Below are 224,992 nucleotides of genomic sequence, written 5' to 3'. Positions count from 1 at the left end.
CCTCGACGACGCTCAGGTCCGCACCGCGGTCGACTACGCCGTCGCGGCACTCGAGGTGTGCGGCAGCCGCATCGCTGGCTGGGACATCTCCTTCGGCGACACCGTTGCCGACAACGCCTCCGCCGGCGCGTACGTCCTCGGCACCGAAAAGAAGACCCTCGACGAGTTCGTCCCGCGTGACGTCGAGATGAGCATGACCGTCGACGGCGAGGAGGTCTCCACCGGCAAAGGCGCCGCCTGTCTGGGCGACCCCCTCAATGCGCTGGCGTGGCTCGCCCGCCAGGCCCGTGACCTCGGCGAGCCGCTCCGCGCCGGCCAGGTCATCCTCTCGGGCGCCCTCGGCCCCATGAAGCCCATCGAGCCCGGCGCTCAGGTCCAAGCGCACATCACCGGCCTCGGATCGGTATCCATGTCCCTCGCCAGCAAGGAGCAGTGAAACCTCATGACCAAGACGAAGGTCGCCATCATCGGCTCCGGCAACATCGGCACTGACCTGATGATCAAGGTCCTGCGCGGTGCCCAGCACCTCGAGATGGGCGCCATGGTCGGCATCGACCCCGACTCCGACGGACTCGCCCGCGCCAAGCGGATGGGCGTGCAGACGACCCATGAGGGGGTCGACGGCCTCATGGCCCTGCCGGACTTCGACGACATCGACATCATCTTCGATGCCACCTCCGCCAAGGCCCACGAGGCGAACGCCGCCAAGCTCGCACCGCTGGGGAAGCGGCTCATCGACCTCACCCCGGCCGCCATCGGGCCCTACGTCATCCCGGCCGTGAACCTCGAGGACCACCTCGACGCTCCGAACGTCAACATGGTCACCTGCGGCGGCCAGGCCACCATCCCGGTGGTCGCTGCCGTGGCGCGGGTCGTGCCCGTCGCCTACGCAGAGATCGTGGCCTCCATCGCCTCCAAGTCCGCCGGGCCGGGCACGCGCGCCAACATCGACGAGTTCACCGAGACCACCTCAGCGGCCATCACGAAGGTCGGTCGCGCTCAGCGCGGCAAGGCCATCATCATCCTCAACCCGGCCGAGCCACCGCTGCTGATGCGCGACACCGTGTTCGCGCTCGTGAACGCCCCCGACGCCGACACCCACGAGCAGATCGTCTCCTCGGTGGAGAAGATGGTCGCCGACGTCGCCGCCTACGTGCCGGGCTACCGCCTGAAGCAGAAGGTGCAGATCTCGCCCATCCCGGACGACCAACCCGTCCACACGCTGCTCGAACCCGGCACCGAGCGTCCCACGCATCAGGTGTCGGTGTTCCTCGAGGTCGAGGGCGCCGCCCACTACCTGCCCGCGTACGCCGGGAACCTCGACATCATGACCTCGGCTGCTGTCCAGATGGCCGAGCGCATAGCCGCCAACACCGCGGCCTCGACGGCTCAGGAGGCACTCGCATGAGCACCCCTATCTACGTCCAGGACGTCACCCTGCGTGACGGCATGCACGCCGTCCGGCACCGCATCACCCCCGAGGACGTCAAGCGCATCGTCATCGCCCTCGACGAGGCCGGCGTCGACGCCATCGAGGTCGCCCACGGCGACGGCCTCGCCGGCTCGTCGGTCAACTACGGACCCGGCAGCAACACCGACTGGGAGTGGATCGAGGCCGCCGCCTCAGTGCTCAAGAAGGCCCGCTTGACCACGCTCCTGCTACCCGGAGTCGGGACCATCCACGAGCTCAAGCAGGCCTACGACCTCGGCGTCCGCTCCGTCCGCGTCGCCACCCACTGCACCGAGGCCGACGTTTCCGCGCAGCACATCGCAGCCGCCCGAGAGCTCGAGATGGACGTCTCAGGGTTCCTGATGCTGTCGCACATGGCCTCGCCCGAACAGCTGGCGAAGCAGGCCAAGCAGATGGAGTCCTACGGCGCCCACGCCGTATACGTGACCGACTCCGGTGGGCGGCTGACGATGAACGACGTCGTCGCTCGCGTGAAGGCGTACCGCGACACCCTCGACCCCGAGACCGAGATCGGCATCCACGCCCACGAGAACCTGTCCCTCTCCGTCGCGAACTCGGTGGTGGCTGTCGAGAACGGCGTCTACCGCGTCGACGCCTCCCTGGCCGGGCACGGCGCCGGCGCCGGGAACTGCCCCATCGAGCCCTTCATCGCGGTCGCCGACCTCATGGACTTCAAGCACGGCTGCGATCTGTTCAAGCTCCAGGACGCCGCCGACGACATCGTCCGCCCGCTCCAGGACCGACCGGTTCGCGTAGACCGGGAGACCCTGACGCTGGGCTACGCCGGCGTCTACTCGTCGTTCCTGCGGCACGCAGAGGTCGCCTCGCAGCGCTACGACGTCGACGTGCGTGACCTGCTGCTCGAGTGCGGAAAGCGGAGTCTGGTCGGCGGTCAGGAGGACATGATCTACGACATCGCTCTCACGCTTGCTGGGAACAACTGACACTCGAGCCGCGCGAGTCGAGCACGACAAACCAGTGCCACCGCCTTGGCGGCGCTGATCCGTCCGGAGCTGCCGCTGCACGCGCGGTGGGTGGAAGCCCATGGGCCGGGCGCGCCGACCTGGCCGGTGAACTTGCAGGGCATTCTGCGCAGACGCGGGAGGTTCTGACATGGCACGTCTGTTTGTCTTGAACGCTCGAACGCGTCAGTGCGTCCCTAGCCCCTCCTGCGAACCCCGCCAGGAGAACGGCCCCTCTTTGCCCGTGACCCGCATGGGCGGGGCTTCCGCGTCCGCACGCTGGGTCTCATCTGCGATCGCGACGCGATCCCTGAGCCGACACACCTCATGCACTGTCGGTCTGGGTATCCGTCCGTACACAAAGCCCGAGACCGTCGTGGCACGTCAGTCAGCGCCAGAACCGCGACTGCGAACGCTCCGGATGCAAGATTGCATCGGCCAGACTGAACAGCGCCGTGATCGCGCCCTCCCACTTCGGATCCCCGCGTAGATCAGAGGCTCGGGCCTGCCGAGCCATCGCCTGAAGTACGCGTTTGCACGCTGTCGGAGATGCAGCAACACGGGCCACACACTCCCCCAGGTCATGCTCCTTCACCACTGGAGCTGCCCGCACCAACTCGATCGCCACCACCCCGCTGGCGGCTGCACGTCGCTCCTCGTATGCGGCGCGCCGGCACCGTTGCGAGCACCACTTCGGAGGCCTCCCCCGCCGCTTCCGCGCGATCGGCCCCCCACACCGAGGACAAACACCCGGAGGCAGCTGCCTATCGTCAGTACGAAACTCAGTCATGGACCCGAGAGGCGCATGTCGCGCCGACGGATCGGCAGTCCACGGGCTAATCGCATCGCGGCGGAACGTCGCACGTTCGGCCGCGTGGCTTTCACGGATGTTCGCTGGTCGGTGGTTCGTCGACGGGACGTCTTGCGCGTCTCGGTGTTCCGCGTTCCCACCAGTCGATCGGCGGAGCTCCGTGCAACTGGCCCTCGGTCACCTGGACGTTGCCGATGTTGCAGAACTTCCAGAGTTCTTTCGCGGCGCGTGAGTACTGGAACAACACCTCGTCGACGTCGAAGGCCTTGAGTTCGCCGCTGCGGAACCGGTCAATCGCCTCGGCTACGTGCGCGACGAGTCCGGCGAGCTCCGCTTCGTGGTATGTCGCCACCGTCTCGCGAGCTTGCTGACGATCTGACTTCTGAGACACGAATTGAGGCTAGTGCTGATCGCCGAACTAGCGAATGCGTGCACTCATCGCGGCATGTGCGGTCGTCCCATCCTTACCTTGAGCGGGCGGCATCCGCCAAGTGCGCAATCGACGCAACCACATCGTCCACGAACGCCTGACGTTGCGCCGGAGCGATGCGGTCGAGTGAGAGGAAGGGGTTCAGGTCTTCCAGTTCGACGAGCAGTAGGTCGCCGTCGACAGTCCGACAGGCATCGACCCGTTGGATGCCGTAGTCAATGGTGTTCCAGTCGACGAACATCTGGGCAAACCGCAAGTCGGCATCGGTGGGTGGGTACGGTTCGAGGCCCCAGCGGCTCTCTTGGTCGGGAGCGTAGAGGGCGTAGTGGAAGGTGCGCCCCACGAAGTAGAACGACACCTCGTAAGTGATGTCGATTCTTGGCTGGACGAGTGTGCCGTCGAGTTCCATGCTGTTCAGGTCCTCGGGACCTACGAACCGAAGCCCCACCGAGTCCGCGCCCATCTTGGGTTTCAGCACATACTCCTGAACCGAAGGCAGTCGCTTGATTTCATCCGGTCGTTCGATGGTGGGGATGACAGGGAGACCTGCCGCGAAGAGGTCAAGCAGGTACTGCTTCCCGCGCTGGTCTGCCTTCCCCGTCAGTTCGGTGAAGACCTTCGCTCCCGCGTCCCGCGCGCGACGTGTGAACGCGTCATAGGCCTGCTGGTAGTGGATTACGGGACCAGTGTTCCGAACGACCACCACATCGAAGTCGTCCATCAAATCGAGCGCATCAAGTGGGTGGCACAAGGCGAGGACGAAATGTTGTCGCAGGTCAGCAGACAGTTGAATGTCCTCGTCGCAGTACCGGCGACCGCGCGCCTGATAGGTCAGGTCAGTGAGGTAGAGAACCCGGGTACGCACGTCGGACACGATTCCACATCCCCGAGCAGCGCCACTGCTGGCTGGCTTCCTGTTCGACGTCCGCTCATCGATAGTTCCGCGCACCATCAGCGGCAGATGCGGACGTTTGCTGCTGACGCCCGTGAGGGTTTCAGCGAGCCGGTCGGGCGTGCATGCTGCTCTCATTCGGCTCGCTGTGGAACAAGTCTTCCACCGTGAAGGCTCGACCAGGTTGCATTACCGCTGACACGAACTCGTCCGGTTGCAACGGCGCGACCTCATCCTGTAGCCGCTCGGCCACGTCGTGGGGGGCAACGGCAAAGACGGTGTAGGTCGATGGCCTGACGCGGTCCCGGATCTTGTTCATGAACTCTCCGGAAATGCCGACGGCGGCAAATTCATTGATCGTCGTTCTGGCCGGAGGAGAGAATGTCGCGGCGCTCAGCAGGGGCACGTAGAAACTGAGCCCGAAGAGCAGCCCCCAGAAAGCGTCGACCTGTCCATCGGGCGCTATCGGATGGGTCAGTGACGGCGCGCTTCCGTGGGCTTCCCACCTCACGGTCGCGGCGCTGGACACCCCCGACTCACTGCCGGTCACCAGGCGGCTCGCCTCCGTAGCGGTTTCCGTTCCGAAGGCTGTGTAAAAGGTCCAGGCGGCGAGAATGGTTTGAGGCACGTGCGACCCCCCTTCGGGGAGTTGGGCGCGTTACGCCACTCCCATTGTCGCTGCGGAGCATTGACGATCACTATCGCGTGCCCTAGCACCGCACGTCTAGCCGTCGTTTGGCTAACGGCGGGTTACGAAAGGACTGCCCCGTAAGGTCCACAATTCGATGTCGTCATGACCGACCGCGCGGCATGCGGCATGAGCGGGCGCTTCGCAGCCGACGGTCGAACCCCGCCGTTGGCGGGGCGAGACTCGCACCAAGGGTTGCCAGCACGTACGCTTCTCGCCAAATCCGTGATCAGAACCCCATGACCGAGAGCCATCGATGGACGAGCCCACCCCGCAGGAGCGGCACCTCCTTGAAGCATTGGTAGAAGGGCGCCGATACTTCGGTGACGTGAGCGAACGGCACCGCGCTGCAGCAGAAAGTGCCTTCACTTGGCGCACGGTTGACGACGAGTTGCGCGAACTCCGCTGAAACTGGACGCTCGCTCATCGGCATGAGCGCGCGCACTCGTCACGGCAGATGAGACGTTCAACAGTTGACGTCGAGCACAGTGTTGGGCTGGTTGCAGTTGGCAAAACTCCACTTCTGGTCGCTGAAAGCATCCTGAGTGGAGTCGGTGTACACCTCCGTCGAGCCGTCCGGTGTCACCCGGTAGTAGTCCGTAACAGGGTCACCTTCGGTGGTGGGGTACGTGACGGTTAGTTCTGCGCCCCGACCGGAATCCATAGCTCGTTCCATGCATGCGAGTTCCGTCTCGCCGTCGACCTTCAGTTCCTCGCCCTGCTGAAGTTGCAGGGAGCCACAACTCGGCAAAGATTCGCGCGACTCCCATTGCGCTTCCACCGGGTCGGACCCCATGCCGGGCGCCATGCAGCCAGCAAGCAGGGCGCACGCGACAGGCCCGAGCAGAAAGCTGCTGCCGGATAGTCTCCCGAGGTAAGACACCATGGTCATGAGACGCATTCTGACCCTCGGTGGCCCCGTACACCTGCGGAGCGCGCACATCGGCATGTGCGGATGCGATAATCGCAGCAGATGCGGCCATGGGCGCGAGGTCCCGGCCCGCCGAACCGGATGCACGCGTTGTGTTCCGAAACGGGTAGAGCGTGAACACTCCATGATGACGACGGGCCAGAGACTTTGCCCAAATCGTTCAAGACGTGAACGAGCCCGTGAAAGGGTCCGGTCATGATCGACCTCACCCGCGTCCGTACCATCATGGCCGAGGCCGCGTCGCTCGTTGAAGGGCTCGATGGCCAGGACCTCGACGAGTCCGACGCCGTCACAAGCCAGTCCAAGTCCCGAACTCGGCAGGAGCGGGCGCAGACATCACAAGATCTCCAACTTCTGGCTACACGCTTCGAACTAGCAGCCGCCCTCGTGCGCGTCGAGTACTGGAGCGCCCGTGGGAAGCAGGACCCGCTGGGACGAGACTGACGGCGAGCGGTAACGCCCACTCGTCGGCATGTGCGCGCACTCGTCGCGGCAGTTCCGGACGTTTCACCACAACTAACGCACCGTCTAACGTCGGTTGGGGCCGGGGTTCGCTCCTGGCCGGGGAGGCCCCAGCGGTGGCGGGCCCGGTTGACGAGTTCGTTGCCGTCGATGCGTTCCTCGATGTAGTCCTTGGCGTCGGCGAGGAACTCGGGGGCGGGTTGTTGGCCTTCGAGTCGGCCGGAAGCGATGGGGTCGGCGATGCGTCGGCTGCGCTCTCGGCGCTCGTCCGGGGTGTGGCCGTCCATGGCGCGAGTGCTTACTCGTCGCGGTGTTCGTCGGCGTCGCGAGCGGTGACGCCCTTGAGTCCTCCAACGGCAGCGAACGCGGTACGCAGGCGCACCTGGTTCTCGATGAGCCATTCGGTCATGGCAGGCCACTGGCTGCGGTCGGCGAGGTCGGTGAACCCGGAAAGCAGGTACACACGGGAGGCCTTGCGGCCCTCCATAGGATCCCAGATCGGTGTCGCCCCAAGGGCAGCCTCGAACTCCTCACGCAGGGCGGACAGGGCGTTGAACCGTGCGGTCGCCAGGGCGGGGTCAGCGGCCTGGAAGTAGATCTGGGCGGTGAGGCCCTCCCTGCTCCACCCCATCGACCCGGTGACACCGGGCAGGCCGAAGGTGGTGTCGCAGTAGGAGGCGCTGGTGGTCTTCCCCCGCGTCCAGTGCGGGTGCTCGGCACGAACCCGGGTGAGGACCTGGTCCCAGAAATCGAAGTAGAGGGCGGCCTTCGCGTTGGCGTTCGCACTCGGGGCGGAGTTGGCCTTCTTGACCTGCTTCTCCCAGTCGTTGGGTTGGGCGACGAGTTCGAAGTTGGGGGCAGGTTCGGAGGTACCGATCCGTACGACGTGGATGACGACCCCGAAGACGCGGGTGTTCTCGTCGGTGCGCTGGTTGAGCCAGTCGATCGCTGCCCGGTGCTCGGGGCGGAACCCGGTGGTGACCCACACGATGGTCGTCGGATCGGTCCCGGCGGCATAGGTGATGATCTGGCCGAGGTGGGTGTGGTCGGAGACTTCGAGTTGGTTCTCCACGATCACGGTTTCGCCGGTGGCTTCGTCGTAGCCCTTGAGGTCGAGGCTGAACCCACCGACGGGATGCTCGGCCACTTCCAGCACCAGGTCCATGCCGAGGAGGTCGCTGAGGACGTCGACGTTGTCGAGGAGCCATGGGGTGAAGTCGAGCGCCTCGTGCGGCCAGACGTCACGGGCGGGGACCACGGCGAGGCGCCCGAGGGACGGGGTTTGGATCAGGTCACTCACTCGACACTCCAACTCGCGGACGCATGGACGATGCCCTGATGGTCGCAGGTGGACCCGACACGTGAGGGCCGCACATCGGAATGAGCGCGCGGATCGCGGCAGCTCCGGTCCTGCCTATCTACCCGAGTTCGATCCGCATCTTGATGTTGTCGGGCAAGCTCCTGAAGATGGCTAGGTCGGAGGTGACCTCGCCCATCTTCGTGAGGGTGGGGACGGAGGTCGTCTCCTCGTAAATGATGGTGATGCTGTCCATCGGGTTGTAGTAGACGAGGTCGCCGGGCTGAACGTCGGTGTAGAACGGTCCGGTCTCGGTCATGGGTGCTGCCAGTTCGGTGATGAACTCGATGTCGTAATTGCGGTACCAAGGCAGGGTGACGGGCAGCGACTCGATGAAGTCCTGGGAGACGTCGCTGTGGTTGAGAGTCGCCGTGATGGTGCGACCGCCTGCGGTGATGGTGATGGGAGTACCGGAGGTCGTCGTCGCAGGCGCGGAAGGCTCCGGGCTCGCCGATGACGTGGCGTCGGCTCCTGCGCTGCTTGCGGCGGGGCTAGAGGTTGGGCTGTCTGCGCTGGTGGGGTCGCCGTCGGTGGCGGACGAGCATGCCGAGAGGGTCAACGCGGCCGTGGCGATCGCCAGGATGCCGAGGCGTTTGATGGGGTTGGCGTGCTTCATGAGCATGTCTCCGAGTGGTGGCAGGTGGGAGTGGGAAGGGGGTGTCGGCCCGGTAGCTCGGTGGTGACCTAGCGGGCTGACGGCCTCGTCGTCACGGACGTCCGGTGCAGCTGCGTCGGGCGCGCGAGTGCGTTGGTCAGGCGTCGTCGTGGCCGAGACTGCTGGACAGCTCTCGGTGGGCGTTGGCCTGATTGAGGAGGGTCTGGGCCTTGTTCTCGAAGGTCTCGACGGCGTCGGCGCCTGCGGCGAACCGCAGCGGAGGCTCGTCGAGGGCGACGAGCCGAACCAGGGCGTCGGCGAGCTTGGCGGGGTCGCCGCCCTGCTTGCCGTTCATGCTCTGCCAGCCCGCGACCGTGGCGCGGGTGCGCTCGGCGTAGTCGTCGATGGACGGCTCGGCGTATTGCGTTGACTGGGCGGTGAGCAGTTCGGTGCGGAAGAACCCGGGCTCGACCAGCATGGTCTTGATGCCGAACGGGGCGACCTCGCTGGCGAGGCCCTCCATGAAGCCTTCGACGCCGAACTTCGAGGCGGCGTACGCGGTGAGGAAGTCAGCCTCCGAGGCAATGCCCGCCGTTGAGGAGATGGTGACGACTAGTCCCGCGCGCTGGGCGCGCATCTGGGGCAGCGCGGCGCGGGTGAGGTTGACCGGGCCGAAGAGGGTCGTTTCGATCTGGGCGCGGAAGTCCTCGGGAGCCATCTCCTCGAAGAACCCGGCGTAGAAGCTTCCGGCGTTGTTGACGAGCACGTCGAGGTGGCCGAACTGCTCGACCGCGGCCGCGACGGCGGCCTCAGCGGCGACGGGGTCGGTGACGTCGAGCGCGACGGCGAGGAGGTTGTCGTGCTCACCGAGGGCGATGGTGACGCTGGCGGCGTTGCGGGCGGTGCCGACGACCGCGTGGCCGGCGGCCAGTGCCGCTCGGGCGATGTCGATGCCCATGCCGCGTCCTGCGCCGGTGATGAGCCAGGTCTGCTTGTCAGTCATGTGGGGTGTCCTTCATATCGTGTGTTTCTTGCTGGTGACACCTACGGAACCACCGGGCATGGGCGGGTGGGAGTCCCGCTCGAAGGGTGCACCCGCAGGGCACCCCACGCGCCCAGAACCGCACGTAGCGTGGGTGGTGTGGACAACCGAGCCGAGATCCGCGAGTTCCTGATGTCGCGGCGCGCCAAGATCACCCCAGCCCAGGCCGGCCTGCCGCCCGCCGGACGGCGGCGCGTGCCCGGGCTACGCCGCATCGAGGTCGCGATGCTCGCCGGGGTGAGCGTGGAGTACTACTCCCGACTCGAGCGCGGCGACGCAGCCGGAGTCTCCGAGAGCATCCTCGACGCCATCGCCGGAGCCCTGCAGCTCGACGACGCCGAACGCAGCCACTTGCTCGACCTGGTCCGCACCTCCGGAGCCACCCGCGCTCCCCGACGCCGCCCCCCGGTCCCACGCATCCGCCCGACCGTCCAGTACGTCCTCGACGCCATCACCGCCGCTCCCGCCATCGTCCACGACGGCCGCCTCAACCATCTGGGCGGCAACGCCCTCGGCAAGGCCCTCTTCTCGCCGTTCTTCGCCACCGGCGACGAGCACCCCAACAGCGCCAGGTACACCTTCCTCGACCCCCGCGCGCCCGAGTTCCTCCGCGACTGGGACAAGGCAGCCGACGACACCGTCGCCATCCTCCGCGCCGAAGCCGGCCGCGACCCCTACGACCGCAACCTGTCCGACCTCATCGGCGAGCTCTCCACCCGCAGCGAAGAGTTCCGCACCCGCTGGGCCTCACACGACGTCCGCATCCACGCCACCGGAACCAAACGACTCCACCACCCCGTCGTCGGAGACCTCGACCTCTCCTACGAGTCGTTCCCCGCCCCCGACCAGGGTCAGAACCTGCTCATCTACGTCGCCGAACCGCACAGCCCCTCCCACGACGCACTCAACCTTCTCGCCAGCTACGCCGCCACTCACCACGACGGCGACACCGCGGGTGCACCCAGCGCCACCCGACAACACTTCAGCGACCGCGCCGACTGACACTCGGACTGAGGTCAAAGCAGAACGGTCTTCGTCCCAGGGAAGCATCCGGATCTCGGCATGTGCGGATGTCTGAGCTGCGCCGATAGGCGGCGGAAGGACGCACTCGCGCGTGCCGGAGCGGCTGCTCGCCCGACGCACCCAGCTAACCCGCTGACCGGGTGGTCGTTCGATGGGCCTTGCGGGTCATCAGGGTGCCTACATAGGGCATCTTCGACGGGCTGAGGTTCAGCCCGTCGATTGCTTAATCACGCTAGGGCGAATCGATCCAGCGCATTCCGCCACATACGGGCGATGACGCGGTTCATCGTGTGGTGCAGCAGGAATATGGCCAGCTTGTCCCGTATGCGAACTGGATGGGTGCTCCACTCGACGTGAAGGTGACTGCCTTCCGCTCCGCTCGGTTCGATCCGCATGAATCCATCGCCAGGATCTCCGTGATTCGTCTCCAACTCCGTCCACCGGACCACACCGAGGTCGGACCAGTCGTATCGGGCGATGACCCAGTACGGCGAGCGCGGTGATCCTTCCCGGGCTACCGCCCAGGTGTCACCTAGCTCGATGACCTTGTAAATCTTCGGGTCGAGCGTCGTGTTCCAGATCTCGAGCCTGCGATCGGTGAAGTCCGTCATTGCCTCAAGCACCTGCGCTGGCGAGGCTCGCGTGATCAGGTCGAACTTCATCTCACCCGCGCCTCGCGAGGGTTACACCATGCTGCTGCGGCAGTGGAGGAATCGTCTCGGTCATCGGGTCCTCTGGCGAGGCCAGCCTCCGGCGGGCAACTGGCGAAGCTCTGCGGGAACGCGTGCGCTCCATGTCGGCAGGCTAGGCATTCGGTAACCCCCGTGACCGAGTTCGGCGGGTGCGAAGTTCGACACCTCTTGTCGAGGCGGAAGGTCTTCGGACCATGACCCGCGTCCAACGAGCTCCCCCGGGTGACGGGCAGGAGGCCCGCCAACGGAGTAGGTGTGCCTCGCGCGGGGCCAAGACGTCCAGCGAATCGGGTCCATGGTCAAGCGAGACCTCCCGCGTCCCGAGGGAAACGGCGCTACTTGTCGTACGGAGTAAAGAGTCCGCTTGCCACGCCGTCGGGGCTGAAGTCGATCAGTTTCGTCCTCTGGCAGCGCTTACATACGACGTAGGGTTTCACGCCTGGATCTCGGCGCACCACCCACTTATGAGAGACCAGCATGCAGGCCAGTTTGTGCATCGTGAGGACCCCGTTTCAGCCTCTCAGTTTACAAACGGCTGCCTTGATGTGTCGAGGTCAGTACTTAGGGACATCCCGCCGCACGGTGCCTTGCCGCGATGCGACCTATCGGGTCGAGGCTGGGGGGCGCCCGGCGGCGCGCAACAATCCACGCGCCCGACCGGCGCCGTCCCAGGTGCTGTTGAGCTCGATCACCGCCAGCGCCGAGGTCGGCATGGGCACTCGGACGGCGGTGAGAGCTTCGGCGAGGTCCTCAATGCCAGGGTTGTGTCCGACGAGCATGACCGTGTTCAGTGCCTCGTCGAGACTGCGGACCATATCCAGGAGCTCGTCGACGGAGGCAGCGTAAGCGTCGTTGTCGTGCCGAGTCCTGGGCGGCTCGCCGAGTTCGTCCGAAGCCAGATCCCACGTGCTCCGAGCCCGCCTGGCGGTGGAGACGACCGCCAGGTCGATCGAGTCGACGTTGGCAGCCAGCCACCGGCCGGCTTCGGGCGCCTGGCGCCGGCCACGCTTCGCGAGCGGGCGATCGTGGTCATCCTCGTGGCCCGACCAGTCCGACTTGGCGTGCCTCAGGAGGATCAGCGTGTGCTCGGCCACCTACCTAGTGTGCTCCCACGCGACGGCGCCTGGGGGACGCGACCCGACATGCGGTAACCAAGCTCCTGTCCGACGAGACAATGCAGCCGATAGACGCACCCCCGACTCGCGGCGGTATGACGCGGGTTTGCGAGGTCGAGGGTGGGTGGTCCGTCAGTCCGTGCCGGACACGGTTCCGCACGCGCGGTCAGCCGAAGGCAGGGGCGATGAGGGAGTTGAGTGCGTCGTTGACCGCAGTGTCGCCGGGCGCGAAATCGGAGGTTGTGGAGGTGGAGGTAAAGTCCGCCTGGGTCACGACGACGAGATCGCGGTCGGGGACCACGAAGATCCTCTGCCCGAAGCTCCCGTTGGCCGAATAGGCGGCGTCGCCGTCGACGCGGGAGGTCCACCACAAGTAGCCGTAGCCGACCTCACCGGCTGGAGCGAAGCCTTCCACGCCGACCTCGAGAGGCACGTGCTCGGTCGTTGCCCTGGTCACCCACTCGGCGGGAACGACCTGTTCGCCCTGCCAGACTCCGTGGTCGAGGTAGACCAGGCCGATCTTGGCCATGTCTTGGGCGCGTAGCGAGATGCCCAGGGCCCCGAGATTGATGCCCTGTGCGTCGACGTACCACCCGAAGCCCGAGAGGTCGGTCAGGTCGCTCCAGTCGGTGAATGTCGGCTGGTCGGCTGGCCGGGTCGGGATGCCCAGTGGGTCGAACAACACGTCACGGGCGTACGCCAGCAGTGGCATGCGTGTGGCTTTGACGAGGATCGCAGCCACGAGGTGGACGCTGTTGTTGGCGTATGAGAATTCGCTGCCAGTGTCGAAGGGCCGCTGCTCGAGGATGGACGCTACGGCGTCGTCTGATCCCGGGAGGTCGTCCGGGAGGCCGGCTGTCATGGTCAGTAGCTGTTCCAGGGTGATCCCGGCCACGACGGGCCTCATGTCCTCGGCGTGGTCGGGCAGCAGTTGGGCCAGGGTCGCGTCGACCCCGGGGATCTTTCCCTCGCCGATTGCGATGCCGACCAGCGTACTGACGATGCTCTTGGTGACCGACCAGACGTGATGGTGGTCGGTCGCCATCGAGTCGAAGTACCGCTCGTACGCGGTCCGTCCATCAGCCAACACGATCACGGAAACGAGGCCGGCGTAGTCCTCCGAGGTGAACTCCCGATCCAACGCCGCGGCCAGCTCCTGGTCCACGGCGAGGTCAGCTTCTGATGTAGGGAACGGCAGGAGCGGGGCCAGCGCGGTCGGTGAGGCCGACGACACAGCACCGTCGCGTCGCGTCGTCGTCGCGGTGCAGCTCGCGGTCAACAGGGCGGCCAGCAGCATGACCAGCACCGCGCCGACCCACCTGGCCCGAACCCGGAGTTCTGACATCACAGACGCCTCAGCTGACGCTTCGGACGATTTCGAGTAGTTCGTCTTGCCGGTATCCGTGTTCGCGGGCCAAGCGGGCGAGCTCGGTCGCCTTCGCGATGACGGCCCCCCGATGTGGCGTCCCGGTGACGGTGATGCCGCGACCGCGGCGGAACTCCAGCAGGCCCTCATCTCGAAGAGCGCGGAGCGCGCGCAGGACGGTGTTGGTGTTGACGCCGAGCTCGGCCGCGAGGTCGCGCGCGGGCGGGAGCCGCTCCCCGGCCGTGGCCTCCCCGTCGGCGATGGCACGTCGGATCTCCGCGGCGACCTGTGTGTGCAGATCGGTCGGTTCGAAAGGATCCACCTTGACATTCAACATGATACTAGTGACACTAGCATCATAACTCTGAGGGACCAAGAGGCAGCCGTGGTAGTCGACACTCGCCTCCCCGCCCACCCCGCTCCGGGAGAGGTTGAGGCGTCGGAGGCCTTGATCCGTGAAGCCCGCCAGCGGGCCAGGCGTCGCCACCTTCGCTACGCCATCACGGCAGTCGTGTTTCTCGTTGCCGCGACGGGCGGGGGCCTGGCTCTGCGCGATGGCGGCGGCAGCCCGCCGGTGGGCGCGTCGCGGGCACAGGATCCTGCGCCGGGCGCCATCCCCCCGCCGCGCGCCATCCCCCCGACACGCGCCGCGAGTTGGCCGGGTGCGCAGGTCGGCGGGGACGGCTTCGGCATCATTGTGGCCGACCCGCGACGCCCACGGACGATGTACGCGGCCTCGCTCGGTGCCGGGCTTTTCAAGAGCGCGGACGCCGGACGAACGTGGCGGATGCTTCCGTTCCCTCGTGGTGGCCAGGGGAATCGTGTGGACGCCCTGGCGATCACCCCCAGCGGGCCGCGCGTGCTCTACGCAGGCGGCAGTGCCGGGGTGTTCACGAGCGCCGATGGCGGCAAGACCTGGCACGCCGCCAACAACGGCCTGGTCCCGGACCCGTTCGAGAGGAAGATCCGGAGATACGAGGGATGGATTTTTTCGCTCACGGTCCATCCCCTCGACCCCGATCTGATGTACGCGGGCGGTGTCACCTCCAGCTGGCGGAGCACCGACGGCGGGGACCACTGGACCCGCTTCCAGTCGGGGCGGCTCGACATCGCTGTCGACCCGCAGGACCCACGGGCGCTCTATGCGCCGAACCAGCAATGGCGGTATCGCGATCAACAACTCGTAGCGACACCAGTGGTCCCGACCGAGGACAGCGTCGTCAAGAGCACCGACGGCGGCCTCAGTTGGAGTCCCTCGGGTCTCCAGCTGCCAGGCGGGCTGCACGTCGACAGGATCGTGGTCAACTCCGGTGACCCACGCGTCCTGTTCGCGACGACGTCAAGGGATTGGGTCTTTGAGGCGATGTACCGCAGTACGGACGGCGGCGCGACCTGGCGGACGACAGGCCTGAAGAGCACCTGGGTCAGCACCGTCTCACCTGACCCGAGGGACCCCGACACCGTCTACGTCGAGACCTGGGCGAAGAACGACGACTCGCAGATCCTCAAGAGCACCGACGGCGGCGACACGTGGTGGCCGCTGTTCCGGCAGGCCGACATGCGGGCCCACGAACCCGGGCTTCTCCCACTTGATCCCGCTCAACCCTCGACCCTGTACGTGGGCTCGGATGCCGGCCTCTTGAAGAGCACCGACGCCGGAGCGACCTGGCACCGCTTGGGTTCGGGTGTGGCCAGCCCGGTCAACTCGATCGCCGTCGATCCGAGGCACCCCGGAATCGCCTATGCGGGACTCAACCAGGGAGGGGTCGTCAAGAAGGTACGCGGCCGCTGGCATCCCATCAACCACGGGCTGGGCGAGACCGGTGTCGAGGACGTCGCCGTGGATCCGTACCGCTCGGGTGTGGTTTATGCAGCCGCTCACACCGGCCTCTTCAAGACCACAGACGGCGGTCAGAACTGGCGACGTGTGCTCGACCCAAGGAGGCATTGGGACCCGGCCTCCCGTCGATTTGGGGCGGATGCCGTCACCGTCGCGGGACCGACGACCGTGTACGCAACCATCAGCAGAGGGGGCCGCTGGTTCCTGTGGAAGAGCGTCGACCGCGGCGCCAGCTGGCGACGGCTCGCACGGCACACCCTCAGCACGGGCGAGGGCCTCTGGAAGAACGTCGACCGCGGCGCCAGTTCGCGACGGCTCGGACGGAACACCCTCCTCACGGGCGATGGCCATCCTCTGGCGGCCGGAGCGGCGGACCCCGAGACCGTCTATGTCGCGGGGCGGTCCGGACTCGCCATGAGTACCGACGGCGGTGCAACCTGGCACGACGCAGGCCTCGCGGGGTCCCGGATCACCGCCATCGCGGTCCACCCGCAGCTGGCAGACACCGTCTATGCAGGCACCGCAGCCGGGCTGTTCACAAGCACGAACGCCGGCCAGACCTGGCAGCGGGCGGGCGACGGCCTCGCACAGGCCCACGTGACCGCCGTGGCTACCGATCCCGAACAAGGGGGCCGGGTCTACGCGGCGACCATGAACCAGGTCCTCTGGAGCGACGACAGCGGAGAGACCTGGAACCGGTTCGACACCCGGCTCCCCCCACGAACCTTCAACGCCCTGGCGGCCACACGCACAGGCATGATCTACGTCGGCTCATTCAACGGCGGCGGCATCGTCCAGCTACGGACATCAGCGCGGACCCCACGGCCATGAACATGGACTTCGACGCAGTGCGCTCCCGCGCCCACATGTCGCGACGGAGGGTGGTTGCATTGGCGGTCACGGCCGTGGTGGTGGCCATCATCGTGGCGGGTACCGCCCTCGCGGGTGGGCGTGACGTGAAAGCGCCGGAGCCGGTGGGCGCGGTGAGGCCGCAAGGTCTCGCCGGCGTCGGGGCGGTCTGGTACGACGCCGAGGGCATGCACCACGGTGGAGGCGTGGAGCGAACCCCGGTCGAGCTGGTCGCGGACGATGTCGAGGGCGTTGGCAGCGTGTTCGCATTGGTGCGTCACGGCGCGGTGTACCGAGACCCCGCAACCGACGATGTGTGGTTCCACCCGTGGGGCGGTCGGCCCCGCGTGGTGGGCCGTGGCTCGGAGACCGGGCCGGGAGGTGATCCGGAGAGTGACGTCGCCGCGTGGTTCGAAGGCAACGAGCTCGTCGTCTTCGACACCGCTCGCGGCGAGGAGATCTCACGGACCACCGAGGAGGCGTGGGCACTCGAGCCCGGATTCTTGTCCGAGCACGTGAGGGACAGCAACGGGTTCGTGCACGTCTCGCCCGCAGAGGTCGTGTGGCGCTCCGAAAACGACTCCGGGTTGCAGGGCATGTCTCGCTTGGACGTGGAAACCGGAACGTCCTCGGTCGTGTGGGACATCTATGACCCGAACGAGCCTCCGATGCCCATCGACGTCCACGACACCACCCGGCTCACCGGGCTGTACGGAGACAACCAGGGCGGCCCTGTCTCGCTGCTCATCGACGCCGCGGGCCTAGACCAACAGCGACTCGACAATGACAACTATGGGGTGGAGCCGGCGGGGAGGCTCAGCCCCGACGGCACATTCGTGCTGGCACCGATGAGCTCGCAGGACTCCAGCGACTCTCACAGCGCGGCCATCGTGGGCGTGCGCAACCGCATCATCTGGAAGCTGCCACTGACCAAGTCCTACGTCTGGATCGCTTGGTCGTACGACAACCTTGCGGTCGTCAAGGTCGACCGAGAGGGCAAGACGAGATCGACCCTGCTCGCCTGCGACGCGGCCACCCTGGAGGTCACTCTGGAATGCGACCGGTTGCCGCATCAAGGCAGGGTCCTGCTGCCGGCGTCGTGAATGATCGAGTAGTCGATGGGGCACCCCGGCCAACGTCCGAGATCACGAGCCATCGGGGGCCTGACTGCTTGTTCGCCAGGGGGACGACGGGTGACGTTTCGAGGCCGCGATATGTCGCCAAGTTCAGAACGAGGCATTGCCCCATTCTGGGCGGATCGACGCTGAGCTGAGTGCGCAGCACAAGTGGGCAGGCCGGGTGACAGAACGTTCACCTCACAGGCACATCACCATCAGCGGCGCTACGTACGCCGGACACACACGCCGCGCGGCACGCGAACACCGTGCCCCTATCGGACCAGACTGGTGAGACCGATGGTGAGCGCCGTGGTGAGGGGCTGATGCCTGTCGACGCCCGTCGTCCTCTGGCCACCGGTGTTCCTTCAAGCGGCCTCGCCGTTCCTGCTCAGCGCCCACGAACCAGGCCGTCGACGCTCTGCCAGCCATCACGCTTGTGGCACGTAGATGGCACGGCCGAGAAATCGAAACAGCCCCTGACCTGCATCTCTGCAGGTCAGGGGCTGAATCGGATTTGTAGCGGGGGCAGGATTTGAACCTGCGACCTCTGGGTTATGAGCCCAGCGAGCTACCGAGCTGCTCCACCCCGCGTCGGTGAACAGAACCTTACGCGATGAGTGGGACCAACCCAAATTCGGGTCAGCTGTCCCTCGCATCCGCCAGCGCGAAGGCCTCGGTGATGAGGTCACGACCCTGCTCCATGAGCCGCGCCCAGCCCACCGAGTTGCCGTTGGCCTGGGCCCGGTCGGCGGCGGCGAACTTGGCCTCCGCCTCGGCGAGCAGCGCACGGATCTGGTCGTTGACCGAGCCGGACGGCTCCGGCTCCGTCGGTGTCTCGCCGCCACCGCCGTCGGGATTCTCGGTGACGGGCGGGGTCCCGGTCGTCGTGTCGGACGCCGAGACGCCCAGGACGTCCGCGATGGCCTCGCGCAGCGTCGTACCGATGCCGATCTCGTCGCCGTAGGACACCGTCACGAACCGCAGGATGGGGAACGAGGACTCGGTGTCCGAGCGCTTCGCGTAGAGGGGCTGGACGTACATCAGCCCGTCGCCGACCGGCAGCGTGAGCAGGTTGCCCGGCACCGGGTCGACGCCGCCCTGGGTGAAGCTGAGCAGCTCCTCGCGCACGTCCTCGTCCGAGCTGAGCTCGTTGGCCACCTGGCCGGGGCCGTCGGTGCGCTCGTTCTGCAGCTCGAGCACCGAGATCTTGCCGTAGTTCTCGGTGTCGGTCGCGTCGCTGTTGACCGACACGTAGGACACCAGGTTGGCCCGCCCGCGCGGCACGTAGACGCTGGTCAACGCCCAGGTGTCGTCGAGGAAGAGCCGGTACGGCGGCTGGAGGAAGGCCTCCGCCTCGGGGTCCGTCGGGACCTCCCACCGGGTCGAGGCGTCGTACCACTCCTTGGCGTCGGTCTCGTGGTACTTGGCGAACTGGTAGCGCTGCACCTTGAACAGGTCATCGGGGTAGCGCAGGTGCTCGAGGAGCTCGTCGGGGATCTCGTCGCGCGGCTGGAGGATGTCGGGGAAGACCTCGCCCCACGCATCGGAGATCGGGTCGGTCTCCCACTCGTAGAGCGTCACCTCGCCGTCGTAGGCGTCGACGGTCGCCTTGACGGAGTTGCGCATGTAGTTGATCTCGTCGGTCGGCAGCGTCTGGAACCCGAGGTCGTCGGCCAGCGAGTCGTCCGTCATGGTCTCCAGCGACTCGCGCTGCGAGAGCGGGAACTTGTCGGTGACCGTGTAGCCGTCGAGCACCCACTTGATGCGGCCGTCCACGACCACCGGGTAGGGGTCGGAGTCGACGGTCAGCCACGGGGCGACCTTCTCCACCATGGTGCGCGGGTGACGGTCGTAGAGGATCTTGCTGTTCTCGTGGACGCTGCCGGACAGCACCAGGTTGGGCTCCCCGAACTTCACGGCGTAGAGCACCTTCTCGAAGATGTTGCCGATCGGCACTCCCCCGTCGCCGTCGTACGTCGTGGTCTGGTTCTCGTCGCCACGCTCACCCTTGGGCAGGTCGAGCTCGACGTCCGTGCCGTCGGTGCTCTCCTTGCCCACGATGGAGTACGTCGGGGACTTCTCGCCGTAGTAGACCCGCGACTCGTAGCCGTCCGGGGTCAGCTCGGTCAGGGAGCTCTCGTCGGTCTCCTGGCCCTCGGCCCACTGGACGTTGCTGGACTGGCGCTCGTCGTCCTCGGGACGCTGGTTGCCGAAGGCGGCGATGACGCCGTTGCCGTGGGTGTAGACACGGTGCAGGTTGGACCAGGTCCGGTCGCCCTCGGCGAGTCCGGACTGGTCGAGCTCGCGGACACCGACCACGACGGCCCGGTCCTTGCCGTCGATCTCGTAGCGGTCCACGTCGAGCACGTCGGGGACCGAGTAGTAGGCGCGGACCTGCTGCTGCTGCTCGAAGGTCTGGCTGACCACCTTGGGGTCGACCAGCGGCACCGACGAGGTGGCCGCGTCGAGCGTCTCGAGCTCACCGTCGGTGTTGGGCTCGCTCGAGTAGGACTCGATCTCGATGTCGTCGAGGTCGTACGCCGCCCGCGTCGCCTCGATGTTCGCGGCGATGTACGGCCCCTCCTTGTCGGGGACGTTCGGGCTGACCTGGAACTGCTGGACCACGCCGGGGACGATGAGGCCGAGCAGGATCGCCGAGAGCGCGAAGAGCGCGATCCCCAGCGAGGGCAGCATCCAGGTGCGGCGCCAGATGTTGAGGAAGAACAGCACGGCGCAGATCAGGGCGATGCCGGTGAGGATCTCCTTGGCCGGCAGCACGGCGTTGTCGTCGGTGTAGCCCATGCCGGTGAACAACGACCCGGTGCCGGTCACGAGGTCGAAGCGGTCGAGCCAGTAGTCGGCGGCCTTGGCGAGCACGAAGACACCGAGCAGCACCGAGATGTGGACCTGGGCCGCCCCCGAGACCCGGTCGCTGCTCGCGGACAGCCGGATGCCGCCGTAGAGGTAGTGCGTGACCGCCGCGGCCATCAGCCCGATGATCGCCAGCGCCATCACGAAGTCGGTGACGTAGTGCCACCAGGGCAGGTCGAAGACGTAGAAGCCGGCGTCGCGACCGAAGTAGGGGTCCTCGGTCCCGAACGGCTGCGAGTGCCGCCACAGCGAGTAGGCCCGCCACTGGCCCGACGCCGAGGCGCCCGCGAAGGCGCCCATCAGCAGCGAGATGCCGGCGAGCAGCCACCCCATGATCGGGGTGATCGCGTCGCGGTAGCGCTCGAGGTTGAGGTCTGCCGCGGCGGCGTTGAGGAAGAACGGCCGGAAGCGGTAGGCCAGCGCGATGTTGAGCGCCACGACCGCGGCCATCAGCCCGCCGAAGACCAGGAAGAGGCCGACCCGGGTCCACAGCAGGGTGCTGAACACCTCGGAGTAGCCGACCGAGCTGAACCACAGCCGCTCGGTCCAGAACGTCGAGAAGCCGGTGAGGGCGATGAAGAGCGCGACGATCACGCCGGCGGTGATGATCAGGGCCCGCGAGCGACCGCTGCGCTGCGGCGGCTCCTGCTGCTTCGCGGGCTGGTCCGGCTGGTCGAACATGCCACTCACTGGGTGTCTCCCTCGAGGGTGCTGCGGAGGAGGTCGAGGAGGCCCGGGACGAGCTCGGTCCCGTCGACCACCGACTGGTCGTCGTCGTGGGCGCGCAGGCGCAGTGCGCAGTAGGTGGCGCCGGCGCGGGTGGCGCCGGCCACGATCCGCACCTCCTGGCGCAGGGGGTGCTCGCGGGCGAACCGCTCGGCGTCGGCGGGGTCCTCGGGGATCTCCGGGTCGACCTCGGGCGGGAGGACGAGCCGCTCGACCACGGCGGCGCAGCCGGCGACGTCGTCGGGCCACACGATCGACTGGAGGGTGACCTCGAGCGACTGCTCGGGCGGCAGGGCGTCCTGCTCCACCGGGGTGAACGAGCCGTCCTCCGAGGCGGAGTCCAGCCCCATCTGCGCGGCCAGGTCGGGCTCCTGCGCGACGATGCGCGCGGTGTCGACCAGCGCGTAGAGACGGGCCGGCTGGTCCCAGCCGGCCTCGGCGATGTGGTTCTCGATCTCGAGCACGGCGGCGGCCAGTGCAGGATCCTGCGGGATCGTGATCTCGGTCATGACTGCTCCTCGCAGGTCGGGAGTGGGGCGTCGGGGTCGTCGACCCAGGTCTGGATCGCCTCCACCGCGTCGTGCATCGTGTCGGCCCGCACCAGGCGCATGTCGCCGGTGTCGAGCCCCGTCGTGTCGGGGCAGTTGTCGGGGGCCACCATGAAGAGGCGGGCCCCGGACTCCTCCGCCCCGGCGATCTTCTGCTGGATGCCCCCGATGGGTCCGGTGCGACCGTCGGCGTCGATGGTGCCGCTGCCGGCGACCACCTCACCCCCGGTGAGCGACCCCGGGGTGAGGGTGTCGTAGATGGCCAGCGAGAACATCAGGCCGGCGCTGGGTCCGCCGATGCCGTCGCCGATGTCGACGCTGACCTCGAAGGGGAACGTGAAGCCCGGACCGGGGGTGATGCCGATCCGCTTGTCGCCGTCGAACTCCTCCGGGGTCACCTGGAGGTCAACCTGCTTGCCCTCGCGGAGCACGGTGAAGTCGAGCGGCTCGCCGAGCGGGGCGGCGTCGACGGCGTCGACGACGTCCTGGGGGGTCTCGATCCCGGTGCCGCCGATGCGCTGGAGGACGTCGCGCACCCGGAGCTTCCCGGCGGCCGGGTAGTCGTCCTGGACGTTGAGGACCTCGACGACCGGCTGCACGTCGTACCCGAGCTCGGTCAGGGCGGTCGCCACGGCGGCGTCCTGCGACGACACCATCTGCACGGCCGACTCGGTGTCGTTGGTCTCGTCGGTCTCGTCGGGGGCGTAGACGGCCGAGCGCGGGTAGACCGCCTCGGTGGGGTCGAGCCAGGCGGCGACGAGGCGGTCGAGGGTCACCCGCTCCTGCGGCTGGTCGACGTAGATCGTGGTCAGGCGGAGCTCCCCGTCGTCGTAGTAGGCCTCGTGCCCGGAGACCTGCACCGTCTCCTCGCCGTCGCGCGTGGAGAGGATGTCGACGGTCGGCCCGGGGCTGTAGGTGACGTAGGGAAGCGGCTGGATCGCGACCATCACCAGGAGGACGAGGAGCAACGGCAGGGCGAGAAATGCCGCCGTCCTCCGCTGACTCATGGCGTCAGCCTCTCAAACGATGACAAGCCGACTCATGGGGAGTCCGCGGGGAGTGCGCGTCACGAGGCCCGGCGACGGTCCGGGGCGGCGTCCCCGGCCCTGGTCGGGCGTACGGCGATGCCGGTGCTGCGGTCGTGGGTGCGGACGGGACGGGGCTGGCGCGAGGTCGGCATCTCCTTGGCCATGGCCCGGGTCAGGCGCTCGATCTGCTGGTCGCGGTCGACCTCGCCGCGGCCCTCGCGGCCCAGCCAGGCCACCCAGACCATCGCGCCGGCCGTCACCACGACCGGGGGTACGAGCCACCAGAGGATCTCCACCTGCTCAGGGTAGGCCGACCCACTCCTCGTCACCGTCCGCGAAACGCTGGTGCTTCCAGATAGGTACCTCGGCCTTGAGCGTGTCGATGAGGGCCTTCGACGCGGTGAAGGCCTCGCCGCGGTGGCTGGCGGTGGTCGCGACCACGACGGCGACGTCCCCGAGCTCGAGGTGGCCGACGCGGTGGACGGCCGCGACACCGTGGACGTCGTGCTCCTCCGCGATCCGCTCGCACACCTCGCGCAGGCGGGCCAGGGCCGTCGGGTGGGCGCTGTAGTCGAGGCTGGTGACCGGCTTGTCGGGAGCCGGCCCCTCCCCCGCCGCCGTCGCCGGGCCGTCGTGGTCGCGCACCATCCCGACGAACAGCGTCAGCCCCCCGGCGGCGAGGTCGTCGAGCGCGGCCACCACCTCGGCGACGTCGAGGGGCACCTCCCGGATGTCGACGAGGCGGACGACGTTGCTGGCGCTCATGCCCGGAGTCTAGGGACGCCCGCCGGGATCTGGCGTCGGTGAGTACCGTGGAGGGCATGAGCAGCAACCCCGGCGACGGACCCGACGAGCAGAACCCGTTCAAGGGCACCCCCTTCGAGGCTCTCTTCGGGGGCCTGCAGGGAGGCGCGGGGATGGGCGGCATGCCCGACCTCTCCGCGCTGATGGCCCAGATGCAGTCCCTGATGCAGCCCCACGACGGCCCGATCAACTGGGCCGTGGTCTCCGACATCGCACGCAAGGTCGCCGCCCAGCAGCCCGACCCGACGCCCAGCCAGGCCCAGAAGGACGCGATCGCCGACGCCGTGCGCCTCGCCGACCACTGGCTCGACGAGACCACCGACTTCTCCTCCGGCGTCACCTCGACGGCCGCCTGGAGCCGGGCCGAGTGGATCGTGGAGACCCTCGACGTCTGGAAGCGCCTCGTCGAGCCGGTCGCCGGTTCGACGGTCAACGCCCTCGGCGACGCCCTCCCCGAGGAGGCCCGCGCCATGGCCGGCCCCCTGCTCGGCATGCTCGGCAAGGCGACCGGTGCCATGGTCGCCAGCCAGGTCGGCCAGGGCATCGGCGGCCTCGCCGGCGACGTCCTCGGCGCCTCCGACATCGGTCTGCCCCTCGGACCGGCCGGCAAGGCGGCCCTGCTGCCGCTCAACGTCGCCGCCTTCGCCGAGGAGCTCGACGTCAGCGCCGACGACGTGCTGCTCTACCTCGCCCTGCGCGAGGCCGCCCACCAGCGGCTCTTCGCCCACGTGCCGTGGCTGCGCGAGCACCTCATCGGCGCCGTCGCGGCGTACGGCAGCGGCATCGAGATCAACACGGCCGGCATGGAGGAGAAGCTCCGCGGCATCGACCCGATGAACCCCGCCTCCATGCAGGAGGCGATGGACGGCGGGCTCTTCGACCTGTCCAAGTCGCCCGCCCAGCAGGCGGCCCTGGAGCGCCTCGAGGTCACCCTCGCGCTCGTCGAGGGCTGGGTCGACGAGGTCGTCGGCCAGGCCACGGAGGAGCGGATGCCGTCCGCGGCCAAGATGCAGGAGGCCGTACGCCGCCGTCGCGCCGCGGGCGGTCCGGCCGAGCAGACCTTTGCCACCCTCGTCGGCCTCGAGCTGCGCCCGCGCCGGCTCCGCGACGCCTCCGTCCTGTGGGGCTCGCTGCGCGCCCGGCAGGGCACCGAGGGCCGCGACGGCGTGTGGATGCACCCCGACCTGCTGCCCACGGGCGCGGACCTCGACGACCCGCTCGGCTTCCGCGAGACCGCGGTGGCACCCGAGTCGCTGTCCGACGAGGACTTCGAGGCCGGGCTGCGCGACCTGCTCGACGGCCCGTCCGCCGACGGGGACGCCGGTCCCGACCGCCCGACCGAGTGACCCTCCACTCCGACGCCCGGGCCGTGCTGGCCGGGTGGACTCCCCCGAGCCCGCGTGACGCCGAGCTGCGGGACCGCTTCGTCGCGCACCTCGACGCCCAGCCGGCGGGCATGACCCGCGAGTGCCTGCCCGACCACCTCACCGCCGGCACCATCGTGCTGACCCCCGAGGCCGACGCGGTGCTCCTCAACCACCACCGCAAGGCCGGGGGCTGGTTCGCCTTCGGCGGTCACTGCGAGCCCAGCGACACCACCCTGGCCGGGGTCGCGCTCCGCGAGGCCCACGAGGAGTCCGGGCTCACCGACCTCGACTTCGACCCCGAGCCGCTCGACCTCGACGAGCACGCCGTGGAGTTCTGCGCGCCCGGCACGACCGTGCACCACCTCGACGTGCGCTTCCTGGCCACGGCGCCCCGCGACGGGGAGCACCGGGTGAGCGAGGAGTCGCTCGACGTCCGCTGGTGGCCGGTCGACGGCCTGCCCGACGTGTACGACGACATGCGCCGCCTCATCGCGGACGCGGTGGCCCGCCTCACCCGCTGACGCGCGTCAGTCGACGTCGTCGTCCTCGACGTCCTCGGTCTCGCTCGACGGCGGGTCCACCTTGGCCGCGGCCGACCAGCCCAGCAGGTAGCCCCGCGCCCGCTCCGAGCGCGGGTAGCGGTCCACCCAGGCCCAGAACTTCTCGTCGTGGCCGTGCTCGAGCAGGTGGGCGAGCTCGTGCACCAGCACGTAGTCGACTACCCACGACGGCATCCCCTGGAGCCGCTCCGACAACCGGATCGACCGGTCCCCGGGACTGCAGGACCCCCACCGCTGCTGCTGGTTGGTCACCCAGCGGACGCTCGACGGCGTCGCCAGCCCGCCGAAGTAGGTGTCGTTGAGGGTCACGGCCCGCGCCAGCAGCTGGTCGTCGGAGGGCCGGGTGCGCCGCTCCTTGCGCTCGAGGCGGGCGACCATGTCGGCCACCCACTGCTTCTCGTCACGCTTGCTCATCGCCGCCGGGATGAGCACGACGATGCGGTCGCCCTCGCGGTACGCCGACACCGTACGACGGCGCCGGGCGGACCGGCGTACCTCGATCTCGGGCGTGCTCACGCGCTCCACGCTAGCGTCCGGAGGGGTCTGCCCAGGCCAGGAGCCGGTCGCGTCCCCAGGTGTTGACGATCCGGTCGGGGTCGATCCCGGCCTCCTGCGCGCGCTCGCAGCCGTAGTCGAGCATGTCGAGCTGGCCGGGGGCGTGGGCGTCGGAGTCGATGGAGAACAGGCAGCCGGTGTCGCGGGCGAGCTCGAGGAGCCGGGTGGGCGGGTCGCGCCGCTCCGGGCGACTGTTGATCTCCACGGCCACGTCGTGCTCGACGCACGCCTCGAAGACCGCGCGGGCGTCGAACTCGCTCTGCGGGCGGGTCCCCCGGTTGCCCTCGACCCGGCGGCCGGTGCAGTGCCCCAGCACGTTGGTGAACGGGTTGGCGACGGCGGCGAGCATCCGCCGGGTCATGGGTGCGGCGTCCATCCGCAGCTTGGAGTGCACGCTGGCGACCCGCACGTCCAGGCGCGCGAGCATCTCGTCGGTCTGGTCGAGGGCGCCGTCGTCGAGGATGTCGACCTCGATGCCCTTGAGCAGGGTGAAGGCACCGCCGAGGTGGTCGTTGACCGCCTCCACCACGCCCAGCTGGCGCTCCAGGCGCTCGACACTGAGCCCGTTGGCCACCCGCAGCCGGGGCGAGTGGTCGGTGAGCACGAGGTAGTCGTGCCCCAACTCCATGGCGGTCATCGCCATCTCCTCGATCGGCGAGCCGCCGTCGGACCAGTCGGAGTGGGAGTGGCAGTCCCCGCGCAGCGCGGCGCGGACCTCACGACCGCCGGGGGCGAGCGGGCCGGCGTACTGCTTCTCGAGACGGGCCAGGCGCTCGGGCTCCTCGCCGCGCACGGCCTCGGTGATGACCGTGCCGGTGCTGGGCCCGATGCCGGCCAGGTCGGTGAGCGTGCCTGCCGCGGCCCGGGCAGCGACGTCGTCGGGGTCGAGGGGCAGGATCACCGCGGCCGCCTTGCGGAACGCCTCCACCCGCCGGGTCTCCTCGCGGCCCCGCTCCATGAGGAAGGCGATCCGGCGCAGCGCGGCGACCGGTCCTGCCGTGTAGTCCTGCGCCACGCGCCCACCTTTCTTCCGTCCACAGCCGCTGGTCCCCCATTGTGGCTGGTCAGCCGCCCGGCTCGCGCCCCGCCCGGGCGTGTCCCGCACAGGCTCGTCCCGAGGCGCGCGGGGCTCGTCCCCAGCCCGGTGGCGTGTCGTGCACACCTTGTCCACAGCTTTGTCCACAGGGGTGGACAGCACGGCGTTGACCGCATGGTCCCGACCTCCTAGCGTGACGCCCAGACGAGGTCGCACAGCCGGCCCGCGAGACGTCCGCTGGGGAAGGCAGGCGTGGAGCGGACGGCCGTGCGGCCTCTTCTTCGTCCCGTACGACGCCCGGTCACGCGCAGCCGTCCCTTGGTCGTGGTTCAGCGCCCCTCGAACACCGGCGGCCGCTTCTCGCGGCTGGCGCGGATGCCCTCCTGGAGGTCCTCGGTCGCCAGCGTCACCGGCTGGGCCAGCGCCTCCCACTGCAGGGCGCTCTCGAAGTCGGCGTGCCCACCGTCGGTCAGCGCGATCTTGGTGAGGCGGGTGGCGATCGGCGCCGTCGCGGCGATCCCCTCGGCGGTCCGGAGCACCTCGGCGTCGAAGGACTCCGCATCGATCACGCGCGACACCAGGCCGATGCGCAGCGCCTCGTCGGCCTCGACCACGCGGCCGGTGAGGAGGAGGTCCCGGGCATGGGCCGCGCCCACCACCTCGGGCAGCAGGTAGGTCCCGGCCATGCCGGCGTGCATCCCGAGCTTGACGAAGGGGACGCCGAGCTTGGCGCCCGGGGCGGCGTACCGGATGTCGCAGGCGAGGGCGAGACAGAGGCCGGCGCCGATCGCGTGGCCGTTGACCGCGGCGATCGTCGGCACCTCGAGGCGCCGGATGGAGAGCCAGGCGCGGTAGAACGGCAGCATCCTCCGGCGCAGGTGGTCGACGCTGGCGTCGGGCTCGCTGGAGATCCACGACGTGTTGCCGCCGGAGCAGAAGGCCGACCCCTCCCCGGTCACCACGACCACCCGCAGCGAGCGGTCCGCGGCCAGCTCGTCGATGGCGCGGACCCACGACGACGTCATCTCGTCGCTCATCGCGTTGCGCATGTCGGGGTTGTCGAGGGTCAGCACGGCGACGCCCTCGGAGGGGCGGTCGAGGCGCAGGTGCGTGTAGTCGGCCATGGGCGGAAGGGTACTGACCGCCGAGCGTCGCGCTCCCCCGGTCACCGGCCGCAGGTGTGTCGCGGGCCGCCGGGGCGCGGTTTGGGTAGTGTCACAGGCGGACCGGGTGTCCCCACGCTCCCGGACCCGCACGGGCTTCCCCACCCGACCCGCGCGACAACAGCGTGATCAACAGTCAAGGAGGCCGTCATGGCAGAGACCTGGAGCGGCGAGTTCTACTGCGTGAAGTGCAAGGAGAAGCGCGAGGCGGAGGGCGAGGTCAAGGTCAACGACAAGGGCACCCGGATGGCCAAGGCCGTCTGCCCGGTCTGCAGCACCAACCTCAACCGCATCCTCGGCAAGGCGTGACCCGGACCGGTCACTGACCCCACCAGCAGCTGTACGACGGCGTCGCCCTGCGGGGCGGCGCCGTCGTCGTCTCCGGTGCTCTTGGGTCCTCCCCGGCGCCCGCGGCGGCCCTGTGGAGGAGCGGGTGCGCGCACGGCCGGGTCGGTGCAGGGTGGTCGGCATGCGCCTGTCGTCCCCGCTGCCCGTGCGGCTCGAGACCATCGACCCGTGGCACGCGTACGTCGCCCCGCTCGCCGCCGCCGCCGGCCTGCGGCACGACCCCCGTGCCGAGGTCGTCCTGCACGTCACCGACCTGCCCGACGACTGCTGCCGCGCGGATCCGTGGGTCGTGGACTCCCGGCCGCACCTGACGGTGGCGGCGGTGCCCGACGCCGTCCGGGTCGGACCGTTCGTCGTCCCCGGGCTGACCGCCTGCCTGCGCTGCGTGCGCGCCTGGCGCGACGGACCCACTCCGTCCGACCGACCGGTCGCGACACCCCTCGCCGCCGGGCCGGGCGTGGACGCGGGGCTGCTGGCGCTGGCGCTGGGCTGGGCGGCCCGCGATGTCGCCACGTGGGTCGGTGGCGGCACCCCGTCGACGTGGTCGTCCACCGTCACCGTGGGGACCGACCTCCGTCCCGACGCCCGGTCGTGGCAGCGTCACCCGCACTGCGGGTGCTCGTGGGGCGAGGCCGTCTGACCTACCACCACTCGCTGTCGAGCTTGCCCTCGATCGCTCGCAGGTGGGTGCGGGAGCACTCCTCGCAGTAGGTGCGCTGCCGACCGTTCTCCACCGACGTCGTCCAGGTGAGGGTCTCGGCCCCGGTCCCCTGCCGGCCGCAGAAGTCGCACGTCGTCGGCTGCTCGCTCACGCCCTCGAGGTTACTGGAGAAGAAATGCCGACAGCCGGCACGATCCCCGGAGGGTTCGTGCCGGCTGTCGCTCTGCATCACCCGCGATCAGGGCGAGGCTGGTCCTAGATCGCACGGGCGAGGGCGAGACGCGCCTGCTGTGCAGCCTGCTCGGCCTTGCGGCTCATCCGGCGGGCCAGGGCCAGCTGGTGGCCACGCCGGTTCTGCTGCGCCTCTCCCAGGCGCGCGGTCATCTGTGCGCGCGCCAGGTCTTCCTGCATGGTGTTCATGTCGTATCCGTCTCTGTGGAGAAGTGTCATGTGAATGTCCGAAGGTCCTGCCTGAGAAGTGGTGAGGACCGCCGTCAGGCGGCGACCTCGTCCTGGTTCTTGCGGGGTCGGCCGCGGGGGCGCTTGCGCGGGATCACCACGCCTTGGAGGAAGAGCTCGCCGCCCCAGACGCCCCACGGCTCGCGCCGTTCGAGAGCGCCGTCGAGGCACATCGCCTGGACAGGGCATCCCTGGCACAGGCTCTTGGCGTGCTCGACATCCGTGGGGGACTCGGCGAACCACAGCTCTGCGTTGTTGGTGCGGCAGGGCAGCAGCTCGTCGTCCACCTGCGCAGCTGCGTCGTGCAGGTCACCCAGGTCGTGGGCGGCGTCGGCAGCTCGGTTGCGGTCGAGAACACTGATGGTCATGTGTGTCACCTCCTTCTCGTGGACCTGATCGCTGGTGCAGAAGAAACTCATGTCTCTGCGGGATCCGGCCCAGCTGTCCCCCATTGATGCGAGAAACAGAAAGGCCGCGGATCCCGGTGTGGGTTCCGCGGCCTGGAGGCTGCCGATGTGCGTCTGGTGTCAGACGATCGGTGGTCTCCAGGCGGTCGGACCCGGGAATGCTCCCTTGACGCGGATGGCGTCGAGCTCGATGCCGCGAACGGCGTCGACGGCGTCCATGACGGCGATGCCGGCCACGTGGGCCCACGGCGTCGCGACGGACTTCACCTGCTGAAGGCAGGGAGCGGCCGAGCGCGGGGACGTGGCAACAGCGACGGGCATGCCGAAGGACGGCGTCGAGGCCGTCATGGTGTTGGTGTAGATCTCCATCTGGTGCCACCTCCTTCGGGGCGTCGGGCGCTGACCATTGCCAGTGGTCGCAAGCGCGTGGGCTGTTGGAGAAGAAACTAACGCCTGCCCCGTGTAATGGGCAAACGATTTAATGGGTATTTCTTCAGATTTCCTTCGAGACGAGCGCGAGGACGTCGTCGCCGTACTTGCTGAGCTTGGACGGACCCACCCCGCTGATGCGCCGCAACGCCCCCTCGTCGGTGGGCCGGTGCTCGGCGATCAGCTGGAGGGTGGCGTCGGTGAACACGACGAACGCCGGCACCTTGTCGTCCGCGGCCCGCTCGAGGCGCCACTCGCGCAGTCGCTCGAAGAGGGCCTCGTCGTACGACGCGGGGCAGTCCGCGCAGCGGCCGAGCTTCTTCTCCGCGGGGGTGCTGAGGGCGGTGCCGCACTCGCGGCAGTGCATGGCCTTGCGGTTGCGCCGGCTGGGCGCCTTGGACGCGGCCGCCCGCTCGACCTCGGCCACCTCGTCGAGGAAGCGGGACGGCTTGCGGGTGGCGCGGCCCCCGGGGTTGCGCGCGAGCGCCCAGGAGATCGACAGCTCGCGACGGGCCCGGGTCATCCCGACGTAGAGCAACCGCCGCTCCTCCTCCACGGCGGCCGGGGTGTCGGCGTAGGTGATCGGCAGGGTGCCGTCCTGGAGGCCGCACAGGAAGACGGCGTCCCACTCCAGGCCCTTCGCCGCGTGCAGCGTGGCCAGGGTGACTCCGTCGGCGAGCGGCGCGTGCTGCTCGGCGGCCCGACGGTCGAGGTCGTCGACGAAGTCGCCGAGGGTGGCCTCCGGTTGCTCGACCACGAACTCGGTCGACTGGTCGACCAACGCCTGCAGCGACTCCCACCGGTTGCGGGTCTCACCGCGGGTGCCGGGGGCCTCGGCCGACCAGCCCATCCCCGACAGGGTGGCGCGCACCAGGTCGGGGACGGTGCCGTCCTCCTGGCCACCGCGGGCGGTGCCGCGCAGGAGGGTCACGGCCTGGCGCACCTCGCCCCGGTCGAAGAAGCGGGCGGCACCGCGGACGACGTAGGGGACGCCCCGTGAGGTGAGCGCGTCCTCGAACGTCTCGGACTGGGCGTTGATCCGGAACAGGACGGCCATCTCGCCGGCCGGGGTGCCGGCGGCGCGCAGCGCGGCGATCCGGTCGGCGGCCGCCGCGGCCTCCGCGACCTCGTCGGCGTGGGCCGTGTAGCGCACCGGGCTGCCGGACGGCCGCTGCGCGACCAGGTCGACGCCCTTGCTCGGCGTGCCGGCGAGCAGGTGGTTGGCGGCGGTGACGACCTCGGGGGTGGAGCGGTAGTTGCGGACCAGCTCGATCGAGGTGGCGTCGGGGAACTTGGTGGTGAACTCACGCAGGTAGGCGGCGTTGGCCCCGGCGAAGGAGTAGATGGTCTGCGCGGGGTCGCCGACGACGCACAGCTCGTCGCGCCCGCCCAGCCAGAGGTCAAGCAGGGCCGACTGGAGCGGGGACACGTCCTGGAACTCGTCGACGACGAGCCACTTGTACTGCCGGCGCACCTGCGCGGCGACCGCCTCCTCCTCGGCGAGCAGCCCGGCCGCGAAGAGCAGGACGTCCTCCATGTCCATCCGGCCCTGGCCGCGCTTGACCTCCTCGTAGCCCTCGAAGATCCGCCCCACGGTGTCGGGGTCGAGGGTGGAGACGGAGCGGTTGCGGGCGGGGGCGACCCGGGCGTAGTCGTCGGGCCCGACGTTGCTGACCTTGGCCCACTCGATCTCGCTGGCCAGGTCCCGCAGCAGCGCCTGGTCGGCGTTGATCCGCTGGCGACGCGCGGCCTGCGCGAGCAGGCCGATCTTGGACTCGATGAGGTTGGGCAGGTCGTGCCCGTGGACGCGCGGCCAGAAGTAGCGCAGCTGGCGCAGGGCGGCGGAGTGGAAGGTGCGGGCCTGGACTCCCCCGGCGCCGAGCCCGCGCAGCCGACCGCGCATCTCGCCCGCCGCACGCGTCGTGAAGGTGACCGCGAGGACCTCGGTCGGCACGTAGAGCCCGGTGGCGACGCCGTAGGCGATGCGGTGGGTGATGGCCCGGGTCTTGCCCGTGCCCGCGCCGGCCAGCACCCGCACGGGGCCACGCAGCGCCTCGGCGACCCGGCGCTGCTCGGGGTCGAGCGCGTCGAGCAGGTCGGTGGGGGCGGGCATGGGCGTGGAACAACTCCTGCGCGTGGTTGGTTGGACTCTGGCGGACACGAGAAACCCTAGACGTCAGGACCGACACCCATGACCTTCACGATGTACAGCACCCCCTGGTGCGGCTACTGCCACCGGCTCCGCGGCCAGCTCGACCGGGAGGGCATCGCCTACGAGGTGGTCGACATCGAGCAGCAGCCCGACGCGGCGCTGATCGTCGAGCAGGCCAACAACGGCAACCAGACGGTCCCGACCCTGGTCTTCGCCGACGGCTCCGCGCAGACCAACCCGAGCCTGGCCCAGGTCAAGGAGAAGCTCGCCGCGCTGGCCTGACGCACGACGGTCCGGGCGTCACCAGCCGCCCGGCAGCGGGGCGCCGTACCAGTCCTCGATGAGCGAGGACGAGATCGAGATGCCGGCCGGGATGAGGACCTCCCCGGACTCGCAGCCCGCCCGGAGCTCGTCGCGGGTGAACCAGCGGGCGTCGGCGATCTCGGCCCCGTCGACGTCGATGTCGGTGGTGACCGCGACCCCGCGGAAGCCGATCATCAGGCTGGCCGGCAGCGGCCACGGCTGGTTGCCGAAGTAGGTCACGTCGCCCACGGTGACGCCGACCTCCTCCAGCACCTCGCGGCGTACGGCGTCCTCGAAGGTCTCCCCCGGCTCGACGAAACCGGCCAGCGTCGAGTAGCGCCCCTGCGGCCACACGGCCTGGTGGCCGAGCAGCAGCCGCTCGTCGGCGGACCCGGGCTCGCCGTGGGTGATCGCCATGATGACCGCCGGGTCGGTGCGCGGGAACTGCTGGCGGCCGCACCCGGTGCAGCCGAGCTCGTGGCCGGCGTGCCGGGACTCCAGCGCCGAGCCGCAGCGGGGGCAGTGCCGGGTCACCCAGTGCCACTCCGCGAGGCCGACCGCGTGGAACAGCCACGGAGCCGCGCCGGGGTCGGCGACCAGCGCGGGGAGCAGCCCCCGCAGCGGCACCCACTCCTCCCGCTCGCCGGGCACGTCGTCGGGGTCGGCGAGCACCGCGAACCGGGTCACCCCGTCGCGCTCGCCGAGCAGCACCCGGGTGCCCGCCGGCGCGTGTGCCGGAGCCACCCAGCCGAGGTCTCCGTCGACCGGGCGCAGCCGGTTGCCGGCGATGACCAGCACCTTCGTGCCCGGGTCGGCCCAGCGCTCGTCGAGCCACGCCTCGTCGGTGCGACGTTCCCCCACCCGGTTGTGCGCGTGGGCGGAGAGGGCCAGGTGCGGGAGGCTGCGCTGGGGGCTGCTGTCGTTCACGCCCGCCACGCTACTGGCCCGTGGGTCGTGCCTGTGGTCCTGCCATATCGTCGGCCCATGAGCACCCACATCGGCGCCAGTGCCGGCGAGATCGCCCCCGTCGTCCTCATGCCCGGGGACCCCCTCCGAGCGAGGTGGATCGCGGAGAACTTCCTCGACGACGCGCAGTGCTACACCGAGGTCCGCGGCATGTACGGCTACACCGGCACGTGGCGCGGCCACCGGGTCTCCGTCCAGGGCTCGGGCATGGGGCAGCCCTCGCTGGCGATCTACGCCACCGAGCTCTTCCGTGAGTACGACGTGCAGTCGATCGTCCGCGTCGGCTCCTGCGGTGCGCTCACCGAGGCGGTGGCCGTGCGCGACGTGATCATCGCCAGCGGCGCGTGCACCGACTCCTCGATGAACACGCACCGCTTCCACGGCTACGACTACGCCCCCGTCGCCGACTTCCACCTGCTCCGTCGGGCGTACGACGCCGCAGCGGCGCTGCCGGACACCACGACGCACGTGGGGCTCATCTTCTCCAGCGACTCGTTCTACTCGCCGCGCGTCGAGCTGATGGCGCCGATGGTCGACCACGGGGTCCTGGCCGTCGAGATGGAGGCCAGCGCGCTCTACACGCTCGCCGCCGCCCACGGGCGCGCCGCGCTGGCGATCTGCACCGTCTCCGACCACATCGTCACCGGTGAGGAGACCACCTCGCAGGAGCGCGAGCAGACCTTCGGCGCGATGATCGAGATAGCGCTCACCGCCGCCCTGCCCGACTGACCGCCCGACGACGCACGCTGACTGGCGGCGGCCGACAGGGGGATCGCCGTACCGACTGTCACGGGCCGCCAGTCAGCGTGGGCGCCGGATGCGGGCCGGCGACCTCGATGCGTCAGAGCAGCTCGACCTCGAGACCGGCGAGCGTGGCGGGGTCGCCCAGCATCTCGACCCGGGTGATGACCCCGTCGGCGATGGTGAGCACCCACGCCGACCTCGTCGTCCCTCCCGGCGCCCAGACGGCGGCGGGCAGGCCGTCGACGTACGCCGCCTGGGCGGCGGCCGCCCGGCCGCTGAACACCTCGGCGACCGCCTCGCGGCCGTGCATGACGGGGTCGAGCACGGGCGCCCCGAGGTGACGTCGGGTCGCGGCGGCGCTGACCGAGAACGCGTCCGCGCGCAGCTCGATGTCGGGGTCGAGCATCGTGAGCAGGCGCTCGAAGCGGCCCTCCCGGGCAGCCTCCAGGAAGGCGTCGACGACCTCCCGCTGGCGCCGACGGTCCGGCTCCGACTCGCCGCCGCGGACCTTGCGCCGGGCACGGGAGGCGAGCTGGCGCGCGTTGCCCGGGCTGGTGTCGACGATCGGCGCCACCTGGTCGAAGGGCACCCCGAAGAGGTCGTGCAGCACGAAGGCCAGCCGTTCGTTCGGACCGAGCTGGTCGAGCACCACCAGCAGGGCGGCGCCCACCGCGTCGGCCGTGACCGCCTGGTCGGCGGGGTCCGGCTCGTGCGCGTCGACGACCTCCGGCACCTCGCCCACGGGGTGCTCCCGTCGGGTCGAGCCGGACTTGAGGGTGTCGAGGCAGATCCGCGACACCACCGTGGTCAGCCAGCCGTCGAGGTTGTCGATGCCGTCGGGCTCGCTGCGGTGCAGGCGCAGCCACGCCTCCTGCACCGCGTCGTCGGCGGCGGCGTGGGTGCCGAGCATCCGCACCGCCACCGCGTGCAGCCGCGGGCGCACGCGCTCGAACCGGCCGGCCAGCGCCTCGTCGTCGGTCATGTCCTCATCCTCCCGCGTCCGGCCGGACCCACCCGGCTCCGTCGACGACATGACGAGCGGCGGGCGACGGGTGTGACACCGGCGCTCAGCCGCTGACGATGCGCTCCAGCCCGTCGCGGCCGGGGAGGTCGTCGGGCTCCACCGTCTGTCCCGAGCGGACGTAGTGGAACACCGCGCGCACCCGCTCGAGCGGGGTGCCGGTCAGCTCGGCCCACGCGAGCCGGTAGATCGCGAGCTGGAGCGGGTCGGCCGTCGCCGTCCTGTTGGTCTTCCAGTCGACGACGACGAAGCCGCGCTCGCCGTCGACGTCCTCGGCGTAGACCGCGTCGATCCGGCCGCGGACCACCTGACCGGCCAGCACCAGCGCGAACGGCGCCTCGACGGCGTGCGGCACGCGCTCGGCGTACGGGCCGGACTCGAAGCGGGCGACCAGCTCGGCCAGCTCGGACTCGTCGTCGATGCCCGCGTCGGCGCGCCCCTCCAGCTCGTCGTAGGGGATGAGCTCGGGCTGGCCGAAGCGGGACTCGACCCACGCGTGGAAGCGGGTGCCGAAACGCGCCGCCGACGACGGCTTGCGCGGCATCGGACGGGCCAGGTCGCGGGCGAACAGCTGGGGGTCGTCGCGCAGCCGGCTCATCGCGGTCGCGGACAGGCTGGAGGGCAGCTCGACGCGGATCTGGCCGCCGCGGTCGGCCCTGGCCTCGGCCAGCAGCCGCTCGATGGCGGCGTCCCAGTCGGCGACCTGGCCGGCCGTCACGACGTCGAGCCCCTCGTCGGGCGCGTCGAGCTCGACGGAGCGGACGGCCTCGGCCGCGGCGAGGCGCAGCCGGGCCTCCCGGCCGATACCGGTCAGCGGCCACGGTCGCGACGGGTCGTCGCCGGCGTAGGGGTGGACGGCGTCCCTCGCCGGCTTGTCGAGCCAGCCGGCGACCTCCTCGCCCCACCCCTCGATGACGTCACGCATCGTCTCCTGGAAGGGCGAGGGCCCGAACGGGGTCTTGCGGGCGTTCCAGAGGAACGAGGTCACCCACATCTCGTGCTCGGCCCGGGTGAAGGCGACGTAGCCCAGCCGGAGCTCCTCGGTGGCCTCGTGCTGCTTGGAGGCCGCGCGGTAGGCGTCGAGGGCGGCCTTGTCGTAGCCCTGGAGCTGCGGCAGGTCGCGGGCGTCACCGCGCAGCGGCGCCGGCATCACCGACGGGGAGGAGGTCCACAGGGTGCGGCCCCGGTTGGACGGGAACCGGGTCTCCCCCACCCCGACGAGGAACACCGAGTGCCACTCGAGGCCCTTGGACCGGTGCACCGTGAGCAGCTTGACCGAGTCGGCCTCGGTCGGCGTCGCGGCGTCGAGGCCGTTGCCCTGGTCGTCCTCGGCGGTGAGGTAGGCCAGCAGCGCGGGAAGGCTGACGTCGCCGTCGACCGCCTGGAACTCGGCGACCGCCTTGACGAACAGGTCGAGGTTGTCGCGCCGGGCCAGGGCCGCCGGCCCGACCGCGGAGGAGAGCTCGATGTCGACGCCGGAGGTGTCGATGACACGGCGGACGACGTCGAGCAGCGGCTCGGAGACGTGCGCGCGCAGCATCCGCAGCTCACCGGCCAGCAGGGCGAACCGCTCGCGGGCCTCGGTCGAGTAGGGCAGGTCCGCGCCGGGGTCCTCCAGGGCGTCACCGAGCGCCGGCACCTCGGCCGGGTCGACGCCGTCGGCGATCTCGAGGAGCTGGTCGCCGATGTCGGCGGCCTCGGGGGCGCGACCGCGACCGCCCGACAGGTCACCGGCGCGCTGGGCGAGCAGGTGCAGGTCGCGCGGTCCCACCGCCCATCGCGGTCCGGTGAGGAGGGTCAGCAGCGAGGCGTTGGCCGTGACGTCGTGCATCAGGTGCAGGGTCGCCACGATCTCGGCCACCTCGGGCAGCCGCAGCAGCCCGGAGAGCCCGACGATCTCGACCGGGACATCGGCACCGGTGAGGGCGTCGAAGACCTCCTCGGCGTGGGCGTTGTCGCGGGTGAGCACCCCTAGCCGCGACCAGTCGCCGGTGCGACCGTGTGCCCCACGGACCCGCTCGACCAGGGCGGCGAGCTCCTCGCGGTGGGTCTCGTAGACCTGGGTCTGCACGACGCCGGACGCCGCGCCCTCCTTGGCGACCAGCGGGGAGACCTGCGGGAAGGCGTCGTAGAGCGGCCGGGCCAGGACGTTGGCGAGGTCGAGGATGCGGGCGTCGGAGCGTCGGTTGACGGTGAGCGGGAGGACCGGCACCTCGCCGCGGGCAGCCGGGAACGTCTCGGCGAAGTTGAGGATGTTGGACACCGAGGCCCCCCGCCAGCCGTAGATCGCCTGGTTGGGGTCCCCCACCGCGGTGACGGCGTGGCCGAGCCCGGACGCCTCGTCGGGCCCGGAGAACAGCCGGGAGAGCATGAGGGCCTGGGCGACGGACGTGTCCTGGTATTCGTCCAGCAGGACCACACGGAACTTGTCGCGCTCGGCGGCGCCGACGTCGGGTTGCTCGTCGGCGAGCCGGGCGCCGAGGGCGATCTGGTCGGAGAAGTCCATGAGCCCGAGGTCGGCCTTGAGCCGGCGGTAGCTCTCGACCAGCCCGAGCAGCTCGGCCCGACGGTCGATGGCGGAGACGGCCCTGTCGATCTGCTCGAGGTAGGTCGCGCGGTGCTTGCCCTGTGCCTCCTCCAGGCGAGCGGCCAGGAAACCCGGCCGCTCCGCGGCGTCGAAGGCGCGCACCTCCGCGGGCGAGCGCAGGTGCTCGCTCATCGTCGAGTCGAGGGCGAGGAGGTTCTGGATGGCGGTCTCGGCGTGGTCGGTGAGGTGCTCGACGACACCGGTGTAGCGGTCCACCACCCGGGCGCCGAGCTGGTAGCGCGCGGCGTCGGTGACCACCCGGGTGTCGGGCTCGTGGCCGATGCGCAGGCCGTGCTCGGTGAGCAGGTTGGCGGCATAGGCGTTGTAGGTCGCCACCGTCGGCTCGAGGACGTCCTCCTCGTCGTCACGGGGCGCGGCGTCCAGGACCCCGGCCGTGACGAGGGCGGCACGGATGCGGGTGCGCAGCTCGCCGGCGGCCTTGGTGGTGAAGGTGAGGCCGAGGATCTGGTCCGGACGCACCTGCCCGGTGACCACGAGGTAGACCACGCGGGCGGCCATCAGGGTGGTCTTGCCCGAGCCCGCACCGGCGATGACGACCGCGGGAGAGAGCGGTGCGGTGATGGCGGCCCACTGCTGGGGGCTCGGCGCGAAGGATGCCTGCATCACCGCCTGGAGCTGCTCCGGGGTGTCGATGCGCAGCGCGGGACGGGCGCCCGCGACGGTCGTGGCGGTCACTGGGTCACCACCGATCCGGCGCCCTTGGCGGGGCACAACGAGACGTAGGGGCAGTCCTTGCAGTGGTCTCCGGGGATGGCGGGGAACTCCTCACGGCGCAGGTAGCCGGCGGCGACCGACAGCGCGGCGTGCAGCTCGTCGCGCTCGGGCGAGTCGTCGGGCTGCGGGTCCTGGCGCTGCTCGACGGCCGACGGGTTGTCGTCGAGGGATCCCAGCTGCACGAGGAACGCGCCTCCCGACGCCGCGCCGGGCACGACCTCGTCGACGGCGCCGCGATCGACCGCGAGCTGGTAGAGGGCGAGCTGGGAGTCGCGCTGGACGGCCTTGCCGGACGGCTTGGTGCGACCGGTCTTGAGGTCCACGACGACCACGCGGCCGTCGTGGTCGACCTCGAGGCGGTCGACGTAGCCACCGAGCCGGACCTGCTCGCCGTCGGCGAGCTCGACGACGGTGGTGAACCTCGCCTCCGTGCCCACGAGGGTGCGGGGGTTGGAGTGGTGCCAGGCGAGGAACCGGGCCAGGGCCGACCGCACCCGGGCGTGCTCGCGGGCGGCGGCCCACGGCGTGCGGAACTCCAGGCGCTGCCACACGGCGTCGACGTGCTCCATGAGCAGGTCGGCGTCGTCGGGGCCGGCCACCAGGTCGCCGGTGCCGACCCGCTCGGCGAGGGCGTGCACGATCTGGCCCAGGTTGGCCGACTGGTGGGAGCGCGACACCCCGCCGGCCTCGCGGGAGAGGAAGTGCTGGGTGGGGCAGGTCATCAGCCCCGACAGCGTGCTGGCCGAGAGCGGCACCGGCTGGTCGGCCGGGCGCACGGGGTGGGCGGAGAGGCTGGCGGCCCGGGTGCCCCACCACGTGGCGGGATCAGCCTGCGGCACCAAGGACCGTCCGCCGACCGACTCCCGCGCCAGGGCCTTGAGGCGGCGCGCGGCGGCCTCGGCCAGCGCGGGCGGGGTGTCGGGGTCGGCGAGGTGCTGGCGCAGGTCGCTGACCAGGCCCGCCATCGAGAGCGGACGTCGGGGGCGGCCGCTGTGGTGGACGGCCGGGATCTGCAGCTCGCCCAGGAACCTGGACGGCTGCTCGCCCTCGTCGTCGGCCGAGGCAACCGCGGTGACCACCAGCCGCTGGCGGGCGCGGGTGCAGGCGACGTAGAAGAGGCGACGCTCCTCGGTGAGGAGCTCGCGCGTGCTGACCGGAGGCACCAGGCCGTCGGCGCGGATCCGGTCGGCCTGGAGCAGGGTGCTGCGCCGGCGGAGGTCGGGCCAGACGTCCTGCTGGACGTGGGCGACCACCACCAGGCGCCACTCCAGGCCCTTGGCCCGGTGGGCGGTGAGCAGCCGCACCGACGCACCGCGGACCCCGCGCTCGGCCAGGGTGTCTCCCGGGATCTGCTGGGCGACCAGGGTCGCGAGGAAGTTGGCGATGCCGAGGTGGTCCTTGCGCTCCTCGGCCCGCGCCGCGGCCTCGAAGAGGGCCACCACGGCGTCGAGGTCGCGGTGGGCGCGCCGGGCGGCCGCGCCGCCCAGCTCGACGCCGCGCCGCAGGCGCTCGGGCCACGAGGTGCCCGACCACAGCAGCCACAGCACCTCCTCGGCGGTGTCACCGTCGGACTGGGCGGCCCGCGCACTCCAGAGCAGGGTCACGAACGCACGGGCCCGGTCGACCTCGGGGCCCTCCAGCCCGGTGAGGAAGCCGGGGTCGACGAGCACCTGGCGGACCAGCTCGCGGGAGCGGCGCGGAGCCCGCTCCTCGGTCTTGGCCGCGACCTTCTCCCGGGCCCTCAGCAGCCGGCCGAGCCGGCGCAGCTGACCGGCGTCGAGGCCGGCGAGCGGACCGAGCAGCATCGCCTCCGCCCGGGAGGGGTCGATGAAGTCGACGTGGTCGCCGTCCTCGTTGTCGAGGTTGAGGATGGCTCGCAGTGCGTCGAGCAGCGGCAGGGCGGCCGGGTCACGCACGAGCGGGACGTCGTCGCCCGCCACCTCGACGGGCACCCCGGCACCGCCGAGCGAGCGACGCAGCCCGGGGATCGACGTGCGGCCCGAGCGGACCAGGACCGCCATGTCGTCCCACGCGATGCCGTCCTCGAGGTGGGCGCGACGCAGCAGGTCGGCCAGGTGCTCGGCCTCGGCACGCTCGGTGTCGAAGGTGAGCACCTCGACCCGGCCGTCGCCGTGCGCACCGGACTCGGCCACCGGGGCGGCGAAGTCGGCGCGCGCCGCCTCCGGGATGGTGCCGGGCAGGGCGATGCCGCCGGCGATGCGCTGGGCGGCCAGCAGAAGCCTCGGCCCGAACCGGCGGGTCGTGCGCAGCGCCACCACCTGGGCGGGCGACCCGTCGGCGGCGGGGAACGTCGTGGGGAACTCGAGGATGCCGCGCACCTCCGCCCCCCGGAAGCCGTAGATCGACTGGTGGGGGTCGCCGACGACGGTGAGGTTGCGCCCATCGCCCGCCAGCTCCCGGAGCAGGGCGACCTGCCCGGGGTCGGTGTCCTGGTACTCGTCGACGAAGACGTGGGTGAAGCGGGCGCGGAGCTCGGCGCGGTGCTCACCGGCCAGGGCGGTCGCGCGCCGGATGAGGTCGGAGTAGTCGATCGCGCTCTGGGCGTCGAGGTTGTCGAGGTATTGCTGCATGAACAGACCGGCCGCGACCAGCTCGGGTGCGCCCTCGTCGCGCCCCATCGCCACCAGCCCGCGGTCGTCGAGGCCGTTGTCACGGGCCCGCCCGAGCACCGCCTGCACCTCGCGGGCGAATCCCCGCGTGCCGACCGCGCGCGCCAGGGACTCCGGCCAGGCGACCGACTCGGGGTGGTCCGTGAGGAGCTCGCGCATGACCACGTCGGCCTCGGGCGCGGACAGCAGCCGCAGCGGGCCGTCGTAGACGCCGGCAGGCGTGTAGGTCCGCACCAGGCCGTAGGCGAAGGAGTGGAACGTCGAGCTCAGCGTGGTCGTGCTGGTGCGCCCGAGGCGGGCGGTGACCCGGTCGCGCAGCTGCTCGGCCGCCTTGCGGGAGAAGGTCAGGGCCAGCACCTCGTCCGGGCCGGCGCCGCGCTGCTCGATGCGGTCGACGATGGCCTCGACCAGGGTGGTGGTCTTGCCGGTGCCTGGCCCGGCCAGCACCAGCATCGGGCCACCGGGGTGGTCGACCACGCGCTGCTGGTGGGCGTCGAGGACCGGTCCGGCCACCTGTCCGGGCTGGCTGCGCTCGAGCCGGTAGGTCGGCCTCGCGAGGTGCTGCCCGGGGTGCTGGATGGTCACGGGACGACCCAACCAGACGACACCGACAACAGGGCGCGGGCGGGGGTCACACGTCCGTGGGGCGCTCGTTGTAGACCCCGGCCTCCTCCTGGCCGGACAGTCCCCCGATCGCGGCCATGACCCGGTCGGTGAGGTCGCGTCGCGCGCGACCGGAGGGCACGCCGTCGTACTCCCCCGCGACGTCGATCGGAGGGCCGAAGTGCACGGTGACCGACGCCAGCCGCGGCAGGGTCGAGCCCACCGGCTGGATGTCCTGGGTGCCGGTCAGGCCGACGGGCACGACCGGGCAGCCCGCGGTGAGGGCGAGGTGGGCGACGCCGGTCCGGCCGCGGTAGAGCCGGCCGTCGCGCGAGCGGGTGCCCTCGGGGTAGATCCCGAACGCCTCCCCGCGGCCGAGCACCTCCAGCGCCGTGTCGAGGCTGGCGATCGCGGCCTTGGTGTCGTCGCGGTCGACCGGCAGCATGCCGAGCCCCTCGAACCACGCCCGCTGCATCGCGCCCCGGACGCCGGTGCCGGTGAAGTAGTCCGACTTGGCGAGGAACACCACCTTGCGCGGGGCGACGACCGGGATCACCACGCTGTCCACGAAGGAGAGGTGGTTGCTGGCCAGGATCACCGCCCCGCTGCGGGGCACGTGCTCGAGACCGGTGACGGTCGGTCGCCAGACGGCCTTGGCCACCGGCGGCACGACCGTGTGCAGCACGCGATACATCATGGCGCCCATTGTGGCCCCGACCCGGCCCAGGGCCGTGCGGGGCTCCGCGCCCCGGACGGACCGGGCGCCGGCGACCCAGTCGTGCTGCGACCTCAGACCTCGTCCGACGACGCCTCACGCAGGGCGAGCCCCGCGGTCACGAGGACGCCGGCGACCGTCACCAGCGCGACGGTCCACAGCGCGGGCTGCTCCGGGGCGGAGCCCAGCCCGCGTGCCGCGACCCACGCGACCGGGAGGACGAGCAGCGCCAGCAGCGCGCGGCGTACCCAGAGCAGCGCGACCCGCCGGTCGACGGCGAGCCGCGCCGGACCGTACGACGCCAACAGTGCGGCCACGTGGGCCCCCAGCAGGGCCGCGCCGGCGAGCAGCACGGTCGGTTGCAGCGGGTCGGCGACACGCACGCCCCACCAGCCGACGACCAGGACGAGCACGACCTGACCGACCGCCGACTCCGGGGCGACGCCCCACCCCAGCGCCAGCACGGCGAGCACCAGCAGGAATGGCGTGGCCGGACGCTGACCCGCGGCGGCGACCGCGAGGAGCGGCAGCAGCACCACCAGGACCCTCGCGGCGACCGCCGACGGCTGCCACTGCCGGACCCGGTTCACCGGGCACGCACCCGGGGTTGCTGGGCCCGCCGGGCCAGGCGGTGCAGGACGTCGTCGACGGTGCCGGGACCACGCCACGGCACGACCGGGCAGCCGAGGCCCGCCAGCCGATCGAGGAGGTTGTCCCGCTCGACCCGCCGCATCCGCCACGCGAGCCCCGCCCGCGACCGGGGGCCGCCGAGCTCGTCGAGGTCGCGCTCCCCGAGCGTGTCGATGACGAGCACCGGCACGCCCCGACGGACCAGCATCGCCGTCGCGGTGACGACGGGCGCGTCCAGCATCGGCGAGAGGACGTAGACGACGCAGTCGCCCTGGACCCCGAGCTCGAGGGCTGCGTCCTCGTCCACCTGACGGTTCGCCGGGACGACCCGGGCGAGGGTGCCGGCCAGGCGGTGGAGGTGCCGGGTGCCGGTGCCGAGCGGGACCCGGGCGTCGCCCGGTCCGAGGACCCGCAGCCCCACTCGGTCGCCGACCCGGACGTGGTGCTCGGCGAGCGCCGACGCGGCCCGCACCGTGAGGTCCAGGCTGCTGGCGGGCCCGTCGACGCCCCCGCTGTGCCCGAGCTCGCGGAAGGCGTCCACGACGACGAGGACCCCCGAGTCCTGCTCGGCCCGGGTGGTCACGACCTGCAGCGAGCCGGTGCGCAGCGAGACCGGCCAGTGGATCCGGCGCAGCCGGTCTCCGGCCGCGAAGCCCCGGATCCCGCTGAACTCGGTCCCGCTGCCCACGCGGCGCGAGCGGTGCGCGCCGACCAGGCCGTCCGGCTGCGGCGCCTCGGCCCGGGAGTCGAAAGCGGCCGGCTGGGGCAGCACCGGGACGGTGACCGCCGGGACCGCCCGCGGCCCCCAGCGGAACCCGGCCCAGGCACCGGTGAGCGCGACCTGCTCGGCGCCGACGGGTCGGCGCCCCCAGCGGGTGACGCCGATGCCCGCCTCGGGCATGCCGTCGCGGAGGAGGCCGCCGACGACCCCCGACTGCGGGGAGAGGTCGACGTACGGCGGACGCTCCAGCACGCGGGTCACGTGCTCGACCCCGTCGGCAGGCTCCACCACCAGGCCACTGGCCAGGCCCTGTCCCTCGTGCAGCCGCTGCACCCCGAGGTCGGGGACCAGGCGGGGCGTCGTGCGTGGCCGGTGCACCAGGCCGAGCACCGCCGGCACGAGGAAGGGCGCGGTCAGGACCACCAGCACCGGCGACCCGAGCGCGACCGCCCCGACCAGGCCCGCCGCCGCGACGGCGCAGGCCCGGGCCAGCGCGGGCGTGGCGACCCAGCGGGTCACCGTCGCCCCGCGGCCTGCTCCAGGGTGTGCGGGGTGGGGACGCTGGCGAGGACGGAGTCGACGATCCGAGGCCCCGACGCGGCGCTCATCCACAGCTCGGGGCGCACCGTGACGCGGTGGCCGAGCACGGCCCGGGCCACCGCCTTGACGTCCTCGGGCACGACGTAGTCGCGACCCCGGATGACCGCCCACCCGCGGGCCGCGAGCACCAGTCCCAGGCTCCCGCGGGGGGACGCCCCGGTGAGGGCCTCGGCGTGGCCGCGGGTGGCGGCGGCCAGGGCGACGCAGTAGCGGCCGACCGACTCGTCGACCTGCACCCGCTCGACCGCGGCCTGCAGGGCGGCCAGCCCCCGGGCGTCCGTCACCGGCTCGACCACGACCTCCTCGCGCTGGCGGGCCACCCGGCGCGCGACGACGTCGTACTCCTCGTCGGCGGTCGGGTAGCCGAAGTCGACGCGCATCAGGAAGCGGTCCAGCTGCGCCTCGGGCAGCGGGTAGGTGCCCTCGTACTCCACCGGGTTGGCGGTGGCGAGCACGTGGAAGGGCCGCGGCAGCAGGTGCGTCTCCCCCTCCACGGTGACCTGCCCCTCCTGCATGGCCTCGAGCAGCGCGGCCTGCGTCTTGGGCGGGGTCCGGTTGATCTCGTCGGCCAGCAGCAAACCGGTGAACAGCGGTCCCGCGCGGAAGGAGAAGTCGCCGCTGCGCTGGTCGTAGACGTAGGACCCGGTGAGGTCGGCCGGCAGCAGGTCGGGCGTGAACTGGGCCCGGGCGAAGTCCAGGCCGAGGGCCTGGGCGAAGGAGCGCGCGGCCAGGGTCTTGCCGAGCCCCGGGAAGTCCTCGATGAGGACGTGGCCCTTGGCCAGGACCGCGGCCAGCACCAGGCTGAGTGCCTGCCGCTTGCCCACGACGGCCTGACCCACCCGGTCCAGCACGTCGGCCGCGACGCGGGTCGCCTCCTGGGTGGTCAGCGGGACGGCGTCATCTGTCACGGAGTGCCTCGATCCTGGTCAGGTAGCGGTCGATGTCGTCGGGGGTGAGCCGGCGCGCGGGCTGCTGGGCGAGGTCGCGCAGCACCGGGTCGGCGAGGTCGGGGTCGCGGGAGCGGGCCAGCGCCACCAGGCGGTCGCGCAGTGCCGGTCCGGGGTCGCGGGAGTCGAGGTGGCTGTCGAGGACCCGGCTGTACGTCGTGGCCTCCCCGGGGTCCGCCCGCACGAACGGCGGCAGGCCGGAGTCCCAGCCCGCGGCCTGGGTGCCGGCCGCGTCGAGGAGCAACCACAGCAGGGCCGCCACCGCGGTCGCGAGCAGGGCCCAGCCCAGCAGGCGGGGCCCGAAGTCCAGGAGGGTGAGCACGACCTGGCCGACGACGACCACCAGGGCGAGGAGTACGGCGCGGGCCCACCAGGCCCGCAGGAGCGGGCTGCTCACCGGACCGCCCCGACGCTCGCGCGGATCCGGGCCAGCGCGTCGACGGCCGCCCGGCGCTCCACCTCGCCCACCTCGTGGCCGCTGAAGCGGGCCTCGCGGTAGAGCTCCAGCAGCCGGGTCACCGCCTCCCGGTCGACGTCGGCGGCGTCCAGCATCCGCAACGCCAGCTCCGAGGAGGTCTCCCACTCCCGGCGGGCCATCCCCGCGCGCGCGGCCTGCAGCTCGAAGCGGTGCCAGCACTCCACGATCGCGTTGCGCGGCTCACCTCCCTCGAGCACCCGCGCCTGCTCGTCGGCGTCCAGTGCCATGGCGGCGGCGATCCGCTGCCGGTCGTCGAGCGCCTCGAACTCGCCGGTGGCCGCCTCCTCGCGGGTCCCGCGCCGGGCGAAGGCCGTGTGCAGGCGGCGTACGACGAGGACGGCGACCAGCACCATCCCGGCGAGGGCGGCGAGCTGCACGGCGCCGCCGACCACGTTGAGGAGCACCCGCACCCAGGTCGGCGGGTCGGCCTGCTCGACGTCGTCGCGGGTCGTGCCCGCGGTGTCGATGGGCGCGTCCTCCGTCGCGGTGGTCGTCGTCTCCTGGCTGATCTGCGGGCCGTCACCGGTGAAGACGTCCTGGGGTCCCACGAGGGCGGCCCACGCGACCAGGACCACGAGCACACAGGCACCGGCCACGGCCAGGGCAGCGACGACGGCGGGCCTCCTCATGGCGGCGACCCTAGCCCGCGACCGTGCCGCGAGGGGTGAGGCATGACCGGCAGCTCCGCCCCCCACGAGACGGAGCCGCCGGCGACTGTCGCGAGCGGGTCAGCGGGTCAGAGGACCGGGCTGAACGGCTCGGTGCCGGGCACGAGCCGCAGGCCCGCGAGAGGGCCGTGCTGCTGTGCGTAGGACAGCTCGTGCGACAGGTCACCCACCCCGTTGGACCCGGCGAGCGGGGCCAGGGCGAGGGTGGAGAGGGTGCCCAGGGCGTTGCCCTCGGCGTCCAGGAAGGCGCTACCGGAGTCCCCCGGGACGCCCGGCGTCACGGTGTAGACCGGGTGCGACCAGCCCTCGCCCTCGACCCCCAGGCTGGTGCCCACCTTGGGCGAGAGCGCCTCGACGCCGGCCCGCAGGCTCGAGCTGCCGTACGAGTACACCGTGTCACCGGCAGCGGTGCCCGTCGTGTTGACGGCCACCGGCCCACCCCAGAACGGGACCGACGGGTTGACCTTGGCGACGTCGCCCGCGTCGACCTCCACCAGCGCCAGGTCGTTGTAGGCGCAGGCGTTCTCGTCGGTCTCACCGCGCTGCTGCATGGTGAGCCAGGACGAGTAGGCCAGCGTGCCCTGGCCCACGGTCGTCCCCTCGGTGGCCAGCGAGCCGCCCTCGACGAAGCTCACCCGGGTGCCGAGCGGCAGGGACGCGGCGTCGCAGCCGTTGGTGTCGGTGGCCTCACCCGTGCCCGCGCAGTGCGCCGCGTAGCCGACGTACGTCGCGCCGGAGCCGTCGGTGTAGACGAAGTTGGCGGTGCACTGGGCGCCCTCGGTGTACATCTGGACGCCCGGGTGGATCTGCGCGGTGTCCGCCGGGGCGTACGCCGGGACGTCGGCGGGTGCGGCCGTCGCCGGGCCGGCCAGGGCCGCAGTGGCGGCCAGCGCGGCCGCCGTGGACAAGGTCAGGAACGATCGGTTCAGGTCCATGGAGACGCCAACGAGGCGCAACCCGGAGGGGTTACGCCTCGTGTGGTGATCTCGCCGATCGGTCCTGCGTCAGTACGCCGGCTGGCTGGGGTCGATCTGCGACACCCACGCCACCACGCCGCCACCGACGTGCACGGCGTCGGCGTAGCCCGCGCCCTTGACGATGGCGAGGGTCTCCGCCGAGCGGACGCCCGACTTGCAGTGCATGACGACCTGCTTGTCCGACGGGAGCTGGCCGAGGGCGTTGCCGTTGAGGAACTCGCCCTTGGGGATCAGCACCGAGCCGGGGATCTTGTTGATCTCGTACTCGTTGGGCTCGCGCACGTCGACCAGCACGAAGTCGCGCTCACCGGCCTCGCGCTCCTTGAGCATCTGCTCCAGCGTGGAGACCGAGATGGTCGAGCCGGCCGCGGCCTCGGCCGCCTCGTCGGAGACGGCGCCACAGAACGCGTCGTAGTCGATGAGGTCGGTGACGGTCGGGTTCTCCCCGCAGAGCGCGCAGCTGGGGTCCTTGCGGACCTTGAGCTTGCGGTACTCCATCTCCAGCGCGTCGTAGATCATCAGCTTGCCCGCGATCGGGTCCCCGATGCCGGTGAGCAGCTTGATGGCCTCGTTGACCTGGATCGCGCCGATGCTGGCGCACAGCACGCCGAGCACGCCGCCCTCGGCGCAGCTGGGGACCATGCCCGGCGGCGGGGGCTCGGGGTAGAGGCAGCGGTAGCAGGGCAGGTCCTCGCCGAGCATCGGCGCGAAGACCGACGCCTGGCCGTCGAAGCGGTAGATCGAGCCCCACACGTAGGGGATCCCGAGGAAGTACGCCGCGTCGTTGACCATGTAGCGGGTCGCGAAGTTGTCGGTGCCGTCGACGATGAGGTCGTAGCCCTCGAAGACACGCTTGACGTTGTCGTTGTCGAGGCGCTCGTTGTGCACGACGACGTTGACGAGCGGGTTGGTCTCCTGGATCGAGTCGCGGGCCGACTCGGCCTTGGGCCGGCCGACGTCGGACTGGCCGTGGATGATCTGGCGCTGCAGGTTGGACTCGTCGACCTCGTCGAACTCGGCGATGCCGAGGGTGCCGACGCCGGCCGCGGCGAGGTAGAGCAGGGCGGGCGAGCCGAGCCCGCCGGCGCCGATCACGAGGACCTTGGCGTTCTTGAGGCGCTTCTGGCCGCTCATGCCCACGTCCGGGATGATCAGGTGCCGGCTGTAGCGGCGCACCTCGTCGGTGGTGAGCTCGGCGGCAGGCTCGACGAGCGGGGCGAACGACACGGGGCACTCCTAGGCTTCTCGGCACTGTTCTCGGTGACGTGGGGGCAACGCCGCCGACGCCGTCCATGTTCCCCGCGCCCCGGTCGCGGACCGCACACGTCCCGGCATCCGGACGTGTGGTGCGAGCGAGCTAGGTCTCTACCTGCGAGTAGGCTGCGGGCTCATCGATCGTGCGGGAGGAAACACACGTGAGCGTTGATCGCTTCGACTCGGGCGAGCCCCGGCCGCGGGGCGGCCGGATGCCGCGACGCGAGCGCCGCGCCCAGCTGCTCGAGTCGGCCCTCGAGGTCTTCGTGGCGCAGGGCTACCACGCGGCCGCGATGGACGACATCGCCGACCGCGCGGGGGTGTCCAAGCCGGTGCTCTACCAGCACTTCCCCGGCAAGCTCGAGCTCTACCTCGCGCTGCTCGACACCTCGTGCGACACGATCATCGACAACTGCCGCCAGGCGCTCGCCGCCACCCAGGACAACAAGCTCCGCGTCGAGGCGACGATGGACGTGTTCTTCACCTACGTCGCCGCCGACACCGGCGCCTTCCGCCTGGTCTTCGAGTCCGACCTCACCAGCGAGCCGGCCGTGCGCGAGCACGTCGACCGGGTCACCACCGAGTGCGCCTCGATGATCGCCGAGGTCATCCACGAGGACACCGGCCTGCCCGACGACGCCTCGCGCCTGCTCGCCGTCTCCCTGGTGGGAATGGCCCAGGTGAGCGCACGGTTCTGGCTGTCGGAGACGGCCGGCATCAGCCAGGCCGACGCGGCGGCCCTCGTCGCCGGGCTGGCCTGGCGCGGGATCCGCGGCTACCCCCTGGAGCACTGACCGGGACCAGCCGGCGTCGCTCAGGCCCTGCTGGATACCGTCACCACACACCCCCGTCGTACATCTGAAGGAGTCACCCCGTGGAGGTCAAGATCGGCGTCCAGCACGCCCCCCGTGAGCTGGTCGTGGAGACCGACGCCAGCCCCGAGGACATCGAGGCTCAGCTCGCCGAGGCGGTCTCGTCCTCGAGCCTGTTCCGCTTCACCGACACCCGGGGCCGCACCATCGCGGTCCCCGGAGACAAGATCGCGTACGTCGAGATCGGCGGCGGCGTCGCCGGCACCGTCGGCTTCCGCTGAGCACCTGATCCACCGGCTCCCCCGAGCTGCTCCGGAGGTCCCGCGACTCGCGGCCACCCTTCGGGGGGTCGGTAATTGATCGCGACCCCCGTGGGGACGATGATGCTGGTGTGTCGACCTCCGGGTCGGCAGCGACCGCACCATCAGGGTGCGGCATCCGAAAGGCAGAACTCGTGGACATCCTGTGGCTCATCATCGGAGGCGTCGTGATCGGCCTCCTCGGCAAGCTCGTCGCCCCCGGCGACAAGGACAACATCCCGCTGTGGCTCACCGTCCTGTGCGGCATCGGCGGCATCATCCTCGGCTACTACATCTACGCGGCCTTCGGCGGCGACGGCTCGGGCGGTGTCGACTGGGTCCGCTGGATCGTCGCCATCATCACCTCGGCCGTGCTCGTCGTGATCGCCTCGACCGTCACCGGTCGCAACCACGGCTCGCGCACGCACGTCTGACGCTCACCGCGTCTCGCGCAGCACGATCGAAGGGCCCCGCACCGACCGGTGCGGGGCCCTTCGTCACGTGTCAGGGATCAGGCGTCGAGGCGTCGAGGCGTCAGGAGTCGAGCCCGAGGTCGGCCATCCGCTGCGCGTGCCGCTCGGTGAGCCGGGCGAACATCCGGCCCAGTGCCGCGAGGTCGAGCCCGGGCCGGTCCACCCCACCCGCCAGCAGGGCGGTCAGCGCGTCCCGCTCGGCGGCCACCCGCTGGGCCTGGGTGAGCGCCTCGCCCATCAGCCGACGGCCCCACAGGGCCAGCCGACCACCCAGGCGGGGGTCCTGCTCGATGCCACGTCGGACCCGCTCGACGACGAACGCCGAGTGGCCGGAGTCGTCGAGCGCGCTGATGATGAGGTCGCGGGTGTCCTCGTCGAGGTACGCCGCGATCTCGCGGTAGAAGTCGGCGGCCAGGCCGTCCCCGACGTAGGCCTTGATGAGCCCCTCGTACCAGTCGGCGGGTGCGGTGTGCCGGTGGAAGGAGTCGAAGCCCGGCTGGAAGGTCTCCATCGCCGCGAACGGGTCGGCGCCCAGGGCCTCGAGCCGCTCCCGGAGCCGGGTCAGGTGGCCGAACTCCGCCGCCGCCATCTGCCCGATCGCGACCTTGTCGGCCAGCGTCGGGGCCAGCTTGGCGTCCTCGGCGAGCCGCTCGAAGGCCGACAGCTCGCCGTACGCGATCGCGCCGAGGAGCTCGATGACCGCCTGGTGGTAGGCCGGGTCATGGACTGCTTCGACGGGAGGCCCACCGGCACCCGGGCCGGCTGCCGCGGCGGAGGATTCAGTCATGTCCGCACCCTAGGGGATACAGTGGCCGCATCGAGCGCCACGCCGGAGCCCGAGCGCAGCAGCCACGCGCCACGCCGAGTTGCCGCCTCACGCCTCCCGGTGGACCTCTCCGGTCAGACCCGGCGCCGACGCATGTGCGCGGCAGGCTTGCCTCTTCGGTCCGCCGCTCCCACGGACTCGAATCGACGAAAGCGAACCCGCATGACGACGACCTTCCGCGACCTCGGGGTGCTCCCCGGGATCTGTGACGCGCTCGAGCGCGCCGGCATCACCACCCCCTTCGCCATCCAGGAGATGACCCTCTCGGTCGCCCTGATGGGCACCGACCTCATCGGCCAGGCCCGCACGGGCACCGGCAAGACCCTGGCCTTCGGCATCCCCGTGATGCAGCGCAGCATCACGATGAGCGACCCGGCGTACGCCGACCTGCCGCAGGGCAAGCCGCAGGCCCTGATCGTGGCCCCGACCCGCGAGCTCGCGCTCCAGGTCTCCAACGACCTCCACCTGGCCAGCGCCGACCTCGGCCTGCGCGTGCTCACCGTCTACGGCGGCGTCGGCTACGACACCCAGCTCGACACGCTCGCCTCCGGCGTCGACATCGTGGTCGGCACCCCGGGCCGGCTCATCGACCTGGCCAACCGCCGCGCCCTCGACCTGTCCCACGTGCACGCGCTGGTGCTCGACGAGGCCGACGAGATGCTCGACCTCGGCTTCCTCCCCGACGTGGAGCGCCTGCTGAGCATGACGCCGGAGACCCGGCAGACGATGCTCTTCTCGGCCACCATGCCCGCCGCGATCGTGGCGCTGGCCCGCCGGCACATGCGGCACCCGATGAACATCCGCGCCGAGTCGTCGTACGAGAACGCGACCGTGCCGGCCACCGCGCAGTTCATCTACCTGGCGCACGACCTCGACAAGCCGGAGATCATCGGTCGCGTCCTGCAGGCCGACGACGCCGAGAAGATGATCGTCTTCACCCGCACCAAGCGCCAGGCGCAGCGGATCGCCGACGACCTGGCCGAGCGCGGCTTCGCGGCCGCCCCGCTGCACGGCGACATGGCGCAGATCGCCCGCGAGAAGGCCCTGGCCAAGTTCCGCGAGGACAAGCTCAAGGTGCTGGTGTGCACCGACGTCGCCGCCCGCGGCATCGACGTCCGCGGCGTCTCGCACGTCGTCAACTACACCTGCCCCGAGGACGACAAGACCTACATCCACCGCATCGGCCGCACCGGTCGGGCCGGGGCCACCGGCACCGCGATCACGCTGGTGGACTGGCCGGACATCGCCCGCTGGAAGATGATCAACAAGGTCCTCGACCTGCCGTTCCCGGAGCCGACCGAGACCTACTCGACCTCCGAGCACCTCTTCCACGACCAGGGCATCCCGGCCGGCACCAAGGGCCGCATCGTCGACGCGGCCCCGGTCGAGCGCAAGCCGCGCGAGGACCGCGCCCCGTCGGGCGACCGCGCCCCGCGCGACCGCAACCGCAACCGGAGCCGCAGCCGCACCCGCAACGGCGCCCCCGTCGAGGGTGGCTCCCCCGCCGCCTCCACGACGGCCACGTCCACCGAGGCTGCGGACAAGCCCGCCGGTGAGGGGCGCAACCGCAACCGCCGTCGTCGTACCCGCTCGGGCGGCTCGGCCAACTCCGCGGCGGCCCCCGCCTCCGAGTGACCCGCACCTGATCCACACGCACGAAGACCCGGCGCCGATGGCGCCGGGTCTTCTGCGTGTCTGCTGGCTGTGTGCTGAGGGCGTCAGTTCTTGGAGGGCACCCACGCCTTGGCGGTCAGCGCCGGGTGGTCGCTGATGCCGTTGTAGACCTTGGCGAAGCCGGAGAACTCCGCACCCGAGCCGAGCATCCAGTCGGGGCCGCCGAAGCGGGGCACGGGGCAGGGCTTCTTCTTCGTGCCGCCGTTCATCGAGACGAGCGGGGTGGCACGGGCGACGTGGGAGCAGAACTCCGAGCGCTCGTTGACGTCGCCGATCACGAAGACGGGGCGGTCCTTGCCCAGCATCTGCTTGATCTTCGCGACCTCCTTGCGGGTGGAGATGTCGCGCTCGGCCTCGTGGCCGCCGGGGGCGTTGTGGATCGCCATCACCCAGAAGCCGCGGCCGGTCTCGCGGTCGCGGAAGCGCATGTAGGGGATCGGGCGCTGCCAGCCGAGGAACGGCCGCATGACGTGCCCGGTCTCCATGACCTTGACCTCGGAGGTCTTGAAGGCGATCTGGATCGCCGAGCCCCGGGTGCCGAGCGTGCGGCGCGGGAAGAAGTTGTAGCCGGGCATGGACTTCTGCATCTGCCGCAGCTGGTCCTTGGCGACCTCCTGGAAGGCGGCGACCGTCGCGCCCTCCCCCTGCACCCAGCGTGCCGCGCGGGTGGCGCGGTCGATGCCACCACGGGCCATCGCGGAGCTGAGGATGTTGAACGTCGTCAGGCGGACGCCGTACCCGTTGCGGGGGCGGCTCTCGGTCGTGGTCGACGTGCTGGAGGTGCTGGTCGTCGAGGTCGTCGTCGGGGTGTCGGCGTGGGCCGGGCCGGTCGCGACGGCCGGGGTGGTGCTGAGGCCGAGGGCCAGGACGCCGGCAGCAACGAGGGACTTGGTCGTCGGAGGCATCCGGGCACCCTAGGCAATGCCCTCGGCGTGGCGCCAAATCGGCGCCGAGGCCCGAGACCGGGTCAGACGACGACCACGGTGGTGCCGGCGGACGCGAAGCGCCACATCGCCACGGCGTCCGGCATGGCCTGCCGGATGCATCCGTGGGACTGGGGGGTCCCGAGCTGCGCACGGGTCTGGAGGGGCTGGTCGTCCTTGGTGGGGATGGAGTGGAAGCCGATGGCGGCCCGCTGCCCGTGGGCGAAGCGGACGAAGTACTCCATGACTCCGGAGTCGTCGATGCCGACGGCCCACCGGGAGCGCGACCAGACCTCGTAGCTGCCGGGGTGGAGGTTGTCGGTGAGGCTGCCGCTCACGAGATACGTACGCCGCACGCCCTCGTCGGCGCCGACCAGCCAGACGCGCTGGGCGCCCTCGCTGAAGACGACGCGGCGACCGGTGCCGGAGTCGGCCGGCACCACGGACGGGTCGACGGCGGGTGCCACCACGGTCGGTGTCGGCGCCGTCGTGGTCGGTGTCGGGGTGGGCGCGGTGGGTGTCGTCGTGGACCCGCTCAGCACGGCGGTCTCGTCAGCCGGTGCCGGGGCACCAGCCGATGCTCCGGCGGCGCGATCGGCGGCCGCGGCCTGCTCCTGCTCGACCGGCAGCAGGCCCACTCCCCCGAGCACCGAGACCGCGGTGACGACACAGGAGGCCAGGGCCAGCACGATCCGGCCGTAGCGCGGGTGTGCGGACCGGTGGCGGGTCACCGGCTCAGGCCTTGGCCCGGGCGGTGCTCGTGGGGGCGGCCTTGCGGGCGACCTTCTTCCCCTTCTTGGCCTTGGGCCGCTGGGAGCGGGTGACCAGGTTGGCGGCCACCTCGCGGTAGGCCTGCGCGCCCTTGTTGCTGCGGCTGGTGGCGAGGATCGAGCGGCCCGCGGCGGGCGCCTCGGCGAACTTGATCGTCTTGGGGATCGGCGGCTCGACGACCTCGAGGTCGTAGGTCTCGCTGATCGTCTCCAGGACGGTGCGCGCGTGGTTGGTGCGTCCGTCGTACAACGTCGGCAGGACGCCCCACACCTCGAGCCCGCGGTTGGTGAAGCGGCGGACGTCGTGGACGGTGTCGAGCAGCTGGCCGACGCCGCGGTGGGACAGCGTCTCGCACTGCAACGGGATGAGCACGCCGTCCGCGGCGGTCAGGGCGGCCACGGTCAGCACGCCCAGCGAGGGCGGGCAGTCGAGCAGGATCCAGTCGTAGCCCGCCTCGTCCTCGGCCAGCTGCTCGACGACGCCCTTGATGACGTGCTCGCGACCGGTGCGGGTGAGGAGGTCGGCCTCGGCGCGGGCCAGCTCGATGGTGGCCGGGAGGAGGTCGACGCCGTCCTCGGTCTCGAGGATGACCTCCGAGGGGTCGACCCCCTTGGTCAGGACGTGGTGGACCGAGATCTCGAGGTCCTCGGGGTCGATGCCCAGCGAGAACGTCAGGCACGCCTGCGGGTCGAGGTCGACGAGGAGCACCGAGTGGCCCAGCTCGGCGAGCGCCGCGCCGATGGAGGCGACGGAGGTGGTCTTGGCGACGCCGCCCTTCTGGTTGGCGATCGCGAGTGTGGTGGTCATCGCTGCACATCATGCCCGACCCGGTTGCCCCGGTTGCGGCGACACCTGAATGCTGGGCGCATGTCTTCCCCCACTGCGCCCACCCCGTCGGGCCCCACCGGCCCGTCCCCGTCCTCGCGTCCTACGGCCCTCGTCACCGGGGCGACGGCCGGGATCGGGCTGGAGTTCGCCCGCCAGCTCGCCCGCTCGGGCCACGACCTCGTGCTGGTGGCCCGCGACGAGCCCCGGCTGCAGTCGGTGGCCGCCGAGCTCCGGGCCGCCTCCGGCGTCGGGGTGGAGGTGCTGCGGGCCGACCTGGTCGACGCCGACGACCTCGCCCGGGTCGAGGAGCGGGTGGCGGACCGCGAGCGGCCGGTGGACCTGCTGGTCAACAACGCGGGGTTCGGCCTCAAGAAGCGCTTCCTCGACAACCCCGTCGAGGACGAGGTCGCGATGCTGCAGGTGCTCGTCACCGCGGTGCTCCGGCTGTCGCACGCGGCGCTCGGGGCGATGACCGAGCGCGGCCACGGCGGCATCATCAACGTCTCGTCGGTGGCGGCGTTCCTGCCGCGCGGCAGCTACTCGGCGGCCAAGGCGTGGGTCAACAGCTTCAGCGAGTGGGCGGCCCACGAGTACCGCACCGCCGGGGTGACGGTCACCGCGCTGTGCCCGGGCTTCACCAAGACCGAGTTCCACGAGCGGATGCAGGTGAAGCGGGGCGACAACTTCATGTGGCTCGACGTGGAGTTCCTGGTGGAGAAGGCCCTGGCCGACCACGCGAAGGGGCGGGTGTTCTCCGTCCCCGGCGCGCAGTACAAGACCGTCGTGGCGCTGACGCGGGCCATCCCGTCCGGGGTGCTCCAGCGGTTCCAGTCGATCGGGCGGAGGTAGGACCTGCTCGTCGGGCTGGTCGGGGGCCCGGCGGGGCCGTCAGGGGACGAGCAGGGCCGGGGTCTCCCGGCCACTCGCCGCCGCGGCGTCACCCGCCCGCTGCAGCAACCGCTCGAGCTGCTCGGGCGGCGTGGTGTTGCAGCCCAGGTCGTGGTCGACCTTGCCCAGGCCGTGGTGGTCGCTGGAGCCGGTCGGGACCAGGTCGAGGTCCTCGGCGAGGCCGCGCAGCTCGGCGCGGACCGCGGCGGAGTGGTCCTGGTGGTCGACCTCGATCCCGGCGAGGCCGAGCCCGGCCAGCCGCTCGAGGTGGTCGGGCGTGAGCACCCGCGAGCGGCCCCACGGGTGGGCGACCACGCTGACCCCGCCGGCCCCGGCGACGAGGCCGATGGCCTCCTCGAGCGGGACGGCGTACCGGTCGATGTAGGCGGGCCGGCCTGGGTTGAGCCAGGTGGCGAAGGCCTCCTCGCGCGTGGCCACGACCCCCGCGGCGATCATCGCGTCGGCCACGTGCGGCCGACCCGTCGCCGCGGCGTCCCCCGCGCGGCGGCGCACGTCGTGCTCGGTGACCTCGACCCCGAGCGCCTGGAGCTTGGCGCAGATCGCCGGCACCCGGTCGTTGCGGCCGTCGAGGATGTCGGCGAGGGCGCGGGCCAGGGGCGGGTACGTCGGGTCGGGGAGGTAGGCGAGCAGGTGGACGCTCGCGTGGCCCAGGCGGGTGCTGATCTCCATCCCGCGGACCAGGGTGATGCCGACCTCTGCGGCGGCCCGCTCGGCCTCGGCCCAGCTCTCGGCCGTGTCGTGGTCGGTGATCGCCACGACGTCGAGCCGCGCCTCGTGCGCGCGGTGCACCAGGGCCGCGGGACGGTCCGTGCCGTCGCTGACCGAGGAATGCGTGTGGAGGTCGATGCGCACCCGGTCAGTCTGGCACCGCCCGGGCGCCGGGCACGGATCGTCGGTTCACCAGCCGGGGTCGGGACCGCCGAACGCCACCTCCACCAACGGAGGTCCCAGCCCGGAGGCGTCGCGGAGGATCCACTCGTCGCGGAGCAGCAGCATCGCGGAGGCCGGCCGGATGACCAGCCACAGCCACCGGCCGCGCTCCTCCCCCACCAGCACGAAGCGGTCGAGCTCGACGTCGTGGGCGCTGGCCGGCGCGCTGCTCGTGGAGACCGGCCACATGGGCACCGAGACCTGCTCGACGCGCACCCGGGCCAGCGGCGGGTCCGCGCCGAGCTCACCGGGGGTGTCCCCCGGCAGGCGCGCGACGCGGTTGCCGACCCCGGTGCCGGGCTCCTCGCTCACGATCAGCACGTCCACCGGCCCGTCCAGCGCGCTGGTGCCGGAGCACACGGTCACCGTGGCGTGGGTGCCGCCGTCCTGCTCACCGACCACGCCGAAGCTGCTCACGTGCCACCCCGGCCCGAGCGGCCACGGCAGCAGGGTCGGGAAGCCGCGGGAGCGCTCGAGGTGGGCGACGAACGCGTCGTACGACGCCTCGGCGGGGCGCCACAGCGGCGGCACCGGTCCGTGGTCCCGGCACGCCCAGACGGCGTCGTCGCGGTCGACGGGCCGCGGGCACCGGGGACATCGAGGGTCGAGCATGCTCAACGGTGGCGGTGGGTCGCGGGGGGCGTCAAGAGTTCCAGCGCAGCATCACCGGCGACTCGCGCTCCCAGCCGAGCACCGACAGGGTCGAGGTGTCCAGGCGGAAGTGCCGGCCGGCCTCCACGGGCAGTCCCAGCCAGCGCGCGGTGAGGGCCCGGAGGGCGTGGCCGTGCCCGAAGACGAGGGTGCGACCCCGGTGCTCGCGGGCCTTCGCGACCACCCGGTCGAGGCGGGTCGACACCTCGTCGGCGGTCTCGCCCCCCGGGACCGGACCGGTCCAGACGCTCCAGCCGGGGACGGTCTCGCGGATGGTGGCCGTGGTGACGCCCTCGTAGTCGCCGTACGCCCACTCGACGAGGTCGTCGTCGACCTGCGCCTCGGTGCGTCCGACCAGCTCGGCGGTCGTGCGGGCCCGCTGCCGGGGGCTGGTGAGCACGAGGTCGAAGTCGACGTCGGCCAGCCGCGGGGCCAGCTCGCGGGCGACCTCGACGCCGTGCTCGGTGAGGGGCAGGTCGGTGGTCGACGTGTGCCGTCCCGACCTGCTCCACTCGGTCTCGCCGTGGCGGATGACCCACAGCTCCTGCGTCGAGGCGGTGTGAGCGTTCATCCGCCGAGTGTGGCACCAACCGGGCCCGGGCGTGCCACCATGCGCCATGGACTCCGGCGCCGCAGCCTCTGGCATCGTGCCGCGCGGCCGGGTGGCGGCGATGGTGGCCTTCGGGTGCCAGGGCTTCGTCTTCATCAGCACCACCACGCGCCTGCCGCTCTTCTCCGAGCGCTGGGGGCTGGGCGAGCTGAGCCTGTCCGGGCTGCTGCTGATGGTGGTGCTGCTGGCCGGCCTCGGGTCGGTGGTGGCCGAGCGGTTCGCGGTCCGCCGCGACAGCGCGACGCTGCTGCGGTCCGGCTTCGCCTTGATGGCGGTGGCCCTGGTGCTCACGGTCGTCGAGGTCTGGCCGGTGTTCCTGCTCGGGCTCGCGCTGTACGGCGTCGCGCTCGGGCTCGTCGATGCGAGCACCAACATGCAGGCGGTGGCCGTCGAGCACGCGCTCGCGCGTCCCGTGCTGCCGTCGATGCACGCGGGGTGGACCTTCGGCGGCATCCTCGGCGCCGGTCTGACTCTCGCGACCCCGGGGGTCCCGGTGACCGCCCTGGGCGTGGTCGCGGTGGTGCCGCTCGCGGCCGTGGCGGCGCCGTACCTGCGGCGGGTCGGCTCCCCCACCGTCACCCACGACGTCGCCGTGCCGTGGCGGCCGATCGTGATGGTCGGCCTGGCGATGGTGCTCTTCTACATGGTCGACACGGCCGCGGCGACCTGGGGACCGACCTACCTCGACCGCACCTTCCCCACCCCCACGTCGCTGCTGGCGCTGGCGACGTTCCCCTACCTCATCGCCTCCCTGGTGGCCCGGATGGCCGGCGACGGGCTCGTACGCCGCCATGGCGCGGTCCGCGTGCTGCGGGCGGGCGCGGTCGTGTCGGCCGTCGCCCTGCTGCTCGTCGTCGCGGCACCCACGTGGCCAGTGGCCGTGGTGGGCTTCACCCTGCTGGGCCTCGGTGCCGCGGTGATCGCGCCACTGTCGTTCTCGGCCGCCGCCCGGATCGCGGGCGACGGGGTCGACGACCCGCTGCTGCGACAGGCCCGGGTCGACGTGGTGATCGGACGGTTCAACCAGTTCAACTACGTCGGCGGGCTGCTCGGTGCGGTGCTGACCGGGGTCGTCGGAGCCGACAACCTGCGGTTCGGGTTCGCCGTACCGCTCGTCCTGATCCTGCTCGTGTGGCCGCTGGCGAAGTACTTCGCGCCGGTGCCGACCGACGCCGCCACGCAACCGGGGGCACGACCCGGGGCCCCGCCCGGGGCTCAGACGGGGACGAGCGTCCAGTAGTCGAGGTCGAGCAGCACGCCCTCGGCGTACGCCGCTTGTCCTGAGCCTGCCGAAGGGTCGTCGCCGCGCAGCGTCATCGACGCGTCGCGCCCGCGGGTCGCCACGAGGCGCAGGCGCAGGGCTCCGACGCCGGGTGCGGACGTCTCGGCGCGGTCGAGCACCTCCGACCAGGCGTGGACCGTGTCGCCCGCGAAGGCCGGGGCGACGTGCGAGCCAGCGTTGATCGCGGCGATGAGCTGGGCGTTGGCCAGACCGTTGAAGGACAGGGCGCGGGCCATCGAGATGACGTGGCCGCCGTAGATCAGGCGCCGACCGTCGGGGCGGGCGTCGGTGTTGAAGTGCACCTTGGCGGTGTTCTGCCAGAGCCGGGTGGCCATCATGTGCTCGGGGTCGGTGAGGGTGACGCCGTCGACGTGGTCGATCTTCTCGCCGATCGCGTAGTCGCCGAGGCGGTGCGGCTCCCCTGCCGCCACGAAGTCGTACGCCGTGAAGTCGAGGCCGGCGGGGACCACCAGATCGTCGACGGCCACCGCCGCGGCGAGCTCGGGGACCACGGTCTCGGGGGCCGGAGCGTCCGCGTCGCGCTTGTGGACCATCACCCAGCGGCACCAGTCGAGGGCGGTCTCCCCGCGCTGGTTGGTCGCGGTGGAGCGGACGTGGACGACGCCCGTGCGGCCGTTGGAATTCTGCTTGAGGCCGATGACCTCGGAGCGGGTGCGGAGGGTGTCGCCCGGCACGACCGGCTGGTGGAAGCGGCACTCGGCGTAGCCCAGGTTGGCCACCGCGTTGAGCGAGATGTCGGGGACGGTCTTGCCGAAGGCGACGTGGAAGGCGATGAGCTCCTCGACCGGGGCGGGCGAGAGGCCGCACGCGGCGGCGAACTCGGCGCTCGACGCGATCGCGAACCGGCTCGGGTAGAGCGCGCCGTACAGCGCCCGGTCGCCCTCGGTGATTGTCCGCGGCGTCGCATGCTCGATGACCTGGCCGACGGCGAAGTCCTCGAAGAAGTTGCCGGCGTCGGTCTTGCTGGTGGTCGTGCCGTCGGTGGCCTCGCTCGCGCTCATGGCCCGTATCGTGCCGCACCCGCGCCCTGACGGACGCGGGTGCTCACGTGGTGCTGGTCACGTGCTGCTGGTCGTGGCGGGTGACTCAGGTCCCGCCGCCACCGGCCTTGCGGCGGTGCACCTTGGGTGCGGCGCCGCCTTCGACCTCGGCCCCGTGGGCCTTCTCCTGGACCGGGCCGTCCTGGTGGACGCCCTTCTCCTTGGTGTTCTTCTTGTCGAGCGCCTCGCGCATCTTGGCCTTGAGGTCTTCGTTCGCCATCCGTCCTCCTTGGTCAGGCCCCCACCCTGCCAGTCGACTCCGCACGGGTCGAGGGATTTCGTGGGGGTCGGCGTCGTGGGTCGACGAAACCAGCTTGCCGCCGGCGGGCAGGCCTGTGACCCTCGCACCCATGTCTCCGAGTCCCTGGCCCCTGCAGCAGGACGGGTTGCTCTTCCGCGACGCCGTCGCGTCCGACATCGAGGCTCTGCAGTCGTTCCGCAACGACCCGGTCGTCAACCACTACATGGTGCGCACCCACGTCGACCCCGACGAGCTGCGCCGCGACTGGCTCTCGATGCCCGACAACCCGACGGAGTACTCCTGTGTCGTCGACCGCGGCGGCGAGGTCGTGGCGATGGGCTTCCTCGACGTCGTGGACGGCTCCGGCCAGCCGGGCCACCCCACCGGGACGGACGGGTTGATCGGCTACATCGTCGACCCGCGCGTCGCCGGTCAGGGGATCGGTACGGCGACCGCTCGCGCGCTGCTCCGTGCGGCCTTCGACGGGCTCGGCCTCCGTCGGGTCACGGCGGGAGCGAACGCCGACAACATCGCGTCGGTCACCGTGCTCGAGCGGGCGGGGATGCGCAAGGAGCGCCATGCGGTCCGGGCGTTGTGGCACCGGGAGCTCGGGTGGCTGGACGAGGTGGAGTACGCGCTGCTCGACGAGGAGTGGCGCGCACGGTCCTCCTAGTCCCTCTCGCTGGTGACCGCCGCGCCGGTCATCTCGATTCCCCGTCGCTGGAGCCGGCCGGGAACCCATACTGGGCGCCGTGATGGACGAAACCACCTTCTGGGACGTCGTCGGACGAGCGCAGGGGTCAGCGGACGAGGTGGCGATCCACCGGATCTGGCTGCGCCTCAGGCAGTGCGAACCCAGCGAGATCCTCGCCTTCGAGGACCGCCTCGCCGAGGTCCTTCACCGGATGGACCTCCGCCCGGTCGCGCGCCAACGGTGGCGGGACGTCTCCGAACCGGCCTGGTTGCCGCGCATCCCCGGCATCAGCGCCGACGGCTTCCTCTACGCGCGATGTGCTGCGGTCCTGGAGGGGTCCGACGAGGTCGCAGCCATCGTCGCCGACCCCCGACGGTTCAAGCGCCGGTGGGACCTCGGTGCGGAGCGGCTGTTGTCGGTGGCGCCCGACGCGTGGGAAGCCCGCACGGGCCGAGCCTGGGACCACAGCCACCAGACCACCGTGAGCTACGAGACGGCCTCCAACCCAGCAGGCGGATGGGACTGACCACCCCTCCGCTGCTCGCGTAGGACGCCCGCTCGCTCCACGGTCGTCGCACCGGGCGGGCCGGTCTGCCGGGACTGCCCTCAACCTTTCCGGGGCACCCCTCGTCAAGAGGGCGTAGGTGGACGGGTGACGACCAGGAACGGAGGAGCCGGGGTGGACGACTCCACGAGAGCCGACTTCGCAGAGTTCGTCGCGGTGCAGGTCCGTCCGCTGCTGGGTTTCGCCCACGCGCTGACGGCCGATCCGCACGACGCGTGGGACCTCACCCAGGAGACGCTGGCGCGGATGGGCGAACGCTGGGGACGGACGTCGTACGACACACCGGCGGCCTATGCCCGGACGGTCATGGTCCGGCTCAACATCGACCGGATCCGGCGGCTGCGCCGCGAGCTGCCCCGCTCCACCGCCGGACCGGAGGTGGCCGTGCCCGTCGAGGACCTCGACGGGATGGAGCCGTGGCTCGTCGACGCGCTGGCCACGCTCTCACCGCGCCAGCGCACGGCGCTGGCCCTGCGGTACGTCGAGGACCTCGACGTCCGGGGAATCGCCGAGCGGATGGGCTGCTCGGAGGGAACCGTCAAGAGCCAGCTGTCCCGGGGCACCGAGCGCCTGCGCGAGCACGCACGCGGCCGCGGCCTGATGACCACACGAGAGGGATGACCCGATGACCGAGGAACAGATCAGGGACGGCTACGAGCGGCTCGACTCCTCGCTGCGCGCGCCGCAGGATGCGTTCGACCGGGTCGAGAGGCGCATGGGTGCTCGTCGCCGGCGCCGCCGGATCGGCGTCGCCGCCGGCACCGCGGTCGTCGTGGCCGCCGTCGGGGGCTACACCGCGGTCTCGATGGGCGGCTCCAACGACGGCCGCGACGGTGTCGTGGCGGTCGATCCGCCGCCGGCCCCGTTGGTGATGACGCGACCCGACGGGTCCACGTACGAGTTCACGGACCTGACGATCAGCTGCGACCCGCCCGGCGCGACGGGCGACGGAGCCGGCTTCGATGACCGGAGCCGCGTCTACCTCTCGAGCCCGATGCTGATCGACGGGGAGCGGGTGACCCAGCCGTTCGTGCTCATCGAGGCCGCCGTCGAGAAGCTGAAGCGACCACGCACGTTCTCGCTGCCGATCGAGAGTGCCGACGGTTCGTCGGAGGGGCGGCCCCTGACCGTCTTCATCGCGGACACCGAGGGGGCCCCCGACGGCAACGAGGTCGCCAGTGCCTCCCCCAGCACCGGCACGCTGCGGGTCACGCGGGCCTCGTGCGACCCGACCCCGGTCCTGCAGATGGAGGTGGACGTCACCCTGGCGAGCGAGGAAGTCACGGACGACGGGCAGGCCAAGCAGTCGTTGGAGCTGACCGGCCTCGTGCGCTGATCTGGGCTCGGTCCACCAGCGCCATGGGCGGGGTGAACTGCCCCGCGAACGCCTGTGGCCCCACCGGTATGCCGGGGCCCGGGGCGCAGTGGTCCGTGGTCGGGCGGGTGTGAGTCCGGCGAGTCGTCCGGATCCCAGCTCGGGGTGGTCGGGCGGCGCGTCGTCCTGATCCGGTGCGTCGGTGCCGTCGCGAGGGGACGGGATCCCGGGTTCGGCCACGCGCGGCTGCTGGTGTGGCCGCATCGGCCCCGGTCACCGCCGAGGTTCTGCCCGCCTGGTGGGGTGTGTCGCACCCACGCCCGCGCTCGTCCCGCGCGACCGGGGCCCCGGAGACCGAGATACACCCCATCACCCGCGGCGCGCCGAGCCCCTCTCAGACCCGTACGACTCTTGTTGCAGCTTCAAGTCAAGAGCGGGCAGGCGGCATGTCGAATCCGGACTTATAGAAGAAGACAAGCCAACCCAAACTGGCCACGGAGTTAACCGTCCGATTCCCGTCATCCGGATCGATCTCGCGAACCATGAGGTTGGCCGCGACCAAAGCCGTTACCGCTGCGGTCATCTGCTGCTGGAAGCCGAAACCGAAGCGGTCGAACTCAGCGGAGCCGATCCGACCGCCCGCCTCGCAAACCTCCGTGAAGAACTGCCAGTGCCTCGGCTGAACGCTTGTTGCGTCGCGGAACGCATCGGTGGCTCGCTCGGCAAGCCAGATCTGGAGCAACTCATCTCGCGCCGAGTCGTCGGGGAAAGACTGTCCCTGCGGGTACTCAGACGCAAGCCAGTGCGAGAACTCCTGCGCGTGCGAGAGCGCTTCACGCATGTTGCTGTTCAGCGCTCGGTACAGGAAGTCGAATGCTTTAGGCGTCACCGGTGCAACGGCGTCATCGTCCCCATAGAACTCGATCCGCGTCCTAATTGCGGCGACCGCATCATCATCGGGTAGCTTCCGCACGATCATGGGGGCCTGAAAGATGCCGCTCAGTCGCTCTGATCTAGCGCGCGACACGATTCCCCTAGACCCGCAGAGAACCCACCGCAGCTGGGGGATGTTGAAGACGCGATCTCGGAGTTCATCGAGGGTCTTGCGTGCCGAACCCGTTGTTTCCAGAATTTCCAGGTTGTCCATGATGCAGATGATTCCGCCCGTGCCCGGCGGGAAGGCTTCTTCGAGAGCGGCCCGAACTGCGTCCCCGAACCCGGATTTCTGGAACCCCTCGCTGGTATTCGGCTCAGTCGTCCGCCCGTAGCTAGCACTGACGGTTGCCGCCCCTCCACCGGCCTGCCAACCGCCGTACTCCGGCTCATTCAGCCACTGATCGAGAGGATGCATGTTCGGTCGAGCGAGCCCCACGGCCTCAAAACTGTCTTGCCACTCAACCAGTGTCTGCGCCACGACCTGCATGACCTTGAGTTCGAACGCATCCGCGTCGGCATGTGGCTGAAAGCGCTCTTTCGCGGGAAGGTACAGCTCCTTCTCTCGAAGATCGAGGCAGTGCCGAGCCATACGGTAGGCAGCCACGTTAAGGAGACTCGTCTTGCCCGCTCCGATGGGCCCCTCGACCGAGGGATGAGTTCCTCCACTGCCGAGCCGGATCTGGATGTTCTCGACCTCCGAATCCCGCCCCACGAGAAGACGGTGACCGGTCTCATCCGGCGTCAGCGTCGCTTCGCTATAGGGGTTCTCTCGGAAGCCGAACCGAGACCAGACACCAAAGATCGCCATGGGGGAAGGATAGGGGCCGCCACTCGCTATCCGTCCGAAGCCAAGGCGTGTACCAGTAACTGGCGAGGTTGTACGTCGCGGTAGGGCCGCCCAGGACGGGCGCGACCCAGGGGGCGGACGCGCCTGTGGCCCCGCCAGTGTCGCTGGGCGGGGTCCGGGGCGTGGTGGTCAGAGGTCGGGCGGGTGTGCGTCCGGAAGGTCGGTCTTGTTGCCGGGTCCGGGCTCGGGCCAGGCGCGGCCGAGGGGTTGGCTGCCGGTGTGGTCGCGGAGGTAGGTGTTGCCGAGCGGGCTGGTCCAGACGAACACCCCGGGCTCGGTCATCTCGTACCGCCACCGCCCCCGCGTCTTCAACCGGTGATGCCTGCGGCACAACGGAGCCAAGTTGTCGGTCGCCGTCGGACCACCGTCCTCGGGGTGGTCGTGGTCGTACGGGATCACGTGGTCCAGGTCGCAGAGCCTCGCGTTGCGTCCGCACCACGGGAACACACAGGTGCCGTCGCGGACGATGACGTGCTCCCGCATCTCGGGCGTGGGCCGGTAACCCGTGCACTCGAGCCGCTCGCGGAGGTCGATGACCTTGGTGACAGTGACCTGCACGTCGGGACGCCCGCACCACGCCCGGATCTGGTCCACCGACAGCAACCGCTGGCCACCTTGCTCGATCCGCCCGCACAGCGCTTCGTCCGGCGTATCGGGGTTGTCGAAGTGAGTGATCGCGTCCGCCGAGAGGTGGGCGTAGAGGTGGATCTGCGTCACCGGCTTCACCGGCCGCTGCGGTCGCACCTCACCCCCCGCAGCGTTGTCCTCGTCCTCATCCGGGTCGTCGAAGCCGATGGTCATCTGGTGACGAGCGAGATCACCGAGGGCGGTGGCGCGGCGGCCGTCGGCGGTGTCGGTGGACCCGAGCTTCGCGAGGTGCTCCGCACCCGACGCGACTGCTTCGGCCAGCGCGAGGGCGTCGGGGATCTCCAGGTTGGCCTCGAGGTGCATCGTCCCGTCGAACGACGCCTGCTCGGTGTCGAAGGTGACGTGCCGCTTGTCCGCCGAGTCCTCCAGGGACTTCTGCACGGCGTCGGGCATGAACCGCACCCGCGCCTCGTCCACGACCCGGCGCAGCTGCGACGGCGTCAGCCGGGAGGCGCACCAGAACACCTGCTCATCCACGTGCGTCGCCGCCTCCAATGTCAGGGCGAGGGTGGTCTGGGCGATGATCCGCGCCCGCCACCCCGCCACCAGACCCGACAGCACCGCGCCCCACAGGCGCGGGAGGCGGTAGGCGACCTCGACACAGTCGGTCAGGAACCGCCCCGCAGAGTCGTTGGTGCGGCCGAGCATGGTCGCGAACTCCGGCACACAGAACTCGTCGATCGACGGCGACCCCTCGCCGGCGAACGTCTTCGGAGACGTGAAGCACGCCTCGGCGAACTCCGGGTCCGCGATGTGGAGGTCGGCCCAGTGCACCGCGAGCCGCATCATCTCGACGTCGGCCTTGTCGGCTGCCTTCTTCTGGTCGCGCACCGCACGCAACAGCTCGGCCGGGGAGTCCGGCAGAGCGGGTGCGGTGGTCGATGACATGACCTAAGCCAATCAGGGACCACCGACATTCAGACGCCGCCGAACCCTTCCTGACCAGATGGTGGACACGACTTTCGACGACTTTTCGGACCGGCGGGCGGCGTGGTTTCGAGGCTCGCTGCGCTCGCACCTCAACCACCGACAGCACGGTCCCGGGGCGGTGGGTGGCGTGGTTTCGAGGCTCGCTCCGCTCGCACCTCAACCACCGAGAGCAAGGTCCCGGCGGGTCAGGGACGCCGCAGGAGGTGGACGCGCGAGGTGAGCTTGCCGAGCATCCCGTAGACCTGCCAGAGGCACTCCCCCAGCATCACGTCGTACGCCGCGTCGCCGAACGCCGCGCGGTAGCGCTCAGGGTCACGCTGGAGCCGCGCCACTTGCAGGAGCGCCCGCGAGGCACGCCCCGACGTCTCCTCCTCGTGCTCCCCCCACTCCGACCCGAGGTCCACCGAGGCGTCGACCACGAGGCCGCAGTGCGCGATCGCGCCCTCGGTCGTGTCCAGGTCGACCGAGGCCGGCACGACGCCGAGCACGGGGAAGAGCCAGTCGGCCTCCTCGGGCGCGAGCAGGTCGGTGGCGAGGACCTGGTGGACCAACGCCCGACCACCAGGACGCAGCACGCGGGCGAACTCGCGGAACGCCGAGGCCAGCGACGGCGCGTGCGCGAGGGTGTCGCGGCACCAGACGAGGTCGACGGAGGCGTCGCGGAGCGGGATCCGGTCGGCCGTCCCCCGCTCGAAGGACACGCGCGAGGCGACCACCTCGGGCTCGCTGCGTCGGGCCTCCCGGGCCAGGTCGAGGTGGCGCTGCACCGGGTCGATGCCGAGCACCCGCAGCCCGAAGTGGGCGGCCAGCCGGAAGGCGTGGGCACCCTCACCGCACCCCACGTCCACCGCCATGCTGTCCGGCGGCAGGTCGAACGAGCGCACGGTCGCCAGCATCATCGAGGGGTCGCGCGGGGCGAGGCTCTCGTCGAGCATCGCGACGAACGCGTCCTCGAGGCGCGGGTGGGCGTCATGCAGGAACGAGGCCATCAGCCGGACCCCTCGTCGTCCACCGACGCGTCGGAGGGCGAGGAGAAGGAGGTGGAGGCGACCCGGATCTGCTCCGCCAACACCCCCGCCAGCCCCGCGATCGCCGCATCGGCCACGACGGAGGGCGACACCGTTGCGGGGTCCACCCCCGGCACGTCGACCGGCGTGAGGTCGTCCCAGGAGCCGACCAGCGAGACGCCGAGCCCGTCGAGCGCGGACACCATGTGTGCGGCGTGGTCGGCCACCCACGGCGCCACCGGCAGCCCGATCGCCGGCTCCTCGCCCTTGCGGGCAGCCAGCACCTGCTTGGCGAGCACGCCCTTGCGCAGCTCGGTCCCCTCCGGGAAGACCAGGCCCTCGTCGTTGAGCAGCTCGTTGACCCGCCGGATCACCAGCGTCGACGCAGCCCCCACGGACTCGTTGCCCATCCGGGCCGGCGCGAAGCCGTCGGGCGACGTCCCCAGCACCGAGCAGAAGCGCTCCCACAGCAGCTCGCGCGGCGCACCGGGCGGCGGCACCGTGACCACCACGACGCGGGAGGAACCGACCTCCTCGCCCCAGGTGCGGGCGAAGCGGACGATGTTCTGCTGGCGCCAGAAGGTCCGCCCCGACTCCGGCGGCTCGGCGGTCTCGTCGCGGTGGCCCGGCCGCCAGGCCTCGATGCCGGCGAGGTAGTCGGCGAAGGTCCAGGTGCGACCGTTCTGCACGGTCTCCTGCCACATGGCAGGGATCGAGCGATTGAGGTCGCGGGCGGTGACCACGACGGTGACCTCGTGGTCGGGGAAGGACGCGAGCACGCGGCGTACGACGACCGGACGCACCGGACCGAGGTACTCCATCGAGATCACCGACGTGCCCTCGTGGGCCTGCACCTTGCCGGCCATCTTGGCCCACTGGGCCTCGCCGCCGCGGAGGACGTCGCTCGCGGCCATCACCTGGGAGAGCCAGTTCATGCCGGGGACCAGGATCCCGCGGTCGAGCAGCATCCGCTTGTTGGCGAACAGCCGCGACTGGACGTAGCTGGTGCCGGACTTCATCGCCCCCACGTGGAGCACGAGCCGGCGGGACATGGGCGTCACCCTAGTCGGCGTCCTCCGTGTCATCGTCCTGCCGCGCGAAGGGGAACGGCCCGTGTCCCGTCGCCAGCACCTCGCGGGCGGACGCCAGCACCGACTCCGGCAACGGCGCGCCGGTGACGAACCGGCCCAGGCGTCGTACGACGGCGTCGCGCGCGTCCGGGTCGGGACCGGTCAGCTCCTCGTAGCGCACGTCGTGGACGCGGTCGGGTCGGGTGACGCGCAGGTGCTCCTGGATCTCGACGACTCGCTCGATGAGCGAGCGCGCCTCGTCGGTGTCGGCGTCGCGCCAGAAGCCGGACCCCAGGACCCGCTCCACGTCGCGGGTGTTGAGGACGTAGCGCACGCCCGGGAACGCCTTGTCCATCGTGTCGAAGAAGGCCGCGGTCTCGTCCGGGGCGATCCGGTGCCAGACGACCTCCTTGAAGCCGAGCACGTCGTAGTCGTCACCGTCCAGGTTGCCGATCACGCCGGTCGTCACGACGTCGTTCATGGCCTGCATGAAGGCACTGCGGCGGATCGCCTTCAGCCCGTAGAACGCCGAGACGACGTTGCGTGACCCCTGCTCGCCGTGTAGCTCACGGAAGGCCCGGAGGCGGGCCAGCGCGCGGTAGAGGTCGAGCAGGTAGAGGTCGTTCTCCCCGCGCACCAGCACCCGCGGGAACGCGTTGAGCAGGCCCTGCACCAGCGTGGAGCCGGAGCGTCCGTAGGTCACGACGAAGACGTAGCGGAAGCGCTCGCGCGAGCGCCGCTCGGCGGCGGCCGCGAGACCGGCGCGGAAGCCCTCCTCCCGCGCCCGGTCCAGGCGCGCGTCGAGACGGCGACGGACCGGCGGCGGGAGGTACACGGATCAGGCCTTGAGCTTGTAGTCCTTGAGGACCGACCGGCCGATGATCATCTTCTGGATGTCGGAGGTCCCCTCCCCGATCAGCATGAACGCCGCCTCGCGGTAGAGCCGCTCGATCTCGTACTCCTTGGAGTACCCGTAGCCGCCGTGGATCCGGAACGACGCCTCGACGACCTCGTTGCAGTACTCCGAGGCGAGCATCTTGGCCATCCCGGCCTCGACGTCGTTGCGCTCGCCCTTGTCCTTGGTCCGCGCCGCGCGGACCATCATCGTGTGCGCGGTCTCGACCTTGGTCGCCATCTCCGCGAGCCGGAACAAGATCGCCTGGTGCTCGCTGATCGGCTTGCCGAAGGTCTCGCGCTGCTGGGAGTAGGCCACCCCGAGCTCGAAGGCCCGGTTCGCGATCCCGCACGCCCGCGCCGCGACGTTGACGCGGCCGACCTCGACGCCGTCCATCATCTGGTAGAAGCCCTTGCCCGGCTCCCCACCCAGGATCTGCCCGGCCGAGATCTGGTGGTTCTCGAAGACCGCCTCGGTGGTGTCGACGCCCTTGTAGCCCATCTTGTCGATCTTGCCCGGGATCGTCAGGCCCGGCGCGGTCTCCCCGAAGCCCGGCTCCTTCTCCACCAGGAAGGTCGTCATGTTCTTGTAGACCGAGTCCGAGCCCTCGTCGGTCTTGACCAGCACCGCGATCAGCGTCGAGGACCCACCGTTGGTCAGCCACATCTTCTGACCGTTGATGACGTAGTCGTCACCGTTCTTCACGGCCTTGGTCTTGATCGCCGCCACGTCCGAGCCCAGCCCCGGCTCCGACATCGAGAACGAGCCCCGCACCTCACCGGTCGCCATCCGCGGCAGGTACTTCTTCTTCTGCTCCTCGGTCCCGTGCTGCATCAGCATGTAGGCCACGATGAAGTGGGTGTTGATGACCCCCGACACGCTCATCCAACCGCGCGCGATCTCCTCCACGCACAACGCGTAGGTCAGCAGCGACTCGCCCAGGCCGTCGTACTCCTCGGGGATCATCAGCCCGAAGATGCCCAGCTCCTTGAGCCCCTCCACGATCTCGGTCGGGTACTCGTCCTTGTGCTCCAGCTCGGTCGCCACCGGGAGGATCTTCTCGTCCACGAACTGGCGCACGGCCTTGAGGATCTCGGTCTGGTCCTCGGTGAGTCCGTCGGTCTGGCACAGGCGACCCATGGCGGGAGTCCTTCCGTTGGGAGCGTGACGGCTGGTTACCAGCCGGTAGTGCGGACAGCCTAGGGGCGAAGGCCTCCGCGTTGGCACATGACAGTAGTCACACCCGCTCAGGTGCCCCGGAGGGCCTGGCGAAGGCGGGTCAGGCGCGACGGGGGCCCGCCCTGCTGCCTCGTGCGGTCGCCCCGACGCTTCAGGTCGCCCATGAGCACGGCGACCAGGTCGACGGCGACCTCGGCCACCTCGGCGTCCGTCACCGAGTCGGGGTGTCGGCGGGGCGGCAGGTCCTCGGGCACGCGCAGCAGGTCGAGGTCGCCCACCACGTCGTACGACGCCGCGCGCAGCCGCTCGACGGCACGCTCGCCGCGGGCCCGGGCGTCCGCGACCTGGTCGTCGGCCGGCCAGAACGGCTCACCCTGCCGCGGCACCAACCGCTCGTCGGCGAGGAAGGTGCGCAGCCACACCCCGCGGGCGCGGGCGGTGTCGAAGCCGGTGAGGCGCTCGTTGACGCGGCGCAACGTCTCGGCCTCGACCACCCCCATCGAGGCGTTGGCGAAGCCGCTGGAGGCGTCGCAGGTCACCGGGTCGATGCCGAGCACGCCGGCGAACCGCTCCCACAGCACCTCGCGGGCCGAGCCGGGCGGGGGCGGCGTGAGGACGTGCAGCCGCTCGGGCGGCACGGCGGGCGCCCAGCGGTCCAGGACGAGCCCGAGGTCCAGCGAGCGCCAGTCCCAGACGGCGCGAGGGTCGTCGGACTCCCCCCGGCCGTAGTCGGCGAGCCGGATGGTCGACTTGTTCTTCAGCGACTCCTGCCAGCTGGACGTGAAGAGCCCCAGCGGCTCGCGCGCGGTGATCACGACGTGCACCTCGGCGGGAGCGAGCTGCTCGACCATCCGGGCCGCCTGCTCCGAGGAGGCCGCGCAGAAGAACTCGTGGCTGACCAGCGCGTCCCCCGACCACGCGGCCACGTCGGCCTGCACCCGGTCCCAGGCCCCCGCGGCACCGGGACCACGCCGGGCGATGCCCGGGTCGTCGCGCACGATCAGCGAGCTCAGGAGGTGGTCGCTCTTGCGCGCCCCCGGCAGCAGCAGGCCGGCCTCGCGCAGGCGGTCGCGTCCCGGCCAGGCGATGGCCTGGAGGTAGGACGTGCCGGTCTTGGGCAGCCCGATGTGGACGAAGACGCGACGGCTCACCGCGAGGTCCTCACGACCCCAGCTCGTCGACGTACCTGCTCACGGTGGCCTGCACCGCGGCCTCGTCCCGCTGCGACTCCCCCGATTCGTCACTCCGCGACAGTGGCACCAGCAGCTCGGTCACCACGTCGAGCAGCTCGGCGAAGCGCTGGTGCAGCGCCTGCCCCTCGGCGACGCGCTCCTCCAGCGACGTCACCGTGGCCTCGAGCGCCTCGACCCTCTCCTCCAGGTCCTTGCGGCTGAGCTTCATCGGGCCTCCACCTCCAGGCGGGTCGTCCGCCATTGCTTGTCGCGGGACGGCTCCTCGCCGTACCCGTAGTCGATCGGCTCACCGACCAGGTCCTCCCGGCCGGTGACGACCCAACCGCGCGTCACGACGTCCGCGACGAGCGCGTCCACGTCGACCGGCCGGGTCAACGGCGGGCGACCCTCGTCGTCCTCGATCGCCTCGGTGAGGACCTCGAGGTGCACGCGCTCCCCCGGTCGCAGCACCATGCCGGCGAGGCGCCAGAAGTGGTCGACCCCCACCGGCGAGGTGCTGTCGACGAGGTGCCGGGCCAGGATCGTGCGTGGTCCGGGGCGGTGGGCCAGCAGCGCGCCCCACGCGAGCACCTGGCGCAGCTCGAGGAGGTTCATCGTCCGCAGCTCGACCGGCCAGCCCTGCTGGGCGGCCTTGTCGGCGATGAAGGTCATCGCGGTCTCGGAGTAGTCGAGCCCCACGGTCGGCCGGGCCTGCTTGGCCAGCCAGCGCACGTCGCGGCCGCGGCCGCAGCCCACGTCCACGACCCAGGTGTCGGGGTCCTCGCGCTCGTGCAGGTGCTCGGCCAGGTGGTGGGGAGGCTGGTACGGCGGCAGCAGGCGCGCGAGGCCGTAGCGGTGGTCCCACTGCGGGCGGTTGACCCGGGTGCCCCGGAACCAGGCGTCGAAGCGGCGCTGCGCGGACTCGTCCTTCTCGTACCTGAAGGCCGGGTCGGGCACCTTCCAGCCAGGCCCGTACATCGCCTCGAGGAGCGGCTCCGGGCGCGCCGGAGCGGGGAACGTGCGGCCCTCGAGCGTGGTGGTGCCGAGCGGGAAGATCCACTCCCGCTCGAAGGGCGCCCACACCTCGCCCATCAGGGCCAGGTGGTCACCCACGAAGAACCCGCCGAAGACGTCGAGCCCGCGCACCGACCCGTCCGCGTCGGGGACGTCGATCTTGAACGCGGCCCCGCTGTGCCGCGACGTCGGGTAGCCCTGGCGCTGCACCGCGCGCTGCACCCGGTGCGACTCACGGATGACGTCCAGCGGGTGGGTGTGGCGGCTGACGTAGCCGACGTCCGCGTCGCTGTCGTGGCCGATGAAGGCGCCGTCGCGCACGGCGCCGAGGAGGGTGCCGTACGCCGGGAATGCCTCGAGGCCCTCCGCCTGCAACATCCCCAGCACGATCTCCAAGGCGTCGAGCAGGGGCTCGAGCTGGCCCGCCTCCTTGGTCTCGAAGGTCTTGACCAGGCGGCCGTAGTAGTCGATGCCCAGCGGCGCGCCCTGCCGGTCGACCACGGCCACCCGCTCGGTCGACGTGCCGAACCGGACCTCGTCGTCGTAGACCACCTCGCCGGTGCCGAGGGTGATGGTCACGCGGGTGACCCCGTCGAGGTGCAGCCCGAGCCGCTCGTGCCAGCGCACCAGCCACCCGGTCCCGTCGGGGACGGCGTCCCGCCGGCTCCAGAACGACCAGATGCGGCGGCCGTCGAAGGCCAGGTTGCACAGCACGTCGTCGCCGACGAGCCGGACACCCTCGGCATCGACCCGTACGTCGTGGACGGGCGCCACGCTCACACCCGGCCGAGGAAGCGGTCGGGGATGCGGACGAAGGGGCGGTTGCGCATCGCCTGCACCTGCCCGCCGCCCACGGCGCGCCAGACGTCGGGCCCGCTCTGCTCGACGATGCCCGGCAGCTTCTTCAGCGGCGGGCCGAAGGGCTTGACCTCGTCGTGGTCGATGTCGGCGGTGATCTCGTCGAGCAGGTCGACCATGTCGCCGCCGCTGCGCTCCCAGCTGGTGCGGGCGGCGCGGCCCTCGCTGGTGAACATCTCGTGGCGCCGGTCGGCCACGGCCTGCAGGTGGTCGCGGTCGGCGAACTTCATGTGGAACATGAACAGCTCGGGGTCGACCTCGAACGGGCACTTGATGCCGTGCGAGGCGAGCGCCCACGGTGCGGGGTCCCACTTGAGCGACGGCTTGCACATCAGCGGCAGGAACTTCGCCAGCCGGCGCTGGCCCAGGATCGGCTCGCCGTCGACCAGCGCGGCCTCGCGACCGACGTCGTGGACGACGTTGAGGCCCATCACGCCGACCGCGGGGCGACCCTCGCGCGCGGCGACGAAGTGGCGCAGCGACTCGTGCACCTTGGGGTCGGCGACGATGAACTCGTCCACGTCGCAGAAGATCGCGGCGTCGTACGCCTCCAGCAGGCCGGCCGACAGGCCGCCGAGCATGCCCATCCGGGCGGGCTCGAAGGACTTCTTGCTGGTCAGCGGCGGGATGCGCAGCACCGGGCAGGGCAGGTCGTCGGTGGAGCCGTCCGAGCTGTTGTCGTCGACGACGACGAGGTGCTCGGCCCCCACCTCGCGCGAGTAGTGGTCGACCCAGCGGCGCAGCATGGTGCCCTCGTCGCGGGCCATGGTGATGACTGCGACGTGCGGTAGCGAGCTCATCGGTTGCCCTTCCTGAGCCGGGCGATCCGGCGGCGGTGCCGGCCCTCGCGCTCGACGCCGATCTGCACCATCCGCGACAGTCCCTCCATCGCCGCCTCCAGCTGCTGCTGGGTGGAGACCTGCGAGGGGTGGACGCCGGGGACCGGCTTCGGCAGCAGCTCGTCGAGGTCGCCGACCACCCGGTGGCCCTGCTTGCGCAACGCGGCGACCTCCGCGGCGCCGCGCTTCATCACCCAGCGCTCGTCGAGGCCGAGGCGGGGCTCCTGGCCCTGGCGGGCCACCAGCCCGCGCTTGGTGAGCAGGTGCTTGACCAGCAGGTCGTAGTACTTGTCGTCGGTGAAGCCGTCGGCCTCGAGCAGCGCGTTGAGGTGCTGCAGGGTCATCGCGGTGGCCAGCCCGATCGAGGGGTTGGCGCGCACGTCGAGGGCGAAGGCCTGGGGGTCGAGGTGCAGCACCTGCGCGAAGCGCTCCCAGAGCAGGCTCGACGGGGCGCCCTTCTGCGGCACCGTCATCAGCGTGAAGTGGTCCTCACCGACCGCGTCGGCCCAGCGCCGGGCGATCTCGGCCAGGCCCTGGTGGTTCCAGAAGTTGCGCGCCACCGGCTGCGAGCGGTCCTCGGAGCGGACGGCGGCGAGGTAGGCGTCCCAGTCGACCGCCGAGCCGTTCTGCACCGACTCCAGCCACATGGCGGCGATGTTGCGCGCCAGGTCGCGACCGGTGAGCACGACCTGGAGGTCACCCTGCAGGGCGTCGCGGACGAGCTCGATCTTGGCGGTGACGCGTGGGGCGAGGAACTCCATCGAGACCACCGAGGTGCCGGGGGTCGCGTTGATCTCCTCGACCAGCCGCAGCCACGGCCCGGCCGGGTCGAGCGGCTCCTGACGCGGACCGCCGTGGGCGATGAGGTCCTGGACCGCGGTCACCTGGTCCCGCCAGCGCTCCCCCGCGAACGAGATCCCGTGCTGGGCCAGGGCCTCGCGGTTGTTGCCGAGGACGTTCTGGATGAAGCTGGTGCCCGACTTCATCGAGCCGATGTGGAGGACGACGCGATCAGCCACGTCCACTCCCCTTCCAGGTGCCGGTGCAGCCGGCCCCGGTTGGCCGGTAGTGCTGTGGTGCCGGGGCCGACCCTACCGAGTCGGCTCCGGCACCCTCCGTCCGGTCAGGGGAGGCGTACGTCGACCAGCGCCATGTTGTGGTCGGTGACCAGGCTCAGCAGCGGCGGACGGGTGTACTCGAAGTTGGAGTACGTCGCCTCGGGCGAGCCGAAGATCCAGTCCACCCGCATGCGGCTGCGCGGGTTGGTGCACTTGCCGGTGGCGTCGTCGTACGCACCACCGAACGGGCTGACCAGGTCGGTCTTGCCGAGCACCTTGCAGAGGATCTCGCGCTTCTCGTTCATGTCACCGACGTAGAAGACCGGCGTGCCGGTCGCGCGCAGCTCGTTGATCTTGGCGATCTGCACGTTGGTCGCCTTGTTGCGCTTGAACTGGTAGTCCCACGGCGCGTTGTGCACGTTGATGACGTAGATCTCCTTGCCCGTCACCTTGTGGCGCAGCTTGACGATCGGGCGCGGCAGCTCCTTGCTGATGAACTGGTTCATCATCGTGGTCGCCTCCACGAGCTCCCAGACGCTGGTGCGCCAGGCGAGGGCGGCCTCGGCCGCGTCGTCGCCGGCCTCGGGCCGGGGGTAGACGTCCCACGTGCCGCGAGCGGCCTTGAGCAGGTGCCAGACCTGGTCGGCGTTGGTCTCCTGCAGGCCCATGATGTCGATCGCCGAGTTGTCGAGCTGGTCGGCCATCCAGCTCATCCGGGTGGTCGCCGGGCCGAACGCGTCGTCGTGGGCGTAGGGGCGGGTGTGACCGTTGCCGAGCGCGTTGACGGTGGCGATCCGGAAGTCGGTGACCCCGGCCGGGTCCGCCGGCGGCAGCGGCTCGACCTCGGTGGGCGCCGGGCTGCTGGTCAGCGTGCCGTTGCCGAGCTGGGCGCGGTCGTTCTGGCCCCAGCAGGACGTCGACCCGGAGGTCGTGACGCCACAGACGTGGCGCCAGCCGCCCTCGATCTCGCGCATGTCGGCCGGGCCCGCCTCGGGCGAGGTGGAGAACGGCTTGCTGCCGTCACCGATCACGCCGTAGGCGTTGTTGCCCCAGCACTGCACCCGGGCGTTGGTGTCGATCGCGCAGGAGGCGCCCTCGGTGGTGGTGATGTCGACGGCCTTGAGGTTGCCCACGACCTGGCGCGGGGTGGGCGTGGTGGTCACGGAGCCGTCACCGACCTGCCCGAAGGTGTTGCGGCCCCAGCAGAAGACCCCGCCGCTGGTGTTGCGGGCGCAGGTATGGGTCCAGGAGGTGGAGACCTCGGCCCAGCTGCTGCCGGTGCCCACGCGGGCGGGCTTGGCCTTGCCGGCGTAGCTGCCGTGGCCGAGCTGGCCGAAGAGGTTGCCGCCCCAGCAGAACAGTGCGCCGTTCTTCTTGGTCGCGCAGACGAATCGGCTGCCGACCGAGACCGACGTCCAGTTCTTGCCCTTCTTGACCAGGGTCGGCTTGGTGCGGACCTTGGCCTTGCCGCCGTCGCCGATCTGCCCGGCGGCGTTGTCGCCCCAGCAGTAGAGCTTCGTCTGCCGGGTGATGCCGCAGGTGTTGAACCAGCTGGCGTTGACCGAGGTCCACTTCTTGTTCTTGGCGACCACGACGGGCCGCAGGCGCTGCTTGGTGGTGCCGTCGCCGAGCTGGCCGCGGTGGTTGACGCCCCAGCAGAAGAGCCGCTCGTTCTTCTTGATGCCGCAGGTGGTGCCACCGCCGGCGGAGACGCGTCGCCACGGGTTGCCCTTGGTCACCCGCTGCGGAGTCGGGGTCTGGGTGCCCTTCCTCCCGTCGCCGAGCTGGCCGTAGGAGTTGCGTCCCCAGCACAGCAGCGAGCCGTCGCCGGGCAGTCGGCAGGAGTGCTCTCCCCCGCCGGACACGGCCTCCATGCCTGCCTTGCGCCGCGCGGCGGCGGGCAGGGCACCGGCCGAGGCGGCCTTCACCCCGACCCCGGTCGCGGTGGTGCCGGCGCCCGCGGGGGCGGCCAGTGCGACCGGGGACAACAGGCTCAGGACCAGGGCGATGAGGGCGGCGTACGCCTTCATGGCAACCTCCGGGGTAGGCAGTGCAGCAGAGCGGACATCACGAGCAACATCAGTCACGGTAAGTCACAACCACCACAGTGGGCCAGACCTCGACCGCCGTACGGGACCCCACGCCGCGTCGCGGTGCCCCCAGGAGAGACGCAACCGGCGGCCCCGGGGTTGTCCCGGGGCCGCCGGTCGGCGTCGACGTCGTGGTCGTTCTCGTGGTCGTCGAGGTCAGTCGAGCGCGGGCTGCATGGCGCCCATGCCCATCTCCTCGCGGACCTGCGCGAACGGGTCGTAGCCGGCCGACTGGCGCAGGATGATCTCCTTGATGAGGTCCTGGCCCTGCGGCGGCGGGTTCTTGAACAGCTGGTTGATGAACTTCGAGTAGGACTTCTCCAGCGTCTTGCTGTTGATGATGAAGCCCTGCTCGTCGGAGAGCGTCGCCATGCCGGAGAAGTTGGCGCTGCCCTGGTAGACGACGTGCGCGGACTTGTTGCGGCCGTAGACGCCCGAGATGGTCAGCGCCTTCATGTGGATGTAGCGGTCCACGAAGCCATCACCGTTGGTGTCCTCGAGGATCGTCCGGCGCGGGATGTTGTCGAGGAGCTTGCGCGAGTTGTTGTTGAGCACGCCGTAGACGAGCTTGATCTTGCAGCCGTCCTTCTTCAGGCCCCGGAGCTTGCCGGCGATGGCCGACCCGGGACGGCCGTTGAAGACCGCCTGGGAGACGCGGATGACCGTCTTGCCGTTCTTGCCGGCGTCCCCGCGGGCGCCCGTGCACTTGACCTTCTTGAGCAGCCGGATGACGTTGTGGTTGCGCAGCTTGCCCATCTGCGGGAAGAACCAGCCGTCGTAGTTCTTGTCGTCGAACGTCTTGAACGCCGGCTTGACCTGCCGGTCGCGCGACATCTGCTTGAAGACGGCCTCGTAGGCGGCGTAGGTGCCCTCGCGGCCCTGGACCGTGAGCAGGTCGTTCCACTGGTTGTACGCCGCGGCGTCGGTGAGGTTGGCCGACGTGGACATCACGACCATGTTGCGACCGCCGGTGCGGCTGAACATGAACCACTTGCCGTGCTGGATGCCCTCCTTGCCGCGGCAGGAGTTCTTGCACGTGCGCGCCCAGCTCTTGAGGTAGCCGGGACGCTTCTTGTTGCCCTTCTGCAGTGCCCGCTGGACCTGCCAGAAGTAGCCGTTGGAGCGGCTCTGGTCCTCGGCGAGCCCGTTGGCCATGACCAGGCGGACGCTCACCCCGCGCTTGTGGGCGGCGATGATGTCGTTGACGAAGAGCTGGTTGCTGAAGTTCCAGGTGACGAGCTTCATCGACTGGCCCTTGGGCGTGTTGGCGATGGCTTGACGGATGTAGCGGTTGATCTTGTGCGACTGCTCGGGGTCACGCGGCTCGTTGAAGCGCACGCCGGGGCGCGGGTGCCACTTGCTCGTGGCGTCCTGCGTCGGGTCCTCGGTGGGGGTCTCGGTCGGCGCCGGGGTCGGCGTGGGGGTGGCCGTCGGCGCCGGGGTCGGCGTGGGCGTCGTGGTGGGCGCGGCGGCGGCCAGGGGCTCCCCGGCGCTGGCCTGGGTCGTCAGGAACGTGAGCGGCGCGAGCAGCGCCAGCGCGGCGACCGCGGCCGTGATCGGGCGGTTGGACTTCATCGTGGTGGTTCCCCTGAGTGTCGTGGCCCTGCATGTCGGGTCCGGGCTGTGTCGTGGTCGGCGACGCGGACGTCGTCCGGGGCGGCTCGGTCGGGTCGGGCCGCTGGCGGCGGCCGTGCAACCGGGCGACCTGGGTCAGGCCTGGCAGGCCGCCAGCGCGGACTGGAACTGCTCGCTGGTGGCGGTGTCGCCGACGTCGTTGACCCGGTTGCCACGCAGCGCGTAGTAGCGGTCGGCGTGGATGATCATCGGGCTGCCGAAGCCACACATCTTCTTCTCGGGCTTGACGGCGGTGCCGCCATCCGAACAGGCGGTGTAGTCCGTCGGGAGGTCGAGCCCGTCGACCCAGACGTCCGCGCACACCGGGAGGCCGTTGGCCGGGTCGGTGGCGGGCTCGGCCGGTGTCGTCTCCGAGGGCGTCTCGGTGGGCGTCTCGGTGGGCGACTCGGTGGTGCTGGACTCGGCACTCGTGGACTCGGAGGCCTGGTCCGCACCCGACTCGGAGCCACAGGCGCCGAGCACCGAGGATCCGAGCACCACGGCGCAGAGCAGCGCGCCCGAGCGGGCTGAGCTCTTCCAGATGGCGACCATGCGCTCCACTGTAAGTGACATGCCGACGGCCACCACATCACCGTCGGCCCTCGCGCGGGTCGGAGCGAGTAGCCTTCGCTGCCGGACACGAACGACCGAGGAGGAGCGATGAGCACCACACCGAACCGGGTCTTCCTCGCCCGCCTCGTCGGGCTGCCGGTCTTCGACCCGCTGGGCGACCAGGTGGCGAAGGTGCGCGACATCGTCGTGGCCCTGCGCACCGACAGCACGCAGCCCCGCGTCCTCGGCATGGTCGCGGAGGTCTTCGGCCGCAAGCGGATCTTCGTGCCGATGACCCGGGTCACCAACATCGACTCCGGACAGGTCCACACGACCGGACTGCTCAACATGCGCCGCTTCGAGCAGCGCTCCACCGAGACGCTGGTGATGGGCCAGATGCTGGACCGCCAGGTCACCATCACCTCGACAGGCGTCACCGGCACCGTCTACGACGTCGCGATGGAGCAGGCCCGCAACCGCGACTGGGTGCTGTCGAGGGTGGCGATCCAGGAGCCGTCCAAGGGGTTCCGGCGCCGCGGCCAGACCCACACCGTGGAGTGGCGTGACGTCACCGGGCTCACCCGGCGGCAGGACGCCCAGGGCGCCACCCACCTCATCGCCGCGCTCAACGAGATGAAGCCCGCCGACGCGGCCAACGTGATCCACGACCTCCCGCCCGAGCGGCGTAGCGCCGTCGTGGCCGCGCTCGACGACGAGCGCCTCGCCGACGTCCTCGAGGAGCTGCCCGACGAGGACCAGGTCGAGATCCTGGAGCACCTCGACTCCGAGCGGGCGGCGGACATCCTCGAGGAGATGTCGGCCGACGACGCCGCGGACCTGATCGCCGACCTCAACCCCGAGACCGCGGCGACCCTGCTGGGTCTGATGGAGCCCGACGAGGCCGAGGACGTGCGGCGCCTCATGTCGTACGTCGAGGACACCGCCGGCGCCATGATGACGCCCGAGCCGGTCATCCTCTCCCCCGACGCGACCATCGCCGAGGCCCTGGCGCACGTCCGCGACCCCGAGCTCACGCCCGCGCTCGCCGCGCTCGTCTACGTCTGCCGCCAGCCGCTCGAGACGCCCACCGGCAAGCTGCTCGGCGCCGCCCACATCCAGCGGCTGCTCCGCGAGCCGCCGTCGACCCTGGTGGCCGCCGCCCTCGACGAGGCCCTGGACCCGTTGCGTCCCGACGCCCGCATCGAGGAGGTCGCCGCCCACCTCGCGACGTACAACCTCGTGGCCGCGCCCGTCGTCGACGACGAGGGTCGGCTGCTGGGCGCCGTCACGGTGGACGACCTCCTCGACCACATGCTCCCCGACAACTGGCGCGACAAGACGGTGCGACCCGGCCCGATCAGCGACCGGCCCCTCCGGACCCCGAGGACCGGTGGCCGATGAGCGACTCCCGCGCCCGCACCCGCCTCGACACCCCCCGCGAGGCCCGTCGACACCTCGTCCGGCGGCCCAGCTACGACTCCGACGCCTTCGGGGTCTTCGCCGAGCAGTTCGCCCGCTTCATGGGGACCGCCAAGTTCCTCATCTACATGACGCTTTTCGTGATCATCTGGGTCACGTGGAACGCGCTGGCGCCGGCGGACCTGAAGTTCGACCCGTTCCCCTTCATCTTCCTGACGCTCATGCTCAGCCTCCAGGCGTCGTACGCCGCTCCGCTGATCCTGCTCGCGCAGAACCGGCAGGAGATGCGCGACAAGGTGGTCGCCGAGCAGGACCGCCAGGCCAACGCCCGCGCCCACGCGGACATGGAGTTCCTGGCCCGCGAGGTGGCCTCGCTGCGGATGTCGGTGGGCGAGGTGGCCACCCGTGACTTCCTCCGCTCCGAGCTGCGCGGCCTGATGAGCGACATCGAGGAGCTGACCAGGCCCGAGCCCGAGCCGTCGGAGGAGACAGGCGGCTCGTAGACTCATCGATCATGAGCACTCCCACGCAGCAACAGGTCATGGACGCACTCGCGACCGTGAACGACCCCGAGATCAAGCGCCCCATCACCGAGCTCGGGATGGTCGACTCGGTGGAGGTCGCCGAGGACGGCTCCGTCGCCGTCCACGTGCTGCTGACGGTCTCCGGGTGCCCGCTCAAGGACACCATCAACCGCGACGTCACCGCCGCCGTCACCTCGGTCGCCGGGGTCACCTCGGTGGACCTCACCCTCGGCGTGATGACCCCCGAGCAGCGGGCGAGCCTCAAGGAGGTCCTCAACGGCGGCAAGGCCCAGCGCGAGATCCCCTTCGCCCAGCCCGGGTCGCTCACCAAGGTCTACGCCATCGCCAGCGGCAAGGGCGGAGTCGGCAAGTCGTCGGTGACCGTCAACCTCGCGCTGGCGCTGGCCGCACAGGGGCTCAAGGTCGGGGTCGTCGACGCCGACATCTACGGCCACTCGGTGCCCGCCATGCTCGGCATCGCCGACGCGCGCCCCACCCAGGTCGACGACCTGATCATGCCCGTCCCGACCCCCTCGGGCGTCTCGGTCATCTCGATCGGGATGCTCAAGCCGCGCCGCGACCAGGTCGTCGCCTGGCGCGGCCCGATGCTCGACCGGGCCCTCGTGCAGATGCTCGCCGACGTCTACTGGGGCGACCTCGACGCCCTGCTCCTCGACCTGCCGCCCGGCACCGGCGACATCGCGATCTCGCTGGGCCAGCACCTGCCGAGCGCGGAGGTCGTCGTCGTCACCACGCCGCAGGAGGCCGCGGCCGAGGTGGCCGAGCGGGCCGGCACGATGGCCTCGATGATGCACCAGCGCGTCATCGGCGTCGTGGAGAACATGAGCTTCCTGACCCTGCCCGACGGCTCCACCATGGAGGTCTTCGGCAGCGGCGGCGGTGACCGCGTCGCCGAGACGCTCTCGCAGCGCTTCGGGTACGACGTACCGGTCCTGGGCCGCATCCCGCTCGACCCGTCGCTGCGCGAGGGCGGGGACGCCGGCAAGCCGATCGTCGAGTCCGACCCCACCGCCCCGGCGGCCGTGGTGCTGCGCTCGGTGGCCGACCGGCTCGCCGGACGGGGTCGCGGACTGGCCGGCATGCAGCTCGGTCTCACCCCGACCGCTAAGTTCTGACCCATGTTCGGGGTCGGTCTGTCCGAGTTGGCACTCATCGCCCTGGTGGCGGTGCTGGTGTTCGGGCCCGAGCGACTCCCGGTGATGGCCAAGCAGGCGGGCATCATGCTCCGCAAGGCCCGGGCGATGGCCGACTCGGCCCGCGACGAGCTGCGCACCGAGCTCGGCCCGGAGTACTCCGACCTCGAGCTGCGTGACCTCGACCCGCGCAACATCGTGCGCAAGCACATCATCGAGGCGATGGAGGACGAGGACGACCGGCCGGCGAAGGAGCCGGAGCTCGCCGAGGGCCAGATCCCGCCGTACGACGTCGACGCCACCTGATCCGAGGCGCCACCGGACTGCGGGAAAACTGTCGGGCCGACAACCAGGACGAGCTCGGGCGCGTCGCACGATCAACACCGCCACCCGAAACGAGCTCGACCATGCCTGCCAGCCGCATCCTCGCCTGCCGCACCCTCGTGCCGCTGCTGCCCGCGTCCCTCCTCCTGTGGTCCGGTCCCGCCGGGGCCGACGACACCGCCGAGGTGGGCACAGCCGCGACCACCTCGGTCCACACCACCGGCACGCAGCAGGTCCGCCTTCAGGCACTCCCCCAGGTGGTCCAGCAGGGGCCGCGGGCCGCCCCGGCCGCCTGGGCGAAGGCCGCCGTCACCGCCACCGTCAGGCCGGTCTTGGCCGGTCGCCCGGTCCGCCTCCAGGTCCAGCGCGGCCTCTCCTGGCGGTACGTGGACAGGGTGAAGCAGGACCGGGCCGGTCGGGCGCAGTTCGCCGCCCCGGTCTCCGTCGACGGCCAGCCGCTGACGTACCGCGTGAAGGCACTCCGGTTCGGCGGGCTCGACGGAGTGGTGAGCGAGCCCGTCAGCACGGAACGCTGGCTGGCGCCGACCTGGGGCGACGAGTTCGCGGGCACCGCCCTTGGCCCCTCGTGGAGCCACCGGGGCCAGACCTACGAGCCGCAGAGCCTGCGCCGGTGCTCGAAGGGGCACCCCAGCGCGGTCCGCGTGCGCAACGGTGCCGTGCGGCTGAGCGTCATCAGGGACCGCAGCAGGACCACCAGGTGCCGGGCCGGGGTGCGCGGCCAGCCCGGCCGCCGGTACGCCTACCGCCTCCAGGGCCACATCGGCACCCTGGGCGCCTTCGCCTTCCGGTACGGCGTCGCCGCGGCGCGCGTCAAGTTCCACCACTCGCGTGGGCAGCACGGCGCCTTCTGGATGCAGCCCCTCGGGGGCATGTACCCGGGAGGCCCCGGGCACGAGATCGACATCATCGAGTACTTCGGCGACAAGCACCCCCTGGGCGGCCTGGGCACGTTCATCCACCGCTACGAGGGCGACACGGTGGTCAAGACCGGCGCTCGGATGACGAAGTTCAGGTCGTTCCTCAGGAGCCGGCGTGACGGGTGGTCGAAGAACTTCCACGTCTTCTCGGTGGAGTGGACGCCCCGGATGCTCGTCTTCCGCATCGACGGCAAGGAGACCTACCGCATCCGCGGCGGCATCTCCACCGACCACCAGTACCCCATCCTCAGTATCCTGGCCTCGGACTACGAGATCCCGAAGATGAAGGACAGCCGGCTTCCCCAGCACATGTTCGTCGACTGGGTCCGCGTCTGGGAGACCGGTCCCTGATCGTCCCCTGGGTGAGCGGTTCCGTCCGCGCTCAGCGCGACTGGACCGCCGCGATGCCGTCGAAGGCGACCAGCAGCCGCGCCCCCGCCGGTGGCTCGACCTCGACGAAGTCCTGACCCACCCGGCGCACGACCGCCTCGTGCTGGGACCCGTCGGCCAGGTGCAGCAGGCAGCGCGCCTGCGACTCCGCCAGCCGTCGCAGCGCCGACCCCAGGCCGAGCTTCTGCAGGGGTGACCAGGCGACCTCGGGGACCGAGCGCTCCGAGGCCCCGTGGACCACGTGGATGCGCGCCGTCCGGACGATCCAGTCCTGCTGGTGCCCGCGCAGCAGGCACCAGCCGTCTCCGGTACGCCGCAGCGTGCCCTCGACCCTGCCCACGCCGGCCACCTCCAGGGCCACGACCGACCCCACGGACGCCACCAGCCGCCCGGCCAGGAGGACGTGGTGGTACTCCGCGCGGCTGCGGTCGACGAGCTCCGCGCCGCGCTCCACGTCGTACAGGGCCGACGCCTGCCCCTCGAGGTCGTCGAAGAGCTCGAAGAGCTGCTCGTCCCAGCGCATGACCCCGACCCTAGCCTGTGCACAACCCGTTGACATCCGTCGCAAAACTTCTTTGAATGATGCAAACGGACGCAAACGAAAGGTTCGGGATGTCTCGGGGGAACGCATCAGGGATCCGGTGCCTGGTCGTGTGGCTGGGCGCGAGCGCCGCGCTGGCCGCCACGGCGTGGCTGGCCGGCGGGACCGCAGCCACGCTGGCCCACGCGGCGACGTGGCAGCGCAGCTTCGAGGACCTGCTGGTGGCCGTGTGCGCCGCGGTCGTGCTGGGCTGCGGCGCTCGCCTGTGGGTGGTCACCACCGCCACGGCGGTCGGGCTGGTGCGAGGTCGAGTGCCCCGGGAGGCGCGCGGGCTGACCCGTCGCCTGGTGCTCGCCGCCTGCGGGGCCGTCGTCGTCGCGGGGGTCGCGACCCCCGCGGTCGCCGGCCAGGGCGGCGACACCGACCGCCTGGTCGGGCTACCGCTGCCCGACCGCGCCACCGCGAGCTCGTCACCCCCGGTCGGGGCCGCTCCTCCCGCCCGAGCGGCTCCTGTCGCCCACCGGGCGCCCGTGGCGGCCCCTGACGAGGTCGTGGTACGCAGCGGCGACTCCCTGTGGACCCTGGCCGCCGCCCGGCTCCCCCGGTCCGCGGGACCAGCCGAGGTCGATCGGGCCTGGCGAGAGGTCTACGCCGCCAACCGCGCCGAGATCGGCGCCGACCCCGGCCTCATCCGCCCGGGCCAGCGGCTGCAGCTGCCTCCGACCGACGAAGGGGACGTCCGATGAGCCCCCGCACCAGCCCGATCGCCACCACCACCAGGAGAGGACCGTCCATGACCACCACCCGGCAGACCCAGCCCCACGCCGAGGTCATCCCGATCCGCCGCTCCGTGCCCGTGGCCAGTGTCCAGGGTGCGCTCGCCCTCGACCTGACACCGCGGCTCGACCCGCCCGACGTCGACGGAGGGCTGGACGCGCCCCGCTTCGACCTGGTCGCCGTGGACGGCGAGCGGCGGCACCGCCTCGACGCGTTCGTGCACCGCTACCTCAGCGCGGCGGTGGAGATCGCGATGGGCGACCGGCCGCTGAGCCAGCTGCTGCGCCACACCGAGCACCGGCTCTACCAGGAGCTCGGCCGCCGGGCCGCGACCGTCTCCGCGGCCGCCGGCACCACCCCCGCCACCGGCCGTGGACGCGGTGCGATCCGTCCCACCGTAGCCTCGGTCCGCACCAGCCTCGTCGCGGCCGACGCGCTCGAGGTCTCGGCCCGGGTCCGCCACGGCCAGCGCTCCCGCGCCCTCGCCGCCCGCTTCGAGGCCCGCGACGGACGCTGGCAGTGCGTCGCGCTGGTCTTCGGCTGACGGGGCCGCACGGGGCCGACGTCGTTCCCCAGCACGCACACGGCCGGACCCGCAGCGTGCGGGTCCGGCCGTGAGGAGGGGCGTGGGGCGATCAGCCGCCCATGGTGGCGCGGCCGGTGGCCCCACCGGGGGCGCCGTGGCAGCGCTTGAACTTCTTGCCAGAGCCACAGGGGCAGACGTCGTTGCGACCGACACCCGCGTACTCGTCGGAGACGGCCTCGGCCTTCACCTCGACCTCGCCGTCCTCGGAGGGCGCGGAGTAGGCGAGGTTGGTCGGCCGCTCCTTGCGCTCGAGGCCCTTGGCCCGGAACTGCGGCGCGTGGCCCTGGGCCTCGCCCATGTCGATCGCGGGCGCCGCGGCGGCCGCACCGACGGGGGTCGGCTCGTGGTCGTGGTCGTGGTCATGCGCGTGGTCGTGGTCGTGCTCGTCGTCACCGTCGTCCTCGGTGACCTCGACCTGGAGGTTGAAGAGGAAGCCGACCGACTCCTCCTTGATGCCGTCCATCATCGCGGCGAACATGTCGAAGCCCTCGCGCTGGTACTCCACGAGCGGGTCGCGCTGCGAGTAGGCCCGCAGGTAGATGCCCTCGCGCAGGTAGTCCATCTCGTAGAGGTGCTCGCGCCACTTGCGGTCGAGCACGGAGAGGATGACGCGCCGCTCGAGCTCGCGCATGACCTCGTCGCCGACCTCGGCCTCGCGACGGTCGTACGCCGCCTGGATGTCCTTCTGCAGGTCCGCGACGAGCGCCTCGCGACTCATCCCGGCCCGGCCGCCGGCCGCCGCCTCGACGCCCTCGGCGTCGAGGCTGCAGGGGTAGAGCTGGCCGAGCGCGGTGAAGAGCTTGTCGAGGTCCCAGTCCTCGGCGTAGCCCTCGGTCGACCCGGCGACGTAGCCGGCGATGACGTCGTTGGCGAAGGTGCGGATCTGGTCCTCGAGGTCGGCGCCCTCGAGCACCCGGCGACGCTCGCCGTAGATGACCTCGCGCTGCCGGCTCATCACGTCGTCGTACTTGAGGACGTTCTTGCGGGACTCGAAGTTCTGCGACTCGACCTGGCCCTGGGCGCTGGCGATGGCGCCGGTGACGCGCTTGTTCTCGATCGGCACGTCGTCGGGCACCTTGAGCACCTGCAGGACGCGGTCGACCCAGTCGGACTTGAAGAGGCGCATCAGCTCGTCCTCGAGGGACAGGTAGAAGCGCGACTCGCCCGGGTCGCCCTGGCGACCGGAACGACCTCGGAGCTGGTTGTCGATGCGACGCGACTCGTGGCGCTCGGTGCCGACGACGTACAGGCCCCCGAGCTCCTTGACCTCGTCGTGCTCCGCGGCGACCTGGGCCTTGATCCGCTCGACCATGGCGGGCCACGCGGCGTCGTACTCCTCGACGTTCTCCACCGGGTCGAGGCCCTGCTTGCGCAGCTCCTGGTCGGCGAGGAAGTCGACGGAGCCACCGAGCATGATGTCGGTGCCTCGACCGGCCATGTTGGTGGCGACGGTGACCGAGCCCTTGTGCCCGGCGAGCGCGACGACCTTGGCCTCGTCCGCGTGCTGCTTGGCGTTGAGGACGGTGTGCGGCACGCCCTTCTTGCGCAGCAGCCCGGAGAGCAGCTCGGACTTCTCGACCGACACGGTGCCGACGAGGACCGGCTGGCCGACGGCACTGCGCTCGGTGATGTCCTCGACCACGGCGAGGTACTTGGCCTCCTCGGTGCGGTAGACGAGGTCGGGCTGGTCGACGCGGGCCATCGGCTTGTTGGTGGGGATGGGCACCACGCCGAGCTTGTAGATCTTGTCGAACTCCGACGCCTCGGTCATGGCCGTGCCGGTCATGCCCGAGAGCGTGTCGTAGAGCCGGAAGTAGTTCTGCAGGGTCACGGTGGCGAGGGTCTGGTACTCCTCGCGGACGGTGACGCCCTCCTTGGCCTCGATCGCCTGGTGCAGGCCGTCGTTGTAGCGACGCCCGGCCAGCATCCGGCCGGTGTGCTCGTCGACGATGAGCACCTCGCCGTCCATGACGACGTACTCCTTGTCGTTGCGGAACAGCTCCTTGGCCTTGATGGAGTTGTTGAGGAACGAGATGAGCGGGGTGTTGACCGAGTCGTAGAGGTTGTCGATGCCGAGGTGGTCCTCGACCTTGGTGATGCCGGGCTCGAGGACGGAGATGGTGCGCTTCTTCTCGTCGACCTCGTAGTCCTCGTCGATGCGCATCGTGCGCGCGATCGTCGCGAACTCGGCGTACCACTTCACCTCGTCCTGGGTCGGGCCGCTGATGATGAGCGGGGTGCGCGCCTCGTCGATGAGGATCGAGTCGACCTCGTCGACGACGGCGAAGTTGTGGCCGCGCTGGACACAGTCCTCGATGGAGTCGGCCATGTTGTCGCGCAGGTAGTCGAAGCCGAGCTCGTTGTTGGTGCCGTAGGTGACGTCGCAGGCGTAGGCCTCGCGGCGCTCGGCGGGACGCATCGACGGCAGGATCACGCCGACGGTCAGGCCGAGGAAGTGGTGGACGCGGCCCATCTGCTCGGACTGGAACTTGGCGAGGTAGTCGTTGACCGTGACGACGTGGACGCCCTTGCCCTCGAGGGCGTTGAGGTACGACGGGAGCACCGCGACCAGCGTCTTGCCCTCACCGGTCTTCATCTCGGCGATGTTGCCGAGGTGCAGCGCCGCCGCACCCATGATCTGCACGTCGAAGGGGCGCATGCCCAGCACCCGCTTGGAGGCCTCGCGCACCGTGGCGAACGCCTCGGGCATCAGGTCGTCGAGCGCCTCACCCTTGTCGAGCCGCTCGCGGAACTCCACCGTCATCGCGCGGAGCTCGTCGTCGCTCATCGCGACGAAGTCGTCCTCGATGGCGTTGACGGCCTTCACGATCGTCTCGAGCTGGCGCAGGATCTTGCCTTCGCCGATGCGGAGGAGCTTGTCGATGATGGCAGGCACGGTGATGCGACTCCGTTGAGTGAGAGTGAGTTGTGCAACGTACGGGCGGCCGGATGGCCGTCGATCATGCTACCCACGCCACCCAGCGGCCGCTGCAACGGCGGCCAGCGACGGGGCCAGGTCGCCGCGCTCCCCCACCACCACCTCGCCCAGCCCGAGCCAGCCCGCGAGCCGGCCCAGCTCGGCGGCCAGCTCCTCGGGCGTGTCGGGCGGCGCGTCGGGCTCGGCGAAGGCGCCCTGCACGAGCAGCCGGCCGGTCGCCCGGTCGGCCTTGAGGTCGACCCGCGCGACGATGCGGTCCCCGAGCAGGAAGGGCAGCACGTAGTAGCCGTGCACCCGCTTGTCCGCCGGGACGTAGATCTCGATCCGGTAGGAGAAGCCGAAGAGGGTCTCGGCCCGCGAGCGCTCCCACACGACGGGGTCGAAGGGCGAGAGCAGGGCCCGCGCCCCCACCCTCCGCGGCAGGCGGGCGTCGCGGTGGAGGTACGCCGCGCGCGTCCAGCCCGGGACGGTGACCGGGCTCAGCTCGCCGGCCTCGAGGAGCGTCTCGACCGCGGCTCGGGTGTCAGCGACGGACATCCGGTAGTAGTCGGCGAGGCAGCGCACCGACGCGACGCCGTGCGACCGCGCGGCGCGGCGTACGAGCTCGACGTCCGCCTCGGCCCGGGTGGGCGTCGGGGCGGCCAGCACCGCGGCCGGCAGCACGCGCTCGGGAAGGTCGTAGAGCACCTCGAACTGGGAGGTGCGCCCGGCGATCGCCACGTCGCCGACCAGGAAGAGGTAGTCGAGGACCTTCCGTGCCTGCGACCAGTTCCAGCCCCAGTGCTCCTTGGTGCGCGGTCCCTCCGAGAACTCCTCCTCCAGGTCCCGCGCCGTCACCGGCCCCCGGTCGCGGACCGCCGCGAGCACCCCGGGCTCGAGGGCCGGGTCTGCGGTGAAGCCCCACTTGCCCCGTTGGGACCGGTAGCCGGCCATCCGGTGCTGCATCACCGGCCAGAGGTCGACGGGCATGAAGGCCTGGACGTGCGCCCAGTACTCCACCATCCGCCGCGGGCGGCGCTCGGAGGCACGGCGCAGCAGGTCGACGTCGTAGGCGCCCATCCGCGAGTAGAGCGGCATGTAGTGGGCGCGCTGGAGGACGTTGACCGAGTCGACCTGCAGGACCCCCGTCCGCGACAGGGTGCGCTCGAGCGTGCGCATCGTCGGCTCGGCGTGCGCGCGGTCGGTGAAGCCCTGGGCGGCCAGCGCGATGCGGCGCGCCTGCAGGGTGGTGATCCGCTCGACCGCGCTCACGGCAGGTCGAGAAGCTTTTCCTTCATCGCGTACATCACGGCCTCCATCCTCGAGTGGAGCTGGAGCTTCTCGAGGATGTTGCGGACGTGGTTCTTGACGGTGTTCTCCGAGATGAAGAGCTCCTTGGCGACCTCGCGGTTGTTGAGGCCGCGGGCGACGAGGCGCAGCACCTCGAGCTCGCGCTCGGTGAGCTTGAGCGCGGTGCTCTGCTGCTTGTCGGGCTTGGACATCTGCTTGAACTCGTCGATGAGCTTGACCGCCATCGACGGGCTGATCAGCGACTGTCCCTCGTTGACGACCCGGATCGCCTGGGCGACCTCCTCGATGGAGGAGTCCTTGAGGAGGTAGCCGGAGGCGCCGTTCTTGACCGTCTCGTAGAGGTCACCCTCCTCGTCGGAGACGGTGAGCATGATGATCTTGGCCGACGGCACGGCCTCCTTGATGGCCCGGCAGGCCTCCACGCCGGTACGCCGCGGCATCCGGACGTCGAGCAGCACGACGTCGGGCGCGAGCGTCGTCGCCAGGTCGGTGCCGGCGATCCCGTCGTCCGCCTCGCCCACGACCTCGATGTCGGTGTCCTGCGCGAGCAGCATGGTCAGTCCCCGGCGGAACAGCTCCTGGTCGTCGACGACCAGGACGCGGATCGGCTCGTGGGGGGTGGTGCCTGGAACACCCGTTGCCTCGGTCACACGCGCATCATTGCAGAAGCCGACGTGACCGAGGCAACGAGTGCATCGCTCAGCGGTCCAGGTCGAGGGAGATGACGCCGTAGTCGTAGCCGCGACGGCGGTAGACGACGGAGGGCCTCTCGCTCTCCTTGTCGACGAACAGGTAGAAGTCGTGGCCCACGAGCTCCATCTCGTAGAGGGCCGTGTCCAGGGTCATCGGGCTCGCACCGTGCGACTTCTCCCGGACGACGAGCGGTCCGTCACCGGTGACCGTGATCGGTCCGACCTGGCGCTCGGTGACGACCTCGTCGTCGGTGTCGGTGGTCTCCGCCTGCGGCATGTCGGCCAGGGCCTGGGCGACGGACACCGGGGCGTGGCGGCCGTGGTGCACCCGGCGGCGGTCGGCGGCCCGGCGCATCTGGGCGGCCATCTTGTCCATGGCGAGGTCGAGCGCGCCCATCTTGTCCTCGGCGGCGGCCTCGGCGCGGATCACGGGCCCCTTGGAGAAGGCGGTCAGCTCGACGCGGACGGCTCGATCGTGTTGACGCGGATTGCGTTCCTGCTCCACCTCGACCTGTACTCGCATGATCCGGTGGTCGTGCTTCTCGAGCCTGGCGAGCTTCTCCGAGACGTGCTCACGAAACCTCTCCGACACCTCGCAGTGCCGTCCGGTGACCACAACATCCATGTGAACCTCCTGGTAGCAGGAACTACTTCATCGGCCCACCCGAGCAGTGAGGCGCCCGGGCGTGCCCGGGTCCTCGGACAGGTGGGATGGAGTCCGCCCGGCCGACCTGGTCTTCGTCCCCACAATCGCCTGCAGGGGCTTCCGCAACTTGGATGTCACTACCGGCCCTCTCCCGACCACCGTCGTATATGACGACGGCTGCGAGGCAGGACTTACGTCTAAGCCGCACCGTGATCGGCTGTCTCCAGCCTTACGTGGACCGTTTCGCCTGCGACTGGCATCGGCTTGCCACCCGTGCAGCTGCGCGATCCCTGACGGGCGCGCAGGTGTCCGGATGACGCAACCACGGACCCGGACGGACTCCATGTACAGACGCTAGCCCCTCCCCGGTGATGGGCCAAGGGACAGGGGTCCCGAATGGGACACGCCAACCGTCCCGGTCCCGGGGAGGCGTCGGCGGGTGGCCGCCACGACGGCCACGGCGACCGGGGCGAGGCCCACCGCGGCGAGCGCACGCTGGGCCTCCCGGGCGGTCGCGCCGGTCGTGAGGACGTCGTCGCAGAGGACGATGCGAGCCCGGGTACGCCGCGCGGCGAGGCGCCGCAGGCCGGGTGCCGGGCAGCTCATCGACCCGGCCAGGTTGGCGCCCCGCTCCGTGGCCGTCAGGCCCGCCTGGTCCCGCACTCCCCCGCGGGAGACGAGCAGCGCGGCCGGCAGCGCGTCGTACGACTCGCGGACCAGGAGCCCGGCGGCACCGCGCACCAGGGCCCCGGTCGGGTCGTAGCCGCGCCGGCGGCTGGAGCCGGGACGCGACGGGACCGGCACCAGGACCAGCGGCGAGCCGTCGGGCGGGCCGGCCGCGGCGCGCACGGACGTCGCCAGCAGACGGGCGAGCACCCGGGCGAGCGACCACTGCCCGCGGTCCTTGTGACCGACCACGAGGGCCCTCAGCGTGTCGGCGTAGGGGCCGGTCGCCCACGGCGTCACCAGTCCGTGCGGCACCGGGCTGGGCCAGCTGACCGTGGCCCGGGCCGGCAGCCCGGCACGGCACGCCGGGCACAGCATCCGGCCCGGACGTGCGCATCCGACGCAGCTGCTCCCGAGGAGCAGGTCCAGGGCCGCGTCTCGCACGGGTCCATCGCACCAGCGCGGCGGCCCGGCGTCGAGGGTCGTCCGCCCGGCTGTGGAGGGGCTCAGCCGACGTAGGTCAGCGAGGTCAGTCCGGACGGCAGGGCAGCGAGCCGCCGCGACGGGGCGGTGAGGTCGATGACGTCCTCGCCGGCGACGGCGTAGACCTCGGCACCCTCGACGGGAGACCCGACCAGGCTGCGGAACGCGCCCCGGACGCGGCCGGAGCCGGACGTGACGATCTCCCCGGGGGCACCGTCGACGGACACCGTGCGCACCTGGGAGAGGTCCTCATTGATGTCGGAGAGCACCGACACCGCGGTCGGCGTCCGCCAGGTGATGTCGCGGACCTGGCCGGAGGCGTCGGGCTCATAGGCGAGCTTGCGGGCCTGGGTGGCGCCGAGCACGCGGCCGCGCTCGTCGTGCAGGACCCGGCCGGCGACCACCCGGTCACCGTCCTTGCCGGAGACCACGGCCACGAGGCGGCTGCCGTCGCGCGAGACGAGGAGCTGCTCGACGTCGCGGCCGCTCACGCCCGGCACCTGGACGGCGCGCACCTGGGCGCCGTTGACGACCAGGACGCGCGCCCGGCCGCCCGCGCGGTCGACCAGCCACATCCGGTCGGCGAAGTCCCACGCGGGCGCCAGCAGGTCGCTGGCGCCGCTGACCACCTGCTCGGCGGGACCCTCGTCGTCGACCGGTGCGACGATCACGCTGCTCCCGTCGCCGGAGATGCCGGCGACCCGGGTGCCCTCGAGGTTGACCCCGATGGAGCGGACGCCGAGCCGCTCGACGCCCAGGGGTCCCGTGGTGGCGAGCAGCGAGGCCACGGTGCCGCGCACGAGGCGGCCGTCGACCAACCCGAAGACGTCACCGGTGGACTGCGCGCCGGTCGGGTCGTAGGCGCTCCCGACGTCGAGGTCCACCTGGGTGGCCCCGCCCGGCAGGCCGAGCTCGCGGTCCCCGATGGTGAGCTCGACGGCGCGGATCCGGGGCTCCTGCCGAAGCGTCCAGATCAGCTGGGTGAGCATCAGCTGGCTCGTGGTCTCGTCGACCGCGGCCGGGTCGCCGTCGAGCGCGACCCTGGCGATGCCCGCCGACGTGATCGGCACGGAGAAGGCCGAGGTGAAGCCCTCCGGGAAGTAGGTGCGCTCGATGCGCGGATCCATGCTCTCCGACGGCAGCAGCCCCGGGACCAGGTAGGAGGCCACCTGGTCGCCCTCGGGGATGTAGACGGGCTCGGGCACCAGGATGGTGGTCGTCGGGTCGAAGAGGTAGAGCGAGGCGCGCCGGTAGGAGTCCTCGAACCACGACTCGGGGACCACCAGGGCGTCGGGCACCTCGGAGATGCGCCACTGGCCGTTCTCCGAGGTCAGCCCGAGCTGGAGGGTCACGGCGTCCCGCGAGCGCTGCCAGGCGCCACGGTCGTCGTACTCGTTGATGGTGGCCATCGGCACCTGGACGGTGAGGTCCCCGCCGACCGGGTCGCCGATCTCGCCGTAGGTGACGATCGCGTCGTCGGGCCGCCAGGCGCGCTGCGCCTCCTCGCTGAGGAACTGCCGCGCGACGCTGGTGGTGATCGGCCGGGCCTTCATGGCCTCGAGGAAGTGGGTGACGATCTCGGAGGCCGACTCGCCGGGCTGCGGCGGCTTGGGGTCGAAGTCGAACGGGGCCCGGGGCGCGGTCACCGTCGAGGTCTGCACCTCGGTGACCGGGCCGTCGGTCGGCATCCGCGCGCAGGCCGACAGGGCGAGCACGACGGCGAGCACGCCCGTCAGGGCGGCGGGGCGCTTCATGCCGACTCCAGGGTGTCGGTGGGCACGAGGGGCAGCGGGCTGTGGCGCAGCGGCTGGGAGAGCCGACGCGGCAGGGTGAGGCGGAACTGGGCGCCCTCGCCCGGTCGCCCCCAGGCCTGGAGCCAACCGCCGTGGAGGTGGGCGTCCTCGAGGGAGATCGACAGCCCCAGCCCGGTGCCGCCGCTGGTCCGGGCCCGGGCCGGGTCCGCGCGCCAGAAGCGGTTGAAGACCATCGCCGACTCACCGGGCCCGAGGCCGACGCCGTGGTCGCGCACCGCAATCGCGGCGGAGTGCTCGTCGCCGGCCACCAGCAGGCGGATGGGGCGACCCTCGGCGTGGTCGATCGCGTTGGTGACGAGGTTGCGCACGATCCGCTCGACCCGGCGGGGGTCCGCCTCGGTGAGGCACGCGTGCCCGGGCTCCTCGACGACCACCTGGGTGTGGCGCTGGTCGGCCAGGGCGCGGGTCATGTCGACGACCTGGCGGGCCACGTCGACGAGGTCGACGTCCTCGGCCTCGAGGACGGCGGCGCCGGCGTCGAACCGGCTGATCTCGAGCAGGTCGGCGAGCAGCGTCTCGAACCGGTCCAGCTCGAGCTGGAGCAGCTCGGCGGCCCGCGCGGTGACGGGGTCGAAGCTGGCCCGGGCGTCGTGGAGGACGTCCCCGGCCATCCGCACGGTCGTGAGGGGCGTCCGCAGCTCGTGGGAGACGTCCGAGACGAAGCGGCGCTGGAGACGGCTCAGCTCCTCGAGCTGGCGGATCTGGCGCTGGAGGTTGGAGGCCATCTGGTTGAACGACGTCGCGAGACGCGCCAGGTCGTCCTCGCCGCTCACCCTCAGCCGCTCCTGGAGCTGGCCGGCGGCCAGCCGCTCGGCGACCCGGCGGGCCATCCGGATCGGGGTGACCACCTGGCGGGCCACCAGCCAGGCGAGGCCGGCGACGAGCAGCAGCAGCAGCGCGCCCGCCGTGAGGAGCGCCCGGGTGACGAGCGCCATCGTCTCGCGCTCCTCGTCGAGCGAGTAGATGTAGTAGAGCGTGTAGGTGTGGTTGTCGGCCGGCAGCGTCACCTGGCTGCCCACCACCACGCCGGGACCGTCGGGCAGGCCCGAGATGGGCCGGGTGGTGGTGATGTCGGTGTAGGTCCAGGCTGTCGCGGCGGGCTCGTCGAAGTGCTGCTGCAGGCTCTCGGGGACGCTGCTGGTGTCGAGGCCCTGGGTGAACTGCGCGCCACCGTCGGCGAGCCGGCTGCCGGTCCCGACCGAGGGCGAGAGCACCACCGCGAAGCCCCGGGCGGCACCGCGGGAGATGAGCGGCTCGACCACGTCCTCGCGCTGGCCGGCCTCGTTGGTGTCGGTGCCCGACGCGGCCGCGAGCTGCTCGCGGGTCTGGGCCGTCTCGTTCTCCACCTCGGCGACGACCTGGTCGACCCGGTTGTCCAGGAGGCCGTCCCGGGTCTGCTGGATGAGGATCCAGCCCACGATGCTCACGACCAGCGCGGACAGCAGCACCGTGGACGCGACCACGCGCGCCTGGACCGAGCGTCGCCAGAAGGTCAGCGCGCGGCGCACGGCGTACGACAGTCGGTCGATCGTCTGTTGCAGCCCCGGGGGCGGGGAGAGGGTGGACATGGGTGCAGGACGACCCGGCCTACGCCGTGCCGGCCTTGTAGCCCACGCCGCGCACGGTCACCACGATCTCGGGGTTCTCCGGGTCGTGCTCGACCTTGGAACGCAGCCGCTGCACGTGGACGTTGACCAGCCGGGTGTCGGCGCTGTGCCGGTAGCCCCAGACCTGCTCGAGCAGCACCTCGCGGGTGAAGACCTGCCACGGCTTGCGCGCGAGGCACACCAGCAGGTCGAACTCGAGGGGGGTGAGGTTGACCGCCGCACCCGCCCGGGTCACCGAGTGGCCCGACACGTCGATGGCCAGGTCGCCGATGGTGAGCGCCTCGGAGGTCGGCGCGTCGGAGCGGCGTACGCGTGCCCGGATGCGGGCGATGAGCTCCTTGGGCTTGAACGGCTTGACGATGTAGTCGTCGGCCCCGGACTCGAGGCCGACGACCACGTCGACGGTGTCGCCCTTGGCGGTCAGCATGACGATCGGCACGCCCGACTCGGCGCGGATCTCCTTGCAGACGTCGATGCCGTCCTTGCCGGGCAGCATGAGGTCGAGGAGGACCAGGTCGGGGCGGAAGCTGCGGAAGGCCTCGAGGGCCTCGTCACCGCGACCGACGACCTGGCTCTCGAACCCCTCCTGCCGCAGCACCAGCGAGAGCATCTCCGCCAGGGACGAGTCGTCGTCGACGACCAGGATGCTGCCCCTGGTGGGATGCTCTGCAGGTGGTGTCATGCCGCCAAGTCTGCCTCAGTAACGGTAGTGGTCGGACTTGAACGGGCCAGCGATGTCGACGCCGAGGTAGGCGGCCTGCTCCTTGGTGAGCTCGGTGAGCTCGACGCCGAGGGCGTCGAGGTGCAGGCGAGCCACCTCCTCGTCGAGGTGCTTGGGCAGCACGTGCACACCGAGGTCGTACTCGTCGGCCTTGGTGAAGAGCTCGATCTGCGCCAGCACCTGGTTGGTGAAGGAGTTCGACATGACGAACGACGGGTGGCCGGTCGCGTTGCCGAGGTTGAGCAGGCGTCCCTCGGACAGGACGATGACCTTCTTGCTGGGCTTGTCCTCGGTCGCCGGGAAGATCCACTGGTGGACCTGCGGCTTGATCTCGTCCTTGACGATGCCGGGGATCTTGGCCAGGCCCGCCATGTTGATCTCGTTGTCGAAGTGACCGATGTTGCCGACGATGGCCTGGTGCTTCATCTTGTGGAAGTGCTCGACCGTGATGATGTCGAAGTTGCCGGTCGTGGTGATGAAGATGTCGGCGGTCTCGACGACGGACTCGAGGCGCTTGACCTCGTAGCCGTCCATGGCCGCCTGCAGCGCGCAGATCGGGTCGATCTCGGTGACGATGACGCGGGCACCCTGGCCGCGCAGCGACTCCGCGGAGCCCTTGCCGACGTCGCCGTAGCCGCACACGACGGCGACCTTGCCGCCGATCATCACGTCGGTGGCGCGGTTGAGGCCGTCGATCAGCGAGTGGCGGCAGCCGTACTTGTTGTCGAACTTGGACTTGGTGACCGAGTCGTTGACGTTGATCGCCGGGAAGAGCAGCGTGCCCTCGCGGAACCGGTCGTAGAGGCGCAGGACGCCGGTGGTGGTCTCCTCGGAGACGCCCTTGATGTCCTTCGAGATGTTGGTCCAGTGCTGCGGCTTGGTCGCGACCGAGCGGGCCAGGACGCGCAGCACCTCCTTGAACTCCTCGTTGTCGGTGCTGTCCTGCGACGGCACGACGCCGGTCTTCTCGAACTCGACGCCGAGGTGCAGGAGCATCGTGATGTCGCCACCGTCGTCGAGCAGGACGTTGGGGCCGCCCTCGGCACCGTGCTCATCAGTGAAGGCGAAGACCTTCTCGGCCTCGTCCCAGTACTCGGCCAGCGACTCGCCCTTCCAGGCGAAGACGGGCGTGCCCCGGGGGTCGTCGACGGTGCCGTCGCGACCCACGACGACGGCAGCGGCCGCGTGGTCCTGGGTGGAGAAGATGTTGCAGGTGGCCCAGCGCACGTCGGCACCGAGGTCCACGAGGGTCTCGATGAGCACGGCGGTCTGGATCGTCATGTGCAGCGAACCGGCGATGCGGGCGCCCGCGAGGGGCTGCTCCGCGCCGTAGCGCTCGCGCATGGCCATCAGGCCGGGCATCTCGTGCTCGGCGAGCTCGATCTCCTTGCGGCCGTACTCGGCCAGGCTGAGGTCGGCGACCTTGAAGTCCATCAGTTGTCTCCTGAAGTCTGTGGAGCGTGTCTGCGCCGCACATCTGTGCACCGTCGGGATCTCCCGCGCGGACCTCAGAAGCGTAGGACTGGGCTCACAGATTCGGAGAATCCTCGGCCGGGGTCTCCTCGTGGGTCTCCGAGCCGTGCCCGCCACCGATGCCGAAGGCGTGCAGGACCGCGAGGACGAGCCCACCGACGAGCAGGCCCACGACCGCCGAGGCGAGCGTGTTGACCAGCCACCCGGCGAAGCTGCCGAGGGCTCCACCGATGGCGTCGTGGACGGCCTCCTCCCAGTGGTGGATGACGTCGTACGGCGCGTGCAGGACGTCGCCGAGCCAGGTGCCCTCGAGGAGGCCGTCGGTGCCGCCGATCTCGTAGAGGCTGACGAGGAAGATGTGGCCACCGACCCACAGCATGGCCAGGGTGCCGATCAGCGAGATGGCGGTCAGCAGCCTGGGCATGGCGCCCACGAGCCCGGCGCCGACCTTCTGGGCGAGCGCGGAGGACTTCTGGGTGAGGTGCAGGCCGACGTCGTCCATCTTCACGATGAGCGCCACCACGCCGTAGACGAGCACGGTGATCATGAGGGCGACGACGGCGAGGACGATCGCGCGCATCCAGATGCTCGCGTCGGGGTCGGAGCTGACGACCTCCTTGAGCGCGATCACCATGATCTCGGCGGACAGGATGAAGTCGGTGCGGATGGCGCCGGCGACGGTCTTCGCCTCGTGCTCGGGGGTGAACTCCCCCTGCACGGCGATCTCCTCGACGGCCTCCGCCTGCGGGTCGTGGTGGCTGACCTTCTCCCACACCTTGTGCGCGCCCTCGTAGGCGAGGAAGCCACCGCCGAAGATGAGGATCACGGGCAGCAGCTGCGGGAGGAACTGTCCCAGCAGGACCGCCGCCGGGAGGATGAAGAAGAGCTTGTTGCGCAGCGAGCCGATCGCGATCTTCTTGATGATCGGCAGCTCGCGCTCGGCCGCGGAGCCGTGGAGGTACTGCGGGGTGACGGCGGTGTCGTCGACGACCACGCCGGCGGCCTTGGCGCTCGCCCGGCCGGCCGCGGCACCGATGTCGTCGACGGACGCCGCGGCGACGCGGGCCAGCGCGGCCACGTCGTCGAGCAGGGCGAAGAGTCCTGCGGCCATCAGGCGGTCTCCCTCATGTCGTTCACGGGCGAAGCCTATCCGCGCGGTGGACGTCCCCTGCACGCGACCGAGGGCGGCCGGGACGAATCCCGGCCGCCCTCGTGGACGTGGTGCGGTGCTGCGTCAGCCCTGGAGGCCGAGCGCGAACTCCACGCCGCCCTGCGGGTCGATGCTGGCGTCCAGCACCTTGTCGTCGAGCTCGGTGGCGGCTCCGGCGTCGAGGTAGACGGTGGCGCCGTCCTGCTCGAGCGTCGCGTCCCCCGGCTGGGGGCCGTCGGTGGCGCTGATCGCGAAGGCGGGCTCGGGCGTCGCCTCGAGGGCGATGCGCAGACCGGCTTCGTCGGCCCCGCTGGCCTGGGTGGTGATCTCGCGGACGATGGTGCTGGCGTTCTCGGTGAGGGTGAGCATGTGCTCTCCTTCCGATGAGGTCAGGGACTCCTCCACCGTGGCAGGCGAGGGCCGACGATTCAAACGCGCCCCCCTCCCCTCGGGTGTCCGGCCGCGCGGATCGGTCCTCGACTCAGTCCTCGACGAACCCGATCCGCAGGTACTCCGAGGCGTAGGTGCCCTGGAGGACCAGGGAGGCGTACCGCGCCACCTCTGTCGCGGCGTCCGTGCTGACCGTCTCGACGCGTACGTCGCGGCGCGCGGCCGCGGCCTGGAGCCGGCCGCGCTGCTCGCGGACCACCGGGTCCTCGGCACCGTCGTCGAGCACGAGCAGGAGCGGGCGCAGGTCGGCGGGCGCGTCGGTGGCGTCGGCGAACGGGTCGGCGAAGACGTCGCGGGGCCGGGCCGCCTCGAGCACCGGGACGAGGTGCTCGGCGTCACCGGCCAGGGCGGTGCGACCGGAGGCCCGGCGGATGGACTCGGCCACCCGGCGCGCGGCGCGGGCGGCCAGCACGGACCCGCCCCAGACGATCGGGTTGGTGTCGGCGAGGGCGATGGCGAGCATCTTGGCCGGGTTGACGGAGAGGTCCCGGAAGGGCGAGCACTCCTGGGCGACGGCGTCGAGCGCGATCGCCACGCTGTCGGCGTCGGCCCGGGGCCCGAGGCGCACCTGGGCGAGGTAGTCGAGCATCACGACGGCGGTGGCGAGCTGGTCGCCGGTGACCGTGGGCAGCACCGTCGTGTAGCGACCGGCGGCGTGCTCGGCGACCAGCGAGGTCGGCGGGCAGGCGACGACGACCTGGCAGCCGCGGCGTACGGCCTCCGCGACCGCGGACGCGGAGCTCCGGTCGGACCCCTCGGGGGCGAGCATCACGACCAGGTCGAGGCTCCCCGCCCACCCGGGCAGCGCCGGTCCGGGCCAGGCCACGAAGGGCACCGGGCACCAGGGCTCGAGCACGGCACGCAGCAGCCTCGAGTCGGGGCCCGCGGCGATGACCGCGCGGGGCTGGTCGAGGCCCTGCTGGCCGGCGATCGCCTCGGCCGTGGCGGCCGAGGCGTCGTGGGACTCGCGGCGGACCCGGGCGCCGCTCTCGGCGAGCGCTCGCAACGCCACGTCGTGGGCGCCCAGCACCCGCTCGTCGTCGAGCCTGGCCTCGTCGAACCACGTCACCATGACGTCAGGCCGGCTTGCGTGCCTCGTCGACCAGCAGCACCGGGATGTCGTCCTTGACCGGGTAGGCCAGGCCGCACGCGGTGCACACCAGCTCGTCGGCCTCCTCGCGGAGGTCGCCGTGGCAGTCGGGGCAGACGATGATCTTGAGCAGCTGGGGATCGATGTTCACGCGTCACTCCTGATGGTGGTGAGGACCTCGTCGCGGATCCGCTCCATGGTGGCGCGGTCGCGTCCTTCGGCGTTGAGGCGCAGCAGCGGCTCGGTGTTGGACGGGCGGACGTTGAACCACCAGTCGTCGTGGGTGACCGTCAGCCCGTCGAGGTGGTCGGTGCTGACGCCCGCGTGGTCGGCGTACGCCGCCTCGATCGTCGCGACCACGGCCGCCTGGTCGGCGACGGTGGAGTTGATCTCGCCGCTGACGACGTACCGCTCGTAGTCGGCGAGGAGGGCGCTGAGCGGCTGCTCGGTCTCGGCCAGCGCGGCCAGCGCGTGGAGGGCGGCGAGCATGCCCGAGTCGGCGCGCCAGAAGTCGCGGAAGTAGAAGTGGCCGCTGTGCTCGCCGCCGAAGATCGCCCCGGTCTCGGCCATCGTCGCCTTGATGTAGGAGTGGCCGACGCGGGTGCGCACGGGGGCGCCGCCGAGGTCGGTGACGATCTCGGGCACGGCCCGGCTGGTGATCAGGTTGTGGATGATCGTCGCGCCCGGCTCCTTAAGGAGCTCGCGCGAGGCGATGAGCGCGGTGAGCGTGGAGGGCGAGACCGCCCGGCCTTCCTCGTCGACGAGGAAGCAGCGGTCGGCGTCGCCGTCGAAGGCCAGCCCGATGTCGGCCCGCTCGACGAGCACCCGCTCCTGGAGGTCGACGAGGTTGGCCGGCTCGATGGGGTTGGCCTCGTGGTGGGGGAACGTGCCGTCGAGGTCGAAGTACATCGGCACCAGCTCGATGAGGTCCGTCCCGATGCGGTCGAAGACCGCGGGCGCGGTCAGGCCGGCCATCCCGCTGCCAGCATCGATCACGACCTTGAGCCGGCGGCCGTCGACGGGCGCCAGGCTCAGCAGGTGTGCGGCGTAGGCCTCGAGGACGTCCTCCTCGGTGATGCTGCCGGTGGCGATCGCCGGCTGGTGGCCGCCCCGCACCACGCTGTCGCGGATCTCCGCGAGGCCCGTCTCCGAGCCGATGGGCACGGCCCCCGCGCGGCACATCTTCATGCCGTTGTACGCCGCGGGGTTGTGGCTGGCGGTGAACATGACGCCCGCGTGGCCGAGGTGGCCCGAGGCGAAGTAGAGCTGGTCGGTGCTCGCCAGCCCGATCATCACGACGTCGGCACCCGCCGCGGTGGCGCCCGCGGCGAAGGCTCCGGCCAGGCCCGGCGAGCTGGGGCGCATGTCGTGCCCGACCACGATCACCGGGGCACCGACGACCTCGACGAAGGCGGCACCGGTGGCTCGCGCGAGCTCCTCGTCGAGCTGGTCCGGGACGATGCCGCGGACGTCGTACGCCTTGAAGATGGCACCGACGTTGGCGGCCTCGAGGGACGGCGAGGCGGGGGTCGTGGGCATGGCCCGCAGCCTAGACGTCACGCGCGCCGCGTGCGCACCGCGGTGGAGGCGTGGGAGCGAGCGCCAGGGTGCAACCCCGGGACCCGCCTCGATCGGTGGGCGTCCATGGCGACACGAGTGTGCGTGGATGCACCAGTACGCAGGCGTGCGTGGTGCATCCACGCACACTCGTGGTGCGTGTGGTCCCGCCGGGCGGAGTCAGTCGTTGCTGAGGACGCGGAGGTGCCCGCGTTTGGTGCCGTTGCGCGGGTCGTCGCCGCCATGGTCGACCGGACGCGGCGGCAGGGGGCGCTCGATCGGGCGGGCCGCCTCGCGGACGGCGTCGGCCAGCGCGAGCAGGTCGTCGGAGGACGGGCCCCGGGTGGACGGGTCCGGTGCCAGGCGCAGCACCTCCCAGCCGCGGGGGGCGGAGAGCCGCTCGCTGTGCAGGTCGCACAGGTCGTAGGCGTGCGGCTCGGCGTACGTCGCGAGCGGGCCCAGGACGGCCGTCTGGTCGGCGTACACGTAGGTGAGGGTGTTGACCGCAGTGCGACCGCAGGCAGTGCGGGAACAACGACGGCTGAGGCTCACCCGCCAGACGCTACCCGCCGCTCGGGTGCCTCGTGATTAGGCTCGCGGCATGGATGAGGTGCTCCCCCGCCGTCGCGTGACCCGGGACCGGCGCGGCCGGGGCATGCGCGGGCCCGGCGTGATGCCCGCGCGGCTGGGCGAGCCGGCGGTGCGCACGGCCCGCCAGCGCTTCGACGACCTGGTGCTCGGCATCGTCACCGAGGTCGACGAGCGGTGGCAGGCGCGGCTCGGGCTGGTGGAGTACGCCGTGGAGGACGCGCCGATGCTGCCCGACGACTGGGGCGACGAGACGGTGCCCCTGTCCTCGCTCGTGCGCGGCACGGGGGGTGACCCGACCCGGCTGGTGCTCTTCCGGCGTCCGATCGAGCACCGGTGCGAGGGCCGCGACGACCTCGAGGCGATGGTGCTCACCATCGTGGTCGAGCAGGTCGCCGAGCTCCTGGGCCTTCCGCCCGAGGACGTCGACCCGCGGTACGGCGACCAGCTCGGCTAGCCAGGGCTAGCGCAGCGACGGGCGCACGTCGGCGACGAGGCCCCGCAGCACCAACGGCGTCAGCGGGACCACCGCCAGGCCGGGGGGCCCGACCTCCACGACCGCCACCACGGTGGTCCGCTGGACGACCAGGTCCAGCTGGGTGGCCTCCGGGTCCAGCTTGATGCGCGGCGAGACGCCGGGTCCGACCGCGACCCGCTCCCGGGCCACCTCACGCCCCCGCTGGTCGCGCAGCGTGTAGGTCACCACCCCCGCGGTGTCGGCGCCGGCGAGGACCAGCCGCCCCGGTCCGCGGGGCAGGGTCAGGGCGGCCCGGTCGTCCAGCGGTGCGCCCGCGACGGCGTGCGACAGGTCGCCCGACGCCAGGGTCCGCAGCGACGCGGTCACCGGCAGCGACGAGTCGAGCCGGAGCCCGATCGCCCCGCGCGCGGCGTCGCCCTGCAGCACGCCGGTCAGGTCGACGCTGGTGGTGGCACCCGGGGGGACCGTCAGCTCCTCGAGCCGCGACGGCGTGAACTCGCTCTCCTGGGTCACCACGCGCAGCGCCACCCGCACCTCGTCGTCACCGGGGTTGGCGACGGCGAGCACCCGGTCCCCGGGCTTGCCGCCGAGCCCGAGGACGTACGACGTCGTGGCCGGCGCGGCCTGCGGCGGCAACCAGTCGCGGCTGCGGGCACCCCTGCCCAGCTCGTCCACGAGGTCGACGACGTGGGCGCCGAGGCGGCCGCGGGAGACCACCACGCGCAGGCTGAGGTCGGACCGGTCGGGAACGACGGCCGCGAGGTCGAAGCGCACCGTGCGTCCCCCGGGCACGGTGACGCCGCGCATCGCGGGGACGTCGACCGGGCCGTCGGGACCCAGCACGGCCACGTCGGCGACCGCCGGCCCGCGGTCGGGGTTGGTGAGCTCGAGGACCGAGGCGTGCTCGGCCGACGCGCCCACCCCGGTGAACCACTGCTCCGGGCTCGGCAGGTCGCAGGACGTCGCGGTGCCCTCGCCGTACCGGCCGGCGACGAGCCCGGCGGCGAGCTCACCGTCGGCCTGGAGCACCACCGGCCTGCTGGTCGCGACGCGCGCGGTGCCGTCGAGGGCGAGGGTGTCCTCCGCCGGCAGCCGCGTGGTGACCTCGCCGCTCCCGCCAGTTGCGCTCGCGACCGAGACGGTGCCGGCACCCGGGAGCGCGGCGGGGCACACCAGCGTGGTGCGCGTGAGCGACACCTCGGCCGGGGGCCGGGTGGTCGCGTCGTCGACGACGGGACTGACCAGGCTGATGGCCCCCACCGTCAGCAGCGGGATGACGATCGCGAGCACGTCCAGGGGACCCACCCGACGGGCAGGTCCGGACGGCGCGGCGCGACGGCCCGGCCTCGACGTGGAGTCACTCACTGCGACCCCTCCTCACGGTGGGCGCGGCCAGGACGAGGACGAGCAGGAGGGCGGCGACCTGCACGACCAGCAGCAGCAGTCGCGGCCAGGTGGTGCGCCCCTCGACCCCCTCGGCGGACAGCGGCCGGTCGACGCGCCAGGCCCGGGTGGACCGGTCCTCGGCACTGGCCTGGTCCAGGCCGGCGGTGGCGTCGAGGCCTGCGGCGATGGTGCCGTCCGCGGGCGACGGCAGGACGACGTACTCGATGCCGGCGCTTGCCAGCGACTCCACGAGCTCGCCGCTCGGTGCCGACACGAGCTCGGTCACCTGCCGGGTCAGGTCGACGTCCTCGTCGGCGAGGGCGAGCACCTCGTCCTCGCCGAGCGTGACGCCGTCACCGCGCAGGATGCGGTAGTCGATGCCCTCGTCGACCGAGCCGCGCAGGACCAGCACGCCGTGCTCGTCGCCGAGCAGCGAGCTCTGCTCCATGTAGGCCGGGACCACGGCGGGCTCCTCACGCGTGAGCGCCCCGTCGGGGTTGGCCAGCCACCAGACGAGGCCCCCGATGGGGACGATCGCGGCGACGGCGGCGAGCAGGCCGGCCAGCACCCGCTGCCAGAGGGCGTGCCGCCGGCCGTCGTGGAGGCGCTGCAGGTAGGCCTCCGCGCCCAGGACGGTGGCGATGACGGCCAGCCCCTGGAGGATGACGACGAAGAGCCCGAGGCTCGGACGGGTGCGGATCGCGGGCAGCTCGAGGGTGACGAAGCCGAGGCCGGCCACCACGACGGCGGCGGCGAGCGCGACCAGCCAGCACGCCAGCACCGGCACCCTCGTCGAGCGCGGCAGCAGCGCGAGGATCGCGAGGAGTCCCAGCAGGGCGCCCAGCCACCAGGGCGCACCGAGGTCGCCGAGGCGACCGGTCAGCAGGCCGAGGACGTCCACCCGGTCGCCGGGGAGGCGGCCGGCCTCGAGGAGCAGCCCCTCGGCGGACCCGGTCGTGACCAGCGGCACGATCCACGGCGCCAGCAGCACCGGCACCATCGCCAGGGCCACGACCGGCGGGCCCCAGCTGTGCCGGTCCCTCAGCAGTCGTGGGGAGATGAAGGCCGCCACGCCGAGCACGACCGCCGCGGCCAGGACCGCGAAGAGCCACACCCCGGGCACGAAGGCCGCGCCGAGGGCCACGAGCAGCGCCGTCCGCCACGCGGCCCGCCACCGGCGGTCGCGGTCGGGGTCGGCGAATCCGAGGGCGGCATGGGCGGTCCACGGCAGCAGCGCGGCCACGGCCACGGTGCCGAAGCGCCCCTCGCCCCACGCCCCCGAGGTGGCCGGGACCAGGCCGTAGGTCACCGCGCCCCAGACGTGCAGCCAGCGCGGCATGTCGCGGGTGTCGACGAGGTGGCCGACGACGGTCAGCAGCCGCCACGCCCCCCACGCCGCGAAGGGGACCGCCAGCAGCATGAGCGCCGAGACCACGACCCCCGGCCCGCCCACCAGGCTGGCGACGAAGGCGAACGGGAGGACGTACGCCGGCGCGGGGACGTCGGTGCCCGACCCGAGCGGGTGCCACGTCTGCACGTGCAGCTGCCACCACTCGGCCACGTCGGCGGGCACCGGTGACAGGGCGCCCCCGGTGATCGAGCCGAACGCCGTCCGCGCCCCGACGACCGCGAGCACCGCGAAGAGCGCCAGCACCACCGCGACCGGGTTGGTGAGGAACCGCACCACGAGGCCGCTGTCCTGGAGGTAGGCCTCCTCGTCGTCCTCGTCGCGGCGGTCCCGGTCGCGCGACGCCGGCTGGGCGGCGAGCTGCTGCTCCGCGCGGACCGCGCGGCGGCGCTCGGCGACGTCCTGGGCCTGGTTGGTCGCGGCGGCCGCCAGGTCGGTGACGAAGTCGAGGCCGTGCCGGTAGGGCAGCCACGGCGGGGCCAGCAGGCGGCGTACGTCGTGTCGGTCGCCGGTGCGTCGCTCGGCACGGGTCCGGCGCGCCGCGAGCACCTGGCGGGGCCGGGAGTAGACGGACAGCACGGCGGCGAGCTCGTCGAGGGCCTCCCCCACCGAGCGCACGACGAGGAAGCCGAGCACCCGGAGCAGCGACCCGAGGAACAGCCGCACGACCTGCCAGGGCAGCCGGCGCGGGGTGGCGTTGGCGAGCATCGTCAGCAGGGCCGCGCGCCGCTCCTGGTAGTGCGTGTGGCGACCGGTCAGGGGCGTACGACGGGCGCCGCGGTGGGCCGCCTCCGCGTGGAAGACGACGGCCGTCGGCACCACGATCGTGGTGTGGCCGGCCTCGGCGGCCCGCCAGCCGAAGTCGATGTCGTTGCCGAAGATCGGCAGCTGGAGGTCCAGACCACCCAGCCCGGTCAGGACGCTGCGGCGCACGAGCATGCCCGCGGTGTTGACGGCGAGGACCTCGCGGACCTCGTCGTGCTGGCCCTGGTCGTACTCGCCGCGCTCGAGCCCGGTCTCGCGGTGGCCCGTGCCGGTGATCGTGAGGCCGACCTCCAGCAGGCGCTTGAGCGAGGGCCACTCCCTCAGCTTGGGACCGAGGATCGCTGCCTCGGGGTGCTCCTCGGCGGCCCGCAGCAGCTGCTCGAGGGCGTCCGGGGCGGGCCGGCTGTCGTCGTGGAGCAGCCAGACCCACTCGCCCTCCACCTCGGGCACCGCGTCCAGGGCGTGGGCGACGGCCGCGGGATAGCTCGTCGAGCCGGGCAGCTCGAGCACGGACTCGTCGTGCAGGAGGCCGCGGAGCAGGTCGGCGCTGCCGTCCCTGCTCGTCGTGTCGACGGCGATGGCGCGGTCGACGGGGCGGGTCTGCGCCTCCAGGCCCTCGAGGACCGCCGGCAGCCACCGGGCCCCGTCATGGCTGACGAGGAGCACTGTGACGGTCACCGGAGCACCCTAGCGAGGGCTCGGTGAGGCCCGAAAACGTCGTGCGGACGGCGTGTGGGGCCGCCCCGAAATGCGCGGCGGGCCCGCTGGATCAGCGGGCCCGTGGCGCCTCGTGCATCAGACTGCGCGCTTCTTGAGCTTGCGGCGCTCCCTCTCGGAGAGACCACCCCAGATCCCGAAGCGCTCGTCGTTCATCAAGGCGGACTCGAGACAGTCGTCCCGCACCTCGCAGGTCAGGCAGACCTTCTTGGCCTCCCTGGTGGATCCGCCCTTCTCCGGAAAGAAGGCCTCCGGGTCGGTCTGCGCGCACAGGGCGCGGTCCTGCCAACCCTGCTCTTCGGCGTCCGGCTCGAGGAGAAACAGTTCTGCTCTCATGGCTTTCGCCCTTTCGACCCTGGTGATGGAGCTCTTCGTCCCCCCGCGGAAGCCGGTGCGAGACCTGCCGCCGACGGTGAAGAACACTGTGGGAATTACATGCCTGTCGTACACCTGAAGTCAAGCCCAGATCTGATATGGCCCGAACGGGCCATGAGGTCCCCCGAACGGGCGATCGGCGGTAGGGCAAGGTATTCACATGCAGAAGATTTCCGTGCTCTCCGGTGGTATGGGCGGAGCGACCTTCGTGCGGGGCCTGCTCCACGGGATCCGCACCGGGGCGCTCCCCGGCGTGGCACCCGACGCGGAGGTCACCGTGGTGGCCAACACCGCCGACGATATCTGGGTCCACGGCCTGAAGGTCTGTCCCGACCTCGACACTGTCATGTACACCCTCGGCGACGGCATCGACCCCGGTCGCGGGTGGGGACGCCGGGACGAGACGTGGAGCACCAAGGACGAGCTCGCGGCGTACGGCGTGGAGCCCACGTGGTTCGGCCTCGGCGACCGCGACATCGCGACCCACCTCGTCCGGACCCAGATGCTCGACGCGGGCTACCCGCTCTCCGAGGTGACCGCCGCCCTGTGCCGGCGCTGGCAGCCGGGGGTCCGCCTGCTCCCGATGACCGACGACCGGGTCGAGACCCACATCGCCGTCGCCGACCCCGACGAGCCGAGCGGGCGACGCGTCGTGCACTTCCAGGAGTACTGGGTCCGACTGCGCGCCCAGGTGCCGGCCGAGGCCGTGGTCGTGGTCGGCCTGGACGCCTCCAGCCCCGGTCCCGGCGTGCTCGAGGCCATCGCGGAGACCGACCTCCTCGTGCTGCCCCCCTCCAACCCGGTCGTCAGCGTCGGCACGATCCTCGGCGTCCCCGGGATCCGCGAGGCCGTCGCCGCCACCCCCGCCCCCGTCGTGGGCCTCTCCCCCATCGTCGGCGACACCCACGTCCGGGGCATGGCCCACCAGGTCCTCACCGCCATCGGGGTCGAGGTCACCGCCGGCGCCGTCGCCCGCCACTACGGCAGCCGTGGGGACGGCGGCGTGCTCGACGGCTGGCTGGTCGACACCCGCGACGCCCACCACGTGGCGGCGGTCCGCGAGGCCGGGATCGCCTGCGAGGCCGTGCCGCTCATGATGGTCGACGACGACGCGACCGCGGCCATGGCGGCCGCCGCCGTCGGGATCGTCCGGTGAGCCGCCTCGAGGTCACCGCGCCGGACGGGCTGCCCGAGATCACCGTCGACACCGACCTGGCCCGCGTCATCACCGCCGTCACCGAGCTCGCCGACGGCGACGTCGTGGTGGTCACCAGCAAGGTCGTCAGCAAGGCCGAGGGCCGGGTCCGGCCGGGCGATCGCGGTGAGGCGCTGGCCGAGGAGACCGTCCGGGTCGTCGCGAGCCGTGGCCCCACCCTCATCGTGCGCAACCGGCTGGGTCTCACCATGGCGGCGGCCGGCATCGACGCCTCCAACGTCGGGCTCGGGCAGGTCGCGCTGCTGCCGCTCGACCCCGACGCCAGCGCGCGCGGGCTGCGCTCCGCGCTCCTCGAGCTCACCGGCGCCAACGTGGGCGTGGTCATCACCGACACGGCCGGGCGGGCGTGGCGCGAGGGCCAGACCGACATCGCGATCGGCGCCGCCGGACTGGTGGTCGCCGAGGACTTCAGCGGGCGCGAGGACCCCTACGGCAACCCGCTCGCGGTGACGCTGCCCGCCGTCGCGGACGAGATCGCCGGAGCCGCGGAGCTCGCCCAGGGCAAGCTCGCGGGCCGCCCCGTCGCCGTGGTCCGCGGCCGGGCCGACCTGGTGCTCGACGCCGGCGACCACGGCACCGGAGCCGTCCGTTTGGTGCGGGCCGAGGGGGCGGACATGTTCGGCTACGGCGCCCGCGAGGCCGTCGTCCGGGCCCTGGCCGGGCACCCGGAGGACCGCCGCCCGTTCGGCGCCCCGGTCCCTCCCGACGAGCTGGTGGCGGCGATCGAGCGGGTCCACCGGACGGGACGGACGGCTCTCGCCGCGGTCGAGGACGACCCCCCGTCGTACGAGCTGGGGCTGGGCGGTTCGGCCGACCGCACCGCCGTGACCGCCGTGTGCTTCGCCCACGGCTGGACGGTGGACGGGTGGCGGGCCGGCGATTCCGACGTGGTGGCCACCGTGTCACCCGCCACTCCGTAGACTCTGCCCCCGACCCCCGCCGGAGCGCTGCACACGAGCGCCCGGCGCGGAGCCCAGTCCCCGATCCGAGAGACTCCAGCGCCGTGAGCAAGAAGGACAGGACCGACCGTCAGGCGGTCATCGACTCCATCCGCAAGAAGCAGGCGGGCACCGAGAAGCGCCGCGGCTTCGCCCTCGTCGGGGCGAGCATCCTGGTGGCGCTGGTCATCATCGGTGCGGCGGCCTACCAGCCCATCAAGAACTGGTGGGACCTGCGGTCCTTCGACTCCCAGGCCATCGAGGCGATCGGCGCCCCCGCCTCGGACTGCGGTGAGATCACGACCAAGAAGGCCACCGGCGGCCAGGACCACGTCGAGCCCGGCACGCCCCTGCAGTTCGAGGACTCGCCCCCGGCCTTCGGCCAGCACTACAACGTGTGGGACGGCATCGAGCGCAAGCTCTACAGCGAGTCCGACCGGCCCGACGTCGGCGAGCTCGTGCACAACCTCGAGCACGGCTACACGATCCTCTGGTACGACGAGACGGTCGCCGGGGACGAGGCGATGATGGACGACCTGCGCGGCATCGCCTCCAAGAAGTCGAGCACGACCAACCTGCGCGACAAGTTCAAGGCCGTGCCGTGGACCTCGGAGGACGGCGACCCGTTCCCCTCCGGCCAGCACGTCGCCATGACCCACTGGTCGGTCGGCGGCGAGGCCGCTGGCGAGGGTGGCGAGCAGGTGGGCGTCTTCCAGTACTGCTCCGCCCCCAGCGGCGAGGCGCTCGACGCGTTCATGGAGCAGTACCCCTACATGGACTCCCCGGAGCCGACCGTCCTCTGACGGGAGCCGCTCCCCTCAGGTCAGACCGACGTGGCCGTCCTCCTTGAGGGCGGCCACGATCGATTTCACGTCCTGGGCCCGGGCCCGCGTGGTGACCAGCAGGGCGTCGCCGGTGTCGACCACCACGACGTCCTCGAGCCCGACCACCGCCACGACCCGGTCGCCGGCCGGGACCACGAGCCCCGAGCTGTCGATGGCCCGCACCCGGTCCCGGTCGCCCAGCACGACGAGCTCTCCGTCGGGGGCGGGCAGCAGCGAGCGCAGCGACGCGAAGTCGCCCACGTCGTCCCAGCCGAACCGCCCCGCCACCACGGCGACACGACCGGCGGCGGCCGCGGGCTCGGCGACGGCGTGGTCGACCGCGATCCTCGGCAGCGAGTCCCAGGCGTCCTCGAGGGTCGCCGGGTCGGCGGCGATCGCCCGCAGCGACGCCGCGAAGCCCGGGTCCGTCTCCGCGAGCAGGTCGAGCAGGACGGTCGGTCGCACGATGAACATGCCGGCGTTCCACCGGTAGCCGTCCGCGACGTACGTCGCCGCCACGTCGGCGTCGGGCTTCTCGACGAACTCGCGCACCACCCGCGTCCCGGGCACCCCGTCCACCTCGTCGCCGGCGCTGATGTAGCCGAAGCCGGTGGCGGCGTAGGTCGGCTCGATGCCGATCGTGACCAGCCACCCGGCGCGGGCCGCGTCGACGGCGGTCGCGACCGCCGCGTGGAAGACCGCGGGCTCGCGGATCACGTGGTCGGCGGCGAAGGACCCCATGACGGCGTCGGGGTCGCGGCGCTCCAGCAGCGCGGCGGCGAGGCCGATGGCGGCCATCGAGTCGCGGGCCGACGGCTCGGCCAGCACTGCCTCCGCCGGCACGTCGAGCTGCTCGAGCACGGCGTCGCGGTGCGCGCGGCCGGTCACCACGAGGATGCGGTCCTGCACGAGCGGCGCCAGCCGGTCGTGGGTGGCCTGGATGAGCGTGCGGCCGGTGCCGGTGAGGTCGTGCAGGAACTTCGGCGACGACGACCGCGACAGCGGCCACAGCCGGGTGCCGGCCCCGCCCGCGGGCACGACGGCCCAGAAGTGGTCGATGCTCGGGCCCGACGGATGGGACGGCTGGGGCGTCTGGGTCATGGCCCGGAGCCTAGGCTGCGGCCGTGACCACCTTCGACGCCGCCCTGCGCGCCCAGCTGCGCCGTGACCCGGGCCGCCCGCTCGTGACCTGGTACGACCACGCGACGGGCGAGCGGGTCGAGCTGTCGGTGACGACGTACGCCAACTGGGTGGCCAAGGCCGCCAGCCTCCTCGTCGAGGAGGGCGACCTCGAGCGCGGGATGCGGCTGCGCATCGACCTGCCGACCCACTGGCTGACCCCGGTGTTCCTGGGGGCCGCCTGGACGGTCGGCCTGGTCGTGACGTCCGACGACGACCCCGACGCGGTCGTCTGCGGTCCCGACGACCTCGAGGAGTGGGCCGCGCGGGGCGACGACCTCGTGGTGCTTGCCTGCAGCCTGCTGCCGCTGGGCGTCCGCTTCGCCACGCCCGTCCCGGCCGGCGTGCACGACGTCGGCCTGGAGATCTGGTCCCAGCCCGACGCCTTCACCCCGTGGGACCCGCCCACCGCACAGGACGCCGCCACCGACGGCGCCTACGGCGAGGCCACCCAGGGAGCACTCATGGAGTCGGCCGCCGCCGGGAGTCTCCTCACCGACGGCGGCCGTCTCTTCTCGATGGCGAATCCGGCTTCCCCACCGGGAGTCGCCACCTTCACCGAGCCGCTCGTAAGCGGCGGCTCGCTGGTCCTGGTCCGGCACCCGGACCCGGGGCGGCTCGACGCGACGTACGCCGCGGAGCGTGCCACCCACCGGGCCGGGGACCCGGAGGTCCGACCGGCTCCCTAGCCGGCCAGGTCGAAGCCCTCCATCCCACCGCCGAGGAAGCGCGGGGCGGCGACCTTGCCGCTCGTGCCCGTGTAGAGGTAGACGTCGCCCGTGCCGGCCCGGCGCACGATGTAGTCGCCGCGTCCCTTGGCCCGGATGTCGCTGACGCCGAACACCCAGTCGAAGCCCGACAGGTCGCTGGGCAGGCCGGCCCGGGTGATCTGGCGGCCCGAGACCTGCTGGCCCGCCCTGATCCCGGTCCCGGTCCCGGCGTAGACCATCAGCTTGCCGCTGGCCGGGGTGCCGAGGAGGTCGGGGAAGCCGTCGCCGGTCACGTCCCCGGCCGGCACGAGGTGCACGCCGGCGAAGCCCGACCCCAGGGCCGTGGGCCCGCTGAGCTGGCCGGCGCCGTTCCCTGCGTAGAGCGCGATCGAGCCGTCCGGGCGTCGGGCGATCACGTCGCCGACGCCGTCGCGGTTCCAGTCGCCCACGTTGAGCAGGCCGTCCGAGCCGACGAACGAGACCCCCGTGTCGATGGGGGCACCGAGGTCGAAGGTGCCCCGGTTGGCGACCACGACGAGGGTGTTGTCCTTGACGCCGACGAGGTCGGGGGCGGCGTCGCCCACCAGGTTGCCGGCACCGGTCATCGAGCGCAGCGAGCGCACGTTGGTGGCCGGTCCGACCGGCGTCCCGAAGGTGCCGGCTCCAGAGGACGGGAGGATGAAGACCGCACCCTTGGTACGCCGCGCGACCAGGTCGAGGCGGCCGTCGCCGTTGAAGTCGGCGCCGCTGGTGATCCGGTTGTAGACGCCCCACGAGCCGGGTACGGCGGTCCGGGCACCGAAGCGGCCGTTGCCCTTGCCCTTGAAGAGCATGAGGCCCCTGCCGTTGCGGGCGAGCAGGTCGACGTTGCCGTCACCGTTCTGGTCGCCGGCACCGATGAACTGCACGTAGCTGCCCATCCCCTTGCCCAGGACGACCCGCTTGAAGCCGCCCTTCGGCGCCCCCATGAGTGCCACGAGCTTGCCCTTGTGGCGGGCGACCAGGTCGTTGCGGCCGTCCCGGTCGAGGTCGCCGACCGCGGTCATCAGGGTGTGGCCGCGCGTCGACTTGATGACCTTGGAGGTCGCCTTGAAGCGTGCGTTGCCCTTGCCGGGCCGGATCCGGAGCACCCCCTTCCTGGAGGTGGAGACCAGGTCGATGACCCCGTCGCCGGTGACGTCGGGCGTGACGAGGACGTCCTGCTTGTCCTTCCAGCCCTTGGTCGAGACGGTGCTCGCCTTCGCGAAGGCCGTGAGACCACCGGTGGGGATGATGAAGCCGCGGCCGTCGCCGGCGCGGCGGACGACCATGTCGGGGTACGCCGCGCCCACGAGGTTGGACTGCGGGGCGGGGTCGCCGATCTTGACCGTCGTCGGAGCCGGGGCGGGCGCGGGCGGGGGCGGCGCGGGCGTGCCACCGGCGACGGCGTACGCCCGGATGTTGGCGAGCTTGGCGTAGAGGTACCTGCCGGGGCAGGCGGTCGAGCCGGCGTCGCGGTGGCCGTTGATCGCCGCGAACTTCGTCCGGCCCACCTGCTGGGACATCGACGCGGGGTTGACCCCGTGCAGGCCGAGCTTCCAGGCGAAGAGCGCGCCGTAGGCCTGGAGCATCACCTCGGGCGGCTGGACGACGTCGAAGTTGCCGATCGCCGACATCGCGAACGCATAGTCGTTGTAGCCGAGGGTGTGGGCGCCGACGACGGCCTTGTCGATCCCGCCGTAACGCCCCTCCCAGATCCGACCGAAGCGGTCGACGAGGAAGTTGTAGCCGATGTCGCTCCAGCCGCGGGACTTCACGTGGTAGGCGTAGATGCTGCGGAGGATCCCCGGCACCTGCGCCTCGGTGTAGTCGTTGGCGTTGACCGTGTGGTGCACGAAGCCGGCGCTGATCGAGCCGTAGCGCAGGGCGCCCTTGTTGCGGATCGACTCGTCGGCACCCCACTGGGCGCGGCTGAAGATCGTCGGCTGGGCGGCCTTGCGCGCAGCCTGGAGGGTGATCTCGCCGGACTGCTCACCGGACTGCTCGGTGCGCTCCTCGAACTCGTCGTCGTACGACGTGTCCTCGTCGGCCTGGTCGGCCTCGCCACCGACGGCGGGGGTCTCGCTCTCCGTGGCCTCGGCGCGGCCCGGTTCGACGACGGCCATGGAGAGGTCGTCGGGGAGGGCGTCGTCCGCGCTGGCCTTGATCTGGACGGCGTCGACGTCGCCGATGATCAGCGGGTCGGTGCCGGGACGCGACGTGGCGGCGTCGGGGCTGCCGGCGTCGGGGGCGTGGTCGTCGTGGTACTCCAGGTCGGCCCAGTCGCTCCACGAGTCACCCTCACGGGTGCGCACCTGCAGGGCGATCTGGTCCTCCTCCAGCTCCTCGCCGTGCGCCCAGGTGACACCGACGGCGCCGTAGCCCGTCACGTCCTGGGGCAGGCTCGTCACCCGGTTGCTCGTCACCGAGCCGCCGACGACGGTCTCGCCGGCCAGCGCCCGGGCGTTGCCGGTGCCGGTCGTGAGCGGGACCTCGGTGACGCTGGACTCGACCGCGGCCGTGGGAACGGTGGCCGAGCGCAGGGCGCCCGAGATGACCGCGGGGCCCCCCGAGCCGGCCGCACCGGGGTGCTGGCCGACGATGTCGAGGGAGATCACCCCCGAGGCCGGGGTGAGGACGGCGAGGACCACACCGAGGGCCAGCAGCTGCTGGCACGCGGTGATGAAACGGGCTTGGACAAGACGCATAAGTGGCTACTCCAGTGCGCGGGGAAGGTCACACAAGAAGGCAACTTTCACACCAGTCACACTGGTTCGCTAGGTTTCGTGAGTAACTACAATCGTGTAATTTCCAGTCGACACGCCGACGACTTCCACAATTGTCAACTCCGTGCGGGCGTGGCGCAGTGAAATCGCGTCAGCGAGGCGCCCACCCGCGCACCTGGCGGGAGACGACAGGCCCCGCGGCGACCAGTGCGTCGTACGCCGCCAGCCACCGCCGGGCGTGCGAGCGGCGGGCAGCGGGCGGTCAGGCCACCGACCTCAGATGTCGGCGCCGAGCCCGTCGTCGGCGCGGCTCTTGTCGTCCTCGTCGTCGTCGTAGTGGAGGAACGCGATGCCCTCGTCGACGTCCCCGTCGAAGGTGAGCTTGCCGTGGTCGAGGACCAGGACCCGGCTGCACAGGTTGCGCACCGAGCCGGGTGCGTGCGAGACGTAGAACATCGTCACGCCCGACTTCACGATCTCGTCCATGCGCTTCTTGCACTTGCGCTTGAAGGGCCGGTCCCCCACCGCCAGCGCCTCGTCGGCGATGAAGATGTCGGCGTCGACGTTGATCGCCACCGCGAAGCCCAGGCGGGCCTTCATGCCGGAGCTGTAGTAGGCGACCTCGGTGTCGAGGAACTTGCCGAGGTCGGCGAAGTCCACGATCTCGTCGAACTTGCGGTCGGTCTCGGCCCGCGACATCCCGAGGATGGCGGCGTTGAGGTAGAGGTTGTCGCGGCCGCTCAGCTGCGGGTCGAAGCCGGCGCCGGTCGCGATCAGGCCGGCGATCCGGCCCCGGGTCAGCACGGAGCCCGAGTCGGGTCGCATCACCCCGCTGACGAGCTTGAGGAGCGTCGACTTGCCGGAGCCGTTGAGGCCCATCAGGCCCACCGACTCCCCCTCCTGGACGGTGAAGCTCACGTCGTCGACGGCGTTGAAGACGTCGTGGGTCTTGCGCCCCCGCGCCTTGGCGAGCGCGATCTGCTTGAGCGAGCGGTGGTAGGACATGGTGAACGTCTTGGTGGCGTGCTCCACCTGGATCATGGTGGTCATCAGAGCCGCTCCGGGACGCGCGACTCGAGCCGCGAGAACAGCCGCTGGGCGAGCACGACGCAGACCAGTCCGATGATGGTCATGATGAGCCCCCGCGTGAAGAGGTGGTCGGGCAGGTGCAGCCCCTCGGTGTACGCCGGGTCGCTGGTCGTGCCGGTCCAGAAACCGCGCTGGATCAGCAGCACGGCCTCCGCCATCGGGTTGTAGAGGTAGTACGTCGCGATGGGCTCGCCGAAGCGGTCCTGCACCAGCGTGTACGGGTACATCATCGGCACGCTGAAGGTGACGAACTGGGTGAGCGTCTGGGCCACCTTGCCGAAGTCGCGCATGAAGACGTTGGCCACGCTGAACACCAGCCCGAGGGCCAGCCCCAGGAGCGCCGTGAGCAAGAAGCCCAGCAGGGCGGCGGCCATCCCCACCGGATCGGGTCGCCAGCCGAGCAGGACGCAGACGAAGACGAGGATCAGGATCATCGGCACCGTGTGCCATGCCGCCACCAGCATCCGGGAGACCGGGAACATCTCGCGCGGCACGGGCAGCTTGGTGATCAGCGTCCGGTTCTGGATGAGCGACTGGGTGCCACCGTTGAAGGTCTCGGTGAAGAAGTGCACGATCACCATGCCGGCGAAGAGGTGCACCGCGAAGTTCTCCATGCCGGCCCCACGGCCGATCATCACCTGGAACAGGAAGTAGAACAGGCAGAACCGGATGGCGGGCTGGAGGTAGCTCCACAGCCAGCCGAGCACGGTGCCCTGGTAGCGGGACTGGATGGTGTTGCGCACCAGCATCCGCAGCAGGTAGCGACGCCGCACGACCTCGCCCAGCCCGGTGGCGGCCGGGGGGGCGAGCGGCATCGCCTCGAGCTCCTCGCGGGTCGGACGCCGCGAGGCCGGGGTGCCGGAGGTGAGGAGACCGCTCATGCAGACGTCGGTCCGGTGGTGGCGCCCGCGTGCGGCGCCTGGTCGCTCCAGGGCTCGAAGGTCTTCTCCCACGCCTCCGGCGAGGTGATGTCACCGAGCGCTCCGCGGTACTCCGCGGCCAGTCGTGGCCACTCCCGCTGGAAGCGCGCGTGGATTTCCGCGGTGCGCTTCATCAGGTCGCGGAACCTCTCGGGGTCGCGCTCGTAGAGCGCGGCCGAGTTGCCGTCGGGCATCGAGACGACCGCCGAGTCGTAGCGCGCGATGCGGTACCACTTGGCGTCCATGGCCGGGATCTCCGCCTCGGGGTGCTGGCGCGAGGTCGGACGCACCGGGCGCAGCTGGCGCAGCGGCATGGTCGCGGCCCGGACCAGGGTCGACATCCGGCCGGGGACGCCGGAGTCGTCCTTGCCCTTGCGCGGGGGCTTGTGGCGGCGGACGGGCGGGAAGGCGTCCGGGTCGGCCTGCAGCTGGGCGTCGGTGAACTGCTTGCGGAAGGCGTTGACCTCCGCGAGCCGCGTCGCCAGCTTGTCGTGCAGGGCGTAGGGACCCTCGAGGACGTCCTCGAGCGCCATCAGCCGCAGCTCGACCGTGGAGTACTGCATCGAGACGAGGTGCGCGATCTGGTGGTTGAGGCTCTCGCGCACCATCCGGCCGCCCCGCTCGTACGGCGAGTGGAGCAGCGCCGCGACGAAGCGGTTGCGGAGGTGGAAGTAGGCCTGCCAGTCGAGGGCGTCGTTCTTGTCGGTCCACGGGATGTGCCAGACCGCGGCACCCGGCATGGTCACCGTCGGGTAGCCCGCCGCCTTGGCACGCAGGCCGAACTCGGAGTCGTCCCACTTGATGAAGAGCGGGAGGCTGAGGCCGACCTCGTCGAGCACCTGGCGCGGGATGAGGCACATGAACCAGCCGTTGAAGTCCACGTCGATGCGCTTGTGCAGCCACCGCGTGGAGCGCAGGTTGCGGGCCGCGAAGTCCCAGTCGCCGAACACGCCCGGGGCCGAGAGCCACCAGAAGCGCCACGGCGTGATGATCTCGCCGAAGCTGTGCAGGCGGGTGCGGGAGTAGATGCTGAACATGTGACCGCCCACGATCGTCGGGCGGCGGGCCAGGTCACCGAAGGTGACGGCGCGGATGACGCCCTCGGGCTCGCAGATGACGTCGTCGTCCATCATCATGGCGTACGTCGCGGTGCCCTTGCGGACCGACTCGAGCTGGCCCCGGGCGTAGCCTCCCGAGCCGCCGAGGTTGCCCTGCTCGATGACGCGCAGCGTGTCGCCCAGGCTGGCGGCGGCGTCGGGGAAGAACTCCGAGTCCACCATCTTCTGGGTGCCCTGCTCCATGACGAGGACCTCGTCGAGGTAGGGCCGCAGCTCGGGGGTGGAGCCGAGCTGGCCGATGAGCTTGGCGACGAAGTCGGGGCGGTTCATCGTGGTGATGCAGATGTCGACCGTGCCGTGCTGGGCCCGGTCGGCCGGCACCTGGGCGGCCCACTCGGCGGAGCGGATGACCACGTCCTCGTCGCCGGCGACGACGTCGTACCAGTACCAGCCGCCGTCGACGAAGGGCTTGAGGGTGAGTGCGAACTCGAAGGTCGAGGACGCCTCGTCACCGGTGGTGACGGTCTCCACGCGCTGCGAGCGACCGTTGGCCATCGAGCGGTAGACGGTGACGGTGGCGCCCCGGCCCTCGATCGTCAGGGTCAGGTCGACCTCGGAGACGATCGTGGAGCGGCGCCAGTAGCTGGCCGGGAAGGCGTTGAAGTAGGAGCCGAACGAGATGCGCTCCTCGGCCGGCAGGCGCAGCGCCTCGCGGTCGAGGATCTGGTCGGGGTGGATCGAGACCCCGGTCGAGGTCGACTGCCGCATCTGGGCGGCGTTGAGCTGCTGGGCCGAGCGGTTGGAGCCGACCTCGTACTTGTCGGCGTCGAGGACGGCGGCCTCGGGGTCGACGTACAGGCGGTAGACGTCGGTGTCCCCGTCGATGGGCAGGATCTGCCGCTGCAGGACACGGCGCGCGGTGCCGGCCCCGGTCTCGGTGGCGGCTGTCGTCGAGCTGGTCATGCGTCCACTCCTCCGCTCGTCAGCGGCTCTCCGTCGGCGAAGTGCGGCTTGAGCTTGTTGTCGAACATCGACAGCGCCGACCCGATGGCCATGTGCATGTCGAGGTACTTGTAGGTGCCGAGGCGGCCGCCGAAGAGCACCATCGGCTCGGCCTTGGCCAGGTCGCGGTAGGCGAGCAGCTTGGCCCGGTCCTCGGCGGTGTTGATCGGGTAGTAGGGCTCGTCGTCGGGCTCGGCGAAGCGGGAGTACTCGTGCACCACGATCGACTTGCCGGGCAGGTAGGTGCGCTCGGGGTGCAGGTGCTTGAACTCCAGCACCCGCGTCCACGGCACGTCCTGGTCGTTGGCGTTGACCACGCCGGTGCCCTGGTAGTCGTCGACGTCGACGGTCTCCTGCTCGAGGTCCACGGTGCGCCACGACAGGCGCCCCTCGGAGTTGCCGAAGTACTCGTCGACGGGGCCGGTGTAGACGACCGGGACCTTGCCCCTGTACTCGTCCTGCACGTCGAACCAGTCGGTGTCGACGCGCACCTCGATGTTGGGGTGGTCCGCCATCCGGGTCAGCCACGCGGTGTAGCCGTCGACCGGCAGGCCCTCGTAGGTGTCGTTGAAGTAGCGGTTGTCGAACGTGTAGCGCACCGGGAGCCGCGTGATGATGTCCGCGCTCAGCTCGGTGGGGTCGGTCTGCCACTGCTTGGCGGTGTAGCCCTTGACGAACGCCTCGTAGAGCGGGCGGCCGATCAGGCTGATCGCCTTCTCCTCGAGGTTGGTGGCGTCCTCGGTCGCGATCTCGCTGGACTGCTCGGCGATGAGCGCCCGGGCCTCGTCGGGAGTGTGCGCCTTGCCGAAGAACTGGTTGATGAGCGCCAGGTTCATCGGGAAGGAGTAGACCTGCCCCTGGTACTTGGCGAACACCCGGTGCTGGTAGCCGGTGAAGTCGGTGAACCGGTTGACGTACTCCCACACCCGCTTGTTCGACGTGTGGAACAGGTGGGTGCCGTACTTGTGCACCTCGATCCCGGTCTCCTCGTCGATCTCGCTGTAGGCGTTGCCGCCGAGGTGGTAGCGACGCTCGAGCACGAGCACCTTGAGGCCGAGCTCGGAGGCGCAGCGCTCGGCGACGGTGAGGCCGAAGAAGCCGGAGCCGACGACGACGAGGTCGGGCTGGTCGATCGATCCCTGGGACAAGGGAGAACTCCTGTGTGTGGACGCATCCCCCGCGGGGGCTGGACGAGTCTAGCGAGGGGGACGGGCCGTTTCGGAAAGGCGGCGCATGCCCCGCGCCGACGCCATGGCGCGGATCACGTTGCGGGCCTCCGCGCGACCGCCGCGGACCGGGCTGAGCAGGACCACCGCGAGGGTGATCAGCCACGGCTTGAGCCGGACCAGGGCGTTCTCCCCGTGGCGCAGGTGCACCACGAAGAGGTTGCGGTACATGTAGAAGCCCTTCCAGCCCGAGAGGTCGTGCTGCTGGTTGAAGTCGAGCTGCCGCACGAGCACGGCGTCGCGGACCCCCCAGATCCGGCGCCCGGCCCGGCGGGCACGGACGGCGTACTCCGCGTCGTCGTAGAAGATGAAGAAGGCAGGGTCGGGGAAACCGATCTCGGTGATGACGTCGCGACGCACCATGAAGCCCTCGAAGGCGACGTTCTGCACCTCCACGAGCGGGGGCATGGACGCGCGATCGGCGTACGCCGTGTCGACGGCGGCGCGCTTGGGGCGTACGGCGAGCGGGTTGCGCAGGTCGAACTCGATCGCCGCCTTCTCCACGAGCGTGCCGGCGAGGTCCTCGCGCACGGCGATGAGGCAGTCCTCGTCGACCGCCATCAGGACCGCGAGGCAGTCGGGCGCGGGCACCACGTCGTCGTCCATCAGCCAGACGCGGTCGAAACCGGCGTCGTACGCCGCCCGGACGCCGAGGTGGAAGCCACCGGCCCCGCCCAGGTTGGCCTCCGAGGTGGTCACGTGGAGCGGCAGGTCGGTGCGCGCGTCGAGCACCGCGCGGGTGTGGTCGGTGCTGGCGTTGTCGATGACGAAGACCGCGTCGGCGGCGCGGGTCTGGGCGGCGAGGCCGTCGAGCATCCCGACGAGCAGGTCGGCGCGGTTGTAGGTCACGACGACGACCGCGACGCTCTCCGGCCCGGTCATGCGAGGAACCTCTCGTGCCCGTCGTACTCCCCGGCCAGCCCGGCGCGCATCGCCCCGGCGCTCAGCCGGAGGCGGGCGGCGCTGGGCCGGGTGAAGGTGTAGAACCAGACGGTCTTGACCACGAACGCCAGGGCGTGGAGCGGGCCCCGGTAGTCACGCAGGTTGACCAGGTTGTTGCGCGCCATGCAGTAGTGCTTGAGGTCGCTGGGGCTGTGGTTGTAGGTCGTGCGGCCCCACATCATCGGCGTGCCGAGCTCGCCGACGCTGGGGTGGAGCACCCGGGCCCCGGTCACGGTGGCGACGCGGGCACCGGCCTCGCGGGCGCGCCAGAGGTACTCGACGTCGTCGCCCCAGATGAAGAACTCCTCGCGCGGCAGGCCGATCCGGTCGACGAGCTCCTTGGTCACCAGGACGCCGTTGAAGGGGATCACCACGTCGGCCAGCACGCCGTCGCGGGCGGCGGCGCGGGCCTGGGCGATGTCGCCCACGACCCGGGCACCACCCGGCAGCCGGATCGGGAAGACCAGCCGGTCGGAGTCCTCCTCGTCCACGACGAGCGGGCCCCAGAAGTCGAGGTCCTCGCCGTGGGCCAGCAGGGTGGCCAGGCAGTCGGGGTCGGGCAGGCCGTCGTCGTCCATCAGCCACACCAGGTCGGCGTCGCGGTCGATGGCCCAGGCCAGGCCGTCGTGGAAGCCACCGGCACCGCCGCGGTTGTGCTCGAGGGTGCGCGCCAGCAGCGGGGTCTCCCCCGTCGTCGGCTGGCCGGCCAGCCACTCGCCGGTGCCGTCGGTCGAGGCGTTGTCGACCACCACGACCTCGTCGAGGCCGGGCACCTCCCCCAGCCGGGCCACGAGGCGCTGGAGCAGCGGCAGCCGGTTGAAGGTGACGACCACCGCGACGACACGGCCATCACGGGGAGCAGTCACGGCGTACACCCTAGGTGCCGCACGCCCCCGCCTAGCAGGCCGCCCCGAGGTCCTCGGAGTCGTTGGCGGCGTACCCGTCCTTGAGCGTCCCGAGCGAGCCGCCCGTCATCGACGGCGGAGCGGCGGGCGTGGCGGCCGGGGCGGGAGCCGGCGCCGGCTCGGTCCCGGTCGCGGGGTCGGTGGCCGCCTCGGCCTCGTCCTCGGCGGGCGCGGGAGCCGGCGCGGGTGCCGGGGCCTGGCCCTCGGCCTTGTCGATCGCCGCGGCGATCGTGCTGTGGACGAGGTCGATGTCCGGGTCGGCCGTGGAGATGAGCGGCGGCACCAGCGAGACGGTCGCGATCTTCTGGCTCTTGGCCTTGAGGGCCAGCTCGGCGAAGCGGCCGACCTCGCCGCGGGGCACGCTGGTCGAGATCATCTCCGAGGAGGCCTTGGCGATCTTCTCGAAGTTGCGCAGGGCCGTCTCCGGGCTGACCTGCTGGAGCATCGCGTTCATGACGCACTTCTGGCGGGCCATCCGCGAGTAGTCGTCGGACCCCTCGCGCGCCCGGGCGAACCACAGGGTGTCCATGCCGTCGAGCGTGCGCGTGCCCGGCTCGATGTAGCGGAAGAAGGAGTCGTGCGGCAGCCCGACCGGGATCCGGTCGCGCACCGTCAGCTCCACGCCGCCGACCGCGTCGACGAGGTTGCGGAAGCCGGCGAGGTTGACCATGGCGTAGTAGTTGATGTCGAGGTCGGTGATGCCCTCGACGGCCGACACCGTGGCGTCGACGCCGGGGTTGTCGGAGCCCTTGAAGAGCTCGGTGTTGTCCTGGGCCCAGGTGCTGACGCCGTTGAGGTAGCAGCCGTCGCAGTCGAAGCCGCCAGGGAACGCCTTCGCCATAGGCGACCCCTCCTCGAAGGGGAAGTTCGCCATGTTGCGGGGCAGGCCGATGAGCACGGTCTTGCCCGTGCGGGCGTCGATGCTGGCCACGGTGAGCGAGTCGGGACGCAGGCCCCAGCGGCCGGCTCCGGAGTCGCCGCCGAGGAGCAGCACGTTGAACCGGCCCTCGTGGGCGCCGACCACGGCGCCGTCGCCGAACATCGTGAGCATGAACTGGCGCTGCACGTCGACCATGTGGGCGCCGAAGAGCAGCGCGCCGGCGACGGTCAGGGAGAGCAGCCCGTTGACGCCGACGACCGCGAGCCGCTGCTGGCGCTGGAGCCCGAGGGGCTGCCCGAGCCGCCAGGCGTCCATGAAGAGGAGGGCCCAGCCGACGGCGAGGGCCATCAGGCCGAGGCGGATGACGCCGAGGAGCAGGGTGTTGGAGGCGACCCAGAAGACGAAGGAGTGCGCGAAGACCGACACGACGGCGCTCAGGAGGGTGACCACGACGACCGTCATCCACACGCGTGTGGCGATCCGGCCGATGCGGCGGTTGCCGGCCACGAGCTGCGCGGAGCCGGGGATGACGAGGGTCATCACCATCAGCGTCACGGCGCGGCGGAAGCGCACGCGCTGCGCCCGGTCGGCGGTGCTGGAGCGGCCCGCGTCACTCGAGGTGACGGTGGGACCGGTGGTTCCGTGCGGAGCGTCGGGGTGCGACCCGCTGGAGCTGTCGGGTGGCATGGGGTGCCTCTCTTGCTGGGGGAAGTCAGCCCGCCCAGTATCACCAGTCCCACCCGTCACAACCCGGTACGACGCGCCGACGCCCCACCCCGGAGGCTGAGGGACCCTCAGGCCTCGGGCGTCCACTCGTCGTACTCGGACCACCAGCGGTCGTCGGCGTCGAGCAGGTCGACCACCCGGTCGGCGGCCTCGAGGACCGCACCCACGGTCTCGAGGTCGATCCGGCCCTGGGCCCGCTGGACGTGGAGGTGCTCGACGTCCTTCCACTCCCGGCGTCCGTCGGGGTGGACGATCAGGTCGAGGCCGTGGTCGTCGGTGTCGTAGCCGTCGTCGTCACGGACGATCGGCGACTCGAAGTTGAGGTACCAGTAACGGAACCGCGGGCCGGCCGGGGTCTCGTCGAAGAACTTCCAGGCGCCGTAGCGCTCCCCGGCCCGGTGCACCTGGAGGACGGTCGTCCCGCCCCAGGCCTCGTGGGCGCCCCACGGGTGCGGGCCGATCGGATGGTCGTGGAAGGTGAACGGCGACCCCGGTTCCAGCAGCACCGCGAAGGTGGTGCCGTCGTCGTCCACCACGGTCACCGGGTGCTCGAGCCAGAGCCGCCCGTGCAGGACCTCGCGCCGGGTGATCACCTCACCGGGCACCCACGGGGCCGTCATGCCTCGCGCCCCCGGTCGATCTCCCGCTTGCGGGCGAGCCGGTGCGCGCGCCGGATCTGCGCCTCGCGCTCGCGGCGTACCTCCGTCGGAGTCTCGGTCACGAGCCCGGGGACCGGTCGGGGGGCACCGTCGTCGTCGATCGCGACGAACACGAAGTAGGCGCTGGCCACGTGGACCGGCTCGTCGGCGGCGTTGCCCCAGGGCTGGGCCTCCACCCGCACCCCGATCTCCATCGACGAGCGCCCGGCCCAGTTGACCTGGGCGTACGTCGTCACGATGTCCCCGACGTGGACGGGTCGCAGGAAGGTCATCTCGTCCATGGCGGCGGTGACCGCCGGGCCGTCGCTGTGCCGGAAGGCCACCGCCCCGGCGGTCGAGTCCGCGAGCTTCATGATCTCGCCACCGTGGACGTTGCCCAGGATGTTGGCGTGGACCGAGGTCGCGGCGATCGCGAGCGAGACCCGGGAGAAGGACACCGGACGCGGGGTGAGCGCTTCACTCATGCGCGCACGGTAGCGTCTCGGCCATGGCTGAACGTCCCCCCGGGAAGGGCGGTCCCGAGGAAGGGACCCCCGAGTACGACTGGCTCTACGGCAAGGGCGGCAAGGGCTCTCCCCCCGCCGGCTCGGCCGACGCCACCCGGATGGTCCCCACCCGGGGTCGCTCCGGCGAGCCGGAGCGACCGGACGAGACGCGGGTCATGCCCACCCAGCCGCGGACGTCGTCCGGCGGTGGCCGACCGCCCGGCGGCCCGACCCGCTCGGCCACGCCCGCTCCCCCGCCCCGGCCGAAGGAGCAGCGGACCCGCCCGCGCTTCCGCTTCGGCATCGTCAAGCTGCTCGTCCTGGTGTGGCTCGTCTTCATGCTCGCGGTGCCCTTCTGGGCGTGGAGCAAGGTCGACAAGATCGACGCGATGCCCGCCGACGAGGGCCGCCCCGACGAGCAGGGCGGCAACACCTACCTGATCGTGGGCTCCGACTCCCGTGACGACCTCACCGAGGCGGAGCGCGAGGAGCTCGGCACCGGCGGCGAGGTCGGGCAGCGCACCGACACGATCATGCTGCTCCACACCGGCGACGGCCCCAACATGTTGATGTCGATCCCCCGGGACTCGATCGTCTCGATCCCGGGCTACGGCGAGGGCAACAAGGTCAACGCCGCCTTTGCCTACGGCGGCCCCCAGCTGCTCATCCGCACCCTCGAGAACGAGACCGGCATCCGCATCGACGACTACATCGAGATCGGCTTCGGCGGCTTCGTGGGCATGGTCGACGCCGTGGGTGGTGTGGAGATCTGCCCGCGCACCGCGATGAAGGACCCCGACGCCAACCTCGACATCCCGAAGGGCTGCCAGGAGGCCGACGGCAAGACCGCCCTCGGCTACGCCCGCTCCCGCAAGACCTACGCCGAGCTCGGCGACATCGACCGCGCCCGCGCCCAGCGCGAGGTCGTCTCGGCGATCGGCGACAAGGCCCTGTCGGTGTGGACCTTCCTCAACCCGGTGCGCTACTACCAGCTCGCCATGGCGTCGTCCGGGTCGTTCTCGGTGAGCGAGGGCACCAGCCCGATCTCGCTGGGGCGCTTCGCCCTCGCGATGACGCGGGTCGACGGCGACTCCGGCCTCACGTGCGGGGTGCCGATCCAGGACCTCGCCGTCACGTGGGACGAGGAGCGGTCCGAGGAGCTCTTCTCCTACATCCGCGAGGACGACACGGCCAGCATCCCCGACAGCCTGTGCACCCCGAGCGGGATGCCACGCGGATGACGTCGGCACCGGTGGACCACGACACCCTCTCGGTCACGACGGACGACGACGGCGTCTGCACGCTCACCCTCGACCGACCCGAGTCCCTCAACGCCTTCACCGTCACGATGGCACGCGAGCTCGAGCACTTCTTCCGCTCCGCGGCCACCGACGACGCGATCCGCGCCATCGTGGTGACCGGCTCCGGGCGCGCATTCTGCGCCGGCATGGACCTCTCCGCCGAGGGCAACGTCTTCGGACTCGACGAGGACGCGGCCCCCACGCCGGACGGGATGCGCGACCACCTCACCGAGGCGCCCTACCAGGACGGGGTCCGCGACACCGGCGGCAAGGTGGCGCTGGCGATCCACGCGTGCCCGAAGCCCGTCATCGCCGCGATCAACGGTCCGGCCGTGGGCATCGGGGCGACCATGACGCTCGCGATGGACATCCGGATGGCCTCCACGAAGGCCCGGATCGGCTTCGTCTTCGGTCGCCTCGGCATCGTTCCCGAGGCGTGCTCGTCGTACTTCCTGCCCCGCATCGTCGGCCTCCAGCAGGCGCTGGAGTGGGTCTACTCCGCGGAGGTCCTCACCGCCGAGGCCGCCCGCGACGGACGCCTCGTGCGCTCGGTCCACGAACCCGACGACCTGCTCCCGGCCGCGCTCGACCTGGCGCGCTCCTTCGTCGTCGGCCGCTCCCCCGTCGCGCTGGCCCTCGCCAAGCAGCTGTTGTACGCCGGCACGTCGGCCGCGTCGCCGCTCGAGATGCACCGGGCCGACTCGCTGGCCATGTGGCACACCTCCGTCGGTGACGGCAAGGAGGGCGTCGCCGCCTTCCGCGAGAAGCGCGACCCCGACTTCACCGGTCGGGCCTCCGACCTGCCGCCGATCTTCTAGCGCGCCCCGGGCGCCCGGTTCCCGGGACGGAATCTCCTTGTGCGGGTCGATCCCTCGTCGTACGATCGCGATATATCGCAATACGTCGGCGACAGGTCAGCGACTGCCGACGCCGGACATCGGGAGGACACACACATGGGACACCGCAAGAACCCCTGGGAGCTCCGCTTCGACCAGCACGGCTGGGGCGGCCCGCCCCGCGGCCCCGGCGGCCCCCCGCCGTGGGTGCAGGGACTGCTGGGCTGGGGCGGCCAGACCGGCACCGCACCGCCTCCCTCGGGCGGCCCGCGGGCCCGTCGCGGCGACGTCCGCCTGGCGATCCTGTCGGCGCTCGCCGACGCCGCCGACCGGGGCGAGCCCGTCAACGGCTACCAGGTCATCCAGCAGATCGCCGACCGGAGCAACGGGACCTGGCGCCCCAGCCCCGGATCGGTCTACCCCACGATCCAGCAGCTCGCCGACGAGGGCCTCGTCGAGACCGACGACGAGCGCGGCCGCAAGACCCTGCGCCTCACCACCGAGGGCGGTCGCTACGTCGCGGAGCGCGCCGACGAGCTCGAGGCCGTCTGGGCGCCCTTCGAGCGGGCCCAGCAGCGGTCGTCGACCGGCACCTCGGGCGACCTCAAGTCGGAGATCGGCCAGGTCATGAGCGCGGTGTGGCAGATCGTCACGCAGGGCTCCGACACCCAGCGCAAGGCCGCGATCGGCGTCCTGGTCGAGACCCGTCGCTCGCTCTACGGGATCCTCGCCGACGGCACCGAGCCGGAGCCCGAGCCCGACGAGGACCTGTGATGGCCGAGCCCCGCAGGGCGGAGGCCCGCATCGGCGACCGGGAGCGCGAGTCCGCGACCTCGATCCTCAACGACCACTACGCGGCCGGTCGCATCGACACCGAGGAGCACGCCGAGCGCCTCGACGCGATCTGGTCCGCTCGCACCCGTGGTGACCTCGACATCGTGTTCTGGGACCTGCCCCGCGCGGTCGTGCCGGCTCCGCAGCCCCCGGCGCCCCCGCGACGCACGTCGTGGCGGTTCCCGCTGGGGGCGTTCCTGGTCGCCGCCCTGGTCCTCGCGATCGCGCTCCAGGTCCCGTGGTGGATGTGGCTCATCGGGCTCGTCGTCCTGCTCAAGTCGCGCGGCTGGCGCCACGGACACCGCGGGCACCGCACGTGCCACAATCCCGGCACGGGGGATCGCCGCAGAGCCTTCTGAGCAGCCCCGCAGGAGACCCGATGCCTGACACCGCCCCCGATGCCGAGGCCTTCGCCCGGCTCGCCCTCGACCTGCACGACGTCGACGGCCTCGACGAGACCGTCGAGCGCATCCTCGAGTTCACGGTCAAGACCTTCGGCTGCGGCTACGCCGGGGTGATCCTCGTGCACGGCGGTGCGCGGGTCGAGACCGTGGCCGCGACCGACCCCGTCGTCACCGGGCTCGACGCCGTCCAGCTAGAGGCCGGCGAGGGTCCCGACCTCGAGCTGATCGCGGACCGGCACGAGGTGATCATCCGCGACGTGCGGGAGGAGTCGCGATGGCCGCGCTGGTGCGAGGCCGTGGCGGACGCCGGGATCCGCAGCATGCTCGGCTCGCGCCTCTACACCAGCCAACAGGTCATCGGCAGCCTCAACCTCTACGACCCGGAGCCCGGCGCCTTCGACGAGGCGGACGCCGACGTCGCGCACATGCTGGCGCGGCACGCGGCCGTCGCGATGCAGCACGCACGCGGTGACGAGCACCTGCGCAAGGCGGTCGACGCGCGCAACCTGGTCGGCCAGGCCCAGGGCATCCTGATGGAGAGGTTCGACCTCGACGCGGATCGCGCGTTCGAGGTGCTGCGCCGCTACTCCCAGCACCACAACACCAAGCTGCACCTGGTGGCCCAGCAGCTCATCGACAGCCGGACGCTGCCGGAGGGCTGACCTCAGTCCCGGGGTGCGAGCTGCTCGACCGCGGTGTCACGCATCTCGACCCACGTGTTGCCGAGGTAGGCGTCGCCCGTCCCGTCCCAGAGGGCGATCGCGGTCGCGACGGCCTCACGGTCGGCCTCGGGCAGCACGCCGGTGAGCCGCACCTCCTCCAGGGCGGCGCAGTGGCGCAGGAACGCGACCGCGACCCGCGCGCAGGCCGCGTCGAAGCCCAGGGACTCCAGCCCCTCCTGCTCGGCCGCGAGCACCTCGCGGCCGAGGGCGGCCCCGGCCTCGTCGACCTCCAGCCGGGGTAGGAGCACGACCTGCTCGAGCGCGACGTGCACCGCGAGCAGGCGGCGGGCGTGCAGGAAGACGTCCTCCCGCGCGCCGGAGTGCAGGCGGGGCACGCGGCACCAGGCCTCGCGCAGCTCGCCGTGCTGCTCGGCCAGCAGCGCCGCGAGGTCCTCGCCGGTGTGCACCGGCGCTCGTCCGGTGTCGGGCTCTCCCAGGTGGGCAGTCATGCCCGTGACGTACCCGGGACGGCCCGACGTATGTATTCGCACGGCACGGGTACGACACCGGCAACGGCGGACGGTGCGAGGCGTCGTACCCCCGTGACACGGACCAGTGGCCGGTCGGGGCCGGACTCACGCAGCCCGGACCCCGGCCGGCCACTCCTGTCTCAGGCGGTGAGCTCGGGGTCCTCCACGGTCCCGACCGAGGCGAGGTAGCCGTGGCGCACGCCCCACAGGACGGCCTGCGACCGCGAGGCGACGCCCATCTTGCGGTAGGCCGACCGGATGTAGGACTTGAGCGAGTTGATGCTGATCGAAGCCCGATCGGCGATCGTCTGGTTGTCGAGGCCCTGGGTGATCATCGCGATGACCTGGGCCTCGCGCGGGGTGAGCGCCTCGGACGACGCCCCCGACCCGGTCGGGCGCTGGTCGCTGCCGAGGTCGACGACCGGACGACCGTGGTGGATCGACTCGAGGGCCGACACGAGCCGGGGCGCGGGCAGGGCCTTGGAGAGGACCCCGCTGACACCGTTGCCCAGGGCCAGCTCGACCAGCTCGGGACGGGCGTTCCAGGTCCAGGTGACCAGGCGTCCGTCGTGCACGACGGAGCGCACGGCGGCGAGGGGAAGGTCCTTCACACCCGCGAGGGTGTCGTGGAGGGTGAGGTCCACGTCGCGGGAGGGCACCCCGCCCGGCGACGGGAGCACCTGCACGCGGTGGGCGTACGGCGCGAGAAGGCCTGCGAATCCGACCGTCACGAGGTCGCACTCGTGGGCCAGGGTGACGCGCACGGGGCGGCGTCGTCGTGTCATCACGGTCATGCCCGGCCCGTACCCAGCTCCGGAGATCTCATGCCCGAAGGGAGGTAGTGGGGTCGCGGGAGCACTGGTTGTCTGGGGGTCGTGGTCGAGCAGCGTGCCACGCTCGACTGCCCGAAGGAACCACGTGTCACCCACCTCCCCGATCCGGGGGCACCGCGGGGTCTCCCGCGCCCGCCGGATGGCACTGACCAGTGAGCTGCTCTCCCGTCTCGACGACGGCGACGAGGCCCGCCGCGACGTCGAGGACGAGATCATCCGGCTCAACCTCGTCGTGGCGACCCAGGAGGCCCGTCGCTACGAGCGGCGCGGCATCGACGCCGACGACCTCCGGCAGGTCGCCTACCTGGCGCTCGTCAAGGCCGTCCGCCGCTACGACGCCACGCTGGCGAACGACTTCCTCGGCTACGTGGTGCCCTGCATCCGCGGCGAGCTGCGTCGCTGGTTCCGCGACGCGGGCTGGGTGGTGCGGCCGCCGCGCTCGGTCCAGGAGCTCCAGGCCCGGATCACCGGAGTGGCCGAGGAGCTCACCCAGGAGCTCGGCCGCTCACCGCGGCCGAGCGACATCGCCGCCCGGCTCGGCGTCCCGACCGAGCGGGTCGAGGAGGCCGTGTCGGCGCATGCCGGCTACTCGGTCGACTCGCTCGACGCGGTGGCCGACGACTCCGAGCGACCGCTCGCGGCCTCGCTGGTCCACCACGAGCCGGGCTTCGGCCAGGTCGAGGCGCGCACGGCCGTGGCTCCCGCCGTACGCCGCCTCGGCACCCGCGAGCAGCACATCCTGGAGCTGCGCTACCTCCACGACGCGACGCAGGACGAGATCGGTGCCGCCGTCGGCGTGACCCAGGCCCAGGTGTCGCGGCTGATGTCGGGCATCAACCGGCAGCTGCGCGGCGAGCTGTCGCCGCGCGACGACGGGCCCGGCAGCCTCTCACCGGCGGTCTGAGCCGGGACGAGGAGCTAGTCCTCCCCCGCCTCCGGGTCGTCCGCCTCGGGGTCGGTCGCGGGACCGTCGGGGGTGCTCCCGCCCTCCCCCGACCAGTCGGTGGACTCGCCGTCGTCGAGGCTCGGGTCACTGGTCACGTCGTCCGGCTTGCTGCTCATCGCTGCCTCCGCGGTGGTCGGGGTGTGTCTCCCCAGTCCTACCCGATGGCTCAGCGGCCATGCGCGGTGGTCCGCCTGCGTGCGGCCACGACCAGCGCGAGCCCGACCGAGATCAGTCCCGACGCCAGCGCGGCGAGCCACGTCGTTGGGGCACCCGTGTCGGGCAGGTCCTCTCCCCCGGACGCGTCTGCGCCGGTCCCGTCGCCGCCCCCGCCTGCCGGCGTGCTCGTGGACGTGGGGTCGGTCGTGGCCGTGTCGCCGGGGTCGTCCGTCGAGGGCGGTTCGGTCGTCGGCGAGGGGGTGGGCGGCGTCGTCGGCGAGGGGGTGGGCGGCGTCGTCGGTGACGGGGTGCTCGTGGGTGCCAGGACGAAGTCCAGGCCCCCGCGGTACTCACCTGCCGTCGTCGTCGTGGTGGTGAGGGTCCCGGCACCGTCCACCACGGTGCCCATCGGCGGACGGACGGTGACGGTCCAGGTGCCGGGCGCGAGCTCGTCGACCGCGTACCTGCCCTCGCCGTCGGTGGGCAGGACTTGCTGGCCGTCGGGTCCGTCGACGACCACCTCGACCCCGGCCACGGGCGAACCACCGGACGTGACCGTCCCGCCGAGGGCGCCCGGGCGGGAGAGGGCGACGTCCTGGCCGGAGAGGCCGGACGGCGGCACCGTGACGACCCGCCCCGGCGGCGCCGTCCAGCCGTCGGGTGCCACCACGGTCAGGATGTAGTCGCCCGGCAGGAGGTCCTCGACCTCGTAGGTGCCGTCGCCGAGGGTCGCCGTGGCGGTCGGAGTTCCACCGCCCACCGGGGTGAGCACGACCTGTGCGCCGCCGAGACCTGCCCCGCCGCCCGTGACAGTGCCGGCGACCGAGGGCAGGCCGACGACGACGAAGTCCTGGCCCCCGACCGGCGTCGCGGCGACCTCGATGCCCGAGATCTCGGTCGTGGGACCGGCCGCGTACCCGTCCGGGACGGCGATCTCCACGGTGTACCCGGTGCCGAGGGGGTTGGCGTCGAAGAGGTAGGTCCCGTCCGGACCGGTCGTGGTGGTGACCGTGCCACCAGCCGGCCGGGTGAGGGTGACGACCACGCGGGGCACGGGGGTGCCGGCAGCGTCACGCACGGTCCCGCTGATCGGTTGCGGCACGACCTCCCGTACGGCGAAGTCGGCTCGCGAGGCGGGGTCGTCGTCGTTGCCACGGTTGGAGACGACGTCGTCGGCAGCACCGAGCACGGCGCACGACACAGGGACGTCGAGCAGCACGCGGTAGTCGCCCTGGGTGGCGACCTCACCGAAGCTGTAGCGGCCGTCACCCGCGGGGCTCGTCGTCCCGAGCACCTCTCCGCCCGGCGCGAGCAGCGTGAGGACGGTCTGCGCCGGGTCGCACGCACCCCCGGCGGACACACCGGTGACCACGCCACCGACTGGACGCGCACGGCTGACGAACCACGTCTGGTAGACGGGGAAGCCGGCCCGGCGGGTGAAGATGAGCGTCAGGCTGGACAGGCGCACGTCCGGCTCGAACCAGGCACTCGCGCCGTCGGTGTCGACGGCACCCGGGTTGCCCGTCACGGTCGACGTCGTGGCGTCCCAGGTCGGTCTGTCCGTGCCACCCGCGTAGTTGAAGGTGCCCGAGAGCCACGACGAGACCTCTGCCGCCGGGACTGCGTCGCCGGTGCTGTCGGTCGCTCGGATCCGCACCTGGTCGGAGTCGACGTCGCCGAGCACGAAGGCCCAGCCGGTGTCCGGGGTCGGCGCGGCGAAGGTGTAGGTCGTCGTCGACGGCGCGTTCGCGTTGTCGGCCCGCGGCCGGAGCACGAGGTAGGGGTTGCCGCTGCTGCTGCCGTACTTGGCCCCGGGCGGCGTGCCCGGGCCGAGGAAGACGCTGCCACCCGCGGCGAGCTGGACGTTGCTCCGCGAGTCGCTGGCGACCGTCGCCGCCGGGAACCCCCGCGACTGCTGGTTCATCGTCGTCGTATAGGCGTTGGAGGACCCGGCGAGGGGCCCCCAGGCCGCCCAGCGATCCGTCAGCGCGGCGGCGGGCGCAGCCACCGAGGCGCTGACGAAGATCCCCGCGAGCAACAGTGCTGTTCTCCGCGCCATCCCGGCTCCCCCTCAGCGCACGTCGTGCAGCGAGGCTAACCAGCCCGGGGGGCTCCCGTCCCGGGCTCGTCTCGTGGGCCGGACGAGGACGTCGCCGCACGAGCCTTCCCTCGGGTGAGCACCGCCACCCGGTGCAGTGCGACCGCCACCAGGAGCACTGCCACCAGCAGCAGCCACATCACCGACCCTGGCGCGTCGGCCTCGGCCGACGCGCCAGGGAGGGCTTCCCGAGACACCGAGGTCGCGACACGGCCGGGGGTGGCGCCCGCGACCACGGTGAAACCGAGGCTGCCCGAGATGACGTGGCCGTCCCCGCCCACGACGCGGTAGGTCAGGGTGTGGTTCCCGGGTGCCGACAGGGTCAGCCGGGCGGCGGCGGTGCTCCCGGACGTGCCGGTCGCACCCACGGCCACCTCCTCGCCCGCGGGTCCGCGCACGGCGATGGCCGCCCCGGCGGCGAGCAGGTCCTCGGCGAAGACGAGCTCGACGCGGTCGAGGCCCTGGGACACCCGCTCGCCCTGCGCGGGGATGCTGCTGACCAGATCGGTGTGGGCGCCGGCCGGGGCGGGCCGCGCGCCGAGCACGAGGACGGCCAGCAGGACAGCGAGCAGGACCGCCGTCCGCCCGGCGGCGGCGTCCCTCGTGTCCTGCATGACCCCACCCTGACCCGCCGACCTTGGGCGAACCTTGGGACTCCTGGTCGCCGTCATTCCCCGACCAGCCTGCGGACCAGGGGGGCGAGTGGACTGCCGCCCGCCGCTGCGGAGCGGATGGCGTCGACGAGCTGGTGGTGCGATCCGTCCTTGACCAGGTAGCCGCAGGCGCCCGCGGCGAGGGCCAGGCGGACGAGCCGGCGGCTGCAGGAGACGCTCAGGATGAGCACCCGCACATCGGGCAGCCCGCGGCAGAGCGCGCGGGTGGCCTCGACGCCGTCTCGGCCGGGGATGTTGACGTCCATGACCACCACCTGCGGTCGGGTGAGCATGCCGAGCTCCACCGCCGCGTCACCGTCCTCGGCGACGGCGACGAGCTCCAGCCCGGGCTCCTGGTCGACGACGTACGCGAGCAGCTCGCGCATCAGCTGGTTGTCCTCGACGAGCATGACGGTGGTGAGGATGGCTCTCTCCTCTCGCACTGTGTAGCCCGTGAGAGCCATGCTTCACGGCAGACCTTGGAGATTGCTCGGGTAGGCCGGCACCAGGTCCGCGGGGAAGTTCGCCACCACGGTCGTGCCGCCGCCGGGCGCTCCCCCCACCTCGAGCCTTCCCCCGAAGTCGCTGAGGGTGTCGCTGAGCAGCCGTAGCCCGAGGTGGCCCTCGGGGCCGACCGGATCCTCGCCGGCGCCGCGGCCGTCGTCCTGCACACGCACCAGCACCCGACCGTCGCTGCCCGCGACCTCGACCCGGACCCGGCGTGCCTCGGCGTGCTTGACGACGTTGCGCAGCGCCTCCCGGGTGATGCGGTAGACGAGGCGGGCGGCCTCCGGGGAGATGGTCACCTCGGGGCGGAAGTCGACCTCGGCGGTGAAGCCACCGTCGAGCGCACCGGACTGCACGAGCCCCTCGAGGGCCCCCTGGAGCCCGTCGCCCTCGAGGTCGGGCGGGTAGAGATCGGTCATCAGCGAGCGGAGCATGGCCGTGTCGTGCCGGATGATGCTCGTCGCCCGCTCCAGCACCGACCTCGGCCCGTCCATGTCGCTCTCCGTGCCGAGCTCCCTGGTCACGGTCGGGAGGACGTACCCCAGCCCGGCCAGGTCCTGGATGACGCCGTCGTGGAGGTCGGCGGCGATCCGTCGGCGCTCGAGGTCCGAGGCGAACAGCGCGTGCCGCATCATCCTGGACTGCTCGGCCTGGGCCCGCTCCACCCGTCGTGTCAGGGAGACGGCCAGGGGCAGCACGACCGCGAGGAACAGGACGAGCGCGCCGACGACGAGCGGGACGAACGCGATCACGATCGTGCGGGCGTCGTCCTCCATCCGGTCGACCGGGAGATAGGCCTCGAAGACCAGCGGGGCGCCATCGGCGTCGAAGACCCCGGCGTACACCTCCAGGAGCTCGCCCTCGTCCCGCTCCGCGACGTTCTCCTCCCGGGACAGGTCGGACACCTCCGCGGTGACCTCCGTCGTCCCGAACAGCACGGCCACGTCCTCCTCGAGCTCGAAGCGCTGCCCGATGAGGTCCTCGTCGTCGGCCCAGATGATCCTGCCGTCGTCGTCCCACAGCTTGACGTGGCGCAGGCTTCCGTCCGCCAGCCGGTTGCCCATCACGAGCTCCAGGTCCCCGCCGGCCGAGGCGGGGTCGCGGCGTACGTCGGCGTCGACGAGCGGAGCGGCCAGCCGGTGGGCGACGCCTGCCCCCTGCGCGCTGGCGTACTCGAGCGCCTGGTGCCGGGCGATCCGGTCCGCGACCAGGATCGTGCCGGCGGTCAGGACGACGAGGGCCACTAGGCTGTAGAGGGTGAACCGGACTACCGCCGAGCGGGCCGCTGAGCGCACGATCGGCGGGGAGTCGGGCGTGCGAGGGTCATCGTCGGAGGTCATCGAGCAGCCCCTGCGCGCGTGCCGCGGCGACCGCCTCGAGCTGGGAATGGGCGCCGAGCTTGGACAGCAGTGCCTTCACGTAGCCGCGGCAGGTGTGCACCGAGATCGCCAGCTCGCGCGCGATGCCGCGGACGTCGCGGCCCTGGGCCAGCAGCTCGAGGACACGCCGCTCGCGGGGGGTGAGGGACGGTCCCGTGCCGGCCATCGGCACCGGGTCGGGGTCCTCGACCACGAGGTGGTGGAGCAGGGCGGGATGGACCCGGAACTCACCGGCACGTGCCCCGCGGAGGCTCTCCAGCAGCTCGGGCAGCGACCCGTCCTTGGGCAGGAGGGCACACGCACCGGCGACCGCCGCGCGCTTCATCACCCGCTTGTCGCCGTGCGCCGTCAGGACGACCACGCGCAGCTCCGGCCTGGTGGCCACCAGCTCCGCCGTGAGGTCGAGGCCGTCCTCGGACTTGAGGTTGACGTCCATGAGCACCACGTCGGGTCGGTGCCGGGCGGCCAGGACCCGCGCGACGGCCACCGTGTGCGCCGCACCGACGCACTCGAAGTCCGGCTCGGCGTCGAGCGCCAGCCGGACGAGGTCGGTGAAGGTCCGGTGGTCGTCGACGACCAGCACGCTGACCCGCGGGCGTGCGTCGGATGCTGCCTGCGCGTCGCCGACCATCCAGACACCTCCCGTGCCCTTCGAGTCTCCTCAGGCCCACCGGGACTGTCATCCCTCACCTGAGGGACACGCGCGCGGGGCAGGCCGACCCCGGAGCGACTCGGGCGCGGCTCAGGCGACCAGGTCCGCGACCGCGCGGACCAGCGCGTGGTCGGGTCCCAGTGCGTCGGCGCCGCGGACGGAGGCCACGGCCTGGCGGAGCAGGTGCACCAGCACCCGCACCTCCTCGCACGCGTCGTGCGCGCCCTGGCGGTGGTCGACGCCCTCGGACCGCAGGATCCGCAGGTAGAGGTCCTGGGTGCCCGCGGAGGGATCGACGCCGAGCTCGGTGGAGAGGTGTCCCTTGAGCGCGAGGTAGGCGCGCAGGGCCTCGGTGGTCCGGCCGGTGCGCCACAGCGCACCCATGAGGAGGCACCAGGCGTCCTCGCTGAGCGCATCCGCGGCGATTGCCCGGTGGGCGAGCCTGATGGCGTCCTCGTCCTCACCCAGCGTGGTCGCGTGGGTCGCCGCCAGGGTCGCCGCCTCGACCAGCTCGCGGCGGAACGTCTCCCGCTCCGTGACCGCCCATGCGGCGTACGCGTCCCCGACGAGCAGCTCCGCCCGCACGAGCGTGAGGGCCTCCTCGAGGCGCGCCAGCGCCGCTCGCGGGTCGGCACCCACGGTCGAGTGCCGGAGGAGCCGGCGGAACTCGAGGAGGTCGACGCTCACCTCCGCGGGATCGAGGAGGTAGCCGCGCATGACCGTCCGCAGCGTTGCCCCCCGCCCGCGGCCCAGCCCGAGGGTGCGCCGCAGGACGCAGACGTAGCTCTCCAGCGTGCCCAGGTAGGACGGCGGCGGGTGACCGTCCCAGAGCAGCTCGGCCAGGTGGTCCTTCGGCACGGGGACCCCGGCCGACAGGGCCAGGATCTCCATGATCTGCCTGGGCTTGTCCCCGCCCAGGTCCGTGGTCGAGACGATCCCGTCCCCCGTCGTCACCGTCGTCACTCCGAAGAGCTCGATCCTCCACATGGTTCCCCCACTCGTCGATGTCCGGCACCCCCGAGTGGCAGCTCCAGTCTGCGAGTCGGTCGTGTGGGCAGGTCAGCCGCACGTGGGGTGGGTGACCCCCCGAAAATCGGGTGGTCGCCGGGTGTGGTCACCGCCGACCTGACCACGGCCGGGAGCCGCACTCCCCCGTGGGGGACGTGCGGCTCCCGGGACGTACGACGCGTGTCAGCGCCGCCTGAAGGTGAACGCCAGCCGACTCCCTCCCATCGCGCTCACCGCGCTGACGGTGGACTGGGTCCCCGGTGCCACGCCCCCGGCGCCGCGGAAGCTCCAGGCACCCACCGCGTCGACGTTGGTGAAGCCGAGGACGCGTCCGGTCAGCGCGGACCCGAGGACGACGGCCACGCGCTGGCCGGCCAGGATGGTGCTGGTGCCGCTGACCCGCCACTCGGACCCGGCGCGGTACTCCGCCGCACCGATGGCGAGTGTCTCGGGAGCGGGTGCCACCGTCACCTCGTCCGTGACCTGCTGGCCACCCTGGCCGGTCACCGTCAACCGCAGGACCACCGGGGTCGCGCTGGTGGCGTACGACGGGTTCGTCCCGGTGGTGCTGGTCGGCAGCGCCATGAGCGGCATCACGAAGGTCGGCCTCGCAGAGCCGGCCCCGGTCAGGGTCACCGACGGGCCGCTGACCTGCGTCCACGCGTAGGTGTCCACCAGTGCGCTGCGTGAGCCGTCCAGCGCGACCGTGGCCCCGCGTCGTACTGCCTGGTCAGCGCCCGCGTCGGCCGTCGGGGTCGGGGCGGGTTGCGTCGGGTCGGGCGCCACGACGGTGACCGTCACGACCACCGGCTCGCTGGTCCCGGCCGGGCCTGAGACCACCAGCTCGAAGGCGAGCGGTCCCTCGACTCCCGCAAGGGCGTTGAAGGTCGCCACCGACGTGTCCGCCCCGGCCAGGGTGACCCGGTTGGCGTCGGTGACGGGCACCTCGACCGTCGAGGGCTGGGTCCCGGTCGTGCCGTCGGGGAGGGTGACCTCGACGTCCTCGGTCACGGTCGCCGGCACCTGTCGCCACGTCCAGGTGGAGATGGTGCCGGTGGACCCGGTGCCGGTGAGGGTCACCCGCTGGCCGGGGGCCGCGTCCATCGGGTTGGCGAACGCCGCCGCGACCGGCTGGTCGGCCTGCATCCCGGCACCGCGGGCCACGACCGGGGCCGTCGCGGACCCGCCCTTGTCCGAGGTGACGGTCACGGTGGCCGTCGGCGCGACCGTGCTGATCCGGACCTGGCCGTCGACGAGAGGCTCCCCGAGCACCGAGAGCCGTCCCGGGCTGCTGTCCTGGTCGCTCGAGGAGGCCGAGACGGTGAGCACGTCGCTGTCGGCGTCGTACTCCGCCGCGTGGATCGTGACCACGTCGACGAGCGGCGCCTGCTTCTGGGCCACCGGGGTGTCACTGGTGTTGGCCACGGTCACCGACCGCCCGTCGGGGGCCGACGTGGTCGCGAAGCGGCCGTAGTAGACGCCACGGTCGCCCTCGAGCCCGGTCTCGATGAAGCCCAGCCCCGCGTCCCGGACGTGGAGTGACTGGCCCGCGTCGGACGTCGCGTAGACGTCGACGAAGCCGGTGCCGTCGGCGCCGACGGTGTACGTCGCCCGCTGGACGTCGACCCCGGCGTTGGTGGCGAGCCGCCCCTGGATGCTGAACGCGGTGGTGCGCGCCAGCTCCGTCCACACGTCGCCGTCCCGCCGCTCCACCGCGACGTAGTTGGTCCCGTAGGGGCTGCCGACCACCTCGTGCTCGACCCCCGGGTCACCGACGTAGCCGGCAGGGGCCGCCGGCGCCACGGCCGGGTCCCAGCGCAGGAACGGGCCGATCCGACTGGCCAGCGCCTGCCCGAACGCGCCGGGGGTGGTGCCGATGTCCTGGGTGTAGTTGATGCCGTCCCCCGCGACGACGAACTGGTCGACGCCGTACGGGTGGGTCACGCGGTACTCACCGTCCGCGATGGACTTGTCGCGGATCCGGATCCGGCCGAAGACCATCTGGTCGCCCTCGACGACCTCCTCGGCGGCCCACGCCCCCTCGAGGTCCATGCCGACCGTCATGTCGACGCCGGGGCCGGCCACGGCCGCGCCGGCCAGCTGGTAGAAGAACTCGCCCGGGAAGTTGTCCGGGTAGGAGACGGGGGCGTCCGGGTCGGGCACCTCGTCGGGGAGCGTCGCGCAGAGGGGGTCGTCCAGGGTGGTGCACGCCTCGAGGCGCACTCCGTTGCTGTCCCGGTACCAGGCCGGGAAGCCGTGCTCGGCGGTCGGGCCCACCTCGACGAGGCGTCCCGTGCGTACCTTGAGGGTGCCGTCGCTCGCCGTCGGGGCGACGGGCACGGCGAGGGCCCCGGTGGCGGCGCCCGTCACGAGGAGGGCGGTCAGGAAGGCGACGAGCCCGCGTGGGCTCCGCAGCATCCCGCCCCGGCCCCGCGACCTGTGAAGTCTCGGTGTTGTTGCCATGGTGCTCAGCTCCTGTCCAGGCGCGCTGCCTGCTCGTGGTCGGCCGATCGTGGGCGCGGCACCTTGCGCATTCCTTGCGGGGCGCCCCGCGCCGCACGGTCCGCGCACGGCTGGAGGTTTCTGCAAGGTGGACCGGGCAGGCTCACGGCATGACGGTGCGGGGACCCGGGGTCGGTACGACGCGCGCGCACGCGCCCGGACCGTGCACGGACGCGGCCCGCCGCCCCGGGGCGGGTGCCGTCGTGGCCGCGGGACTGGTCGCCGTGGCCTCGTGCCTCACGGCGCTGGCGGTCACCGGCGGGCTCCCGCAGGCCGTCCCCGAGGGGCTCCCCGACGCAGGGTCGCTCACCGGGTGGGGACTCCGGATCGTGTCCCTGCTCGCCACGGGGGCGGCGGTGGGCACGGTCGGCTCGCTCGTCGTGGCCGCCGTCCTCCTTCCCGCCCGAACGGACGGGACGCTCGGCGGGACCGCCCGGCGCGCCGTGTCCGCCGCCGGGTGGTGGGCCGCCGGGTGGGCGGTGCTGGCCGCCGGCGAGCTGGTCCTGACGGCGTCGGACGTCGCCGGGGTGCCGGTGACGCGCATCGGCGGCGGGGCGGTCGCGGAGGTGGCCACCACCCGGCCCGGCACCGCGCTGTGCCTGACGGCGGCGCTGGCCACCGTGGTCGGTGTCTCGTCCGGAGCGACCCGGACGGCCACCGGTGCCCGCGTGCTGCTGGTCGTGTCGGTGGCCGCGCTGCTGCCCGGCGCCGTGGCCGGGCACGCCTCCTCGGCGCCGGGACACGACGTCGTGGTGTCGGCCCTCGTGGTCCACGTGGTGGCCGTCAGCCTCTGGACCGGGGGCCTGCTGGGACTGGTCCTGCACGTCCGCGGCGAGGCGGCCCTCCTGCCCGGCGCGGTGGCGCGCTTCAGTCCCCTGGCCCTGGGTGCCTACCTCGCCCTCGCCGGCTCGGGACTGATCGCGGTCGTCGAACGCCTGGGGGCGTCGGGCGCCGCGTGGACCAGTGGCTACGGCGCGCTGGTGGCGGCCAAGGCGACGGCGCTCCTGGTGCTGGGCCTGCTGGGACACCTCCATCGGCGTACGACGATCGCGAGCCTGGCCCGCGAGGGGGACGGCCGACCGTTCCTGCGGCTGGCCGGCGTCGAGCTGTTGCTGATGGGGGTGGCGATCGGTCTCGCCTCCGCCCTGTCGAGGACCGCCGTCCCCGTCCCCGTGGAGGTGCGACCTGAGCACGGCACAGGACACCCGACGCTGCCTGCGGTCGTGGAGCCGTTGTCGGTCGCCGAGCTCGCCACGGCCTGGCGGCCCGACGCGATCGTGCTGGTCGTGCTCGCCGCGGCCGCGTCCGCCTATGCCGGCGGGGTCCGGGACCTGCGCCGACGAGGGCGCCCGTGGCCCCGGGCGAGGGCGGTGGCCTTCGCCGCCGGGATCGGCGTCGCCCTGGTCGTCCTGTGCTCCGGCGTGGCGACCTACGCGCCGGCGGTGCTGAGCGTGCAGGTCGCCCAGCTCCTGGCGGCGCTGCTCCTGGTCCCCCTCCTGCTGCTGCTCGGCGACCCGGCAGGCCTCGCCCTCGAGGTGGGGACCGCCCGCGGGACCGAGGCACCGGCACGACTGCTCCGCTCGGGGGTGGCCCGTGCCGCCGCCAGCGCGGTCCCCGGCGCCGTCGCCGTGTGCGTGCTGTTGCTGGCGGTCTACCGCACCCCCCTCATCGAGATGTCCCAGCGGTCGTCCTGGATGCACCTCGCCGTCCTCACCCTGGCGATGGCGGCCGGTGTGCTCCTCCTCTGGCCCGTCCTGGGGGCCGGGGTCACCCCGCGCCCCGGCGGTGCCGCCGAGTGGCAGTGGTCCATGGTCGGCGTCGCCGGCTGCCTGGCGATCCTCGCCGCCCAGCTGCGGTACGGCGACCGCCTGCTGGCGGCGGAGTGGTTCCTCGAGCTGCGGTGGAGCTGGATCGACCCCGTGGCCGACCAGCGACTGGCGGGCGCGTTGGTGGCGGCGGCCACTGTCGCGGTGCTCCTGCTGGTGGTCCTGCTCGGCGCCCGGGGGCGCACCAGCCGGGGCACCGACCGGGGCACCGCGTAGGCGTCACCCGCCCGGTGGCCACAGCGTCAGCAGCGTGCGGCCCATCAGGTCCGAGGCGTGCACCGAGCCGTAGTCGCGCGAGTCCACGGAGTTGCCACGGTTGTCGCCCATCACGAAGACGCTGTCCTCGGGCACCATGAAGGTCCGGCTGTAGTAGCCGTCGACCAGCTCGGGGTCGACGTACGGCTCGTCGACGGGCTCGGCGTCGACGAAGAGGACCCCGTCCAGCACCACGACGGCCTGGCCGCCGAGGGCGATCACCCGCTTGATCGCGCGGGTGCCGTCCTCCGGGGACCGGAAGACGACCAGGTCGCCGCGCGTCAGGTCGTCCACGTCGGGGGGACGCCGGGACACCAGCACGACGTCACCCTCGGCGTACGTCGGGTCCATGCTCGCGGAGTCGACCCGCACCGGGACGACCAGCGTGGCCCGCGTCAGCAGGACCGCGCCCAGCACGAGGGCGAGGACCACGACGTAGGTGAGGAGCCGCGACCGACCGGACATGGCATCACTGCGGCGGAGCCGCGTAGACCGGGTGGTTGGGGTGGGTGGGCGACAGGTCGACGGTCCCGTCGGCGGCAGCGACGAGGAACTGGTTCATCATGTCGTGGTCCTCGTGGGCGAGGTTGTGGCAGTGGATCATGTAGCGGCCACCTTCGGTGGCCGTGAGGCCGGCCTGACCGGTGGAGCGGCCGTCGGGATAGGCCACTGGCGCCATGGCGTAGTGCACCAGGACCTCGACGATCTCGCCCTCGCCGACGTACACGACGTCCTTGGGGCCCTTCTCCCACGCCTCGACCCGGCCTGAGCCGCCCTTGCGGGAGATGATCTGGAAGTCGACGAGGTGGATGTGCAGGGGGTGGTACCACCCGCCCGACTTGTTCTCGATGCGCCAGATCTCGAAGTCGCCGGGCGACGGCGGGTCACCCTCGTCGGCGAAGACGTTCCAGTCGCCGCGCTGGACGTCCTCCCAGGTCATCCCGTTGATCATGAACTCGTTGGTGACGTCGTCGTGCTCGAGGTCGATGTCGCGGGTGCGTCGCGAGTCACTGCGCGTGGCCGACATGACGGGGTGCAGCTCGCTGGGGGGCGGGACGGGCACGGCGTTCCACCGGGTCTCCGTCGCCTCGGACTTCACCCGGAACTGCATCACCTTGCCGGTGTGCAGGAAGTCCCGGTTGTTCCTCGCGCTGGAGTTGGTCAGCTCGACCTTGTCGCCGATCCGGCACCCGGCGAAGTCGACCATGATCTCGTACCGCTCGGCCCCGGCCTGGCGCCAGCTCGTGACCGCCTGGGGCTTCATCAGGCCCCCGTCGGTGCCGACGACGTAGATGGGCATCGTCGCGCCCGTACGGGTGTTGACGAACCGCAGGCTCATCGATCGCGACAGCGTCGCCAGGAGGATCCGGAAGCGGTAGAAGCGGCGCTCGACCTCGTGGAAGGGCCACGGCACCCCGTTGACCGTGATGACGTCGCCCCACAGGCCGGAGTGGTCACGGTCCATGTAGGCGAGCGAGCCGTTCTTGGCGAACATCGCGTCGCTGACGGTGAGCGGGACGTCGTACCGCCCCTGGGGCAGGTTCTCCTTCTCCCAGGCGTTCTGGAGGTGGTACTGCGCCACCAGCCCGCTGTAGACGTTCTGGGCCGTCTGGTGCATCCCGTGGTCGTGGTACCAGAGGGTGCGCGGGCCCTGGTGGTTCGGGTACCAGTAGTCCTTGTAGTGGCCGGGCCGCGTCACGTCGTCGGCGTACCCGTCGTACTGCGGGAGCGTCGCCGAGCCGTGGAGGTGCACGGACGTGGCGACCTCGTAGCCGAACGTCGGGTGGATCGACGGCAGGTCGTTGTGGACGCGCATCCGCACGCGGGTGTTCTGGTCGACCTTGATGAGCGGCCCCGGCACGGACGGACCGGCGCCGACGCCGGCGTAGCCGAAGATCGGCGTCAGCGGTGCGCCCGCGTCCAGGACCTGGGCGGACGCCGCCTTCTCGGAGATCTCGTACAGGAGGTACTCGCCGTACTCGTCCTCCATCGGCGTGCCGACCAACGGCACCGGCACGGGCAGGCGCCGCGTGTAGCGGGCGGGCTTGACCGAGGTGCTGATCCAGTCGGCCGTGCTCGCCGACTGCCCCAGTGGCAGGGCCAGACCGGCCACGGTCACGCCCGCGCCCACGCCGGCCAGCTTGAGCAGGTCCCGTCGTCCCAGGTTCGTCATCGGTCGCTCCCTCGTTGCTGCCCCGTCTCCCTGACGGGTCCGGACATGCGCAGCCTGACCGGGCCACCTTGGGCATTCCTTGCGGTGGGTCAGCTCGCCCTGGCGAGCTCCGCGGCCACCCGCGCCAGGGCGGGATCACTGCCGGGCTCGTGCACGCCGGGGACCGCCGCGACCGCCTGGCGCAGCAACCGCAGCAGGACCCGCACCTCGTCGCGCGGATCCGTGGCGGGCGGTTGCAGGAGCAGGTCGCGCGGGTCGTGCGACGACAAGAGGTCGAGGAACACTGCGGCCGTCTCTGCCGAGGGTTCGGCGCCCAGCTCCGACGCCAGCTGCTCGCGCAGCTCGGCGTAGGCGCGCAGTGCCTCGGCACGCCTCCCGGTCGCCCACAGCGCCTGCATCAGGAGCCGCCACGCCTCCTCGGCGAGGGCGTCCGCGGCCACCGCGGTGCGCGCCGCCACGATCGCTCGGCCGGGCTCGCCGGCCTGGAGGGCGTACGACGCGGCCCGGCAGCAGGCCACCACCAGCTCGGTGCGGAAGAGCTCGCGCTCGCGGGTGGCCCAGACCGTGTAGGGATCGCTCGCCAGCAGGTCACCCGACACGCGGGCGAGCGCGGCGGTGAGGTGGGACAGGGCCGTGCTGCCACAGGACGAGCCCAGCCCGAGTCGTGCCGACTCCCGGAACTCCCAGAGGTCCACCTCCGCCTCCGCGGGGTCCAGGACGTAGCCGTGCAGGACCGTCGCGACGGCCGACCTCCTGCCGCGACCGTGCCCGAGCCGACGGCGCAGGAGGCAGATGTAGCTCTCGAGGGTCCCGACGTACGCAGTGGGCGGATCCCCGTCCCAGAGCAGCTCGGCCAGGTGCTCCTTGGACACCGGCGTGCCCAGCGAGAGCGCGAGGATCTCGAGGATCTGGCGAGGCTTGCTGCCACCGAGCTGGTCCCCACCGACGGATCCGACGGACGTGCGCACGTTCGTCGGTCCGAACATCTGGATCTCAAGCATCGCGGCCCCCGGCTCGTCGTGGTGCAGACTCCCGAGACGCACTACGAGGCTACGGTCCGTGCCACCTCCCGCGACAGCCGAGAATTGGGGAAGATGCGACCACGACGGCCGCGGTCAGTCCTCGTACGACGGCGCCCCGTAGACGGGGTGGTTGACGTGCGTGCCGGACAGGTCGGGATCACCGCTTGCGGGACCCACCAGGAACTGGGCCATCATGTCGTGGTCCTCGTGGGGCGCGTTGTGGCAGTGGATCATGTAGCGCCCGCCCTGGTCCCCGTTGGCGCCCGCCTTGCCGGTGCTGCGCCCGTCGGGGTACGTCGCCGGCGGCATCCCGTAGAGGACCAGCAGCTCGATCTCCTCCCCCTCACCGACGTAGACGACGTCCTTGGCCCCCTTCTCCCAGGCCTCGACCCGGCCGGTCCCGCCCCTGCGGCTGAGGATGCGGAAGTCCACCAGGTGGAAGTGCAGGGGGTGGAACCAGCCGCCCGACTTGTTCTCGATCCGCCAGATCTCGAGGTCGCCGGGCCGCGGGGGTGATCCACGGTCGTCCGCGAAGATGTTCCAGTGCCCGGCCTGCACGTCCCTCCACGCCTTCCCGTTGATGAGGAACTCGTTGGTGAGGTCGTCGTGCTCGAGGTCGATGTCGCGGGTGCGTCGCGACGCCGACGCGGAGGCGGTCATCACGGGGTTGATCTCGCTGGCCGGTGGCGTCGGCACGACGGTCCAGCGGGTGTCCGTCGGCTCGGTCTTCACCCGGAACTGCATGACCTTGCCCGTGTGCAGGAAGTCCCTGTTCTTGTTGGGGCTGGCGTTGCGGAGCTCGACCTTGTCACCGACGCGGCACTTCCCGAAGTCGACCATGACCTCGTAGCGCTCGGCGCTCGAGTGCCGCCAGCTGGCGACCAGCTGCGGAGGGATGACGCCCCCGTCGGTCGCGACGACGTACGTCGGGAGCACCGCACCGGTGCGCGTGTTGACGAAGCTCAACCGCATCGACCTGGACAGGGTCGCCATGAGGATCCGGAACCGGTAGAAGCGGCGCTCGACGTCGTGGAACGGCCACGGCACCCCGTTCACCGTAATCACGTCGCCCCACAGGCCGGAGTGCTCCCGGTCCATGTAGGCCAGTTTTCCGTCCTTGGCGAACATCGCGTCGCCGATCGACATCGGGACGTCGTACTTCCCCTGCGGCAGGTTCTCCTTCTCCCACGCGTTCTGGATGTGGTATTGGGCGTGCAGCCCGCTGTAGATGTTCTGGGCAGTGTGGTGGACGCTGTGGTCGTGGTACCAGATCGTCCTGGCGCCCTGGTGGTTCGGGTACCAGTAGTCCTTGGAGCGCCCCGGCAGGGTGAGGTCGTCCGCGAAGCCGTCGTACTGCGGCAGGGAGGCCGACCCGTGGAGGTGCACCGAGGTCGCGACGCCGTCATAGCCGAACGTCGGGTGCGTGGTCGGGAGCGCGTTGCGGACGCGCATGCGGACGCGGGTGTTCTGGTCGACCTTGATCATCGGGCCCGGCACGGTGGGAGCGGCGGCACCGATCGCGTAGCCGAGGACCGGGGTCTTGGGCGCCCCGGGGTCGAGGACCTGCAACGACCCGGCGCGCTGGGTGAGCTCGTACTGGAGGAAGTCGCCGTGCTCGTCGGTCATGGGCACCGGGTTGAGCAGCTGCGGCAGGGGCATGGGCCGCACGAACCTCCCCGGCTTGAGCGACGTGCTGATCCAGTCAGCGGTGCTGGCCGACTGCCCCAGTGGCACCGCGAGTCCTACCGCGGTGACGCACGCACCCAGTCCAGCGAGCTTGACGAAGTCGCGTCGATCCACGTCGGTCATGAGCCCTCCCCGGCAATCAGAGACCGTCCCGAAAGATTCTGGGCACCGCACCTTGGGGAATGCTGGGGAACGATCCCAACGGCTCAGAGGTGCGACTGCACCCCGGCGAGGAGCTGGCGGGCCATCACGATCCGCTGGACCTGGTTGGTGCCCTCGTAGATCTGGGTGATCTTGGCGTCACGCATCATCCGCTCGACCGGGTAGTCACGGGTGAAGCCGTAGCCGCCGAGGACCTGGACCGCGTTGACCGTGACCTCCATCGCCACGTCGGAGGCGAAGCACTTGGCCGCCGCCCCGAAGAACGTCAGGTCCTTGTCGCCCCGCTCCGAGCGACCCGCGGCGGCGTACGTCATCTGACGGGCCGCCTCGACCTTCATCCCCATGTCGGCGAGCATGAACTGCAGCCCCTGGAACTCCGCGATCGACTTCCCGAACTGCTGGCGTTCCTTCGCGTAGTCCAGCGCGTAGTCCAGCGCACCCTGGGCCACGCCGACCGCCTGAGCGGCGATGGTGACGCGGGTGTGGTCGAGGGTCGCCATCGCGGTCGCAAAACCGGTGCCCTCCGCGCCGATCATCCGGTCCGCGGGGATCCGGACCTTGTCGAGGTAGACCTCACGCGTCGGGGAGCCCTTGATGCCGAGCTTCTTCTCCGGCGCCCCGAAGGAGACGCCCGGATCCGACTTCTCCACCACGAACGCCGACACCCCGCCACGGGTCTTCTTCTCGACGTCGGTGACCGCCATGACGGTGTAGAACTTTGACTCCCCCGCGTTGGTGATCCAGCGCTTGACCCCGTCGAGGACCCACTCGTCGCCGTCGCGCACCGCGCGGGTCTTCATCCCACCCGCGTCCGAGCCGGCGTCGGGCTCGGAGAGGCAGTAGGAGAAACCGCCCTCGCCGGCCGCCAGCTTGGTGAGGTACTTCTGCTTCAGCTCCTCCGAGCCCGCGATCTGCACCGGCAGCGAGCCGAGCTTGTTGACCGCCGGGATGAGCGAGGACGAGACGCACGCCCGGGCGACCTCCTCGATGACCAGCACCGTGGCCAGCGCGTCCGCGCCCGCACCGCCGTACTCCTCCGGCACGTGCGGGGCGTGGAAGTCGGCGGCCAGCAGCGCGTCGGCCGCCTCCTGCGGGTAGCGCGCCTCCTCGTCCACCGCCGCGGCGTACGGCGCCACCTTGGCGTCGCACAGGTCACGGACGGCGGCGCGGATGGCCTGGTGCTCCTCGGAGAGGGCGTAGAAGTCGCTCATGGGACGAATTCTACTTGCCGGTAACCGGCTCGGGCGACGCCGGTCGGCGTACATGACGGACGCCCGGCCGGTGCCGAGGCACCGACCGGGCGTCCGATCAGGAGAACAGGGTCACTTGACCTTGATGACGACCTTCTTGTCGCGCGAGCTCTCGGTGTAGTCATCACCGGAGTAGAGCACCTTCACGACGGTCTTGCCCTTGGGCAGCTTCTTCTTGAGGGTGATGGTGACCTTGCCCTTGGCGTTGAGCGAGCCCTTGCCAACGACCTTCTTGCCCTTCTTGACCTTCACCTTGCCGCTGGGGACCTCGTTGTCGGCGTCCACGACGACCTTGAGCTTGGTCTTCTTGCCGAGCGGCGTGGGCTGCTTGGCCGGCTTGGCCTTGGTCGTCGACTCGTTGGCAGCGACCGCTACCGTGCCGACGGAGGTGGGTGCAGCCGTGTTGGTGCACACGAACTCGGCATTGCTGCCGTTGCCCAGGGTCGCGATCAGCGCGTAGCTGACCGGGGCGCTCACGACGTACGTGCCGGCTGCCGGGGTCGCGAAGGCGGCGTTCTTGCCATTGATGTCTGCGGTGGACGTGCCGTTCCCGTTGTCCACGAAGGCTGCAGGAGCAACCGCGAGTGATCCGGCGCCGACTGCGCCCTCACCGAGCGTCAGCTTGAAGTCGGTCATGTCGACCTTCGTCACACCGAACTGGGTGAACAGAGCCTTGGCCTGGTTGGGGATTGTGACCTTGTTCTTCACGTCGAGCAGGTCAGCCGGGACGTCGAAGCCCGCAGGCGCCGTGGGCGGAAGGGTTACGTCGGTCACTACGTTGACCGGGATCGTGCCAGCAACAGCGTTGACGCAGAGGTAGTTGTTGGTCGCCATGCCAGCGTTGGCGGCCGGCGCCGAGACGGCGACGAGGGCGCCGGCGCTCAGTGCGGTGGCGGCGACTGCGGCGCCGAGGCGCCGGGTTGAGGTGTGCAACATGTGGGGTATCCCTCCGTGGATGTGTGTGCGGTCACACCCAACCACAGTGACACCCGTTCGCGGCGTGTCAACACCCCACGATCTACCGATGGGTAACCCCGTGGTTTGCGCCGCCTCCGCACGGGGCAGTCCCTGCGCATGCGTCGCACTCCGCTCCTCGCCACCACCCTGCTGGTCCTCCTGCCCCTGACCGGCTGCTCGGGTGGTGACTCCACCGCCGGCCAGCCCGGCGACGAGGCGTCGACGTCGGCGCCGAGCCACGGGGACGGGAACGGCGAGGAACCGGCCGAGGAACCGGCCGTCACCGTCGGCGAGCACCCGTACGTGTGGCCCTGCCGGCTCCTCACCCCCGACGACGCCACCGAGCTCCTCCCCCTGACCGACGAGGCGGACTTCGCCGAGCGCGGCCGGGCGCTGTCGGTGGGCGAGGACGAGATGGCGCAGATGAAGGGCACGGTCTCCGGCCAGCGCATCTCCTCGTCGTGCACCTACGCCTTCGGCGACCAGGCAGGCACCCAGGCCACTCTGTCGGTCGACCAGTACCGCACCGAGAGGCAGGCCGCGACCGAGTGGCGCACGGTGAAGATGTTCGGGGACGGCAAGCTCCCCCCGGGGGTGGACGCCGGGAGTCCCTTCTCCGAGTTCGTCCAGGCCATGCGCGACATCATCGAGCAGGGGCAGGAGTCCGTCGGCGGCGTGCGCCTCCCCGGGATCGACGACCGCGTCCTGTGGCGGGTCGGCACCAACTCGTTCATCGCCACCACGGGCAGCGTGGTCCTGACCTTCAGCCGCAAGCGGGACTCGGGGATCACCGACGACCTCACCCAGCGGGACGCAGAGCTCGCCGAGCGGGTCCTGACCGAGGCGCTCGACCGCGTCGGCGACCCGGACCTGGGGACGCCGACCGATCCCTGGTTCGTGCAGGACGACGACTGGCCGACGTTCCTCGCCCCGTGCTCGCTGCTCGACGCCGAGGCGGTCGAGCTGCTCTTCCCCGGCGTCCCGCTGGAGGAGGTCTCGCTGCGCTCGGTCGACGCCGTACCCGACGTCAACCTGACCTCGGACAGTCAGGCGGGCCGCTCCCACGACAGCTCGTGCGAGCGTTCCGACGTCGACGGCGACCACACGGCCTCGTTGCGCCTGCAGTACGTCGCACCGCAGGACGAGCCCGAGGAGGTGCTCGACTCATACCTCTCCAACCTCGTGTTCGGCGACCCGGACCCCGGTCTGGGACGGGTGCGGGCGATCCGCGCGGGGCTCCAGGCGGGCGGGCTGTACGACGTGGACGCGTCCTACGTGCTCGTGACCCAGCAGGGGGACGCCCACTACTACGCGCTTCTGGACCGCTACGTCATCGAGCTCGAGGCCGGGCAGGTCGTGGAGCGTCGGGGCAGGGACCGGCTCCCGGAGTCCGAGTCGCTCGACAGCTACACCCTCAAGACGGCCATGGAGGCCGTCGTCGCCAAAGCCCGGAGCCGGCTCGGGACCGAGGAGTGAGCGCTACCGTGGCGCCATGAGCTCGGACTGGCAGGACCCCGCAACCGTCGACCGCATGCTCGACGACCTCGAGACCTGGGCCGTCGTCGGCCTGTCCGGCGACACCGGCCGCACGGCGTACTCCATCGCGGGCCTGCTCCAGCGGCGCGGCAAGCGGATCGTCCCGGTCCACCCCGACGCCCCCACCGTGCTCGGCGAGCAGGGCTACGCGACCCTGGCCGACATCCCGTTCCCGGTCGACGTCGTGGACGTCTTCCGCCGCTCGGAGGCGGCCGGGGAGTTCGCCGACCAGGCCGTGGCCATCGGGGCGAAGGGCGTGTGGTTCCAGCTCGGCGTGGTCGACGAGGCGGCGTACGACCGGACGACCGCCGCCGGCGTGCCCATGGTCATGGACACCTGCCCGGCCATCGAGTGGCGCAAGCGGGGCGCGTGAAGGACCTGCACGTCCCGCCCGGTCCCGGACTGCCGTCGGGGCTGGTGGTCCCCGATGCCGACCTCGTCGAGCGCTTCTCCCGCTCCCCCGGCCCCGGCGGCCAGTCGGTCAACACCTCCGACAGCCGCGTCGAGCTCGAGTACGACGTCCGCACGGCGTCGACGCTCACCGACGCGCAGCGGGCCCGGGCGCTGCGGCGCTGGCCGGACGGCGTCGTGGCCATTGCCGCCTCGGAGCACCGCTCGCAGCACCGCAACCGGGTCGCCGCCCGCGAGCGGCTCGCCGCGTTGCTGCGCGAGGCCCTGGCGCCACCCCCGCCCCCGCGCCGGGCCACCCGCCCCACGCGCGGGTCCAAGGAGCGGCGGCTGCAGGCCAAGAAGGAGCGCGCCCACACGAAGTCGCTGCGCGGCCGGGTCCGGGACTAGAGGTCGACGCTGCCCTCGGCCGTCGTGATGCCGAGCTGGGACAGCGCCTCCTCCATGACCCACTGGACACCGAGCGTGTCGTCCAGGGGCACGACCGGTGACTCGGTGAGCCCGGCGGCCAGGCAGCGACCGACCTCCTCGATTTCGTGGCTGTAGCCCCGGCCGCGGGCGGGCAGGTCCCGGGTCTCGGCCTCCTGGCCGTTGCGCCGGACCACGAGCGACGTGGGGTGGTGGAAGCGGGGCGGCAGCTCGATGGAGCCGCCGGTCCCCCAGATCACCGCGCGACCCGGGGTCTCGGTGGTGAGCGCGCAGGCCAGCGAGGCGCCGCGCCCGTCGTCGTACGCCAGGTGCATCGTCACCGACGCGTCGGTGCCGTTGGGGTAGCGCGTCCCGGACGCGACGACGCGGTCGGGGGTGCCGAGGAAGTCCTGGGCGAAGGAGATGGGGTAGACCCCGAGGTCGAGGATCGCGCCGCCGCCGAGCGCGGGGTCGAAGAGCCGGGAGGCGGGGTCGTAGGTGCGGTGGGCGCCGAGGTCGGCCTGGACCGCGACGACCTCGCCGATCTCGCCGGCGTCCACGAGGCGCCGGGCCTCCACGACGGCAGGCTGCAGGCGGGTCCACATCGCCTCCATGCAGAAGACGCCCCTGTCGCGGGCCGCGGCCACGACCTCGCGGGCCCCGGCCAGGGTGGCGGTGAACGCCTTCTCGACCAGCACCGGGACACCGGCCTCGATGGCGGCCAGGGCCAGCGCGTGGTGCTGCGGGTGCGGGGTGGCGACGTAGAGGACGTCGATGTCGGCACGCACCAGCTCGCCGTAGGTGTGCGCGCCCTCGATGCCGTACGTCGCCGCGAAGGCCGCGGCCCGCTCACGGCTGCGCGACCCGACGGCCACCACCTCCGCGTCCGGCACGTGCTCGAAGTCGGGGACGAACGCCTCCGCCATGCCGCCGGTCCCTGCGATGCCCCACCGAGTCGTCATGGGCCAACCCTAGGGCGACCGGCGACCGCCCGGGAGGCGGCGCCCACCAGCGCCTCGAGCGGCCCGCGGGTGCGGGTGGCCGCGAACACGGCGCCGACCCCCAGCAGGAGCATCACGTGGAAGAAGTAGCTGTCGCGCAGCGCGTCGGGCAGGAGGTCCTGCGAGCGGGCGACCACGTGCACGGAGTAGAGGGTGAGCGTCATCGCACCGGCCCCGAAGAAGATCGCCGCGGTGCGTCGACCGGCGGGCCCGACCACGTCGAGGGCCAGCAGGCACAGCCCGACGACGAGGAGCGCCGAGCCGATCGTCTGCAGGAGGTCGAAGGGGGTGGCGGTGTGCGGGGCCACGACCAGCAGCCACTGCCATGCGCCGTCGGTGGGCGTGGTGCCGGGCAGGCCCGCGGAGATCCGGTCGAGCAGGGCCGCGGCGTCGGCGTCGGGGGCGGGCGGATCGGTGAGGAGCGCCTCCTGGACCGCGGGCCGGGCCGTGAGGGCCCGTGACACCACCGTGGCGAGCACCGCGGCGACGGCACCCCCGGCGGCCAGCAGCCCCGCCGTACGACGCGAGGTGAGGTCGAGGCGCCCCACGGCCATCCCGACGAGCACGTAGGCCAGCCACGGCACGGCCGGGTAGTAGCCGGTGAAGGTGAGCTCGGCGAGCAGCCCCCCGGGATCGTCCACGAGCTGGTCGAAGGTGGGACTGGAGAACTGCCTCTCCGGAAGGGACGGGCGCACGAGGTGGGACACCACCGGGGCGACCACGAGCCAGGCACCGGCCAGCAGGCCCAGGGCCCGGGCGGAGAGCCCGACGAACGGGAGCGCGAGCACGAAGAGCACGCCGTAGTAGGTGAGGATCACCGCGATCCCCGAGTCGACCGCCCCGAGCAGCAGGCCGAGGGCAGCCACCAGCGCCGCCCGCACCACGAGCCCGGCCGACGCGCGCACACGGGCGACACCGGTGAAGGGCCGGTCGCGACCGGTGACCAGCGCGATGCTCAGTCCCGCGAGCACGGCGAAGAGCGCGGAGGCCCGCCCGCCGGCCAGCGCCTGGCTCACGGACAGGGAGCCGTCGGGGTCGCGCTCCACCAGGACGTGGGTGGCGACCATGCCCAGCAGCGCCAGGCAGCGCGCCACGTCGATCCCGACGAGGCGGCCGGCGGCCGGCCGGTCGCTCAGAAGCCGAGCCTCCGGCTGCCGTCGGCGGCACCGCGGACGACGGCGCCCTTGTCGGTCGCCGCCTGTCGCAGCTCGGCCTGGAAGTCGACCATCCGCTGCTGGAGGGCGGCGTCGCCGCTGGCGAGGATGCGGACGGCGAGCAGCCCGGCGTTGCGTGCGCCGCCGATCGCGACGGTGGCCACCGGCACGCCCGCGGGCATCTGCACGATGGAGAGCAGCGAGTCCATCCCGTCGAGGGTCTTGAGGGGCACCGGCACGCCGATCACCGGCAGCGGGGTGACCGCGGCGAGCATGCCGGGCAGGTGGGCCGCACCGCCGGCGCCGGCGATGATGACCTCGATGCCGCGGCCGGCGGCCTCGCGGCCGTAGGCCAGCATCTCGTCGGGCATCCGGTGCGCGCTCACGACGTCGGCCTCGAGCTCCACGTCGAACTCGGCGAGCGCCTCGGCGGCCGCCTGCATCACCGGCCAGTCGGAGTCCGACCCCATCACGATGCCGACACGTGCAGTCATCTCACTCACCTTCACTCACTGTGGTTGCCGAGGTCGCCGCGGAACCAGGCGGCGGCGTGCCGCGCACGCTCGAGGCAGTCGTCGAGGTCGTCGCCGTAGGCGTTGACGTGGCCGACCTTGCGACCGGGCCGCAGGTCCTTGCCGTAGAGGTGCACGCGCAGGTGGGGGTCGCGGGCCATCGCGTGCGGGAGCCCGTCGTAGAGGTGGCCGCTGTCGGTGGGCCCGCCGAGGATGTTGACCATCACGGTCCAGCGGTTGCGGGGGGCCGGCGAACCCAGCGGGAGGTCCATGACGGCGCGCAGATGATTCTCGAACTGGGACGTCACGGCGCCGTCCTGGGTCCAGTGGCCGGTGTTGTGGGGGCGCATCGCCAGCTCGTTGACCAGGATGCGACCGTCGGTCGTCTCGAAGAGCTCGACGGCGAGGATGCCCGTGACGTCGAGCGCACCGGCGACGCGCAGGGCGATCTCCTGCGCCTGGCCGGCCAGGGCGGGCAGCAGGTCCGGCGCGGGGGCGATCACCTCGTGGCAGATGCCGCCGAGCTGGGTGGACGCGACCACGGGGTAGGCCGCGGCCTGCCCGCTGGGCGAGCGCGCGACGAGGGCGGAGAGCTCGCGGCGGAAGTCGACGAGCTCCTCGGCGAGCACCTCGACTCCTGCCGCCTCGGCCGCGGCGAAGGCCGCGCCGGCGTCGGCGAGGTCGCGGACGACCCACACCCCCTTGCCGTCGTACCCGCCGCGGGTGGTCTTGAGGACGCACGGCAGCCCGAAGGCCTCGACGTCGGCGGTGCTGGTGACGAGGGCGTTGCGCGGGCAGGGGATGTCGAGCTCGGCGAGACGGGCCCGCATCACGCCCTTGTCCTGGGCGTGCACGAGGGCTCCGGGGCCGGGCCGGACCGCGATGCCCGACTCCTCGAGCGCCCGCAGGTGGTCGGTGGGCACGTGCTCGTGGTCGAAGGTGACGACCGGGCAGCCCGCGGTGATGCGCCGCAGGGTGTCGAGGTCGGTGTAGTCGCCGACCTCGTGGTCGGGGATCACCTGGGCGGCCGAGACCCCCTCGGCCTCAGCCAGCAGCCGCAGGGGCAGCCCCAGGGCGATCGCCGGCTGCGCCATCATGCGCGCCAGCTGGCCGCCACCGATCACGGCGAGGGTGGGTGCTCGGTCGGTCACGCAGGAAACCCTAGGGCAGCACTCCTGAGAGTCGGTCAGCCCGTCTCGGTGCTCGTCGCGGAGCTCGTCTCGAAGCGCAGTCCCCGACCGCGCAGCGTGGTGATGAGGCGCGGGTCGCGCGGGTCGTCGTCGAGCTTGCGCCGCAGCCAGCCGAGGTGCACGTCGATCGTCTTGGACGAGGTCCAGAAGGTCGTCTGCCAGACGTCCTCCATGAGCTCCGCACGGGTGACCACGAGTCCCGCCCGAGCCATCAGCGCGTGGAGGAGGTCGAACTCCTTGCGGGAGAGCCTGATCTCGCGCTCCCCCCGCCACACCTTCCGCTCGTGCGGGTCGAGACGGACGTCCTGGACCTTGAGCACGGGGCAACAGTGGTCGGAGACCCTCGACGGTGCGGGCCGTTTTACCCAAACGTGGACGGCTGGTCTGGTCCGCCGGTATGCACGTGGGCGTGCAGTGTGGGCGGCGACGCCGGACGCGGCGTCAGCGGCGGCGTACGGCGACCGGCTCGACGAGGCCGAAGCCGTGCACCGGCCGGGCCGGGAGCCGCCGGCTCTCGAACTCCTCGGGCGGCAGCAGGTCGGCCGTGCGCTGGTCGATGATCAGGCGGTTGCGACGGGCCACCGCCGTCAGCCGGGCGGCCATGTTGACCGGCGGCCCGAACACGTCGCCCAGGCGCGGGACCACCGGTCCCGAGGCCAGGCCCACCCGCACGTCCGGCAGCTTGGGGTCGCGGCCGATCACGTTGATGATCCCCTCGGCGACCTCGATGGCCGCCTCCGCGTCGCCGATCACGAACAGCACCGAGTCGCCGAGGCTCTTGATGATGCGGCCGCCGTGGTTGGTGACGACGTCGTGGCAGCGGCCCTCGAACTTCTCGACCAGGTCGCCGATCTTGTCGCGGTCCATCTCGTTGGACAGCGCCGTGAAGGACACGAGGTCGGCGAAGCCGACGGTCACGTCCACCGTGTGCAGGTCCTCGTCCTTCGCGCCCATCGCCTCCATCCGGGCGACGGCCGCGGCGAGGTGGCGGCGCCAGGCGTAGATCAGCGTCTGCTCGAAGTGCGGGCTCACCTCGCCGATGAGGCGCAACGCGGTGTCCACCCGCGAGCCGCTCGCGTCGGGTCCCGCCTCGATCTCCTCGACCCGGTTGGACAGGGTGGCGACCTCCCAGTCGGCGAGGCGGGCCATGGTCTGGCCGACGCCGCGGGTCATGTTGACCGCCATGTCGAAGTCGACGGAACCGCCGTCGACGATGCCCACGACGTCGCGGACGGCGTCGGCGTCGGCGCGCGTGAAGGCACGCTCCCCGAGCTGGTCGGGGAAGCCGAGCGCGCGCCACAGCCGGCGCGTCTGGTCGACCGTCACGCCGGTCTCCGACGCCACGTCGAGGGCGGTCAGGGTGGGCTGCTCGCCCAGGATGGCCAGGTCGAGGCGCTCGGGCGCGGGGACCGCGCCCGGCTCCTTGGCCCCGCGGCGGCGGCGATCAGGTGCCATCGTCGACGCGCTCGGACGCGGGGCCACCGGAGGCCAGGGTGTGCAGCTCCTCGGCGACCCGCAGCTGCACCTGCTCGACCTGCGGGACGTCCTCCAGGAGCACCCGCCCGTGGGTGCTGGCGTCGGACACGATCAGCGTGCCGCAGCCGAAGAGGCGGTCGACCACCCCGATCTCGAAGTCGACCCCGCTGATCCGGTTGAGCGGGATCGTGCGGCCCTCCTTGGCGATCAGCCCGGAGCGCTTGATGAAGCGCCGGTTGGTGAACGTGTAGGTCGTGGTCAGCCAGTCCAGGACCGGCCGGACCACGAACCAGACGGCGACGAGGGCCGCGACGACCCCGGCGCCCAACCCGACCGTCGTGGAGTCGGTGAGGCTGCCGAGCGAGATCACGGCGGCCACCAGCACCACCAGCACGGAGACCGGGGCGATCAGCGCCTTGGCGTGCGTGCGTGTGTGGACGACGACGTGCTCACCGTCGTTGAGGAGCTTGGTCGGGAAGGCCACGTCCCGATCATGTCACTGGCGGGGGCGCACGTGAACGACATCGCCGGCACCGACCGTGAAGGTCCCGTCCGGGGTGCTGACCACCAACGCCCCCCGACCGTCGACGTCGAGCGCCTCGCCGCGGCGTACCTCCACACCGGCCGCGCCCCCCGGCAGGTGGACATCGACCGTGCGCCCGAGGGTGGAGCAGACGTCGGAGTACGCCGCGCGCAGCGCGTCGGTGTCCCCGAGCAGGCCCTGGAGCCCGTGCAGGGAGCCCAGCACCTGGCCGAGCAGGTCGGTGCGGTCGACCCGCTCCGAGGTCTCGAGCTCGATCGAGGTGGCCAGGGCCACGGGGAGCTCGTCGAGGCCCTGGGAGACGTTGATGCCCACCCCGACCACCGCCGCGGGGCCGGTCGGGGTCTCGATCCGCTCGACCAGGATCCCGGCCAGCTTGCGCTCCTCCACGAGGACGTCGTTGGGCCACTTGAGGGCGATCTCGGGGATGCGGTCGGCGACGGCGGCCTGCACGGCGTACCCCGTCAGGAGCGGGAGCCAGGTCCAGTCCTGGGCGGGCAGGTCGGGTCGCAGCAGGACGGAGAACGTGAGCGACGCGCGCGCCGGGGTCTCCCAGACCCGGTCGAGCCGTCCCCGGCCCGCGGTCTGGTGCTCGGTCACGACGACGAGGCCCTCGTCCTCACCGGCGCGGGCGCGCTCGGCGACCGCCGCGTTGGTCGACGGCGTGGCCTCGGTGACCTCGACGCGCCAGCCGGCGGGGGCCACGATGCGGTCGGGGTCGAGTGCTGGGCGAGGTGCCGGCGCGGACGTCATGGGCACTACATTGGCGCACGCAGACAACAGGAGGCCACACGACGTGAGTGCACAGGTGCAGCCCGGTGAGGGCACGGACGTCCCCGGAGGGGACAGCGACATCGACATCCACACGACGGCGGGCAAGCTCGCCGACCTCGAGCGGCGCCTCGACGAGGCAGTCCACGCCGGCTCCGCGAAGGCGGTCGAGAAGCAGCACGCGAAGGGTCGCAAGACCGCGCGCGAACGCATCGAGATGCTCTTCGACGAGGGCTCCTTCGTCGAGCTCGACGAGCTCGCCCGGCACCGCTCGACCGCGTTCGGCCTCCAGGACCGCCGCCCCTACGGCGACGGCGTGGTCACCGGCTACGGCTCGGTCGACGGCCGCCAGGTCTGCGTGTTCTCCCAGGACTTCACCGTCTTCGGCGGCTCGCTCGGCGAGGTCTACGGCGAGAAGATCACCAAGGTGATGGACCTCGCCATCAAGACCGGCTGCCCGATCATCGGCATCAACGAGGGCGCCGGCGCCCGCATCCAGGAGGGCGTCGTCTCGCTCGGCCTGTACGGCGAGATCTTCCGCCGCAACGTGCACGCCTCCGGTGTCATCCCGCAGATCTCGATGATCATGGGCAACTGCGCCGGCGGGCACGTCTACTCCCCCGCGGTCACCGACTTCACGATCATGGTCGACAAGACCTCCGCGATGTTCATCACCGGCCCCGACGTCATCAAGACCGTCACCGGCGAGGACGTCACCATCGAGGAGCTCGGCGGCGCCCGCACCCACAACACCAAGTCCGGCAACGCCCACTACATGGCCTCCGACGAGGAGGACGCCATCGAGTACGTCAAGGCGCTGCTGTCCTACCTCCCGCAGAACAACCTCGACGAGCCCGTGGTCTACGACGAGCCGGCCGACCTCGAGGTCAACGACCTCGACCGGTCCCTCGACACCATCGTCCCCGACGGGGCCAACCAGCCCTACGACATGCACACCGTCATCGAGGCCGTCCTCGACGACCAGGAGTTCCTCGAGGTCCAACCGCTCTTCGCGCCCAACATCATCATCGGCTACGGCCGCGTCGAGGGCCGCCCCGTCGGCATCGTCGCCAACCAGCCGATGCAGTTCGCCGGCACCCTCGACATCGACGCCTCCGAGAAGGCCGCCCGCTTCGTGCGGACCTGCGACGCCTTCAACATCCCGGTGCTGACCTTCGTCGACGTGCCCGGCTTCCTGCCCGGCACCGACCAGGAGTACAACGGCATCATCCGCCGTGGCGCCAAGCTCATCTACGCCTACGCCGAGGCCACCGTCCCGCTGATCACCGTCATCACCCGCAAGGCCTACGGCGGTGCCTACGACGTGATGGGGTCCAAGCACCTCGGCGCCGACATCAACGTCTCCTGGCCCACCGGCCAGATCGCCGTCATGGGCGCCCAGGGCGCGGTCAACATCCTCTACCGCAAGGAGATCGCGGAGGCCGAGAAGGCCGGCAACGTCGAGGAACGCCGCGCCGAGCTCGTCCAGGAGTACGACGACACCCTCGCCAACCCCTACATCGCGGCCGAGCGCGGCTACATCGACGCCGTCATCTCCCCCCACGAGACCCGCTCCGAGATCGTCCGCTCCCTGCGGCTGCTCCGCTCCAAGCGCGAGACCCTCCCGCCCAAGAAGCACGGGAACATCCCGCTGTGAGCGAGCCACAAGACGACACCGCCGCAGCCCCGCTGCTGCACGTCGTCAACCCCGACGCCACCCCCGAGGAGGTCGCGGCCCTGGTGGCCGTGTTCGCCGCCCTCGGGTCGGCCGGCGGCGAGCCGCCGCGGCGTCGTACGCCGGAGTGGTCGGCGCCGCACCGCGGCGTCCGCCGGACCCACCTCAGCGGCCCCGGCGGCTGGCGGTCCAGCGGGCTGGCCCGCTAGACCGGTCGTGGCAGGGGCCGGGCAGCCTCAGAGCCAGCCCATCCGCCGGGCGACGGCGGCCGCCTCGTGGCGGTTGGCGGCGCCCAGCTTGGTGGCGGCGCTGGACAGGTAGTTGCGGACCGTCCCGGGCGAGAGGTGCACCCGGCGGGCGATCTCGTCGACCTGCGCCCCGTCGGCGGCGGCGTCGAGGACGTCGGCCTCGCGGGGGGTGAGCGGTGAGTCGCCGGCCGCGATGGCCTCCGCGGCCAGCTCGGGGTCGACGTGCCGACCACCGGCGTGCACCGTGCGCACCACGTCGGCGAGGGTGGCGGCCGACGTGGTCTTGGGGAGGAACCCGCTCACCCCGCTGGCCAGCGCCCGCTTGAGGTAGCCCGGCCGGCCGTGGCTGGTCACGATGAGGGCGCGGCAGCCGGGGACGGCCTCGGCCAGTCGCACGGCGAGGGTGATCCCGTCGTCGTCGGGGAGCTGCAGGTCGAGCACCGCCACGTCCGGGGAGAACTCGCGGGCGATGGCGAGGCCCTCGGCGGCGGTGCCGGCCTGGGCCACGACCTCGAGGTCGTCCTCGAGGTCCAGCATCTGCGCGAGTGCGGTGCGGATCAGGTGCTCGTCGTCGACGAGGAGGACGCGGATCATGCGGGCTCCCGGGGCACGACGCGGAGCTCGAAGTGCTCCCCGTCGCGGGCGGTCTCGATCGCGGCCCCCAGCGGGGCGACCAGCTCGCCCAATCCCACCAGCCCATGGCCGCCGGTGCCGGCGGGGGCGGAACCGTCGTTGCGGATGGCCACGACCCCGTCGTCGTACGTCATGGTCACGAGGGTGGCGCGGGAGTGGCGCAGCACGTTGGTGACCGCCTCGCGGACGACCCGGGCGACCGGCTCGGCCCACGGCTCGGGGAGGCCGGCGAGGTCGGCCCGCGACTCGATGCCCGCCGACCGCAGCAGGGACCGGGCGCCCTCGAGCTCGTGGTCGAGGTCGACGGGCCGGTAGCCCCGGGCCAGCTCGCGCGCCTCGCGCAGCGCCGTGTGCGCGGTCGCGCGGACGTCACCGAGGGTGCCGGCGGCGCGCTCGTCCCCGCGGGCGACGTACGCGCTCGCGAGCTCGGCCTGCACGGCGATCTCGGAGAGCCGCCGGCCCAGGACGTCGTGCACGTCGCGGGAGAAGCGCAGCCGCTCCTCGGCCACGGCGAGGGCGGCACCGGTGCGACGTCCCTTCTCCAGCTCCTCCACCACCCGGAGGAGCCACAGCGAGCTGCGCACGGTGAAGACGAGGAAGGCGGCCACGGCGGCGGCGTACGCCGCCAGGCCGACCTGGTGGCTGGTGGTCCAGCCGAGCACGGGGCTGACCGCGACGACGGCCCACCACACCCGACGGTCCTCCACGCCCGCGAGACCCCAGGAGAGCCCGAAGACCACGAACATGGCCAGGCTGAAGCCGCTCTCGGGCGGTCGCGTCCACGCGACGACCAGGCCGACGGCCGACCCTCCGAGCAGCAGTCCGAGCGCGACGCGATCGGGTGCGCGGGGAGCGTCGACCGCGAGGGCCGCACGCAGGCAGAGGAGTCCGCCCGCGGTCAGGACGAGGCCGAGCCCCACCGCGAAGGCGTCCAGGGCCGGCTCCGGCAGCGTGGCGACCGCGCTGACGACGGCGAGCACCATGAAGAAGACGAACAGGAAGTAGAGCGACCCGACGACGTAGAGCCGCACCCGCTCGATGGGGGTGCGCTCCGCCCAGCGGAGCGGAGTGGTGGGTCGCGGCACGGCCCCGATCCTTCCAGACTCCCTCATCGCCGTGGGTGCCCAGGAGGTCACGGACGCGGCTCCCACGGCATCGACCGCGCGACCAGCGACAGGCCCAGCACCGTCCAGGCGACCAGGACCGCGAGCCCCGGTCCCGCGGCGGTGGCCGTCTCCAGCAGGGAGAGCTGCGAGCCGTCGTCGGCCACGCCGAACCACGCGGCCTGCACGACCTCCTCGACCGCCGCACCCGGGAGCACGACCAGCCAGTCGTGGGCGGCCTCGGGCAGCACGACCCGGAAGAGACCGGCCATGGTCAGCAGGATCACCGGGGCGCTGGTGAGCTGCGCGGCCTCCGCGTTGCGGGTCCACGCGGCCGTCCACAGGGCGAGGGCGACGAAGGCCGTGCAGGCGACGAGCATGCCGAGGAGCATGACCGGCACGTTGGCCGGCGCCGAGAAGCCGAGCAGCGGTGTCGCCACCATGGTGACCAGGCAGATCAGCAGCGCGACCCCGACGCCCGGCAGCGCGAGCGACAGCAGGATCTCGCCGTCGCGCACCTCGCCGGTGCGCAGCCGCTTGAGGACCAGCTCGTCGCGACGGGTCACGACCACCGAGAGCAGGTTGTAGTAGACGGGGAACAGCAGGGCCATCGACAGCACGGTGGCGACCGTGGCCAGGCCCGCACCGGGCTGCGAGGGGTCCTGGGAGAAGAGGAGCGTCAGGGCCAGCAGCGGGACGGCGAAGGCGTAGAAGGTGGCCAGCCGGTTGCGCAGCAGCAGGCGGGTGTTGGTCGCGGCGAGGCCACGGACGCGCCGGGTCCCGGCGGCCAGGTCGAGGGCGGTGCTCATCGGAGGGCTCCTTCGAGGGTCGGGTCGGCGAGGTCGTCGGCCGGCTCGGCGCTCCCGTCCTCGCGGGCGATCCGCAGGAAGACCGCCTCGAGGCTCGGGCTGCTGACCGCCAGGTCGGCGAGCACCACGCGGTGCTCGTCGGCCCAGCGCAGCAGGGCGGACAGGGTGGGCTGGAGGTCGGCGGTGCGGACCTCGGTGCGACCCCGGTCGACACGGACCTCCGCGGGCAGGGCCGGCAGGTCGCGTCCGAGGTCGGCGAAGCCGATGGTGGAGGGCTCCCCCGCCACGATCTGCGCCACGGTGCCCTCGCGCACGACCCGGCCGGCGCGCATGATCGACACCTGGTCCGCGAGCTGCTCGGCCTCGTCGAGGAAGTGCGTCGTCAGCAGGACCGTGCCGCCCGCGTCGCGCAGGCCCTCGATGAGGTCCCACACCGCCCGCCGGCTCTCCGGGTCCAGCCCGGTGGTCGGCTCGTCGAGCATCACCACGTCGGGACGACCCATCAGCGTGCACGCCAGGTCGAGACGGCGCAGCTCGCCGCCCGAGAGGTTGCGGGCGGCCACGTCGCGGCGACCGAGGAGGTCGAGCATCCCCAGGGACTCCTCCAGGGGGCGGGGGTCCGTCACCGTGGTGGCCCACATCTGCAGCGTCTCCGCGACGGTCAGGTCGCCGACGAAGCCGGTGCGCTGGAGCAGCACGCCGGTGCGACGTCGTACGTCCGCCCGGTCCCGGACCGGGTGCAGGCCCAGGACGCGCACCTCGCCGGAGGAGGCGGGCGCGAGTCCCTCGACGACCTCCATCGTGGAGGTCTTGCCCGCCCCGTTGACGCCGAGCAGGGCGTGGATGGTGCCCCGGGCGACCGCGAGGTCCACGCCGCGCACGGCGGTGAAGGCGTCGGCCCCGGAGCCGTAGGTGCGGGTGAGGTCCCGCACCTCGATGGCCAGGTCGGTGCTGGTCGCTGCGTCCGTCGGTGCTGTGGTCATGGCCCCAGCCTCCCGGGGCGGGTCTCCGCGCGGCAGTGCGAGGCGTCACCGGGTGCCGTGCGGGGTGCACGGAAAGCGGGTGACAAACCTCATGCGAGGCGTCGTAGGGTCGCCCCCGTGACCGAGACCGCGCCCGCGCGCACCATCGATGCCATCTGCGACCAGTTCGTCGAGGACTACTGCGCCCTCGACCCGATCGCGGCCACCTACTACGGCGTGGCCGGGCACGACGACCGCCTGCCCGACTACTCGCCCGCCGGGTACGACGCCCGCGTCACCCTCGTACGCCGCGCGGTCGAGGCCGTCGAGGTCGCGACCCCCGTCGACGACCGCGAGGCGGCGGCCCGGGACTCGTTCCTCGAGCGGCACCGCCTCGAGCTGGAGATGGAGGACGCCGGCATCTCGCGCTGCATGGTGTCCGTCATCGACAGCGCCGTCCACGGGATGCGCCAGGTCTTCGACCTGATGTCGACCGACGGGACCGAGGCCCACGAGCTCGTCGACGCCCGGCTCGCGGCCGTCCCCGCCGCTGTCCAGGGCTACCGCGTCACGCTCGCCGACGAGGCCGCCCGCGGCCGGGTGTCGGCGTCGGCGCAGTACGCCAAGGTCGTCGAGCAGATCCGCGGCTGGACCGGCGAGACGGGCGAGAGCGGCGACTTCTTCAGCGGCCTGGTCGAGCGTTGCGCCCCCACCGGCGAGCTGGCCGACCGGATGCGCGAGCACGCCCGCGCGGCCACCCGCGCCTTCGCCGACTTCGGGCTCTTCCTGTCCGACGAGCTCGAGCCGCAGGGCCGCGACAAGGAGGCCGTGGGTCGTGAGCACTACGCGCTGACCAGTCGCTACTTCCTCGGTGCGACGGTCGACCTCGAGGAGACCTACGCCTGGGGCTGGCAGGAGCTCAAGCGCCTCGCCGACGACATGGCGGCCACCGCCGACCGCATCCTGCCGGGTGCGACGGTCGCCGAGGCGGTCGCCCACCTCGACGCCGACCCGGCCCGCGTGGTGCACGGCCGCGAGGCCTTCCGCGACTGGATGCAGGACCTCGCCGACCGGACGCTGGCCGACATGGCCGACGTGCACTTCGACATCCCCGAGCCGGTGCGGCGGATCGAGTGCATGCTCGCCCCCACCAACGACGGCGGCATCTACTACACCGGCCCTTCCGAGGACTTCGTGCGCCCGGGCCGGATGTGGTGGTCCGTGCCCGACGGCATCGAGGACTTCTACCCCTGGCGCGAGGTCACCACGGTCTTCCACGAGGGCGTGCCGGGGCACCACCTCCAGGTCGCCCAGACGGCGTACCGCAGCGAGAGCCTCAACCGCTGGCAGCGCCTCATGTGCTGGGTCAGCGGCCACGGTGAGGGCTGGGCGCTGTACGCCGAGCGGCTGATGGACGACCTCGGCTACCTGGCCGACCCGGCCGACCGCCTCGGGATGCTGGACGGGCAGTCGTTCCGGGCCGCCCGGGTGGTCGTCGACATCGGCATGCACCTCGAGCTCGAGATCCCGGCCGACAACCCGTTCGGCTTCCACCCCGGGGAGACGTGGACCCCCGAGCTGGGTAGGGAGTTCCTCGGCGACCACAGCCAGATCGAGCCCGACGTCCTGGACTTCGAGATCAACCGCTACCTCGGCTGGCCGGGACAGGCGCCGTCGTACAAGATCGGCGAGCGCATCTGGCTCCAGGCCCGCGACGACGTCCGCGCCCGGCAGGGGGACGACTTCGACCTCAAGGCCTTCCACCGCGCGGCCCTCGACCTCGGGTCGCTCGGCCTCGACCCGCTGCGGGCGGCGCTGGGGCGCTTGTGATGCTCGTCCTCGCCTCCGCCTCGCCGGCCCGCCTCGCCACCCTCCGCTCGGCGGGGATCGACCCGCAGGTGATCGTCAGCGGCGTCGACGAGTCGCGGCTCGACGGGCTGCCGCCGGCCGAGCTGGCGCTCCAGCTGGCCGAGCTCAAGTGCGCGGCCGTGGCGACCCGCGACGACCTGCCGGGCGAGGCGCTGGTGCTCGGCTGCGACTCCGTGCTCGAGCTCGACGGCACGGCCCTCGGCAAGCCCGCGTCCGCCGACGACGCGGTCGAGCGGTGGCGCGCGATGCGCGGACGCTCCGGCGTGCTGCACACCGGGCACTGCCTGCGCGAGGCGGCCTCCGGGCGGGTCGTCGCGGCGACGGCGAGCACGACGGTGCACTTCGCCGACGTCAGCGACGCCGAGATCGCGGCGTACGTCGCCACCGGCGAGCCGCTGTGGGTCGCCGGCGCCTTCACCATCGACGGCCTCGGTGGCGCGTTCGTCACCGGGATCGAGGGCGACCACCACAACGTGGTCGGCGTCAGCCTGCCGCTGCTGCGCGACCTCGTGGCCGAGCTCGGCCACGAGTGGACGGGGCTGTGGACCTGAGCGACGGTCGGGTCAGCCGGGCTTGACCGCGATGACCGGGCACGTCGCGTCGATGATGACGCGCTGCGCGACGCTGCCCATGATCAGCTTGCCCACCGGCGTGCGGTGCCGGATGCCGATCACGATCGCGTCGGCCGCGACCTCCTTGGCCACGGCGAGGAGCTCGTCGGCGATGTCGCGCCCCATGGTCTGGCGCAGCTCGTGCTCGACGCCGCTGGCGGTCAGCTGCTCCTCGAGGGTCACCTTCCCGTCCTCCCCGAGGTAGCGGCGGTCGACCAGGGCGTCGCCCTTGGTGCTGTTGACCACCACGACGCCGGTGCCGCGGCGCTGCGCCTCCGCGAGTCCGTGGGCGAGGGCGGCCTCGCCGTACTCGTCCGGGATGAAGCCGATCACGACAGCCATCAGGAGACCTCCTGGTCACGGTGCTGGTCATGCTGCTCGTGCAGCATGGGTGGTCGGAAACGTGCGATGAGCAGGGGTGACAGGGCGGCGAGGACCACGAGGGCGTAGACGAAGATCGCCAGCGGCTCGTTGAAGAGCCCACTCACGTCACCCCCGGACAGGTCGAGGGCCTCGCGCATCTTGACCTCCATCAGCGGCCCGAGGATCACGGCGAGGATCAGCGGCAGGACGGGGATCCCGAAGCGACGGATCGCGAAGCCCAGGCCACCGAAGAGGAGCAGCATGGCCAGGTCGAAGGCGCTCTGGCCGACGCTGTAGGCACCGAGGCACGCGAAGAAGAGGATCCCTGCGTAGAGCTGCGGTCGCGGGATGCGCAGCAGCTTGGCCCAGACCGGCGCGAGCGGCAGGTTGATCACCAGCAGCAGGGTGTTGCCGATCAGGAGGCTGGCCAGCAGCGTCCAGATCAGGTCCGGCTGGTCGGTCATCAGGGTCGGTCCGGGCACGATGCCGTACTTCTGCATGGCAGCGAGCAGGATCGACGCCGTCGCGGTGACCGGCAGGCCGAGGGCCAGCAGGGGGACGAACATGCCGGCCGCGCTCGCGTTGTTGGCCGCCTCCGGGCCGGCGACGCCCTCGATCGCACCCTCGCCGAACTCGTCCGCACCACCGCGGCGGCGGGCGAGCTTGCGCTCGGTGATGTAGGACAGGAACGTCGGCGTCTCCGCGCCGCCGGCCGGCAGGGCCCCGAACGGGAAGCCCAGTGCCGTGCCTCGCAGCCACGGTGCCCAGGACCGGCTCCAGTCGGCCCGGCCCATGAAGGGGCGCCCCACCGGGATCACGTCGATCGGCCGGCGGCGCAGGTGGGCCGCGGTCCACAGGGCCTCGCCGATGGCGAAGACGCCGACCGCCACCACCACGATGTCGATGCCGTCGGCGAGCTCGAGCGAGCCCCCCGTCAGGCGCGCCTGTGCCGTGGAGGCGTCGAGTCCGACGAGCCCGATGGTGAGTCCGATCGCGAGCGCGATGAAGCCGCGCAGCTTGGATGCGCCGAGCACGCTGCTGACCAGCACCATCGCCAGCAGCATGATCGCGAAGTAGGTCGGCGCGCCGATCTCGACCGCCCAGGTGGCGATCGTCGGCGTGAAGAAGGCCACCAGCAGGGTGCCGATCGTGCCGGCCACGAAGGAGCCGATGGCCGCGGTCGCGAGCGCCTGGGCAGCCCTGCCCTTCTTGGCCATCTTGTTGCCCTCGATGGCCGTCATCACCGACGCGGACTCACCGGGGGTGTTGAGCAGGATCGAGGTGGTCGACCCGCCGTACATGCCGCCGTAGTAGATGCCGGCGAACATGATCAACGCCTGCGTGGCGTCGAGGCCGTAGGTGACCGGCAGCAGGAGCGCCAGGGCCATCGCCGGACCGATGCCGGGCAGCACGCCGACGAACGTGCCGAGCAGCACGCCGATCGAGGCGTACGCGAGGTTCTCCAGGGTCAGCGCGCTGGCGAAGCCGTCGAGGAGCAGGTTGAGGGTGTCCATCAGAGCACCCCGTCCAGGAGACCGGGCGAGAGCGGCACGCCGAGCCCGGAGTAGAAGAAGTACCAGCTGGCCACCGACAGGATGACCCCGACCACGAGGTCACGCACGAGCGTCCGGCTGCCGAGCGCCCACGCGCAGCCGGCGAAGAGCAGCGCCCCGGTGATCGCCCAACCCAGCACGTTGACGAGCAGGATGTTGAGCACGAGGATCGCGACCAGCTTGCCGACGGTCGCCCAGTCGGGCGGGGTGGTCAGGTCGACGTCCTCGCCCTCCTCGGCCTGGGGCACGTCCCCCCGCGCGGTGGCGATCGCGAGGAGCACGGCGAGCAGGACCATCAGGGTCCCGATGACGTAGGGGAAGACGCGGGGGCCGACGGGGTCCCCGAAGCCGACGTTCAGCCCACGCGCGTCGACGATGGTGTAGACGCCGACCAGGGCCAGCACGGCGGCCAGGCCGTACTGCGCCTTGTCGATGGTCTGCGGCGGAGCCGCGGTCTTCTCGTCGCTCACAGCAGCCCCAGATCCTCGAGGGTCCCGGAGACCCGCTCGTCCTGCTCCTCGATGAATGCGCCGAACTCCTCGCCGGTCTTGAAGTCGTCGGTCCAGCCGTTGTCCTCCACGACCTGCTGCCACGCCGCCGTCTCGTGCATGTCCTCGAAGTAGCCGATCAGCTCCTCGGTGCGCGCCTCGCTCATCTCGGGAGGCGCGAGCACACCGCGCCAGTTCAGGAAGACCAGGTCGACGCCCTCCTCGGTCAGGGTGGGCACGTCGGCGAACGGGCTGCCCTCCGGGTAGCGCTCCTCGCCGGAGACGGCCAGCACCCGCAGCTCGCCGGAGTCGATGGAGCCCTGGAACTCGGGCAGACCCGAGAAGCCGGCGTCGATCTTCTTCCCGAGCAGCGCACTGGTCAGCGGACCGCCGCCGTCGTAGGTCACGAAGTTGACGTCGTTGGGGTCGATGCCGACCTCCTGGGCCAGCTGCATCGGGAACAGGTGGTCCGGGCCTCCCGGGGACGAACCGCCACCGACGGCGAGCGAGCCCGGGTCCGCCTTCCACGCCTCGAGGAAGTCGTCGAGGGTCTCGTACGGCGAGTCGCCGGGCACCAGGATGCCCTCGGGCTCGCTCATCAGCTGGGCGATGGGCGTGGCGTCCCGGAGGCCGAACTGGCTGCCGAACGAGTACGTCGAGCCGACGACACCGAGCCCGACCGTCATCAGCGTGTTCTCGTCACCCACCTGGCCGACCAGCTCGGTCATCGCGACCGCGCCACCGGCACCCACGATGTTCTCGACGGTGATGCTGCCGCCGGTGATGTCCTCGTCCTCCAGCACCTGCACCGCGTCACGCCCCGTCAGGTCGTAGCCACCACCGGGGCTGTTGGGGATGATCATCAGGAGGTCGTTGCCGTCGTCACCGCGGGTCACCCCGCACCCGGCCAGCGCGAGGAGCGCGAGGGTCGCGGCCACGGCCGTCGTACGTCGTCCCAGCCGTCTCATGCGCCACATCGTGCACCGCGCACCGTCGCCGTGTCGAGCGCCGGTCCTGCGATCTCAGCGTGTGGTGGCGACGCCGTCCTCCACGGTCTCCTCGCGGATCCCGAAGACGAGCTGGCGGGTGAGGACGAAGCGGGCGGCGTTGGCCAGCGCCAGCCCGATGACGTTGGCGGACACGTTGTCGGACAGCGGGTCGTCGAGGCCGAGGCCGTTGCGGCTGATCCACAGGCAGGTCATCGGGATCACCATGGTGACGAGGCTGATCGCCAGGAACGCCGTGCGACCGCCGTCGGGGTGGCGGGTCGTGCGGTGCCGGAAGGCCCACGACCTCGTCCCGCGGTAGGCGACCACCGTGCCGACGAGGTTGGCGATGACGTAGGCGAGCTGCGGCTGGTCGTTGAGCGGCGCCACGCCGCCGGTGTTGAACCCGTGGACGAGTCCGTTGAAGAGGACCACCGCCACGATGGTCGCGCCGAGCCCGACGGCCAGGTACCGCCAGATCTCCCCCGCCAGCCGGCGCCCCGTTGACGTCACCGTGCAAGGCTAGCCCGCTCGCCCGCAGCAGCCGGATCGGCGCGACGGTGGTCTGCGCCACTGCGATCCACTGGTCGTCGAGGAGCGCCCACGCCCGGCGCGGGAACCATGGTTTTCCACATACCCGAAACTGGGTATGGATTCGAACATACGTTCGAGCAAAGATGGTGTTATGAGCCCTTCGTCCGCCCTCGCCGCCGACTCCCTGTCGGCCGTGCAGCGCGGGTTGGCGCTCGCCCTCGACAGCCCCAGCGGGCTCGACGACCACGACCGCGTCGATGCCCTGCGGGCCCTCGAGGAGCTCGTCTGCACCGCCACCGCCGCCCAGGCGGCTCTCTCCGCCGAGCTCGACGCCTCCCAACGAGCCCTCCAGGCCGACGCCGGCACCCGGGCCGCCGAGCAGGGCCGCGGAGTGGCGTCCATCGTCGCCTTCGCGCGGCGCGAGTCCCGGCACCGCGGGGAGCGCCACCTCGGCCTGGCCACGATCGTGCGCACCGAGCTCCCCCACACGTGGGCCGCGTGGTCGACCGGTCACGTCACCGAGTGGACGGCCACCGTCATCGCTCGTGAGACCGCCTGCCTCCCCCTCGAGCACCGCCTCACCGTCGACGAGACGGTCGCCGCGGACGCCGACCACCTCGCCACCCTCGGCCAGCGCGAGCTGGTCGGCCTCCTGCGCGCCGAGGCGGAGCGCCTCGACCCCGCCTCCGTGGTGGCGCGTCGGCGCCGGGCCGAGTCCGAGCGCAGCGTCACCCTGCGACCAGCACCCGACACGATGACCTGGCTCACCGCCCTTCTCCCCGTCAAGGAGGGGGTGGCGGTCCTCGCCACCCTGACCCGCGCGTCCGACAGTGCGCGCGCGTCCGGCGACCCGCGGAGCAAGGGCCAGGTCATGGCGGACACCCTGGTCAGCTCGGTGCTCGGCCGGCAGCCCGCGATCGACGCCACGACCGACGCCACGACCGATCCCACGACCGACGGCCGGACACCGGCCGTGCCGGTGTCCCTCGGCCTGGTCATGAGCGACTCAGCACTGCTCGGCACCAGCGACGAGCCGGCGCACCTGGACGGCTACGGCCCCATCCCCGCAGAGCTGGCCCGCGAGATCGTCTGCGACGCCCTCACCGGCGACGAGCAGGTGTGGGTGCGGCGGCTCTGGACCAGTCCCTCCACCGGCGAGCTCGTCTCCATGGACTCGCGCCAGCGAATCTTCCCGGCCACGCTCGGCCGCTTCGTCCGGCTGCGCGACCGGGTCTGCCGCACCCCGTGGTGCGACGCCCCGATCCGCCACACGGACCACCCCCAGGAGCACGCCCGCGGCGGACCCACGAGCGCTCGTAACAGCCAGGGCCTCTGCGAGGCCTGCAACTACGCCAAGCAGGCCCACGGGTGGCGGGCTCGACCCGCGCCGGACGACACCGGGAGCCACGTCGTCGAGACCACCCTCCCGACCGGACACTCCTACCGGTCCCGGGCACCGGCCGTCGCCACGGTCAGGCATGCGGCGATCCCTGCCCTGCGCATCGACTACGTCCTCGCGGGCTGAGCCGCTCTTCGCGGACCGGCTCTAGTCGACCGGTTCACTTGACTTTCGTCGGCGTGGCCATCACGGTGCACCCGTGACCGAGACCCCGCAGCACTCGCACGACGTGATCCCGCTGCGCGAGGCGACCAAGGCGTGGTTCGCCATCTCCCTGCAGACCTTCGGCGGCCCGGCCGGCCAGATCGCCGTCATGCAGCGCACCCTCGTCGACGAGAAGCGCTGGATCGGCCAGCAGCGGTTCCTGTTCGCGCTGTCCTACTGCACTCTGCTCCCCGGCCCCGAGGCCCAACAGCTCGCCACCTACGTCGGCTGGCTCCTCAACGGCGTCAAGGGCGCCCTCGTCGCCGGGATCCTCTTCATCCTCCCCGGCGTCGTCGCGCTCCTCGTGCTCTCCGGGATCTACGTCGCCTTCGGCGACACCACGCTCGTGGAATCGTTGTTCCTGGGCCTGGCGCCGGCCGTCATCGCCATCGTGGTCCAGGCCGTCATCCGCGTCGCCGGGAAGGGCCTCGGACATCCCGCGCTCATCGGGCTGGCCGTCGTCTCCTACCTCGCCCTGACGTTCTTCGCCGTCCCCTTCCCCGTCGTCATCGGGTTCGCAGCGCTCCTCGGCTGGGGACTCGGCAAGGCCATCCCCGACCTCACCAGGCCCAAGGCGGCCGCTCGTGACGACGGCCCTGCGCCGCTCGTCAGCGACGACGCCCTGCACACCGAACGCCCCTCCGGTCGGCGGGCCACCGTGATCCTCGTCGTCGGGCTGATCCTCTGGTTCGCCCCGGTCGCGCTCGCCGCGGTGCTGTTCGGGCGGTCCAGCATCTTCGTCGACCAGGGCCTGTTCTTCTCCGGTGCCGCCGTCGTCACCTTCGGCGGCGCGTACGCCGTCCTCGCCTACGTCGCCCAACAGGCCGTCAACGTCTACGGGTGGCTGGCCCCCGGCGAGATGGTGCGGGGCCTCGCCCTCGCCGAGACCACCCCCGGCCCGCTCATCATGGTGGTCCAGTTCGTCGCCTTCGTGGGCGCCTACCGCGACCCCGGCGACCTCGACCCGTGGGTCGCCGCGGTCATCGCCTCCCTGCTCGTCACCTGGGTGACCTTCGTGCCCTGCTTCCTGTTCATCCTCCTCGGCGCCCCCTACGTCGAGCGCCTCCGCGGCAACCGCGCCCTCTCCACCGCCCTCACGGGCATCACCGCCGCCGTGGTCGGAGTCATCGCGAGCCTCGCCACCTTCTTCGCCCTCCACACCCTCTTCGAGGAGACCACCCGCATCACCACCGGTCCGCTCGACTTCGAGGTCCCCGTGCTCGACTCCATCCAGTGGGCCGCCGTCGCCATCACCGTCCTCGCCTGCGCCCTGGTCTTCTGGCGCGGCTGGTCCGTCCTGCGCACCCTCGGCGCCTGCGCGCTGGCGGGACTCCTGGTGGGGCTCGCCCAGGTCCTGGTCTGAGACGCGGCGTTCCACGGAGCTAGGTTGCGGATCGTGGACGTCGTCGTGCTCGAGAGTGACCAGGTGGACGCAGAGGCGCAGGCGGCCCTGCGTCGGCTGTGGGACCGGGCGTTCGGTGATCGCTTCGACGACCACGACGCCGACCACGCCTTCGGCGGCGTGCACGTGCTGGTCCGCGACGACGGCCGGCTCATCGGCCACGCCAGCGCGGTTCCTCGACCCATCAGGTTCGGCGACCAGCCCTGGCGCACCGTCGGGTACGTCGAGGCCGTGGCCGTCGACCCCGCCCACCAGGGCGAGGGCATCGGCCGGCTGGCCATGGAGCGGCTGCACGAGGAGATCGCGTCCCGGTGGGAGGTCGCACTGCTCTCGACCGGACGCGCGACCGGCTTCTACGAGCCGCTCGGCTGGGAGCGGTGGCTGGGGCTCTCGTACACACAGACAGAGACCGGGGTCGTCCCCGACGACGAGCACGGTGGCCTCATGGTGCTCACCACCGATCCGTCCGCAGTGGTGGATCGCACGCTGCCCGTGACCTGCCAGGACCGTGCGGGGGACGCCTGGTAGCGGCCCACGTCGGTCAGGCGGCGATCACTCGACCGGCAGGCCGAGCCCTCGCGCGATGAGCATGCGCTGCACCTCCGAGGTGCCCTCGCCGATCTCGAGCACCTTGGCGTCGCGGTAGAACCGGGCGACGGGGTACTCCTCCATGAAGCCGTAGCCGCCGAAGACCTGGGTGGCGATGCGCGTCGCGGTGACCGCGGACTCGGTGGAGTAGAGCTTGGCGACCGCGGCGGCCTGCTTGAAGTCCTTCGTCGACACCGAGCGGCCGGCGTCCATGGCGTCCTTCATCGCGGCGGCCTTGTAGGTCAGCAGGCGCGAGGCGTCGAGCATCACCTGGAGGTCGCTGATCTGGAACGCGACGCCCTGCTTGCGACCGATCGGGCCACCGAAGGTCTGGCGCTGCCCGGCGTACTCCAGCGACAGGTCGAGGCACGCCTGGATGCAGCCGACCGCCAGCGCGGCGATGGCGACCCGGCCGTCGTCGAGGGTGGCGAGGAACTGCGCGTAACCGCGGCCACGCTCGCCGAGCAGGTGCGACTCGGGCACCCGCACGTCCTCGAAGGACAGCGGGTGGGTGTCGGAGGCGTGCCAGCCGAGCTTGTCGTAGGCCTTCTCCGCGGTGAAGCCGGGCGTCCCGCTCGGGACCATGATCGTGGAGAGCTCGGGCCTGCCGCCCTCGCGCTCACCGGTGCGGGCGGTGACGGTGACCAGCGAGGTGATCTCGGAGCCGGAGTTGGTGATGAACTGCTTGGCGCCGTTGACGACCCACTCACCGTCGGTGAGCACGGCCTTCGTCCTCGTCGCACCGGCGTCGGACCCTGCCCCCGGCTCGGTCAGGCCGAAGCCGGCGAGCCGCTGGCCGGACACCAGGTCGGGCAGCCACGTCTGCTTCTGCTCGTCGGTGCCGTAGGTCAGGATCGGGTTGATGCCGAGGCCGACGGCGGCCTCGAGCGTGATGCCCATCGACTGGTCGACCCGGCCGATCTCCTCGATGGCCAGGCACAGCGACGTGAACCCGCCGTCCTCACCCGCCATCCCGGCCCCGCCGAACTCCTCCGGCGCGGTGAGGCCCATCAGGCCGAGGTCCCCCATCTGCTGGACCACGTCGGTCGGGAAGTGATGGTCGCGGTCCCACTGCGCGGCGTGCGGGGCGATCTCCTTCTCGGCGAAGTCGCGGACGCTGCGGCGGAACTGCTCGTGCTCGGGGGACAGCTCGTAGGTCATGACCGCAGGATAGCCGCGTTGGTTAACGATCGCTAACCCCCGGCGGGCGGGATGTGGCGGCCCGCGACCCGTCCACTAAGGTAAGCCGACCCTAATCCGAGCCCCGAGGACCACGCTCCCATGCCGACCTCCCCCCTGCGCCGCGCCACCCGTCGATGGGCCGGCGCCACCCTCGCCGCGCTGATCGTCGCTCCCCTGGGCGCGTGCAGCATCCTCAACCCGCCCGACCTGGTCATCTACAACGCCCAGCACGAGGAGCTGCTCGACGAGATCGTCCCGCTCTTCGAGGAGGAGTCCGGGCTCGACGTCGAGCTGCGCAGCGGCAAGGACCTCGAGATGGCCAACCAGATCGTCGAGGAGGGCGGCGACTCCCCCGCCGACGTCTTCCTCACCGAGAACTCGCCCGCGATGAGCATCGTCGACAACGAGGGCCTCTTCGCCCCGGTGCCGCAGGCGGCCCTGGACAACATCCCCGCGGAGTACGTCCCCAGCTCCGGCAACTGGACCGGCTTCCTGGCCCGCTCCACGGTGGTCATGTACAACACCGACAACGTCACCGAGGCCGACCTGCCGACCAGCATCCTCGACTTCGCCGACCCCGAGTGGGAGGGCCGCGTGGGCTTCTCCCCCACGGGCGCCGACTTCCAGGCCATCGTCTCGGCGGTCCTCGAGCTCGAGGGCGAGGAGGCCACCCGCACCTGGCTGGAGGGCCTGGCCGCCAACGGCGTCGTCCTGCAGAACAACCTCGTCGTCATGCAGTCGGCCGACGCCGGCGAGATCGACGCCGGCATCGCCTACCACTACTACTGGTACCGCGACCGCGCGGAGGGTGGCTCCGACTCCGACAACTCGGAGCTCTACTTCTTCGGCGACCAGGACCCGGGCGCGTTCCTGTCCGTCTCCGGCGCCGGCATCCTCGAGAGCTCCGAGCACGCCGAGGCCGCCGAGGAGTTCGTGACGTGGCTGACCTCGACCCCCGCCCAGCAGGCGATGGCCGAGTCCTACGCGCTGGAGTACCCGCTCAACCCGGACGCCCAGCTCAGCGGCGACGTCAAGCCGTTCGACGAGCTCGAGCCCCCCACCGTCGACGTCTCCAGCCTCAACGGTCCGCAGGTGACCGAGCTGATGACCGAGGCCGGCCTGCTCTGAGGACAGGCGCCCGCACTGCGACACCACCCCTGCTGCTCGGAGCGGGGGTGGCCGTCGCGCTGCTCGCCGTCATCCCCCTCGTGTACGTCGCGACGTACACGGTCATCATCGGCCCCGCCGAGCTCTGGGACCTGGTCGTCCGCCCGCGGGTGCTCGAGCTGCTCCGCAACACGGTGACCCTGGCCGTGGCCACCATGGCCGCGACCGCGGTGCTCGGCATCGGCCTGGCGTTCGTCGTCGAGCGCACCGACCTGCCGGCCCGCCGGCTGTGGCACGGGCTGCTGGTCGCACCGCTGGCCGTGCCGGCGTTCGTCAACGGCTACGCGTGGGTGTCGCTGGACCGCTCCATCAACGGCTTCGGCGGGGCCTGGCTCGTCGTGACGCTCTCCTACTACCCGCTCGTCTACCTCCCGGCCGTCGCGTCCCTCCGGGGCCTCGACCCGGCGCTCGAGGAGGCCTCCTGGTCCCTCGGGCACACGCGCTGGCAGGCCTTCACCCGGGTGGTGCTGCCCCAGCTGCGACCCGCCCTCCTCGGCGGCACCCTGCTCGTCGGCCTGCACCTGCTCGCCGAGTTCGGTGCGCTCTCCCTGCTGCGCTTCCCCACCTTCACCACCGCCATCTACGACCAGTACGCCTCCACCTTCAACGGCTCCGCGGCGACCGCGATGGCGGCGGTCCTGGTGATGCTCTGCCTCTTCCTGCTGCTCGCCGAGCTGCGACTGCGCGGCACCCGGCACTACGCCCGGGTCGGGCACGGCGCCGCCCGGGTGTCCGAGCCCGTGGCGCTGCGCGGTCTGCGCTGGCCGGTGGTGGCGCTGGTCGGTGGGCTCGTCGTCCTCGCGCTCGGCGTGCCGACGTACGCCCTGCTCCACTGGCTGGTGGTGGGCACGTCCACCGAGTTCCCCCTCGGCGAGCTGCTCTCCGCGATGGGCTCGACCGTCGTCCTGGCCACCGTGGGGGCCCTGGCCACGACGCTCGCCGCCGTGCCGGTGGCCTGGCTGGCCGTGCGCTACCGCGGCCGGCTGACCACGCTCGTCGAGCGCAGCACGTACGTCGCCAACGCGCTGCCCGGCATCGTGGTCGGCCTGTCCCTCGTGGTCGCCAGCCTGCGCCTCGTGCCGGTCCTCTACCAGACCGCGATCCTGCTGGTCGTCGCCTACGCGATCCTCTTCCTCCCCCGGGCCGTGGTCTCGGTGCGGGCTGGCCTCGAGCAGGCCCCGGTGGTGCTCGACCACGTCGCGCAGAGCCTCGGGACCGGACCGCTGGAGACCGCCCGGCGGGTGACGCTGCCGCTGATCGCCCCCAGCCTGGGTGCCGGCGCGGCGCTGGTCTTCCTCGCCATCTCCACCGAGCTGACCGCCACGCTGATGCTGAGCCCGATCGGCACGCGCACTCTGGCGACCGAGTTCTGGTCGGCGTCCTCGGAGCTGCGGTACGGCGCCGCCGCGCCGTACGCCCTGCTGCTCGTCCTGATCTCGGTGCCCGCCACGGTGCTCCTCATGCGACAGGAGAGACTGCACCCATGAGCGCGCTGACGGTGACGGGGGTGAGCAAGGCCTTCGGGGAGACCCTGGCGGTCGACGACGTGAGCCTGCACGTGCCGCACGGTTCGCTCACCGCCGTGCTCGGACCCAGCGGGTGCGGCAAGACCACTCTGCTCCGGCTCATCGCCGGCTTCCTGGCCCCCGACGCCGGGACCATCGCCTTCGACGACCGGGTCGTCGCCGGCGCCGGTCGACCGGTGCCCCCGCAGGACCGCCGGGTCGGCTACGTCCCGCAGGAGGGCGCCCTCTTCCCGCACCTCGACGTGGCCGCCAACATCGGCTTCGGGCTGCCCCGGGGCGAGCGCGCGGCGGGCGCCCGGATCGACGAGATGCTCGACCTGGTGGAGCTGCCCCGCACCTTCCGCGGCCGCGCCCCCCACGAGCTCTCCGGCGGGCAGCAGCAGCGGGTCGCCCTGGCCCGGGCGCTGGCCCCGCGACCCACCGTCGTCCTCCTCGACGAGCCCTTCTCCTCCCTCGACGCCTCGCTGCGCGAGTCGACCGGCCGGGCCGTCGCCCGGGCCCTGCGGGCGGCGCAGGCCACCGGACTGCTGGTCACGCACGACCAGTCCGAGGCGCTGTCCCTCTCCGACCAGGTCGCCGTGCTCCGCGACGGCCGCCTGATCCAGGCGGGCTCCCCTGCCGACGTCTACCTCGCGCCGCACGACCCCGAGCTCGCGCGCTTCGTGGGCGGCGCCACCTCACTGCCGGGCCGCGCCGGCCAGGGCACCGCCGCCACCTGCGCCCTCGGGTCCGTCACCCTGACCCACCCCTCGTCGGCCGACGACCTGGTGCTGGTGATCCGCCCCGACCAGGTGGTCCTCGACCCTGCAGGCGTGGAGGCGCGCGTCGACGAGGTGAGCTTCTACGGCCACGACGCCGCGATCCGGCTGACCGTGGCCGGGGCGGCGCTGGTCGCCCGGGTGCCCGGCCCGTCCGCGCCCGCGGCCGGCGACCGGGTCCGCGTGGGGGTGCGCGGGACGGTCCACGCCTACCCCGCCCCGGTCCGCGACTGACACCTCGGTCGGCACCGACCGGCGGGGGCGATAGTGTGCCCAGCGGTATCGATGGCAGCAGACCAGGAGTGTTCCGTGGCCGACAAGCAGGGATTGCAGAAGGTCCTCATCGCCAATCGTGGCGAGATCGCAGTGCGCGTCATCCGCGCCTGCAAGGACGCCGGGATCGGGAGCGTGGCGGTCTATGCCGACCCCGACCGTGACGCCCTCTTCGTCAAGCTCGCCGACGAGGCGCACTCGCTCGACGGCTCGACGCCGGCCGAGTCCTACCTCGACATCGCCAAGATCATCGCGGTCGCGCAGAAGTCCGGTGCGGACTCCGTGCACCCCGGCTACGGCTTCCTCGCCGAGAACGCCGGCTTCGCCCAGGCCGTCATCGACGCCGGGCTGATCTGGATCGGCCCTCCGCCGGCCGCGATCGAGGCACTCGGCGACAAGGCCAGGGCCAAGCACATCGCCGAGCGGGCAGACGCCCCGCTCGCGCCCGGCACCAAGGACCCGGTCAGGGACGCCGACGAGGTCGTCGCGTTCGCCGAGGCCAACGGGCTCCCGGTCGCGATCAAGGCGGTCTTCGGTGGCGGCGGCCGCGGCCTCAAGGTCGCCCGCACGCTCGAGGAGATCCCCGACGCCTACGAGTCCGCCGTGCGGGAGGCCGTCACCGCCTTCGGTCGCGGCGAGTGCCTGGTCGAGAAGTTCCTCGACCAGCCCCGCCACGTCGAGACCCAGTGCCTGGCCGACCAGCACGGCAACGTCGTGGTCGTCTCGACCCGCGACTGCTCGCTGCAGCGCCGCCACCAGAAGCTCGTCGAGGAGGCGCCCGCGCCGTTCCTCACCGAGGACCAGCTGACCCGGCTCTACGAGTCGTCCAAGGCGATCCTCAAGGAGGCCGGCTACGTCGGCGCAGGGACGTGCGAGTTCCTCGTCGCCAAGGACGGCACCATCTCCTTCCTCGAGGTCAACACCCGCCTCCAGGTCGAGCACCCGGTCTCCGAGGAGGTCACCGGCATCGACCTGGTCCGCGAGATGTTCCGCATCGCGGCCGGCGAGGAGCTCGGCTACGACGACCCCGAGATCCGCGGCCACTCCATCGAGTTCCGCATCAACGCCGAGGACGGCGGCCGCAACTTCATGCCCGCCCCCGGCACCCTGTCCACCTGGGCACCCCCCAGCGGCCCCGGCATCCGGGTGGACGGCGGCTACCTCGAGGGCGAGACCATCCCCGGCTCGTTCGACTCCCTCGTCGCCAAGCTCATCGTCACCGGTCGCGACCGCACCCAGGCCCTCGAGCGCTCGCGCCGCGCGCTGGCCGAGTTCGTCGTCGACGGCATGCCCACCGTCATCCCGTTCCACCAGGCGGTCGTCACCGACCCGGCGTACGTCGGGGCCTCGACGCCGTCCGGCGAGGGCGAGTTCACCGTCTACACGACCTGGATCGAGACCGACTTCGACAACCAGATCGAGCCGTACGCCGGCGCCACGGCCGAGGCCGACGAGCCCGGCGAGCGCCAGCGGGTCACCGTCGAGGTCGGCGGCCGTCGTCTCGAGGTCGTGCTCCCCGCGGGCCTCGGCGGCCTCTCGGCCGGCAACGGTGCGGGCGCGGGCGCCAAGAAGCCCAAGCGGGCGGCCAAGAAGGCCGGCGCCGCAGCATCCGGCGACGCGGTCACCAGCCCCATGCAGGGCACCATCGTCAAGGTCGCCGTCGCCGAGGGCGACCAGGTCGCCGAGGGCGACGTCGTCGTGGTCCTCGAGGCCATGAAGATGGAGCAACCCCTCAAGGCCCACAAGGCCGGCACCGTCACCGGCCTCGAGGCCGAGGTCGGCGCCACCGTCACCAACGGCGCCGTCATCTGCGAGCTCAAGGACTGACCCGCCTCACGCCAGCCCCACGGTCCCGGCCAGCACCTCCAGGTGGTGGTCGAAGACGTCCTGAGGCTGGGTGAACGTGTCGGCGCCGTACTGCCCGAACACCTCGAAGCTGACGCACCCGAAGACCGCCGCCCACACCAGCACCCCGCGGGCGACGAGCTCGTCGGGCGCGGTCAGACCCAGGTCCCGACGGATCCGCGCCAGGTCGCGCGAGAGCCGCCGGGGGCTCACGGGCGCCTCGTCCACGGTGACCGCCCCGGCCACCCAGGCGTCCTCCCAGACCTCGACCAGCCGCGCGATGACCCGGGTCCCGGGGCCGGTGGTCTGCTCGGCCGGCGCCCGGTAGCCGGGCACCGGACTGCCGAAGAGCAGGGCGTACGTCGCCGGCTCGGCCAGCGCCCACGTGCGCACCGCCCGACCGATCGCCCGCAGCCGGCCGGCGTGGTCGGCCCGGTCCACCCGCGAGAGGGCGGCGTCCACGGCGTCGCCCAGCTCGTCGTACCCGTCGACGACCAGCAGGGTCAGCAGCTCGTCGCGGCTGCCGACGTAGCGGTAGACCGCCGACGACACGACCCCGAGGTCGCGGGCCACCGCGCGCAGGGACAGCGCCGCGGCACCGTCGGTGGCCAGGTGGACACGCCCGATCCGGACGATGTCGCGCATCGTCTGCTCGCGGGCCCGCGCCCTGGGTGTCCCGCTGCCCGGTGCCGTGTCGCTCATCCCGCGAGTGTGCCACATCTGGAAGCACCGGATACATCAGTGAGCACTGCTCTTGCATTTCGGACGAACGCGGGTCATGCTGGTCGAACCGAGAGCAGTGCTCTCCCAATCCCGAGGAGCAGGACATGAACCCCATCCACGTCGTCACCGGAGCCGGACCCGTCGGCTCGACCGTCGCCCGACAGCTGGCCGAGGGCGGCCACCAGGTGCGGCTCCTGACCCGCTCGGGCAGCGGGCCGGAGCACCCCCTCGTCGAGCGCCTCCGCGTCGACGTCTCCCGTCCCGAGCAGCTCGGGCCGGCCCTCGAGGGCGCGACCGCGGTCCACCACTGCATCCACGGCTCGCGGTACGACGCCCGCACCTGGCGTGCGGAGCTGCCCGTCGCCGAGCGCCACGTCCTGGCCGCCGCCGGCCGGGTCGGCGCCGTGGTGGTCTTCCCCGAGAGCCTCTACTCCTACGGCCCGGTCGACGGCCCGATCACCGAGGACCTGCCGCGCGCGGCCACGACCGGCAAGCTGGGCGTCCGCACCGAGCTGCTCGCCCAGCGCGAAGCGTCGACGACCCCGACCGTCAGCGTGGCGGCCTCGGACTTCTACGGACCGCTGGTGCGCAACGCCCACGCCGGGGAGCGGCTGGTGCCGACCGTGCTGGCGGGCCGGACGATGCGGGTGATGGGCAGCCTCGACCAGCCGCACTCGTTCACCTACGTGCCGGACCTCGCGGCGGCGATGATCCGGGCCGCGGCGACCCCCGACCTCTGGGACTCCTTCCTCCACGCGCCCACCGCTCCCCCGGTCACCCAGCGCGAGCTGGTCGAGCAGGTCGCTGCCGCCGCCGGTGTGCCGGTGCCGCGGCTGTCGGCCATCCCGGCGTGGGCGTTGCGAGGGCTGGGCGCGGTCTCGCGCGAGACCCGGGAGCTGGCCGAGACGTCGTACATGTTCACCCGGCCCTTCGTCCTGGACTCCGGGGCGAGCCAGGAGCGCCTCGGGCTGGCGCCCACCCCGCTCCCGACCGGCGTGAAGGAGACCGTCGAGTGGTGGCGCACCGCCCGGTGAGTCAGCCCGCCGGGACCTCGTTGCGGACCACGGCGTCGGTCGGCGGCGCCGCCGTCTCGGCCTCGGGCGCCTCGTCACCGGTGATGGTGCCGAAGACCTCCTCGGCCACCCCCCGCATGCCCGCGAGGAGCGGGTGGAAGGGCGCCGCGACGCCCAGGCGCATCTCGGGACCGTTGATCCAGGCGTCGGGTCCCGCGCAGACGTCGTGGCCCTCCGACGCCTCGTCGAGGTCGACGTACGACGCTCCGGCGGACTCCGCACCGGCACGCAGCGAGTCGTTGAGGCGCTGGGCCACCGACGCCGCGGTCTCGAGCTGTCCCTCCGGCAGCGGCACGGCGCTGCAGCCGTCCTCCGCGGGCAGCACCTGCGGGTAGCCGACGACGTAGACCGCCGCCTCCGGGGCCCGCTCGGAGACCTGGCGGACCGCCCTCTCCACGCGGGCCTCGACGCGGCCGGCGTCGCGGAGCAGCCGCTGCTGGAGGCCGGGCGGGCAGGCCCGGGCACCGGGGGCGCAGCCGACCAGCGAGGAGAAGATCCCGAAGTCGTTGCCACCGATGCCGAGCGTCACCAGGTCGGTCTCCTCGGAGAGCGCGTCGAGCTGGGGAGCCACGCTCTCACCGCCGATGACCTGCTGGCGGCGCCGGAGGTCGGAGGTGTCGGCCGCCGAGCAGGTGACGTCGCGGTAGGACTCCACGGCGAGCCAGCCGGCGAGGAAGGCGGGGTAGTTGTCGGTCGAGCGCACGCACCCGGACGGGTCCGAGCGGACCGTGGTGACGAGCGGCCCGGCGCTGTAGGAGTCGCCGAGCGCCACGTAGTCGATCTCCGCAGGCAGGTCGCCGAAGGTCGGCACCTCGGTCTCGGCCGGCCCGTCGGAGCCGCCGGCACCGGAGCAGCCGGACACGCCCAGCGCCGCGGCGGCGAGGGCGACCGCGAGGGTACGACGACGGGTGGTGGCGGGCATCCGTCGATCATGTCACCGCACTGGTGAGGCACCGCGTGACCGTCCTACGGACCGGTAACGAACGGGGCGGGCCGGCACTCGATAGCGTGCCGCCATGTTCTCCAAGGTGCTGGTGGCCAACCGCGGCGAGATCGCGATCCGGGCGTTCCGTGCGGCGTACGAGATCGGCGCGCGCACGGTCGCGGTCTTCCCCCACGAGGACCGCTGGTCCGAGCACCGGCTGAAGGCCGACGAGGCCTACGAGATCGGCGAGCACGGGCACCCCGTCCGCGCCTACCTCGACCCCGAGGCGATCGTCGCCACGGCCGTCCGCGCCGGTGCCGACGCCGTCTACCCCGGTTACGGCTTCCTGTCCGAGAACCCCGCCCTGGCCGAGGCGTGCGCCAACGCCGGGATCACCTTCATCGGTCCCACGGCCGACGTGCTGACCCTCACCGGCAACAAGGCGCGCGCCATCGCGGCGGCCAAGGCGGCCGGCGTACCCACGCTGCAGTCCGTGGACCCCTCCACCGACGTGGAGGCGCTGGTCGCGTCGGCCGAGGCCATCCCGGCCCCGCTGTTCGTCAAGGCCGTCGCCGGCGGCGGTGGGCGCGGCATGCGCCGGGTGGACGACCGCAAGGACCTGCGCGAGGCCATCGAGACCTGCATGCGCGAGGCCGAGGGCGCCTTCGGCGACCCGACCGTCTTCATCGAGCAGGCCGTCGTCGAGCCGCGCCACATCGAGGTGCAGATCCTCGCCGACGGCGAGGGCAACGTCATCCACCTGTTCGAGCGCGACTGCTCGGTGCAGCGCCGCCACCAGAAGGTCGTGGAGATCGCCCCGGCGCCCAACCTCCCCGCCGAGCTGCGCGACCGGATGTGCGCGGACGCGGTGCGCTTCGCCCGCGAGATCGGCTACCGCAACGCCGGCACGGTGGAGTTCCTGCTGGACCCGGCCGGCAACTACGTCTTCATCGAGATGAACCCGCGCATCCAGGTGGAGCACACGGTCACCGAGGAGATCACCGACGTCGACCTGGTGCAGTCGCAGATGCGGATCGCGTCGGGCGAGACGCTGGCCGACCTCGGCCTCTCCCAGGAGGGCATCGTCATCCGCGGTGCCGCCCTGCAGTGCCGGATCACCACCGAGGACCCCGCCAACGGGTTCCGTCCCGACACCGGCAAGATCACCACCTACCGCTCCCCCGGCGGTGCCGGGGTCCGCATCGACGGCGGCACGACCTACACCGGCGCCGAGGTCAGCGCCCACTTCGACTCGATGTTGGCCAAGCTGACCTGTCGCGGCCGCACCTTCGAGAAGGCCGTCGAGCGGGCCCGCCGGGCCGTCGCGGAGTTCCGCATCCGGGGCGTCTCCACCAACATCGCGTTCCTCCAGGCCGTGCTCGACGACCCCGACTTCGCGGCCGGCCGGGTCACCACCTCCTTCATCGAGGACCACCCGCAGCTGCTCTCGGCCCGCTCCTCGGGCGACCGCGGCTCCAAGCTGCTCACCTACCTCGCCGACGTCACCGTCAACCAGCCGCACGGCAGGGCCCCGGTGACCGTCGACCCGGTCACCAAGCTGCCCGCGGTGAACCTCGACGTCCCGGCCCCCGACGGCAGCCGCCAGCACCTGCTGCGCGTGGGGCCCGAGGAGTTCGCCCGCGCGCTGCGCGCCCAGGACCGGGTCGCGGTCACCGACACCACCTTCCGCGACGCCCACCAGTCGCTGCTCGCCACCCGGGTGCGCACCCGCGACCTGCTCGCCGTGGCCGGCCACGTGTCCAGGACGACGCCCGAGCTGTGGTCGCTCGAGGCGTGGGGCGGGGCGACGTACGACGTGGCCCTGCGCTTCCTGTCCGAGGACCCGTGGGAGCGGCTCGAGCTGCTGCGCCAGGCGGTGCCCAACATCTGCCTCCAGATGCTGCTCCGCGGTCGCAACACGGTCGGCTACACGCCGTACCCGACGGAGGTGACCGAGGCGTTCGTCGCCGAGGCGGCTGCGACCGGCATCGACGTCTTCCGCATCTTCGACGCCCTCAACGACGTCGAGCAGATGCGTCCGGCCATCGAGGCGGTGCGCGCCACCGGCACCACCGTCGCCGAGGTCGCGCTCTGCTACACCGGTGACCTCTCGGACCCCGACGAGACCCTCTACACGCTCGACTACTACCTCGACCTCGCGCGCAGGATCGTCGACGCCGGCGCGCACGTGCTGGCCATCAAGGACATGGCCGGCCTGCTCCGGGTGCCCGCCGCGCGCACGCTGGTGACCGCGCTGCGCGAGGAGTTCGACCTCCCCGTGCACCTGCACACCCACGACACCCCCGGTGGCCAGCTCGCGACGCTGGTCGCGGCCATCGACGCCGGCGTGGACGCGGTCGACGCCGCCTGCGCCTCGATGGCCGGGACGACGTCGCAGCCGCCGCTGTCCGCGCTCGTGTCGGCCACCGACCACGGCCCCCGCGAGACCGGGCTGTCGCTGGCCAGCGTCAACGCGCTGGAGCCCTACTGGGAGGCCACCCGACGGGTCTACGCGCCCTTCGAGTCAGGCCTCCCGGCACCGACCGGTCGTGTGTACCGCCACGAGATCCCCGGCGGGCAGCTCTCCAACCTGCGCCAGCAGGCCATCGCGCTCGGCCTCGGCGAGAAGTTCGAGCAGGTCGAGGACATGTACGCCGCGGCCAACGACATCCTCGGCAACGTGGTCAAGGTGACCCCCTCGTCCAAGGTGGTCGGCGACCTCGCGCTGCACCTGGTCGCGGTCGGCGCCGACCCCCGGGAGTTCCAGGACGACCCGGGCTCCTTCGACATCCCCGACTCGGTCATCGGGTTCCTCAACGGCGAGCTCGGCGACCCGCCCGGCGGCTGGCCGGAGCCCTTCCGCACCAAGGCCCTGGCGGGACGCACGTGGAAGAGGCCAGCTGCCGAGCTGACCCCCGAGCAGTCCGCCGGGCTCACCTCCGGCTCGGCCCGCGAGCGGCGCGACACCCTCAACCAGCTGCTCTTCGCGGGTCCGACCAAGGAGTTCAAGGAGTCGCGCGAGACCTACGGCGACATCTCGGTGCTGCCGACCATCGACTACCTCTACGGCCTGCGCCGCGGGCAGGAGCACGTCGTCGACCTCGACGAGGGCAAGCGGCTGCTGATCGGCCTCGAGGCCATCGGCGAGCCCGACGAGCGCGGCATCCGCACCGTGATGTGCACCCTCAACGGCCAGATGCGCCCGATCGGGATCCGCGACCGCAACGTCGCCTCCGAGGTCGCGGCCGCCGAGAAGGCCGACCCCTCGCACGGCGGCCACGTGGCGGCGCCGTTCGACGGGGTGGTCACGGTCGGCGTCGCCGAGGGCGACACGGTGGAGGCCGGTCAGACGGTGGCGACCATCGAGGCCATGAAGATGGAGGCCTCGATCACCGCCCCGCGGGCCGGCACGGTGGAGCGCGTCGCGGTGCCGGGCACCCAGGCCGTCGAGGGCGGCGACCTGGTGCTGGTGCTCCGGGGCTGAGCGGGGTCGGCCCAGCGGGTCAGCCCCGCGTACGCGCCTGGAGCGGGGCCACGCTGACGGTGAACCACGACGACCGCAGGCCCAGCAGGGTCCGCAGGGTGTCGCCGGTGGTGGCCGCGCGACCGCGGGTGCCGACCAGCGTCATCTCCTGCACCCGGCCGCCCCAGTCGCCGTTGCCGTCGCGCCCGGCGATCTCGATCGAGGTCAGGTCACCGATCCGCGGGTAGTGCCGCTCGAGCGCCGAGTCGTTGACCGTCTTCGTCCAGGTGTGGACGGCGTTGCCCTCCCACCCGTCGTACGGGTCCGCCTGCGCGACGAGGTAGGGCGTCGAGCCGGCCGAGGTCCAGCCGCCGCTGCTGGCGGAGAACTGGGTGAAGGCCGGCCGCCCGTCGTAGGTCAGCCCCTGCCTCGCGGTGTCCCGGATCGCCTGGGTCGCCGCCGGGTGCTCGGCACCCACGCCGCCGTACACCTGGCACTGGGTGGTGTCGCAGATCTCGTAGTGCCGTGCGTTGGGGTGCGAGCGCTCGGCCGCGGCGTACGTGCGGGCCGCGACCGACTGGGCGCGGACGGCGTCCGGGCTCCAGGACGCGGGGATCTCGAGCGGTACGACGCCGCGGAGGTAGGACTCCATGCTCAGGACGTTGACGGTGTCGCGCGCCGCGCCGCCGGGCACGGGCGAGGCCGAGCGGAGCCGGCCGCGGTAGACCTTGCTGCCCGAGGGCGTGATGAGCGTGAGCCGCTTCTTCGCCGCGGAGAGCTCCGCGTCGCCGCGGAAGACCTTCCACGTGCGCCAGCCGCGACCCTTGACGAACTGCACCTGCGAGCGCCCACCGGCCAGGCCGTTGACGCGCCACTGGCGCGCCCCGTTGGCGGGCAGCGTCCACGCCTTGCGCGGGGCCAGCCGGGTGACCGTCAGGCCCGCCTGCGCCGCCACCACCACGTCGTCGGTGGTGTCGCCGGTCAGCCACACCGAGATCGGTCCCCGCAGCTCCCCCCATGAGGTGCCGGGGTAGTAGAACCCGATGATCTGCTGCCAGGTCAGCCCCTGCCGGGCCGCCCCCTCGGCGCCGTACTGCGACATGCCGTGGCCGTGCCCGTAGCCGTGCCCGGTGAGCGTGATCGTCGAGGGCCCGGAGACGGCGTACACCTCGCCCCTGCGGCTCGCGGTCGACGGCGCTGCCACCAGCGACACGACCAGCACCGACACCACCGTGAGGGCGGCGCCGAGCAGCGCGAGCGGGCGGGTGGAACGGCGCATCGGGTGCGTCTCCTGAGTCGGGTGTGACTGGCGTGACGGTCGATGACACCACGCGTCACAGCGCGCCACAACCAGACCGGGACAACTACAACGGTGTACTTCACCAGGGGGTGGACCCTGGCCGGTGGCCGGGAGCACCATCGGGGCATGAAGGGTTTCGGCCGGCGGAGCAAGGAGGAGCGGCTCGCGGCGCTCGACGCCTTCCGGCACGTACGCCGCGCGGCCGACGAGGACGTCACCCGCTTCGGCGAGGAGCTGGTGCAGCTGCACGTCGACACCCTCACGACGCCCCTGGACGAGGGGTCGCAGGAGGACTACCAGCGCGCCCTCGACGCCTACGAGCAGGCCAAGGCACAGCTCGCGACCGCGGAGTCGGCCACCGAGGTCTCGGGGGTCACCCGCGTGCTGGCCCGGGGCCGCTGGTCACACGCCTGCGTGCTGGCCGTCCGCGACGGCCGACCCAAGCCCGTCCGGCACGAGCCGTGCTTCTTCGACCCCGCGCACGGGCCGGCCGACCACGACGTCGAGTGGGCGCCGCCCGGCGGCGTGCCCCGCGTCGTACCGGTCTGCTTCCGCGACCTCGAGCGCCTCACCGCCGGCGAGCAGCCGGAGGTACGGCTCGTCCGCCTCGGCAACCGCCGGGTCGCGTGGTTCGCCTCCGGCCCGTTGTACGCCGCGTGGGCGCAGGGCTGGTACGGCGACCTGCTGGACGACCACCGGATGGAGGCCGACCGGCTCACGATGCTCTGGGCCGGCTCCGCGTCACGCGGGGACGGGGTCGGTATCGCCCCGGCCGCCGCCTGGTCCGACCCCGGCGCGTGGGACGGCGGGGGGATGATCGGCGGCCACGACTACTCCGGCTGGCACGGCGGTCCCGACGGCAGCGGCGGGTTCGACGGAGGCGGTGACGGCGGGGGCGGCGACGGTGGCGGTGGTGGCGGAGGTGGGGGCGACTGACCCCCACCCAGCCTCAGACCCGGTGCAGGCGTCGGGCCGCCTCGGCGATCGAGCCGCTCATCGACGGGTAGACGGTGAACGCCTGGGCGAGCTGGTCGGCCGTCAGCGACTCGGCCACCGCGATCGACACCGGGTGGATCAGCTCGGAGGCCCGCGGGCCCACGACCACTCCGCCGACGATGATCCCCGTGCCGGGGCGGATGAAGAGCTTGACGAAGCCGTCGCGCACGCCCTGCATCTTGGCCCGGGCGTTGCCGGCGAGCGGCAGGGTCACCACCTCGGCCAGGATCTCGCCCTCCTCGACGGCCTTCTGCGACCAGCCGACGGTGGCGATCTCCGGTGAGGTGAAGACGTTGGAGGAGACCTTCTTGAGGTCCAGCGGCGACACCGCGTCGCCGAGGAAGTGCCACATCGCGATCCGGCCCTGCATGGCGGCCACGGAGGCCAGCATGAGGATGCCCGTGCAGTCGCCCGCGGCGTAGACCCCGCGCGCGGACGTGCGGGACACCCGGTCGACGGTGATGAAGCCGGCCTCGTCGGTGGCGACGCCGGCCTCCTCGAGGCCGAGGTCGGCGGTGTTGGGGACCGAGCCGAGGGCCAGGATGCAGTGCGACCCGGTGACGGTCCGGCCGTCGGTGAGCGTCACGGTGACCGTGTCGCCGTCGCGGGTGACCGACTGCATCCGGGACCGGCTGAGCACCTCCATGCCGCGTCGGGTGGCGACCTCCTCGAGGACCGCCGAGGCGTCGGCGTCCTCGCCGGGGAGCACCCGGTCGCGGGAGCTGACCAGGGTGACCGGGATGCCGAGCGCGAGGTAGGCGCTGGCGAACTCGGCGCCGGTGACGCCCGAGCCGACGACGATGAGCTTGTCGGGCACCTCGTCGAGGTCGTAGACCTGCTCCCAGGTGAGGATCCGCTCGCCGTCGGGCTGCGCGGAGTCGAGCGTGCGTGGCGCGGCACCGGTGGCGACCAGGACCGCGTCGGCCTCCAGCACCTCCTCGGAGCCGTCGGGCAGCGTGGCGACCACGGTCATGCCCGGGGCCAGCCGTCCCCGTCCGCGCAGGACGCGGACGCCGTCCCGGTCCAGGCGCGCGGCGATGTCGGCCGACTGGTCGGCGGCCAGCTTCTTGACGCGGGTGTTGACCTTGGCGAGGTCGACCCGGATGGTGGTCGCCGAGTCGCCCTCGTGGTCCGAGAAGTCGATGCCGAGCTCGGCCGACTCCGACACCTCGGTCATCAGCTCCGCGGTGGCGATGAGGGTCTTCGACGGCACGCAGTCGGTGAGGACAGCGGAACCGCCCACCCCGTCGGTGTCGACGACGGTGACCTCGGCGCCGAGCTGCGCGGCCACGTGGGCCGCCTCGTAGCCACCGGGGCCTCCACCGATGATGACGACGCGGTCTGCCATCAGAGGTTGATCATGTGGCCGGCGATGCCGTGCACGGCTTCCTTGACCGCTTCGCTCAGCGTCGGGTGCGCGAAGACGTTGCGCGACACCTCGTCGGCCGTGAGGTCCCACTGCTGGGCCAGGGTCAGCACCGGCATCAGCTCGGTGACGCCCGGGCCGATCATGTGTGCCCCGATGATCTCGTTGTGCTCGGCGTCGGCCACGACCTTGACGAAGCCCATCGCCTCACCGAGGCCCATCGCCTTGCCGTTGGCGGTGAACGGGAAGGTCGACGTCTTGACGTCGTAGCCCTTCTCCTTGGCCTGGGCCTCGGAGTAGCCGAACGAGCCGATCTGCGGCATGCAGTAGGTGGCCCGCGGGACCATGTCGTAGTTGATCGGCATGGTCTCGGCGTCGTTGATGGTCTCGGCCGCGACGACTCCCATCGCCTCGGCGACGTGGGCGAGCATCATCTTGCCGGTGCAGTCACCGATGGCGTAGACGCCCGGGACGTTGGTGCGCATGTAGTCGTCGATGGCGACCGCGCCACGCTCGGTGAGCTCGACCCCGGCAGCCTCGAGGCCGTAGCCCTCGACGCGCGGGGCGAACCCGAAGGCGGCCAGGAACTTGTCGGCCTCGAGGACCTGGGTGTCGCCGCCGGCGGCGGGCGCCACGGTGACCTTGACGCCGGAGCCGGTGTCCTCGACGCCCTTGACCGCGGTGCTGGTCAGGACCTTCACGCCGAGCTTCTTGTAGTGCTTGGCGAGCTCCTTGGAGATGTCGGCGTCCTCGGTGGGGACCATCCGGTCGAGGAACTCGACGATGGTGACGTCGACGCCGAAGTTGGCCATCACGTAGGCGAACTCGACACCGATCGCGCCCGAACCACCGATGACGATGGACTTCGGCAGCTGGTCGGTGAGGATCTGCTCCTCGTAGGTCACCACGTTGTCGCTCAGCTCGACGCCCGGCACGAGCCGGACGGTGGCGCCGGTGGCGATGATGAGGTTGTCGCAGGTGTAGGTCGTGACGTTGCCGTCGTCGTCCTTGACGTCCATGCTCTTGGCGCCGGTGAGGGTGCCCCAGCCGTCGATCTCGGTGATCTTGTTCTTCTTCATCAGGAAGTGGACGCCCTTGACGATCCCGGCGCTGACGTCGCGGGAGCGCTTGTGGGTCGGCCCGAACGACATGGTGGCGTCGCCCTCGATGCCGAACTTCGCCTTCTCGTGCTGGAGCGTGTGTGCCAGCTCGGCGTTCTTGAGGAGTGCCTTGGACGGGATGCACCCGACGTTGAGGCAGACACCGCCCCAGTACTTCTTCTCCACCACGGCGACCTTCTGGCCGAGCTGGGAGGCGCGGATGGCGGCGACGTAGCCACCGGGGCCGGCGCCGAGGACGAGGGTGTCGAAGTGCGTGTCGGTCACGGGCCACAGACTAGCCCTCGGCCCCGACGCCGCTAGCCTTGGCCGGGTGACGCTGTACGCCGCCTACGGCACCAACCTCGACCCCGCCCGCATGAGCGAGCGGTGTCCGCACTCCCCGCTGCGCTCCACGGGGTGGCTGACGGGCTGGCGACTGACCTTCGGCGGCGAGGAGCACGGGTGGGACGGCGCCCTCGCGACCATCGTCGAGGACCCCATCGAGCAGGTCTTCGTCGCCGTCTACGACGTGACCACCGAGGACGAGACCGAGCTGGACCGCTGGGAGTCCGCCGACACCGGCCTCTACCGCAAGACCCGTGTCCGGGTGTCCACGATGTCCGGTGAGCAGGTCGTCTGGGCCTATGTCCTCGACGCCTACGAGGGCGGGCTGCCCAGCGCGTCGTACCTCGGCGTCCTGGCCGACGCGGCCGAGGCCGCGGACGCTCCCGACGACTACGTCGGGCGCCTGCGGCGCCGCGACTGCCGGTCGACGGGACTCTGAGGCCGGGTCAGCCCCGCGGGTGCCGGGCGTCGTGGGCCGCGAGGCCGATGGCGACGATGTCGGTGTGGGGCAGCCCGCCCAGCTCGTCGAGGTCGACCCAGTCCGCGCGGTCGGTGGTGCCCCCGACCTCGACGGTGCCCAGCGTGCCGCCGGTGACCTCGGCGGCGTACACCGCCCGGACCGCCCGGAGCCAGCGCGCGGTCGAGGCAGTACGCCGCTCCGGCCGGATCGCGTGCGAGTGCACGGTCAGCAGGCCGGTCAGCGCGACGTGGTGGCCGGTCTCCTCGAGGACCTCGCGCACCACGCCCTCCTCGGGCGTCTCCGCCAGGTCCACGCCGCCGCCGGGCAGCGTCCAGCAGGGCTCGGCGACTCCCTCGCCGTTCCACCACGCCAGGAGGATGCGTCGGTCCTCGACCACCACGGCGTACGCGGCCAGTCGGGTGTCGTAGTCGGTGTAGCCAAGGTCGGAAGGAAGGCCCTCGATCATGCGTCCCACCCAAGCACGGGCCTAGGATCGCGCCGTGAACGACACCGCGCCCAGCACCGCAGACCTGGCCCAGCAGGCCGCCGCCGCCCTCGCCGAGCTCACCGGCGTCGAGCGGCACGACATCGCCCTCGTCCTCGGCTCCGGCTGGTTGCCCGCCGTCGACGCGCTCGGTGAGGCCACCGCCGAGATCGCGACGACCGACCTGCCGGGCTTCCACGCCGCGGGCGTCGTCGGGCACAGCGGCAAGATCCGCAGCCTCGAGGTCGCCGGTCGCCGGATCCTCGTCTTCCTGAGCCGCACCCACTTCTACGAGGGCAAGGGCGTCGCCGCCGTCGTCCACCCCGTACGCACCGCGGCGGCGGCCGGTTGCCGCGCCATCGTGCTCACCAACGGGTGCGGTGGCCTCAAGGCGACCTTCGAGCCCGGCCAGCCGGTGCTCATCTCCGACCACATCAACCTCACGGCGACGAGCCCCATCGAGGGCGCCAACTTCGTCGACCTCACCGACCTCTACAGCCCGCGGCTGCGCGCGCTGTGCCAGGAGATCGACCCGACGCTCGACGAGGGCGTCTACGTGCAGTTCCCCGGACCGCACTACGAGACGCCCGCCGAGATCGGGATGGTCCGCGCGATGGGCGGCCACCTGGTCGGCATGAGCACCACGCTCGAGGCGATCGCCGCCCGCGAGGCCGGGCTGGAGGTGCTCGGCATCAGCCTGGTCACCAACCTCGCCGCCGGCATCAGCGGCGAGCCCCTCAACCACGCGGAGGTCCTCGAGGCCGGCAAGGCCGCAGCCTCCCGCATGGGCGACCTGCTCGGCCGGATCGTCCCCCGCATCTGATGCGCGTCCTCGTCACCGGCGCGGCCGGCTCCATCGGCCGGGCGGTCACCCTCGGCCTCTGCGACCGCGACCACGAGGTCGTCGGGCTTGACCTGGTGCCCGAGCCCGAGGGCTTCACCGGCAACTGGCACACGGCCGACTGCGCCGACCCCGACGCCGTGCTGGCCGTCTTCGAGGCCGAGCGCCTCGACGCGGTCGTCCACCTCGCCGGCCACCCGGGCGAGGCGTCGCTGCCGACGTCGCTGACCTCGCACGTCGTCACCACCGCCGCCCTGCTGGACGCGATGGTCGCGCACCGGGTCTCCCGGATCGTCTACGCGTCGTCCAACCACGCCGTCGGTCGCACCCCGCGACGGGACCTGGGCCCCGACACCCCGCTGACCGACGGCGCACTCCCCCGCCCCGACACGTTCTACGGCGTCAGCAAGGTCGCCGCCGAGGCGCTCCTGGGCCTGTACGCCGACCGGCACGCCGTCGACGCCGTCGCCTGCCGGATCGGCTCCTTCCTCGAGGAGCCCGCCACCCTCCGCGCGTTGTCGACGTGGCTCTCGCCCGACGACTGCGTGCGGATGGTCGAGGCGGCCCTCACCGCACCCTCACCCGGCTTCGCCGTCATCTACGGCATCAGCGCCAACACCCGCGCCTGGTGGGACCTCGAGCCCGGCCGGCGCCTCGGCTACCAGCCCCTCGACGACGCCGAGGCGTACGCCGACCGCATCCCGCAGCGTCCCGAGGACGAGGACGAGGCGGCGTACGTCGGTGGGCCCTACGCCCTCGCCGAGATCCAGCGGCCGGCCCTCGGGGACTGACCGGGCCGCATCCGGCCGAGCGGAGTCGGGACCCGCTGTTCTCGGTGGTTGAGGTGCGAGCGCAGCGAGCCTCGAAACCTCGGCAGGGCCGCAGGCACGTCTGACGGCAACCGACGACGCGGACAGCCGACACGACTGTGCGTGGAAGCACCGGACCAGGCACGGCGATGGTGCTTTTGCGCACACTCGATCGGGAGCAGCCGGGACGTGGACCCGGTCAGACCACGTCGAACTGCTCGGTGTGGATCCGCCGCGTCGGGATCCCCCGGTCCCGCAGCTGCCGGCCCACGGCGATCACCATCGGCGGCGGGCCGCACAGGAAGTAGTCGTGGTGGCGGTAGTGCCGTGGGAGGCACCGCTCCAGGAGCTCGTTGTCGATCCGCCCCGTCTCGCCCGGCCAGTCGTCCGGCGGCGCCTCGATCACCTCGGTGACCGCGAGGTCGAGCTCGTCGCGGAGCTGGTCGATCTCCGCCCGCAGCATGAGCTCGTCCACGGTCCTGGCCCCGACCAGCAGGTGGTGGTGGCGGCGGTCGCCGCGGTCGCTGAGGGTGCGCAGCATGCTCAGCATCGGCGTGATCCCGACGCCGCCGGCGATCAGGACGAATCCCTCCGACCGGTCGAGGCCATCCATCGTGAACCCGCCGTAGGGGCCGTCGAGGAAGACGCGACGACCGGGTCGCAACCCCCGCAGCAGCTCGCTGAAGTCACCGAGCGCCTTGATGGTGAAGGTCTTGCGGTGGGGTTGCTCCGCGGTCGAGGAGATGGTGAACGGGTGCTCCTCGAAGACGAAGGACGACGAGCCGATCTTGAGCCAGGCGAACTGCCCGGCCGCGAACGGCCGCCCGTCGTGCCCGTGCGCATGCATCACCAGGGTCACGGCGTCGCCGGCCTCGGGCCGCACCTCCTCGAGCACGTAGGAACGCCGGTGGGCTCGCCAGGGGAGCCAGACCCAGCGCCTCGACGCGATGACCAGCGTGGCCACCGCCAGCACCAGGAGCCACACCCCGAACACCGCGTGGTTGACCAGGTTGTCCAGCCACCACACGTGCAGGAAGCCGGTCACGACGACGATCGTCGCGAGAGCGATGTGCACGAGCCGCCACCCCTCGTAGCGCGGGCGCCGCTTCCGCCGGCGCAGGCCGAGGGCCACTCCCAGCGCGAGGGCCAGGGTCGAGAGGGTGCCCGCCCACGCGGCGGGCGTCGTGTCCCGGAGGTCGAGGATCGTCAGCCCCCGCGGGTCCGTGAGCAGCACCAGGACGACGTGGGCCAGCACCAGCCCCAGAGCCGTCAGGGCCAGCAGGCGGTGGCCGCGCAGGATCTTCTCGATCCCCAGCGTGGCGACCAGCGACCGCAGCCGGGCGGGCATGACCAGCGCGAGGAGGAGGGCCGAGAGCGCCAGCAGGCCGGTCGTCGTGGCGATCTCCTCGGCGGGAGAGGTGAAGACGGAGTCGAGGAGCACCCAGCTCGCCACCAGGGGTCCGATGAGGGCAACCAGGAACAGCCCCGCCCACACCATCAGGCCTGTACGAGACCCCATGATTCACGGTAGCGAGGGAGCGGACCACGGGGACATGGCCCGTTCGGGCTCCTCCGCGAGGCCACGGAAACCACGTGAACGCAGGCGTCGTACGCACCTAGGGTGGCCGGATGCCGACGGTCAGGGAAGTCCAGGTCACGTTCGACTGCGCGGAGCCGCTGCGGCTCGCGCGGTTCTGGTGCGAGGTGCTGGGCTACGTCGCCCCACCCCCGACCGAGGACGATCACTCGGGCTTCGCGTGCGCCGATCCCACCGGCAAGGGCCCGCGGCTCTACTTCCAGCGCGTCCCCGAGGGCAAGGTCGTCAAGAACCGGGTGCACCTCGACGTACGGGTCGGCACCGGACTGGTCGGTGAGGAGCGCCTGGCTGCGCTCGAGGCCGAGTGCGCCCGCCTGCTCCCCCTCGGAGCGACCCGGGTGCGGCTGCTGGAGGCCGACGAGGACAACGAGTCGTGCCTGGTGATGCAGGACGTCGAAGGCAACGAGTTCTGCCTCGATTAGGGCCGCCTCACCCCGAGGCTGCGCGAGCGGCCGCCTCGACCCGCGCGCGGTGGTCGACCCACCCCTGCCCGTCGTGCGGCGCCAGGTTGGAGTTGGCGGCCCGCATGCCCACCTGCCCGTCGACCAGCTCGCGCACGATGTCGGCGTGCCCCACGTGCCGGGCGGTCTCCGCGACCACGTGCACCAGCACGCCGTGCAGCGTGACGTCGGGGCGCGACCACCAGGACACGTGGCCGGGGGCATCGATGGCCAGTGACCGGATCGTCTCGTCGGCGTGCTCCGTCGCCTCCCGGTAGGTCCCGAGGATCTCCTCACGCCCCTCCTCCGCGGTCGCCCACATGTCGGCCTCCTCCGGGGCGTCGTCGTCCCACCACGGCAGGTGCCGGGGGAACGGCCGGCCGAAGGTCGCGCCGAAGTACGACGCCTCGACGATCGACAGGTGCTTGACCAGTCCGAGCAGGTTGGTGCCGGTCGGCGTGAGCGGCCGGCGCACGTCGTACTCCGACAGGCCCTCGGTCTTCCAGCGCAGCGCCTCGCGGCTCTCGACGAGGTAGTCGTGCAGCTGCTTCTTCTGTGCGTCGCTCATGGCGCCCACCCTGCCGCACGCGCCCGATATTCCGGTTGCCGGCCAGGCAGCACCTTGCGAACATCGCGGGATGTCGACCACCCCCTCCGGCCCGCCGTACGACGAGTTCCGCGCCGCCGCGGAGGCGGCCGCCGCCGCTCGCCCCGACGCGGACCTCGAGATGGCGCTCGAGGTGTTCCGCGAGGCCGCGGCCCTCCTGCACGACAGCCTCGCGCTCGACGGCCTCGACGACCACGACCGCGCTGCCGTCGTCGAGGCGCTGGGCGCCGACCTCGCCGCCGAGGACCCCGCCGCAGCGATCCGCGCGCGGGCCGAGGCGGCACGGCAGCACCCCGGAGACCTGCACGACCCGGCCGCCGTCGCGGCGGCGTACCTCGTGTCCGTGCAGGTCCTGCAGCTCTAGGGTGGGCGGCATGGACTCACACGCCGTGGGAGAGACCACCCCCGCCCTGCTCGACGAGACGATCGGGGCGTGCCTGACCCGCACGGTCGCGGAGCACCCCGACCACGAGGCGGTGGTGGAGGTCAGCTCCGGTCGGCGGTGGACGTGGGCCGAGCTCGACGCCGACGTACGACGCCTGGCCAAGGCTCTGCTCGCCGGCGGCACCGCGCGGGGCGACCGGGTCGGCATCTGGGCCCCCAACTGCGCCGAGTGGACGATCGTCCAGCTCGCCACGGCCCGCATCGGCGCCGTGCTGGTCACCATCAACCCGGCCTACCGCACCCACGAGCTCGCCTTCGTGCTCAACCAGGCGGGCATCAGCCACCTCTTCCTGGCCGAGAGCTTCAAGACCAGCGACTACGTCGCGATGCTCGACGAGGTCCGCGACCAGTGCACCGCACTCACCGCGAGCACCGTCCTCGGCGGGGACGCGTGGGACGCCCTGCTGGCCGGCGGCGACGCGGTCGACGACGCCGACCTCGCGGACCGCGAGCAGGCCCTGGACCCCGACGACCCGATCAACATCCAGTACACGTCGGGCACCACCGGCTTCCCCAAGGGCGCGACCCTCAGCCACCGCAACATCCTCAACAACGGATGGTTCGTCGGCGAGGTGTGCCGCTACACCCACGAGGACCGCATCTGTATCCCGGTGCCGTTCTACCACTGCTTCGGGATGGTCATGGGCAACCTCGCGGCCCTCACCCACGGCGCCACGATGGTCATCCCCGCACCGGGCTTCGACCCCGCCCTGACGCTCGCCGCGGTCTCCCAGGAGCGCTGCACCAGCCTGTACGGCGTCCCCACGATGTTCATCGCGGAGTGGGCACTGCCGGACTTCGCGTCGTACGACCTCTCGTCGGTCCGGACCGGGATCATGGCCGGCTCCCCGTGCCCCGCCGAGATGATGCGCAAGCTGATCGACGCCGGCATCACCGAGATGACCATCTGCTACGGCATGACCGAGACGTCACCGGTCTCCACCCAGACCCGCACCGACGACGCCTTCGACGTCAAGGTCGGCACCGTCGGTCGCGTCGGACCCCACCTCGAGGTCAAGGTCGTCGACCCGCTCAGCGGCGACACGGTGCCCCGCGGCGAGTCGGGCGAGCTGGCGACCAAGGGCTACTCGGTGATGCTCGGCTACTGGGACGAGCCGGAGAAGACCGCCGAGGTGCTGCGCGACGGCTGGATGCACACCGGCGACCTCGCGGTGATGGACGAGGCCGGCAACCTCTCGATCACCGGCCGGATCAAGGACATGGTCATCCGCGGCGGCGAGAACATCTACCCCCGGGAGATCGAGGAGTTCCTCTACTCCCACCCGGACATCGAGGACGTCCAGGTGGTCGGCGTCCCGGACGAGAAGTACGGCGAGGAGCTCTGCGCCTGGCTGCGGATGCGGCCCGGCGCGGACCCGCTCGACGCGGCGGCGGTCCGCGAGTTCGCTACCGGCAAGCTCGCGCACTACAAGGTCCCGCGCTACGTCCTGGTGGTCGACGAGTTCCCGATGACCGTCACGGGCAAGGTCCGCAAGGTCGAGATGCGCACCGAGACCACACGCCTGCTGGGGTTGTGAGTCGGCGCTCCACCCCGTTGACTCGAGGACATGACGATCCAGAAGCGACAGCTCGGCGACCTCACCGTCTCGACCATGGGCCTCGGCTGCATGGGCATGAGCGAGTTCTACGGCTCGGCGGACGAGCAGCAGGGCATCGACACCATCCACCGCGCCCTCGACCTGGGCGTGACGTTCCTCGACACGGCCGACATGTACGGCCCCTTCACCAACGAGCAGCTCGTCGGCAAGGCCATCGCCGGACGCCGTGACGAGGTCCAGCTGGCCACCAAGTTCGGCAACGAGCGCAAGCCCGACGGCACGCGCGTCGGCATCAACGGCAAGCCGGAGTACGTCCGCGCCGCCTGCGACGCCAGCCTGCAGCGGCTCGGCGTCGACCACATCGACCTCTACTACCAGCACCGTGTCGACCGGTCGGTCCCGATCGAGGAGACCGTCGGCGCCATGGCCGAGCTGGTCGAGGCCGGCAAGGTCCGCCACCTCGGGCTCTCGGAGGCCTCCGCCACCAACATCCGCAAGGCGCACGCCACCCACCCGATCACCGCGCTCCAGACGGAGTACTCGCTCTTCACCCGCGACCTCGAGGACGAGATCCTGCCGGTGCTCCGCGAGCTCGGCATCGGCCTGGTCCCCTACTCCCCGCTCGGTCGCGGCATCCTCACCGGAGCGATCCGTCCCGGCACCCTGCCCGAGGGCGACTCGCGCGCCTCGGCGTACTTCCCCCGCTTCACCGGCGAGGCGCTCGACGCCAACCTCGTGCTGGTCGACAAGGTGCGCAGGTTCGCCGAGGACAAGGACTGCACGCCCGGCCAGCTCGCGCTCGCCTGGGTCCTTGCACAGGGTGAGGACGTCGTCCCGATCCCCGGCACCAAGCGGGTCGCCTACCTCGAGGAGAACGTCGGCGCCGCCGACGTGCACCTCACCGCCGACGACCTGGCCGCCCTCGACGCGGCCGTGCCGCGCGACGCGGTGGTCGGCGAGCGGTACGGCGACATGTCCTCCATCGACGCCTGAGGCCACCGCTCGGGGGTGGCCTCAGGTCGAGGCCATCCCCATCCGGCCCTCGCGGAAGGCGTCGACGAACAGCGAGTGGTCATCGCGGACCCGCATCGCGTAGTCGATGCCCCACTGGCAGAGCCAGTCGCCGAACTCGCGGCGTCGGCCCTTCAGCGAGTCGACGATGGCCTTCTCGACCTGGATGTCGACCAGGTCCTGGTCGCTGTCCTCGTCGGAGGCGCAGTGGATCTTGGCGGTGGCCCGACCGAGCAGGCCGACCACGGCGCGCATGTCCTCGGGCTCGTTGATGTTGGACCAGTCGAGGTCGACCTCGTACGGCGACACCTCGCTCACCACGAAGCCCGTGCCGTCGATGTCGGTGTAGCCGAGCAGCGGGTCGGTGTGGACCTGCAGCGCCCGCTGGCTCACCGACGTCCGGTGGCCCTCGTGCGTGAAGTAGGCGTCCACATCGGCGGTGTCGACGAAGCGCGAGACCGCCGGGACGTTGGCCTGCTTCATCGACAGCACGACGTCGTTGTCCAGCGCCTGGCTGTAGCCCTCGACGAGGATGTTGTACGCCGGGAGGCCGGCGCTGCCGATCCCGAAGCCGGACTTGCCGACCACGTCGCGCAGCTCGTAGAACAGCGCCCGGTCGAAGCGCTTGGACTGCGGGATGGTGTCGAGGTAGGAGTGGAACGCCGCGACCACCTTGTCGCGCTCGTCCCGGCCGAGGCGACGCGCCGTCCCGTCCTCGATGAAGCGCCGGGCGCCCTTGGTCAGCACGGTCACCTCGTCGAGCAGGTCGGCGCGACGCAGCGCCCTCGCTCGCTCGAGGGCCACCAGCACGGGCCCGTCGGCGTTCTCGAGGTTGAGGGAGAAGTCGTCGTCCTCCTCGGTGCCGGCGTAGTGGTCCACCTGGGACAGGTAGGAGCGCAGGTAGCGGCCGATCAGCTTGCGCACGGCGTCCTCCGGCAGCGCCTTCTGCCAGCCGATCAGCGCGAGGCTGGCGGCGAAGCGCTGCAGGTCCCACACGAAGCGGCCGAGGTAGGCCTCGTCGAAGTCGTTGATGTCGAAGATCAGCCGGCCGTCGGAGTTGAGGTAGGTGCCGAAGTTCTCCACGTGCAGGTCGCCGTGGATCCAGATCCGCTCGGCGCCGTGCCGGGACCACTCGTCGGGCTCCTGCGTCACGTCGCTGTAGTAGAGGCACGCCGAGCCGCGGTAGAAGGCGTGCGGGTCCAGCGCCATCTTGCGGTACTTCGCCCGGAAGGCCACGGGGTCGGCCCGCATGAGAGGGGCGAACGCCTCCCGGATGACCTCGATGATCGTGTCGGTGCGGGCGGTGGTGCTCGACGGTGACATGCGGGCAATCTAGCCCGTGACGAGACGTGGCCCGACTTCTCCCCAGGCCCGCCTGCACCGCTTCCCACGGCGTGCGCGAGCGGGTAGAATCGAACATATGTTCGACATCGATCCGGCTCACGCACCGAGCGGCCCCACCACGGGTCGCCAGGCCGTGCTGTGCGCGTCGGACGTCGAGGCCTGGACCGTTTGCCCTGTCCTCCCGACTGGAGGCCGCGAGCGGCCTGGACGACGCCGAGCGCATCGACGCGCTCCGGGCGCTCGAGCGACTCGGGTGCGTCGTGACGGCGGCCCAGGCCCACCTCTCCCGCGAGCTCGACGAGTCGCAGCGGGCCGCCCAGGCCGACGCCGGCGTCCCGGCAGCCAGGCAGGGAGCAGGCGTGGCCGACCAGGTGGGGCGGGCCCGGCGGGAGTCGCCGCACCGCGGCCGTCAGCACCTCGGCCTGGCCAAGGTCGTCGCCCGCGAGCTGCCGCACACGTGGTCGGCCTGGCGGGCGGGCCGCATCACCGAATGGAAGGCGACGATCGTCGCCCGTGAGACCGCCTGCCTCTCGCTCGCCGACCGGATGGTCGTGGACGAGGTGGTCGCCGGGGACCCCTCGGCCCTCGAGGCGATGGGGGACCGCGAGCTGGCCGGAGCCTGCCTCAGGGAGGTCGCCCGTCTCGACGCCGCCGCCCTCGTCGCGCGGCGTCGGCGGGCGGAGTCCGAGAGGCGGGTCACCCTGCGACCGGCCCCGGACACCATGACCTACCTGACCGCGCTCCTTCCCGTGAAGGACGGCGTTGCCGTCCTCGCCGCATTGACCCGGTCCGCCGACGCCGCCCGGGCGGCCGGCGACGAGCGGTCCCGCGCGCAGGTGATGGCCGACACGCTGGTGGAGGGCGTACGAGGCGGCGCCGGCGGCACGGCCGGATCTCCGGGAGTGTCTCTCGGGCTGGTCATGAGCGACGCGGCCCTCTTCGGTGACGCCGACGAGCCTGCCCACCTCGACGGCTTCGGCCCCATCCCGGCCGAGCTGGCCAGGGAGATCGTGGTGGGCGCGTGCGATCGCGACGAGAGGATCTGGCTCCGTCGTCTCTACGCGAGCCCCGCGACCGGTGAGCTGGTTTCCATGGACGCACGCGGGCGGAGCTTCCGCGGCGGTCTCGCCCGCTTCGTCCGGTTGCGTGACCGGGTCTGCCGGACCCCCTGGTGCGACGCACCCATCCGGCACGTCGACCACCCGCGCCGGCACGCCGACGAGGGACCGACCGCCGCGGACAACGCCCAGGGCCTGTGCGAGGCCTGCAACTACGCCAAGGACACGCCGGGCTGGCGGGCGAGACCGGGGCCGGACGGGGGCGTGGTGACCACCAGCCCGACCGGCCACAGCATCGCCACCCGACCACCGCCGGTGGCGCGCATCCGGGACCGGGACATCCCTCCCTTGACGATCGACTACGTCCTCGCGGGCTGACGACGCCGTCGATTCCCGTCCGGGGAGCACTCACCCGCTCCCCCGCCGATACCGTGCCCCCATGAGCACCGCCACCGAGGACCGCAGCACCCTGATCGACCGCGCCCGCGCCTGGGCGGCCGAGGACCCCGACCCGGCCACCCGTGCCGAGCTGGAGGCCGTCGTCGCCGACGTCGAGGCGGGCGGCGACCCCGCCGACCTCGCCGACCGCTTCGCCGGGACGCTGGAGTTCGGCACGGCCGGGCTGCGTGGCGCCCTCGGCGCAGGCCCCCACCGGATGAACCGGGTCGTCGTCATCCGCGCCGCGGCCGGGCTGGCGGCCTACCTCCGCGACACCGGCGCCGCCGGCGGCACCGTCGTCATCGGGTACGACGCCCGGCACAACAGCGACGTCTTCGCCCGGGACACCGCCGAGGTCATGACCGGCGCCGGCTTCAAGGCCATGACCCTGCCCCGGCCGTTGCCCACCCCGCTGCTGGCCTACGCGATCCGCGAGCTCGGCTGCGTGGCGGGCGTGATGGTCACCGCCAGCCACAACCCGCCCCAGGACAACGGCTACAAGGTCTACCTCGGGGACGGCAGCCAGATCGTGCCGCCCGCCGACACCGGCATCGCCGAGCGGATCGCCGCCGTCGGTGCGCTGGCCGACGTACCCCGCGGGGGTCCCGGCAAGGTCGTCGACGAGCAGATCGTCGACCGCTACCTCGACACCGTGGCCGAGCTCGCCGGCGACGGCCCGCGCGACCTCGTCACCGTCTACACGCCCCTGCACGGCGTCGGCGGCACGGCGGTCGCGCAGGCGCTGGAGACGGCCGGCTTCGCCGCGCCGCACGTCGTCGAGGAGCAGGAGCACCCCGACCCGGACTTCCCCACCGTCGTCTTCCCCAACCCGGAGGAGCCGGGCGCGATGGACCTCGCGATGGCCCTCGCGGCCGCCAAGGGCGCCGACATCGTGGTGGCCAACGACCCCGACGCCGACCGCTGCGCCGTCGCGGTCCCAGGCCCGCACGGCTGGCGGATGCTGCGCGGCGACGAGGTGGGGGCGCTGCTCGGCCACCACCTGCTGAGCCGCGGCAAGCACGGCACCTACGCGAACTCCATCGTCTCGTCGTCGCTGCTGGCCAAGATGGCGGCGGCCGCCGGCCAGCCCCACGAGGAGACGCTGACCGGCTTCAAGTGGATCGGCCGCGTCGAGGGCCTCGCGTTCGGCTACGAGGAGGCGCTGGGCTACTGCGTCGACCCCGAGCACGTGCGCGACAAGGACGGCGTCTCCGCGCTGGTGCTGGTGTGCGAGCTGGCCGCCGCCGCGAAGGCCGAGGGCCGGGGCCTCACCGACCTCCTCGACGACATCGCCCTCGAGCACGGCCTGCACGCCACCGACCAGGTCTCGGTGCGCTTCGACGACCTCTCGGAGATCCCCGCGACCATGGAGCGGCTGCGCACCACGCCGCCCACGACGCTCGGCGGGCTCGCCGTGCAGCGTGTCGACGACCTCTCGCTGGGCAGCGACGCCCTGCCGCCCACCGACGGCCTGCGCTACTCCCTGGCGGACGGCGCCCGGGTGATCGTGCGCCCGAGCGGCACCGAGCCCAAGGTCAAGTGCTACCTCGAGGTGGTCGTCCCGGTCGACCCGGAGGACGGCGTGGACGCGGCGCGCATCGCTGCGGCCGGCCGGCTCGACGCGATCGGTGCGGACATCAAGGCCGCGGCCGGGCTCTGAGGTCCCGTCAGGCGGCCGGTGCCGCGAAGTTCTGCACCCAGTAGTCGTCGTACGTCGACCCCGGCACGTCGGCGTGCCCGACGCCGAGCTGGGTGAACGCGGGGTTCATCAGGTTGCGGCAGTGACCGGCGCTGTCCAGCCACCCCTGGACCACGGCGCCCGGGGAGCCGTAGCCCGCCGCGATGTTCTCGCCGTAGGTCCTCCAGGTGTAGCCCGCGGCCGTGATCCGGTCGCCCGGAGAGCGGCCGTCGCCGAGCGAGGTGTGCGAGAAGTAGTCCCGGGTCCCCATGTCGACGGCGTGCGCGTCCGCGGCTGCGTCGAGACGCCCGTCGCCCGTGACCGGGGGGACGGCGGGGTACGCCGTGTCGCCGCACGTCCGCGCCACCGACCGGGCCGCGTTGGTGAGACGGAGCACGTCCTGGGCGAACCCCTCGTCGGACGGCTCCGGAGTGGGAGTCGACGTCGTGCCCTCCGGCTCCGGAGCGACCACCACCCGCTTGGCCCGCGTGACGGTCGCCGGAGATCCCGTGGCACGACGCACCTGGACGCGCAGCCACCGGGAGGTGTCGGGACCCGGTGCCGACCAGCGCAGCCGGACGACCCCGCGCCGCGACGTACCGCTCCAGCGGGACGAGCTCCACGCGCCCGTGGGCCGCGCACGGCTCTGCAGCCGGACCATCCGGACGCGGGCGCGGCCGGGGCTGCGCACCACGACCCGGAACGTGAGCACGTCACCCGCGCCGACGCTCACCGTGCCCGACGACCACCCGGCCACGCTCGTGCGTGGGCCCGCGCCGGAGGTCCCGACGAGCGGCACCGTCACCAGTGCGGCCACGACGAGGGGCAGCACCAAGAGCAGGACGCCACGCAGAGCGCGAGGACGCAGGACGGCGGACGGACGGGGCATGCGCGCATTGTCCACTCGGGCGGCGCCGGTGTCAGACGAACAGCGACGCCACGAAGGCCACGGCCGAGAGCACGGTCAGGCCGATCGGCACCCAGGCCGGCTCCCGGCGTACGTCCGCGGCCAGCGCGAGCTGCTCGTCGGAGAGGGACTCCACGCCCGCCGCCGTGCGGGCCTCCTCCATCAGCTGGTGGAGCCGCTGCTCGACGAAGTCCGCGTAGGGCAGGCCCGGGGCCGGCGCCGCGTCCTCGACGGGCGCGCTGCCGGAGCGGCCGGAGCGGCCGGTGCGCATCGCCTTGCGCAGCGGCCGCCCGACGACCGTGGAGACGTAGCGCTTCTCCCCCGCCTTGAGCGCCAGCACCTGCCGCACGGCCAGCTGCTCGATCGCGGCGAGGGGCACGTGGACGGTCTCCAGCATGTTGCGCATGACGAGGTGCTCGGTCGTGGCCCACAGCGCGGGACGCAGCATGGAGGCCCAGGCGAGCACGGCGGCCAGCACCGCACCGGCCAGCACCGGGAGGGGCACCGAGCCCGCGTCGACCGTCCCTGCGACGACCACGACACCGGCGAGGACGAGGACCAGCACGGCCGTCACGCGTCCACTCGTCGGGTCGAACCGCTCCACCGGTTGCTGCTGCATCCACGCTCCTCCTGGGGGTCCTCGCGGTTTGTCCACGAGGCCGTCACCAACCCTATGCTGGGTCGGTGACGACCACTTCTGCCTCAACGGCGAGTGCAGGGGTCTTCGACGACATCACCTCGTCCGAGTCCTCCCTGCGCCGCTTCCTCCACGGCCTCCCCGGGGTCGACCAGGTCGGCGCGGAGGCCCGCGCCGCCAGCCTGGGCACCCGGTCCATCAAGACGACCGCGAAGGCGTTCGCCATCGACCTCGCGATCCGGATGGTCGACCTGACGACGCTCGAGGGCCAGGACACCCACGGCAAGGTCCGCGCGCTGGCCTCCAAGGCGATGCGCCCCGACCCCGCCGACCCGTCCTGCCCCGCCGCCGCCGCGGTCTGCGTCTACCCCGACATGGTCGCGACCGCCAAGCAGACCCTCGGCGACTCCGGCGTCAACGTCGCCGCCGTCGCCACCGCGTTCCCCAGCGGCCGCGCGGCCCTCGACATCAAGCTGGCCGACACCCGCGACGCCGTCGAGGCGGGCGCGGACGAGATCGACATGGTCATCGACCGGGGCGCGTTCCTCTCCGGTCGCTACCAGCAGGTGTACGACGAGATCGTCGCCGTCCGCGAGGCCTGCGCCCGCCCTGATGGCCACAGTGCCCACCTCAAGGTCATCTTCGAGACCGGCGAGCTGCAGACCTACGACAACGTCCGCCGCGCCTCGTGGCTCGCGATGATGGCCGGCGGCCACTTCATCAAGACCTCCACCGGCAAGGTGCAGCCGGCGGCCACGCTGCCGGTCACGATGATCATGCTCGAGGCCGTCCGCGACTACCGCGAGATGACCGGTCAGATGATCGGCGTCAAGCCGGCCGGCGGCATCCGCACGTCCAAGGACGCCATCAAGTACCTCGTGATGGTCAACGAGGTCGCCGGTCCCGACTGGCTCGACCCCGACTGGTTCCGCTTCGGAGCCTCCACGCTGCTCAACGACCTGCTGATGCAGCGCACCAAGATGCAGACCGGCCGCTACTCCGGTCCCGACTACTTCACCCTGGACTGAGGCGAATCATGGTCAAGGTGCCCGACACCTCCACCCCGTTCTTCGAGTACGCCCCGGCCCCCGAGTCGCGCTCCATCGTCGACATCAAGCCGTCGTATGGCCTGTTCATCGACGGCGAGTTCGTCGACGGCCACGGCAAGAGCTTCAAGACGATCAGCCCGTCGACCGAGGAGGTCCTCGCCGAGGTCGCCGAGGCCGACGAGGCCGACGTCGACCTGGCGGTCAAGGCCGCCCGGCGGGCCTACACCCGCGTCTGGTCGCGGATGCCCGGCAGCGAGCGCGCGAAGTACCTCTTCCGCATCGCCCGGCTGATCCAGGAGCGCGGCCGCGAGCTCGCCGTGCTCGAGTCGATCGACAACGGCAAGCCGATCAAGGAGTCCCGCGACGTCGACATCCCCACCGTCGCCGCGCACTTCTTCTACTACGCCGGCTGGGCCGACAAGCTCGAGCACGCCGGCCTCGGCGCCAACCCGCAGGCGCACGGCGTCGCCGGCCAGGTCATCCCGTGGAACTTCCCGCTGCTGATGCTGGCCTGGAAGGTCGCGCCCGCGCTGGCCGCGGGCAACACGGTGGTCCTCAAGCCCGCCGAGACGACGCCGCTGACGGCGCTGCTCTTCGCGGAGATCTGCCAGCAGGCCGACCTGCCGCCCGGCGTGGTCAACATCGTCACCGGCGCCGGCGCGACCGGCCAGGCGATCGTGTCCCACCCGGACGTCGACAAGGTGGCCTTCACCGGCTCCACCGAGGTCGGCAAGGCCATCGCGCGTGCCGTCGCCGGCACCCGCAAGAAGGTCACCCTCGAGCTCGGCGGCAAGGCCGCCAACATCGTCTTCGACGACGCCCCGGTCGACCAGGCCGTCGAGGGCATCGTCAACGGCATCTTCTTCAACCAGGGCCACGTCTGCTGCGCGGGCTCCCGGCTGCTGGTGCAGGAGAACGTCGCCGACGAGGTCATGGAGCGCCTCAAGCGCCGGATGGCAACGCTGCGCGTGGGCGACCCCCTCGACAAGAACACCGACGTCGGCGCCATCAACTCGGCCGAGCAGCTGGCCAAGATCCGCGAGCTGTCCGACATCGGCGAGCAGGAGGTCGCCGGGGCCGGCGAGCGCTGGTCGCCGGCGTGCGACCTGCCGTCGCAGGGCTTCTGGTTCCCGCCGACCGTCTTCACCGGCGTCACCCAGGCCCACCGCATCGCCCGCGAGGAGGTCTTCGGGCCGGTCCTGTCGGTGCTGACCTTCCGCACCCCCGCCGAGGCGGTCGAGAAGGCCAACAACACGCCGTACGGCCTCTCTGCCGGCGTCTGGACCGACAAGGGCTCGCGCATCCTCTGGATGGCCAACCACCTGCGGGCCGGCGTCGTGTGGGCCAACACGTTCAACAAGTTCGACCCGACGTCGCCCTTCGGCGGCTACAAGGAGTCGGGCTACGGCCGCGAGGGTGGCCTGCCCGGCCTGGCGGCGTACCTGAAGGGAGCGGACGCCTGATGGCGCGCATCGACGTGAAGAAGACCTACAAGCTCTACATCGGCGGCGCCTTCCCGCGCTCGGAGTCGGGCCGCACCTACCTCGTCAACGACGCGAAGGGCGCGCTGATGGCCAACGCCTCGCAGGCCTCCCGCAAGGACGCCCGGGACGCCGTCGTCGCGGCCCGCAAGGCCTTCGGCGGCTGGTCCGGGCGCACCGCCTACAACCGCGGCCAGGTCGTCTACCGCATCGCCGAGGTGCTGGAGGGCCGGCGCGACCAGTTCGTCGCCGAGCTGCGCGCCTCCGAGGGCGTCTCGGCCAGCAAGGCCAACACCGCTGTCGACGCCGCGATCGACCGGCTCGTCTGGTACGCCGGGTGGGCCGACAAGATCACCCAGGTCGTCGGCACCGCCAACCCGGTCGCCGGGCCCTACTTCAACATCTCCTCCCCCGAGCCGACCGGTGTCGTGGCCGTCGTCGCCCCGCGCGGCCCGCTCCTCGGGCTCGTCAGCGTGGTGGCGCCGATCATCACCACCGGCAACACCTGCGTGGTCATCGCCAGCGAGCCGCACCCGCTCACCGCGATCACGCTGGGCGAGGTCATGGCGACGTCCGACCTCCCGGGTGGGGTGGTCAACGTGCTGACCGGCTCGGCCGCCGAGGTGGCGCCCTGGCTCGCCTCGCACATGGACGTCAACGGTCTCGACCTCACCGGCGTCGAGGACCCCGCGCTCGCGACGTCGCTGGAGGAGGCCGCGGCCGACAACCTCAAGCGCGTACGCCGCGCGCCCCTGGTCGAGGTCGACTGGCTGGCCACGCCGGGCACCGACCGGATGACCGACTGGCTCGAGACCAAGACGGTCTGGCACCCGATCGGGATCTGACACCAGCACGGAAGAACCCCCGTACGACGACACGTCGTACGGGGGTTCCTTGTTGTCTGCTCAGGCGCGGGTCAGCAGGGAGGTCGCGAGCACCGTGAGGATGTCCTCGGGGTTCTCGGCCAGGAAGGACCCACCGCTGGTGACCTCGGCCATCTTGCCCAGCGCCGCCATGTCGGCGTCCTGGCTGATGCCGACCGCGACGATGCGCACCGGGCTGGCCGGGTCGTGCATCGTCCGCAGCTCCCGGAGCAGGTCCTGGAGGCTGATCGAGCTCGGGTCGTCGTTGGCACCGTCGGTGAGGATGACCAGGGTGTTGTAGTAGTTCTCGTTGTAGTCGCGGACCGCCTGGCTGTAGCCCGCGAGCACGGTGTCGTACAGGCCGGTCCCGCCCTTGATCAGGGTGGGCAGCACGAGGGACTGCTGGCGCAGCAGCTTGAGGTGCTTGCCGCCGCCCTCGGCCGGGGCGTCGAGGCGACGCAGCGGCGCGAGCTCGACCCAGTCCTGGTCGCCCCGCTGCTGGGTGGAGAAGCCCCACAGACCGATCCGGGCGTGGCCCGGGAAGGCGTCGAGGGCGGTGAGCGCGGCGTTGACCGCGAAGTCCATGCGGGTCTGGCCGTCGGCAGCCACCAGGTTCATCGACTCCGAGGCGTCGACCACGGCGAGCAGGCTCGAGGGCACCGTGAGCACCTGGAAGTTGCGCATCACCGCGTCGGCCTCGGACGGCACGGCCTCGTCGAGCACCTCGACCTGCGGGGGGTCGACCTCGTCGGCGAGGGGCGCACCGTCGGGGCCGCGCAGGTAGGAGTCGGCCAGCTCGGCCAGCACCGCGTCGGTGGCGAAGAACTCGGCGATCTCGTCGCCGGCCGCGCGGACCGGGTCGAGGGAGCCGGTGCCCATGGTCATCCCGGTCTGGGCGCGGGCCGCGACGAGGGGATAGCTCAGCATCGGGGAGCCGGTGGCCGGGGCGCTCCAGCGCAGGGCCTCGTTGCCGCGACGGGCGATGACGAAGTCCTGCTCGGTGATCGGGACGAGCCAGGACTCGCCGGCCGCAAGCTCGTCGGCGTTGGTGACGACCTCGATGCCGGAGGTCACGTTCTCGCCGAAGGTCTGGGCCATCGGGACGACGTCGTTCTGCACCTCGCCGAGGGCCGCGCCCTCGGACAGGGACGCGGTGAGGGCGTACGCCGACGCGCCGTCGGCCGACGGGTCGCTCATGACGAGGCGGTCCGAGGTCAAGGTCTCCAGCCAGCTGTCGGGTGCGACGCCGTCGCGGCCGCTCGCCAGGCCCACCGGGCTGGTCGCCAGCGCTGCCGCCTCGACGCGACCGGTGTAGCCGACGCGCTGCAGCACGGTGCGCCACGCCGGGGAGTTGGGCACCCAGAGGTCGGGCAGGGCGTCGGGGCGGTCCTTCTCCTCGAGCTCCTCGAGGGAGTCCTGCACCTCGGCGACCGAGGCGTCGGTGACCTCGAGGTTGATGCAGTGGGCCTTGGCGGCCAGGTGGTCGGCCGCCTCCTCCATCAGCGTCTCCAGCTCGGGCGCCACGGTGACGGTGATGGGCTCGGCCTCGCAGCTGGCCGCACCGGCCACGGGGACCTGCTCGTTCGACACGACCTGCCAGCCCAGCCAGGCGATACCGGCGACCATCGCGGTGATCACGACGATCACCAGGTTGCGCACACCGGCACCCGCGCGGGAGGCGCGGGCATGACTGTTCGTTCCCATGCGGAAACCTTTCAGGGGGGCTCGACCAACGACGCGCTGACGATAGGGCGAGGGGGGTCACCCGCGCGGCGAAATGGTGGAGTCTGTGACGCCCCCCTCATCCCAGGTGGCCGGAGGTGTCACGAGACACGGCACAATGGTCACCCGTGCCTGACTCCCACGTGCCCGCCCGGGTCGTCGTCCTCGCCGGCCCCAGCGGTGCCGGCAAGTCCCGGCTGGCCGAGCGCCTCGGCCTCCCGGTCCTGCGCCTCGACGACTTCTACAAGGACGGCGACGACCCGACCCTCCCCCGCATCACCGAGGGTGCCAACGCCGGGATCGTGGACTGGGACCACCCCGACTCGTGGCTGCTGGACGACGCGCTGGCCGCGCTCACGGCCCTGTGCCGCGACGGCCGTGCGGAGGTGCCGGTCTACGAGATCGCGCAGAACGGTCGCTCCGGCTCCCGCACCCTCGACCTCGGCGACGCCCGGGTCTTCGTCGCGGAGGGCATCTTCGCGCCCGAGGTCGTGCCGGCCTGCTCGCTCGGCGGGATCCTCGCCGCGGCGTACTGCGTGCGCCAGCACCCCGTCGTGACCTTCTGGCGGCGCCTGACCCGCGACCTGCGCGAGCACCGCAAGCCGCCCCTCGTGCTCGTGCGCCGCGGGCTCGCCCTGCTCCGCGACCAGCGCCGGGTGGTCGCCCACGCGGTCCACCTCGGCTGCGAGGCCGTCACTCCGGACGAGGCCCACGCCCGGCTGGTCACACTGGTCCCGTGAGCTCCTTCTGGCCGGTGCGCCTCGCCCAGCCCGACCACCGCACGTGCGGGCCCTCGGTGCTGGTGTCGCTGCTGATGCTGGAGTCGGAGGACTACCGCGGGCGGGTGCTCCGGGGCGGCCAGGAGGCCGCGCGGGCCCGGTTCGCGGACGAGGTGTGGGCGGCGCACCGCAGCACCAACCGGGCCGTCGACTGGCACGGGCGCCTCCAGCTGCCCTGGGCGCGCGCCCTCGGCACCGGCCCGTGGGCATTGGCCCGGCACCTCGGCGGCCGGGCCCGCTACGTGCTGCTGCCCCGACGGCGCGCGGTGGCGTACGACCTGCTCGTCGCGTCGCTGGGCGCTGGCCCCACGCCGGTCTACGTGGGCAACCGCTGGACGCCCCGGCACGTGGTGCTGGCCGTGGCCGAGGAGGACGGTGTCGTCACCTGCTACGAGCCGGCCTCCGGGCGACGCACCCGCTTCACCCGCGAGGAGTGGCTCGGTGCCCGCCTCGAGGGCTGCGGCGGATGGCGGGTGCCGTGGGCGGTGGTCACCCGCTCCCCCGTCAGCCGGCGAGGGCGGCGTACTCCGGCTTGATCACCCGGTCGATGAGCTCGAGCCGCTCGTCGAAGGGCAGGAAGGCCGACTTCATCGCGTTGATGGTGAACCAGCGCAGGTCGTCGAGGCCGTAGCCGAACGCCTCCACCAGCGAGAACATCTCGTCGGTCATCGAGGTCTGGCTCATCAGCCGGTTGTCGGTGTTGACCGTGACCCGGAACCGGAGCCGGGTCAGCAGTCCGATGGGGTGCTCGGCGATCGACGCGGCGGCCCCGGTCTGGATGTTGGACGCCGGGCACATCTCGAGCGGGATGCGGGTGTCGCGGACGTAGGCCGCGAGGCGGCCGAGCTCGACCGAGCCGTCGTCGTGGACGGTGATGTCGTCGATGATCCGCACGCCGTGGCCGAGCCGGTCGGCGCCGCACCACTGGATGGCCTGCCAGATCGACGGCAGCCCGAAGGCCTCCCCGGCGTGGATGGTGAAGTGGGCGTTCTCGCGCTGGAGGTACTCGAACGCGTCGAGGTGGCGGGTGGGTGGGTAGCCGGCCTCGGCGCCGGCGATGTCGAAGCCCGCCACGCCCCGGTCGCGCCACGCGACGGCCAGCTCGGCGATCTCCATCGAGCGCGCCTGGTGGCGCATGGCCGTGAGCAGCTGGCGTACGACGATCCGGCCGCCGGAGGCCGCGACGGCCTCGTCGAAGCCCTCCTGGACCGCGCCGACCACCTCGTCGAGGGTCAGCCCGCCCCCCACGTGCTGCTCGGGGGCGTAGCGGACCTCGGCGTAGACGACCCCGTCGGCCACCAGGTCCTCGACGCACTCACGCGCCACCCGGGTGATGGCCGGGCCGGTCTGCATGACGGCGACGGTGTGGTCGAAGGTCTCCAGGTAGCGCACCAGCGAGCCCGAGTCGGCCGACTCGGCGAACCAGCGGCCCAGGGCGTCGGCGTCGTCGGCCGGCAGCGCGTGGCCGCAGTCGGCCGCGAGGTCGATGATCGTCTGGGGGCGCAGGCCACCGTCGAGGTGGTCGTGGAGCAGGACCTTGGGGGCGCGGCGTACCTCGTCGCGGGTGGGAGTCGTCACGGCGCCATCCTCGCAGGCCTATCCTTGCCAGCCATGCGCACCTTCACCAGCCTCGACGAGGTCGCCGCCGCGACCGGCACCGACCTCGGCACCTCCGACTGGGTCGAGATCGACCAGGACCGCATCGACACGTTCGCGGAGGCCACCGGCGACCACCAGTGGATCCACGTCGACGCCGAGCGCGCGGCGACCGGGCCCTTCGGCGCGACCATCGCCCACGGCTACCTCACGCTGTCGCTCGTCCCCTACCTCGGCAGCCAGGTGTTCGCGCTGGAGACACCGGGCGCCAAGCTCAACTACGGGGTCAACAAGGTCCGCTTCCCCTCGCCCGTGCGCGTCGGCTCGCGGGTCCGCGCGCACGTCTCGATGGGCGAGGTCACCGACCTGCCGACGGGCAAGCAGATGCTGCTGCGCTACACGATCGAGATCGAGGGCACCGACAAGCCCGCCTGCGTCGCCGAGACGGTCGTCCTGCTGCTCCCCTGAGTCGGGGCGTCGCCACCGACCGCCCCGGCGGCCGCTCCGTCAGGAGATGCGGTCGAGGACCAGGTCCGTCGGCGTGTACGACGCTGCGTCGCCCACGTCGTACCCGCCCTCGAGCGAGTCCAGGGCCCGCTCGAACCGCTCGGGCTCGTCGGTGAGCAGGGTGAGCAGCGGCTGGCCCTCGGTGACCTCGTCGCCGGGACGTGCGTGCCAGACGACCCCGGCCCCGGCCTGCACCGGGTCCTCCTTGCGGGCGCGACCCGCGCCGAGCCGCCACGCGGCCAGGCCGACGGCCATCGCGTCCAGGCGGGTCAGGGTGCCCGTCGCCGGGGCGGTGACCACGTGCGACTCGCGGGCGGTCGGCAGCGTCGCGTCGGGGTCGCCGCCCTGCGCCCGGACCATGGCCTTCCAGGCGTCCATGGCGCTGCCGTCGGCCAGCTTGTCGGCCGGGTCGACGTCGGTGACGCCCGCGCCGGCGAGCATCTCGCGGGCCAGGGCGAGGGTGAGCTCGACGACGTCGGCGGGGCCGCCTCCGGCGAGCACCTCGACGGACTCGGCGACCTCGACGGCGTTGCCGGCGGTGAGGCCGAGCGGGGTGCTCATGTCGGTGAGCAGCGCCACCGTGTGCACGCCGGCCGCGTTGCCCAGACCGACCATCGTCTCGGCGAGCTCGCGGGCCCGGTCGAGGTCCTTCATGAAGGCGCCGGTGCCGACCTTGACGTCGAGGACCAGCGCGCCGGTGCCCTCGGCGATCTTCTTGGACATGATCGAGCTGGCGATCAGCGGGATCGCCTCGACCGTGCCGGTGACGTCGCGCAGGGCGTAGAGCTTCTTGTCGGCGGGCGCGAGGCCGTCGCCGGCGGCGCAGATGACCGCGCCGACGTCCTCGAGCTGGGCCAGCATCTCGTCGTTGGAGAGCGCGGCCCGCCAGCCGGGGATCGCCTCGAGCTTGTCGAGCGTGCCGCCGGTGTGGCCGAGGCCGCGACCGGAGAGCTGGGGCACCGCGACGCCGCACGCGGCGACGAGGGGGGCCAGCGGGAGGGTGATCTTGTCGCCGACACCGCCGGTCGAGTGCTTGTCGGCCGTCGGGCGCGACAGCGAGGAGAAGTCCATCCGCTCCCCCGACGCGATCATGGCGTCGGTCCAGCGGGAGATCTCACGCAGGTCCATGCCGTTGAGCAGGATGGCCATGGCCAGCGCCGACATCTGCTCGTCGGCGACGTCACCACGGGTGTAGGCGTCGATGACCCAGTCGATCTGGCTGTCGGTGAGGGCCTGGCGGTCGCGCTTGGCGCTGATGACCTCGATGGCGTCGTGCGTCACGTGATGTCCTTCAGGTCGTCGGGTCCGAAGGCCATCGGCAGCACATCGGCCATGGTGCGGACGCCCTCGGGCGTCTCGACGAGGAGCTCGGCGCCGCCGTGCTCCCAGAGCAGCTGGCGGCAGCGGCCGCACGGCATGATCACGGCGCCGTCGGCGTTGACGCACACGAAGTGGGTCAGTCTCCCGCCGCCCGTGGCGTGCAGCGACGACACGAGGCCGCACTCGGCGCAGAGCGTCACGCCGTACGCCGCGTTCTCGACGTTGCAGCCCACGACGAGGCGGCCGTCGTCGACGAGCGCCGCGGCTCCGACGGGGAAGTGTGAGTAGGGCGCGTAGGCGTGGCCCATGGCGGTGACGGCCTCGGCGCGCAGCTGTGTCCAGTTCATCGTGAGCAACTATGACGTATGACGCCCGAGGGGCGTCAGGCGGCAAACAGGTCACAACCGGGTGACGGATCGGCGCTTCGCTACCCACGAGCGCCCGGTGGGGGGCATCATTCTCCCGATATGCGCCCCCAGTCCGGGGGCGATGTGATCTTGGAGGGTTTTTGTGAGGAACACGAGGAAGGTCGTCACCGGCGGCATCGTGGCACTGATCGCCACCGCGTCCCTGGCTGCTTGCGGCGAGGCACCCGAGGAGGAGGCCGGCAGCGGCACCGAGACCGAGGCGGCGAGCGACTTCCAGCCGTGCATCGTGTCCGACGCGGGCGGCTTCGACGACAAGTCCTTCAACCAGCTGGGCTTCGAAGGCGCCGAGCAGGCGGCCGAGGAGCTCGGCGTGGAGCTGATCCCCGTCGAGTCCAACAGCGAGAACGACTACGGCCCCAACCTGGAGGCCCTCGTCTCCCAGGGCTGCAACGCCATCGTGACGGTCGGTTTCGCGCTGTCCGCGGCGACCGTCGAGTCCGCCACCGCCAACCCGGACATCGACTACATCCTCATCGACGACGCGGCCGACAACGACTTTGACGGCACCAAGGACGCGGACAACATCAAGCCGCTCCTCTACAACACCGCCGAGGCGGCGTTCCTCGCCGGCTACGCGGCCGCCGACTACACCAAGACGGGCACCGTCGGCACCTTCGGCGGCCAGCCGTTCCCGACCGTCACGATCTTCATGGACGGCTTCAAGCAGGGCGCGGAGTACTACGCCGAAGAGAAGGGCAAGGACGTCGAGGTCATCGGCTTCGAGGGCGGCGAGAAGGGCTCCTTCACCGGCGGCTTCGAGGCCAACGAGGCGGCGACCAGCACCGCGCGTCGCATCCTCGACCAGGGCGCCGACGTGATCCTGCCCGTGGGCGGCCCGATCTACCAGGGCGCGCTGACCGCCATCGCCGACTCCGGCGAGGACGTCGCGATGCTCGGCGTCGACGCCGACCTGTTCGAGACCGACCCCAACACCCAGGACGTCGTCATGACCTCGATCCTCAAGGACATGAAGGTCTCGACCTACGAGGCCGTGATGTCCGCGGGCAACGACGAGTTCGACGCCGAGACCTACGTCGGCACCCTCGAGAACGGTGGGGTCGGCCTGGCGCCGTTCCACAACTTCGAGAGCAAGATCTCCGACACGCTCGCCGACGAGCTCGAGGAGGTCAAGGCCGGCATCATCGACGGCTCGATCGAGGTGACCTCCTACCTCGACCAGTGAGGTAGCGAGAGCCAGTAGTTCCAGCACGGGGAGGTCGACCGCGAGGTCGGCCTCCCCGTGGCACGTCCCCGCGGAGCCGGCCGGCCCCGCGTGAATAGGATGCGGTCCCATGAAGCTTGTCCTTCGCAACATCACCAAGCGCTTCGGCTCGTTGGTCGCCAACGACTCGATCTCGCTCGAGGTGTCCCCCGGTGAGGTCCACTGCCTCCTGGGCGAGAACGGCGCCGGCAAGTCCACGCTGATGAACGTCCTCTACGGCCTCTACCAGGCCGACGAGGGCGAGATCGTGCTGGACGACCAGGTGCAGCACTTCACCGGCCCCGGAGACGCCATGGCGGCCGGCATCGGCATGGTGCACCAGCACTTCATGCTGATCCCGGTCTTCACCGTCGCCGAGAACGTCATGCTCGGCAACGAGTCCACCGGCGTCGCCGGGACCCTCGACGTCGCCGCCGCCCGCGAGCGCGTCAACGAGATCTCCGAGCGGTTCGGCTTCCACGTCGACCCCGACGCCCTGGTGGAGGAGCTCCCCGTCGGTGTCCAGCAGCGCGTCGAGATCATCAAGGCCCTGTCGCGCGACGCCCAGGTGCTGGTGTTCGACGAGCCGACCGCGGTCCTGACGCCCCAGGAGACCGACGAGCTGATGCAGATCATGCGCCAGCTCAAGGAGGCCGGCAAGGCGATCGTCTTCATCACCCACAAGCTGCGTGAGGTCCGCGAGGTCGCCGACAAGATCACGGTGATCCGCCTCGGCAAGGTCGTCGGCGAGGCGAAGCCGACCGCCACCAACGCCGAGCTCGCCTCGCTCATGGTCGGCCGCCCGGTCGAGCTGGTCGTCCACAAGGACGAGCCCCAGCTGGGCGACGACGCGCTGGTCGTGCAGGACCTCCGGGTGCGCGACGCGCTCGGCCGCGTCCACCTCGACGGCATCACCTTCACCATCCGCGCCGGTGAGGTGCTCTGCGTCGCCGGCGTGCAGGGCAACGGCCAGACCGAGCTCACCGAGGCCATCCTCGGGCTCCAGGAGCACGTCGAGGGCTCGGTCACGCTCGACGGCAAGCAGCTCGTCGGCCGGTCCGTGCGGCAGGTCCTCGACGCGGGAGTCGGCTTCGTCCCCGAGGACCGTCAGGAGGACGGCCTCGTGGGTGGCTTCTCCATCGCCGAGAACCTCATGCTCAACCGCAGCTTCCGCTCCCCCTTCGTCCGTCGCGGGTCGCTGCGCAGGGACGCGCTCGAGGAGTTCGCGGAGCAGAAGCTGAAGGAGTACGACGTCCGCGCCCCAGACATCCACACCCATGCGGACAAGCTGTCCGGCGGCAACCAGCAGAAGGTCGTCGTCGCGCGCGAGCTCTCCCGCGACCTGCGCCTCCTGGTGGCCGCCCAGCCGACCCGGGGTGTCGACGTGGGCTCCATCGAGTTCATCCACAAGCAGGTCATCGCCACCCGCGACCGCGGTATCCCCGTGCTGGTCGTGTCGACCGAGCTCGACGAGGTCGTCGCCCTGGCCGACCGGATCATGGTGCTCTACCGCGGGCAGGTCATCGGCATCGTGCCGGGCGACACCCCCCGCGAGACCCTCGGACTGATGATGACCGGCGAGCGACCGAAGGACATGATCGCGTGAGCGGCACCGACGACAACACCCCCACCGAGGCCGAGAAGCTCGGCGGCTCCGGGCCCACGACCACCGAGGCCCCCGAGCCGACGACGCCGGAGTCCGCGGGGCCCAGCCGGTCGCACTCGATGCTGCGGGAGATCGCCTCGGGCAACGCCCTGGCGGGCGTGCTGGCCGTGGTCCTGGCCGTCGCGGTCGGCTCGCTGATGATCGCGCTCACCGACGAGCGCGTCCGTGAGACCACGTCGTACGTCTTCGCACGGCCGGGCGACTTCTTCCAGGCCACCTGGGACGCGATCTGGGGCGCCTACACGGCGCTCTTCCGTGGTGCGGTCTACAACGACCGGGTCGACGACTTCGCCACCCAGATCCGCCCCCTCACCGAGACCCTCAAGTTCGCCGCGCCGCTCATCGCGGCCGGGCTCGGGGTCGGCCTGGCGTTCCGTGCCGGCATGTTCAACATCGGTGGTCGCGGGCAGATGCTGCTGGCCGGCGCCGCGTCCGGCTGGGTCGCCGCCAACGTCGAGCTCCCGACCGCACTGCACCTGCCGCTGGCCATCGTGGCGGGCATGGTCGCCGGAGCCCTGTGGGCCGGCATCGCGGGCGTCCTCAAGGCCCGCACCGGGGCCCACGAGGTGATCGTCACGATCATGCTCAACTACGTCGGCTTCTACCTCGTCTTCTTCATGCTCTCCCGGCAGGAGCTGCTGCAGGCCCCCGGCTCGGGCAACCCCAAGTCGGCCCCGGCCCTGGAGACAGCTGTCCTGCCCAAGATCCTGGGCGAGCGCTTCAACCTGCACCTCGGGTTCCTGCTCGCACTGGTCGCCGTGGCCGTGGTGTGGTGGCTGCTCGGTCGCTCCACGCTCGGCTACCGCATCCGCGCCGTCGGCGAGAACCCCAGCGCCGCCCGCGCCTCGGGCATCGACGTCGGTCGCACCTACGTCGTCGTGATGCTGATCGCCGGCGCCCTCGTGGGCCTGGCGGGCGCCAACCAGGTGCTCGGCACCGTCACCAGCGGTGTCACGGTCGACCTCGACGCCGGCATCGGCTTCGACGCCATCACCGTGGCCCTGCTCGGGCGGTCCCGACCACTCGGCATCCTCGGCGCCGGGCTGCTCTTCGGTGCGTTCAAGGCCGGCGGCTTCTCCATGCAGGCCTCGGAGGGCATCCCGGTCGACATCGTGCTGGTCGTCCAGTCCCTCATCGTCCTCTTCATCGCCGCACCGCCCCTGGTCCGCGCGATCTTCCGGCTCCCCGCCAAGGAGGCGAAGTGAGCACCACCGGCTTGTCCCCCGCTCCCGTGCCCACCGCCGGTCCGGTGATCGACACCGTCCCGGTCGTGAGCCGCAAGGTGGCGATCATCTTCGGTGTCCTGACCCTGGGCATGGTGCTGATCCTCCTGCTCGCCCCCCAGGACGGCGAGACGACCTTCCGCCTCGCGGCCAGCACCGACTTCGTGGCCCTGCCCGAGCTGACGGTGCCGTCGATGGCCGGCGCCTGGACCCTCACAGCGGTGTGCGCGCTGCTGACCGCCGAGTCCGTACGCCGCTACGTCGCCCGCCGCAGCACCCCCATGTGGGTGCTGGCGGCCTTCGCCGTCGCCTGGATGGCGGGCTTCCTGACCTGGGCCGCGGCCGGCGAGTCCGTGCCCGTGGTCGGCCTGCTGGCCGGGTCCATCGCGCTCGCCGTGCCCCTCGTCTTCGGCGCCCTCGGCGGCGTCCTGGGCGAGCGGGCGGGCGTCGTCAACATCGCCATCGACGGCCAGCTGCTCTTCGGCGCCTTCGCGGCGGCCCTGGTGGGCTCGCTGACCGGCTCACCCTGGGTCGGGCTGCTGGCGGCAATGGTCGCCGGCGCGCTCGTCGCGCTGGTGCTGGGCCTGTTCGCGATCACCTACTTCGTCGACCAGGTCATCGTCGGCGTGGTGCTCAACGTGCTCGTCATCGGCCTCACCAGCTTCCTCTTCAGCCAGGTGCTGGCGACCAACACCCCCGCCCTCAACACGCCGCCCCGCTTCCCGCGGGTGCCGATCCCGGTGCTGGGCGACATCCCCCTGATCGGCCCGGTCTTCTTCCGGCAGACCGCCATCGTCTACCTGCTCTACATCGTGGTCGCGCTGGTGGCCTTCGCGCTCTACCGCACCCGGTGGGGCCTGCGGGTCCGCGCCGTCGGTGAGCACCCCCTGGCCGCCGACACGGTGGGGATCAAGGTCAACCGCACCCGCTACCGGACGATCCTCCTGGCGGGAGCGATCGCCGGCATGGGCGGCGCCTTCTACACCCTGGTGTCGGTCCCCCAGTTCAACCGCGAGATGACCGGGGGTGCGGGCTACATCGCCCTCGCCGCGGTGATCTTCGGCAAGTGGGACCCCATCCGGGCGACCCTGGCTGCGCTGCTCTTCGGCTTCGCGACCAACCTCCAGGGCGTGCTGGCGGTCCTCGGCTCCCCGGTGCCCAGCCAGTTCATGCTGATGCTGCCCTACGTCATCACGATCTTCGCCGTGGCCGGCCTCGTCGGCCGCTCGCGGCCCCCGGCCGCCGACGGCGTGCCCTACCGCAAGGAATAGCCGGACCGCCTGCGCGGCCGGGGCGACGCCCTAGCCGCGCAGCGCGGTGACGGCCGACTCGGCGAGCACGCGCGCGCCGATCATGGTGGCGCGCTCGTCCACGCGCAGGTTGCCCTGGTGGAGGTCGTACGTCGGACCGCCCGGCGACCGGGTGCCGAGGCGCGCCATCGCGCCGGGCACCTTGTCGAGGTACCACCCGAAGTCCTCCCCGCCCAGGCTCTGCTGGGTGGAGACGTGGCCGTGCGGCCCGAGGACGCGCTCGACGGCCTCGCCCAGGACCCGGGTGCTCGCCGAGGCGTTGACCACCGGCGGGACGCCGCGCTGGTAGGTGACCTCCGCCGTCACGCCGTACGGCGAGACGATCTGGGAGATGAGCTGTCGCACGAGGTGCTCGGCGTCGGCCCAGGCGACCGCGTCGAGCATCCGCACGGTGCCGGCCACGAGGCCGGCGTGCGGGATGACGTTGGGGGCCGACCCGGCCCGGACCATGCCCCACACGACGCTCACGCCGGCCCGGGGGTCGAGGCGGCGGCTCAGGATCGCGGGCAGCTCGGTGATGAGCTTGCCGATCGCGAAGGTGAGGTCCTCGGTGAGGTGCGGGCGGCTGGTGTGGCCGCCCTTGCCGGCGAGCCGGACGCTGAGGTGGTCGGCGGCGCCGGTGATCGGGCCCTCGCGCATCCCGACGCGGCCGACGTCGAGGCTGGGGTCGCAGTGGAGGCCGAAGACGTGCTGGACGCCGTCGAGGGCTCCGGCCCGGATGAGGTGCAGCGCCCCTCCGGGCATGACCTCCTCGGCCGGCTGGAAGAGCAGCCGCACCCGGCCGGGCAGCAGGCCGTGCTCGTGCACGGCGGCGAGCGCGAGTCCGGCACCGACGAGGCCGCTGGTGTGGACGTCGTGCCCGCAGGCGTGCGCGACGCCGGGGACGGTGCTGCTCCACGGGTCGTTGGTGAGGTCGTCGATCGGCAGCGCGTCGAGGTCGGCCCGCAGCGCCACCAGTCCCCTGCCCTCGCCGATGTCCGCGACCACCCCTCCGCCGTCGAGACGGGCCAGCGACCACCCGGTGCCGTCGAGGTGCTCGACGATCCGGTCGGTGGTGCGGGACTCGGTCCAGCTG

At 71.8% G+C, this 224,992-nt stretch carries 217 protein-coding genes, 1 tRNA gene and 1 pseudogene (2 of these 219 only partly in view); 78 read left to right on the top strand and 141 right to left on the bottom strand.

Going from position 1 to position 224,992, the window contains the following annotated elements; all coding sequences use genetic code 11:
* The 3 genes in view from DAE25_RS05320 to dmpG are tightly spaced (at most 6 nt apart) and all read left to right on the top strand, a layout consistent with a single transcriptional unit that may run on beyond the window.
* A protein-coding gene (locus DAE25_RS05320; RefSeq protein ID WP_107765179.1) for a 2-keto-4-pentenoate hydratase crosses the window boundary here: on the top strand, positions 1–436 show its 3' portion. 395 nt of this gene lie to the left of the window's left edge; only the last 436 of its 831 coding nucleotides appear in the window; its start codon lies off the left edge, out of view; its stop codon occupies positions 434–436.
* Positions 437–442: 6 nt separating this feature from the next.
* Positions 443–1,408 carry an acetaldehyde dehydrogenase (acetylating) gene (locus DAE25_RS05315; protein WP_107765178.1) on the top strand — a complete coding sequence of 322 codons (966 nt, stop codon included), beginning with the start codon at positions 443–445 and terminating at the stop codon, positions 1,406–1,408.
* The gene (gene dmpG / locus DAE25_RS05310) at positions 1,405–2,415 is read left to right on the top strand and encodes a 4-hydroxy-2-oxovalerate aldolase (RefSeq protein WP_107765177.1); all 1,011 of its coding nucleotides are present in this window, start codon (positions 1,405–1,407) and stop codon (positions 2,413–2,415) included. The genes DAE25_RS05315 and dmpG overlap by 4 nt, the downstream gene beginning before the upstream one ends.
* Before the next feature lie 899 nt (positions 2,416–3,314).
* Here dmpG and DAE25_RS23050 read toward each other — a convergent pair.
* From DAE25_RS23050 to DAE25_RS05295, 4 genes are all read right to left on the bottom strand, one after another.
* A complete protein-coding gene (locus tag DAE25_RS23050) occupies positions 3,315–3,635 on the bottom strand; it encodes a hypothetical protein (protein WP_159083590.1) in 321 nt (106 codons plus the stop codon).
* Positions 3,636–3,708: 73 nt separating this feature from the next.
* A complete protein-coding gene (locus DAE25_RS05305) occupies positions 3,709–4,548 on the bottom strand; it encodes an ATP-grasp domain-containing protein (RefSeq protein ID WP_107765176.1) in 840 nt (279 codons plus the stop codon).
* A gap of 121 nt (positions 4,549–4,669) precedes the next feature.
* The gene (locus DAE25_RS05300; RefSeq protein WP_107765175.1) at positions 4,670–5,194 is read right to left on the bottom strand and encodes a DUF1269 domain-containing protein; all 525 of its coding nucleotides are present in this window, start codon (positions 5,192–5,194) and stop codon (positions 4,670–4,672) included.
* A gap of 526 nt (positions 5,195–5,720) precedes the next feature.
* Positions 5,721–6,146, bottom strand: a complete 426-nt coding sequence (locus tag DAE25_RS05295; protein WP_107765174.1) for a hypothetical protein — start codon at positions 6,144–6,146, stop codon at positions 5,721–5,723.
* Positions 6,147–6,380: 234 nt separating this feature from the next.
* Here DAE25_RS05295 and DAE25_RS23775 point away from each other — a divergent pair, with 234 nt between their 5' ends.
* The gene (locus tag DAE25_RS23775) at positions 6,381–6,629 is read left to right on the top strand and encodes a hypothetical protein (protein ID WP_234410897.1); all 249 of its coding nucleotides are present in this window, start codon (positions 6,381–6,383) and stop codon (positions 6,627–6,629) included.
* A gap of 143 nt (positions 6,630–6,772) precedes the next feature.
* On the opposite strand, the pseudogene DAE25_RS24250 reads toward DAE25_RS23775, so the two are convergent.
* From DAE25_RS24250 to DAE25_RS05275, 4 genes and pseudogenes are all read right to left on the bottom strand, one after another.
* Positions 6,773–6,934: pseudogene (locus tag DAE25_RS24250) on the bottom strand (antitoxin VbhA family protein); the annotation flags it as partial.
* An 11-nt stretch (positions 6,935–6,945) separates the two neighbouring features.
* The gene (locus DAE25_RS05285) at positions 6,946–7,947 is read right to left on the bottom strand and encodes a DUF4268 domain-containing protein (protein ID WP_199907444.1); all 1,002 of its coding nucleotides are present in this window, start codon (positions 7,945–7,947) and stop codon (positions 6,946–6,948) included.
* 118 nt (positions 7,948–8,065) lie between these two features.
* On the bottom strand, positions 8,066–8,620 hold the full coding sequence (locus tag DAE25_RS05280) for a cyclophilin-like fold protein (RefSeq protein WP_159083588.1): 555 nt from the start codon (positions 8,618–8,620) through the stop codon (positions 8,066–8,068).
* Positions 8,621–8,756: 136 nt separating this feature from the next.
* The gene (locus tag DAE25_RS05275) at positions 8,757–9,602 is read right to left on the bottom strand and encodes an SDR family oxidoreductase (protein ID WP_107765172.1); all 846 of its coding nucleotides are present in this window, start codon (positions 9,600–9,602) and stop codon (positions 8,757–8,759) included.
* Between the two features lie 138 nt (positions 9,603–9,740).
* Here DAE25_RS05275 and DAE25_RS05270 point away from each other — a divergent pair, with 138 nt between their 5' ends.
* The gene (locus tag DAE25_RS05270) at positions 9,741–10,643 is read left to right on the top strand and encodes a helix-turn-helix domain-containing protein (RefSeq protein ID WP_199907443.1); all 903 of its coding nucleotides are present in this window, start codon (positions 9,741–9,743) and stop codon (positions 10,641–10,643) included.
* A 248-nt stretch (positions 10,644–10,891) separates the two neighbouring features.
* Here the strand turns inward: DAE25_RS05270 and DAE25_RS05265 are convergent, their stop codons facing one another.
* From DAE25_RS05265 to DAE25_RS05250, 4 genes are all read right to left on the bottom strand, one after another.
* Positions 10,892–11,326, bottom strand: coding sequence for a hypothetical protein (locus DAE25_RS05265; RefSeq protein WP_107765171.1), 435 nt, complete (start codon positions 11,324–11,326; stop codon positions 10,892–10,894).
* Between the two features lie 632 nt (positions 11,327–11,958).
* The gene (locus DAE25_RS05260) at positions 11,959–12,450 is read right to left on the bottom strand and encodes a SixA phosphatase family protein (RefSeq protein WP_107765170.1); all 492 of its coding nucleotides are present in this window, start codon (positions 12,448–12,450) and stop codon (positions 11,959–11,961) included.
* Between the two features lie 187 nt (positions 12,451–12,637).
* The gene (locus tag DAE25_RS05255) at positions 12,638–13,816 is read right to left on the bottom strand and encodes a serine hydrolase domain-containing protein (protein ID WP_159083587.1); all 1,179 of its coding nucleotides are present in this window, start codon (positions 13,814–13,816) and stop codon (positions 12,638–12,640) included.
* 10 nt (positions 13,817–13,826) lie between these two features.
* Positions 13,827–14,174 (bottom strand): GntR family transcriptional regulator, encoded by a 348-nt coding sequence (locus DAE25_RS05250; RefSeq protein WP_107765441.1) that lies wholly within the window; start codon positions 14,172–14,174, stop codon positions 13,827–13,829.
* Between the two features lie 486 nt (positions 14,175–14,660).
* Here DAE25_RS05250 and DAE25_RS05245 point away from each other — a divergent pair, with 486 nt between their 5' ends.
* Both DAE25_RS05245 and DAE25_RS05240 read left to right on the top strand, forming a co-directional pair.
* Positions 14,661–16,508: a WD40/YVTN/BNR-like repeat-containing protein gene (locus tag DAE25_RS05245; RefSeq protein WP_107765168.1), complete on the top strand. Its 1,848-nt coding sequence runs from the start codon at positions 14,661–14,663 to the stop codon at positions 16,506–16,508.
* On the top strand, positions 16,505–17,629 hold the full coding sequence (locus DAE25_RS05240; protein ID WP_159083586.1) for a hypothetical protein: 1,125 nt from the start codon (positions 16,505–16,507) through the stop codon (positions 17,627–17,629). Before DAE25_RS05245 ends, DAE25_RS05240 begins: the two co-directional genes overlap by 4 nt.
* Positions 17,630–18,161: 532 nt before the next feature.
* Here DAE25_RS05240 and DAE25_RS05235 read toward each other — a convergent pair.
* The 6 genes from DAE25_RS05235 to DAE25_RS05210 all read right to left on the bottom strand — a co-directional run bounded on the left by DAE25_RS05235 (position 18,162) and on the right by DAE25_RS05210 (position 23,582).
* A tRNA-Met gene (locus DAE25_RS05235) sits at positions 18,162–18,235 on the bottom strand.
* Between the two features lie 48 nt (positions 18,236–18,283).
* Positions 18,284–21,196, bottom strand: a complete 2,913-nt coding sequence (locus DAE25_RS05230) for a UPF0182 family membrane protein (protein ID WP_107765166.1) — start codon at positions 21,194–21,196, stop codon at positions 18,284–18,286.
* Positions 21,197–21,201: 5 nt separating this feature from the next.
* Positions 21,202–21,750 carry a PPA1309 family protein gene (locus DAE25_RS05225; protein ID WP_056888574.1) on the bottom strand — a complete coding sequence of 183 codons (549 nt, stop codon included), beginning with the start codon at positions 21,748–21,750 and terminating at the stop codon, positions 21,202–21,204.
* Positions 21,747–22,796 carry a YlbL family protein gene (locus DAE25_RS05220; RefSeq protein WP_107765165.1) on the bottom strand — a complete coding sequence of 350 codons (1,050 nt, stop codon included), beginning with the start codon at positions 22,794–22,796 and terminating at the stop codon, positions 21,747–21,749. The genes DAE25_RS05225 and DAE25_RS05220 overlap by 4 nt, the downstream gene beginning before the upstream one ends.
* Positions 22,797–22,855: 59 nt before the next feature.
* Positions 22,856–23,113, bottom strand: a complete 258-nt coding sequence (locus tag DAE25_RS05215; RefSeq protein ID WP_107765164.1) for a hypothetical protein — start codon at positions 23,111–23,113, stop codon at positions 22,856–22,858.
* Between the two features lie 4 nt (positions 23,114–23,117).
* Positions 23,118–23,582, bottom strand: coding sequence for a molybdenum cofactor biosynthesis protein MoaE (locus DAE25_RS05210; RefSeq protein WP_107765163.1), 465 nt, complete (start codon positions 23,580–23,582; stop codon positions 23,118–23,120).
* A gap of 56 nt (positions 23,583–23,638) precedes the next feature.
* On the opposite strand from DAE25_RS05210, the gene DAE25_RS05205 reads away from it, so the two are divergent.
* Complete coding sequence (locus tag DAE25_RS05205; protein WP_107765440.1) at positions 23,639–24,967, top strand: zinc-dependent metalloprotease; 1,329 nt, start codon at positions 23,639–23,641, stop codon at positions 24,965–24,967.
* Positions 24,964–25,509: an NUDIX hydrolase gene (locus tag DAE25_RS05200; RefSeq protein WP_107765162.1), complete on the top strand. Its 546-nt coding sequence runs from the start codon at positions 24,964–24,966 to the stop codon at positions 25,507–25,509. Before DAE25_RS05205 ends, DAE25_RS05200 begins: the two co-directional genes overlap by 4 nt.
* Before the next feature lie 6 nt (positions 25,510–25,515).
* On the opposite strand, the gene DAE25_RS05195 is transcribed toward DAE25_RS05200, so the two are convergent.
* The 3 genes from DAE25_RS05195 to DAE25_RS05185 form a co-directional block, all read right to left on the bottom strand.
* The gene (locus DAE25_RS05195) at positions 25,516–26,064 is read right to left on the bottom strand and encodes a M48 metallopeptidase family protein (RefSeq protein WP_234410866.1); all 549 of its coding nucleotides are present in this window, start codon (positions 26,062–26,064) and stop codon (positions 25,516–25,518) included.
* A gap of 10 nt (positions 26,065–26,074) precedes the next feature.
* Positions 26,075–27,118: a PHP domain-containing protein gene (locus DAE25_RS05190; RefSeq protein ID WP_234410865.1), complete on the bottom strand. Its 1,044-nt coding sequence runs from the start codon at positions 27,116–27,118 to the stop codon at positions 26,075–26,077.
* A gap of 350 nt (positions 27,119–27,468) precedes the next feature.
* The gene (locus DAE25_RS05185; protein WP_107765161.1) at positions 27,469–28,263 is read right to left on the bottom strand and encodes an enoyl-CoA hydratase/isomerase family protein; all 795 of its coding nucleotides are present in this window, start codon (positions 28,261–28,263) and stop codon (positions 27,469–27,471) included.
* Positions 28,264–28,452: 189 nt separating this feature from the next.
* Here DAE25_RS05185 and DAE25_RS23465 point away from each other — a divergent pair, with 189 nt between their 5' ends.
* Positions 28,453–28,611 (top strand): DUF5679 domain-containing protein, encoded by a 159-nt coding sequence (locus DAE25_RS23465; RefSeq protein ID WP_091115022.1) that lies wholly within the window; start codon positions 28,453–28,455, stop codon positions 28,609–28,611.
* Between the two features lie 160 nt (positions 28,612–28,771).
* Positions 28,772–29,290, top strand: coding sequence for a hypothetical protein (locus DAE25_RS05180; protein ID WP_159083585.1), 519 nt, complete (start codon positions 28,772–28,774; stop codon positions 29,288–29,290).
* A 1-nt stretch (position 29,291) separates the two neighbouring features.
* On the opposite strand, the gene DAE25_RS23460 is transcribed toward DAE25_RS05180, so the two are convergent.
* The 5 genes from DAE25_RS23460 to DAE25_RS05160 all read right to left on the bottom strand — a co-directional run bounded on the left by DAE25_RS23460 (position 29,292) and on the right by DAE25_RS05160 (position 32,719).
* Entirely contained in the window at positions 29,292–29,462 is a 171-nt protein-coding gene (locus tag DAE25_RS23460; protein WP_199907442.1) for a hypothetical protein, read from the bottom strand.
* 104 nt (positions 29,463–29,566) lie between these two features.
* Entirely contained in the window at positions 29,567–29,731 is a 165-nt protein-coding gene (locus tag DAE25_RS05175; protein ID WP_199907441.1) for a hypothetical protein, read from the bottom strand.
* 74 nt (positions 29,732–29,805) lie between these two features.
* The gene (locus tag DAE25_RS05170; RefSeq protein ID WP_056888584.1) at positions 29,806–30,138 is read right to left on the bottom strand and encodes a WhiB family transcriptional regulator; all 333 of its coding nucleotides are present in this window, start codon (positions 30,136–30,138) and stop codon (positions 29,806–29,808) included.
* A 159-nt stretch (positions 30,139–30,297) separates the two neighbouring features.
* Positions 30,298–30,546, bottom strand: coding sequence for a hypothetical protein (locus tag DAE25_RS05165; RefSeq protein WP_107765159.1), 249 nt, complete (start codon positions 30,544–30,546; stop codon positions 30,298–30,300).
* Positions 30,547–30,670: 124 nt separating this feature from the next.
* Entirely contained in the window at positions 30,671–32,719 is a 2,049-nt protein-coding gene (locus DAE25_RS05160; RefSeq protein WP_107765158.1) for an ATP-dependent DNA helicase UvrD2, read from the bottom strand.
* 78 nt (positions 32,720–32,797) lie between these two features.
* Here DAE25_RS05160 and DAE25_RS05155 point away from each other — a divergent pair, with 78 nt between their 5' ends.
* Positions 32,798–33,040, top strand: coding sequence for a mycoredoxin (locus tag DAE25_RS05155; RefSeq protein WP_056888587.1), 243 nt, complete (start codon positions 32,798–32,800; stop codon positions 33,038–33,040).
* Positions 33,041–33,058: 18 nt separating this feature from the next.
* Here the strand turns inward: DAE25_RS05155 and nudC are convergent, their stop codons facing one another.
* On the bottom strand, positions 33,059–33,988 hold the full coding sequence (nudC, locus tag DAE25_RS05150) for an NAD(+) diphosphatase (protein WP_107765157.1): 930 nt from the start codon (positions 33,986–33,988) through the stop codon (positions 33,059–33,061).
* Between the two features lie 57 nt (positions 33,989–34,045).
* Here nudC and deoD point away from each other — a divergent pair, with 57 nt between their 5' ends.
* Positions 34,046–34,756, top strand: a complete 711-nt coding sequence (gene deoD / locus DAE25_RS05145) for a purine-nucleoside phosphorylase (RefSeq protein ID WP_107765156.1) — start codon at positions 34,046–34,048, stop codon at positions 34,754–34,756.
* Between the two features lie 112 nt (positions 34,757–34,868).
* Here the strand turns inward: deoD and DAE25_RS05140 are convergent, their stop codons facing one another.
* From DAE25_RS05140 to moeZ, 11 genes are all read right to left on the bottom strand, one after another.
* Entirely contained in the window at positions 34,869–35,753 is an 885-nt protein-coding gene (locus tag DAE25_RS05140) for a sigma-70 family RNA polymerase sigma factor (protein WP_107765155.1), read from the bottom strand.
* A gap of 85 nt (positions 35,754–35,838) precedes the next feature.
* Entirely contained in the window at positions 35,839–39,003 is a 3,165-nt protein-coding gene (locus DAE25_RS05135; RefSeq protein WP_107765437.1) for an ATP-dependent DNA helicase, read from the bottom strand.
* Positions 39,004–39,071: 68 nt separating this feature from the next.
* The gene (locus DAE25_RS05130; protein WP_234410863.1) at positions 39,072–42,329 is read right to left on the bottom strand and encodes an ATP-dependent helicase; all 3,258 of its coding nucleotides are present in this window, start codon (positions 42,327–42,329) and stop codon (positions 39,072–39,074) included.
* 46 nt (positions 42,330–42,375) lie between these two features.
* Positions 42,376–43,044 (bottom strand): lysophospholipid acyltransferase family protein, encoded by a 669-nt coding sequence (locus DAE25_RS05125; protein ID WP_234410862.1) that lies wholly within the window; start codon positions 43,042–43,044, stop codon positions 42,376–42,378.
* A 92-nt stretch (positions 43,045–43,136) separates the two neighbouring features.
* Positions 43,137–43,652 carry a hypothetical protein gene (locus DAE25_RS05120; protein WP_107765154.1) on the bottom strand — a complete coding sequence of 172 codons (516 nt, stop codon included), beginning with the start codon at positions 43,650–43,652 and terminating at the stop codon, positions 43,137–43,139.
* The gene (locus DAE25_RS05115) at positions 43,649–44,932 is read right to left on the bottom strand and encodes a DUF58 domain-containing protein (RefSeq protein WP_107765153.1); all 1,284 of its coding nucleotides are present in this window, start codon (positions 44,930–44,932) and stop codon (positions 43,649–43,651) included. Before DAE25_RS05115 ends, DAE25_RS05120 begins: the two co-directional genes overlap by 4 nt.
* Positions 44,929–45,921, bottom strand: a complete 993-nt coding sequence (locus DAE25_RS05110) for an AAA family ATPase (protein WP_107765152.1) — start codon at positions 45,919–45,921, stop codon at positions 44,929–44,931. Before DAE25_RS05110 ends, DAE25_RS05115 begins: the two co-directional genes overlap by 4 nt.
* Positions 45,911–46,357: a hypothetical protein gene (locus tag DAE25_RS05105; protein ID WP_107765151.1), complete on the bottom strand. Its 447-nt coding sequence runs from the start codon at positions 46,355–46,357 to the stop codon at positions 45,911–45,913. The genes DAE25_RS05110 and DAE25_RS05105 overlap by 11 nt, the downstream gene beginning before the upstream one ends.
* Positions 46,354–47,067 (bottom strand): DUF4129 domain-containing protein, encoded by a 714-nt coding sequence (locus DAE25_RS05100; RefSeq protein ID WP_159083584.1) that lies wholly within the window; start codon positions 47,065–47,067, stop codon positions 46,354–46,356. The genes DAE25_RS05105 and DAE25_RS05100 overlap by 4 nt, the downstream gene beginning before the upstream one ends.
* Before the next feature lie 107 nt (positions 47,068–47,174).
* Positions 47,175–48,041 (bottom strand): chymotrypsin family serine protease, encoded by an 867-nt coding sequence (locus DAE25_RS05095; protein ID WP_107765149.1) that lies wholly within the window; start codon positions 48,039–48,041, stop codon positions 47,175–47,177.
* 69 nt (positions 48,042–48,110) lie between these two features.
* Positions 48,111–49,310 carry an adenylyltransferase/sulfurtransferase MoeZ gene (gene moeZ / locus DAE25_RS05090; RefSeq protein ID WP_056888596.1) on the bottom strand — a complete coding sequence of 400 codons (1,200 nt, stop codon included), beginning with the start codon at positions 49,308–49,310 and terminating at the stop codon, positions 48,111–48,113.
* 239 nt (positions 49,311–49,549) lie between these two features.
* On the opposite strand from moeZ, the gene DAE25_RS05085 reads away from it, so the two are divergent.
* The 3 genes from DAE25_RS05085 to DAE25_RS05075 all read left to right on the top strand — a co-directional run bounded on the left by DAE25_RS05085 (position 49,550) and on the right by DAE25_RS05075 (position 50,882).
* Entirely contained in the window at positions 49,550–50,131 is a 582-nt protein-coding gene (locus tag DAE25_RS05085; RefSeq protein WP_056888597.1) for a TetR/AcrR family transcriptional regulator, read from the top strand.
* An 80-nt stretch (positions 50,132–50,211) separates the two neighbouring features.
* Complete coding sequence (locus DAE25_RS05080) at positions 50,212–50,430, top strand: DUF3107 domain-containing protein (protein WP_107765148.1); 219 nt, start codon at positions 50,212–50,214, stop codon at positions 50,428–50,430.
* Positions 50,431–50,603: 173 nt separating this feature from the next.
* Positions 50,604–50,882, top strand: a complete 279-nt coding sequence (locus DAE25_RS05075) for a GlsB/YeaQ/YmgE family stress response membrane protein (protein WP_056888599.1) — start codon at positions 50,604–50,606, stop codon at positions 50,880–50,882.
* Between the two features lie 100 nt (positions 50,883–50,982).
* Here the strand turns inward: DAE25_RS05075 and DAE25_RS05070 are convergent, their stop codons facing one another.
* Positions 50,983–51,708 (bottom strand): ferritin-like fold-containing protein, encoded by a 726-nt coding sequence (locus DAE25_RS05070; RefSeq protein ID WP_107765147.1) that lies wholly within the window; start codon positions 51,706–51,708, stop codon positions 50,983–50,985.
* Between the two features lie 132 nt (positions 51,709–51,840).
* Here DAE25_RS05070 and DAE25_RS05065 point away from each other — a divergent pair, with 132 nt between their 5' ends.
* Positions 51,841–53,382 (top strand): DEAD/DEAH box helicase, encoded by a 1,542-nt coding sequence (locus DAE25_RS05065; protein ID WP_107765146.1) that lies wholly within the window; start codon positions 51,841–51,843, stop codon positions 53,380–53,382.
* Positions 53,383–53,465: 83 nt separating this feature from the next.
* On the opposite strand, the gene DAE25_RS05060 is transcribed toward DAE25_RS05065, so the two are convergent.
* The 3 genes from DAE25_RS05060 to DAE25_RS05050 form a co-directional block, all read right to left on the bottom strand.
* The gene (locus DAE25_RS05060) at positions 53,466–54,326 is read right to left on the bottom strand and encodes an exonuclease/endonuclease/phosphatase family protein (protein WP_107765145.1); all 861 of its coding nucleotides are present in this window, start codon (positions 54,324–54,326) and stop codon (positions 53,466–53,468) included.
* Between the two features lie 62 nt (positions 54,327–54,388).
* Positions 54,389–55,075 carry a L,D-transpeptidase gene (locus tag DAE25_RS05055; RefSeq protein ID WP_107765144.1) on the bottom strand — a complete coding sequence of 229 codons (687 nt, stop codon included), beginning with the start codon at positions 55,073–55,075 and terminating at the stop codon, positions 54,389–54,391.
* Between the two features lie 4 nt (positions 55,076–55,079).
* Positions 55,080–55,922, bottom strand: coding sequence for a ParA family protein (locus DAE25_RS05050; RefSeq protein ID WP_107765143.1), 843 nt, complete (start codon positions 55,920–55,922; stop codon positions 55,080–55,082).
* Between the two features lie 60 nt (positions 55,923–55,982).
* Here DAE25_RS05050 and DAE25_RS05045 point away from each other — a divergent pair, with 60 nt between their 5' ends.
* A complete protein-coding gene (locus DAE25_RS05045) occupies positions 55,983–56,792 on the top strand; it encodes an SDR family NAD(P)-dependent oxidoreductase (protein WP_107765142.1) in 810 nt (269 codons plus the stop codon).
* Between the two features lie 39 nt (positions 56,793–56,831).
* Here the strand turns inward: DAE25_RS05045 and DAE25_RS05040 are convergent, their stop codons facing one another.
* Genes DAE25_RS05040 through DAE25_RS05030 form a run of 3 tightly spaced genes read right to left on the bottom strand, consistent with a single transcriptional unit; the run spans position 56,832 to position 59,004 of the window.
* A complete protein-coding gene (locus tag DAE25_RS05040; protein WP_107765141.1) occupies positions 56,832–57,704 on the bottom strand; it encodes a PHP domain-containing protein in 873 nt (290 codons plus the stop codon).
* 45 nt (positions 57,705–57,749) lie between these two features.
* Positions 57,750–58,394 (bottom strand): DUF6758 family protein, encoded by a 645-nt coding sequence (locus DAE25_RS05035; protein ID WP_234410859.1) that lies wholly within the window; start codon positions 58,392–58,394, stop codon positions 57,750–57,752.
* Between the two features lie 31 nt (positions 58,395–58,425).
* On the bottom strand, positions 58,426–59,004 hold the full coding sequence (locus DAE25_RS05030; RefSeq protein WP_056888606.1) for a histidine phosphatase family protein: 579 nt from the start codon (positions 59,002–59,004) through the stop codon (positions 58,426–58,428).
* 46 nt (positions 59,005–59,050) lie between these two features.
* Here DAE25_RS05030 and DAE25_RS05025 point away from each other — a divergent pair, with 46 nt between their 5' ends.
* Positions 59,051–60,283, top strand: a complete 1,233-nt coding sequence (locus tag DAE25_RS05025) for an MFS transporter (RefSeq protein WP_107765140.1) — start codon at positions 59,051–59,053, stop codon at positions 60,281–60,283.
* Here DAE25_RS05025 and DAE25_RS05020 read toward each other — a convergent pair.
* A complete protein-coding gene (locus DAE25_RS05020) occupies positions 60,259–61,347 on the bottom strand; it encodes a MaoC family dehydratase (protein ID WP_107765139.1) in 1,089 nt (362 codons plus the stop codon). The genes DAE25_RS05025 and DAE25_RS05020 overlap by 25 nt on opposite strands.
* Positions 61,348–61,432: 85 nt before the next feature.
* On the bottom strand, positions 61,433–61,606 hold the full coding sequence (locus DAE25_RS23040; RefSeq protein WP_159083583.1) for a DUF5302 domain-containing protein: 174 nt from the start codon (positions 61,604–61,606) through the stop codon (positions 61,433–61,435).
* Between the two features lie 130 nt (positions 61,607–61,736).
* On the opposite strand from DAE25_RS23040, the gene DAE25_RS05015 reads away from it, so the two are divergent.
* The 4 genes from DAE25_RS05015 (at position 61,737) to DAE25_RS05000 (ending at position 64,222) form a co-directional block, all read left to right on the top strand.
* Positions 61,737–62,300 carry a GNAT family N-acetyltransferase gene (locus tag DAE25_RS05015; protein WP_107765434.1) on the top strand — a complete coding sequence of 188 codons (564 nt, stop codon included), beginning with the start codon at positions 61,737–61,739 and terminating at the stop codon, positions 62,298–62,300.
* An 82-nt stretch (positions 62,301–62,382) separates the two neighbouring features.
* Positions 62,383–62,847, top strand: a complete 465-nt coding sequence (locus tag DAE25_RS05010) for a DUF4240 domain-containing protein (RefSeq protein WP_107765138.1) — start codon at positions 62,383–62,385, stop codon at positions 62,845–62,847.
* Positions 62,848–63,000: 153 nt separating this feature from the next.
* Entirely contained in the window at positions 63,001–63,507 is a 507-nt protein-coding gene (locus tag DAE25_RS05005; protein ID WP_159083581.1) for a SigE family RNA polymerase sigma factor, read from the top strand.
* 4 nt (positions 63,508–63,511) lie between these two features.
* Complete coding sequence (locus tag DAE25_RS05000; RefSeq protein WP_107765136.1) at positions 63,512–64,222, top strand: hypothetical protein; 711 nt, start codon at positions 63,512–63,514, stop codon at positions 64,220–64,222.
* A 406-nt stretch (positions 64,223–64,628) separates the two neighbouring features.
* Here DAE25_RS05000 and DAE25_RS04995 read toward each other — a convergent pair whose 3' ends face one another.
* From DAE25_RS04995 to DAE25_RS04925, 14 genes are all read right to left on the bottom strand, one after another.
* Positions 64,629–65,945, bottom strand: a complete 1,317-nt coding sequence (locus tag DAE25_RS04995; RefSeq protein WP_107765135.1) for an ATP-binding protein — start codon at positions 65,943–65,945, stop codon at positions 64,629–64,631.
* Between the two features lie 168 nt (positions 65,946–66,113).
* Entirely contained in the window at positions 66,114–67,520 is a 1,407-nt protein-coding gene (locus tag DAE25_RS04990; protein WP_107765134.1) for an HNH endonuclease signature motif containing protein, read from the bottom strand.
* Between the two features lie 227 nt (positions 67,521–67,747).
* The gene (locus DAE25_RS04985; protein ID WP_107765133.1) at positions 67,748–68,551 is read right to left on the bottom strand and encodes a class I SAM-dependent methyltransferase; all 804 of its coding nucleotides are present in this window, start codon (positions 68,549–68,551) and stop codon (positions 67,748–67,750) included.
* Entirely contained in the window at positions 68,551–69,621 is a 1,071-nt protein-coding gene (locus DAE25_RS04980) for a hypothetical protein (RefSeq protein ID WP_107765132.1), read from the bottom strand. The genes DAE25_RS04985 and DAE25_RS04980 overlap by 1 nt, the downstream gene beginning before the upstream one ends.
* Positions 69,622–69,631: 10 nt before the next feature.
* Positions 69,632–70,474 carry a sulfotransferase gene (locus tag DAE25_RS04975; RefSeq protein WP_107765131.1) on the bottom strand — a complete coding sequence of 281 codons (843 nt, stop codon included), beginning with the start codon at positions 70,472–70,474 and terminating at the stop codon, positions 69,632–69,634.
* Between the two features lie 3 nt (positions 70,475–70,477).
* Entirely contained in the window at positions 70,478–71,674 is a 1,197-nt protein-coding gene (locus DAE25_RS04970; protein WP_107765130.1) for an acyl-CoA dehydrogenase family protein, read from the bottom strand.
* Between the two features lie 107 nt (positions 71,675–71,781).
* Positions 71,782–72,864 carry a hypothetical protein gene (locus DAE25_RS04965; protein WP_107765129.1) on the bottom strand — a complete coding sequence of 361 codons (1,083 nt, stop codon included), beginning with the start codon at positions 72,862–72,864 and terminating at the stop codon, positions 71,782–71,784.
* Between the two features lie 10 nt (positions 72,865–72,874).
* Positions 72,875–73,114 carry a DUF6752 domain-containing protein gene (locus DAE25_RS04960; protein ID WP_159083580.1) on the bottom strand — a complete coding sequence of 80 codons (240 nt, stop codon included), beginning with the start codon at positions 73,112–73,114 and terminating at the stop codon, positions 72,875–72,877.
* Complete coding sequence (locus DAE25_RS04955; protein ID WP_107765127.1) at positions 73,111–74,673, bottom strand: class I SAM-dependent methyltransferase; 1,563 nt, start codon at positions 74,671–74,673, stop codon at positions 73,111–73,113. The genes DAE25_RS04960 and DAE25_RS04955 overlap by 4 nt, the downstream gene beginning before the upstream one ends.
* Before the next feature lie 2 nt (positions 74,674–74,675).
* The gene (locus DAE25_RS04950) at positions 74,676–75,557 is read right to left on the bottom strand and encodes a glycosyltransferase family 2 protein (RefSeq protein ID WP_107765126.1); all 882 of its coding nucleotides are present in this window, start codon (positions 75,555–75,557) and stop codon (positions 74,676–74,678) included.
* Positions 75,554–76,615 (bottom strand): hypothetical protein, encoded by a 1,062-nt coding sequence (locus tag DAE25_RS04945; RefSeq protein ID WP_159083579.1) that lies wholly within the window; start codon positions 76,613–76,615, stop codon positions 75,554–75,556. Before DAE25_RS04945 ends, DAE25_RS04950 begins: the two co-directional genes overlap by 4 nt.
* Before the next feature lie 104 nt (positions 76,616–76,719).
* Positions 76,720–78,684 carry an endonuclease/exonuclease/phosphatase family protein gene (locus DAE25_RS04940; RefSeq protein WP_107765124.1) on the bottom strand — a complete coding sequence of 655 codons (1,965 nt, stop codon included), beginning with the start codon at positions 78,682–78,684 and terminating at the stop codon, positions 76,720–76,722.
* Between the two features lie 216 nt (positions 78,685–78,900).
* Positions 78,901–80,319, bottom strand: coding sequence for a phospholipase D-like domain-containing protein (locus DAE25_RS04935; protein ID WP_159083578.1), 1,419 nt, complete (start codon positions 80,317–80,319; stop codon positions 78,901–78,903).
* Positions 80,320–80,454: 135 nt separating this feature from the next.
* Entirely contained in the window at positions 80,455–80,910 is a 456-nt protein-coding gene (locus DAE25_RS04925; protein ID WP_107765121.1) for a hypothetical protein, read from the bottom strand.
* A 108-nt stretch (positions 80,911–81,018) separates the two neighbouring features.
* Between DAE25_RS04925 and DAE25_RS04920 the strand changes: the two genes are divergently transcribed.
* The 5 genes from DAE25_RS04920 (at position 81,019) to DAE25_RS04900 (ending at position 85,620) form a co-directional block, all read left to right on the top strand.
* The gene (locus DAE25_RS04920) at positions 81,019–82,311 is read left to right on the top strand and encodes a magnesium transporter MgtE N-terminal domain-containing protein (protein ID WP_107765120.1); all 1,293 of its coding nucleotides are present in this window, start codon (positions 81,019–81,021) and stop codon (positions 82,309–82,311) included.
* Positions 82,308–82,832 carry a DUF1003 domain-containing protein gene (locus DAE25_RS04915; RefSeq protein WP_107765119.1) on the top strand — a complete coding sequence of 175 codons (525 nt, stop codon included), beginning with the start codon at positions 82,308–82,310 and terminating at the stop codon, positions 82,830–82,832. Before DAE25_RS04920 ends, DAE25_RS04915 begins: the two co-directional genes overlap by 4 nt.
* 11 nt (positions 82,833–82,843) lie before the next feature.
* Complete coding sequence (locus DAE25_RS04910; protein WP_107765118.1) at positions 82,844–83,989, top strand: Mrp/NBP35 family ATP-binding protein; 1,146 nt, start codon at positions 82,844–82,846, stop codon at positions 83,987–83,989.
* Between the two features lie 3 nt (positions 83,990–83,992).
* Positions 83,993–84,313 carry a sec-independent translocase gene (locus DAE25_RS04905; RefSeq protein ID WP_107765117.1) on the top strand — a complete coding sequence of 107 codons (321 nt, stop codon included), beginning with the start codon at positions 83,993–83,995 and terminating at the stop codon, positions 84,311–84,313.
* A 101-nt stretch (positions 84,314–84,414) separates the two neighbouring features.
* Positions 84,415–85,620 (top strand): glycoside hydrolase family 16 protein, encoded by a 1,206-nt coding sequence (locus DAE25_RS04900; RefSeq protein WP_159083577.1) that lies wholly within the window; start codon positions 84,415–84,417, stop codon positions 85,618–85,620.
* Positions 85,621–85,651: 31 nt separating this feature from the next.
* Here DAE25_RS04900 and DAE25_RS04895 read toward each other — a convergent pair whose 3' ends face one another.
* On the bottom strand, positions 85,652–86,182 hold the full coding sequence (locus DAE25_RS04895; RefSeq protein ID WP_107765115.1) for a hypothetical protein: 531 nt from the start codon (positions 86,180–86,182) through the stop codon (positions 85,652–85,654).
* An 89-nt stretch (positions 86,183–86,271) separates the two neighbouring features.
* On the opposite strand from DAE25_RS04895, the gene DAE25_RS04890 reads away from it, so the two are divergent.
* Both DAE25_RS04890 and DAE25_RS04885 read left to right on the top strand, forming a co-directional pair.
* Positions 86,272–86,946 carry a LysM peptidoglycan-binding domain-containing protein gene (locus DAE25_RS04890; RefSeq protein WP_199907440.1) on the top strand — a complete coding sequence of 225 codons (675 nt, stop codon included), beginning with the start codon at positions 86,272–86,274 and terminating at the stop codon, positions 86,944–86,946.
* A complete protein-coding gene (locus DAE25_RS04885) occupies positions 86,943–87,521 on the top strand; it encodes an Rv3235 family protein (protein ID WP_159083575.1) in 579 nt (192 codons plus the stop codon). Before DAE25_RS04890 ends, DAE25_RS04885 begins: the two co-directional genes overlap by 4 nt.
* 91 nt (positions 87,522–87,612) lie before the next feature.
* Here the strand turns inward: DAE25_RS04885 and secA are convergent, their stop codons facing one another.
* The 15 genes from secA to DAE25_RS04810 all read right to left on the bottom strand — a co-directional run bounded on the left by secA (position 87,613) and on the right by DAE25_RS04810 (position 104,692).
* On the bottom strand, positions 87,613–90,459 hold the full coding sequence (gene secA / locus DAE25_RS04880) for a preprotein translocase subunit SecA (RefSeq protein ID WP_107765112.1): 2,847 nt from the start codon (positions 90,457–90,459) through the stop codon (positions 87,613–87,615).
* A gap of 69 nt (positions 90,460–90,528) precedes the next feature.
* Complete coding sequence (locus DAE25_RS04875) at positions 90,529–91,752, bottom strand: winged helix-turn-helix domain-containing protein (protein WP_234410858.1); 1,224 nt, start codon at positions 91,750–91,752, stop codon at positions 90,529–90,531.
* Positions 91,749–92,441 carry a response regulator gene (locus DAE25_RS04870; RefSeq protein ID WP_056886769.1) on the bottom strand — a complete coding sequence of 231 codons (693 nt, stop codon included), beginning with the start codon at positions 92,439–92,441 and terminating at the stop codon, positions 91,749–91,751. The genes DAE25_RS04875 and DAE25_RS04870 overlap by 4 nt, the downstream gene beginning before the upstream one ends.
* A 49-nt stretch (positions 92,442–92,490) precedes the next feature.
* The gene (hpf, locus tag DAE25_RS04865; protein WP_107765111.1) at positions 92,491–93,108 is read right to left on the bottom strand and encodes a ribosome hibernation-promoting factor, HPF/YfiA family; all 618 of its coding nucleotides are present in this window, start codon (positions 93,106–93,108) and stop codon (positions 92,491–92,493) included.
* 375 nt (positions 93,109–93,483) lie between these two features.
* On the bottom strand, positions 93,484–94,239 hold the full coding sequence (locus DAE25_RS04860; protein ID WP_199907439.1) for a ComF family protein: 756 nt from the start codon (positions 94,237–94,239) through the stop codon (positions 93,484–93,486).
* A 62-nt stretch (positions 94,240–94,301) separates the two neighbouring features.
* Positions 94,302–96,032, bottom strand: a complete 1,731-nt coding sequence (locus tag DAE25_RS04855; protein WP_107765110.1) for a GerMN domain-containing protein — start codon at positions 96,030–96,032, stop codon at positions 94,302–94,304.
* Positions 96,029–97,660: an MtrAB system histidine kinase MtrB gene (gene mtrB / locus DAE25_RS04850; protein WP_107765109.1), complete on the bottom strand. Its 1,632-nt coding sequence runs from the start codon at positions 97,658–97,660 to the stop codon at positions 96,029–96,031. The genes DAE25_RS04855 and mtrB overlap by 4 nt, the downstream gene beginning before the upstream one ends.
* Before the next feature lie 19 nt (positions 97,661–97,679).
* Positions 97,680–98,381 carry an MtrAB system response regulator MtrA gene (gene mtrA / locus DAE25_RS04845; protein ID WP_056886765.1) on the bottom strand — a complete coding sequence of 234 codons (702 nt, stop codon included), beginning with the start codon at positions 98,379–98,381 and terminating at the stop codon, positions 97,680–97,682.
* A gap of 15 nt (positions 98,382–98,396) precedes the next feature.
* A complete protein-coding gene (ahcY, locus tag DAE25_RS04840; protein ID WP_107765108.1) occupies positions 98,397–99,854 on the bottom strand; it encodes an adenosylhomocysteinase in 1,458 nt (485 codons plus the stop codon).
* A 94-nt stretch (positions 99,855–99,948) separates the two neighbouring features.
* A complete protein-coding gene (locus DAE25_RS04835; protein ID WP_107765107.1) occupies positions 99,949–101,004 on the bottom strand; it encodes a DUF808 domain-containing protein in 1,056 nt (351 codons plus the stop codon).
* A gap of 123 nt (positions 101,005–101,127) precedes the next feature.
* A complete protein-coding gene (locus DAE25_RS04830; RefSeq protein WP_107765106.1) occupies positions 101,128–101,412 on the bottom strand; it encodes a Fe-S cluster assembly protein HesB in 285 nt (94 codons plus the stop codon).
* 112 nt (positions 101,413–101,524) lie between these two features.
* Positions 101,525–102,565, bottom strand: coding sequence for an SIS domain-containing protein (locus tag DAE25_RS04825; protein ID WP_107765105.1), 1,041 nt, complete (start codon positions 102,563–102,565; stop codon positions 101,525–101,527).
* 4 nt (positions 102,566–102,569) lie between these two features.
* Positions 102,570–102,734 (bottom strand): Trm112 family protein, encoded by a 165-nt coding sequence (locus DAE25_RS04820; RefSeq protein ID WP_082600073.1) that lies wholly within the window; start codon positions 102,732–102,734, stop codon positions 102,570–102,572.
* Positions 102,731–104,122: a phosphomannomutase/phosphoglucomutase gene (locus DAE25_RS04815; protein WP_107765104.1), complete on the bottom strand. Its 1,392-nt coding sequence runs from the start codon at positions 104,120–104,122 to the stop codon at positions 102,731–102,733. Before DAE25_RS04815 ends, DAE25_RS04820 begins: the two co-directional genes overlap by 4 nt.
* Before the next feature lie 198 nt (positions 104,123–104,320).
* Positions 104,321–104,692 (bottom strand): DUF3499 domain-containing protein, encoded by a 372-nt coding sequence (locus DAE25_RS04810; protein ID WP_056887374.1) that lies wholly within the window; start codon positions 104,690–104,692, stop codon positions 104,321–104,323.
* Positions 104,693–104,741: 49 nt separating this feature from the next.
* On the opposite strand from DAE25_RS04810, the gene DAE25_RS04805 reads away from it, so the two are divergent.
* A complete protein-coding gene (locus DAE25_RS04805) occupies positions 104,742–105,185 on the top strand; it encodes a metallopeptidase family protein (protein WP_234410857.1) in 444 nt (147 codons plus the stop codon).
* 6 nt (positions 105,186–105,191) lie between these two features.
* On the opposite strand, the gene DAE25_RS04800 is transcribed toward DAE25_RS04805, so the two are convergent.
* The 3 genes from DAE25_RS04800 to DAE25_RS04790 all read right to left on the bottom strand — a co-directional run bounded on the left by DAE25_RS04800 (position 105,192) and on the right by DAE25_RS04790 (position 109,818).
* Complete coding sequence (locus tag DAE25_RS04800) at positions 105,192–106,571, bottom strand: DUF5719 family protein (RefSeq protein ID WP_159083574.1); 1,380 nt, start codon at positions 106,569–106,571, stop codon at positions 105,192–105,194.
* Entirely contained in the window at positions 106,564–109,443 is a 2,880-nt protein-coding gene (locus DAE25_RS04795) for a glycosyltransferase family 2 protein (protein ID WP_107765102.1), read from the bottom strand. Before DAE25_RS04795 ends, DAE25_RS04800 begins: the two co-directional genes overlap by 8 nt.
* Before the next feature lie 117 nt (positions 109,444–109,560).
* Complete coding sequence (locus DAE25_RS04790) at positions 109,561–109,818, bottom strand: WhiB family transcriptional regulator (protein WP_056887442.1); 258 nt, start codon at positions 109,816–109,818, stop codon at positions 109,561–109,563.
* Positions 109,819–110,017: 199 nt separating this feature from the next.
* Between DAE25_RS04790 and cofD the strand changes: the two genes are divergently transcribed.
* The 3 genes from cofD to DAE25_RS04775 all read left to right on the top strand — a co-directional run bounded on the left by cofD (position 110,018) and on the right by DAE25_RS04775 (position 112,814).
* Entirely contained in the window at positions 110,018–111,013 is a 996-nt protein-coding gene (cofD, locus tag DAE25_RS04785; RefSeq protein WP_107765101.1) for a 2-phospho-L-lactate transferase, read from the top strand.
* Entirely contained in the window at positions 111,010–111,993 is a 984-nt protein-coding gene (cofE, locus tag DAE25_RS04780; protein WP_107765100.1) for a coenzyme F420-0:L-glutamate ligase, read from the top strand. The genes cofD and cofE overlap by 4 nt, the downstream gene beginning before the upstream one ends.
* Positions 111,994–112,076: 83 nt before the next feature.
* Complete coding sequence (locus DAE25_RS04775; RefSeq protein WP_107765099.1) at positions 112,077–112,814, top strand: DUF3105 domain-containing protein; 738 nt, start codon at positions 112,077–112,079, stop codon at positions 112,812–112,814.
* Positions 112,815–112,829: 15 nt separating this feature from the next.
* On the opposite strand, the gene DAE25_RS04770 is transcribed toward DAE25_RS04775, so the two are convergent.
* On the bottom strand, positions 112,830–113,936 hold the full coding sequence (locus tag DAE25_RS04770; RefSeq protein WP_107765098.1) for a mannose-1-phosphate guanylyltransferase: 1,107 nt from the start codon (positions 113,934–113,936) through the stop codon (positions 112,830–112,832).
* A gap of 23 nt (positions 113,937–113,959) precedes the next feature.
* On the opposite strand from DAE25_RS04770, the gene DAE25_RS04765 reads away from it, so the two are divergent.
* Positions 113,960–114,703: a TIGR03089 family protein gene (locus DAE25_RS04765; RefSeq protein ID WP_107765097.1), complete on the top strand. Its 744-nt coding sequence runs from the start codon at positions 113,960–113,962 to the stop codon at positions 114,701–114,703.
* Here DAE25_RS04765 and DAE25_RS04760 read toward each other — a convergent pair.
* The 10 genes from DAE25_RS04760 to DAE25_RS04715 form a co-directional block, all read right to left on the bottom strand.
* Positions 114,700–117,450: an FG-GAP-like repeat-containing protein gene (locus DAE25_RS04760; RefSeq protein WP_107765096.1), complete on the bottom strand. Its 2,751-nt coding sequence runs from the start codon at positions 117,448–117,450 to the stop codon at positions 114,700–114,702. The two genes, DAE25_RS04765 and DAE25_RS04760, sit on opposite strands and share 4 nt — an antisense overlap.
* A gap of 294 nt (positions 117,451–117,744) precedes the next feature.
* The gene (locus DAE25_RS04755) at positions 117,745–118,518 is read right to left on the bottom strand and encodes an ABC transporter ATP-binding protein (RefSeq protein ID WP_107765095.1); all 774 of its coding nucleotides are present in this window, start codon (positions 118,516–118,518) and stop codon (positions 117,745–117,747) included.
* On the bottom strand, positions 118,518–119,438 hold the full coding sequence (locus DAE25_RS04750) for an ABC transporter permease (RefSeq protein ID WP_234410856.1): 921 nt from the start codon (positions 119,436–119,438) through the stop codon (positions 118,518–118,520). Before DAE25_RS04750 ends, DAE25_RS04755 begins: the two co-directional genes overlap by 1 nt.
* Positions 119,435–121,498 carry a glycosyltransferase gene (locus DAE25_RS04745; protein WP_107765094.1) on the bottom strand — a complete coding sequence of 688 codons (2,064 nt, stop codon included), beginning with the start codon at positions 121,496–121,498 and terminating at the stop codon, positions 119,435–119,437. The genes DAE25_RS04750 and DAE25_RS04745 overlap by 4 nt, the downstream gene beginning before the upstream one ends.
* On the bottom strand, positions 121,495–122,685 hold the full coding sequence (gene glf / locus DAE25_RS04740) for a UDP-galactopyranose mutase (protein WP_107765093.1): 1,191 nt from the start codon (positions 122,683–122,685) through the stop codon (positions 121,495–121,497). The genes DAE25_RS04745 and glf overlap by 4 nt, the downstream gene beginning before the upstream one ends.
* Positions 122,686–122,733: 48 nt before the next feature.
* Positions 122,734–123,645, bottom strand: a complete 912-nt coding sequence (locus DAE25_RS04735; RefSeq protein WP_107765092.1) for a glycosyltransferase family 2 protein — start codon at positions 123,643–123,645, stop codon at positions 122,734–122,736.
* A complete protein-coding gene (locus DAE25_RS04730; RefSeq protein ID WP_107765091.1) occupies positions 123,642–124,571 on the bottom strand; it encodes a glycosyltransferase family 2 protein in 930 nt (309 codons plus the stop codon). Before DAE25_RS04730 ends, DAE25_RS04735 begins: the two co-directional genes overlap by 4 nt.
* 31 nt (positions 124,572–124,602) lie before the next feature.
* Complete coding sequence (locus DAE25_RS04725; RefSeq protein WP_159083573.1) at positions 124,603–126,177, bottom strand: LCP family protein; 1,575 nt, start codon at positions 126,175–126,177, stop codon at positions 124,603–124,605.
* 107 nt (positions 126,178–126,284) lie between these two features.
* Positions 126,285–126,836, bottom strand: coding sequence for a DUF402 domain-containing protein (locus DAE25_RS04720; protein WP_107765090.1), 552 nt, complete (start codon positions 126,834–126,836; stop codon positions 126,285–126,287).
* The gene (locus tag DAE25_RS04715; protein WP_107765089.1) at positions 126,833–127,339 is read right to left on the bottom strand and encodes an acyl-CoA thioesterase; all 507 of its coding nucleotides are present in this window, start codon (positions 127,337–127,339) and stop codon (positions 126,833–126,835) included. Before DAE25_RS04715 ends, DAE25_RS04720 begins: the two co-directional genes overlap by 4 nt.
* 23 nt (positions 127,340–127,362) lie before the next feature.
* Here DAE25_RS04715 and DAE25_RS04710 point away from each other — a divergent pair, with 23 nt between their 5' ends.
* The 5 genes from DAE25_RS04710 (at position 127,363) to DAE25_RS04690 (ending at position 131,397) form a co-directional block, all read left to right on the top strand.
* Positions 127,363–128,601 (top strand): LCP family protein, encoded by a 1,239-nt coding sequence (locus DAE25_RS04710; protein ID WP_107765088.1) that lies wholly within the window; start codon positions 127,363–127,365, stop codon positions 128,599–128,601.
* A complete protein-coding gene (locus DAE25_RS04705; RefSeq protein ID WP_234410855.1) occupies positions 128,598–129,479 on the top strand; it encodes a crotonase/enoyl-CoA hydratase family protein in 882 nt (293 codons plus the stop codon). Before DAE25_RS04710 ends, DAE25_RS04705 begins: the two co-directional genes overlap by 4 nt.
* A gap of 135 nt (positions 129,480–129,614) precedes the next feature.
* Entirely contained in the window at positions 129,615–130,271 is a 657-nt protein-coding gene (locus DAE25_RS04700) for a PadR family transcriptional regulator (RefSeq protein ID WP_107765087.1), read from the top strand.
* On the top strand, positions 130,271–130,690 hold the full coding sequence (locus tag DAE25_RS04695; protein WP_107765086.1) for a DUF1707 SHOCT-like domain-containing protein: 420 nt from the start codon (positions 130,271–130,273) through the stop codon (positions 130,688–130,690). The genes DAE25_RS04700 and DAE25_RS04695 overlap by 1 nt, the downstream gene beginning before the upstream one ends.
* A gap of 20 nt (positions 130,691–130,710) precedes the next feature.
* Positions 130,711–131,397, top strand: coding sequence for a GAF and ANTAR domain-containing protein (locus DAE25_RS04690; RefSeq protein WP_107765085.1), 687 nt, complete (start codon positions 130,711–130,713; stop codon positions 131,395–131,397).
* Positions 131,398–131,399: 2 nt separating this feature from the next.
* On the opposite strand, the gene DAE25_RS04685 is transcribed toward DAE25_RS04690, so the two are convergent.
* Together DAE25_RS04685 and DAE25_RS04680 are read right to left on the bottom strand one after the other, a co-directional pair.
* Complete coding sequence (locus DAE25_RS04685; protein ID WP_159083572.1) at positions 131,400–131,906, bottom strand: hypothetical protein; 507 nt, start codon at positions 131,904–131,906, stop codon at positions 131,400–131,402.
* Between the two features lie 161 nt (positions 131,907–132,067).
* Positions 132,068–132,721 (bottom strand): helix-turn-helix transcriptional regulator, encoded by a 654-nt coding sequence (locus tag DAE25_RS04680; RefSeq protein WP_107765083.1) that lies wholly within the window; start codon positions 132,719–132,721, stop codon positions 132,068–132,070.
* Positions 132,722–132,845: 124 nt separating this feature from the next.
* On the opposite strand from DAE25_RS04680, the gene DAE25_RS04675 reads away from it, so the two are divergent.
* On the top strand, positions 132,846–133,664 hold the full coding sequence (locus DAE25_RS04675) for a sigma-70 family RNA polymerase sigma factor (RefSeq protein ID WP_234410854.1): 819 nt from the start codon (positions 132,846–132,848) through the stop codon (positions 133,662–133,664).
* Positions 133,665–133,678: 14 nt separating this feature from the next.
* On the opposite strand, the gene DAE25_RS23455 is transcribed toward DAE25_RS04675, so the two are convergent.
* From DAE25_RS23455 to DAE25_RS04640, 8 genes are all read right to left on the bottom strand, one after another.
* On the bottom strand, positions 133,679–133,822 hold the full coding sequence (locus DAE25_RS23455) for a hypothetical protein (RefSeq protein ID WP_199907438.1): 144 nt from the start codon (positions 133,820–133,822) through the stop codon (positions 133,679–133,681).
* A 50-nt stretch (positions 133,823–133,872) separates the two neighbouring features.
* Positions 133,873–135,921 (bottom strand): carboxypeptidase-like regulatory domain-containing protein, encoded by a 2,049-nt coding sequence (locus DAE25_RS04670; protein WP_107765082.1) that lies wholly within the window; start codon positions 135,919–135,921, stop codon positions 133,873–133,875.
* Positions 135,922–135,956: 35 nt separating this feature from the next.
* On the bottom strand, positions 135,957–136,574 hold the full coding sequence (locus DAE25_RS04665; RefSeq protein ID WP_159083571.1) for a copper resistance CopC family protein: 618 nt from the start codon (positions 136,572–136,574) through the stop codon (positions 135,957–135,959).
* Between the two features lie 53 nt (positions 136,575–136,627).
* Positions 136,628–137,056 (bottom strand): response regulator, encoded by a 429-nt coding sequence (locus DAE25_RS04660; protein WP_159083570.1) that lies wholly within the window; start codon positions 137,054–137,056, stop codon positions 136,628–136,630.
* Between the two features lie 24 nt (positions 137,057–137,080).
* Positions 137,081–138,460, bottom strand: a complete 1,380-nt coding sequence (locus DAE25_RS04655; protein WP_107765079.1) for a sensor histidine kinase — start codon at positions 138,458–138,460, stop codon at positions 137,081–137,083.
* Positions 138,444–139,130 (bottom strand): response regulator, encoded by a 687-nt coding sequence (locus tag DAE25_RS04650; RefSeq protein ID WP_107765078.1) that lies wholly within the window; start codon positions 139,128–139,130, stop codon positions 138,444–138,446. The genes DAE25_RS04655 and DAE25_RS04650 overlap by 17 nt, the downstream gene beginning before the upstream one ends.
* 111 nt (positions 139,131–139,241) lie before the next feature.
* Complete coding sequence (locus tag DAE25_RS04645) at positions 139,242–140,138, bottom strand: AfsR/SARP family transcriptional regulator (RefSeq protein ID WP_107765077.1); 897 nt, start codon at positions 140,136–140,138, stop codon at positions 139,242–139,244.
* Positions 140,139–140,342: 204 nt separating this feature from the next.
* The gene (locus tag DAE25_RS04640; protein WP_107765076.1) at positions 140,343–142,577 is read right to left on the bottom strand and encodes a PKD domain-containing protein; all 2,235 of its coding nucleotides are present in this window, start codon (positions 142,575–142,577) and stop codon (positions 140,343–140,345) included.
* Positions 142,578–142,771: 194 nt separating this feature from the next.
* Between DAE25_RS04640 and DAE25_RS04635 the strand changes: the two genes are divergently transcribed.
* Positions 142,772–144,703, top strand: coding sequence for a cytochrome c oxidase assembly protein (locus DAE25_RS04635; RefSeq protein ID WP_107765075.1), 1,932 nt, complete (start codon positions 142,772–142,774; stop codon positions 144,701–144,703).
* A 3-nt stretch (positions 144,704–144,706) separates the two neighbouring features.
* On the opposite strand, the gene lepB is transcribed toward DAE25_RS04635, so the two are convergent.
* The 6 genes from lepB to DAE25_RS04605 all read right to left on the bottom strand — a co-directional run bounded on the left by lepB (position 144,707) and on the right by DAE25_RS04605 (position 151,971).
* Complete coding sequence (gene lepB, locus DAE25_RS04630; RefSeq protein ID WP_107765074.1) at positions 144,707–145,207, bottom strand: signal peptidase I; 501 nt, start codon at positions 145,205–145,207, stop codon at positions 144,707–144,709.
* A gap of 4 nt (positions 145,208–145,211) precedes the next feature.
* Entirely contained in the window at positions 145,212–146,915 is a 1,704-nt protein-coding gene (locus DAE25_RS04625; protein ID WP_107765073.1) for a multicopper oxidase family protein, read from the bottom strand.
* Positions 146,916–147,004: 89 nt separating this feature from the next.
* Entirely contained in the window at positions 147,005–147,916 is a 912-nt protein-coding gene (locus tag DAE25_RS04620) for an AfsR/SARP family transcriptional regulator (protein ID WP_159083569.1), read from the bottom strand.
* 114 nt (positions 147,917–148,030) lie between these two features.
* The gene (locus DAE25_RS04615) at positions 148,031–149,746 is read right to left on the bottom strand and encodes a multicopper oxidase domain-containing protein (RefSeq protein ID WP_107765071.1); all 1,716 of its coding nucleotides are present in this window, start codon (positions 149,744–149,746) and stop codon (positions 148,031–148,033) included.
* 83 nt (positions 149,747–149,829) lie between these two features.
* On the bottom strand, positions 149,830–150,996 hold the full coding sequence (locus DAE25_RS04610) for an acyl-CoA dehydrogenase family protein (RefSeq protein WP_199907437.1): 1,167 nt from the start codon (positions 150,994–150,996) through the stop codon (positions 149,830–149,832).
* A 111-nt stretch (positions 150,997–151,107) separates the two neighbouring features.
* A complete protein-coding gene (locus DAE25_RS04605; protein WP_107765070.1) occupies positions 151,108–151,971 on the bottom strand; it encodes an Ig-like domain repeat protein in 864 nt (287 codons plus the stop codon).
* Between the two features lie 138 nt (positions 151,972–152,109).
* Here DAE25_RS04605 and DAE25_RS04600 point away from each other — a divergent pair, with 138 nt between their 5' ends.
* From DAE25_RS04600 to arfB, 3 genes are read left to right on the top strand one after another with little or no spacing between them, the layout of a single operon-like run.
* Positions 152,110–153,468, top strand: coding sequence for a hypothetical protein (locus DAE25_RS04600; RefSeq protein WP_107765069.1), 1,359 nt, complete (start codon positions 152,110–152,112; stop codon positions 153,466–153,468).
* 16 nt (positions 153,469–153,484) lie between these two features.
* Positions 153,485–153,901: a CoA-binding protein gene (locus tag DAE25_RS04595; RefSeq protein WP_056887342.1), complete on the top strand. Its 417-nt coding sequence runs from the start codon at positions 153,485–153,487 to the stop codon at positions 153,899–153,901.
* A complete protein-coding gene (gene arfB, locus DAE25_RS04590; protein ID WP_107765068.1) occupies positions 153,898–154,326 on the top strand; it encodes an alternative ribosome rescue aminoacyl-tRNA hydrolase ArfB in 429 nt (142 codons plus the stop codon). Before DAE25_RS04595 ends, arfB begins: the two co-directional genes overlap by 4 nt.
* Here the strand turns inward: arfB and DAE25_RS04585 are convergent.
* From DAE25_RS04585 to DAE25_RS04550, 8 genes are all read right to left on the bottom strand, one after another.
* Positions 154,323–155,306: a Gfo/Idh/MocA family protein gene (locus DAE25_RS04585; protein WP_107765067.1), complete on the bottom strand. Its 984-nt coding sequence runs from the start codon at positions 155,304–155,306 to the stop codon at positions 154,323–154,325. The two genes, arfB and DAE25_RS04585, sit on opposite strands and share 4 nt — an antisense overlap.
* Positions 155,303–156,445, bottom strand: coding sequence for a heparan-alpha-glucosaminide N-acetyltransferase domain-containing protein (locus DAE25_RS04580; protein WP_267895245.1), 1,143 nt, complete (start codon positions 156,443–156,445; stop codon positions 155,303–155,305). The genes DAE25_RS04585 and DAE25_RS04580 overlap by 4 nt, the downstream gene beginning before the upstream one ends.
* A 32-nt stretch (positions 156,446–156,477) precedes the next feature.
* Positions 156,478–156,993, bottom strand: a complete 516-nt coding sequence (purE, locus tag DAE25_RS04575; RefSeq protein ID WP_056887338.1) for a 5-(carboxyamino)imidazole ribonucleotide mutase — start codon at positions 156,991–156,993, stop codon at positions 156,478–156,480.
* Positions 156,994–157,004: 11 nt separating this feature from the next.
* Positions 157,005–158,162 (bottom strand): 5-(carboxyamino)imidazole ribonucleotide synthase, encoded by a 1,158-nt coding sequence (locus DAE25_RS04570; RefSeq protein WP_107765065.1) that lies wholly within the window; start codon positions 158,160–158,162, stop codon positions 157,005–157,007.
* A gap of 35 nt (positions 158,163–158,197) precedes the next feature.
* Positions 158,198–158,521 carry a winged helix-turn-helix domain-containing protein gene (locus tag DAE25_RS04565; RefSeq protein WP_107765064.1) on the bottom strand — a complete coding sequence of 108 codons (324 nt, stop codon included), beginning with the start codon at positions 158,519–158,521 and terminating at the stop codon, positions 158,198–158,200.
* Between the two features lie 121 nt (positions 158,522–158,642).
* Positions 158,643–159,656: an adenylate/guanylate cyclase domain-containing protein gene (locus DAE25_RS04560; protein WP_107765426.1), complete on the bottom strand. Its 1,014-nt coding sequence runs from the start codon at positions 159,654–159,656 to the stop codon at positions 158,643–158,645.
* Positions 159,646–160,161, bottom strand: a complete 516-nt coding sequence (locus tag DAE25_RS04555) for a PH domain-containing protein (protein ID WP_107765063.1) — start codon at positions 160,159–160,161, stop codon at positions 159,646–159,648. Before DAE25_RS04555 ends, DAE25_RS04560 begins: the two co-directional genes overlap by 11 nt.
* Positions 160,162–160,173: 12 nt before the next feature.
* On the bottom strand, positions 160,174–160,971 hold the full coding sequence (locus tag DAE25_RS04550) for a biotin--[acetyl-CoA-carboxylase] ligase (RefSeq protein ID WP_107765062.1): 798 nt from the start codon (positions 160,969–160,971) through the stop codon (positions 160,174–160,176).
* Between the two features lie 55 nt (positions 160,972–161,026).
* Here DAE25_RS04550 and DAE25_RS04545 point away from each other — a divergent pair, with 55 nt between their 5' ends.
* Both DAE25_RS04545 and DAE25_RS04540 read left to right on the top strand, forming a co-directional pair.
* Positions 161,027–162,646 carry an acyl-CoA carboxylase subunit beta gene (locus tag DAE25_RS04545; protein ID WP_234410890.1) on the top strand — a complete coding sequence of 540 codons (1,620 nt, stop codon included), beginning with the start codon at positions 161,027–161,029 and terminating at the stop codon, positions 162,644–162,646.
* On the top strand, positions 162,643–162,873 hold the full coding sequence (locus DAE25_RS04540; RefSeq protein WP_107765060.1) for an acyl-CoA carboxylase epsilon subunit: 231 nt from the start codon (positions 162,643–162,645) through the stop codon (positions 162,871–162,873). Before DAE25_RS04545 ends, DAE25_RS04540 begins: the two co-directional genes overlap by 4 nt.
* A gap of 27 nt (positions 162,874–162,900) precedes the next feature.
* Here the strand turns inward: DAE25_RS04540 and DAE25_RS04535 are convergent, their stop codons facing one another.
* The 4 genes from DAE25_RS04535 to DAE25_RS04520 are packed head-to-tail and all read right to left on the bottom strand — an operon-like array spanning position 162,901 to position 166,440.
* The gene (locus DAE25_RS04535; protein ID WP_107765059.1) at positions 162,901–163,506 is read right to left on the bottom strand and encodes a response regulator transcription factor; all 606 of its coding nucleotides are present in this window, start codon (positions 163,504–163,506) and stop codon (positions 162,901–162,903) included.
* Positions 163,503–164,630: a sensor histidine kinase gene (locus tag DAE25_RS04530; protein WP_107765058.1), complete on the bottom strand. Its 1,128-nt coding sequence runs from the start codon at positions 164,628–164,630 to the stop codon at positions 163,503–163,505. The genes DAE25_RS04535 and DAE25_RS04530 overlap by 4 nt, the downstream gene beginning before the upstream one ends.
* A 47-nt stretch (positions 164,631–164,677) precedes the next feature.
* Positions 164,678–165,457, bottom strand: a complete 780-nt coding sequence (locus DAE25_RS04525; protein WP_107765057.1) for an ABC transporter permease — start codon at positions 165,455–165,457, stop codon at positions 164,678–164,680.
* A complete protein-coding gene (locus tag DAE25_RS04520) occupies positions 165,454–166,440 on the bottom strand; it encodes an ABC transporter ATP-binding protein (RefSeq protein ID WP_107765056.1) in 987 nt (328 codons plus the stop codon). Before DAE25_RS04520 ends, DAE25_RS04525 begins: the two co-directional genes overlap by 4 nt.
* A 117-nt stretch (positions 166,441–166,557) precedes the next feature.
* Between DAE25_RS04520 and DAE25_RS04515 the strand changes: the two genes are divergently transcribed.
* Together DAE25_RS04515 and DAE25_RS04510 are read left to right on the top strand one after the other, a co-directional pair.
* On the top strand, positions 166,558–168,249 hold the full coding sequence (locus DAE25_RS04515; RefSeq protein WP_199907435.1) for a DUF885 domain-containing protein: 1,692 nt from the start codon (positions 166,558–166,560) through the stop codon (positions 168,247–168,249).
* On the top strand, positions 168,249–168,839 hold the full coding sequence (locus DAE25_RS04510) for a Maf family protein (RefSeq protein WP_107765424.1): 591 nt from the start codon (positions 168,249–168,251) through the stop codon (positions 168,837–168,839). The genes DAE25_RS04515 and DAE25_RS04510 overlap by 1 nt, the downstream gene beginning before the upstream one ends.
* Positions 168,840–168,851: 12 nt before the next feature.
* Here the strand turns inward: DAE25_RS04510 and DAE25_RS04505 are convergent, their stop codons facing one another.
* The 5 genes from DAE25_RS04505 to DAE25_RS04485 are packed head-to-tail and all read right to left on the bottom strand — an operon-like array spanning position 168,852 to position 172,802.
* Positions 168,852–169,241, bottom strand: coding sequence for a universal stress protein (locus tag DAE25_RS04505; RefSeq protein WP_107765055.1), 390 nt, complete (start codon positions 169,239–169,241; stop codon positions 168,852–168,854).
* Positions 169,241–170,776, bottom strand: a complete 1,536-nt coding sequence (locus DAE25_RS04500; protein WP_107765054.1) for a tripartite tricarboxylate transporter permease — start codon at positions 170,774–170,776, stop codon at positions 169,241–169,243. The genes DAE25_RS04505 and DAE25_RS04500 overlap by 1 nt, the downstream gene beginning before the upstream one ends.
* Positions 170,776–171,285, bottom strand: coding sequence for a tripartite tricarboxylate transporter TctB family protein (locus DAE25_RS04495; RefSeq protein WP_107765053.1), 510 nt, complete (start codon positions 171,283–171,285; stop codon positions 170,776–170,778). The genes DAE25_RS04500 and DAE25_RS04495 overlap by 1 nt, the downstream gene beginning before the upstream one ends.
* Complete coding sequence (locus DAE25_RS04490; RefSeq protein WP_107765052.1) at positions 171,282–172,271, bottom strand: Bug family tripartite tricarboxylate transporter substrate binding protein; 990 nt, start codon at positions 172,269–172,271, stop codon at positions 171,282–171,284. The genes DAE25_RS04495 and DAE25_RS04490 overlap by 4 nt, the downstream gene beginning before the upstream one ends.
* A 54-nt stretch (positions 172,272–172,325) precedes the next feature.
* The gene (locus DAE25_RS04485; RefSeq protein ID WP_107765051.1) at positions 172,326–172,802 is read right to left on the bottom strand and encodes a GtrA family protein; all 477 of its coding nucleotides are present in this window, start codon (positions 172,800–172,802) and stop codon (positions 172,326–172,328) included.
* Positions 172,803–172,974: 172 nt separating this feature from the next.
* Between DAE25_RS04485 and DAE25_RS04480 the strand changes: the two genes are divergently transcribed.
* The 3 genes from DAE25_RS04480 (at position 172,975) to DAE25_RS04470 (ending at position 176,356) form a co-directional block, all read left to right on the top strand.
* Entirely contained in the window at positions 172,975–174,348 is a 1,374-nt protein-coding gene (locus DAE25_RS04480) for an HNH endonuclease (protein WP_159083568.1), read from the top strand.
* 73 nt (positions 174,349–174,421) lie between these two features.
* Complete coding sequence (gene chrA, locus DAE25_RS04475; protein ID WP_107765049.1) at positions 174,422–175,789, top strand: chromate efflux transporter; 1,368 nt, start codon at positions 174,422–174,424, stop codon at positions 175,787–175,789.
* 33 nt (positions 175,790–175,822) lie between these two features.
* Entirely contained in the window at positions 175,823–176,356 is a 534-nt protein-coding gene (locus DAE25_RS04470) for a GNAT family N-acetyltransferase (RefSeq protein WP_159083567.1), read from the top strand.
* A 24-nt stretch (positions 176,357–176,380) separates the two neighbouring features.
* Here DAE25_RS04470 and DAE25_RS04465 read toward each other — a convergent pair whose 3' ends face one another.
* Positions 176,381–177,577 carry an acyl-CoA dehydrogenase family protein gene (locus DAE25_RS04465; RefSeq protein WP_107765047.1) on the bottom strand — a complete coding sequence of 399 codons (1,197 nt, stop codon included), beginning with the start codon at positions 177,575–177,577 and terminating at the stop codon, positions 176,381–176,383.
* A 120-nt stretch (positions 177,578–177,697) separates the two neighbouring features.
* On the opposite strand from DAE25_RS04465, the gene DAE25_RS04460 reads away from it, so the two are divergent.
* The 4 genes from DAE25_RS04460 (at position 177,698) to DAE25_RS04445 (ending at position 183,149) form a co-directional block, all read left to right on the top strand.
* Positions 177,698–178,726: an iron ABC transporter substrate-binding protein gene (locus DAE25_RS04460; protein ID WP_107765046.1), complete on the top strand. Its 1,029-nt coding sequence runs from the start codon at positions 177,698–177,700 to the stop codon at positions 178,724–178,726.
* Between the two features lie 47 nt (positions 178,727–178,773).
* Positions 178,774–180,252: an ABC transporter permease gene (locus DAE25_RS04455; RefSeq protein ID WP_234410853.1), complete on the top strand. Its 1,479-nt coding sequence runs from the start codon at positions 178,774–178,776 to the stop codon at positions 180,250–180,252.
* Positions 180,249–181,283, top strand: a complete 1,035-nt coding sequence (locus DAE25_RS04450) for an ABC transporter ATP-binding protein (protein ID WP_107765045.1) — start codon at positions 180,249–180,251, stop codon at positions 181,281–181,283. Before DAE25_RS04455 ends, DAE25_RS04450 begins: the two co-directional genes overlap by 4 nt.
* A 75-nt stretch (positions 181,284–181,358) precedes the next feature.
* Positions 181,359–183,149, top strand: a complete 1,791-nt coding sequence (locus tag DAE25_RS04445; RefSeq protein WP_456093762.1) for an acetyl/propionyl/methylcrotonyl-CoA carboxylase subunit alpha — start codon at positions 181,359–181,361, stop codon at positions 183,147–183,149.
* A gap of 6 nt (positions 183,150–183,155) precedes the next feature.
* On the opposite strand, the gene DAE25_RS04440 is transcribed toward DAE25_RS04445, so the two are convergent.
* Entirely contained in the window at positions 183,156–183,869 is a 714-nt protein-coding gene (locus DAE25_RS04440; RefSeq protein WP_107765043.1) for a TetR/AcrR family transcriptional regulator, read from the bottom strand.
* Positions 183,870–183,994: 125 nt separating this feature from the next.
* Between DAE25_RS04440 and DAE25_RS04435 the strand changes: the two genes are divergently transcribed.
* The gene (locus tag DAE25_RS04435; RefSeq protein ID WP_107765042.1) at positions 183,995–184,924 is read left to right on the top strand and encodes an NAD-dependent epimerase/dehydratase family protein; all 930 of its coding nucleotides are present in this window, start codon (positions 183,995–183,997) and stop codon (positions 184,922–184,924) included.
* A gap of 1 nt (position 184,925) precedes the next feature.
* Here the strand turns inward: DAE25_RS04435 and DAE25_RS04430 are convergent, their stop codons facing one another.
* Entirely contained in the window at positions 184,926–185,885 is a 960-nt protein-coding gene (locus DAE25_RS04430; RefSeq protein ID WP_107765041.1) for an SGNH/GDSL hydrolase family protein, read from the bottom strand.
* Between the two features lie 94 nt (positions 185,886–185,979).
* Here DAE25_RS04430 and DAE25_RS04425 point away from each other — a divergent pair, with 94 nt between their 5' ends.
* Entirely contained in the window at positions 185,980–189,372 is a 3,393-nt protein-coding gene (locus DAE25_RS04425; protein ID WP_107765040.1) for a pyruvate carboxylase, read from the top strand.
* Positions 189,373–189,391: 19 nt separating this feature from the next.
* Here DAE25_RS04425 and DAE25_RS04420 read toward each other — a convergent pair whose 3' ends face one another.
* A complete protein-coding gene (locus DAE25_RS04420) occupies positions 189,392–190,630 on the bottom strand; it encodes a SpoIID/LytB domain-containing protein (protein ID WP_159083566.1) in 1,239 nt (412 codons plus the stop codon).
* A 147-nt stretch (positions 190,631–190,777) separates the two neighbouring features.
* Here DAE25_RS04420 and DAE25_RS23450 point away from each other — a divergent pair, with 147 nt between their 5' ends.
* Complete coding sequence (locus DAE25_RS23450; RefSeq protein ID WP_107765038.1) at positions 190,778–191,587, top strand: hypothetical protein; 810 nt, start codon at positions 190,778–190,780, stop codon at positions 191,585–191,587.
* A gap of 13 nt (positions 191,588–191,600) precedes the next feature.
* Here the strand turns inward: DAE25_RS23450 and DAE25_RS04410 are convergent, their stop codons facing one another.
* Both DAE25_RS04410 and lpdA read right to left on the bottom strand, forming a co-directional pair.
* The gene (locus DAE25_RS04410) at positions 191,601–192,995 is read right to left on the bottom strand and encodes an NAD(P)H-quinone dehydrogenase (RefSeq protein ID WP_107765037.1); all 1,395 of its coding nucleotides are present in this window, start codon (positions 192,993–192,995) and stop codon (positions 191,601–191,603) included.
* On the bottom strand, positions 192,995–194,398 hold the full coding sequence (gene lpdA / locus DAE25_RS04405) for a dihydrolipoyl dehydrogenase (protein ID WP_107765036.1): 1,404 nt from the start codon (positions 194,396–194,398) through the stop codon (positions 192,995–192,997). The genes DAE25_RS04410 and lpdA overlap by 1 nt, the downstream gene beginning before the upstream one ends.
* Before the next feature lie 46 nt (positions 194,399–194,444).
* On the opposite strand from lpdA, the gene DAE25_RS04400 reads away from it, so the two are divergent.
* On the top strand, positions 194,445–194,897 hold the full coding sequence (locus tag DAE25_RS04400) for a gamma-glutamylcyclotransferase (RefSeq protein ID WP_056887308.1): 453 nt from the start codon (positions 194,445–194,447) through the stop codon (positions 194,895–194,897).
* 7 nt (positions 194,898–194,904) lie between these two features.
* Here the strand turns inward: DAE25_RS04400 and DAE25_RS04395 are convergent, their stop codons facing one another.
* A complete protein-coding gene (locus DAE25_RS04395) occupies positions 194,905–195,384 on the bottom strand; it encodes an NUDIX hydrolase (protein WP_107765035.1) in 480 nt (159 codons plus the stop codon).
* Positions 195,385–195,418: 34 nt separating this feature from the next.
* Here DAE25_RS04395 and DAE25_RS04390 point away from each other — a divergent pair, with 34 nt between their 5' ends.
* A complete protein-coding gene (locus DAE25_RS04390) occupies positions 195,419–196,225 on the top strand; it encodes a purine-nucleoside phosphorylase (protein WP_107765034.1) in 807 nt (268 codons plus the stop codon).
* Entirely contained in the window at positions 196,225–197,034 is an 810-nt protein-coding gene (locus DAE25_RS04385; RefSeq protein ID WP_107765033.1) for an NAD-dependent epimerase/dehydratase family protein, read from the top strand. Before DAE25_RS04390 ends, DAE25_RS04385 begins: the two co-directional genes overlap by 1 nt.
* Before the next feature lie 217 nt (positions 197,035–197,251).
* Here the strand turns inward: DAE25_RS04385 and DAE25_RS04380 are convergent, their stop codons facing one another.
* Entirely contained in the window at positions 197,252–198,571 is a 1,320-nt protein-coding gene (locus tag DAE25_RS04380; protein WP_107765032.1) for a ferredoxin reductase family protein, read from the bottom strand.
* 110 nt (positions 198,572–198,681) lie between these two features.
* On the opposite strand from DAE25_RS04380, the gene DAE25_RS04375 reads away from it, so the two are divergent.
* Positions 198,682–199,071, top strand: a complete 390-nt coding sequence (locus DAE25_RS04375) for a VOC family protein (RefSeq protein WP_107765031.1) — start codon at positions 198,682–198,684, stop codon at positions 199,069–199,071.
* A gap of 7 nt (positions 199,072–199,078) precedes the next feature.
* On the opposite strand, the gene DAE25_RS04370 is transcribed toward DAE25_RS04375, so the two are convergent.
* Positions 199,079–199,657, bottom strand: coding sequence for a DinB family protein (locus DAE25_RS04370; RefSeq protein ID WP_107765030.1), 579 nt, complete (start codon positions 199,655–199,657; stop codon positions 199,079–199,081).
* A gap of 70 nt (positions 199,658–199,727) precedes the next feature.
* Between DAE25_RS04370 and DAE25_RS04365 the strand changes: the two genes are divergently transcribed.
* Genes DAE25_RS04365 through DAE25_RS04355 form a run of 3 tightly spaced genes read left to right on the top strand, consistent with a single transcriptional unit; the run spans position 199,728 to position 202,692 of the window.
* On the top strand, positions 199,728–200,060 hold the full coding sequence (locus tag DAE25_RS04365; RefSeq protein ID WP_107765029.1) for a hypothetical protein: 333 nt from the start codon (positions 199,728–199,730) through the stop codon (positions 200,058–200,060).
* Positions 200,061–200,070: 10 nt separating this feature from the next.
* Positions 200,071–201,678 (top strand): AMP-binding protein, encoded by a 1,608-nt coding sequence (locus DAE25_RS04360; protein WP_107765422.1) that lies wholly within the window; start codon positions 200,071–200,073, stop codon positions 201,676–201,678.
* Between the two features lie 30 nt (positions 201,679–201,708).
* The gene (locus DAE25_RS04355) at positions 201,709–202,692 is read left to right on the top strand and encodes an aldo/keto reductase (protein ID WP_107765028.1); all 984 of its coding nucleotides are present in this window, start codon (positions 201,709–201,711) and stop codon (positions 202,690–202,692) included.
* A gap of 21 nt (positions 202,693–202,713) precedes the next feature.
* On the opposite strand, the gene DAE25_RS04350 is transcribed toward DAE25_RS04355, so the two are convergent.
* Positions 202,714–204,033: a DUF2252 domain-containing protein gene (locus DAE25_RS04350; RefSeq protein WP_107765027.1), complete on the bottom strand. Its 1,320-nt coding sequence runs from the start codon at positions 204,031–204,033 to the stop codon at positions 202,714–202,716.
* A 281-nt stretch (positions 204,034–204,314) separates the two neighbouring features.
* On the opposite strand from DAE25_RS04350, the gene DAE25_RS04345 reads away from it, so the two are divergent.
* Together DAE25_RS04345 and DAE25_RS04340 are read left to right on the top strand one after the other, a co-directional pair.
* Positions 204,315–205,490 (top strand): HNH endonuclease signature motif containing protein, encoded by a 1,176-nt coding sequence (locus tag DAE25_RS04345; RefSeq protein ID WP_199907433.1) that lies wholly within the window; start codon positions 204,315–204,317, stop codon positions 205,488–205,490.
* A 61-nt stretch (positions 205,491–205,551) separates the two neighbouring features.
* On the top strand, positions 205,552–207,210 hold the full coding sequence (locus DAE25_RS04340; RefSeq protein ID WP_107765026.1) for a phospho-sugar mutase: 1,659 nt from the start codon (positions 205,552–205,554) through the stop codon (positions 207,208–207,210).
* A 7-nt stretch (positions 207,211–207,217) separates the two neighbouring features.
* Here DAE25_RS04340 and DAE25_RS04335 read toward each other — a convergent pair whose 3' ends face one another.
* Positions 207,218–208,117 carry a CAP domain-containing protein gene (locus tag DAE25_RS04335; protein ID WP_199907432.1) on the bottom strand — a complete coding sequence of 300 codons (900 nt, stop codon included), beginning with the start codon at positions 208,115–208,117 and terminating at the stop codon, positions 207,218–207,220.
* A 31-nt stretch (positions 208,118–208,148) separates the two neighbouring features.
* Entirely contained in the window at positions 208,149–208,754 is a 606-nt protein-coding gene (locus DAE25_RS04330) for a hypothetical protein (protein ID WP_107765025.1), read from the bottom strand.
* A 65-nt stretch (positions 208,755–208,819) separates the two neighbouring features.
* Between DAE25_RS04330 and deoC the strand changes: the two genes are divergently transcribed.
* Genes deoC through DAE25_RS04315 form a run of 3 tightly spaced genes read left to right on the top strand, consistent with a single transcriptional unit; the run spans position 208,820 to position 212,147 of the window.
* On the top strand, positions 208,820–209,800 hold the full coding sequence (gene deoC / locus DAE25_RS04325; RefSeq protein WP_107765024.1) for a deoxyribose-phosphate aldolase: 981 nt from the start codon (positions 208,820–208,822) through the stop codon (positions 209,798–209,800).
* A 17-nt stretch (positions 209,801–209,817) separates the two neighbouring features.
* A complete protein-coding gene (locus tag DAE25_RS04320) occupies positions 209,818–211,284 on the top strand; it encodes an aldehyde dehydrogenase family protein (protein WP_234410852.1) in 1,467 nt (488 codons plus the stop codon).
* On the top strand, positions 211,284–212,147 hold the full coding sequence (locus DAE25_RS04315; protein ID WP_107765022.1) for an aldehyde dehydrogenase family protein: 864 nt from the start codon (positions 211,284–211,286) through the stop codon (positions 212,145–212,147). The genes DAE25_RS04320 and DAE25_RS04315 overlap by 1 nt, the downstream gene beginning before the upstream one ends.
* 60 nt (positions 212,148–212,207) lie before the next feature.
* On the opposite strand, the gene DAE25_RS04310 is transcribed toward DAE25_RS04315, so the two are convergent.
* Positions 212,208–213,869, bottom strand: coding sequence for a substrate-binding domain-containing protein (locus tag DAE25_RS04310; protein WP_107765021.1), 1,662 nt, complete (start codon positions 213,867–213,869; stop codon positions 212,208–212,210).
* A 146-nt stretch (positions 213,870–214,015) separates the two neighbouring features.
* Between DAE25_RS04310 and DAE25_RS04305 the strand changes: the two genes are divergently transcribed.
* Positions 214,016–214,627: an ATP-binding protein gene (locus DAE25_RS04305; RefSeq protein ID WP_234410851.1), complete on the top strand. Its 612-nt coding sequence runs from the start codon at positions 214,016–214,018 to the stop codon at positions 214,625–214,627.
* Positions 214,624–215,202: a hypothetical protein gene (locus DAE25_RS04300; RefSeq protein WP_107765020.1), complete on the top strand. Its 579-nt coding sequence runs from the start codon at positions 214,624–214,626 to the stop codon at positions 215,200–215,202. The genes DAE25_RS04305 and DAE25_RS04300 overlap by 4 nt, the downstream gene beginning before the upstream one ends.
* On the opposite strand, the gene DAE25_RS04295 is transcribed toward DAE25_RS04300, so the two are convergent.
* On the bottom strand, positions 215,171–216,244 hold the full coding sequence (locus DAE25_RS04295; RefSeq protein ID WP_107765019.1) for an adenosine deaminase: 1,074 nt from the start codon (positions 216,242–216,244) through the stop codon (positions 215,171–215,173). The two genes, DAE25_RS04300 and DAE25_RS04295, sit on opposite strands and share 32 nt — an antisense overlap.
* A gap of 33 nt (positions 216,245–216,277) precedes the next feature.
* Between DAE25_RS04295 and DAE25_RS04290 the strand changes: the two genes are divergently transcribed.
* A complete protein-coding gene (locus DAE25_RS04290) occupies positions 216,278–216,730 on the top strand; it encodes a MaoC family dehydratase (RefSeq protein ID WP_107765018.1) in 453 nt (150 codons plus the stop codon).
* Positions 216,731–216,769: 39 nt separating this feature from the next.
* Here the strand turns inward: DAE25_RS04290 and DAE25_RS04285 are convergent, their stop codons facing one another.
* Both DAE25_RS04285 and DAE25_RS04280 read right to left on the bottom strand, forming a co-directional pair.
* Positions 216,770–218,050, bottom strand: coding sequence for a thymidine phosphorylase (locus DAE25_RS04285; RefSeq protein WP_107765017.1), 1,281 nt, complete (start codon positions 218,048–218,050; stop codon positions 216,770–216,772).
* Positions 218,047–218,436 carry a cytidine deaminase gene (locus tag DAE25_RS04280; protein WP_107765016.1) on the bottom strand — a complete coding sequence of 130 codons (390 nt, stop codon included), beginning with the start codon at positions 218,434–218,436 and terminating at the stop codon, positions 218,047–218,049. Before DAE25_RS04280 ends, DAE25_RS04285 begins: the two co-directional genes overlap by 4 nt.
* Positions 218,437–218,599: 163 nt before the next feature.
* Here DAE25_RS04280 and DAE25_RS04275 point away from each other — a divergent pair, with 163 nt between their 5' ends.
* The 4 genes from DAE25_RS04275 to DAE25_RS04260 all read left to right on the top strand — a co-directional run bounded on the left by DAE25_RS04275 (position 218,600) and on the right by DAE25_RS04260 (position 223,878).
* On the top strand, positions 218,600–219,700 hold the full coding sequence (locus DAE25_RS04275) for a BMP family lipoprotein (RefSeq protein WP_107765015.1): 1,101 nt from the start codon (positions 218,600–218,602) through the stop codon (positions 219,698–219,700).
* Positions 219,701–219,809: 109 nt separating this feature from the next.
* The gene (locus DAE25_RS04270) at positions 219,810–221,324 is read left to right on the top strand and encodes an ABC transporter ATP-binding protein (protein WP_107765014.1); all 1,515 of its coding nucleotides are present in this window, start codon (positions 219,810–219,812) and stop codon (positions 221,322–221,324) included.
* Positions 221,321–222,589, top strand: coding sequence for an ABC transporter permease (locus tag DAE25_RS04265; protein WP_234410850.1), 1,269 nt, complete (start codon positions 221,321–221,323; stop codon positions 222,587–222,589). Before DAE25_RS04270 ends, DAE25_RS04265 begins: the two co-directional genes overlap by 4 nt.
* The gene (locus DAE25_RS04260) at positions 222,586–223,878 is read left to right on the top strand and encodes an ABC transporter permease (RefSeq protein ID WP_234410849.1); all 1,293 of its coding nucleotides are present in this window, start codon (positions 222,586–222,588) and stop codon (positions 223,876–223,878) included. Before DAE25_RS04265 ends, DAE25_RS04260 begins: the two co-directional genes overlap by 4 nt.
* A 30-nt stretch (positions 223,879–223,908) precedes the next feature.
* Here the strand turns inward: DAE25_RS04260 and DAE25_RS04255 are convergent, their stop codons facing one another.
* Positions 223,909–224,992, bottom strand: partial view of an amidohydrolase gene (locus tag DAE25_RS04255; RefSeq protein WP_107765013.1) — the 3' portion only. The gene runs 110 nt beyond the window's last position; only the last 1,084 of its 1,194 coding nucleotides appear in the window; its start codon lies beyond the right edge, outside the window; its stop codon occupies positions 223,909–223,911.

This window comes from Nocardioides terrigena, assembly GCF_003047265.1.
GTDB lineage: Bacteria > Actinomycetota > Actinomycetes > Propionibacteriales > Nocardioidaceae > Nocardioides > Nocardioides terrigena.
The sequence above is the reverse complement of the archived record's forward strand: the minus strand, read 5'-3'. Positions and strand labels throughout refer to the sequence as shown.

Bases quoted from the DNA above. Each gene is read 5' to 3' on its own strand.
- DAE25_RS05315 (WP_107765178.1), top strand. From the start codon at position 443: ATGACCAAGACGAAGGTCGCCATCATCGGCTCCGGCAACATCGGCACT.
- dmpG (WP_107765177.1), top strand. From the start codon at position 1,405: ATGAGCACCCCTATCTACGTCCAGGACGTCACCCTGCGTGACGGCATG.
- DAE25_RS05295 (WP_107765174.1), bottom strand. From the start codon at position 6,146: ATGACCATGGTGTCTTACCTCGGGAGACTATCCGGCAGCAGCTTTCTG.
- DAE25_RS23775 (WP_234410897.1), top strand. From the start codon at position 6,381: ATGATCGACCTCACCCGCGTCCGTACCATCATGGCCGAGGCCGCGTCG.
- DAE25_RS05280 (WP_159083588.1), bottom strand. From the start codon at position 8,620: ATGAAGCACGCCAACCCCATCAAACGCCTCGGCATCCTGGCGATCGCC.
- DAE25_RS05275 (WP_107765172.1), bottom strand. From the start codon at position 9,602: ATGACTGACAAGCAGACCTGGCTCATCACCGGCGCAGGACGCGGCATG.
- DAE25_RS05265 (WP_107765171.1), bottom strand. From the start codon at position 11,326: ATGAAGTTCGACCTGATCACGCGAGCCTCGCCAGCGCAGGTGCTTGAG.
- DAE25_RS05255 (WP_159083587.1), bottom strand. From the start codon at position 13,816: ATGTCAGAACTCCGGGTTCGGGCCAGGTGGGTCGGCGCGGTGCTGGTC.
- DAE25_RS05250 (WP_107765441.1), bottom strand. From the start codon at position 14,174: ATGTTGAATGTCAAGGTGGATCCTTTCGAACCGACCGATCTGCACACA.
- DAE25_RS05240 (WP_159083586.1), top strand. From the start codon at position 16,505: ATGAACATGGACTTCGACGCAGTGCGCTCCCGCGCCCACATGTCGCGA.
- DAE25_RS05230 (WP_107765166.1), bottom strand. From the start codon at position 21,196: ATGTTCGACCAGCCGGACCAGCCCGCGAAGCAGCAGGAGCCGCCGCAG.
- DAE25_RS05225 (WP_056888574.1), bottom strand. From the start codon at position 21,750: ATGACCGAGATCACGATCCCGCAGGATCCTGCACTGGCCGCCGCCGTG.
- DAE25_RS05220 (WP_107765165.1), bottom strand. From the start codon at position 22,796: ATGAGTCAGCGGAGGACGGCGGCATTTCTCGCCCTGCCGTTGCTCCTC.
- DAE25_RS05210 (WP_107765163.1), bottom strand. From the start codon at position 23,582: ATGAGCGCCAGCAACGTCGTCCGCCTCGTCGACATCCGGGAGGTGCCC.
- DAE25_RS05205 (WP_107765440.1), top strand. From the start codon at position 23,639: ATGAGCAGCAACCCCGGCGACGGACCCGACGAGCAGAACCCGTTCAAG.
- DAE25_RS05185 (WP_107765161.1), bottom strand. From the start codon at position 28,263: ATGGCCGACTACACGCACCTGCGCCTCGACCGCCCCTCCGAGGGCGTC.
- DAE25_RS23465 (WP_091115022.1), top strand. From the start codon at position 28,453: ATGGCAGAGACCTGGAGCGGCGAGTTCTACTGCGTGAAGTGCAAGGAG.
- DAE25_RS05180 (WP_159083585.1), top strand. From the start codon at position 28,772: ATGCGCCTGTCGTCCCCGCTGCCCGTGCGGCTCGAGACCATCGACCCG.
- DAE25_RS05175 (WP_199907441.1), bottom strand. From the start codon at position 29,731: ATGAACACCATGCAGGAAGACCTGGCGCGCGCACAGATGACCGCGCGC.
- DAE25_RS05170 (WP_056888584.1), bottom strand. From the start codon at position 30,138: ATGACCATCAGTGTTCTCGACCGCAACCGAGCTGCCGACGCCGCCCAC.
- DAE25_RS05165 (WP_107765159.1), bottom strand. From the start codon at position 30,546: ATGGAGATCTACACCAACACCATGACGGCCTCGACGCCGTCCTTCGGC.
- DAE25_RS05160 (WP_107765158.1), bottom strand. From the start codon at position 32,719: ATGCCCGCCCCCACCGACCTGCTCGACGCGCTCGACCCCGAGCAGCGC.
- DAE25_RS05155 (WP_056888587.1), top strand. From the start codon at position 32,798: ATGACCTTCACGATGTACAGCACCCCCTGGTGCGGCTACTGCCACCGG.
- deoD (WP_107765156.1), top strand. From the start codon at position 34,046: ATGAGCACCCACATCGGCGCCAGTGCCGGCGAGATCGCCCCCGTCGTC.
- DAE25_RS05140 (WP_107765155.1), bottom strand. From the start codon at position 35,753: ATGACCGACGACGAGGCGCTGGCCGGCCGGTTCGAGCGCGTGCGCCCG.
- DAE25_RS05135 (WP_107765437.1), bottom strand. From the start codon at position 39,003: ATGCAGGCATCCTTCGCGCCGAGCCCCCAGCAGTGGGCCGCCATCACC.
- DAE25_RS05125 (WP_234410862.1), bottom strand. From the start codon at position 43,044: ATGATGTATCGCGTGCTGCACACGGTCGTGCCGCCGGTGGCCAAGGCC.
- DAE25_RS05100 (WP_159083584.1), bottom strand. From the start codon at position 47,067: ATGAGGAGGCCCGCCGTCGTCGCTGCCCTGGCCGTGGCCGGTGCCTGT.
- DAE25_RS05095 (WP_107765149.1), bottom strand. From the start codon at position 48,041: ATGGACCTGAACCGATCGTTCCTGACCTTGTCCACGGCGGCCGCGCTG.
- DAE25_RS05085 (WP_056888597.1), top strand. From the start codon at position 49,550: ATGCCGCGACGCGAGCGCCGCGCCCAGCTGCTCGAGTCGGCCCTCGAG.
- DAE25_RS05070 (WP_107765147.1), bottom strand. From the start codon at position 51,708: ATGACTGAATCCTCCGCCGCGGCAGCCGGCCCGGGTGCCGGTGGGCCT.
- DAE25_RS05065 (WP_107765146.1), top strand. From the start codon at position 51,841: ATGTGCGCGGCAGGCTTGCCTCTTCGGTCCGCCGCTCCCACGGACTCG.
- DAE25_RS05060 (WP_107765145.1), bottom strand. From the start codon at position 54,326: ATGCCTCCGACGACCAAGTCCCTCGTTGCTGCCGGCGTCCTGGCCCTC.
- DAE25_RS05050 (WP_107765143.1), bottom strand. From the start codon at position 55,922: ATGACCACCACACTCGCGATCGCCAACCAGAAGGGCGGCGTCGCCAAG.
- DAE25_RS05045 (WP_107765142.1), top strand. From the start codon at position 55,983: ATGTCTTCCCCCACTGCGCCCACCCCGTCGGGCCCCACCGGCCCGTCC.
- DAE25_RS05035 (WP_234410859.1), bottom strand. From the start codon at position 58,394: ATGCTCGACCCTCGATGTCCCCGGTGCCCGCGGCCCGTCGACCGCGAC.
- DAE25_RS05030 (WP_056888606.1), bottom strand. From the start codon at position 59,004: ATGAACGCTCACACCGCCTCGACGCAGGAGCTGTGGGTCATCCGCCAC.
- DAE25_RS05025 (WP_107765140.1), top strand. From the start codon at position 59,051: ATGGACTCCGGCGCCGCAGCCTCTGGCATCGTGCCGCGCGGCCGGGTG.
- DAE25_RS05020 (WP_107765139.1), bottom strand. From the start codon at position 61,347: ATGAGCGCGAGCGAGGCCACCGACGGCACGACCACCAGCAAGACCGAC.
- DAE25_RS23040 (WP_159083583.1), bottom strand. From the start codon at position 61,606: ATGGCGAACGAAGACCTCAAGGCCAAGATGCGCGAGGCGCTCGACAAG.
- DAE25_RS05015 (WP_107765434.1), top strand. From the start codon at position 61,737: ATGTCTCCGAGTCCCTGGCCCCTGCAGCAGGACGGGTTGCTCTTCCGC.
- DAE25_RS05010 (WP_107765138.1), top strand. From the start codon at position 62,383: ATGGACGAAACCACCTTCTGGGACGTCGTCGGACGAGCGCAGGGGTCA.
- DAE25_RS05000 (WP_107765136.1), top strand. From the start codon at position 63,512: ATGACCGAGGAACAGATCAGGGACGGCTACGAGCGGCTCGACTCCTCG.
- DAE25_RS04995 (WP_107765135.1), bottom strand. From the start codon at position 65,945: ATGGCGATCTTTGGTGTCTGGTCTCGGTTCGGCTTCCGAGAGAACCCC.
- DAE25_RS04990 (WP_107765134.1), bottom strand. From the start codon at position 67,520: ATGTCATCGACCACCGCACCCGCTCTGCCGGACTCCCCGGCCGAGCTG.
- DAE25_RS04985 (WP_107765133.1), bottom strand. From the start codon at position 68,551: ATGGCCTCGTTCCTGCATGACGCCCACCCGCGCCTCGAGGACGCGTTC.
- DAE25_RS04980 (WP_107765132.1), bottom strand. From the start codon at position 69,621: ATGTCCCGCCGGCTCGTGCTCCACGTGGGGGCGATGAAGTCCGGCACC.
- DAE25_RS04970 (WP_107765130.1), bottom strand. From the start codon at position 71,674: ATGGGTCGCCTGTGCCAGACCGACGGACTCACCGAGGACCAGACCGAG.
- DAE25_RS04960 (WP_159083580.1), bottom strand. From the start codon at position 73,114: ATGAAGCTCAGCCGCAAGGACCTGGAGGAGAGGGTCGAGGCGCTCGAG.
- DAE25_RS04950 (WP_107765126.1), bottom strand. From the start codon at position 75,557: ATGAGCTCGCTACCGCACGTCGCAGTCATCACCATGGCCCGCGACGAG.
- DAE25_RS04940 (WP_107765124.1), bottom strand. From the start codon at position 78,684: ATGAAGGCGTACGCCGCCCTCATCGCCCTGGTCCTGAGCCTGTTGTCC.
- DAE25_RS04935 (WP_159083578.1), bottom strand. From the start codon at position 80,319: ATGAAGTCCAACCGCCCGATCACGGCCGCGGTCGCCGCGCTGGCGCTG.
- DAE25_RS04925 (WP_107765121.1), bottom strand. From the start codon at position 80,910: ATGGTCGCCATCTGGAAGAGCTCAGCCCGCTCGGGCGCGCTGCTCTGC.
- DAE25_RS04920 (WP_107765120.1), top strand. From the start codon at position 81,019: ATGAGCACCACACCGAACCGGGTCTTCCTCGCCCGCCTCGTCGGGCTG.
- DAE25_RS04915 (WP_107765119.1), top strand. From the start codon at position 82,308: ATGAGCGACTCCCGCGCCCGCACCCGCCTCGACACCCCCCGCGAGGCC.
- DAE25_RS04910 (WP_107765118.1), top strand. From the start codon at position 82,844: ATGAGCACTCCCACGCAGCAACAGGTCATGGACGCACTCGCGACCGTG.
- DAE25_RS04905 (WP_107765117.1), top strand. From the start codon at position 83,993: ATGTTCGGGGTCGGTCTGTCCGAGTTGGCACTCATCGCCCTGGTGGCG.
- DAE25_RS04900 (WP_159083577.1), top strand. From the start codon at position 84,415: ATGCCTGCCAGCCGCATCCTCGCCTGCCGCACCCTCGTGCCGCTGCTG.
- DAE25_RS04895 (WP_107765115.1), bottom strand. From the start codon at position 86,182: ATGCGCTGGGACGAGCAGCTCTTCGAGCTCTTCGACGACCTCGAGGGG.
- DAE25_RS04890 (WP_199907440.1), top strand. From the start codon at position 86,272: ATGTCTCGGGGGAACGCATCAGGGATCCGGTGCCTGGTCGTGTGGCTG.
- DAE25_RS04885 (WP_159083575.1), top strand. From the start codon at position 86,943: ATGAGCCCCCGCACCAGCCCGATCGCCACCACCACCAGGAGAGGACCG.
- hpf (WP_107765111.1), bottom strand. From the start codon at position 93,108: ATGGATGTTGTGGTCACCGGACGGCACTGCGAGGTGTCGGAGAGGTTT.
- DAE25_RS04855 (WP_107765110.1), bottom strand. From the start codon at position 96,032: ATGAAGCGCCCCGCCGCCCTGACGGGCGTGCTCGCCGTCGTGCTCGCC.
- mtrB (WP_107765109.1), bottom strand. From the start codon at position 97,660: ATGTCCACCCTCTCCCCGCCCCCGGGGCTGCAACAGACGATCGACCGA.
- mtrA (WP_056886765.1), bottom strand. From the start codon at position 98,381: ATGACACCACCTGCAGAGCATCCCACCAGGGGCAGCATCCTGGTCGTC.
- ahcY (WP_107765108.1), bottom strand. From the start codon at position 99,854: ATGGACTTCAAGGTCGCCGACCTCAGCCTGGCCGAGTACGGCCGCAAG.
- DAE25_RS04835 (WP_107765107.1), bottom strand. From the start codon at position 101,004: ATGGCCGCAGGACTCTTCGCCCTGCTCGACGACGTGGCCGCGCTGGCC.
- DAE25_RS04830 (WP_107765106.1), bottom strand. From the start codon at position 101,412: ATGCTCACCCTCACCGAGAACGCCAGCACCATCGTCCGCGAGATCACC.
- DAE25_RS04825 (WP_107765105.1), bottom strand. From the start codon at position 102,565: ATGGTGACGTGGTTCGACGAGGCCAGGCTCGACGACGAGCGGGTGCTG.
- DAE25_RS04815 (WP_107765104.1), bottom strand. From the start codon at position 104,122: ATGCCCACGACCCCCGCCTCGCCGTCCCTCGAGGCCGCCAACGTCGGT.
- DAE25_RS04805 (WP_234410857.1), top strand. From the start codon at position 104,742: ATGGATGAGGTGCTCCCCCGCCGTCGCGTGACCCGGGACCGGCGCGGC.
- DAE25_RS04790 (WP_056887442.1), bottom strand. From the start codon at position 109,818: ATGAGAGCAGAACTGTTTCTCCTCGAGCCGGACGCCGAAGAGCAGGGT.
- cofD (WP_107765101.1), top strand. From the start codon at position 110,018: ATGCAGAAGATTTCCGTGCTCTCCGGTGGTATGGGCGGAGCGACCTTC.
- DAE25_RS04770 (WP_107765098.1), bottom strand. From the start codon at position 113,936: ATGACCCAGACGCCCCAGCCGTCCCATCCGTCGGGCCCGAGCATCGAC.
- DAE25_RS04760 (WP_107765096.1), bottom strand. From the start codon at position 117,450: ATGCGTCTTGTCCAAGCCCGTTTCATCACCGCGTGCCAGCAGCTGCTG.
- DAE25_RS04755 (WP_107765095.1), bottom strand. From the start codon at position 118,518: ATGACCACCATGATCCAGGTGGAGCACGCCACCAAGACGTTCACCATG.
- DAE25_RS04750 (WP_234410856.1), bottom strand. From the start codon at position 119,438: ATGAGCGGTCTCCTCACCTCCGGCACCCCGGCCTCGCGGCGTCCGACC.
- DAE25_RS04745 (WP_107765094.1), bottom strand. From the start codon at position 121,498: ATGACCAGCTCGACGACAGCCGCCACCGAGACCGGGGCCGGCACCGCG.
- DAE25_RS04735 (WP_107765092.1), bottom strand. From the start codon at position 123,645: ATGACCGGGCCGGAGAGCGTCGCGGTCGTCGTCGTGACCTACAACCGC.
- DAE25_RS04725 (WP_159083573.1), bottom strand. From the start codon at position 126,177: ATGCCACCCGACAGCTCCAGCGGGTCGCACCCCGACGCTCCGCACGGA.
- DAE25_RS04720 (WP_107765090.1), bottom strand. From the start codon at position 126,836: ATGACGGCCCCGTGGGTGCCCGGTGAGGTGATCACCCGGCGCGAGGTC.
- DAE25_RS04715 (WP_107765089.1), bottom strand. From the start codon at position 127,339: ATGAGTGAAGCGCTCACCCCGCGTCCGGTGTCCTTCTCCCGGGTCTCG.
- DAE25_RS04710 (WP_107765088.1), top strand. From the start codon at position 127,363: ATGGCTGAACGTCCCCCCGGGAAGGGCGGTCCCGAGGAAGGGACCCCC.
- DAE25_RS04705 (WP_234410855.1), top strand. From the start codon at position 128,598: ATGACGTCGGCACCGGTGGACCACGACACCCTCTCGGTCACGACGGAC.
- DAE25_RS04700 (WP_107765087.1), top strand. From the start codon at position 129,615: ATGGGACACCGCAAGAACCCCTGGGAGCTCCGCTTCGACCAGCACGGC.
- DAE25_RS04695 (WP_107765086.1), top strand. From the start codon at position 130,271: ATGGCCGAGCCCCGCAGGGCGGAGGCCCGCATCGGCGACCGGGAGCGC.
- DAE25_RS04690 (WP_107765085.1), top strand. From the start codon at position 130,711: ATGCCTGACACCGCCCCCGATGCCGAGGCCTTCGCCCGGCTCGCCCTC.
- DAE25_RS04685 (WP_159083572.1), bottom strand. From the start codon at position 131,906: ATGACTGCCCACCTGGGAGAGCCCGACACCGGACGAGCGCCGGTGCAC.
- DAE25_RS04680 (WP_107765083.1), bottom strand. From the start codon at position 132,721: ATGACCGTGATGACACGACGACGCCGCCCCGTGCGCGTCACCCTGGCC.
- DAE25_RS23455 (WP_199907438.1), bottom strand. From the start codon at position 133,822: ATGAGCAGCAAGCCGGACGACGTGACCAGTGACCCGAGCCTCGACGAC.
- DAE25_RS04670 (WP_107765082.1), bottom strand. From the start codon at position 135,921: ATGGCGCGGAGAACAGCACTGTTGCTCGCGGGGATCTTCGTCAGCGCC.
- DAE25_RS04665 (WP_159083571.1), bottom strand. From the start codon at position 136,574: ATGCAGGACACGAGGGACGCCGCCGCCGGGCGGACGGCGGTCCTGCTC.
- DAE25_RS04655 (WP_107765079.1), bottom strand. From the start codon at position 138,460: ATGACCTCCGACGATGACCCTCGCACGCCCGACTCCCCGCCGATCGTG.
- DAE25_RS04650 (WP_107765078.1), bottom strand. From the start codon at position 139,130: ATGGTCGGCGACGCGCAGGCAGCATCCGACGCACGCCCGCGGGTCAGC.
- DAE25_RS04645 (WP_107765077.1), bottom strand. From the start codon at position 140,138: ATGTGGAGGATCGAGCTCTTCGGAGTGACGACGGTGACGACGGGGGAC.
- DAE25_RS04640 (WP_107765076.1), bottom strand. From the start codon at position 142,577: ATGCTGCGGAGCCCACGCGGGCTCGTCGCCTTCCTGACCGCCCTCCTC.
- DAE25_RS04635 (WP_107765075.1), top strand. From the start codon at position 142,772: ATGACGGTGCGGGGACCCGGGGTCGGTACGACGCGCGCGCACGCGCCC.
- lepB (WP_107765074.1), bottom strand. From the start codon at position 145,207: ATGTCCGGTCGGTCGCGGCTCCTCACCTACGTCGTGGTCCTCGCCCTC.
- DAE25_RS04625 (WP_107765073.1), bottom strand. From the start codon at position 146,915: ATGACGAACCTGGGACGACGGGACCTGCTCAAGCTGGCCGGCGTGGGC.
- DAE25_RS04620 (WP_159083569.1), bottom strand. From the start codon at position 147,916: ATGCTTGAGATCCAGATGTTCGGACCGACGAACGTGCGCACGTCCGTC.
- DAE25_RS04615 (WP_107765071.1), bottom strand. From the start codon at position 149,746: ATGACCGACGTGGATCGACGCGACTTCGTCAAGCTCGCTGGACTGGGT.
- DAE25_RS04610 (WP_199907437.1), bottom strand. From the start codon at position 150,996: ATGAGCGACTTCTACGCCCTCTCCGAGGAGCACCAGGCCATCCGCGCC.
- DAE25_RS04605 (WP_107765070.1), bottom strand. From the start codon at position 151,971: ATGTTGCACACCTCAACCCGGCGCCTCGGCGCCGCAGTCGCCGCCACC.
- DAE25_RS04600 (WP_107765069.1), top strand. From the start codon at position 152,110: ATGCGTCGCACTCCGCTCCTCGCCACCACCCTGCTGGTCCTCCTGCCC.
- DAE25_RS04595 (WP_056887342.1), top strand. From the start codon at position 153,485: ATGAGCTCGGACTGGCAGGACCCCGCAACCGTCGACCGCATGCTCGAC.
- DAE25_RS04585 (WP_107765067.1), bottom strand. From the start codon at position 155,306: ATGACGACTCGGTGGGGCATCGCAGGGACCGGCGGCATGGCGGAGGCG.
- purE (WP_056887338.1), bottom strand. From the start codon at position 156,993: ATGACTGCACGTGTCGGCATCGTGATGGGGTCGGACTCCGACTGGCCG.
- DAE25_RS04560 (WP_107765426.1), bottom strand. From the start codon at position 159,656: ATGGCACCTGATCGCCGCCGCCGCGGGGCCAAGGAGCCGGGCGCGGTC.
- DAE25_RS04550 (WP_107765062.1), bottom strand. From the start codon at position 160,971: ATGACGTCCGCGCCGGCACCTCGCCCAGCACTCGACCCCGACCGCATC.
- DAE25_RS04535 (WP_107765059.1), bottom strand. From the start codon at position 163,506: ATGATCCGCGTCCTCCTCGTCGACGACGAGCACCTGATCCGCACCGCA.
- DAE25_RS04525 (WP_107765057.1), bottom strand. From the start codon at position 165,457: ATGAGCACCGCCCTCGACCTGGCCGCCGGGACCCGGCGCGTCCGTGGC.
- DAE25_RS04520 (WP_107765056.1), bottom strand. From the start codon at position 166,440: ATGACCACAGCACCGACGGACGCAGCGACCAGCACCGACCTGGCCATC.
- DAE25_RS04510 (WP_107765424.1), top strand. From the start codon at position 168,249: ATGCTCGTCCTCGCCTCCGCCTCGCCGGCCCGCCTCGCCACCCTCCGC.
- DAE25_RS04505 (WP_107765055.1), bottom strand. From the start codon at position 169,241: ATGGCTGTCGTGATCGGCTTCATCCCGGACGAGTACGGCGAGGCCGCC.
- DAE25_RS04500 (WP_107765054.1), bottom strand. From the start codon at position 170,776: ATGGACACCCTCAACCTGCTCCTCGACGGCTTCGCCAGCGCGCTGACC.
- DAE25_RS04490 (WP_107765052.1), bottom strand. From the start codon at position 172,271: ATGAGACGGCTGGGACGACGTACGACGGCCGTGGCCGCGACCCTCGCG.
- DAE25_RS04480 (WP_159083568.1), top strand. From the start codon at position 172,975: ATGAGCCCTTCGTCCGCCCTCGCCGCCGACTCCCTGTCGGCCGTGCAG.
- DAE25_RS04465 (WP_107765047.1), bottom strand. From the start codon at position 177,577: ATGACCTACGAGCTGTCCCCCGAGCACGAGCAGTTCCGCCGCAGCGTC.
- DAE25_RS04460 (WP_107765046.1), top strand. From the start codon at position 177,698: ATGCCGACCTCCCCCCTGCGCCGCGCCACCCGTCGATGGGCCGGCGCC.
- DAE25_RS04450 (WP_107765045.1), top strand. From the start codon at position 180,249: ATGAGCGCGCTGACGGTGACGGGGGTGAGCAAGGCCTTCGGGGAGACC.
- DAE25_RS04440 (WP_107765043.1), bottom strand. From the start codon at position 183,869: ATGAGCGACACGGCACCGGGCAGCGGGACACCCAGGGCGCGGGCCCGC.
- DAE25_RS04435 (WP_107765042.1), top strand. From the start codon at position 183,995: ATGAACCCCATCCACGTCGTCACCGGAGCCGGACCCGTCGGCTCGACC.
- DAE25_RS04430 (WP_107765041.1), bottom strand. From the start codon at position 185,885: ATGCCCGCCACCACCCGTCGTCGTACCCTCGCGGTCGCCCTCGCCGCC.
- DAE25_RS04425 (WP_107765040.1), top strand. From the start codon at position 185,980: ATGTTCTCCAAGGTGCTGGTGGCCAACCGCGGCGAGATCGCGATCCGG.
- DAE25_RS04420 (WP_159083566.1), bottom strand. From the start codon at position 190,630: ATGCGCCGTTCCACCCGCCCGCTCGCGCTGCTCGGCGCCGCCCTCACG.
- DAE25_RS23450 (WP_107765038.1), top strand. From the start codon at position 190,778: ATGAAGGGTTTCGGCCGGCGGAGCAAGGAGGAGCGGCTCGCGGCGCTC.
- DAE25_RS04410 (WP_107765037.1), bottom strand. From the start codon at position 192,995: ATGGCAGACCGCGTCGTCATCATCGGTGGAGGCCCCGGTGGCTACGAG.
- DAE25_RS04395 (WP_107765035.1), bottom strand. From the start codon at position 195,384: ATGATCGAGGGCCTTCCTTCCGACCTTGGCTACACCGACTACGACACC.
- DAE25_RS04385 (WP_107765033.1), top strand. From the start codon at position 196,225: ATGCGCGTCCTCGTCACCGGCGCGGCCGGCTCCATCGGCCGGGCGGTC.
- DAE25_RS04380 (WP_107765032.1), bottom strand. From the start codon at position 198,571: ATGGGGTCTCGTACAGGCCTGATGGTGTGGGCGGGGCTGTTCCTGGTT.
- DAE25_RS04375 (WP_107765031.1), top strand. From the start codon at position 198,682: ATGCCGACGGTCAGGGAAGTCCAGGTCACGTTCGACTGCGCGGAGCCG.
- DAE25_RS04370 (WP_107765030.1), bottom strand. From the start codon at position 199,657: ATGAGCGACGCACAGAAGAAGCAGCTGCACGACTACCTCGTCGAGAGC.
- DAE25_RS04365 (WP_107765029.1), top strand. From the start codon at position 199,728: ATGTCGACCACCCCCTCCGGCCCGCCGTACGACGAGTTCCGCGCCGCC.
- DAE25_RS04360 (WP_107765422.1), top strand. From the start codon at position 200,071: ATGGACTCACACGCCGTGGGAGAGACCACCCCCGCCCTGCTCGACGAG.
- DAE25_RS04355 (WP_107765028.1), top strand. From the start codon at position 201,709: ATGACGATCCAGAAGCGACAGCTCGGCGACCTCACCGTCTCGACCATG.
- DAE25_RS04350 (WP_107765027.1), bottom strand. From the start codon at position 204,033: ATGTCACCGTCGAGCACCACCGCCCGCACCGACACGATCATCGAGGTC.
- DAE25_RS04340 (WP_107765026.1), top strand. From the start codon at position 205,552: ATGAGCACCGCCACCGAGGACCGCAGCACCCTGATCGACCGCGCCCGC.
- DAE25_RS04335 (WP_199907432.1), bottom strand. From the start codon at position 208,117: ATGCCCCGTCCGTCCGCCGTCCTGCGTCCTCGCGCTCTGCGTGGCGTC.
- DAE25_RS04330 (WP_107765025.1), bottom strand. From the start codon at position 208,754: ATGCAGCAGCAACCGGTGGAGCGGTTCGACCCGACGAGTGGACGCGTG.
- DAE25_RS04315 (WP_107765022.1), top strand. From the start codon at position 211,284: ATGGCGCGCATCGACGTGAAGAAGACCTACAAGCTCTACATCGGCGGC.
- DAE25_RS04310 (WP_107765021.1), bottom strand. From the start codon at position 213,869: ATGGGAACGAACAGTCATGCCCGCGCCTCCCGCGCGGGTGCCGGTGTG.
- DAE25_RS04290 (WP_107765018.1), top strand. From the start codon at position 216,278: ATGCGCACCTTCACCAGCCTCGACGAGGTCGCCGCCGCGACCGGCACC.
- DAE25_RS04280 (WP_107765016.1), bottom strand. From the start codon at position 218,436: ATGAACTGGACACAGCTGCGCGCCGAGGCCGTCACCGCCATGGGCCAC.
- DAE25_RS04270 (WP_107765014.1), top strand. From the start codon at position 219,810: ATGAAGCTTGTCCTTCGCAACATCACCAAGCGCTTCGGCTCGTTGGTC.